The organism is Actinophytocola glycyrrhizae, assembly GCF_042653545.1.
Taxonomy (GTDB): Bacteria; Actinomycetota; Actinomycetes; order Mycobacteriales; family Pseudonocardiaceae; genus Actinophytocola; species Actinophytocola glycyrrhizae.
The window spans coordinates 453,674-682,338 of sequence record NZ_JBHSIS010000022.1 but is presented as its reverse complement, the minus strand read 5'-3'; the positions used below and the strand labels follow the sequence as shown (position 1 = coordinate 682,338).

General features: G+C 70.9%; 210 protein-coding genes, 1 tRNA gene and 1 pseudogene (2 of these 212 running past the window's edge). 92 read left to right on the top strand and 120 right to left on the bottom strand.

Features of this window, described 5'->3' with window-relative positions; translation table 11 throughout:
* Window positions 1-3,108, bottom strand: the 5' portion of a protein-coding gene (locus ACFPCV_RS34240; RefSeq protein WP_378061115.1) for a discoidin domain-containing protein. It extends 867 nt beyond the left edge of the window; the window shows 3,108 of its 3,975 coding nt (coding positions 1-3,108); its start codon is at window positions 3,106-3,108; the stop codon falls past the left edge of the window.
* A gap of 368 nt (window positions 3,109-3,476) precedes the next feature.
* Here ACFPCV_RS34240 and ACFPCV_RS34235 point away from each other — a divergent pair, with 368 nt between their 5' ends.
* Window positions 3,477-6,656 (top strand): S8 family serine peptidase, encoded by a 3,180-nt coding sequence (locus ACFPCV_RS34235; RefSeq protein WP_378061114.1) that lies wholly within the window; start codon window positions 3,477-3,479, stop codon window positions 6,654-6,656.
* On the opposite strand, the gene ACFPCV_RS34230 is transcribed toward ACFPCV_RS34235, so the two are convergent.
* Genes ACFPCV_RS34230 through hemE form a run of 5 tightly spaced genes read right to left on the bottom strand, consistent with a single transcriptional unit; the run spans window position 6,638 to window position 11,744 of the window.
* Window positions 6,638-7,378, bottom strand: coding sequence for a phosphodiesterase (locus tag ACFPCV_RS34230; protein ID WP_378061112.1), 741 nt, complete (start codon window positions 7,376-7,378; stop codon window positions 6,638-6,640). The genes ACFPCV_RS34235 and ACFPCV_RS34230 overlap by 19 nt on opposite strands.
* Window positions 7,379-7,427: 49 nt before the next feature.
* Window positions 7,428-8,582, bottom strand: a complete 1,155-nt coding sequence (locus ACFPCV_RS34225) for a CoA transferase (protein WP_378061111.1) — start codon at window positions 8,580-8,582, stop codon at window positions 7,428-7,430.
* Window positions 8,583-9,272, bottom strand: coding sequence for a hydrogen peroxide-dependent heme synthase (gene hemQ / locus ACFPCV_RS34220; protein ID WP_378061109.1), 690 nt, complete (start codon window positions 9,270-9,272; stop codon window positions 8,583-8,585).
* Between the two features lie 4 nt (window positions 9,273-9,276).
* Window positions 9,277-10,698, bottom strand: coding sequence for a protoporphyrinogen oxidase (gene hemG / locus ACFPCV_RS34215; RefSeq protein WP_378061108.1), 1,422 nt, complete (start codon window positions 10,696-10,698; stop codon window positions 9,277-9,279).
* Window positions 10,695-11,744 (bottom strand): uroporphyrinogen decarboxylase, encoded by a 1,050-nt coding sequence (gene hemE, locus ACFPCV_RS34210; RefSeq protein WP_378061107.1) that lies wholly within the window; start codon window positions 11,742-11,744, stop codon window positions 10,695-10,697. Before hemE ends, hemG begins: the two co-directional genes overlap by 4 nt.
* A 141-nt stretch (window positions 11,745-11,885) precedes the next feature.
* Between hemE and ACFPCV_RS34205 the strand changes: the two genes are divergently transcribed.
* The gene (locus ACFPCV_RS34205) at window positions 11,886-12,449 is read left to right on the top strand and encodes a DUF3000 domain-containing protein (RefSeq protein ID WP_378061106.1); all 564 of its coding nucleotides are present in this window, start codon (window positions 11,886-11,888) and stop codon (window positions 12,447-12,449) included.
* Here ACFPCV_RS34205 and ACFPCV_RS34200 read toward each other — a convergent pair.
* Complete coding sequence (locus tag ACFPCV_RS34200) at window positions 12,427-12,651, bottom strand: hypothetical protein (RefSeq protein WP_378061105.1); 225 nt, start codon at window positions 12,649-12,651, stop codon at window positions 12,427-12,429. The two genes, ACFPCV_RS34205 and ACFPCV_RS34200, sit on opposite strands and share 23 nt — an antisense overlap.
* A gap of 250 nt (window positions 12,652-12,901) precedes the next feature.
* On the opposite strand from ACFPCV_RS34200, the gene ACFPCV_RS34195 reads away from it, so the two are divergent.
* From ACFPCV_RS34195 to ACFPCV_RS34185, 3 genes are all read left to right on the top strand, one after another.
* A complete protein-coding gene (locus tag ACFPCV_RS34195; RefSeq protein WP_378061104.1) occupies window positions 12,902-13,822 on the top strand; it encodes a Scr1 family TA system antitoxin-like transcriptional regulator in 921 nt (306 codons plus the stop codon).
* Window positions 13,823-13,831: 9 nt separating this feature from the next.
* The gene (locus ACFPCV_RS34190) at window positions 13,832-14,032 is read left to right on the top strand and encodes a DUF397 domain-containing protein (protein ID WP_378061103.1); all 201 of its coding nucleotides are present in this window, start codon (window positions 13,832-13,834) and stop codon (window positions 14,030-14,032) included.
* 208 nt (window positions 14,033-14,240) lie between these two features.
* Window positions 14,241-15,104 carry a hypothetical protein gene (locus tag ACFPCV_RS34185; RefSeq protein ID WP_378061102.1) on the top strand — a complete coding sequence of 288 codons (864 nt, stop codon included), beginning with the start codon at window positions 14,241-14,243 and terminating at the stop codon, window positions 15,102-15,104.
* 68 nt (window positions 15,105-15,172) lie between these two features.
* On the opposite strand, the gene ACFPCV_RS34180 is transcribed toward ACFPCV_RS34185, so the two are convergent.
* Complete coding sequence (locus tag ACFPCV_RS34180; protein ID WP_378061101.1) at window positions 15,173-16,318, bottom strand: dipeptidase; 1,146 nt, start codon at window positions 16,316-16,318, stop codon at window positions 15,173-15,175.
* A 254-nt stretch (window positions 16,319-16,572) separates the two neighbouring features.
* Here ACFPCV_RS34180 and ACFPCV_RS34175 point away from each other — a divergent pair, with 254 nt between their 5' ends.
* The 3 genes from ACFPCV_RS34175 (at window position 16,573) to ACFPCV_RS34165 (ending at window position 19,504) form a co-directional block, all read left to right on the top strand.
* Entirely contained in the window at window positions 16,573-17,289 is a 717-nt protein-coding gene (locus ACFPCV_RS34175) for a response regulator (RefSeq protein WP_133902500.1), read from the top strand.
* A gap of 122 nt (window positions 17,290-17,411) precedes the next feature.
* Window positions 17,412-18,656, top strand: coding sequence for an HRDC domain-containing protein (locus ACFPCV_RS34170; protein WP_378061100.1), 1,245 nt, complete (start codon window positions 17,412-17,414; stop codon window positions 18,654-18,656).
* 26 nt (window positions 18,657-18,682) lie between these two features.
* Window positions 18,683-19,504: a DUF72 domain-containing protein gene (locus ACFPCV_RS34165; RefSeq protein WP_378061099.1), complete on the top strand. Its 822-nt coding sequence runs from the start codon at window positions 18,683-18,685 to the stop codon at window positions 19,502-19,504.
* A 4-nt stretch (window positions 19,505-19,508) separates the two neighbouring features.
* Here the strand turns inward: ACFPCV_RS34165 and ACFPCV_RS34160 are convergent, their stop codons facing one another.
* The 3 genes from ACFPCV_RS34160 to dxs all read right to left on the bottom strand — a co-directional run bounded on the left by ACFPCV_RS34160 (window position 19,509) and on the right by dxs (window position 23,421).
* Complete coding sequence (locus ACFPCV_RS34160; protein ID WP_378061097.1) at window positions 19,509-20,636, bottom strand: sensor histidine kinase; 1,128 nt, start codon at window positions 20,634-20,636, stop codon at window positions 19,509-19,511.
* Entirely contained in the window at window positions 20,633-21,307 is a 675-nt protein-coding gene (locus ACFPCV_RS34155; RefSeq protein WP_378061096.1) for a response regulator transcription factor, read from the bottom strand. Before ACFPCV_RS34155 ends, ACFPCV_RS34160 begins: the two co-directional genes overlap by 4 nt.
* 191 nt (window positions 21,308-21,498) lie before the next feature.
* Entirely contained in the window at window positions 21,499-23,421 is a 1,923-nt protein-coding gene (gene dxs, locus ACFPCV_RS34150; protein WP_378061094.1) for a 1-deoxy-D-xylulose-5-phosphate synthase, read from the bottom strand.
* Between the two features lie 97 nt (window positions 23,422-23,518).
* Between dxs and ACFPCV_RS34145 the strand changes: the two genes are divergently transcribed.
* Window positions 23,519-24,823, top strand: a complete 1,305-nt coding sequence (locus ACFPCV_RS34145) for a hypothetical protein (protein WP_378061093.1) — start codon at window positions 23,519-23,521, stop codon at window positions 24,821-24,823.
* A 50-nt stretch (window positions 24,824-24,873) separates the two neighbouring features.
* Window positions 24,874-26,211 (top strand): hypothetical protein, encoded by a 1,338-nt coding sequence (locus ACFPCV_RS34140; RefSeq protein WP_378061092.1) that lies wholly within the window; start codon window positions 24,874-24,876, stop codon window positions 26,209-26,211.
* Window positions 26,212-26,215: 4 nt separating this feature from the next.
* Here ACFPCV_RS34140 and ACFPCV_RS34135 read toward each other — a convergent pair whose 3' ends face one another.
* Together ACFPCV_RS34135 and ACFPCV_RS34130 are read right to left on the bottom strand one after the other, a co-directional pair.
* Window positions 26,216-27,373 (bottom strand): class I SAM-dependent RNA methyltransferase, encoded by a 1,158-nt coding sequence (locus ACFPCV_RS34135; RefSeq protein ID WP_378061090.1) that lies wholly within the window; start codon window positions 27,371-27,373, stop codon window positions 26,216-26,218.
* Window positions 27,370-29,391: an APC family permease gene (locus tag ACFPCV_RS34130; RefSeq protein WP_378061088.1), complete on the bottom strand. Its 2,022-nt coding sequence runs from the start codon at window positions 29,389-29,391 to the stop codon at window positions 27,370-27,372. Before ACFPCV_RS34130 ends, ACFPCV_RS34135 begins: the two co-directional genes overlap by 4 nt.
* A 96-nt stretch (window positions 29,392-29,487) precedes the next feature.
* Between ACFPCV_RS34130 and ACFPCV_RS34125 the strand changes: the two genes are divergently transcribed.
* Both ACFPCV_RS34125 and ACFPCV_RS34120 read left to right on the top strand, forming a co-directional pair.
* Window positions 29,488-30,153 (top strand): potassium channel family protein, encoded by a 666-nt coding sequence (locus ACFPCV_RS34125; RefSeq protein WP_378061086.1) that lies wholly within the window; start codon window positions 29,488-29,490, stop codon window positions 30,151-30,153.
* Window positions 30,154-30,810, top strand: a complete 657-nt coding sequence (locus ACFPCV_RS34120) for a potassium channel family protein (protein WP_378061085.1) — start codon at window positions 30,154-30,156, stop codon at window positions 30,808-30,810.
* Between the two features lie 636 nt (window positions 30,811-31,446).
* Here the strand turns inward: ACFPCV_RS34120 and ACFPCV_RS34115 are convergent.
* Complete coding sequence (locus ACFPCV_RS34115; protein ID WP_378061083.1) at window positions 31,447-32,358, bottom strand: SDR family NAD(P)-dependent oxidoreductase; 912 nt, start codon at window positions 32,356-32,358, stop codon at window positions 31,447-31,449.
* Window positions 32,359-32,429: 71 nt separating this feature from the next.
* Between ACFPCV_RS34115 and ACFPCV_RS34110 the strand changes: the two genes are divergently transcribed.
* Window positions 32,430-33,059: a MerR family transcriptional regulator gene (locus ACFPCV_RS34110; RefSeq protein ID WP_378061081.1), complete on the top strand. Its 630-nt coding sequence runs from the start codon at window positions 32,430-32,432 to the stop codon at window positions 33,057-33,059.
* A 7-nt stretch (window positions 33,060-33,066) separates the two neighbouring features.
* On the opposite strand, the gene ACFPCV_RS34105 is transcribed toward ACFPCV_RS34110, so the two are convergent.
* Entirely contained in the window at window positions 33,067-33,810 is a 744-nt protein-coding gene (locus tag ACFPCV_RS34105) for a DUF3159 domain-containing protein (protein ID WP_378061079.1), read from the bottom strand.
* On the bottom strand, window positions 33,807-34,181 hold the full coding sequence (locus ACFPCV_RS34100) for an OB-fold nucleic acid binding domain-containing protein (RefSeq protein WP_378061077.1): 375 nt from the start codon (window positions 34,179-34,181) through the stop codon (window positions 33,807-33,809). Before ACFPCV_RS34100 ends, ACFPCV_RS34105 begins: the two co-directional genes overlap by 4 nt.
* 95 nt (window positions 34,182-34,276) lie before the next feature.
* On the opposite strand from ACFPCV_RS34100, the gene ACFPCV_RS34095 reads away from it, so the two are divergent.
* Window positions 34,277-34,996 (top strand): alpha/beta fold hydrolase, encoded by a 720-nt coding sequence (locus ACFPCV_RS34095; RefSeq protein ID WP_378061076.1) that lies wholly within the window; start codon window positions 34,277-34,279, stop codon window positions 34,994-34,996.
* A gap of 115 nt (window positions 34,997-35,111) precedes the next feature.
* Here the strand turns inward: ACFPCV_RS34095 and ACFPCV_RS34090 are convergent, their stop codons facing one another.
* Window positions 35,112-35,774 carry a DUF3710 domain-containing protein gene (locus ACFPCV_RS34090; RefSeq protein ID WP_378061074.1) on the bottom strand — a complete coding sequence of 221 codons (663 nt, stop codon included), beginning with the start codon at window positions 35,772-35,774 and terminating at the stop codon, window positions 35,112-35,114.
* 5 nt (window positions 35,775-35,779) lie between these two features.
* A complete protein-coding gene (gene dut / locus ACFPCV_RS34085; RefSeq protein WP_378061072.1) occupies window positions 35,780-36,247 on the bottom strand; it encodes a dUTP diphosphatase in 468 nt (155 codons plus the stop codon).
* Window positions 36,248-36,271: 24 nt separating this feature from the next.
* On the opposite strand from dut, the gene ACFPCV_RS34080 reads away from it, so the two are divergent.
* Complete coding sequence (locus tag ACFPCV_RS34080; protein WP_378061070.1) at window positions 36,272-36,754, top strand: DUF3093 domain-containing protein; 483 nt, start codon at window positions 36,272-36,274, stop codon at window positions 36,752-36,754.
* Window positions 36,755-36,823: 69 nt separating this feature from the next.
* Here ACFPCV_RS34080 and ACFPCV_RS34075 read toward each other — a convergent pair whose 3' ends face one another.
* Window positions 36,824-37,132 (bottom strand): DUF4193 domain-containing protein, encoded by a 309-nt coding sequence (locus ACFPCV_RS34075; protein WP_378061069.1) that lies wholly within the window; start codon window positions 37,130-37,132, stop codon window positions 36,824-36,826.
* Window positions 37,133-37,596: 464 nt separating this feature from the next.
* Here ACFPCV_RS34075 and cei point away from each other — a divergent pair, with 464 nt between their 5' ends.
* Window positions 37,597-38,277, top strand: coding sequence for an envelope integrity protein Cei (gene cei / locus ACFPCV_RS34070; protein ID WP_378061068.1), 681 nt, complete (start codon window positions 37,597-37,599; stop codon window positions 38,275-38,277).
* Between the two features lie 168 nt (window positions 38,278-38,445).
* Here the strand turns inward: cei and ACFPCV_RS34065 are convergent, their stop codons facing one another.
* Entirely contained in the window at window positions 38,446-39,252 is an 807-nt protein-coding gene (locus tag ACFPCV_RS34065; protein WP_378061066.1) for an inositol monophosphatase family protein, read from the bottom strand.
* A gap of 74 nt (window positions 39,253-39,326) precedes the next feature.
* Here ACFPCV_RS34065 and ppgK point away from each other — a divergent pair, with 74 nt between their 5' ends.
* Both ppgK and ACFPCV_RS34055 read left to right on the top strand, forming a co-directional pair.
* Window positions 39,327-40,088, top strand: coding sequence for a polyphosphate--glucose phosphotransferase (gene ppgK, locus ACFPCV_RS34060; RefSeq protein WP_378061064.1), 762 nt, complete (start codon window positions 39,327-39,329; stop codon window positions 40,086-40,088).
* A 215-nt stretch (window positions 40,089-40,303) separates the two neighbouring features.
* A complete protein-coding gene (locus tag ACFPCV_RS34055) occupies window positions 40,304-41,674 on the top strand; it encodes an RNA polymerase sigma factor (RefSeq protein WP_378061062.1) in 1,371 nt (456 codons plus the stop codon).
* Window positions 41,675-41,859: 185 nt separating this feature from the next.
* On the opposite strand, the gene ACFPCV_RS34050 is transcribed toward ACFPCV_RS34055, so the two are convergent.
* Window positions 41,860-42,654 carry an EamA family transporter gene (locus ACFPCV_RS34050; protein ID WP_378061202.1) on the bottom strand — a complete coding sequence of 265 codons (795 nt, stop codon included), beginning with the start codon at window positions 42,652-42,654 and terminating at the stop codon, window positions 41,860-41,862.
* 270 nt (window positions 42,655-42,924) lie between these two features.
* On the opposite strand from ACFPCV_RS34050, the gene ACFPCV_RS34045 reads away from it, so the two are divergent.
* Window positions 42,925-43,116: a DUF7455 domain-containing protein gene (locus tag ACFPCV_RS34045; RefSeq protein WP_378061060.1), complete on the top strand. Its 192-nt coding sequence runs from the start codon at window positions 42,925-42,927 to the stop codon at window positions 43,114-43,116.
* Window positions 43,117-43,185: 69 nt separating this feature from the next.
* Here the strand turns inward: ACFPCV_RS34045 and ACFPCV_RS34040 are convergent, their stop codons facing one another.
* The 7 genes from ACFPCV_RS34040 to ACFPCV_RS34010 form a co-directional block, all read right to left on the bottom strand.
* A complete protein-coding gene (locus tag ACFPCV_RS34040; protein ID WP_378061059.1) occupies window positions 43,186-44,403 on the bottom strand; it encodes an MFS transporter in 1,218 nt (405 codons plus the stop codon).
* 23 nt (window positions 44,404-44,426) lie between these two features.
* Window positions 44,427-44,906, bottom strand: a complete 480-nt coding sequence (locus ACFPCV_RS34035; protein WP_378061057.1) for a MarR family winged helix-turn-helix transcriptional regulator — start codon at window positions 44,904-44,906, stop codon at window positions 44,427-44,429.
* Between the two features lie 33 nt (window positions 44,907-44,939).
* Window positions 44,940-46,076 (bottom strand): ROK family protein, encoded by a 1,137-nt coding sequence (locus tag ACFPCV_RS34030; RefSeq protein ID WP_378061200.1) that lies wholly within the window; start codon window positions 46,074-46,076, stop codon window positions 44,940-44,942.
* Between the two features lie 67 nt (window positions 46,077-46,143).
* On the bottom strand, window positions 46,144-47,577 hold the full coding sequence (locus ACFPCV_RS34025; protein ID WP_378061056.1) for a sugar ABC transporter permease: 1,434 nt from the start codon (window positions 47,575-47,577) through the stop codon (window positions 46,144-46,146).
* Window positions 47,578-47,603: 26 nt separating this feature from the next.
* Window positions 47,604-48,377, bottom strand: a complete 774-nt coding sequence (locus ACFPCV_RS34020) for an ATP-binding cassette domain-containing protein (protein ID WP_378061055.1) — start codon at window positions 48,375-48,377, stop codon at window positions 47,604-47,606.
* A 70-nt stretch (window positions 48,378-48,447) separates the two neighbouring features.
* Window positions 48,448-49,575: a sugar ABC transporter substrate-binding protein gene (locus ACFPCV_RS34015; RefSeq protein WP_378061054.1), complete on the bottom strand. Its 1,128-nt coding sequence runs from the start codon at window positions 49,573-49,575 to the stop codon at window positions 48,448-48,450.
* A 454-nt stretch (window positions 49,576-50,029) separates the two neighbouring features.
* Window positions 50,030-51,775 carry a DEAD/DEAH box helicase gene (locus ACFPCV_RS34010; protein WP_378061053.1) on the bottom strand — a complete coding sequence of 582 codons (1,746 nt, stop codon included), beginning with the start codon at window positions 51,773-51,775 and terminating at the stop codon, window positions 50,030-50,032.
* A 195-nt stretch (window positions 51,776-51,970) separates the two neighbouring features.
* Here ACFPCV_RS34010 and ACFPCV_RS34005 point away from each other — a divergent pair, with 195 nt between their 5' ends.
* Entirely contained in the window at window positions 51,971-53,017 is a 1,047-nt protein-coding gene (locus ACFPCV_RS34005; protein ID WP_378061051.1) for a YihY/virulence factor BrkB family protein, read from the top strand.
* A gap of 626 nt (window positions 53,018-53,643) precedes the next feature.
* Here ACFPCV_RS34005 and ACFPCV_RS34000 read toward each other — a convergent pair.
* On the bottom strand, window positions 53,644-53,880 hold the full coding sequence (locus ACFPCV_RS34000; RefSeq protein WP_378061049.1) for a DUF3039 domain-containing protein: 237 nt from the start codon (window positions 53,878-53,880) through the stop codon (window positions 53,644-53,646).
* Window positions 53,881-53,971: 91 nt separating this feature from the next.
* Here ACFPCV_RS34000 and ACFPCV_RS33995 point away from each other — a divergent pair, with 91 nt between their 5' ends.
* The 4 genes from ACFPCV_RS33995 to ACFPCV_RS33980 all read left to right on the top strand — a co-directional run bounded on the left by ACFPCV_RS33995 (window position 53,972) and on the right by ACFPCV_RS33980 (window position 58,253).
* A complete protein-coding gene (locus tag ACFPCV_RS33995; protein ID WP_378061048.1) occupies window positions 53,972-54,772 on the top strand; it encodes a sporulation protein in 801 nt (266 codons plus the stop codon).
* 69 nt (window positions 54,773-54,841) lie between these two features.
* Window positions 54,842-55,438 (top strand): LemA family protein, encoded by a 597-nt coding sequence (locus ACFPCV_RS33990; protein ID WP_378061046.1) that lies wholly within the window; start codon window positions 54,842-54,844, stop codon window positions 55,436-55,438.
* Entirely contained in the window at window positions 55,435-57,327 is a 1,893-nt protein-coding gene (locus tag ACFPCV_RS33985; protein WP_378061044.1) for a M48 family metallopeptidase, read from the top strand. Before ACFPCV_RS33990 ends, ACFPCV_RS33985 begins: the two co-directional genes overlap by 4 nt.
* Window positions 57,324-58,253, top strand: a complete 930-nt coding sequence (locus tag ACFPCV_RS33980) for a pseudouridine-5'-phosphate glycosidase (RefSeq protein ID WP_378061043.1) — start codon at window positions 57,324-57,326, stop codon at window positions 58,251-58,253. Before ACFPCV_RS33985 ends, ACFPCV_RS33980 begins: the two co-directional genes overlap by 4 nt.
* 82 nt (window positions 58,254-58,335) lie before the next feature.
* Here ACFPCV_RS33980 and ACFPCV_RS33975 read toward each other — a convergent pair whose 3' ends face one another.
* The 3 genes from ACFPCV_RS33975 to ACFPCV_RS33965 all read right to left on the bottom strand — a co-directional run bounded on the left by ACFPCV_RS33975 (window position 58,336) and on the right by ACFPCV_RS33965 (window position 61,073).
* Window positions 58,336-59,301, bottom strand: coding sequence for an ABC transporter ATP-binding protein (locus ACFPCV_RS33975; protein ID WP_378061041.1), 966 nt, complete (start codon window positions 59,299-59,301; stop codon window positions 58,336-58,338).
* A 22-nt stretch (window positions 59,302-59,323) separates the two neighbouring features.
* Entirely contained in the window at window positions 59,324-60,133 is an 810-nt protein-coding gene (locus ACFPCV_RS33970; protein ID WP_378061039.1) for an ABC transporter permease, read from the bottom strand.
* Window positions 60,134-60,260: 127 nt separating this feature from the next.
* A complete protein-coding gene (locus ACFPCV_RS33965; protein WP_378061037.1) occupies window positions 60,261-61,073 on the bottom strand; it encodes an ABC transporter permease in 813 nt (270 codons plus the stop codon).
* A gap of 51 nt (window positions 61,074-61,124) precedes the next feature.
* Here ACFPCV_RS33965 and ACFPCV_RS33960 point away from each other — a divergent pair, with 51 nt between their 5' ends.
* Window positions 61,125-62,009: a carbohydrate kinase family protein gene (locus ACFPCV_RS33960; protein ID WP_378061035.1), complete on the top strand. Its 885-nt coding sequence runs from the start codon at window positions 61,125-61,127 to the stop codon at window positions 62,007-62,009.
* Here the strand turns inward: ACFPCV_RS33960 and ACFPCV_RS33955 are convergent.
* Window positions 61,996-62,307: a DUF3099 domain-containing protein gene (locus ACFPCV_RS33955; RefSeq protein WP_378061033.1), complete on the bottom strand. Its 312-nt coding sequence runs from the start codon at window positions 62,305-62,307 to the stop codon at window positions 61,996-61,998. The two genes, ACFPCV_RS33960 and ACFPCV_RS33955, sit on opposite strands and share 14 nt — an antisense overlap.
* Before the next feature lie 101 nt (window positions 62,308-62,408).
* Here ACFPCV_RS33955 and ACFPCV_RS33950 point away from each other — a divergent pair, with 101 nt between their 5' ends.
* The 4 genes from ACFPCV_RS33950 (at window position 62,409) to ACFPCV_RS33935 (ending at window position 66,997) form a co-directional block, all read left to right on the top strand.
* On the top strand, window positions 62,409-63,170 hold the full coding sequence (locus ACFPCV_RS33950; protein WP_378061032.1) for a class I SAM-dependent methyltransferase: 762 nt from the start codon (window positions 62,409-62,411) through the stop codon (window positions 63,168-63,170).
* A gap of 24 nt (window positions 63,171-63,194) precedes the next feature.
* The gene (gene dtd, locus ACFPCV_RS33945) at window positions 63,195-63,620 is read left to right on the top strand and encodes a D-aminoacyl-tRNA deacylase (protein WP_378061030.1); all 426 of its coding nucleotides are present in this window, start codon (window positions 63,195-63,197) and stop codon (window positions 63,618-63,620) included.
* Between the two features lie 216 nt (window positions 63,621-63,836).
* Entirely contained in the window at window positions 63,837-64,805 is a 969-nt protein-coding gene (locus tag ACFPCV_RS33940; protein ID WP_378061028.1) for a sigma-70 family RNA polymerase sigma factor, read from the top strand.
* 536 nt (window positions 64,806-65,341) lie between these two features.
* Window positions 65,342-66,997: a fumarate hydratase gene (locus ACFPCV_RS33935; protein WP_378061026.1), complete on the top strand. Its 1,656-nt coding sequence runs from the start codon at window positions 65,342-65,344 to the stop codon at window positions 66,995-66,997.
* Between the two features lie 221 nt (window positions 66,998-67,218).
* Here the strand turns inward: ACFPCV_RS33935 and ACFPCV_RS33930 are convergent, their stop codons facing one another.
* The 5 genes from ACFPCV_RS33930 to ACFPCV_RS33910 all read right to left on the bottom strand — a co-directional run bounded on the left by ACFPCV_RS33930 (window position 67,219) and on the right by ACFPCV_RS33910 (window position 73,222).
* A complete protein-coding gene (locus ACFPCV_RS33930) occupies window positions 67,219-67,806 on the bottom strand; it encodes a hypothetical protein (protein ID WP_378061024.1) in 588 nt (195 codons plus the stop codon).
* Between the two features lie 103 nt (window positions 67,807-67,909).
* The gene (locus ACFPCV_RS33925; RefSeq protein WP_378061023.1) at window positions 67,910-68,341 is read right to left on the bottom strand and encodes a hypothetical protein; all 432 of its coding nucleotides are present in this window, start codon (window positions 68,339-68,341) and stop codon (window positions 67,910-67,912) included.
* Between the two features lie 94 nt (window positions 68,342-68,435).
* Window positions 68,436-71,126 carry a bifunctional acetate--CoA ligase family protein/GNAT family N-acetyltransferase gene (locus tag ACFPCV_RS33920; RefSeq protein WP_378061021.1) on the bottom strand — a complete coding sequence of 897 codons (2,691 nt, stop codon included), beginning with the start codon at window positions 71,124-71,126 and terminating at the stop codon, window positions 68,436-68,438.
* A 3-nt stretch (window positions 71,127-71,129) separates the two neighbouring features.
* Window positions 71,130-72,305, bottom strand: coding sequence for an acetoin utilization protein AcuC (locus ACFPCV_RS33915; RefSeq protein WP_378061020.1), 1,176 nt, complete (start codon window positions 72,303-72,305; stop codon window positions 71,130-71,132).
* Between the two features lie 71 nt (window positions 72,306-72,376).
* The gene (locus ACFPCV_RS33910) at window positions 72,377-73,222 is read right to left on the bottom strand and encodes a sulfurtransferase (protein WP_378061018.1); all 846 of its coding nucleotides are present in this window, start codon (window positions 73,220-73,222) and stop codon (window positions 72,377-72,379) included.
* Window positions 73,223-73,350: 128 nt separating this feature from the next.
* Here ACFPCV_RS33910 and ACFPCV_RS33905 point away from each other — a divergent pair, with 128 nt between their 5' ends.
* From ACFPCV_RS33905 to galE, 3 genes are all read left to right on the top strand, one after another.
* Entirely contained in the window at window positions 73,351-74,046 is a 696-nt protein-coding gene (locus tag ACFPCV_RS33905) for a metal-dependent transcriptional regulator (protein WP_378061017.1), read from the top strand.
* A gap of 156 nt (window positions 74,047-74,202) precedes the next feature.
* Complete coding sequence (gene galK, locus ACFPCV_RS33900) at window positions 74,203-75,372, top strand: galactokinase (RefSeq protein ID WP_378061198.1); 1,170 nt, start codon at window positions 74,203-74,205, stop codon at window positions 75,370-75,372.
* Between the two features lie 38 nt (window positions 75,373-75,410).
* Window positions 75,411-76,373, top strand: coding sequence for a UDP-glucose 4-epimerase GalE (galE, locus tag ACFPCV_RS33895; protein ID WP_378061016.1), 963 nt, complete (start codon window positions 75,411-75,413; stop codon window positions 76,371-76,373).
* On the opposite strand, the gene ACFPCV_RS33890 is transcribed toward galE, so the two are convergent.
* Window positions 76,348-78,057: a DUF4192 family protein gene (locus ACFPCV_RS33890; RefSeq protein WP_378061015.1), complete on the bottom strand. Its 1,710-nt coding sequence runs from the start codon at window positions 78,055-78,057 to the stop codon at window positions 76,348-76,350. The genes galE and ACFPCV_RS33890 overlap by 26 nt on opposite strands.
* 154 nt (window positions 78,058-78,211) lie before the next feature.
* On the opposite strand from ACFPCV_RS33890, the gene add reads away from it, so the two are divergent.
* Window positions 78,212-79,219 carry an adenosine deaminase gene (add, locus tag ACFPCV_RS33885; protein WP_378061013.1) on the top strand — a complete coding sequence of 336 codons (1,008 nt, stop codon included), beginning with the start codon at window positions 78,212-78,214 and terminating at the stop codon, window positions 79,217-79,219.
* Window positions 79,220-79,337: 118 nt separating this feature from the next.
* On the opposite strand, the gene ACFPCV_RS33880 is transcribed toward add, so the two are convergent.
* Entirely contained in the window at window positions 79,338-79,856 is a 519-nt protein-coding gene (locus ACFPCV_RS33880; protein ID WP_378061011.1) for a TrmH family RNA methyltransferase, read from the bottom strand.
* A gap of 146 nt (window positions 79,857-80,002) precedes the next feature.
* Here ACFPCV_RS33880 and ACFPCV_RS33875 point away from each other — a divergent pair, with 146 nt between their 5' ends.
* The gene (locus ACFPCV_RS33875; protein ID WP_378061009.1) at window positions 80,003-80,614 is read left to right on the top strand and encodes a gamma carbonic anhydrase family protein; all 612 of its coding nucleotides are present in this window, start codon (window positions 80,003-80,005) and stop codon (window positions 80,612-80,614) included.
* A gap of 54 nt (window positions 80,615-80,668) precedes the next feature.
* On the top strand, window positions 80,669-82,675 hold the full coding sequence (locus tag ACFPCV_RS33870; protein WP_378061007.1) for a prolyl oligopeptidase family serine peptidase: 2,007 nt from the start codon (window positions 80,669-80,671) through the stop codon (window positions 82,673-82,675).
* Window positions 82,676-83,443: 768 nt separating this feature from the next.
* Here ACFPCV_RS33870 and abc-f read toward each other — a convergent pair.
* Complete coding sequence (gene abc-f / locus ACFPCV_RS33865; protein WP_378061005.1) at window positions 83,444-85,042, bottom strand: ribosomal protection-like ABC-F family protein; 1,599 nt, start codon at window positions 85,040-85,042, stop codon at window positions 83,444-83,446.
* Window positions 85,043-85,140: 98 nt separating this feature from the next.
* On the opposite strand from abc-f, the gene ACFPCV_RS33860 reads away from it, so the two are divergent.
* Complete coding sequence (locus tag ACFPCV_RS33860) at window positions 85,141-85,737, top strand: TetR/AcrR family transcriptional regulator (protein WP_378061004.1); 597 nt, start codon at window positions 85,141-85,143, stop codon at window positions 85,735-85,737.
* On the opposite strand, the gene ACFPCV_RS33855 is transcribed toward ACFPCV_RS33860, so the two are convergent.
* Together ACFPCV_RS33855 and ACFPCV_RS33850 are read right to left on the bottom strand one after the other, a co-directional pair.
* Window positions 85,728-86,318: a TetR/AcrR family transcriptional regulator gene (locus tag ACFPCV_RS33855; protein WP_378061003.1), complete on the bottom strand. Its 591-nt coding sequence runs from the start codon at window positions 86,316-86,318 to the stop codon at window positions 85,728-85,730. The genes ACFPCV_RS33860 and ACFPCV_RS33855 overlap by 10 nt on opposite strands.
* A complete protein-coding gene (locus ACFPCV_RS33850; protein WP_378061001.1) occupies window positions 86,308-87,063 on the bottom strand; it encodes an SDR family NAD(P)-dependent oxidoreductase in 756 nt (251 codons plus the stop codon). Before ACFPCV_RS33850 ends, ACFPCV_RS33855 begins: the two co-directional genes overlap by 11 nt.
* Before the next feature lie 155 nt (window positions 87,064-87,218).
* On the opposite strand from ACFPCV_RS33850, the gene ACFPCV_RS33845 reads away from it, so the two are divergent.
* Window positions 87,219-87,647 (top strand): SRPBCC family protein, encoded by a 429-nt coding sequence (locus ACFPCV_RS33845; protein ID WP_378061000.1) that lies wholly within the window; start codon window positions 87,219-87,221, stop codon window positions 87,645-87,647.
* A 123-nt stretch (window positions 87,648-87,770) separates the two neighbouring features.
* Here ACFPCV_RS33845 and ACFPCV_RS33840 read toward each other — a convergent pair whose 3' ends face one another.
* The 3 genes from ACFPCV_RS33840 to ACFPCV_RS33830 all read right to left on the bottom strand — a co-directional run bounded on the left by ACFPCV_RS33840 (window position 87,771) and on the right by ACFPCV_RS33830 (window position 92,015).
* The gene (locus ACFPCV_RS33840) at window positions 87,771-90,581 is read right to left on the bottom strand and encodes a vitamin B12-dependent ribonucleotide reductase (RefSeq protein WP_378060999.1); all 2,811 of its coding nucleotides are present in this window, start codon (window positions 90,579-90,581) and stop codon (window positions 87,771-87,773) included.
* 112 nt (window positions 90,582-90,693) lie between these two features.
* The gene (gene nrdR, locus ACFPCV_RS33835; protein WP_378060998.1) at window positions 90,694-91,164 is read right to left on the bottom strand and encodes a transcriptional regulator NrdR; all 471 of its coding nucleotides are present in this window, start codon (window positions 91,162-91,164) and stop codon (window positions 90,694-90,696) included.
* A gap of 530 nt (window positions 91,165-91,694) precedes the next feature.
* Window positions 91,695-92,015: a LysM peptidoglycan-binding domain-containing protein gene (locus ACFPCV_RS33830; RefSeq protein WP_378060997.1), complete on the bottom strand. Its 321-nt coding sequence runs from the start codon at window positions 92,013-92,015 to the stop codon at window positions 91,695-91,697.
* A 399-nt stretch (window positions 92,016-92,414) separates the two neighbouring features.
* Between ACFPCV_RS33830 and lexA the strand changes: the two genes are divergently transcribed.
* Entirely contained in the window at window positions 92,415-93,116 is a 702-nt protein-coding gene (gene lexA, locus ACFPCV_RS33825; RefSeq protein WP_378061197.1) for a transcriptional repressor LexA, read from the top strand.
* 105 nt (window positions 93,117-93,221) lie between these two features.
* Here lexA and ACFPCV_RS33820 read toward each other — a convergent pair whose 3' ends face one another.
* From ACFPCV_RS33820 to ACFPCV_RS33800, 5 genes are all read right to left on the bottom strand, one after another.
* A complete protein-coding gene (locus tag ACFPCV_RS33820) occupies window positions 93,222-94,235 on the bottom strand; it encodes an SdiA-regulated/phytase-like domain-containing protein (RefSeq protein ID WP_378060996.1) in 1,014 nt (337 codons plus the stop codon).
* A gap of 71 nt (window positions 94,236-94,306) precedes the next feature.
* The gene (gene hflX, locus ACFPCV_RS33815) at window positions 94,307-95,761 is read right to left on the bottom strand and encodes a GTPase HflX (RefSeq protein ID WP_378060995.1); all 1,455 of its coding nucleotides are present in this window, start codon (window positions 95,759-95,761) and stop codon (window positions 94,307-94,309) included.
* Window positions 95,762-95,837: 76 nt separating this feature from the next.
* A complete protein-coding gene (gene dapF, locus ACFPCV_RS33810; RefSeq protein WP_378061195.1) occupies window positions 95,838-96,677 on the bottom strand; it encodes a diaminopimelate epimerase in 840 nt (279 codons plus the stop codon).
* A gap of 127 nt (window positions 96,678-96,804) precedes the next feature.
* The gene (gene miaA, locus ACFPCV_RS33805) at window positions 96,805-97,704 is read right to left on the bottom strand and encodes a tRNA (adenosine(37)-N6)-dimethylallyltransferase MiaA (RefSeq protein WP_378060994.1); all 900 of its coding nucleotides are present in this window, start codon (window positions 97,702-97,704) and stop codon (window positions 96,805-96,807) included.
* Entirely contained in the window at window positions 97,701-98,438 is a 738-nt protein-coding gene (locus tag ACFPCV_RS33800; RefSeq protein WP_378060993.1) for a class III extradiol ring-cleavage dioxygenase family protein, read from the bottom strand. The genes miaA and ACFPCV_RS33800 overlap by 4 nt, the downstream gene beginning before the upstream one ends.
* A 240-nt stretch (window positions 98,439-98,678) precedes the next feature.
* On the opposite strand from ACFPCV_RS33800, the gene ACFPCV_RS33795 reads away from it, so the two are divergent.
* Window positions 98,679-100,007, top strand: a complete 1,329-nt coding sequence (locus tag ACFPCV_RS33795) for a DUF349 domain-containing protein (RefSeq protein ID WP_378060991.1) — start codon at window positions 98,679-98,681, stop codon at window positions 100,005-100,007.
* Between the two features lie 128 nt (window positions 100,008-100,135).
* Entirely contained in the window at window positions 100,136-100,342 is a 207-nt protein-coding gene (locus tag ACFPCV_RS33790; RefSeq protein ID WP_378060990.1) for a DUF2510 domain-containing protein, read from the top strand.
* 442 nt (window positions 100,343-100,784) lie between these two features.
* Here the strand turns inward: ACFPCV_RS33790 and ACFPCV_RS33785 are convergent, their stop codons facing one another.
* Together ACFPCV_RS33785 and miaB are read right to left on the bottom strand one after the other, a co-directional pair.
* Window positions 100,785-101,237 (bottom strand): Rv2732c family membrane protein, encoded by a 453-nt coding sequence (locus ACFPCV_RS33785; RefSeq protein WP_378060989.1) that lies wholly within the window; start codon window positions 101,235-101,237, stop codon window positions 100,785-100,787.
* On the bottom strand, window positions 101,234-102,718 hold the full coding sequence (miaB, locus tag ACFPCV_RS33780; RefSeq protein WP_378060988.1) for a tRNA (N6-isopentenyl adenosine(37)-C2)-methylthiotransferase MiaB: 1,485 nt from the start codon (window positions 102,716-102,718) through the stop codon (window positions 101,234-101,236). The genes ACFPCV_RS33785 and miaB overlap by 4 nt, the downstream gene beginning before the upstream one ends.
* A 175-nt stretch (window positions 102,719-102,893) precedes the next feature.
* Between miaB and ACFPCV_RS33775 the strand changes: the two genes are divergently transcribed.
* From ACFPCV_RS33775 to ACFPCV_RS33760, 4 genes are all read left to right on the top strand, one after another.
* Entirely contained in the window at window positions 102,894-103,622 is a 729-nt protein-coding gene (locus ACFPCV_RS33775) for an amino acid ABC transporter ATP-binding protein (RefSeq protein WP_378061193.1), read from the top strand.
* A gap of 54 nt (window positions 103,623-103,676) precedes the next feature.
* A complete protein-coding gene (locus ACFPCV_RS33770; protein WP_378060987.1) occupies window positions 103,677-104,576 on the top strand; it encodes a glutamate ABC transporter substrate-binding protein in 900 nt (299 codons plus the stop codon).
* Between the two features lie 79 nt (window positions 104,577-104,655).
* Window positions 104,656-105,303 carry an amino acid ABC transporter permease gene (locus tag ACFPCV_RS33765; RefSeq protein WP_378060986.1) on the top strand — a complete coding sequence of 216 codons (648 nt, stop codon included), beginning with the start codon at window positions 104,656-104,658 and terminating at the stop codon, window positions 105,301-105,303.
* A 73-nt stretch (window positions 105,304-105,376) separates the two neighbouring features.
* Window positions 105,377-106,255 carry an amino acid ABC transporter permease gene (locus ACFPCV_RS33760; protein WP_378060985.1) on the top strand — a complete coding sequence of 293 codons (879 nt, stop codon included), beginning with the start codon at window positions 105,377-105,379 and terminating at the stop codon, window positions 106,253-106,255.
* Window positions 106,256-106,495: 240 nt separating this feature from the next.
* Here the strand turns inward: ACFPCV_RS33760 and ACFPCV_RS33755 are convergent, their stop codons facing one another.
* The 8 genes from ACFPCV_RS33755 to ACFPCV_RS33720 all read right to left on the bottom strand — a co-directional run bounded on the left by ACFPCV_RS33755 (window position 106,496) and on the right by ACFPCV_RS33720 (window position 117,192).
* Window positions 106,496-107,257, bottom strand: coding sequence for a succinate dehydrogenase/fumarate reductase iron-sulfur subunit (locus ACFPCV_RS33755; protein ID WP_378060984.1), 762 nt, complete (start codon window positions 107,255-107,257; stop codon window positions 106,496-106,498).
* A 52-nt stretch (window positions 107,258-107,309) separates the two neighbouring features.
* Window positions 107,310-109,217, bottom strand: coding sequence for a fumarate reductase/succinate dehydrogenase flavoprotein subunit (locus ACFPCV_RS33750; protein WP_378060983.1), 1,908 nt, complete (start codon window positions 109,215-109,217; stop codon window positions 107,310-107,312).
* A gap of 15 nt (window positions 109,218-109,232) precedes the next feature.
* Window positions 109,233-110,033, bottom strand: a complete 801-nt coding sequence (locus ACFPCV_RS33745; RefSeq protein WP_378060981.1) for a hypothetical protein — start codon at window positions 110,031-110,033, stop codon at window positions 109,233-109,235.
* 832 nt (window positions 110,034-110,865) lie between these two features.
* Complete coding sequence (gene recX, locus ACFPCV_RS33740; protein WP_378060979.1) at window positions 110,866-111,426, bottom strand: recombination regulator RecX; 561 nt, start codon at window positions 111,424-111,426, stop codon at window positions 110,866-110,868.
* A 3-nt stretch (window positions 111,427-111,429) separates the two neighbouring features.
* A complete protein-coding gene (recA, locus tag ACFPCV_RS33735) occupies window positions 111,430-112,479 on the bottom strand; it encodes a recombinase RecA (protein WP_378060978.1) in 1,050 nt (349 codons plus the stop codon).
* Window positions 112,480-112,650: 171 nt separating this feature from the next.
* Window positions 112,651-112,845, bottom strand: a complete 195-nt coding sequence (locus ACFPCV_RS33730) for a DUF3046 domain-containing protein (RefSeq protein ID WP_378060977.1) — start codon at window positions 112,843-112,845, stop codon at window positions 112,651-112,653.
* 392 nt (window positions 112,846-113,237) lie between these two features.
* A complete protein-coding gene (locus ACFPCV_RS33725) occupies window positions 113,238-115,088 on the bottom strand; it encodes an Hsp70 family protein (RefSeq protein WP_378060975.1) in 1,851 nt (616 codons plus the stop codon).
* Between the two features lie 118 nt (window positions 115,089-115,206).
* On the bottom strand, window positions 115,207-117,192 hold the full coding sequence (locus ACFPCV_RS33720; RefSeq protein ID WP_378060974.1) for an Hsp70 family protein: 1,986 nt from the start codon (window positions 117,190-117,192) through the stop codon (window positions 115,207-115,209).
* Window positions 117,193-117,311: 119 nt separating this feature from the next.
* Between ACFPCV_RS33720 and ACFPCV_RS33715 the strand changes: the two genes are divergently transcribed.
* Window positions 117,312-121,952: an ATP-dependent helicase gene (locus ACFPCV_RS33715; protein ID WP_465251581.1), complete on the top strand. Its 4,641-nt coding sequence runs from the start codon at window positions 117,312-117,314 to the stop codon at window positions 121,950-121,952.
* A 151-nt stretch (window positions 121,953-122,103) separates the two neighbouring features.
* Here the strand turns inward: ACFPCV_RS33715 and ACFPCV_RS33710 are convergent, their stop codons facing one another.
* Window positions 122,104-122,457, bottom strand: a complete 354-nt coding sequence (locus ACFPCV_RS33710) for an excisionase (RefSeq protein ID WP_378060973.1) — start codon at window positions 122,455-122,457, stop codon at window positions 122,104-122,106.
* 62 nt (window positions 122,458-122,519) lie between these two features.
* Here ACFPCV_RS33710 and ACFPCV_RS39030 point away from each other — a divergent pair, with 62 nt between their 5' ends.
* Window positions 122,520-123,500 (top strand): Clp protease N-terminal domain-containing protein, encoded by a 981-nt coding sequence (locus ACFPCV_RS39030; protein WP_465251580.1) that lies wholly within the window; start codon window positions 122,520-122,522, stop codon window positions 123,498-123,500.
* A gap of 104 nt (window positions 123,501-123,604) precedes the next feature.
* Here the strand turns inward: ACFPCV_RS39030 and ACFPCV_RS33695 are convergent, their stop codons facing one another.
* Genes ACFPCV_RS33695 through ACFPCV_RS33685 form a run of 3 tightly spaced genes read right to left on the bottom strand, consistent with a single transcriptional unit; the run spans window position 123,605 to window position 125,533 of the window.
* Complete coding sequence (locus ACFPCV_RS33695; protein ID WP_378060972.1) at window positions 123,605-124,333, bottom strand: VOC family protein; 729 nt, start codon at window positions 124,331-124,333, stop codon at window positions 123,605-123,607.
* 31 nt (window positions 124,334-124,364) lie between these two features.
* Window positions 124,365-125,126 (bottom strand): maleylpyruvate isomerase N-terminal domain-containing protein, encoded by a 762-nt coding sequence (locus ACFPCV_RS33690; protein ID WP_378060971.1) that lies wholly within the window; start codon window positions 125,124-125,126, stop codon window positions 124,365-124,367.
* Window positions 125,123-125,533, bottom strand: coding sequence for an SAV_6107 family HEPN domain-containing protein (locus ACFPCV_RS33685; RefSeq protein WP_378060969.1), 411 nt, complete (start codon window positions 125,531-125,533; stop codon window positions 125,123-125,125). Before ACFPCV_RS33685 ends, ACFPCV_RS33690 begins: the two co-directional genes overlap by 4 nt.
* A gap of 221 nt (window positions 125,534-125,754) precedes the next feature.
* Between ACFPCV_RS33685 and ACFPCV_RS33680 the strand changes: the two genes are divergently transcribed.
* Window positions 125,755-126,270, top strand: coding sequence for a YbaK/EbsC family protein (locus ACFPCV_RS33680; protein WP_378060967.1), 516 nt, complete (start codon window positions 125,755-125,757; stop codon window positions 126,268-126,270).
* A gap of 2 nt (window positions 126,271-126,272) precedes the next feature.
* The gene (locus tag ACFPCV_RS33675) at window positions 126,273-126,836 is read left to right on the top strand and encodes a GNAT family N-acetyltransferase (protein ID WP_378060965.1); all 564 of its coding nucleotides are present in this window, start codon (window positions 126,273-126,275) and stop codon (window positions 126,834-126,836) included.
* Window positions 126,837-126,887: 51 nt separating this feature from the next.
* Here ACFPCV_RS33675 and ACFPCV_RS33670 read toward each other — a convergent pair whose 3' ends face one another.
* The 3 genes from ACFPCV_RS33670 to ACFPCV_RS33660 all read right to left on the bottom strand — a co-directional run bounded on the left by ACFPCV_RS33670 (window position 126,888) and on the right by ACFPCV_RS33660 (window position 131,186).
* Complete coding sequence (locus tag ACFPCV_RS33670; RefSeq protein ID WP_378060964.1) at window positions 126,888-127,658, bottom strand: GTP cyclohydrolase II; 771 nt, start codon at window positions 127,656-127,658, stop codon at window positions 126,888-126,890.
* A gap of 5 nt (window positions 127,659-127,663) precedes the next feature.
* Window positions 127,664-129,127 (bottom strand): PfkB family carbohydrate kinase, encoded by a 1,464-nt coding sequence (locus ACFPCV_RS33665; protein WP_378060963.1) that lies wholly within the window; start codon window positions 129,125-129,127, stop codon window positions 127,664-127,666.
* Window positions 129,128-129,533: 406 nt separating this feature from the next.
* Window positions 129,534-131,186 carry a DUF885 domain-containing protein gene (locus ACFPCV_RS33660; RefSeq protein ID WP_378060962.1) on the bottom strand — a complete coding sequence of 551 codons (1,653 nt, stop codon included), beginning with the start codon at window positions 131,184-131,186 and terminating at the stop codon, window positions 129,534-129,536.
* A gap of 78 nt (window positions 131,187-131,264) precedes the next feature.
* Here ACFPCV_RS33660 and ACFPCV_RS33655 point away from each other — a divergent pair, with 78 nt between their 5' ends.
* Window positions 131,265-131,942 carry an LppM family (lipo)protein gene (locus tag ACFPCV_RS33655; RefSeq protein WP_378060961.1) on the top strand — a complete coding sequence of 226 codons (678 nt, stop codon included), beginning with the start codon at window positions 131,265-131,267 and terminating at the stop codon, window positions 131,940-131,942.
* Between the two features lie 143 nt (window positions 131,943-132,085).
* Here the strand turns inward: ACFPCV_RS33655 and ACFPCV_RS33650 are convergent, their stop codons facing one another.
* Complete coding sequence (locus tag ACFPCV_RS33650) at window positions 132,086-133,018, bottom strand: methylenetetrahydrofolate reductase (RefSeq protein WP_378060960.1); 933 nt, start codon at window positions 133,016-133,018, stop codon at window positions 132,086-132,088.
* Window positions 133,019-133,098: 80 nt separating this feature from the next.
* Between ACFPCV_RS33650 and ACFPCV_RS33645 the strand changes: the two genes are divergently transcribed.
* From ACFPCV_RS33645 to ACFPCV_RS33615, 7 genes are all read left to right on the top strand, one after another.
* Window positions 133,099-134,211, top strand: coding sequence for a polyprenyl synthetase family protein (locus ACFPCV_RS33645; RefSeq protein ID WP_378060959.1), 1,113 nt, complete (start codon window positions 133,099-133,101; stop codon window positions 134,209-134,211).
* Window positions 134,212-135,732, top strand: a complete 1,521-nt coding sequence (crtI, locus tag ACFPCV_RS33640; protein WP_378060958.1) for a phytoene desaturase family protein — start codon at window positions 134,212-134,214, stop codon at window positions 135,730-135,732.
* 68 nt (window positions 135,733-135,800) lie between these two features.
* Window positions 135,801-137,198 (top strand): hypothetical protein, encoded by a 1,398-nt coding sequence (locus ACFPCV_RS33635; RefSeq protein WP_378060957.1) that lies wholly within the window; start codon window positions 135,801-135,803, stop codon window positions 137,196-137,198.
* Window positions 137,195-138,088: a phytoene/squalene synthase family protein gene (locus ACFPCV_RS33630; protein WP_378060956.1), complete on the top strand. Its 894-nt coding sequence runs from the start codon at window positions 137,195-137,197 to the stop codon at window positions 138,086-138,088. The genes ACFPCV_RS33635 and ACFPCV_RS33630 overlap by 4 nt, the downstream gene beginning before the upstream one ends.
* 97 nt (window positions 138,089-138,185) lie before the next feature.
* Window positions 138,186-138,575, top strand: a complete 390-nt coding sequence (locus ACFPCV_RS33625) for a hypothetical protein (RefSeq protein WP_378060954.1) — start codon at window positions 138,186-138,188, stop codon at window positions 138,573-138,575.
* A gap of 18 nt (window positions 138,576-138,593) precedes the next feature.
* Complete coding sequence (locus tag ACFPCV_RS33620) at window positions 138,594-138,872, top strand: hypothetical protein (protein ID WP_378060953.1); 279 nt, start codon at window positions 138,594-138,596, stop codon at window positions 138,870-138,872.
* A complete protein-coding gene (locus ACFPCV_RS33615) occupies window positions 138,872-139,546 on the top strand; it encodes a MauE/DoxX family redox-associated membrane protein (RefSeq protein WP_378060952.1) in 675 nt (224 codons plus the stop codon). The genes ACFPCV_RS33620 and ACFPCV_RS33615 overlap by 1 nt, the downstream gene beginning before the upstream one ends.
* Here the strand turns inward: ACFPCV_RS33615 and ACFPCV_RS33610 are convergent.
* Window positions 139,528-139,899, bottom strand: a complete 372-nt coding sequence (locus ACFPCV_RS33610; RefSeq protein WP_378060950.1) for an Rv2175c family DNA-binding protein — start codon at window positions 139,897-139,899, stop codon at window positions 139,528-139,530. The genes ACFPCV_RS33615 and ACFPCV_RS33610 overlap by 19 nt on opposite strands.
* Before the next feature lie 125 nt (window positions 139,900-140,024).
* On the opposite strand from ACFPCV_RS33610, the gene ACFPCV_RS33605 reads away from it, so the two are divergent.
* Window positions 140,025-142,166, top strand: coding sequence for a Stk1 family PASTA domain-containing Ser/Thr kinase (locus tag ACFPCV_RS33605; protein ID WP_378060949.1), 2,142 nt, complete (start codon window positions 140,025-140,027; stop codon window positions 142,164-142,166).
* A gap of 106 nt (window positions 142,167-142,272) precedes the next feature.
* Here the strand turns inward: ACFPCV_RS33605 and ACFPCV_RS33600 are convergent, their stop codons facing one another.
* The 5 genes from ACFPCV_RS33600 to ACFPCV_RS33580 all read right to left on the bottom strand — a co-directional run bounded on the left by ACFPCV_RS33600 (window position 142,273) and on the right by ACFPCV_RS33580 (window position 147,770).
* Complete coding sequence (locus tag ACFPCV_RS33600) at window positions 142,273-143,661, bottom strand: class II 3-deoxy-7-phosphoheptulonate synthase (RefSeq protein WP_378060948.1); 1,389 nt, start codon at window positions 143,659-143,661, stop codon at window positions 142,273-142,275.
* A 159-nt stretch (window positions 143,662-143,820) separates the two neighbouring features.
* On the bottom strand, window positions 143,821-145,191 hold the full coding sequence (locus tag ACFPCV_RS33595) for an amidase family protein (RefSeq protein WP_378060946.1): 1,371 nt from the start codon (window positions 145,189-145,191) through the stop codon (window positions 143,821-143,823).
* A gap of 158 nt (window positions 145,192-145,349) precedes the next feature.
* Window positions 145,350-146,375, bottom strand: coding sequence for a 6-phosphofructokinase (locus ACFPCV_RS33590; RefSeq protein WP_378060944.1), 1,026 nt, complete (start codon window positions 146,373-146,375; stop codon window positions 145,350-145,352).
* A 100-nt stretch (window positions 146,376-146,475) separates the two neighbouring features.
* A complete protein-coding gene (locus tag ACFPCV_RS33585) occupies window positions 146,476-146,979 on the bottom strand; it encodes a polyadenylate-specific 3'-exoribonuclease AS (protein WP_378060942.1) in 504 nt (167 codons plus the stop codon).
* A 20-nt stretch (window positions 146,980-146,999) separates the two neighbouring features.
* On the bottom strand, window positions 147,000-147,770 hold the full coding sequence (locus ACFPCV_RS33580; RefSeq protein ID WP_378060941.1) for a lysophospholipid acyltransferase family protein: 771 nt from the start codon (window positions 147,768-147,770) through the stop codon (window positions 147,000-147,002).
* A gap of 240 nt (window positions 147,771-148,010) precedes the next feature.
* Here ACFPCV_RS33580 and ACFPCV_RS33575 point away from each other — a divergent pair, with 240 nt between their 5' ends.
* Window positions 148,011-148,472: a hypothetical protein gene (locus tag ACFPCV_RS33575; protein WP_378060940.1), complete on the top strand. Its 462-nt coding sequence runs from the start codon at window positions 148,011-148,013 to the stop codon at window positions 148,470-148,472.
* A 246-nt stretch (window positions 148,473-148,718) separates the two neighbouring features.
* On the opposite strand, the gene ACFPCV_RS33570 is transcribed toward ACFPCV_RS33575, so the two are convergent.
* Genes ACFPCV_RS33570 through ACFPCV_RS33545 form a run of 6 tightly spaced genes read right to left on the bottom strand, consistent with a single transcriptional unit; the run spans window position 148,719 to window position 152,791 of the window.
* A complete protein-coding gene (locus ACFPCV_RS33570; RefSeq protein WP_378061188.1) occupies window positions 148,719-149,645 on the bottom strand; it encodes an ROK family glucokinase in 927 nt (308 codons plus the stop codon).
* 20 nt (window positions 149,646-149,665) lie between these two features.
* Window positions 149,666-150,019: a hypothetical protein gene (locus ACFPCV_RS33565; protein WP_378060939.1), complete on the bottom strand. Its 354-nt coding sequence runs from the start codon at window positions 150,017-150,019 to the stop codon at window positions 149,666-149,668.
* Window positions 150,016-151,131, bottom strand: a complete 1,116-nt coding sequence (locus tag ACFPCV_RS33560; RefSeq protein ID WP_378061187.1) for an ArsA family ATPase — start codon at window positions 151,129-151,131, stop codon at window positions 150,016-150,018. The genes ACFPCV_RS33565 and ACFPCV_RS33560 overlap by 4 nt, the downstream gene beginning before the upstream one ends.
* Window positions 151,132-151,155: 24 nt before the next feature.
* Window positions 151,156-151,593: an SRPBCC family protein gene (locus tag ACFPCV_RS33555; RefSeq protein WP_378060938.1), complete on the bottom strand. Its 438-nt coding sequence runs from the start codon at window positions 151,591-151,593 to the stop codon at window positions 151,156-151,158.
* A gap of 27 nt (window positions 151,594-151,620) precedes the next feature.
* Window positions 151,621-152,406 (bottom strand): metallophosphoesterase family protein, encoded by a 786-nt coding sequence (locus tag ACFPCV_RS33550; protein WP_378060937.1) that lies wholly within the window; start codon window positions 152,404-152,406, stop codon window positions 151,621-151,623.
* Between the two features lie 10 nt (window positions 152,407-152,416).
* On the bottom strand, window positions 152,417-152,791 hold the full coding sequence (locus tag ACFPCV_RS33545; protein ID WP_378060936.1) for a polyketide cyclase / dehydrase and lipid transport: 375 nt from the start codon (window positions 152,789-152,791) through the stop codon (window positions 152,417-152,419).
* 61 nt (window positions 152,792-152,852) lie between these two features.
* On the opposite strand from ACFPCV_RS33545, the gene ACFPCV_RS33540 reads away from it, so the two are divergent.
* The 4 genes from ACFPCV_RS33540 to ACFPCV_RS33525 all read left to right on the top strand — a co-directional run bounded on the left by ACFPCV_RS33540 (window position 152,853) and on the right by ACFPCV_RS33525 (window position 155,723).
* Complete coding sequence (locus tag ACFPCV_RS33540) at window positions 152,853-153,971, top strand: AMP-binding protein (protein WP_378060935.1); 1,119 nt, start codon at window positions 152,853-152,855, stop codon at window positions 153,969-153,971.
* Window positions 153,972-154,033: 62 nt separating this feature from the next.
* A complete protein-coding gene (locus ACFPCV_RS33535) occupies window positions 154,034-155,053 on the top strand; it encodes a CHAP domain-containing protein (RefSeq protein ID WP_378060934.1) in 1,020 nt (339 codons plus the stop codon).
* On the top strand, window positions 155,050-155,346 hold the full coding sequence (locus ACFPCV_RS33530; protein ID WP_378060932.1) for a YbaB/EbfC family DNA-binding protein: 297 nt from the start codon (window positions 155,050-155,052) through the stop codon (window positions 155,344-155,346). Before ACFPCV_RS33535 ends, ACFPCV_RS33530 begins: the two co-directional genes overlap by 4 nt.
* Complete coding sequence (locus ACFPCV_RS33525) at window positions 155,343-155,723, top strand: hypothetical protein (protein ID WP_378060931.1); 381 nt, start codon at window positions 155,343-155,345, stop codon at window positions 155,721-155,723. Before ACFPCV_RS33530 ends, ACFPCV_RS33525 begins: the two co-directional genes overlap by 4 nt.
* Window positions 155,724-155,975: 252 nt before the next feature.
* Here ACFPCV_RS33525 and ACFPCV_RS33520 read toward each other — a convergent pair whose 3' ends face one another.
* The 6 genes from ACFPCV_RS33520 to ACFPCV_RS33495 all read right to left on the bottom strand — a co-directional run bounded on the left by ACFPCV_RS33520 (window position 155,976) and on the right by ACFPCV_RS33495 (window position 162,757).
* Complete coding sequence (locus ACFPCV_RS33520; RefSeq protein WP_378060930.1) at window positions 155,976-157,109, bottom strand: glycosyltransferase family 4 protein; 1,134 nt, start codon at window positions 157,107-157,109, stop codon at window positions 155,976-155,978.
* A gap of 9 nt (window positions 157,110-157,118) precedes the next feature.
* A complete protein-coding gene (locus tag ACFPCV_RS33515; RefSeq protein ID WP_417281560.1) occupies window positions 157,119-158,483 on the bottom strand; it encodes a hypothetical protein in 1,365 nt (454 codons plus the stop codon).
* Between the two features lie 69 nt (window positions 158,484-158,552).
* Entirely contained in the window at window positions 158,553-159,629 is a 1,077-nt protein-coding gene (locus tag ACFPCV_RS33510) for a C40 family peptidase (RefSeq protein ID WP_378060928.1), read from the bottom strand.
* A gap of 412 nt (window positions 159,630-160,041) precedes the next feature.
* Window positions 160,042-160,257 (bottom strand): hypothetical protein, encoded by a 216-nt coding sequence (locus ACFPCV_RS33505; protein WP_378060927.1) that lies wholly within the window; start codon window positions 160,255-160,257, stop codon window positions 160,042-160,044.
* Between the two features lie 558 nt (window positions 160,258-160,815).
* Window positions 160,816-161,367: a cysteine hydrolase family protein gene (locus tag ACFPCV_RS33500; protein ID WP_378060926.1), complete on the bottom strand. Its 552-nt coding sequence runs from the start codon at window positions 161,365-161,367 to the stop codon at window positions 160,816-160,818.
* 31 nt (window positions 161,368-161,398) lie between these two features.
* The gene (locus ACFPCV_RS33495) at window positions 161,399-162,757 is read right to left on the bottom strand and encodes an NYN domain-containing protein (RefSeq protein ID WP_378060925.1); all 1,359 of its coding nucleotides are present in this window, start codon (window positions 162,755-162,757) and stop codon (window positions 161,399-161,401) included.
* A gap of 72 nt (window positions 162,758-162,829) precedes the next feature.
* Here ACFPCV_RS33495 and ACFPCV_RS33490 point away from each other — a divergent pair, with 72 nt between their 5' ends.
* Genes ACFPCV_RS33490 through iolB form a run of 4 tightly spaced genes read left to right on the top strand, consistent with a single transcriptional unit; the run spans window position 162,830 to window position 167,150 of the window.
* Complete coding sequence (locus ACFPCV_RS33490) at window positions 162,830-164,542, top strand: DEDD exonuclease domain-containing protein (protein WP_378060924.1); 1,713 nt, start codon at window positions 162,830-162,832, stop codon at window positions 164,540-164,542.
* Window positions 164,535-165,479, top strand: a complete 945-nt coding sequence (gene iolC, locus ACFPCV_RS33485; protein WP_378060923.1) for a 5-dehydro-2-deoxygluconokinase — start codon at window positions 164,535-164,537, stop codon at window positions 165,477-165,479. Before ACFPCV_RS33490 ends, iolC begins: the two co-directional genes overlap by 8 nt.
* Complete coding sequence (locus tag ACFPCV_RS33480) at window positions 165,469-166,353, top strand: Cgl0159 family (beta/alpha)8-fold protein (RefSeq protein ID WP_378060922.1); 885 nt, start codon at window positions 165,469-165,471, stop codon at window positions 166,351-166,353. The genes iolC and ACFPCV_RS33480 overlap by 11 nt, the downstream gene beginning before the upstream one ends.
* Before the next feature lie 5 nt (window positions 166,354-166,358).
* Complete coding sequence (iolB, locus tag ACFPCV_RS33475; RefSeq protein ID WP_378060920.1) at window positions 166,359-167,150, top strand: 5-deoxy-glucuronate isomerase; 792 nt, start codon at window positions 166,359-166,361, stop codon at window positions 167,148-167,150.
* A gap of 305 nt (window positions 167,151-167,455) precedes the next feature.
* Here iolB and ACFPCV_RS33470 read toward each other — a convergent pair whose 3' ends face one another.
* From ACFPCV_RS33470 to ctaE, 5 genes are all read right to left on the bottom strand, one after another.
* Window positions 167,456-168,238: a serine hydrolase gene (locus ACFPCV_RS33470; RefSeq protein WP_378060919.1), complete on the bottom strand. Its 783-nt coding sequence runs from the start codon at window positions 168,236-168,238 to the stop codon at window positions 167,456-167,458.
* A gap of 95 nt (window positions 168,239-168,333) precedes the next feature.
* Window positions 168,334-170,019 carry a cytochrome bc1 complex cytochrome b subunit gene (qcrB, locus tag ACFPCV_RS33465; RefSeq protein ID WP_378060917.1) on the bottom strand — a complete coding sequence of 562 codons (1,686 nt, stop codon included), beginning with the start codon at window positions 170,017-170,019 and terminating at the stop codon, window positions 168,334-168,336.
* On the bottom strand, window positions 170,016-171,146 hold the full coding sequence (gene qcrA, locus ACFPCV_RS33460) for a cytochrome bc1 complex Rieske iron-sulfur subunit (RefSeq protein ID WP_378060916.1): 1,131 nt from the start codon (window positions 171,144-171,146) through the stop codon (window positions 170,016-170,018). Before qcrA ends, qcrB begins: the two co-directional genes overlap by 4 nt.
* Window positions 171,143-171,949 (bottom strand): cytochrome bc1 complex diheme cytochrome c subunit, encoded by an 807-nt coding sequence (gene qcrC, locus ACFPCV_RS33455; protein WP_378060914.1) that lies wholly within the window; start codon window positions 171,947-171,949, stop codon window positions 171,143-171,145. The genes qcrA and qcrC overlap by 4 nt, the downstream gene beginning before the upstream one ends.
* A gap of 55 nt (window positions 171,950-172,004) precedes the next feature.
* Window positions 172,005-172,607 carry an aa3-type cytochrome oxidase subunit III gene (gene ctaE / locus ACFPCV_RS33450; RefSeq protein ID WP_465251579.1) on the bottom strand — a complete coding sequence of 201 codons (603 nt, stop codon included), beginning with the start codon at window positions 172,605-172,607 and terminating at the stop codon, window positions 172,005-172,007.
* A 180-nt stretch (window positions 172,608-172,787) separates the two neighbouring features.
* On the opposite strand from ctaE, the gene ACFPCV_RS33445 reads away from it, so the two are divergent.
* Complete coding sequence (locus tag ACFPCV_RS33445) at window positions 172,788-173,195, top strand: hypothetical protein (protein WP_378060912.1); 408 nt, start codon at window positions 172,788-172,790, stop codon at window positions 173,193-173,195.
* 6 nt (window positions 173,196-173,201) lie between these two features.
* On the top strand, window positions 173,202-174,242 hold the full coding sequence (trpD, locus tag ACFPCV_RS33440; RefSeq protein ID WP_378060911.1) for an anthranilate phosphoribosyltransferase: 1,041 nt from the start codon (window positions 173,202-173,204) through the stop codon (window positions 174,240-174,242).
* 119 nt (window positions 174,243-174,361) lie between these two features.
* Here trpD and ACFPCV_RS33435 read toward each other — a convergent pair whose 3' ends face one another.
* Both ACFPCV_RS33435 and ctaC read right to left on the bottom strand, forming a co-directional pair.
* A complete protein-coding gene (locus ACFPCV_RS33435; RefSeq protein WP_378060910.1) occupies window positions 174,362-174,763 on the bottom strand; it encodes a cytochrome c oxidase subunit 4 in 402 nt (133 codons plus the stop codon).
* Between the two features lie 20 nt (window positions 174,764-174,783).
* Window positions 174,784-175,758, bottom strand: a complete 975-nt coding sequence (gene ctaC / locus ACFPCV_RS33430; RefSeq protein WP_378060909.1) for an aa3-type cytochrome oxidase subunit II — start codon at window positions 175,756-175,758, stop codon at window positions 174,784-174,786.
* Between the two features lie 144 nt (window positions 175,759-175,902).
* Between ctaC and asnB the strand changes: the two genes are divergently transcribed.
* On the top strand, window positions 175,903-177,822 hold the full coding sequence (gene asnB / locus ACFPCV_RS33425; protein ID WP_378060907.1) for an asparagine synthase (glutamine-hydrolyzing): 1,920 nt from the start codon (window positions 175,903-175,905) through the stop codon (window positions 177,820-177,822).
* Window positions 177,823-177,829: 7 nt separating this feature from the next.
* Here asnB and ACFPCV_RS33420 read toward each other — a convergent pair whose 3' ends face one another.
* Window positions 177,830-178,657 (bottom strand): hypothetical protein, encoded by an 828-nt coding sequence (locus ACFPCV_RS33420; protein ID WP_378060906.1) that lies wholly within the window; start codon window positions 178,655-178,657, stop codon window positions 177,830-177,832.
* Window positions 178,658-178,695: 38 nt separating this feature from the next.
* On the bottom strand, window positions 178,696-179,628 hold the full coding sequence (locus ACFPCV_RS33415) for a carbohydrate kinase family protein (RefSeq protein WP_378060904.1): 933 nt from the start codon (window positions 179,626-179,628) through the stop codon (window positions 178,696-178,698).
* A gap of 194 nt (window positions 179,629-179,822) precedes the next feature.
* Here ACFPCV_RS33415 and ACFPCV_RS33410 point away from each other — a divergent pair, with 194 nt between their 5' ends.
* The gene (locus ACFPCV_RS33410) at window positions 179,823-179,993 is read left to right on the top strand and encodes a hypothetical protein (RefSeq protein WP_378060903.1); all 171 of its coding nucleotides are present in this window, start codon (window positions 179,823-179,825) and stop codon (window positions 179,991-179,993) included.
* 57 nt (window positions 179,994-180,050) lie between these two features.
* Here the strand turns inward: ACFPCV_RS33410 and ACFPCV_RS33405 are convergent, their stop codons facing one another.
* Together ACFPCV_RS33405 and ACFPCV_RS33400 are read right to left on the bottom strand one after the other, a co-directional pair.
* Window positions 180,051-180,413, bottom strand: coding sequence for a HesB/IscA family protein (locus tag ACFPCV_RS33405; protein ID WP_378060901.1), 363 nt, complete (start codon window positions 180,411-180,413; stop codon window positions 180,051-180,053).
* A 111-nt stretch (window positions 180,414-180,524) separates the two neighbouring features.
* Window positions 180,525-181,634: a glycerate kinase family protein gene (locus tag ACFPCV_RS33400; RefSeq protein ID WP_378060900.1), complete on the bottom strand. Its 1,110-nt coding sequence runs from the start codon at window positions 181,632-181,634 to the stop codon at window positions 180,525-180,527.
* A gap of 38 nt (window positions 181,635-181,672) precedes the next feature.
* Here ACFPCV_RS33400 and ACFPCV_RS33395 point away from each other — a divergent pair, with 38 nt between their 5' ends.
* Window positions 181,673-182,335 (top strand): DUF3043 domain-containing protein, encoded by a 663-nt coding sequence (locus ACFPCV_RS33395; protein WP_378060899.1) that lies wholly within the window; start codon window positions 181,673-181,675, stop codon window positions 182,333-182,335.
* A gap of 349 nt (window positions 182,336-182,684) precedes the next feature.
* Window positions 182,685-183,671: an aldo/keto reductase family protein gene (locus ACFPCV_RS33390; protein ID WP_378060897.1), complete on the top strand. Its 987-nt coding sequence runs from the start codon at window positions 182,685-182,687 to the stop codon at window positions 183,669-183,671.
* 2 nt (window positions 183,672-183,673) lie between these two features.
* Here ACFPCV_RS33390 and ACFPCV_RS33385 read toward each other — a convergent pair whose 3' ends face one another.
* A complete protein-coding gene (locus ACFPCV_RS33385; protein ID WP_378060895.1) occupies window positions 183,674-183,847 on the bottom strand; it encodes a hypothetical protein in 174 nt (57 codons plus the stop codon).
* A 24-nt stretch (window positions 183,848-183,871) separates the two neighbouring features.
* On the opposite strand from ACFPCV_RS33385, the gene ACFPCV_RS33380 reads away from it, so the two are divergent.
* From ACFPCV_RS33380 to cobS, 3 genes and pseudogenes are all read left to right on the top strand, one after another.
* Entirely contained in the window at window positions 183,872-184,384 is a 513-nt protein-coding gene (locus ACFPCV_RS33380) for a bifunctional adenosylcobinamide kinase/adenosylcobinamide-phosphate guanylyltransferase (protein ID WP_378060893.1), read from the top strand.
* A 15-nt stretch (window positions 184,385-184,399) separates the two neighbouring features.
* Window positions 184,400-185,425, top strand: a pseudogene (gene cobT, locus ACFPCV_RS33375) (nicotinate-nucleotide--dimethylbenzimidazole phosphoribosyltransferase); the annotation flags it as partial.
* A gap of 263 nt (window positions 185,426-185,688) precedes the next feature.
* On the top strand, window positions 185,689-186,387 hold the full coding sequence (gene cobS, locus ACFPCV_RS33370; protein ID WP_378060892.1) for an adenosylcobinamide-GDP ribazoletransferase: 699 nt from the start codon (window positions 185,689-185,691) through the stop codon (window positions 186,385-186,387).
* Between the two features lie 9 nt (window positions 186,388-186,396).
* On the opposite strand, the gene ACFPCV_RS33365 is transcribed toward cobS, so the two are convergent.
* Both ACFPCV_RS33365 and ACFPCV_RS33360 read right to left on the bottom strand, forming a co-directional pair.
* Window positions 186,397-187,494: a branched-chain amino acid aminotransferase gene (locus ACFPCV_RS33365; RefSeq protein ID WP_378060890.1), complete on the bottom strand. Its 1,098-nt coding sequence runs from the start codon at window positions 187,492-187,494 to the stop codon at window positions 186,397-186,399.
* Window positions 187,495-187,558: 64 nt separating this feature from the next.
* Complete coding sequence (locus ACFPCV_RS33360; protein ID WP_378060889.1) at window positions 187,559-188,488, bottom strand: hypothetical protein; 930 nt, start codon at window positions 188,486-188,488, stop codon at window positions 187,559-187,561.
* A gap of 97 nt (window positions 188,489-188,585) precedes the next feature.
* On the opposite strand from ACFPCV_RS33360, the gene ACFPCV_RS33355 reads away from it, so the two are divergent.
* Window positions 188,586-190,091, top strand: a complete 1,506-nt coding sequence (locus ACFPCV_RS33355; protein WP_378060888.1) for a leucyl aminopeptidase — start codon at window positions 188,586-188,588, stop codon at window positions 190,089-190,091.
* Window positions 190,092-190,261: 170 nt separating this feature from the next.
* Here the strand turns inward: ACFPCV_RS33355 and ACFPCV_RS33350 are convergent, their stop codons facing one another.
* The 3 genes from ACFPCV_RS33350 to ACFPCV_RS33340 all read right to left on the bottom strand — a co-directional run bounded on the left by ACFPCV_RS33350 (window position 190,262) and on the right by ACFPCV_RS33340 (window position 194,769).
* Window positions 190,262-192,226, bottom strand: a complete 1,965-nt coding sequence (locus ACFPCV_RS33350) for an Hsp70 family protein (protein WP_378060887.1) — start codon at window positions 192,224-192,226, stop codon at window positions 190,262-190,264.
* 5 nt (window positions 192,227-192,231) lie between these two features.
* Window positions 192,232-194,370: an Hsp70 family protein gene (locus ACFPCV_RS33345; protein ID WP_378060886.1), complete on the bottom strand. Its 2,139-nt coding sequence runs from the start codon at window positions 194,368-194,370 to the stop codon at window positions 192,232-192,234.
* A gap of 84 nt (window positions 194,371-194,454) precedes the next feature.
* Window positions 194,455-194,769 carry an oxidoreductase gene (locus ACFPCV_RS33340; protein ID WP_378060885.1) on the bottom strand — a complete coding sequence of 105 codons (315 nt, stop codon included), beginning with the start codon at window positions 194,767-194,769 and terminating at the stop codon, window positions 194,455-194,457.
* Between the two features lie 134 nt (window positions 194,770-194,903).
* Here ACFPCV_RS33340 and lpdA point away from each other — a divergent pair, with 134 nt between their 5' ends.
* From lpdA to lipB, 4 genes are all read left to right on the top strand, one after another.
* Window positions 194,904-196,274: a dihydrolipoyl dehydrogenase gene (gene lpdA, locus ACFPCV_RS33335; protein WP_378060884.1), complete on the top strand. Its 1,371-nt coding sequence runs from the start codon at window positions 194,904-194,906 to the stop codon at window positions 196,272-196,274.
* Window positions 196,275-196,342: 68 nt separating this feature from the next.
* Window positions 196,343-198,103 (top strand): 2-oxoglutarate dehydrogenase, E2 component, dihydrolipoamide succinyltransferase, encoded by a 1,761-nt coding sequence (gene sucB / locus ACFPCV_RS33330; protein WP_378060883.1) that lies wholly within the window; start codon window positions 196,343-196,345, stop codon window positions 198,101-198,103.
* Between the two features lie 39 nt (window positions 198,104-198,142).
* Entirely contained in the window at window positions 198,143-199,027 is an 885-nt protein-coding gene (locus ACFPCV_RS33325) for a TIGR01777 family oxidoreductase (RefSeq protein ID WP_378060882.1), read from the top strand.
* Between the two features lie 2 nt (window positions 199,028-199,029).
* The gene (lipB, locus tag ACFPCV_RS33320; RefSeq protein WP_378061184.1) at window positions 199,030-199,797 is read left to right on the top strand and encodes a lipoyl(octanoyl) transferase LipB; all 768 of its coding nucleotides are present in this window, start codon (window positions 199,030-199,032) and stop codon (window positions 199,795-199,797) included.
* On the opposite strand, the gene ACFPCV_RS33315 is transcribed toward lipB, so the two are convergent.
* Together ACFPCV_RS33315 and ACFPCV_RS33310 are read right to left on the bottom strand one after the other, a co-directional pair.
* Window positions 199,772-200,374: a GNAT family N-acetyltransferase gene (locus ACFPCV_RS33315; protein ID WP_378060881.1), complete on the bottom strand. Its 603-nt coding sequence runs from the start codon at window positions 200,372-200,374 to the stop codon at window positions 199,772-199,774. The two genes, lipB and ACFPCV_RS33315, sit on opposite strands and share 26 nt — an antisense overlap.
* Complete coding sequence (locus ACFPCV_RS33310; RefSeq protein ID WP_378060880.1) at window positions 200,371-201,003, bottom strand: TetR/AcrR family transcriptional regulator; 633 nt, start codon at window positions 201,001-201,003, stop codon at window positions 200,371-200,373. Before ACFPCV_RS33310 ends, ACFPCV_RS33315 begins: the two co-directional genes overlap by 4 nt.
* A gap of 68 nt (window positions 201,004-201,071) precedes the next feature.
* Between ACFPCV_RS33310 and ACFPCV_RS33305 the strand changes: the two genes are divergently transcribed.
* Window positions 201,072-201,560, top strand: coding sequence for a hypothetical protein (locus ACFPCV_RS33305; RefSeq protein WP_378060879.1), 489 nt, complete (start codon window positions 201,072-201,074; stop codon window positions 201,558-201,560).
* Between the two features lie 213 nt (window positions 201,561-201,773).
* On the opposite strand, the gene ACFPCV_RS33300 is transcribed toward ACFPCV_RS33305, so the two are convergent.
* Window positions 201,774-204,305 carry a M14 family zinc carboxypeptidase gene (locus ACFPCV_RS33300; RefSeq protein ID WP_378060878.1) on the bottom strand — a complete coding sequence of 844 codons (2,532 nt, stop codon included), beginning with the start codon at window positions 204,303-204,305 and terminating at the stop codon, window positions 201,774-201,776.
* 80 nt (window positions 204,306-204,385) lie between these two features.
* Between ACFPCV_RS33300 and lipA the strand changes: the two genes are divergently transcribed.
* Both lipA and ACFPCV_RS33290 read left to right on the top strand, forming a co-directional pair.
* Window positions 204,386-205,393 (top strand): lipoyl synthase, encoded by a 1,008-nt coding sequence (gene lipA, locus ACFPCV_RS33295; protein ID WP_378060877.1) that lies wholly within the window; start codon window positions 204,386-204,388, stop codon window positions 205,391-205,393.
* Window positions 205,394-205,498: 105 nt separating this feature from the next.
* Window positions 205,499-206,170, top strand: a complete 672-nt coding sequence (locus ACFPCV_RS33290) for a DedA family protein (protein ID WP_378060875.1) — start codon at window positions 205,499-205,501, stop codon at window positions 206,168-206,170.
* An 18-nt stretch (window positions 206,171-206,188) separates the two neighbouring features.
* Here the strand turns inward: ACFPCV_RS33290 and ACFPCV_RS33285 are convergent, their stop codons facing one another.
* The 4 genes from ACFPCV_RS33285 to ACFPCV_RS33270 form a co-directional block, all read right to left on the bottom strand.
* A complete protein-coding gene (locus ACFPCV_RS33285) occupies window positions 206,189-206,398 on the bottom strand; it encodes a KTSC domain-containing protein (protein WP_378060874.1) in 210 nt (69 codons plus the stop codon).
* A gap of 284 nt (window positions 206,399-206,682) precedes the next feature.
* Window positions 206,683-206,754: transfer RNA gene (locus ACFPCV_RS33280), tRNA-Val, on the bottom strand.
* A gap of 33 nt (window positions 206,755-206,787) precedes the next feature.
* A complete protein-coding gene (locus ACFPCV_RS33275) occupies window positions 206,788-207,237 on the bottom strand; it encodes a peroxiredoxin (protein ID WP_378060873.1) in 450 nt (149 codons plus the stop codon).
* Window positions 207,238-207,286: 49 nt separating this feature from the next.
* On the bottom strand, window positions 207,287-207,718 hold the full coding sequence (locus ACFPCV_RS33270) for a DUF3052 domain-containing protein (protein WP_378060872.1): 432 nt from the start codon (window positions 207,716-207,718) through the stop codon (window positions 207,287-207,289).
* 204 nt (window positions 207,719-207,922) lie between these two features.
* On the opposite strand from ACFPCV_RS33270, the gene aceE reads away from it, so the two are divergent.
* The 7 genes from aceE to ACFPCV_RS33235 all read left to right on the top strand — a co-directional run bounded on the left by aceE (window position 207,923) and on the right by ACFPCV_RS33235 (window position 217,702).
* Window positions 207,923-210,721: a pyruvate dehydrogenase (acetyl-transferring), homodimeric type gene (gene aceE, locus ACFPCV_RS33265; RefSeq protein ID WP_378060870.1), complete on the top strand. Its 2,799-nt coding sequence runs from the start codon at window positions 207,923-207,925 to the stop codon at window positions 210,719-210,721.
* A 1,070-nt stretch (window positions 210,722-211,791) separates the two neighbouring features.
* Window positions 211,792-212,958, top strand: a complete 1,167-nt coding sequence (locus tag ACFPCV_RS33260) for a PucR family transcriptional regulator (RefSeq protein ID WP_378060869.1) — start codon at window positions 211,792-211,794, stop codon at window positions 212,956-212,958.
* Between the two features lie 132 nt (window positions 212,959-213,090).
* Window positions 213,091-214,020 (top strand): ACP S-malonyltransferase, encoded by a 930-nt coding sequence (locus ACFPCV_RS33255; RefSeq protein WP_378060867.1) that lies wholly within the window; start codon window positions 213,091-213,093, stop codon window positions 214,018-214,020.
* Window positions 214,021-214,028: 8 nt separating this feature from the next.
* Window positions 214,029-215,003, top strand: a complete 975-nt coding sequence (locus ACFPCV_RS33250) for a beta-ketoacyl-ACP synthase III (RefSeq protein WP_378060866.1) — start codon at window positions 214,029-214,031, stop codon at window positions 215,001-215,003.
* Between the two features lie 86 nt (window positions 215,004-215,089).
* Window positions 215,090-215,341, top strand: coding sequence for an acyl carrier protein (locus ACFPCV_RS33245; protein ID WP_378060865.1), 252 nt, complete (start codon window positions 215,090-215,092; stop codon window positions 215,339-215,341).
* A gap of 42 nt (window positions 215,342-215,383) precedes the next feature.
* Window positions 215,384-216,631: a beta-ketoacyl-[acyl-carrier-protein] synthase family protein gene (locus ACFPCV_RS33240; RefSeq protein ID WP_378060864.1), complete on the top strand. Its 1,248-nt coding sequence runs from the start codon at window positions 215,384-215,386 to the stop codon at window positions 216,629-216,631.
* Window positions 216,632-216,766: 135 nt separating this feature from the next.
* Complete coding sequence (locus ACFPCV_RS33235) at window positions 216,767-217,702, top strand: peptidoglycan-binding protein (protein WP_378060863.1); 936 nt, start codon at window positions 216,767-216,769, stop codon at window positions 217,700-217,702.
* A gap of 10 nt (window positions 217,703-217,712) precedes the next feature.
* On the opposite strand, the gene ACFPCV_RS33230 is transcribed toward ACFPCV_RS33235, so the two are convergent.
* Window positions 217,713-218,300, bottom strand: coding sequence for a hypothetical protein (locus tag ACFPCV_RS33230; protein WP_378060862.1), 588 nt, complete (start codon window positions 218,298-218,300; stop codon window positions 217,713-217,715).
* A gap of 19 nt (window positions 218,301-218,319) precedes the next feature.
* Entirely contained in the window at window positions 218,320-218,811 is a 492-nt protein-coding gene (locus ACFPCV_RS33225; protein ID WP_378060861.1) for a DUF3145 domain-containing protein, read from the bottom strand.
* Between the two features lie 185 nt (window positions 218,812-218,996).
* On the opposite strand from ACFPCV_RS33225, the gene ACFPCV_RS33220 reads away from it, so the two are divergent.
* A complete protein-coding gene (locus ACFPCV_RS33220; protein WP_378060859.1) occupies window positions 218,997-220,286 on the top strand; it encodes a hypothetical protein in 1,290 nt (429 codons plus the stop codon).
* Here the strand turns inward: ACFPCV_RS33220 and ACFPCV_RS33215 are convergent.
* Window positions 220,276-221,232, bottom strand: coding sequence for a pyridoxal-phosphate dependent enzyme (locus ACFPCV_RS33215; protein WP_378060858.1), 957 nt, complete (start codon window positions 221,230-221,232; stop codon window positions 220,276-220,278). The two genes, ACFPCV_RS33220 and ACFPCV_RS33215, sit on opposite strands and share 11 nt — an antisense overlap.
* An 86-nt stretch (window positions 221,233-221,318) precedes the next feature.
* On the opposite strand from ACFPCV_RS33215, the gene ACFPCV_RS33210 reads away from it, so the two are divergent.
* Window positions 221,319-221,681 carry a histone-like nucleoid-structuring protein Lsr2 gene (locus ACFPCV_RS33210; RefSeq protein WP_378060857.1) on the top strand — a complete coding sequence of 121 codons (363 nt, stop codon included), beginning with the start codon at window positions 221,319-221,321 and terminating at the stop codon, window positions 221,679-221,681.
* A gap of 335 nt (window positions 221,682-222,016) precedes the next feature.
* On the opposite strand, the gene ACFPCV_RS33205 is transcribed toward ACFPCV_RS33210, so the two are convergent.
* From ACFPCV_RS33205 to ACFPCV_RS33180, 6 genes are all read right to left on the bottom strand, one after another.
* Window positions 222,017-222,892: an oxygenase MpaB family protein gene (locus ACFPCV_RS33205; RefSeq protein WP_378060855.1), complete on the bottom strand. Its 876-nt coding sequence runs from the start codon at window positions 222,890-222,892 to the stop codon at window positions 222,017-222,019.
* A gap of 219 nt (window positions 222,893-223,111) precedes the next feature.
* On the bottom strand, window positions 223,112-224,497 hold the full coding sequence (locus ACFPCV_RS33200; protein WP_378060853.1) for an NAD(P)(+) transhydrogenase (Re/Si-specific) subunit beta: 1,386 nt from the start codon (window positions 224,495-224,497) through the stop codon (window positions 223,112-223,114).
* Window positions 224,494-224,796 carry an NAD(P) transhydrogenase subunit alpha part 2 gene (locus tag ACFPCV_RS33195; protein WP_378060851.1) on the bottom strand — a complete coding sequence of 101 codons (303 nt, stop codon included), beginning with the start codon at window positions 224,794-224,796 and terminating at the stop codon, window positions 224,494-224,496. Before ACFPCV_RS33195 ends, ACFPCV_RS33200 begins: the two co-directional genes overlap by 4 nt.
* Before the next feature lie 34 nt (window positions 224,797-224,830).
* A complete protein-coding gene (locus ACFPCV_RS33190; protein WP_378060849.1) occupies window positions 224,831-226,384 on the bottom strand; it encodes an acetolactate synthase large subunit in 1,554 nt (517 codons plus the stop codon).
* Window positions 226,385-226,393: 9 nt separating this feature from the next.
* On the bottom strand, window positions 226,394-227,767 hold the full coding sequence (locus ACFPCV_RS33185) for an FAD-binding oxidoreductase (RefSeq protein ID WP_378060847.1): 1,374 nt from the start codon (window positions 227,765-227,767) through the stop codon (window positions 226,394-226,396).
* Window positions 227,768-227,809: 42 nt separating this feature from the next.
* Window positions 227,810-228,665: the 3' portion of an NAD(P)/FAD-dependent oxidoreductase gene (locus ACFPCV_RS33180; RefSeq protein ID WP_378060845.1), read on the bottom strand. Its footprint extends 164 nt past the window's final position; only the last 856 of its 1,020 coding nucleotides appear in the window; its start codon lies beyond the right edge, outside the window — the gene reads right to left on this strand; its stop codon occupies window positions 227,810-227,812.

The window sequence follows — 228,665 nt, the reverse complement described above, 5'->3', positions numbered from 1 at the left end:
GATCCGCGACGTGTAGTTGCCGAAGTACGCGAACCCGGAGAACACCGAGCCGCTCGCCGACGACTCCGCGCGGAACCCGACATCCGTGTTCTCCTGGGTGGCCGGCGCGCGGAACCTCGTGTACCACGGGCCGGCGCCGATGACGCGGACCGGCTTCATGTACACCTGGAACTTCGACGACGTCTGGTAGTCGCCCGGCGGCAGGTACACCCCGACGAGGTCGCCTGTCGTGTCCATCCGCACCCTGTCCAGCGCGTTCTGCACGTCCTGGTGCCCGAACCCGGTCGGCACCACGTACTTCGCGGGGTCGGGGTTCGCGATCGGCGACACCTGCTCCAGGCTCACGAAGTCGACCGCGAACGTGCCGCTGTTCGCCGCGTCCTTCTGCAGCCGGATCCTGCTGCCCGCCGGGATCGACGAGTTCAGCATGACGTTGGCCTCGTCGTAGATGTGCCGGGGGCCACCGGCGCCTGGCGAGTTGCCGGGGGCGGCCTCGTTGCCGTACAGCCACGCGTACCTCGACGTCACGTCGATCGCCTTGTGGAACTGGCCGTTCACGTACACGTTCAGCGTCGAGTCCGTGCCGCCGCCACCCGCCGAGTCCGGAATGGACACCCGGGTCACGAGCGTGTTCGTCGGCGCGCGCGTGGTCCACTCGACGTAGGCGCCGTTGGCGTTCAACGTGACCGCGCGCCTGCCGGACGCCTCACCGGCGAGGTCGCCGATCGTCCTGTTCGGACCGACCACCGACGCGCCACCACCGGTGACACCGTCCTCGGCCTCGTACATGTCGTAGGGCATGTTCGCGCCACGGCCGACGAACAGGCTGTGCGTCGAGGTGTTGTTGCCGTGCTTGGCGGCCAGCTCGTTCGCGTCGTTCGCGAGCACCACGCGCACCGTGTACCTGCCGTTGGCCGCGGTCCACGTGCCGAGCCCGACCGGCGCCGTCACCGCACCGGCGGCGATCGTGCCGTTGGCGGCGCCGGTCAGCGTCCGGACCACCGCGCCGGTCGTGGCGTTGGTGACCGTCAGCGTGATGCCGTGCGCGCCGCTCGCCGACGCGATCGTGCCCTGGTTGCGGATCGCGACCGAGAAGTTCACGACCGACCCGTTCCGCGGCGTGGTCGGCGACCAGCCGACCGGCGACGCGACCAGGTCGGACGTCGGCACCGCCGTGACCACGAGCGGGGCGGCGCTCGTGAACGAGTTGTTCGTCTCGTTGGTCTCGATGACCGCGTCGGACTCGTCGACCTTCGCGGACGGCGAGTAGCTGCCCGCGTCCCGCGCGCCGATGTTCGCGTCGACCGTGGCCGAGGCCCCGGCGGCGAGCGCGCCGACCGACGCCGTGCCGACGGCGGTCGTACCGAGGTAGAAGTTCACCGACGTGGCGGTGGCCGGGCGGGTACCGGCGTTGCGGACGGTGGCCGACAACGTGACCGGGTTGCTTTCCGACGGCGCGGTCGGCGACCAGGTCAGCCCGCTGATCTGCAGGTCAGGGTTCGCGGCCGGCTCACCGATGACCTGCAGCTCGGCGACCTGACCGGCCGGCGCGCCGGTGTTGGCGGTGAACCGCAGCCGCAGGTCCGCGGCCGTCGCGCTCACCGGGATCGTGACCGTGTTCCCGGCCGCCGGGCCGAAGCCGTACTGCTGCGCCGCCACCACGGACGTGAACCCGGTGGCGCCCTGGTCCCGGCCAAGCACCTCGATCGTCTGCGTGCGCGGCCCCCACGACTGGTCCGGGTTGAGCTTCACCACGACCGAGGTGATCGCCGCGTTCGCGCCGAGGCTCACGGTCAGCGTGTTCGGGTAGGCCCCGCCGTTGCCCTCCCAGTACGTGCTCACCGAGTCGTCGTTGGCGTTGGCCGCGACGAACGTGTGCACGTGCCCGGACGCGGTGATCGGCTTGCCGACCGCCAGGTTCACCCCGGCGCTGGTGCCGGTGCGGGTGACCGTGTTGCTGTTCGGCGACTGGTTGCCCGCCGCGTCCCGCGCCCGCACGAAGTACGACACCGTCGCACTGGCGGGCTGGCCGTCGGTGAACACCCGGGTCGCGGAGTCCACAGAGGACCGGAGCGATCCGTTGGCGTAGATGTCGTACGCCGTCACGCCCACGTTGTCCGTGGCCGCGTTCCACGTCAGCCGGATCTGCCCGGTCGCGGGCTGCGTGAGCGCGAGCCCGGTCGGCGCGGTCGGCGCGGTCGTGTCGCCGCCCGATGGCCCGTACACCTCGAACTCCGAGAGCTGCCCGGCCGGCCAGCCGGTGTTGGCGGTGATGTGCAGGCGCAGGTACCTGGTGGTCACCGTGTCGAAGTCGATCGTCACGGTGTTGCCGGTCGCCGGGTCGAACTGGTGGCCCGCCGACGCGACGAGGTCGGAGAAGCCCTGCCCGTCGGCGCTGTGCCGCACGACCAGGGTCTGCGTGCGGGCCTCCCAGTTCGCGGGCAGCTTCAGCACGACCCGGTTCGCCGCGACCGACGCGCCGAGGTCGGCCTGGATCCACTGCGGGAACGCGTTGTTCTGGCTCTCCCAGTAGGTGGCCTGGTTCCCGTCGCCCGCGTTCGACGCGACGTACGGCGAGTTGCTGGTGCCCGAGGTGGCCGCCGTGACGAGGTTGGTCGTGGATGCCCGCGCCGCGTACACCTCCAGCGCGGCGAGTTGTCCGCGCTGCGGGAACCCGACCCGGACGTACCTGGCGTTCGTCTCGGCGAGCGGGACCGTGACGGTGTTGTCGCTCGCGGCGGAGAAGGACCTGGTGGTCGCGCCTGCCGCGGTGTCGAAGGTGGCGCCGTCGACGCTGGTCTGCACGGACAGCAACTGGGTGCGGGACGACCAGCTCGCGGGAAGTCCGAGGGTGACGTGGTCGAGGCGGGCGGGCTTGCCGAGGTCGACCTGGACCCACTGGTCGCCGGACTTGGTGCTCTCCCAGTAGGTGTCCTGGTCGCCGTCGGTGACGTCGGCGGCCGTGGCGGGGTTGGAGGAGGTGGTGACGGGCCTGCCGAGGGCGAGGTCCGTGGATTGTTCTGCGGTGGCGGCGGGCCCGGTCGCGGTGACCAGGCCGAAGACGAGTGCCGCGGCGGTCAGCCACGACAGGAGGGGCTTCGCTCTCATTGCGTCGCTCTCATCGTTGAGGGCCGAGGGGCAGGGGTTGATCGATATTTGCGTCGCTTTGCTCAGTTTTTGCATCGATCAAGTCATAGAGTTGCCCACGCGCTACCCGAAGTCAAGACTCGGACGCAACCCGTACGCGGCGTCCACGCCGCGCCTGCCCACGCGACCGGTTACGCAGAGGTAAGTGAATTGCCGACCGCGTACTTCATTCGGCCTATTGTCACTCGTTCGGGCGGCCGGATACGTTGCGAGGACGCACGAGCGCTGGGGGCACGGCGGCACAATCACATAGCTTTCGCACACGGTCAGGCGACTTCGCGTGACCGTTGGCCGGCACCCCCATGCGCGTAACCACGGAGGTGTCTTGGGTGCGAAGAATCGGAGTCGGTGCCATCGTCATGGGGCTGGTGTTCGCCACCGCCACCGCCCCCGCCGCGCGGGCGCAGCCACCGCGATCGGCCGGGCTGCCGGCCACCACGATCACCCTGGTCACCGGTGACCAGGTCGTTCTCCTTGGGGGAGAGCCGAAAGCGGTCCGTCCGGGACCCGGCCGCGACGGCATGCAGTTCTCGGTGCGCAAGACCGCGGACCACCAGTACGTCATCCCCGCCGACGCGATCAGCCCGGTGGCGCAGGGCCGCGTCGACCGGCGGTTGTTCGACATCACCACGCTCAAGGAGTTCGGCTACGACAACCGCGCCACCGTGCCGCTGATCGTCACCGGCCAGGGCGCGAACCGCGTCGCCACACAGGGTCGAGCGCTGCCGAGCATCGACGGCTACGCCTACGAGGCGGAGAAGGGCGCGGCGTGGCGCGACCTCACCAGTGCCCGCGGTGTCAGCAAGGTCTGGCTCGACGGCAAGCGGAAGGCCGTGCTGGACCACAGCGTCCCGCAGATCGGCGCGCCCGCCGCCTGGGACGCCGGCTACACCGGTGCGGGCACCAAGGTCGCGGTGATCGACACCGGCGTCGACCAGACGCACCCCGACCTCGCCGACCGGGAGATCGCCGAGGCGAACTTCTCCGAGGCACCCGACAACGTCGACCACTTCGGCCACGGCACGCACGTCGCGTCGATCGTGGCGGGCACCGGCGCGAAGTCCGGCGGCAAGTACCGTGGCGTCGCCTCCGGCGCGCAGATCCTCGACGCGAAGGTGCTCGACGACTTCGGCGGCGGCCTCGAGTCGTGGATCATCGCGGGCATGGAGTGGGCTGCCGAGCAGGGCGCCGACATCGCCAACATGTCGCTCGGCGGCGGTGACACACCCGGGATCGACCCGATGGAGGAAGCCGTCAACCGGCTCTCCGCCGAGTACGGCACGCTGTTCGTGATCGCGGCGGGCAACGCGGGCGGCGAGAGCACGGTCGGCACCCCCGGCAGCGCGGACGCCGCGCTCACCGTCGGCGCCGTGGACCGCGACGACAACCTGGCGAGCTTCTCCAGCCGCGGCCCCAGGGTCGGCGACGGCGCGATCAAACCCGACGTCACCGCGCCCGGCGTGGCGATCGTGGCGGCACTGCACTCCGACGGCACGATCGGCCCGGAGGTCGAACCCGGCTACACCGCACTGTCCGGCACGTCCATGGCCACCCCGCACGTCGCGGGGGCGGCCGCGCTCCTCGCGCAGCAACACCCGGACTACACCGGCGCGCAACTGAAGGCGGTCCTGTCGGCGTCGGCGAAGCCGCACCCGGACCTGACCGCGTTCGAACAGGGGTCCGGCCGGATCGACGTGGCCCGCGCGATCACCCAGTCGGTGGTGACCGAGCCGACGAACGTCAGCATCGGCACCGTCCAGTGGCCGCACGACGACGACGTGCCGGTCAGCAGGACGCTGACCTACCGCAATCTCGGTGACGCGGACGTGACGCTCGCGCTGTCGCTCGACACGGACGCGCCGGCGGGCATGTTCACGTTGAGCGCCGAGCAGGTCACCGTCCCGGCGGGCGGCACGGCCGAGGTCTCGGTCACCGGTGACGCCGGTGTCGGCGACGTCGACGGGTTCTTCTCCGGCGCGGTCGTGGCGACCGAGGGCGAGTCCGTGACCCGCACGCCGGTGGCGCTGGACCGCGAGGTCGAGAGCTACGACCTGACCGTCGACACGCTCGATTCCTCCGGCGCGCCGACCGGCGAGTACGGCCTGCTGCTGTACGGCATCGACAAGTACCGGTTCGCGACGCCGTACGACGAGGACGGCAGCGTCGAGGTCCGGCTGCCGAAGGGCACCTACCTGCTCGACGACACCGTGTTCGAGGGCACCGACGAGAACTCGCGCGCCAGCATCCTGGTCCAGCCGAAACTGGTGCTGGACAGGGACATGACGGTCACGGTCGACGCACGCGTGGCCGAACCGGTGAGCGTCACCCCGCCCGCGGCGGCCGACCTGATCCTCGGGGACCTCGGCTACTCGCTGACCACCGAAAGCGGTGGCCTCGGTTCCGCGTTCCTGACCGAGGACCTGAGCACGGTCTCGACGGCGCACCTCGGTGAGCCACAGCCCGCGTTCACCGCGAAGGTCAACACCCAGTGGACGGCCGACGACGGTTCGTTCTACGGTCTCGCCTGGTTCCCGCGGGCCGCCATGCCGACCGGGTTCACGAAGGCCGTGACCTCCAGGGACGTCGCGACCGTGCGTGCGTCGCACGGTTCCCCGACGCCCGACCGCACCGGCGGCAAGATCTCGTTCCCGTCCCCGGCCGAGGGCGGCGGGATGGTGTTCGGCATCGAGACCCCGGTGGACCTGCCGGGCGAGCGCAACGAGTACTACACGACCGGCGGCGTGCAGTGGCAGTCGATACTCCTGCAGCTCAACGGGGAGGACATCGAGGCGCAGTTCACCTCGCCGAACGACGAGTACCGGGCGGGCAAGAAGTACCGCACGTCGTTCAACCACGGCGTGTTCGGCCCGGCGTTCACCAACGACGGCTACCCCGGCGGCTGGATCTACCGGTACGCCAACGAGTTGTACATCCTGCCGCCGTTGTTCTCCGACAACGCGGGCAACGCGGGGTTCTCGATCGCCGAGTCGGAGTCGCTGCGGCTCTACCGCGACGGCGAGCTCGTCGGTGAGACCGACTCGGCGTCGGGCTTCTTCGAGGTGCCCGCGGAGGACGGCGAGTACCGCGTCGTCGTGACGGCGGACCGGCCGGCCGACGTGTTCGACGTGAGCACGACGGTCAGTGCCGAGTGGACGTTCCGGTCCGCGTTCGTCGACGAGGAGAACGTGCATCCGATCGAGGCGTCCGCGCTCCGGTTCACCCCGAAGCTGGCCGCCGACAACACGGCCAAGGCAGGCGTGCCGTTCCTGGTGCCGGTGTCGTTGCAGCACAACGGAACCGGTGCGGTCGACCGCGCACGCACACTCAAGGTCGAGGCCTCCTACGACGGTGGCAAGACCTGGCGGCGCGCGCACACGGTCCTCAACCTGGTCGCGGTGCTGTACCACCCGGCCGGCGCGGAGACGGTGTCGCTGCGGGCGACCGCCACCGACCGCAACGGCGGCACGGTGACCGAAACCCTGTTGAACGCCTACAAACTCCGGAAGTGAGTGACCAGCCCTCGGTCGCCGTCGAGCACGTGGAAGGCGACCGAGGGCGGTGGGCCGTAGCCGATCACGTCGCCGCCCTCGAACGGCAGCGTGACGGTCGAGACCACGCCGGGCGCCACCACCAGGGGGCGCCCGGCGAAGGTCGTCGTGGCCCCGGTGTGCGCGTGTCCACACAGGACCGCGACGACGTGGCCCGGCAGCACGTCCGCCAGCCGGTCCGCGTCCTGGAGCCGGATCCCGTCGACGAACGGAATGCCCAGCGGCACCGGCGGGTGGTGGAGGCAGACCAGCGCCGGTTCCCCGGTGTCGGCGAGCACCTTGCCGAGCCAGGCGAGCGTCTCGTCGTCGAGGTACCCCTCGTCGCGTCCCGGGATGCTGGAGTCGCACATCGCGATCGTGTACCCGCCGAGGTGGTGCACCCGGTTGACGGCACCGGTGTCCGCCTGCTCGCCGAGCAGCGTGCCGAGGTAGGCCGCCCGGTCGTCGTGGTTGCCAGGGCAGGTGAGGACCGGGAACCGCAGTGTGGCAAGGAGTTCCCGAACGGTCTCGTACTCCGCCGCCAGCCCGTGGTCGGCGAGGTCCCCGGTGACGAGCACACCGTCGAGATCGCCGCCGATCCCGTTGAGCCACTCGACGGTGTCCATCGCCCGCCGCAACGCGCGGGCACCCCCGTCTCCCCGGTCCTGCCCGATGTGCAGATCGCTGATGTGCGCGAGAATCACGAATCCCCCTGTACTTGTTCGGCTTCGTAGCGGGCTTGCCGCCCTGACGTCACCACCACGCGGCCGGGTCGCTGCCCGGGTGGCGCGGGCCCGCCGGTTCGACCGTCGCGCCGGGGACGCGGAGGTGGCGCAGGCGGCCGAAGTCGCTGTCGGTCTCCGTCAGCCACGGCGCCGGGTCCACTTCGGGCACCGGGTCGCCGTCGCCGAGGTCGTGGAGCCATTCCGCTGTTCTCGCAAGGGAAACGTGGACGTGCCACGAGCCGCCCCGGCTCAGGGCGGTCATGGCGCCGTACGCGGCGAGCCAGCCCGTGCCGTGGTCCAGTGCCTGCGCGGGCAGCGGTCGCGGCGGGTCACCGGCGGCGATGCCGGTCGACATCTGGACCAGGCTGTCGAAGCCGCGGCGGTCGCGCCACGGGCCGGTGTGGCCGTACGCGGACAGGCTGACCACCACGATTCCCGGCCGTCGCGCCGCCAGGTCGGCGGCGCGCAAGCCCAGCGCGCCCGGTCTGTACGACTGCACGAAGACGTCCGCCTCGGCCGCCAGCGCGCGTACGCCGTCGAGGTCGGTGACGCACTGGCGTTTGCCGAAGTCCGTGTCCCGCACCAGGTCCAGCAGCACCGGCCAGTCCGGCGGTGTCACGTGCAGGACGTCCGCGCCGTGTGCCGCCAGCACCCGGCCGCACACCGGCCCGGCGATGACGTGTGTCAGGTCCAGGACCCGCACGCCGGCCAGCGGGCTGTCCCCGGTGCGTGGCGACGCGGGTGCCGAACCGAGTTTTTCCAGTGCCACCAACGGTTCCTCGCGGACCGAGGCGCCCTGGGCGGCCAGCCAGTCCGAGCGGGTGCGCAGGGCGGCGGCCGCCCCACCCGCTGCCAGCACGGCGTCCTCGACGGCGATCGCGGGCAGCCGGGCGACCGCCGACGCCGGATCGGGACCCAGTGCGCGGTGGATCGCGGCGGCGTGGTGCGGGTAGTTGGCATGCAGCCGGACCCACCCGTCGACGGCGCGGTGGTCACCGGAGAGCGGGGCCCACAGCGGCCCGGTCGAAGCACCGAGCACCCGCGTGTGCCGTTCGCTGCGGAACGCCTCGAACGCGTGGCCGGGGTCGACCGGGCCCGGCGCCGGGCGGGCCCACAGGTCGTACGCCGCCCGCGTGGCCATGGTCACGCAGGTCGTCGCGAGTTCGGTGACCCGGTACGCCATCTACGGCAGGCTCGCCACCAGTTCCGCCGGGGCGACGCGCGTCCCGGTGTAGAACGGGATCTCCTCCCGCACGTGCCTGCGGGCCGTGCTGCCCCGCAGGTGCCGCATCAGGTCCACGATCCGGTGCAGTTCGTCGGCCTCGAAGGCGAGGATCCACTCGTAGTCGCCGAGCGCGAAGGACGCGACCGTGTTGGCCCGCACGTCGGGGTAGTCGCGGGCCATCTTGCCGTGCTCGGCGAGCATCCCGCGGCGCTCCTCGTCGGGCAGCAGGTACCACTCGTAGGACCGGACGAAGGGGTACACGCACACGAACTTCCTCGGCTCCTCACCCGCGAGGAACGCCGGGACGTGGCTCTTGTTGAACTCGGCGGGCCGGTGCAGCGCGACCTGGCTCCACACGGGCGCCGACGCGCGGCCGAGCGCGGTGCGGCGGAACCCGGCGTACGCGGTCTGCAGCTGCTCGATCTCCTCGGCGTGCCACCAGATCAGGTAGTCGGCGTCGGCACGCAGACCGGCCACGTCGTACACGCCGCGCACGACGACGCCCTTGTCCGCCAGGCCGTCGAGGTACTCGCTCGCCTCGGTGGCGGTGGGCTCACGGTCGTCCCCGAGCGGCGTCGACACACTGAACACCGACCACATCGTGTAGCGGATCGTGTCGTTCAGCTCGGTGTAGTTCAGGCGGGCCATGACCTCATACTGCCAGGTGCGCGGCCACCCGTTCCGCGGCGGCGGTGGCGGCGTCCACGCAGGCCGGGATGCCGACACCGCGGAACGAGGCGCCCGTCACAGCAAGGCCCGGCACGGCCTCGACGGCACGTTCGATTCCGGCGGTCAGGTCTGTGTGACCGACCCCGTACTGCGGCAGCCCCCCGCCCCACTTGGTGACCGTCCAGGCGTCCGGCCTGGCCTCGACACCGGCCAGCTCGGCCAGATCGGCGAGCACGTCGGCCAGCAGCGCGTCCTCGTCCCGGCGCAGCGTCAACTCCTCACCGACGCGCCCGACCGACGCCCGCAGCCGCACCCGCTCCCCGCCCCACTTGCGGGAGGTGAACGTGAACGCCTTGGCCGTGAACGGGGTGCCGTCGCGGTGACGCTCTCCCACGGCGAGCAGCACCCCGCTGGCTTCCGGCAGGGTCACGTCGGCGGGCAGGACCATGCTCACGACTGCCATGGACCCGACCTCGATCCGCCCGTAACCGGCCGACGCCGCCGGTGCCACGTCGGCGAGCAACTTCCGCGCGGCTGGCGGCGGCACGGCCACCACAACGGCGTCGGCGTCGATGAACTCGGGCCGCGGCACCGGCCCCACCTCGACCCGCCACCTGCCCTGAAAGACGCTTTCGGGACGTTGAGTGCCCTGAAAGCGTCTTTCAGGGCATTCCAGCCGCCGGACGGTCGTGCCGAGCCGGATCTCCGCCTTCGCGGCGTCCGCCAGCGCGCCGACCAGCTCACGCATCCCGCCCGGCAGCGTGCCGAACACCGGCTTGCGCGGCCCCGGCACGTCCGGCACCAGCGACGAGGCGGCACCCGTCAGCGAACCCGTCGAGTTCAGCGCCGTCACCAGCGCGGGCATGGTGGCCCGCAGGCCCAGCCGGTCGGCACGGCCCGCGTACACGCCACCCAGCAACGGCTCCACCAGGTGGTCCACCACCTCGCGCCCGAGCCGCTGCGACAGCAACGCGCCGACCGACGCGTCCTCACCGTCGGCCAGCGACACCGGCGGCAGCGACGACTCCGCCGCCACCCGCGCGACCCCGTCGGCCGACAGCACGTCCCGCACCGCGTCCGCACCGGCGGGCACGCCGAGGAACGTCCGCCTCGGCAGCCCGGCCGTCCTGCCACCGGCCCGGATCGTCGCGGTGGCACCGGTCGGGTGCACCACGGACAGCCCCAGTTCCTCGACCAGCCGCGACGCCGACGGGTTGCGCACCACGAACGCCTCCGCGCCGACGTCGGTCGGCACGCCGTCGAGGTCGACCGTCCGCAGCTTCCCACCGAGCTGGGCCGACTGCTCCAGCACCGTCAGCCGTGCCGAGGGCCCCAGCCGCTGCCGCAGCCGGTACGCCGTCACGAGCCCGGAAACGCCCCCACCGATGACAACGACGTGACTCATGGTTCGAGGCTGTGCACCAGCTCGACGACCCGCGTCAGCACGTCCGGATCGGTGTCCGGCAGCACCCCGTGCCCCAGGTTGAAGATGTGCCCCGCCGCGGCCCGGCCTTCCGCGTGGATGCGCCGCACCTCGCCCTCCACCACGGAGAAGTCCGCGAGCAGCAGCGCCGGGTCCAGGTTGCCCTGCAACACGGTGCCCGGCAGCCGCCGCGCCGCCTCGTCCAGCGGCAGCCGCCAGTCCACGCCGACGACCTCCGCGCCCGCCTCCCGCATCGCGGGCAGCAGCTCGGAGGTCCCGACCCCGAAGTGGATCCTCGGCACCCCGGCGTCGGCGAGCGCCCCGAGCACGGCGGTCGAGTGCGGCAGCACCAGCTCGCGGTAGTCCCGCTCCGACAGCGCACCGGCCCAGGAGTCGAACAGCTGCACCGCCTGCACCCCGGCCGCGACCTGCATGCGCAGGAACTCGCGGGTGATGCCCGCCAGCTTGTCCAGCAGCGCGTGCCACGTCTGCTTGTCCGAGTGCATGAGCGCCTTCGTGCGCTCGTGGTGGCGGCTCGGCCCGCCCTCGATCAGGTAGGACGCCAGCGTGAACGGCGCGCCGGCGAACCCGATCAGCGGTGTCGCGCCCAGCTCGTTGCGCAGCAGGCCGATCGCCCGCGCGACGGGCCGCAGCGCCTCCGCGGTCACATCCGGCAACGCGGCGACGTCGTCGGCGGTCCGCACGGGCGAGGCGACGACCGGGCCGGTGCCCGGCACGATGTCCACGTCGATCCCAGCCGCCACGAGCGGCACCACGATGTCGCTGAACAGGATCGCCGCGTCCACGTTGTGCCTGCGCACCGGCTGCAGTGTGATCTCGCAGACCATCTCGGGGTTGAAGCACGCCTCGAGCATCGGCACGCCCTCGCGCAGCTTCCGGTACTCCGGCAGCGACCGGCCCGCCTGCCGCATGAACCAGACCGGCGTGTGACTTGGCTTCTCACCTGCGGCTGCCACCAGCAGGGGCGCGGTCTGCACGCGCTCGGGCGCGGCGGGTTCCGGTGTCATGAAACCAGCGTGCCACGGGTCGGATGAACCATCCTGAGCGCCCCAAGATCAGAATCGCCCACTGTCGGTGTGCACAAGTAGGACCAGACTCCGGCGCGCCGTACCCACTCACTGACTCGGGTGGTCCTACAGTTACGAGTCGTGACCAGTACGTCGGGAGCACCCGAGCTGTTCACTCAGGCCGTCGCCGCGCTGAAGGCGCTGCGACCGCGGCCCGAGTTGCAGCTCGGTGTCGTTCGCGCTCCGCAACGCCTCGCGCCGTGGGCGTATGCGTTCACCGCGGAGGTCAACGGCCCCGAGGACGAACTGGCCACGGGCCGCCTGATCCTCCTGCACGACCCGGACGGCCAGGAGGCGTGGGACGGTGTCCTGCGCGTCGTGACCTACGTCCGCGCCGAGCTGGACGCCGAACTGGCCGCCGACCCGCTGCTGCCCACGGTGGGCTGGTCGTGGCTGACGGACGCGCTGGCCGCCACGGGTGCGGAGTACCGCGCGCTGGGCGGCACGGTGACCGACACGTCGTCGGCCCGCTTCGGTGACATCGCGGGCCCGGCCAGGACCGACGACCTGGAGCTGCGTGCCTCCTGGACCCCGGTGAACGCCAACCTCGGCCCGCACGGCGAGGCCTTCTTCGACCTCATGGCGAGCGTGGTCGGGCTGCCGCCCGTCGGCGTCACGATGTTCAGCCAGCGCAACGGCTCCTGACCCCGTCGATCTCCGCCAGGGCGTCGGTGCCCAGCTCCACGAGCGCACGCAGTGCCTCGCGCTGCAGCACGAACTCGAACGCGTCCACCCCGATCGTGCCGCACGTGACCTGCACCTGGTCGGTGTTGTCGATGCTCATCGCGACCGGGCAGCCCGCGCGGATCACCACGTACGAGCTGACGATCAGGTTGGCTCCCAGCATTGCGATCTCCTGTTCTCGGAAGGCGGACGACGGCACACGACGGAGGAAGAACGGGGAGACGCGTGCCGCCGCCCACCGGCGGGCCCGGCCAGAGGGTGGGAGGCAGCCGGGCGAGCTTGACCCGCGCCCCGCACGCAGAGCCCTGCGAGAGCGCGCACGGGACGGGGCTGTCAGCCGTATAATGTTCTGCAATCCGGACTGACGTTGGAAACTGTATCAATGGAAACTTTCCAGCGCACGGTCCATTCGGGTGATCAACTCAAAAGGCACAAATGTGCAATTTCCGTGTAGAGGAGCCAAAGTGGGCGACCGTCCAGGGCCGACACTGCGCCGCCGCAAGTTGGTCAAGGAGCTGATCGCGGCACGGCAGTCCGTGGGCATGAACGCCAGCCGGCTCGCGGCGGAGATCGACCTGAAGCCCAGCGCGGTCTCCAAGATCGAGAAGGGCACGCAGGGCCTGACCGTCCGCAACATCAAGGCCTACGCCCGGGTCACCGGCCTCTCGAAGACCAAGACGGACGAACTGCTCCTGCTGGCCGCCAACGACGACACCTACGACGACTGGCTCGTCGAGTTCCGCGCGGACATGCCCGACTGGTTCGCCCTCTACCCCGAACTGGAACAGGACGCCGTCCAGATCTGGACATACAGCTCCGAACTGGTCGAGGGCCTGTTCCAGACACCCGACTACGCCGAGGCGATCGTCCGGGCAGGTCTCCCTGACATCTCCAGCGAGGAACTCGAACGTTCCGTTCAACTCCGCACCCGCCGCCAGTTGCTACTCGGGAAGGCGCACCCACCAACGCTTCGACTCGTCCTGAACGAAGCAGTCGTCCGTCGGCAGGTCGGCGGCGAAGCCGTGATGGCCGAGCAGATTCGGCATCTCCTCGAACTCTCCGAACGCGAGCACATCTCGATCCAGGTCCTGCCGTTCAGCGCGGGAGCGCACCCCGGCATGAAGACCGGCTTCACACTCCTTCGCTTCCCCGAAGGCTTCGACGACATGGACTGCGTCTACCTCGAGAACAACAACGGCGGCGTCTGGCAGGAGGTCCTCGAACACGTCGCCGAGTACTCCGCGACCTTCGAGCGGCAACGCTCGATGGCGCTCTCGCCCCAGGAAACCAGTGCGCTGCTGGCTAGCCTGATCCAGAACCTGCGAGAGCGATAGGAGATCACCATGGAGTCTGACCTGGTGTTCCGGTGGCGCACGTCCAGCTTCAGCGGCCAGACCGGTCAATGCGTCGAGTTGGGTCTTGCCCCGGGCACGGCCAACGACGAAGGGGCGGTCCGCGACAGCAAGAACCCGACCGGACCGACGCTGCGCACCGCCCTCGCCCCACTGATCACCTTCGCGAAGTCAGGTCACCCAGCCCGCTGACCGGCCACGTCCAATGCCCTGAAAGGCGCGTTCAGGGCGCTGGGCGTCCTGAACGCGCCTTTCAGGGCAGGTTGTCCACAGGGTGGGGGTTGTTGTCCACAGGTTGGTGCGACGGGGTCAGGGGGCGTGTCGGGGCGGTCGATGGTGATGTATGCGAACTGGAGATTGGGCTCACCTGCAGAAGGCGAGCCGACACGGTGCCATCCGCGTGGCCACGCTCGCGGAACTCGGCGTGCCACCTCGAACGGCCTATCGCCGCTGCGTGGTCGGCGGCCCCTGGCAGCGACCTCTGCCCGGAATAGTCCTGCTGACGAACACGTCACCGACGAGGCGGCAACTCGTCGAGGCGGCTCTGTTGTACGGCGGTCAGGGCGCTCAGGTGACCGGCATCGAGGCGTGTCGTCGGCACGGTCTGACCAACCTGCCCGACCACGACGGCGTTCACCTGCTCGTCCCGGCGGACCGGCGGCTGCACAGCACCGACTACGTCACCGTCGAACGGACCACGCGGTTGCCGAAACCCGTCATCCGGGACGAGGTGCCGCTCGCACCGCTCGCCAGGTCGGTGCTCGACGCCGCACGGCGGATCAAGGACCACGATCCGGTCCGGGCACTGCTCACCGAAGCCGTCCAACGAGGTCGAGTGCAGCCGCGGTGGCTCCTGCACGAGCTGGAGAACGGCAGCAGCCGGGGCAGCGCGGTGCCCCGCGAGGTGCTCAAGGACGTGATGGCGGGCGCCCGGTCCGTGGCGGAGATCGACGCGATGCGCGTCTGGGAGCGATCCGGCCTGCCACAACCCGTGTGGAACGTCCCGCTGACCGACGCGAACGGCCACTTCATCGGCATGCCGGACGCGTGGTTCGCCGAGGTCGGCCTCGCATGGGAGATCGACTCGTACGAGTTCCACTTCCAGCGCGCGGACTACGCCAGGACGATCAACCGCAACGCCAGGTACGCCGCCGCGGGGATCGTCGTGCTGCAGACCCTCCCGACCCGGTTGCGCACCGAACCGGAGACCGTCGCGAGCGAACTGGCAGCCGCCTACAAAGCCGCGCAGGCCCGCGCGGCATAACCGGTGCCCTGAAAGGCGCGTTCAGGGCACCCAGCGCCCTGAACGCGCCTTTCAGGGCATTCGGCCGGTCACCTCGCCGCGTGGGTTTCTGCTTCCGTCATTGCTCGCAGTACGTTCTCGCCTGCCAGCTTGGCGCACTCCTCCTCGGTCCACCCTCGGTCCAGCAGTGCCGCGAACAGGACCGGGTACGTGCTCACGTCCTCCAGGCCCACCGGCAGCTCGGTGACCCCGTCGTAGTCGCCGCCGATGCCGATGTGGTCGATCCCGGCGACCTCCCTGGCGTGCTCGACGTGCGCGACCACGGCGTCCAGCCCGGCCTTCGGTGGTTTCGGCCCGTCCCACGTCTTCAGGAACTCCTGCCGTTCGTCCAGGTCCGCGTGCTTGGCCCCGGCCGCCGCCATCGCGGTCTGGAGGCCCCGGTCCCACTCGACCAGGTCCGGCGACACGAACGCGGGCACGAACGTCACCATGCAGACGCCGCCGTTGCCGGGCAGGCGCCTGAGCACGTCGTCCGGGACGTTACGCGGGTGGTCGGCCACGGCCCGGCAGGACGAGTGGCTGAAGATCACCGGTGCCTCGGCGACGTCGAGGGCGTCGCGCATGGTGGTCGCCGCGACGTGGGACAGGTCCACGAGCATGCCGATGCGGTTCATCTCGCGGACCACCTCGCGGCCGAAGTCGGACAGGCCGCCGACGACCGGCACGTCGGTCGCGGAGTCGGCCCACGAGGTGTTGTCGTTGTGGGTGAGCGTCATGTACCGGACGCCAAGGCGGTACAGCGCCCGCAGCACGCCGAGCGACTCGTTGATCGAATGGCCGCCCTCCGCGCCGAGGAACGAGGCGATGCGGCCGTCCGCGAACGCCGCGCGGGCCTCCGCCACCGTCCCCGCGATTCGCAGTTGCGACGGATATCGGGCCGCGAGGGTGTGCACCAGTTCGGCCTGTTGGACGACCGCCGTGACCGCGGCGTCACCGCTGAGCCGACACGGAACGTAAACACTCCAGAACTGGACGCCGACCCCGCCGGCCCGCAACCGAGGGAGGTCGGTGTGCAGTCGCGGCTGCGATTGCGCCAGATCCACCTCGGAAGCAGCCGATCGGGTCTCGTCAACCTCCGGAAGTAGCCGCAACGCCCAGGGGAGGTCGTTGTGTCCATCGACCAGCGGGGTGGTCCTGAGCAACTCCCGGGCCCGTTCGTAGGAAGCACCGTGCACTACCGCGACCTCGTTTCATCGAGTTGAGAGGGGTAGACGTTACGTCACCAACCAGAAGTCACCCGATCGTGTTACATCGCCCCGCCCGAGTGATGTCTCGATTGGATAGATAACGAATTGATCATCCCGCTAACCCGCTTGGGGGGCTAGGCTGCCGATGTCGACACCACTTTCGGTCCAACGGCGGCGCGGCTGTTTGGCCGAAGGTCCCGGTGTAGGTCGGGGGGCACGACCGACTCCAGGGAGGTAGTGACGTGGCTGCCGTCGGCTTAGGTCAGGCCGCTCGAACCACGCCAGCCGGTGTTCTGCCGGCGAACATGGTCCCGCATCCGCGGGAGGAGCTGTTCTCAGTACTGGTGGTCGATGACCATCCGTTACTAAGGGAGGCGATAGCTGCCCGGTTGACCCAGATGGGTGCCGGCACCGTCCACGAAGCCGCCACGGTGGCTGAGGCGAGGGCGCGAGCATTGGCCACTGGCCCGTGCGATCTCGCGATCCTCGATCTCGGGCTGCCTGACGGTTCTGGGATTGAGCTTGTCACCGAGCTGCGTGGCCATGGCTGGCCCCGCATCGTGGTGCTGGCTTCGTCCGACGACCCGTACGCCGTGCGTTCGGCCTTCCAGGCAGGGGCTCAGGCCTACCTGCTGAAGTCGGCCTCGCCGGTGGTCGTGACCGACGGGGTTCGTCGTGTGCTCGAAGGCGGCGTCTACGCCGACCCGAGCGTCGCGCCGATCCTCGCGACGGGCACGCGGGTCCCCGGCACCGACAACACACCGCGTGAGCTTTCCGCTCGCGAGGTGGAGGTGCTGCAGCTCGTCGCGGACGGGCAGTCCAACAAGGAGATCGGCGAGGGACTCAACCTGTCAGCTCTGACGGTCAAGTCCCATCTTTCGCGGATCGGCAGGAAGTTGGGCACCGGCGACCGGGCACAAATGGTCGCTCTGGCCATGCGTGCAGGCGTGATTCGATAGTGCAGATCCGTTCCGGCCGGGCTTGCGAGGGCATTCGCGAGCCCGGCCGAAACGGCCACTGAACGTCACCAACAGGTCGCTGCCTGCCGAAGTCCCACCGTCGTCCCGTATGGTCATCGGCCGTGGAGGACACGGGGACGGGAACAGCTGAGGAGGCACGGCCTGATCCGGTACTGCTGAAACAACCAGCAGAGGGCACGCCGGAGGTCGTGGAGACGCCCCGCGCGTTGCGGGACGCGTCGGATGCCCTGGCCGCGGGCCACGGGCCGATCGCGGTGGACACCGAGCGAGCATCCGGTTACCGGTACTCCCAGCGTGCCTACCTGGTGCAGGTGCGCAGACATGGCGCGGGCACCTTCCTACTCGATCCGGTCGCGGTCGACGACCGCATCGACCCGTTCATCGAGGCGCTGTCGGACACCGAGTGGGTGCTGCACGCGGCCTCCCAGGACCTTCCCTGCCTCGCCGAGCTGGGGCTGCGACCCGCCAAGCTGTTCGACACCGAGCTGGCCGGGCGGCTCGCCGGCTACGAGCGGGTCGCGCTGGGCACCCTCGTCGAGCTGCTGCTCGGCTACCGCCTCGAGAAGGGCCACGGCGCCGCCGACTGGTCCCGCCGCCCGCTGCCGCAGGACTGGCTCGACTACGCCGCACTGGACGTCGAGCTGCTGATCCAGTTGCGTGACGTCCTCGAAGAGGAACTCCGGTCGCAGGGCAAGCTCGAATGGGCGCTCGAGGAGTTCGAGGCGCTGCGGACCGCCCCGCCCCCGCCGCCGCGTGCGGAACCGTGGCGGCGGACGTCGGGCATCCACCGCGTCCGGTCGGCACGCAACCTCGCCGCCGTCCGCGCGTTGTGGGAGGCCAGGGACACCATCGCGAGGCAGCGCGACATCGCGCCGGGCCGGGTGCTGCCGGACTCGTCGATCGTGCAGGCCGCGACCGTCATGCCCGCCGACGAGCAGGCGCTGCTGGAGTTGCCCGTGTTCAAGGGCCGGGCGCAGCGGCGGATCGTGGACGTGTGGGCACGCGCACTGCGGACCGCCGCCACGCTGCCCAAGTCGGAGCTGCCCGACCCGTCGCCGCAGCACGAGGGCCCACCGCCGGCGAACCGGTGGAACGACCGCGACCCGGCGGCCGCGGCACGGCTGGCGGCCGTGCGTGCCCAGCTCACCGCGATCGCCGAGGACAACCGGCTGCCCGCGGAGAACCTGCTGCAGCCCGACCTGGTGCGGCGCACGTGCTGGCGCCCGCCTGAGGACCTGTCGCCGGGTTCGGTGGCGGACACGCTGCGGGCCGGTGGCGCGCGGGAGTGGCAGATCGGGCTGACCGCGGACGCGTTGTCGCAGGCACTGAAGGACGCCGAGCAGTGAGCGGGCCGCGCTGCCAGCATTGAGGTGTGCGCGGCAAGGTGTGGATCGGGACGTCGGGGTGGCGGTACCCGCCCTGGCGGGGCGTGTTCTACCCCGAAGGGCTGCCGCAGCGCCGTGAGCTGGAGTACCTGTCACGGCGGCTCGGGTCGGCCGAGATCAACGGGTCGTTCTACTCGCTGCAGAAACCGGAGTACTACCGGCGCTGGCACGACGAGACGCCCGACGACTTCGTGTTCGCGGTCAAGGGCGGCCGGTTCATCACCCACATGAAACGGCTGCGGGACGTCGCGACCCCGCTCGCCAACTTCTTCGCGAGCGGCCTCCTGGCGCTGGGCGGCAAGCTGGGGCCGGTGCTGTGGCAGCTGCCGCCGAGCCTCCCGTACGACCAGGACCTGCTGGCCGACTTCTTCGAACTGCTGCCCCGCGACACCGCCGCGGCGGCGGTGCTGGCAGGCAAGCACGACGAGCGGCTGGCGGGCCGCGCGCTGACCGAGGCCCCGGTCGACCGGCCGCTGCGGCACGCGCTGGAGGTGCGGCACCCGAGCTTCGTCGACCCGACGCTGGCGGACTTCCTGCGTGCGCACGGCGTCGGTCTGGTGACCGCGTCCGCCGCCGCGGACTGGCCGTACCTGGAGGACGTGACGGCCGACTTCGCCTACGTGCGGCTGCACGGCGAGACGGAGCTGTACGCCAGCGGGTACGGCGACGAGGAGCTGGACCGGTGGGCGGCGCGCATACACGGGTGGTCGCGCGCCGGGTTCGACGTCTACGCGTACTTCGACAACGACATGAAGGTCAGGGCACCGGTGGACGCCATCGGCCTGCAGGAGCGCGTCGGCACGGGATGACGCTTCAGTGGGCCGCGGGCAGGTGCACGGTCACCGTCAGCCCGCCGCCCGCCACGGCCTCCGCGGACACCGTGCCGTGGTGCGCCTTCACGACCGCGCGGACGATCGCCAGGCCCAGCCCGGTGCCGGAGTGCGCGGTCCGGTCCACGCCGCCCCGGCGGAACGACTCGAACAGCTCCTCCACCCGGTCCGGGTCGACCGCCATGCCCGACGACGCCACCCGCAGCGTCACCCAGCCGGGGCCCGCGACCGTGCCGACGTCGAGCCAGCCGCCGTCCACGTTGTGCCGCACGGCGTTCTCCAGCAGGTTGCCCGCGACGCGTTCCAGCAGCGCGGGGTCACCCGCCGACACGGCAGGCGTGCAGGCGAACGACGTCCGCAGGTGCCGCCGGTCCGCCTCGGTCCGCACCGCCTGCCACGCGGTGGCGACCACGGCCGCGAGGTCGACGCGTTCGAACGCCCCGAGCCCCATGCCGTCGGTGCGGGCGAGCAGCAGCAGCGCGTCGACGAGCTGACCGGCGCGCAGGGTCGCGTCGCGGACCACGCCGGCCATGCGGCGCAGCTCGTCGGCGTCCGCGTCCGGATCGGACAGGGTCACGTCCAGCTCGGTGCGGATCACCGACAGCGGGGTGCGCAGCTCGTGGGAGGCGTTGGCGACGAACTGGCGCTGCGCGGAGAACGTGGCCTGCAGCCGGTCGAGCATGGCGTCGAACGTGTCGGCCAGCTCGGCGACCTCGTCCCGCGGGCCGCGCAGCGCGATCCGCTCCCCCAGCGACTCGGCGGACAGGCGGCGGGCGGTGCCGGTGACGTCGCGCAACGGTTTGAGGACGCGGCCGGTGAACGTCCACGCGAGCAGCGCGGTCGCGGCGACCACGCACACGAACGCGATCGACCCCGCCACCAGGATCTGGGTGCGGGCGGTGTCGCGGAGCACCTCGGCGAGCTGCTCGGCCTTCACCCGGGTGCCGCCGACGACGACCGTCGTGCCCGCGGGCAGCGACGGCGCGTTGACGGACTCACCGGCGAGGATCCAGGCGAGCCACAGGAGCAGCGCGGCCACGGCCGTGACCAGGCCGGTGGCGAGAAGCGTGATCCTGGCGCGCAGGCCAGGACCCCGCCGGGGCTCGGTCACTCCACCCTGGTCGCCGCCGGCACCCGGTAGCCGGAGCCGACCACCGTGTCGATGATGCCTGGCTCGCCGAGCTTCTTGCGCAGCGTCATGACGGTCACGCGGACGGTCGTGGTGAACGGGTCGGCGTGCTCGTCCCAGACCCGTTCGAGCAGCTCCTCGCTCGACACGACCGAGCCGCTCGCCGCGAGCAGCACCTCGAGGACGCCGAACTCCTTGCGGGTCAGCTCGACCTGCGTGCCAGCGCGGGTCACGGTCCGGCGGGCCGGGTCCAGCTCGACGTCGCCCGCTCGCAGCACCGGCGGAGTGACCGGGGTGGAACGCCGGGCCAGCGCCCGCACGCGGGCGACCAGCTCGTCGAACGCGAACGGCTTGGCCAGGTAGTCGTCGGCGCCGAGCGAGAGCCCTTCGACCCGGTCGGCGACCGACCCGCTCGCGGTCAGCATGATCACCCTGGTCAGCGCGCCGGACGCGACGATCTCCCGGCACAGCTCGTCCCCGGACATGCCGGGCAGGTCCCGGTCGAGCACCACCACGTCGTACCGGGTGACGCTGGCCTTCTCGTGGCCCTCGTCACCATCGAGGGCGACGTCCACTGCCATGCCTTCACGACGAAGCCCCCTGGCGATCGCGTCGGCCAGGGGCTCTTCGTCCTCGACGATCAGAATCCGCACCCCACAAAGGTGCCACAGCTCGGTGTGGCCGTGTCGCGAGGCCTCACTCCGTGACGCCGGGGTCGCCAAGCGCGACCGCTCGCGTGGTGGGCCACAGCCAGTCCGAGCCGCCGCTGCTGGCGATCACGGTCCCCTCGTCGGTGAGCGAGGCGGCACCGATCTCGTCCGTGCCGCGCGGGGCGCGTGCGGGCTCAGGGCAGCTGCGCAGGGGCGGGGGCGTCGGTGCGGGTCGCGATCCACTCGGTGACCCGGCGGGCCACCCGCTGCGCGGACATGCCGAGCTGCACGAGCACCTCGTTCCGCGTGCCCTGCGGGTGGAACTCCTGCGGCAGGCCGATGTCCCGCAGCGGCACGTCGACGTCCGCGTCGCGCATGGCCGCCGCCAGTGCCCAGCCGAAACCGCCGTGGCGGCCGCTGTCCTCGACCGTGACGACCAGGCGGTGCTCCTGTGCGAGCGACACCAGGTCCGCCGGGACCGGGGCCACCCACCTCGGGTCGACGACCGTCACGCCGATGCCCTGGTCGGACAGCCGGTCCGCGGCCGCCATGCCAAGCTCGGCCAGCGCGCCGACCGTCACCAGCAGCACGTCGGCCGTCTCGTGCGGGGCGGGCCTGCGCAGCACGTCGACGACGCCGCGCCGCTCCAGTGCCGCGACCTCGCCGCCGACGGACGCCTTCGGGAAGCGCAGCGCGGTCGGGCCGTCCTTCACGGCGACCGCCTCGTTCAGCTCCTCGCGCAACGTCACCGCGTCCCGCGGCGCGGCGACCCGGATGCCCGGCACCACACCGAGGATCGACAGGTCCCACATGCCGTGGTGGCTGGAGCCGTCCGGGCCGGTGATGCCCGCGCGGTCGAGGATCAGCGTGACCGGCAGCCGGTGCAGCGCCACGTCCATCAGCAGCTGGTCGAACGCACGGTTCAGGAACGTCGAGTAGATCGCGACGACCGGGTGCAGCCCGGCCATCGCCATGCCCGCCGCGGACGTGACCGCGTGCTGCTCGGCGATGCCGACGTCGAACCAGCGGTCCGGGTACGCCTCGGCGAACTTCGCGAGGCCCGTCGACCGCAGCATCGCCGCCGTGATCGCCACGACGTCGGGCCGCGACTCCCCGATGCGGGCCAGCTCGTCGGCGAACACCGACGTCCAGGAGGCGGCGCCCTTGGCGGTGGTCAGCTTGCCGGTCACCGGGTCGATCGGGTCGGTCTGGTGCATCTGGTCCACCTCGTCGTTCTCGGCGAGGGGGTAGCCGCGGCCCTTGCAGGTCGCGACGTGGACGATCACCGGGCCGCCGAACTCCTTGGCGCGGCGCAGGGCGGCGTCGAGCGCGGCGAAGTCGTGCCCGTCGACCGGGCCGAAGTACTTCAGGCCGAGGTCCTCGAACATCACCTGGGGGCTGATCGCGTCCTTGATGCCGCGCTTGGCCGCGTGCAGCGCCGCGTACAGCGGCTTGCCGACGACCGGGGTGCCCTGCAGCATCCGCTTGCCGGCCTCCAGGGACCGCTCGTAGCCCGGCGACAGGCGCAGCGACGCGAGGTGGTCGGCCAGACCGCCGATGGTCGGCGAGTAGGAGCGGCCGTTGTCGTTGACCACGATCACCACCGGCCGGTTCTCACCGGCCGCGATGTTGTTGAGCGCCTCCCAGCACATGCCGCCGGTGAGCGCGCCGTCGCCGACGACCGCGACCACGCAGCGCTTCTCGCCACGCAGCTCGAACGCCTTGGCCAGCCCGTCGGCGTAGGACAGGGCGGCGGAGGCGTGGCTGCTCTCCACGAAGTCGTGCTCGCTCTCGGCACGGCTCGGGTAGCCGGACATGCCCTCGTTCATCCGCAGCCGGTCGAAGCCGTCCTGGCGGCCGGTGAGGATCTTGTGCACGTACGCCTGGTGGCCGACGTCCCAGATCACCGGGTCGTCCGGCGAGTCGAACACGCGGTGGAGCGCCATGGTCAGCTCCACCACACCCAGGTTCGGCCCGAGATGACCGCCAGTGGTCGTCACCTTGTCGACGAGGAACTCGCGGATCTCCGCCGCGAGCCTCGGCAACTGCTCCCCTGGCAACCTTTTCAGGTCCGCCGGGCCGTGCACCGTGCCGAGCAGGGACTCCTCGTCGGTCACCGCTGGTCACCTCGGTTTCTCATCGCGGGACGTCGCGCAGGTCCCCGCCAGTCTACGAGCGCACGCGCGGATGGCGCCCGGCCCTACACTCGGCCAGGTGCCAGTCGCATTCGACACCGCCGGCATGGAGCGACACGACGAGCGGACCTGGTTCGATCCACGAACCGGTGACCAAGTCAGTCTCACCTACATCGGCATGGTGCCCGACATCCCCGCGCCTTTCGACGACCTCCCCCTGTTGCGCAGAAAGCTGGCCGAGGAGACCGCGGAGAGCGGCGCCATCATCGAGGCGCACGTGGTGCGGCTCGGCGGGGTGCCCGCGCTGTTCCAGCTGATCAAGCTGCCGATCCCCGAGCAGGACACCGGGCTGGCGTTCATCGCCGCGTTCACCGTGCCCCGCGCGGGCTGCAGCGCCGTGCTGCGCATCCAGTGCGCGGAGGGTCAGACGACCGGCGTCCGCGAGTCGACGGTCGCCGCGCAGGTCGGGTTCGAGAACTGCTTCCCGCCGCACCCGTACGCCCCGGACGTCGTAGGGCAACTGCCCTACAACGTGGCCGACGAGGCGAACTGGGACCAGCAGTTCCCCGACCACCCGCTGACCAGGGCACGCGCGTGGGCACACCACACGCTCGCGACCGCGCGGGTGGACCCGCAGTTCGCGGCGCTGCCCCCGTTCGAGCCCGCCGTGCCCGCCCCGGCCGCGGAGCCGGAACCGGAGCCGCCGGTCGAGGAGGGTGACGTTCTCCACACCGTGCTCGTCGGCCTCCCCCTGGCGGGTTACCTGCCGCTCTGGCAGGAGGACGGTGTCACGTACTGGCGCATGAGCGACCCGGCGACCGTCCGCGCCCGGCTCGGCGCGGGGGTGGAGTCCCGGTCGGAGATCGACTCGCGGCGGTTCCGCGAGGCGGCGATGTTCAGCCCGGCCCGCGGCACCCTGTTCCTGATGGACCGCTACCGCGACGAGAGCGGGCACCTCGGCGGCGCCAGCACACAGCTCACCCCCGCGACGGAGGAGGAGGCGTACGCGGCGGTCGACGACAAGGCGCTGTCCGAGCTGTACACGTGGCTGGGCGAGGTGGTACTGGCAGCGGTCCGGCGCGGCGAGTTCGTCGCGGTCGAGACCGGTGGCTGGCAGATTCCGATGACCCCGGTCATCCTGACCATGCTCCGCACCGTCGACGGCACGGAGTGGCACTCGGTCGTGGAGGCGTCCCCGGTGCCCGAGGGCGCCCCGGTGTGGCGGGACCAGCAGCCGGTCGATGGCGACACCCAGGTACTGGCGAGCCCGGCGACGGACCAGACCGTCCGGGCGTCCGGCCTGCTGACGAGGTTCGCCGTGTCGACCTGGGGAGTCCACCCGTTCCAGTTGGGACTGTCGTTCGGTCCGAACCCGACATTGTGATTCGGTAGGGTCAGAGCTCACGTTCGGCACAAGAGGGTGGGGATCGAGCAGTGACCGAGCCGCAGCCAGTGATGGCGCAGGCCGAGCAGGACCAGCTGACCAGACAGGTGGGGCGGTCGTTGCTGACCGTCGCGGGGGAGGGCTGGCAGCGCGTCCGGGCCGAGTACCGGTCGGCGGGCCGGCACATCGAGGTGGACGTCTCCGTGACGGGCCCGGACGGTGTCGAGCACCCGGTCCGCCCGCCACAGGAGGTGGTCGAGGGTCTCGGCCGCCTCCGCCAGGGCATGTACCGCCCCGGGCGCGGCACCTGGCTGTCCGGCCTCTACCTGCTGGAGCCCCCGAGCTCGTTCAGCGCCGAGTTCGAACCGGACATCGAACCGAGGTGGCGGCGGGTGCCGCCCCCGATCGGTTTCGCCGACGAGCTGAAGTTCTTCCCGCGCGCGGACGAGCACATCCCGGACTGGCTGCGCCAGCGCGCGGGTCTCCCACCGCTGCCGACCGCCGAGGACCAGCCACCCGCGGGTGGGCCTTCAGGCTCGCAGGGGGCGCCGCAGCAGTCCGGCGAACCGACACCGCCACGGGGCAACCCGGCCACGGACGCGGCACCCCAGCAAGGCAGCCACCACAGCGGCCAACCCGGCTTCCCCGCGGCGACACCACAGTTCGGCGGCCAGCCCGGCAACCCCCGCCACGCCGAACCCACCCCACCGGGACAGTTCGCCAACCACGGCGGCGAGCGCACCCCGCCCCCTGGGTTCCCCGCGGCGACACCGCAACCCGGCGCCCACGGCGAACCGGCCCCGCCGCCGGGCAACCCCGCCAGCGGCGCGGCAGCGACCCAACCCGGCAGCCACCGCGGCGGCCAGCCCGGCTTCTCCCCGGCGACACCGCGGTTCGACGGCCGACCGGGCAACGAAGTGCCCGCACCCCAGCACGGCGACCACCACGGCGGCCACCCCGGCTTCCCGGCCTCGGCACCCCAGTTCGGCGGCCAGCCCGCCAGCCCACCCGGTTTCCCCGCGGCACCGCCACCGTTTCGCACCCACGGCGACCCGACCCCGCCCCGCGGCAACCCGGCCGACGAAGCCGCCGCGCCCCAGCCAGGCAACCTCCGCGCGGGCGAACCCACCCCGCCGCCGGGCGTCAACCCCGGGCCCACCCCGCCGCCCGGCTTCCCAGCGCCGTTCGGCGCGCACGCCGGGCCGGGAATCCCCTCAGCACCCCAACCGGGCGGGCAGCAGCCCGCCCAGGAACCGGACCAGCCCGGTGGGCAGTTCGTGTCGGGGAGCGAGTCCTGGTTCGGGGGTCAGGTCGCCGAAGCGGAGAGCAGGCCGCGTGGTTTCGGGGTTCCGGCCACCCCGTTCCCGCCGGACGAGCCGCACCGCTGACGCCTCACCGCTCCAGCAGCGCCACGCACTCCACGTGATGGGTCATCGGGAAGGCGTCGAAGGCCCGTAGCCGCGTCAGCGAGTACCCGTGCCCGTGGAAGGTGGCCACGTCCCGCGCGAGCGCTGCCGGGTCGCACGCCACGTACACGACCCTGGCCGCGCCGCGCGCCGCGATGGCGTCCACGACCTGCCGCCCGGCCCCCTTGCGGGGCGGGTCGAGCACGACCACCGACGGGTCAGGGCCCTCGCCCGCCCGCAGCACGGCCTCGACCCGGCCCGCGAGCACCCGCACCTGCGGCAGGTCCGACAGGTTCCCGGCGGCCTCGACGGCGGCGGGCCGGTGCGACTCCACCGCCATCACCGACCCCGACGGGCCGACCCGGGTCGCGAGCACCGCCGCGAACAGGCCGACGCCCGCGTACAGGTCCCACGCCGACTCGCCTTCGGACAGCCCGGCCCACTCCCCGACCAGCTCGGCGTAGAGGTCCGCGGCGTCCGGGTGGGCCTGCCAGAAACCCGACACCCGCCACTCGCGCCGCACCGCCCGTTCCACCGCGACCTCGTCCGGCGCGTCGCCGACCGCGACATGGGTCCTGGCTGTGGCGTCGACCGCGATCGTCAGCGACGAGTCCGGTGGCCACGGGCGGGACACGACCTCGTCGACCGTGCCGGGGGCGGCGATCGGGCAGTCGTCCACCGGCACCACGCGGTGGCTGCGGTGTGCGAAGAAACCGGGGCGGCCCTCGCCGTCGACGGTCATCCGCACCCGGGTGCGCCAGTTCAGCGGGCCGCCCGGCAGCGCCTCGACCTCCACCGGCATCGTGACGCCCGCCAGGCGGGACAGCTGTTCGGCCACCACCGCCGCCTTCAGCGCACGCTGGGCGTCCCACGTCGCGTGCTGCCAGTCGCAGCCGCCGCAGCCGCCGGGGACCGCGACCGGGCACGCCGGTACCACCCGGTCGGGGGACGCCGACAGCACCGAGACGGCGTCCGCGCGGCAGAACGAGCCGCCGCGGTCCTCCGTGACCGCCGCGACCACGCGTTCGCCGGGCAGGGCGTGGCGGACGAACACGACCCGGCCCTCGTGCCGGGCAACGCAGTGGCCGCCGTGGGCGACCGGGCCGACCGTGACCTCGAACCTGCGGCCCTTCCAGGAGGTCATGAGCGGTCCTTCTTCTTCTCGGAGATCCCTCGCCGCACGGCGCCGGGCGGCAGCTCCTGCCGGTTACGCAGCCGCTGCTTGCGCCGCTCGGACGACGCGAGCTGCCACGGCACACTCGTCACCATCACGCCCGGCTGGAACAGGAGCCTGCCCTTGAGCCGCAGCGCGCTCTGGTTGTGCAGGAACTGCTCCCACCAGCGGCCGACCACGTACTCGGGGATGTAGACGGTGACCACGTCGCGGGGGTTGGCGGTGCGGACCCGCTTCACATACTCCAGGACCGGTTTCGTGATCTCGCGGTAGGGCGACTCGACCACCTTCAGCGGTACGGAGAAATCCTCCTCCCCCCACTGCGCCACCAGCGCGCGGGTGTCGGCGTCGTCCACGTTCACCGTCACCGCCTCCAGCACGTCCGGGCGCGTCGCCCTCGCGTACGCGAGGGCCCTGCGGGTCGGCAGGTGCAGCTTCGACACCAGCACGATCGCGTGGTTGCGGGACGGCAGGGTCATCATGTCCCTGGTCAGCTCGGCCTCGCGCAGCTCGGCCGCGACCCGGTCGTAGTGGCGGCGGATGGCCGTCATCACCAGGAAGATCGCGGCCATCGCGGCGATCGCGATCCACGCGCCGAGCAGGAACTTCGTGATCAGCACGATCACCAGCACGGCCGCGGTCATGAAGAGACCGAACCCGTTGATGGCCTGCCTCTTCCGCATGCGCTTGCGCTCGGCCTCGTCCGCCTCGGTGCGCAGCAGCCGGTTCCAGTGCCGGATCATGCCGCTCTGGCTCAGCACGAACGAAACGAACACACCAACGATGTAGAGCTGGATCAGCCTCGTCACCTCGGCGTCGAACGCCACGACCAGCACGATCGCGAACGCGGCGAGGCCGACGATGCCGTTGGAGAACGCCAGCCGGTCGCCTCGGGTGTGCAGCTGGCGGGGCAGGTAGCGGTCCTGCGCGAGGATGGAGCCGAGCACCGGGAAGCCGTTGAACGCGGTGTTCGCGGCCAGCACCAGGATGAGCCCGGTGAAGAAGACGACGTACCAGATGGCCGGGTCGAAGCCGCCGAACACGGCGTTCGCGAGCTGTGCGACCAGCGTCTTCTGCTCGTAGTCCGCCGGCGCGTTCACCAGCTGGTGCGCGGGGTCCTCGGCGATCTTCACCCTGGTCACCGCGGCCAGCATGATGAGGCCGAGGAACATGGTGACCGCGAGGACACCCATCATGAGCAGCGTGGTCGCCGCGTTCTTCGACTTGGGCTTGCGGAACGCGGGCACGCCGTTGCTGATGGCCTCGACCCCGGTCAGCGCCGCGCTGCCGGAGGAGAACGCTCTGAGCACCAGGAACACGAACGCGAGGCCGGTGAGGTGGTCGCCCTCCTCGATCAGCCCGAAGTTGGCGCTCTCGGCCGGTATCTCGTCGCCGAGCACGAACGCCCTGGTCACACCCCAGATCACCATCGCCAGGATGCCGAAGACGAACGCGTAGGTCGGGAACGCGAACACCGAGCCCGACTCGCGGATGCCACGCAGGTTGACCGCGGTCAGGATCACGATCGCGCCGACCGCGAACGCGACCTTGTGCGTGGCGACGAACGGCACCACCGAGCCGATGTTCGCCGCCGCCGACGAGATCGACACCGACACCGTCAGCACGTAGTCGACGAGCAGCGCGCTCGCGACGACCAGCCCCCACCTCGGCCCGTGGTTGACGGTCGCGACCTCGTAGTCGCCGCCGCCGGACGGGTAGGCGTGCACGTTCTGCCGGTAGGACGCCACGACCGCGAGCATCACCACCATGACGACGAGCGCGATCCACGGGCTGAACGCGTAGGCGGACACGCCGGCCACCGACAGCGTCAGCAGGATCTCCTCTGGCGCGTACGCGACGCTGGACATGGGGTCCGACGCGAACACCGGCAACGCGATGCGTTTCGGCAGGAGGGTGTGTGCGAGCCGGTCGGTGCGGAACGGGCGTCCGACCACCAACCTCTTCAGCACAGACACGAGCTTGGGCACGGGTCGACAGCGTAAGCGGTCCCGTCACCAGGAGCGCGGAGCCACCGGTAGGTTCTTGCTGACACACCCGAGGAGCTCACCCGAGGAGGCCGGCTCGTGCACGTGGTGATCATGGGCTGCGGGCGCGTCGGCTCGTCGCTCGCCGCCGCGGTGGAGCGGCTCGGCCACACGGTCGCCGTGGTCGACAAGGACGAGCACGCGTTCCGCAGGCTCGGCATCGACTTCCACGGCAGGCAGATCGTCGGCGGCGGCTTCGACCGGCGGGTGCTGATCGAGGCGGGCATCGAGCGAGCGGGCGCGTTCGCCGCGGTGTCCAGTGGCGACAACTCGAACATCATCTCCGCGCGGGTCGCGCGGGAGACGTTCGGCGTCGAGCACGTCGTCGCCCGCATCTACGACGCGAAGCGCGCCGAGGTGTACGAGCGGCTGGGCATCCCGACCGTCGCGACGGTGCCCTGGACGACCGACCGGCTGATGCGGACGCTGTTGCCGGACGGCGTCGCGTCGGCGTGGCGCGACCCGACCGGCAAGGTCGCGATCGTGCAGCTGCCGTTCGACGAGGGCTGGGTCGGCCACACGGTCGCCGAGCTGGAGGCGGCCACCGGCGCGCGGGTGTCGTTCGTCATGCGGTTCGGCACCGGGGTGCTGCCCACCCCGAAAACCGTCGTGCAGCACGACGACCAGGTCTACGTCGCGGCACTGTCCGGCACGGTCAGCGACGTCACGAGCGCCGCGGCGCAGCCGCCTGAGGAGGCCAGCTAGATGAGGGTCGCGATCGCGGGGGCGGGGGCGGTGGGCCGCTCCATCGCCGCGGAACTGCTGGCCGCCACGCACCAGGTGATGCTCATCGAGCGGCTGGAGAGCCAGTACGAGCCACACACCGTCGAGCAGGCCGAGTGGGTGCTCGCCGACGCGTGCGAGCTGTCGTCCCTCGAGGACGCCGGCCTGCAGCTGTGCGACGTGGTCATCGCCGCGACCGGCGACGACAAGGTCAACCTGGTGGTGTCGCTGCTCGCGAAGACGGTGTTCGCGGTGCGGCGCGTCGTCGCGCGGGTGAACGACCCGACCAACGAGTGGCTGTTCACCGAGGCGTGGGGCGTGGACGTCGCGGTGTCGACGCCGCGCATGCTGGCCGCGATGGTCGAGGAGGCCGTTTCCGTGGGCGACCTCGTGCAGCTGCTGACGCTCCGGCAGGGCCAGGCCAACCTGGTCGAGCTGACCCTGCCGGAGGACACCCCGCTCGCCGGGCGTCCCGTACGCGACATCAAGCTGCCCCGCGACGCGGCGCTGGTGGTCGTCCTGCGTGGCGGCCGCGTGATCGTCCCGCAGCCGGACGACCCGCTGGAGCCCGGCGACGAGCTGCTGTTCGTGGCGTCGGCGAACGTGGAGGACGAAATCCGCCGCGCCCTGGGCTACTAGATGATTGGTTCCGTGAAGTCGGTGTGAGTGGGCGGTCGGTCGTCGTGTGCTGGTCGCGTCGTTTCGGCCCGGGTGTGCTGGCTGCGGTTGGTGTTGTGGGTTGTCCTCGCCGGACGGGCAGGTCTCCGGGGTGGCGGAGGGGCTGTTCGGCGGCGGTTGGGTTCGGGTCTGCCTGCCATCCCGTCGACCTCCCAGGGGCTATCACACCGCGCCAAGGGGGGCCTTTCCGCGTGTTGTGATTCGGGTGTTTGGCCCCCCTTGACACGGTGTGATCAGGCTTCGCCAGGTCGACGTGATGGCAGGGAGCCCCTTTCGGGGTGGGCTTACGCCACCGTCAGGGTTGCGCAGGCAGAGGCCCCGCTTCGCGGGCCCGGGGCGCGCAGCGCCCGGGCTGGTGCCGTGTAAGGCGCGTGGACGGCGCGAAAATGCCCTGAAAGGCGCGTTCAGGGCGCTGGGCGCCCTGAACGGCCCATTGACGGCACTCGTTGTGCTGTGAGCACGCCTTTCACGGCATCGGCCCAGATGACGCGGTGGTTGGTGGCTCAATGCCGTCACGTTCCCCTGAGGCAACCGCTGGTCAGGCCAAGACCTTGCGCGAAGATCCACAACACGCCCCTGGACCGGGTTGGGGCCGGATCAGGCTGGTGGTTCGAAGCCTGGCGGGAAGACCATCGGGCGGCCCGCGCTCATGCCGCCGTCCACCAGGATCTCCGTGCCCGTCAGGTAGCTGAACTCCGGCGTCGACAGCGACACCACGGTCGACGCGATCTCCTTCGCCTCCGCCATCCTCGGCAGCCCGTACACGTTCAGCGGGCCCCACGCCTCCTTGAACCGCGCCCACACGTCGTCGGGGATGCCGTCCGGGCGGACCAGGCGCGTGTCGGTGGTGCCCGGGTCGACGGCGAGCACCCGGATGCCCTTCGCGCCGTAGTCCAGCGCGGCGGTCCGCACGATGCCGTGCACGGCCCGCTTGCTCGCCGAGTACGCCGCGTGGCCGGGTCGGGTGTGGCCCGCCTGCGACGACGCGGTGCACACGATCACGCCGCCCGCCCGCAGGTGCGGCACCTCGTACTTGATCGAGAGGAACACGCCGCGCGCGTTGGTGAGGTGGACGTCGTCCCACTCCTCGACCGTGGTGTCGTGCAGCGGCTTGCCCAGGTGGATGCCCGCGTTGTTGAACGCGACGTCCAGCCCGCCGTACCTGCCCGCCACCCCGTCCACGAACGACTTGACCTGTGCGGGCACCCGCACGTCGGCGGGCACGTAGGTCGCCTCGCCGCCCGCGCGGCGGATCTCGCGCTCGACCTGCCTGCCCAACTCCGCGCGGCGTCCGCAGAACCCGACCTTCGCCCCCTCGGCCGCGAACGCCAGTGCCGCCTCCCTGCCGATGCCCGAGGTGGCGCCGGTGATCACCACGACCTTGCCAGCGAACCGGCCCCTCCCCCGGCCGGCGGTGGCCGCGCCCGCGACGCCCGGCGCGGCCACCGCGGCGAGTCCCGCGGCCGCCACGCCGCCGAGAACCGCGCGCCTGCTGGGTCCTTCACTCATAATCACTCCCAGATTGGATAGTGCCGGTTGCTGCTTTTGGATACTTGCACTATCCAACTGAGAGGAGTCTCATGCGGATCGGCGAACTGAGCAGGCGCACCGGTGTCCCGGTGCCGACGATCAAGTACTACCTGCGCGAGGGCCTCGTCCCGCACGGGATGCGGACCAGCCCGAACCAGGCCAGGTACGACGAGTCCCACGTGCACCGGGTCCGGCTGGTCCGCGCGCTGACCGAGGTCGGCGGCCTGTCGATCGCCGAGGTGCGCGACGTGCTGACGCTGATGCACGAGCCGGGCCGCGGCCCGCTGGAGTCCATCGGCAAGGTCCATTTCGCCCTGCAGGCGACCAGGCAGCCGCACACCGGCGAACCGAGCGAGGCGTCGGTCGCACGCACTGACGAGCTGATCGAGCGGCGTGGCTGGCACGCACGGCCGACGAACCCGGCACGGGCCGCGGTCGCGGGCGTGCTCGACTACTTCACCCGGCTCGGCAGGCCGGACGTACTCGGCCTGCTCGACACCTACGCGGACGCCGCGGAACGGCTGGCCGACGCCGAACTGGCCACGTTCACCGGCCAGGACGTCGACCGCATGGCCGAGTACGTGGTCATGGTGACGGTGCTCGGCAGCGCACTGCTCAACGGGCTGCGCGGCCTGGCACAGGAGTCGTCGGCCACCACGAGGATGGCGCCGCCGGAGTGACCGGGCCTCAGGCGCCTTCCGGCTTCTGCCCGCCGGAGTACTTGGCGCGCAGCCGTTCCTCGATCTCGCGTTCCTCGGCCGCCACGTCCGCCTCGATCTTCTTCACGCGGTGCCCGGCGCGCGTCACCGCCCACACGGTCACCACAAGCGCCACCGCGGTGAGCGGGTAGCCCATCGCGAGGCGGGCGAACGCCAGCCAGCCGGTCTGGTCCTCGTCGTACAGCCAGCGCTGCACGATGAACCGGGCGGAGAACACCAGCACCCACGTCAGCGTCGCCACGTTGTAGGCGAGCATCGCCTTGCGGTCCGACCGCCACGCCATGCCGTGCCCGTTCAGGAACGACCAGATCACGCCGACGAGCGGGTACCGAACGAGGATGGAGACGAGGAAGACGCTGCCGTACACGAGGCTCGCCCAGATGCCGAACAGGAAGAAGCCCTTGGCCGAGCCGGTGCGGTAGGCGATGAACGCGGCGATGCCGACGCCGAAGAAACCGGAGATCGCGGGCTGCAGCGGCTCCTTGCGCACGACGCGGAGCACGGTGATGGCGGCGGCGGCGCCGAGGGCGCCCCAGATCGCCACCGTCAACCCGAACAGCGAGTTGAGCAGCACGAAGACGAGGACGGGGACCGACGAGTAGATCAGGCCGCTGATCCCGCCCATCTGCTCGAGGAGCGTCTGCTCTTTCTCCTTCTCCTCGGCGGCGTCGGGGGTGGTGTCGGGGGCGCTGGTCTTGCCGGGTTCTGTCATGTAGCCGTCTGCAACTCGTAGTAGGGGTTGTAGAGCACCTTGTGGCCGTCCCGCATGGCGATGCGGCCCTGTGCCTTGATCGTCCGGCCCGGCTCGATGCCCGGGATCCGGCGGCGACCGAGCCAGACTAGTGTCACGCCCTCGGTTCCGTCGAACAGCTCCGCCTCTAGTGTCGCCACCGCGTCCTTCGGGCTCAGCTCCACGCTGCGGACCCGGCCGCAGACCGTGACCTGCTCACCGGACCGGCAGTCGGCGGCCCTGCGGGCCCCGGCCGCCTCGGCGTTCTCCGAGAGGTCGTCGGCGTCGAGCTCCTCGACGTCGCTCGTCAGCCGTTTGACCAAGCGGCGAAAGGGGCCCTTTTCGGTGCCCATGTGACGCTCCAGTGTTCGCAGGGGCCGGCCCCGACTCCGGCCCGGTCGAAACCAGCGTAACCACCCGATGCGGGCACTGGTGCAGGATCTGGCCCGTGAATGTTGCGGAACCGGGATCTGCCGATGTCGCCGTGCTCCTGCCGGGAACCGGGTCGGACGACACCTTCGTCCGGTCCGTGTTCGAGGCGCCGTTCGCCGCGGTGTGCGTCCGCGCGGTCACTCCGGCGCCCGTGCCAGGGCCTTTGCTGGCGGAGGCGTCTTTCGCGGCCCTCGACGAGGCCGCCGAACGACACCCCGTCATCGCGGGCGGGGTGTCGTTCGGCGCCCACCTGGCGGCGGAGTGGGCACTGGCGAACCCGGACCGGTGTGCGGGGCTTGTGCTCGCCCTGCCCGGCTGGCACGGCGACCCCGGCGACGCCCCGGGCGCGGTGTCGGCCCGGGTGTCGGCGGACCTGGTGCGGTCACGTGGCGTCGAGGGCGCGCTCGCCGTTGCCACCGACGGCGTGCCGAGGTGGCTGGCGGACGAGCTGACCCGGTCATGGCGCGGCCACGGCGACGGCCTGGCCGGCTCGCTGTCCGCCGCGGCCGACCGGCAGGCACCGACCCTGGCCGCCCTGTCCCGGCTGGACGTGCCGACGGGCATCGCGACGTGCACCGACGACCCCGTCCACCCCACGACGGTCGCGGAGGAGTGGCTGAAGGCACTGCCGAGGGCGACCATGTGCACGACCCGGCTCGACATCGTGGGCACCGACCCGGAGGCGCTGGGACGCGCGGCCGTCCTCGCCTGGCTACGCGCGGGCGGCCTGACCTAGTGCCCCGCGCCGTGAAGGCGCGTCGGCCCGGCATGGCCGGTGCCGGGAAGGGCCATCCAGGGCGTCGCGGATGCCGTCCCGCGCCGACGGGGACCCATGCGGTAGGAGGGGTGGACTAACCCTGCTGGGCTTCGATGTGCTGCGCGATCGACGGCGGCAGCTCGATCGGCAGCGGCGTGCGCACCGGCATCGGCTGTATGCCGCGCACCACGACCGTGCCGCGCACCAGGTCGTGCAGCGCGTGCGTGCTCTGGTCCGCCAGGTCCGGCGGGCCCGCGACCACACCGCGCAGCATCCACCTCGGCCCGTCGACGCCGACGAACCGCAGCGACACCTCACCGAGCGCGGCGACCAGCTCCTGGCCCCACTCCCCGGCCACGCTGCGGACCTTCGCGCCGTCGGTGCGCAGCTGCTCGGCCAGCTCCCCGCACACCTCGCGCCACAGGCCACCCGACTTGGGCGCCGCGTAGGCGTTCACGGTCAGCTGCCCGACCGGTGTGACCACGTGCACCGCACGCACCGCCCGGTTCTGGTCCATCTCGACCTGCAGCTGCGCGCCGTCGGGCACCGGAAGGCGGACAGAGCCGAGGTCGAGGCGGTTCAGGCCGTCGTCCGGCGCTTCGCTCTCGTCGTGGGGTCCCGCGTACTCGAACAGGTCGCCCTCGAACTCGGGCGCGAGGTCGTCACCCTCGTCCTGCTCGTCGTGCTCGTCGTACCCGTCCTCGTAGTCGGCCTCGACGGCTTCCTCGCGACGCCGACGTCGTCCGAACAGTCCCACCGCTTTCAGCCCTCCACCGGGGTCAGCACCGCATGTCCGCCGGTCGAACCGTAGCCGCCGGCACCGCGCTCGGAGTCACCGACATCGGCCACCTCACGGAACACCGCGTGCTCGACGCGCTGCACCACCAGCTGGGCGATCCGGTCCCCCCTGCTCAGCTCGACCGGCTCCCGCAGGTCGTGGTTGATCAGGCAGATCCTGATCTCGCCTCGGTAGCCCGAGTCGATCGTGCCCGGCGTGTTCACCACGCTCAGCCCGACCCGGGCGGCGAGCCCGGAACGCGGGTGGACGAACGCGGCGTAACCCGTCGGCAGCGCGATCGCGACACCGGTGCCGACGGTCACGCGCTCACCGGGCTCGATCACCACGTCTTCCGTGGTGACCAGGTCCGCGCCCGCGTCGCCCGGCTTCGCGTACGACGGCACGGGAACACCGGGATCGAGACGGGTGAGCAGGACCTCCACGCTGGGCACGAGCGGCGAGACTACCCTGGTCTCGTGACCGACTCACCACGCGGTGCGGCCGAGAAAGCCCCGACCACCACACCGCTGCACGCCGAGCGGCTCCACGTCACCTGGTACTCGTGGCTGCTGCCGATGGCGGCCGCCGGCCTGATGGCGGCGACCGTGCACCTCGGCTACCCGGGCCTGCGCTCGTGGCTGCCGTACGTGCTGCTGCTGCCGCTCACCGCGGTGCTGATCTGGCGTGCGGGCCGGGCACCGGTCCGCGTACAGGACGGTGAGCTCTTCGTCGGCGACGCCCACCTGCCGCTCGAGTTCGTCGGCGAGGTCGAGACGTTCGGGGCGAACGAGAAGCGCAAGGTGCTCGGCCCTCACCTGGACCCGCGCGCGTTCGTGCTGCACCGCGGGTGGGTGCGGCCGGTGGTCCGGGTACAGGTCACCGACCCGGCGGACCCGACGCCCTACTGGGTGTTCTCGACCCGCCACCCGGAGAAGGTCGCTTCTTTGTTGCGCGGATAGGAGCCCGCCACCGCCGCCGGTGACAGGCCCTTCCGTTGTTCGGTTTTCCCCCGCCGTACCTACCGCCGCTCAGGCGCAGTCGCGACAGATCGGCTGACCGTTCATCTCCTCGGCCAGCCTGCTGCGGTGATGCACCAGGAAGCACTTGGAGCAGGTGAACTCGTCGGCCTGCTTCGGCACGACTCGTACGGTCAGGTCTTCGCCGGACAGGCCGGACAGGTCCGCACCGGGCAGCTCGAAGCTCTCCGCGGTTTCCGACTCGTCCACATCGACGACGCCGGACTGGTTCTCGTTTCGACGTGCCTTGAGCTCCTCGAGCGAGTCCTCCGCGAGATCGTCGGCCTCGTTGCGGCGTGGCGCATCGTAATCGGTGGCCATCTTCGTGCACCCCCACTTCAGGATGTGTTCGCGCGCTGGTCAACGTTCAGGCGCCCCAGTTTGTGCCCGCCAGTTGAAGTGACGGAGGTCTCGCACGTCGCGCCGTGTTCAGGGTCCACCCACGGGACCTGTCGGAATCGATTCGCATTTCATGGTCGACGACTGAGGCGGGCAGAGGGTAGCCCATACCCAGGGACCTATCCAGCAGGTCACCCGTTCGGGTGTGTCTTGCATGTCTGCTGAAGTCCCGGGCAACCTTTCGTCACGGTATGCGTCTGTGTGAACGCGACGTGCGGTCGCGCACCCCGAAGGGCTCGATCCAGACACGATACGTCGGCAAGGGGGGCCCTCAAGCCGCCGAACGGAGCTGAAACGCCTAGGCTGATCAGCAGCGAACAACGGGGTGGGGACCTACGAAGTTCGGCTAACCGAGGAGGGCGGGGACAGTGGCGGCGGGGAACGTCATGCGAGCACCGGGCCAGCGTTATCGGAAGCGCCGGCCGTTGCCCGCCTTCTTGCTGATCCTGGTACTCGGGGTCGCGGCGACAGTCGTGTGGCTCAAGGTCATGAACGAGGACAACGAGGTCACCGGTGCCCAGCACTGCCCGCCGCCGCCACCGGCCAAGGCGGCCGCGTCGGGCGCCAAGCCCGCGCCGACGCTCGGCAAACCGCTGGAGCCCGAGGCGCTGGACCGCACCGAGCCCGCCGCGCCGTCGTCTGCCCTGGTGCGGGTCGTGAACGCGAGCGGGCAGCGCGGCCAGGCCCGCCTGGTGACCGAGACGCTGCGCGGCCTCGGCTTCACCCAGGTCGCCGAGCCGGCCAACGACGTCCTGTACGGCGAGAAGATGCCCTGCCGCGCCCAGATCCGCTTCGGCGCGCAGGGCACGGCGGCGGCACGCACGCTCAGCCTGGTCGAACCGTGCGCGGAACTGATCCGCGACGAACGCCAGGACGCGACCGTGGACGTGGCGCTCGGCGAGAACTTCGACGACCTGGAGCCGAACCGCCCGGCCCGCACCCTGCTGGAGCAGCTGAACGACTTCGCGAAGCAGAACCCGCCGACGCAGGGCGGCCTGCAGGCCGACGCACCACAGCCGAAACTGGACGCGACGTTCCTGGCAGCAGCCCGCAACGTGAAGTGCTAGCTGCCCGATCCCGTGAAGATCATGTGAAGTGAGCCCGGCGGGCACCGACCTCCGCAGGGCGGCCCGGCGCCCTGAAAGGCGCGTTCAGGGCGCGTAGCGCCGCGAAAGGCGCGTTCAGGGCAGTGAGTTGTGTCGTGTGCAGCGGCGGGGAGGCTGACCTGCGGCCGGTCAGGGCAGCCGTTCGGTCAGGCCCACGTCCGCGAGCGCGTCCCGTAGCTCCGCCGCGATGCCGGGGGTCACGCAGAACGTCATGTCCGGGCCCACCGCGTCCGCCGCGTCCGGCAGGCGGACCACCGCGCCCGCCTCCTCGGCGACCAGCGCGCCGCCGGCCCAGTCCCAGCGGGACAGGCCGTGCTCGAAGTAGCCGTCCACCCATCCGGCGGCGACGGCGCACAGGTCCAGTGACGCCGCGCCACCGCGCCGGATGTCGCGGACCTTCGGCAGCAGCCGCGCCACCCCGGCCGCCTGCCGCTCGCGGCGCTCCACGCGGTACGCGAAACCGGTCGCCACCAGCGACAGGTCGAGCTTCGTCGCGTCCGACACGCGCAGCGCCTCGCCGTCGCACCACGAGCCGCCACCGCGCACGGCCGTCCACTCACGGCCCGACACCGGTTCCACCACCGCGGCGACGACCGACACCCCGTCGACCTGCGCGGCCAGCGACACCGCGTACCAGGGGTGGCCGTACAGGTAGTTGACCGTGCCGTCGATCGGGTCGACCACCCAGCACACCTGGCCGGGCGTCGCGTCCGCCCCGCCGGTCTCCTCGCCGAACACCGGCTCACCCGGCCGCAGCTGCGACAGCCGCGTTCTGACCAGCTCTTCCACGGCAAGGTCCGCCGCGGTCACGACGTCGGTCTTCGACGACTTCGTGCCCACGTCGGTGATGGCGGAGGGACGGGACCGCCGCGCCAGTTCCGCGGCCTCCCGAGCTACCGATACGGCAACGGCGAGCAGTTCATCCGAGGCACCCACGAGACCTATCGGACCACATCCGGCTAACCTCCGGGGAAAGCGGTACTGAATCGAGTACGAAGGGACCCGCGGGGATGGCTGCAACCCTCGGCTTCGGCGTGGACATCGGCGGTTCGGGCATCAAGGGAGGCGTGGTCGATCTCGACGCTGGCAAGCTCGTCGGGGAGCGGCTGCGGATCCCCACCCCGGACCCGTCCAAGCCGGACGCCGTCGCCGATGTCGTCAAGCACATCGTCGACGAGTTCGCCTGGACCGGCCCGGTCGGCGTGACCCTCCCCGCGGTGATCAAGGACGGTGTCGCGCAGACCGCCGCGAACATCGACAAGTCCTGGCTCGGCACCGACGCGCAGAGCCTGTTCGCCGAGCGGCTGGGACGCGAGCACGACGACGTCGTGGTGCTGAACGACGCGGACGCGGCCGGCGTCGCCGAGATCTCCTACGGCTGGCCGGACGACCAGAAGGGCGTCGTGGTGCTGCTGACCTTCGGCACCGGCATCGGCAGCGCGCTGTTCCGCGACGGCAGGCTCGTCCCCAACACCGAGTTCGGCCACCTCGAGGTCGACGGCCACGACGCGGAGACCCGCGCGGCCGCGTCGGTGAAGGAGGAGAACGACCTGTCGTGGGCCGAGTGGGCCCCCCGGGTCGCGCGGTACATCCGCAGCCTCGAGAACCTCATCTGGCCGGACCTGATCATCGCGGGTGGCGGCGTCAGCAAGAAGGCCGACAAGTGGCTGCCGCTGCTCGACGTGCGGACCAAGGTCGTCGCCGCCGAACTGCGCAACGACGCGGGCATCGTGGGCGCCGCGCGGGCGGTCATGGTCGGCGACCACGGCTAGCCGATCCAGGGCTGGATCCACGGACGAACGACCCGCTCCACCAGGACGGGGCACCGGAACGAACACCGCGTCGCGGGTGCGCACCCGCGACGCGGTGTTCGTCGTTACAATGGAACAGTGCCCGTGGCCGAGGCCCCCGGGCTTTCCCCGAACTCCGGCAGGTCAGGCATCCCAGATGTCTGGCGTTGCCCGTGATGAGCAGCGAAAGGGCGTACGTGGCAGCCGCACGAACCGCAACCCGACGCTCCACCGCTTCGGCGGGCGCGGCCAAGTCGGCCAACGCCCAGCCGGACAACGACGAGTCGACCGAGAAGCCGAGCTTGAAGACCGCGACCAAGAAGACGGCGGGCGCCGCCAAGCCGCGCGCCCCCCGCAAGACGGCGACCAAGTCCGCCGGCCCCAAGAAGACCAAGGCCGACGCGACCAAGAAGGGCGCCTCCCCCGCTGACGGCGAGCCCGGTGACGGCGAGGAGCCCGACCTCGACTCCCCCGACCTGGAGGACCTCGAGGACGTCGAGATCGAGACCGACGTGGTGGACGCGGCGGTCGCGGACGACGTCGAGGAGAAGGAACCGGCCAAGGACACCAAGGACGGCGACTTCGTCTGGGACGAGGAGGAGTCGGAGGCGCTGCGGCAGGCCCGCAAGGACGCCGAGCTCACCGCGTCCGCGGACTCCGTCCGTGCCTACCTGAAGCAGATCGGCAAGGTGGCGCTGCTCAACGCCGAGGAGGAGGTCGAGCTCGCCAAGCGGATCGAGGCCGGCCTCTACGCGGCGGAGCGGGTGCGCAAGGCCGAGGAGGAGTCCTCGGAGAAGCTCGCCCCGCAGATGCGCCGCGACCTGCGCTGGATCGTCCGCGACGGTGAGCGCGCCAAGAACCACCTGCTTGAGGCGAACCTCCGCCTCGTGGTGTCGCTGGCCAAGCGCTACACCGGTCGCGGCATGGCGTTCCTGGACTTGATCCAGGAGGGCAACCTGGGCCTGATCCGTGCGGTCGAGAAGTTCGACTACACGAAGGGCTACAAGTTCTCCACCTACGCCACGTGGTGGATCCGGCAGGCGATCACCCGCGCCATGGCCGACCAGGCGCGCACCATCCGCATCCCGGTGCACATGGTCGAGGTGATCAACAAGCTCGGTCGTATACAGCGTGAGCTCCTCCAGGATCTGGGTCGAGAGCCAACGCCAGAAGAGCTTGCCAAGGAAATGGACATCACCCCGGAGAAGGTGCTGGAGATCCAGCAGTACGCCCGGGAGCCCATTTCGCTGGACCAGACCATCGGTGACGAGGGCGACAGCCAGCTCGGTGACTTCATCGAGGACTCCGAGGCGGTCGTCGCGGTCGACGCGGTGTCGTTCACGCTCCTGCAGGACCAGCTGCAGTCGGTGCTGGCGACGCTGTCCGAGCGGGAGGCGGGTGTGGTGCGGCTGCGCTTCGGCCTCACCGACGGCCAGCCCCGCACGCTCGACGAGATCGGCCAGGTCTACGGCGTGACGCGGGAACGCATCCGCCAGATCGAGTCGAAGACCATGTCGAAGCTGCGCCACCCGTCGCGTTCGCAGGTGCTGCGCGACTACCTCGAGTGAGATAGACCCTTGGGAACATCCCCGCCGCCCGGCTCCGGGCGGCGGGGATTTCTGTGTGCGGGTGAGGCCCCCGCTTGGCTTGCTGTGCGGGCCCGGCTGCCCCGGGCCGGGCCGCACCCCGCCCGGCTTTGGTGCCGCGAAGGGTGCGCCGACTCGCAGATGGCTCGCACTGGGGTTGAGCGGCGCTAGAGCGGTTCTGCTCTCGGCGCACGGTCCCGGGTCCGCATCGTGAGACCCAGAACCACCGCGAGGATCCCCAGAGCCTCCGGGAGGGTCGGCACCTGCCGGAGCACGAGTAACCCGATTGCCGTCGCGGTCACCGGGAGTAGCGCCAGGAGTAGTGCGAACGAGGTATGCCCCATGCGCCGCAGCACGACCTGGTCGAGCACGTACGGGACCACTGTGGACAGCACGCCGACGCCGATGCCGAGCACCAGCAGACGTGGTGAGTTCCACACCGGACCGGTGCCGATGGCCAAAGGGGACAAAAGCACCGTCGCGACCGCAAAACCGACAGCGAGACCGTCCACGCCGAGCCCGAGAGACGCGACACGCTTGCCGAGAACGATGTATCCGGCCCAGAGCACCGCTGCGCTGAGAGCGAACACGACACCGAGCGTGCTGTCTGCCCACCGGACGTCCGCGATCAGCACCACGCCGGACACCACCAGCGACAACGCGCCGAAGTCGCGCACGGAGCGTGACCCGACCACGGCGACGAGAACCGGCCCGACGAACTCAAGAGCGACCGCCGTGCCGAGCGGCAACCGGTGGAGCGCCTCGTAGAAAGCGACGTTCATGACGGCGGTGACCACCCCGAACAACGCCGCGAGCCAGAAGGCTTTCCCACGCCAGACGGCACGTCCCGGCCGTAGCCACGCCAGGAGGACAACCGCTGCGCCGAGTTGTCGCAGCCACGCGACACTCGCCGGATCGACCACGTCGAACAGCCAGACGGCAACCGCCGCGCCGAAGTACATCGACACGCCGCCGATCACGAAGAGTAACGACGCTGGGATGCGGTCAGCGCCTAGCACACGGCCGGCCGACCTCACCAGAGATTCCTGCGATGCGGGAGGCCGGATACGACAACCGGGTTAAATCGTGTGTCGAGTGATCTCTCATTCGATGCGGGAACACTGACGGGGAGGAAAACGTCTGGAAGAGTAGAGGCAGCGACACCGCGCCAGCAGTGGTCGCAGCCGAACACGGCACCGGAACTCCGGTGCCGGGACGGAGGGAGATTAGCCATGAACACGACGCTCACCCGCCCCGATCTGACAGCTGCTGACCGCTGCGACCGCTGCGGAGCCGCGGCACAGGTACGGGCCATCCTTCCCTCCGGCGGCGAGCTCCTCTTCTGCGGCCACCACGCGCGCAAGCACCAGGAGCGCCTGAAGGAGCTGGAAGCCGACCTGCAGCAGGGGCAGCAGCCCACCTGATCGACGGCACCACCCACAACCGAACAGCGACTTGGCCGAGGCGGGATCCGAACACGGGTCCCGCCTCGGCTATACGCGGAAGCGGCGCAAGCCCGGCGTGACCGCGCCGATCAGCATGACGAGCGCCACACAGGCCAGCCCGCCGCTGACGAGCGCGACAGTTCCGGTGGTCGCAGCGGCCACCAGCCCGCCACGCAGGTTGCCGACCTGGGGCCCGCCCTGACCGACGATCTGCTCCGCCGCGCTCACCCGCCCCAGCATCGCGTTCGGTGTGCTGAGCTGGATGATCGTGCTCCGCGCGACGACCGACATCGTGTCGGCGGCGCCCGCGACCACGAGACACGCCAGCCCGAGCCACGGGTCCGGCGCGAGCGCGAACGCGGTCAGCGCCGCACCCCACGCGGTCGCGCCGACCAGCATCACCACGCCCTGCCGGGCCCGCCGGGTGAACACGCCCGACAGCACCGACGCGACCACCCCGCCGACGGCCATCGCGGACAGGAACAGCCCGAGCGTGCGCGGGTCGTTGCCGAACCGCTCCGCGTTGATCAGCGGGAACAGGCTGATCGGCATGGACAGCACGGTCGCGGCCAGATCGGTCAGCAGCGCGGCACGCACCATCGGCGCGCGGACCAGGAACGCGAGCCCGTCCAGCACGCCACGCACCCCCGGCCTGCCACCCGACGAGGTCGTCGCGGGCAGCCCGACCGCGCCCCACAGGGCGACGCAGAAGGTCACCGCGTCCACGGCGTAGCACGCGCCGACACCCCACGCGCCCAGGATCAGCCCGCCGACCGCGGGCCCGGTCAGCATCGCGCCCTGGAACCCGATGCGGGTCAGCGCGAGGCCCGCGGCCAGCTGCTCCGGTGCGAGCAGAAGCGGAAGGAACGTCCGCGCCGCGGGTGCCCCGGTCGCGCTGAAGCAACCCTGGAGCGCCACGATCCCGAGCAGCCAGAGCACCGGCAGGTCGAGGAAGAACGCCTGCACGGCGAGGAGGACGGCACAGAACGCCTGCCCGCTCATGGCGATCAGGTACAGCCGCCGCCGGTCGTGCCGGTCCACGAGCGAGCCGGCGAACAGGCCGAACACCATCAGCGGCAGCGCCTGCGCCATGCCGACCGCGCCGGTCCAGACCGCGCTGCCGGTGGCTTCCCACACCTGGAACAGCACCGCGATGAGCGTCATCTGGCTGCCGAACCCGGACGCCGTCTGCCCGAACCACAGCCGCCGGTAGACCGGGACCGTGCGCAGGGGGCCGAGGTCGACGAACGCGTGCCTCAGAGCCATGTCAAGGCCCCGTCACCGCCACGTCACCGCTGCCACGCCGGATCCTGTGCGAGCCGCGCCGCGATCCGGTCGTGGAAACTCCTGCGGGCCAGCGCCGCCTCCATGTCGCGGACGACCTGGCTGAGCGGGTAGGGCAGCTCCGCCTCCAGCTCGGCGGACGCCGCCTCCGTCGCCCGCCACTCCGCGGCCAGCTCGTCCACCATCGCGCTCGCGGCCGGGGTCAGGGACACCCGCTTGCTCCGCGCGTCCGGCCCGCGGGTGACCTCGACCAGACCGGCCGCCTTCATGGCCGCCACCTTCTGGCTGAGCGCGGAATGGGTCCGTTCCACGGACTCGGCCAGCTCCCGGATGGTCATGGGGCCGCGGAAGTGCAGCCGCAGCAGCTCCATGACATAGGTCGGCTTGATGTCGGTTCCGGCGTACAGGCGGGCGATGTCGTCGTCCATGCGTGCGAGCAGCAGCCGCAGGGGGTGCCAGAGGCCCTGCTCGGTGGGATCCGTCACCCACCGAATGTAACAGCACTTATATAAGTACTGTCATACCGCGTCGAGCACCGGTTCGAAGGCCAGCTCCGCCGCGCCGAGCAACGTCGAGTCGGCCCCCAGGATCGACACCTCGATCCGCGTGCCGCCCACCGCCCTGCTCACGAGGCTGCGGCGCCGGACCTCCTGTGCCACATCGGAGATCAGTGTCCCGGGCAATGCCGTGAACAGGTCGCCCAGCACCACGAGCTCCGGGCCGAGCACGTTCACCACGTTGACCAGCCCGACGGTCAGCCACTCGGTGAACTCCGCCAGCCGCTCCCTGACCTGCGTCGGCGAGGTGGCCAGCGACCGCAGCTCGGCCACGACCGCCCCGCGCGGCGCGCCCTCGCGCAGCCCCAGCGCCCGGCACAGCGCGGGCTCGCCGACCTCGGTCTCCCAGCAACCCTTGCTGCCGCAGTAACACGGCCGCCCCGCCGGGTTGACCATCATGTGGCCGAGCTCGCCGACGTACCCCGCGGTGCCGCGCAGCGCCGACCCGTCGGAGATCACGCCACCGCCGACCCCGACGTCCGCCGACACGTACACCGCGTCCGACGATCCCCGTGCCGCGCCACGCAGGTGCTCGGCCAGCGCGCCGAGCTCCGCGTCGTTGCCGACCACGACCGGCATGTCGAACACCGAGGCCAGCCGCTCACCGAGCGGCACGTCGGTCCAGTGCAGGTTCGGCGCCTCGTGGACCAGTCCGTCGGACCGGCGGACCACGCCGGGCACCGACACCCCGCCCGCCACCATCGTCACGCCGATGTCCGCGGCGAGCACGACGGCCGAGTCGACCACGTGCGTGACCACTTCCTCCGGCTCACGGGTCCGCACCCGCAGGTTCCAGCTGTTGCGGCCGAGGATCTCGCCACCGAGCCCGACCAGCGCGATCGCCACCTGGTCGACCCGCACGTCCACCGCGAGCACCACGGCGGCGTGCGGCTGCGGGAGCACGAGGAGCGACGGGCGCCCCGCGCCACTGCGCTGGCGGGGCACCCGTTCCTCGACGACACCGGACTCGGCGAGCCCGTCCACGAGCGCCTTGATCGTGCTGCGGTTGAGCCCGAGCTCGGCCGCGAGCGACGCCCTCGTGCACGGGCCGCCGACGTGGAGCCTTCTCAACAGGACAGTGCGGTTGTGCCTGCGCACCTCGTCGGGCCGGGCGCCAAGGGGCGTGCCCGTTGGTGTGCTGGTCAAACCCCTCGCTCCTGTCCAGTCACCGTGATGCTACGGCAGCCCTCCGGCGGGACAGCGCGTCGACCGAGGCCGCCAGCAGCAGCACCAGTCCGGTGATGATGTTGACCACCGCGGCGGGCTGGGCGAGCAGCCCGAGGCCGTTGTTCACGGTCGCGAGCACCAGACCACCGATCACGGCGTGGGCCACCTTGCCCCGGCCACCGAACAGCGAGGTGCCACCGATGACCGCGGCGCCGACCGCGAACAGCAGCGTGTTCAGGCCACCGGCCTGTGGGTCGACCGAGCCCGCCTTGGACGAGTACACGATCGCACCGATCGCCGCCGCGGCGGAGGAAACCACGAAGACGCTGGCACGGATCTTGCTCACGTTGATACCGGCGCGCCGCGCGGCCTCCGCGTTTCCGCCGACGGCGTAGATGTGCCTGCCGTAGCGGGTGCGGTTCAGCACATAGGTCCCGATGACCAGCAGCGCGAGGATGATCGGCACCACGTACGGGACACCCTGGATGGTCACCAGGTCCGGGTTGGGCGAACGGTTCAGCGTGAACAGGAACGTCACGATGACCGCGATGCCGCCGACGACCGCGACCCGGCCCACCATGATCGGCGTCGGCTTGGTCACCAGTCCCCTGCGCAGCCGGGTGAAGTGCTCGCCGAGCACCACGACGGCGTAGCCGCCGCCCGCGATCAGGCACAGCAGCCAGCTGCCCAGCACCGACAGGTTGCCGTTGGCCACGTTGAACAGCACCTGCGAGGTGCGGATGCCGAACACGCCACCCTGGCCGATGAACTGCAGGATCACGCCCTGCCAGGTGATGAACAGTGCCAGCGTCACCACGAACGACGGCATGCCGATCTTGGAGACCATGAAGCCGGTGATACAGCCGATCGCCGCGCCAACGCAGACCGCCAGCAGCATCTCGAGCCACGCGTTCGGCGGGACACCCAGCAGCGCCATGGTGAACGCCACGAGGCTGAACACCGCGCCTGCCCAGATCCGCATGAGGATCGCGAGCAGGGCGGCCGCCACCATGCCGAGTTCGAACACCCAGAACACGGTCGTGCCCATGCCGCCGAGCAGGTTGCCTGCCTCGACGTAGTGCATGGCCATCACCGAGGCGCACACCCCGGACGCGGTGCCCGCTGACAGGTCGATCTCGCCGAGCAGCAGGACGAAGACCAGGCCCATGGCGATGATGATCTGACCGCCACCCTGCGCGATCAGGTTCGCCATGTTGTTCAGCGTCATGAAGTTCTCGGACAGGGCCCAGAAGATGATCACCAGGGTGGCGAGGCCGAGGAGCGCGGGCATCGAACCCAGCTCGCCGCCGCGCAGCCTGGCGAAGTAGTCCCTGATCGCCTCGCCGGTGGACTGTGAGGTGGTGTCGATGCCGAAGTCGGAGATCGCGTTGCCGGAGGGCGGCGTCTCCGCCTTGGCGGGGGATTCGGTCATGAGAGAGGGTCCTCGGGTGAGAAGCGCTACAGGGTGAGTTGCTCTGGGCGGGCGAGGCCGAGATCGCCGGAGCGGCCCGCGGTGATCAGCTCGACCACCTGGCTGTGCGTGGTCTCCTTGACCGGCAGGTCGGCGACGAGGCGGCCGAGGTAGAGCGTCGAGATCCGGTCGGCGACCTCGAAGACGTCGGCCATGTTGTGGCTGATCAGCACGACCCCGAGCCCCTGCTCCGCGAGTCGGCGGACCAGGTCGAGGACCTGGCGGGTCTGCGCGACACCCAGCGCGGCGGTCGGCTCGTCGAGCAGCACGACCTTCGAGTCCCACAGCACCGCCTTGGCGATGGCGACGGTCTGCCGCTGCCCACCGGAGAGCGCCGCGACGGGGGTGCGAACCGACTTCACCGTGCGCACGGACAGCGAGGCGAGCGTCTCGCGCGCGGCCTTCTCCATGCTCGACTCGTCCATCAGCCACTGGGAGCCGCGCTCCCTGCCGAGGAACATGTTCTGCACGACGTCGAGGTTGTCGGCGAGTGCGAGGTCCTGGTAGACGACCTCGATGCCGAGGTCGGCGGCTTCCTTCGGGCTGTGGATCGTGACCGGCTTGCCGCGGAAGCGGACCTCGCCGGAGTCGAACGGGTGGATGCCGGCCACGCACTTGATCAGCGTGGACTTGCCGGCGCCGTTGTCGCCGACCAGCGCGGTGACCTCGCCGGCCCGCACCGTGAAGTCGACGTCGTGCAGGACGTGCACGGGGCCGAAGCTCTTGTTGAGCCCGATCAGCTCGAGAAGGGGTTCACTCATTGGGTTCCTCCTGCTCGGGCCGGCCGCACCCCAGTGGCGGGGTACGGCCGGCCCGGGCTGAACTCTGGGATCAGGAGATTCCGACCTCGGCACAGACGGCCTGCAGGTCGCCGGTGCACACCTCTTCGGCCGTGACGTAGCCCTCGTCGATGACGCGCTTGACCTCGGCCTTGGTGATCATGAACGGCTCGAGCAGGACGGACTTGACCTTGCGCTTGCCGGTCGGGTCGTCGCTCTCGTCGGTCGCGATCTCGTCCGCGGCGGCCTTGTCGCCCTTGGCGAGCGCGGCGGCCAGCTTGGCGGTGGCCTCCGCCTCTTCCTTGATCGGCTTGAAGACGGTCATGTACTGGTCACCGGCGAGGATGGCCTTGAGGCCGTCCGCGGTGGCGTCCTGGCCGGTCACGGGGACCTTGCCGTTCAGCTTGTACTTCTTCAGCACGGTGATCACCGCGCCGGCGAGGCCGTCGTTCGCGGCGACCACGCCGTCGACCTTGCTGCCGTTGGCGGTGAAGATCTGCTCGAAGGTCGTGCCGCCCTTCTGGTTGTCCCAGTTGTCGATCGGCTGGGACTGGACCAGGTCGAACTTGCCCGAGTCGTACAGCGGCTTGAGCACGTTCTGCTGGCCGTTGTAGAACAGCGTCGCGTTGTTGTCCGTCGGCGCGCCCTCGATCTCGATGATCTTGGCGCCGTCCGGGGCGTCCTTGAGCGCGTCGGCCATGCCCTGGCCCTGCAGCTCGCCGACCTTCACGTTGTCGAACGACACGTAGTAGTCGGAGCTGCCGCCGAGGTTCAGGCGGTCGTAGTCGATGGTGGGGATGCCCTGGGCGTTGGCCTTCTGCGCGACCGTGCCGCCGAGCTCGCTGTTGATCGACGCGATGATCAGGACCTTCACGCCGTCGTTGATCATGCCGTCCGCCAGCGTGCTGAACTTCTGCACGTCGCCCTGGGCGTTCTCGATGTGGGGGTCGAGCCCTTCTGCCCGCAGCGCCGCCTCGAGCATGGGCTTGTCGAAGCCCTCCCAACGCGCGGAGGACGCGGTCTCGGGCAGGATGACGCCGACCGGGACACCTTCGCCCGTCGACGGGCTGCCGGAATCCTGGTCGTCGCTCTGCGGTGACTCCTGGTTGGCACCACACGCCGACACGGCAAGGGTCAGACCCAGCCCCGCGGCGAGGAGAGCAAGCCTTTTACTGCGCATTCAACGGTCCCTTCACGGTCGGTCTGGTGGCGTCACGCCAACCCCAGCCGAAATGTTGCGGTGCACAACATATGCCTGCGAGGCTTTGTGAGGGAAGCCACGAACGGCCCTCACAAGACACAGTTTGGCAACGAACCGGCAATCCAGCGGTCATCGACCCGGAGATCGGCGCAGGCATGCGCACCGGGCACGAAGCGTAGCCGCGCGTGCCCGCGTGCGCGAGAGGACCGTGCCTCCACGAAAGCGATTCACCGGATCGTGGCAGGTACCGGGAAGCCGGTAACCAGCAGGGATGTGCCGCGGCGCCAGCCGACCCGGGCGGCGGGGCACCGATGACACCATCGGGAACACGATTACCGAAAGTTGCGAAACTCCCCACGGGCTTGCCTGCCCTGAACGACGCTTTCGGGACGTCGAGCGTCCCCGAAGCGTCGTTCAGGGCAGTGGCGCGGGGCTACCAGGAGCGCAGGGTTGCGATCCGCTCCTCGAGCTGCTCCACGGTCGCCATCGCCGTCGGCGGGCCGGCACACACGCGGCGCAGCTCGCTGTGGATCATGCCGTGGGGCTTGCCGGTGCGGTGGTGGTACATCGCGACGAGCGTGTTCAACTCCTTGCGCAACCCGGTCAGCCGCTCGGCCACCGACTGTGACCGCGCCTGCGGCGCCGCGGCAGGCGCGGCGTCCGCCGCCTGCCTCGACCGGTCCTCCACCTGCTTGGCCTGGCGCTGCCGCAGCAGCGCCCGCACCTGCTCCGGCTCCAGCAACCCCGGCAGGCCCAGGTACTCCTGCTCCTCGTCCGACCCCGCGAACGCGGCGGTGCCGAACGAGCTGCCGTCGTAGATCACCTGGTCCAGCTCGGCGGACGCCGACAACGAGGTGAACGCCTTCTCCTCCTCGCCGGGCTCGTCCTTCTGCCGGTTGGCGTCCGCGAGCAGCTCGTCGTCCCAGCCGTCCTTCTCCCGGTGCGGCTTGCCGAGGATGTGGTCGCGCTGCGCCTCGAGCTGGCTCGCCAGCTCCAGCAGCACCGGCACGCTCGGCAGGAACACGCTCGCGGTCTCCCCCGGCCGCCGCGCACGCACGAACCGGCCGACGGCCTGCGCGAAGAACAGCGGGGTGGACGCGCTCGTCGCGTACACACCGACCGCCAGCCTCGGCACGTCGACGCCTTCGGAGACCATCCGCACCGCGACCAGCCAGCGGTCGTCGGACTCGGAGAACTCGGCGATCCTGCTGGACGCCTTCGGGTCGTCGGAGAGCACCACGACCGGCTCCCTGCCGGTCAGGTTGGTGATGATCTTCGCGTACGCCTTCGCCGAGATGTGGTCCGAGGCGATCACCAGACCGCCTGCGTCCGGCACGCTCTGCCGCAGCTGCGCGAGCCGCAGGTCGGCGGCCTGCAGCACGGCGGGGATCCACTCGCCCTCCGGGTCGAGCGCGGTCCGCCACGCCCGCGCGGTCTGCTCGCCCGTCATCGGCTCGCCGAGCCGCGCGGTGAACTCCTCGCCCGCGCTGGTCCGCCAGCTCGCCTCACCCGAGTACGCCAGGAAGATCACCGGCCGGACCACGCCGTCGGCCAGCGCGTCGGCGTACCCGTAGGTGTGGTCCGCCTTGCTGCGCATGAACCCGCCCGCGTCCGGTTCGTAGGTCACGAACGGGATCGGCGAGTCGTCACTGCGGAACGGGGTACCGGTCAACGCCACCCTGCGCACCGCGGGCGTGAACGCCTCCCGGATGCCGTCACCCCACGACTTGGCGTCGCCGCCGTGGTGGATCTCGTCGAGGATGACCAGTGTCTTGCGCTGCTCGGTGCGCACCCTGTGCAGCATCGGGTGCGCCGCGACCTGCGCGTACGTGACCGCGACCCCCTGGTAGTCGCTCGCGGTGGCACCCGCCGAGTTCCGGAAGTTCGGGTCGATCGAGATACCGGCGGCCGCCGCCGCGGCGGCCCACTGGTACTTGAGGTGCTCGGTCGGCGTCACGATCGTGATCCGCTCGACCACCCGGTCCGCGAGCAGCTCGGCCGCCAGGCGCAGCCCGAACACCGTCTTGCCCGCACCCGGCGTCGCCACCGCCAGGAAGTCCTGCGGCTTCGTCGTGAGGTACCTGGTGATCGCCCGCCGCTGCCACGCGCGCAGCGGTCGGGAGCCCCCCGCCCGGACCGCCTGCTCCGCCGCCTCTTCTGTCCCCTGCACCGATGTCATTCGTCCGGCAGCTCCTCCCCTGGACGCACTCCTGGCACAACGAAGCCCTCAGCGGGCGACGTTGAGGGCCCGTTGACTCTACCTCCGGCCCGTCGGCGCGTCGCGGCGCGACTCGGTGTCCGACGCGACACGCAGGTCACGATCTCGGGGAGTGTCGCGCCAACCGACAGACGATGGACCATGCTTGACCCTGAGATGAGTCCCCAGCCACAGCACCCAGCGCACGACGCGACGCAGGAGACCGACGTCCTGCCACGTCGCGGACCGCTGCGGCTGCTGAAGCGGACATGGGCCAAGGCCTGGGGTGGCAACCTGTTCTCCGAGGCGGCCGAGGCCGCGTTCTGGCAGGTGCTTTCGCTGCCGCCACTGCTGCTCGGGTTGCTCGGCAGCCTCGGTTACGTCGCGCAGTGGTTCGGCCAGGACGTGATCGACTCGGTCCAGGACTCGATCATCAAGTGGTCCCACACCGCGTTCAGCGACAACGTCGTCGACGACATCATCCAGCCGACGGTCGACGACATACTGCGCCACGGGCGCGGCGAGATCCTCACCTTCGGTTTCCTGCTGTCGCTGTGGGCGGGCTCGTCGGCCATGTCGTCGTTCGTCGACGCGATCACCGTCGCCCACGACCAGTACGGCGTGCGCAACGAGGTGTGGCAGCGGATCTTCGCGCTGCTGCTGTACCTGGCCGCGCTCGTGCTGCTGGTGATCGGGCTGCCGATCCTCGCGCTCGGGCCCGACCTGCTGCCGAAGCTCTTCCCGGTCGCGTGGCGGGGCGAGATCTCGTTCTGGGTCGACACGTTCTACTACCCCGCCCTGGGCATCATGCTCGTACTGGCACTCGCGACGCTCTACAAGCTCGCGTTGCCCAGGAAGCTGCCGTGGCACCGCGGGCTGCCCGGCGCGATGCTCGCGATGGTCGTGTTCCTGCTGTCCAGCATCGGGTTGCGGCTCTACATCTCGTGGATCACCACCACCGGCTACACGTACGGGGCCCTGGCGACGCCGATCGCGTTCCTGTTGTTCGCGTTCTTCATCGGGCTCGCCATCGTCATCGGGGCCTACTTCAACGCGGCCATCCAGGAGATGTGGCCCGCCAGGATGACCCGGCGCCAGCGACGACGGTGGCGCCGCCTGGAGATGACCAGGGTGGCGGCCGCCGAGCCCACGAGTGAGCCCGCGAGTGAGCCCAAGCGTCCGAACGGGCAGGTGGAGGCGCACGAGCCTGCTCGGGAGGGGTGACTCTCGGGGCTGTTGTGCCGCTGGGTCTGCTTGCTCTGGGCGCGCGTTCCATGCCCGGGGTACTTGCTGCTGTGCTCGTTGTCCCACTTGGGTCTTTGGGTGTTTCTCGAGTGTTGGTGTTCGGTGGTGGCGGCGGATTGTACGGGCGGGGCCCGCTGCGCGGGGCTTTGCCCGCTACGCGGGCTTTCGCCCCTGCGGGCGCTGCGCGTTCGCGCGCAGCGCGGCCCGCGTAGCGGGGCCGGTCCTTGATCAACGGAACATTTGGGACATCGGCGGTGCCGTGAATGGGCCATTCAGGGCGCTGGGCGCCGTGAATGTGCCATTGAGGGCATGTCGTGTGCCGTGCACGCGCCTTTCGCGGCGTGCCCGCTTCGCGGGCAGTGAGCTGCGGGCCGAGGGGTGATCAACGGCGCGATCGGAACACCGGCCATGCCCTGAGAGCGCCTTTCGGGACACGCCGCGGGCCTGAACACGGCGCTCGGCACCCCTCAGGAGGGACTCGCGACGAGGGCAAGGCCACTCGGCAGGTGGGTGGCCGCGACTTGTCCACAGGCCGTCGTGCTCGGGGCCTGGACTGTCGGTGCGCTCTGGGAGAATGGTTACCGGGGGCCGGAGGCCACCCCACCTCAGTCGTCGCCGCCTGAGGGGAGGTTGTTGAAGATCTTCTGGCATTCCGGGCAGACCGGGGAACCCGGCTTGGGTGAGCGGGTCACGGGGAAGACCTCGCCGCACAGGGCCACCACCATGGAGCCGGTCACCGCGCTCTCGGCGATCTTGTCCTTGCGGACGTAGTGGAACATCTTCGGCGTGTCGTCACCCGTCGTGTCCTGGGTGTCGACTTCTGGCAACGTCTGCGTACTCACGATGCAATGATGCCCGACCGCCCCCGTGACTCGCTCCGCAAGCTCCGTGAAATGGCGCCGCGCCCGCTCACCTGCTGGCAGGATGCGGCGCATGTTCCAGAAGGTGATGGCCAGCTTCGGCCAGGGCGGCGCGACGGTCGACGCCCGCATCCTCGACCCGCACGTGCGGCCCGGTGGCACGTTGCACGGCGAGGTCATCCTCGTCGGCGGGCAGATCGACCAGGAGGTCGACTCACTGGCGGTGACCCTCCTGGCCAGGGTCGAGCAGGGCGCGGAAGGCGAGACCGCCGACCTGCCCTTCCAGAACGTGCAGCTCGCGGGCCGGGAGCTGGTGCGGGCGGGCACGCAGATCAAGGTGCCGTTCGAGATGCAGATGCCGTGGGAGACTCCGGTCACCACGGTGTTCGGCAAGTACCTCACCGGGATGGCGGTCGGGCTGCAGACGAACCTGAACCTGGCCCGCACCGTGGTCGACCCGCAGGACGTCGACGCGATCCCGATCGAGCCGCTGCCCGCGCAGCACCGGATCCTCGACGCGATGACGCGGATCGGGTTCACGTTCCGGGACGCGAACCTCGTGAAGAACCGGGTCGACGGGGTGGACCAGCAGCTGCCGTTCTTCCAGGAGATCAACTTCGCGCCGTCGCCCGCGTTCGCGAACGTGTTCGACGCACTCGCCATCTCCTTCCTGGCCCGGCCGAGGGACGTGCAGGTGGTGCTGGACGTGCGGAAGCGGGTCCGTGTCCTCAAGGGCGGCGGGCTCGGTGGGCGGGCACAGTCGCGGCTCGGGTCGTTCGTCGTCGAGTACGCGGCGATGGGGCGCACCAACTGGGAACAGCAGATCGAGGGCTGGCTGCGTGAGGTGGCCAAGCCCAGGGCGATCTTCGACTGACCTGCTGGCGGCCACGCCACGGCCGCTCACCTGCGTATCCTGGGCGGACCGCAGTGGAAGGAGCCAACCGTGGTGTGGCTGCTGGTGGCCGTGGTCGCCGTCGTCGTGCTGGTCGTCGTGGCGATCGTGGTGATGTACAACGCGCTGGTCCGGGCCAGGCACAACTACCAGAACGCCTACGCGCAGATCGACGTGCAGCTCACCCGGCGCCACGACCTGATCCCCAACCTCGTCGAGGTCGCCAAGGCCTACATGCGCCACGAGCAGAACACGCTGACCGCCGTGGTCGACGCCCGCGCCGCCGCGGTCCAGGCCCAACAGCGGGCCGCGCCAGCCGACCCTCGGGCGATGGCCGCGCTGGCAGGCGCCGAGAACGCGCTGACCGGCAGCATCGGCCGGTTCTTCCTCGTCAGCGAGAACTACCCCGAGCTCAAGGCGAGCGACAACATGCGCCAGCTCGCCGAGGAGCTCACCTCCGCCGAGAACCGGGTCGCGTTCGCGCGGCAGGCCTACAACGACGCGGTCATGGTGTACCGCAACAAGCAGGACACGTTCCCGTCGAACCTGATCTCGAACATGTTCTCCTTCGGCCCGGCCGCCTACCTGGAACTGGACGACCCGGTGAAGCGCGCGGCCCCGCAGATCTCGTTCGGTCGCGACGAATGAACTTCTTCCAACGGCAGCAGGACGTCCGCAAGTCGTCGCGCCGGCTGGTCGTGCTGTTCGTGGTCGCCGTGCTCACGTTGGTCGTGGTCGTCGACCTGATCGCGTTCTTCCTGCTCGGGCTGTCCGAGCAGCCGACGACGGCGATCCTCGACATCATGATCGGGCTCAGCCTGTTCCTGATCGTCGCGATCGGGCTGACGTCGCTCTTCCGCATGCTGGCGCTCAAGCGCGGCGGCGGTGGCAAGGTCGCGCAGTCGCTCGGCGGCCTGTTCGTGCCTGCGGACACCGCCGACCCACGGCTTCGCAGGCTGCGCAACGTCGTCGAGGAGATGGCGATCGCCTCCGGCACCCCCGTGCCGGAGGTGTACGTGCTGCCGCACGAACCGGGCATCAACGCGTTCGCCGCCGGGTTCACCCCCGCCGACGCCGCGGTCGCGGTCACGCACGGCGCGCTGGAGCGGCTCAACCGCGACGAGTTGCAGGGCGTCATCGCGCACGAGTTCAGCCACGTCGTGAACGGCGACATGCGGCTCAACATCCGGCTGATGGGTGTGCTGTTCGGCATCCTCGGGCTCGCCGTGATCGGCCGGATCCTGATGTCGATCCGCGGTGAGCGCAACCCGCTGCCGCTGATCGGGCTCGTGCTGCTGGTCGTCGGCTACATCGGCGTGTTCTTCGGCAGGCTGATCAAGGCGGCCGTCTCGCGGCAGCGGGAGTACCTCGCCGACGCGTCCGCCGTGCAGTACACCCGCCAGACCGAGGGGCTCGTCGGCGCGCTGAAGAAGATCGGCGGCCTCCCCGAGGGCGCCAAGCTGCGTGACAAGCGGTCCGAGGACGTCAGCCACATGCTGTTCGGCGAGGGCTTCGCGAACTGGTTCGCCACGCACCCGCCCATCGAGCAGCGGATCCGCACCCTCGACCCGGCGTTCGACCCGGCACAGTTCGCGCAGCTCACCTCGGCCTGGCAGGCGCGGCCACCGGACGGCATGCGGGAGGACGAGGCGCTGGGGCTCGCGCCGCCCGGTGAAGGGCCACTGCCGCCGCCGAACGCGGCCATGCCGGTCCAGGCCGCCCACGTCGTCGCGTCGATCGGGACGGTGTCCCAGCAGGCCGCGCACCAGCGGGCAGGCTCCATCATCGCCGCCATCCCGGCGCCGCTGCTGGACCGCGCCCGCCACCCCGACACCGTGTTGCCGCTGGTCCTCGGCCTGCTGATGGCCCAGGACCCCCACGCCCGGGCGACACAGCAGGCGATCGTCGCGAGCCGGTTCGGGCCGTCGGTCGCCGACGCGGCGACGCAGGACGCGCAGACGCTGGCGTCGCTGCACCCGGTGCTGCGGCTGCCGATCGCCGAGCTGGCGTTCCCCGTGCTGCGCAGGCGGCCGCGCCCGCAGCAGGACGCCGTCCTCGCGTGCATCCACGCGCTCGCGCAGGCGGACGGGGTGCTGACCCTGCGCGAGTACTGCCTGTCACGGCTGCTGCACCGCGAGCTGTACGAGTCGGTGCACCACACCTCGCCGTGGGCCGGGCGGCGCGCCCCGCGGCAGGCGGTCGACCAGGCCGTCGCGACGCTGCTCGCGGTGCTCGCGGCGGCGGGTGGCCCCGGCGAGCCGGAGGACGCGTACCGTGCCGGGCTGGCGCAGGTCGTGCCGGGGCAGCCGCTGCCGTTCACGCCGGTGCCGCCGGTCATGCTGGAGAACGTGTGGCCGGTGCTCGACGGGCTCGGCGGGCCGGAGAAGGAGCACCTGGTGACCGGGATGGTGACGGTGATCGGGCACGACGACGTTGCGACCGTGTCGGAGATCGAGCTGCTCCGCACCGTGTGTGCGCTCATCCACTGCCCGCTCCCGCCGCTCGCCGACGCGCGACCGGAGCAGGTCACGCCATGACCGGAAAGGACCACATGCGAGTCACCGAGGAAGTGTCGGCGGCGCGGGCCGACGGCCGTGCGGTGGTGGCACTGGAAAGCACGATCCTGGCGCACGGCCTGCCCCCGGGCCGCAACCGCAAGGTGGCGACCGCGATCGAGGACGCCGTCCGCGCCGCCGGTGCCGTGCCCGCGACGATCGCGGTGCTGGACGGGCAGATCCGCGTCGGCCTCACCGCCGCCGAGCTGGACCGGGTGTGCGCACCGGACGCGGAGCTCGCGAAGCTGTCGGCCCGCGACCTCGGCCCCGCGGTGGCGCTCAACCGCGACGGCGCGACCACGATCGCGAGCACGTCGGTGATCGCGTACGCGGCGGGCATCCCCGTGTTCGGCACCGGTGGTCTCGGCGGTGTGCACCTGCCCCCGCCCGGCGAGATGAAGTCGTGGGACGTGTCTGCCGACCTGGAGGTGCTGGCGACCACCCCGGTCACCGTCGTCTGCTCCGGGGTGAAGTCGGTGCTGGACATCGGCGCCACGATCGAGGTGCTGGAGACCCGGTCCGTGCCGGTGCTCGGCTACCGGACGAACTCTTTCCCCGCGTTCTACCGCCGCGAGTCCCGGTTCCCGGTGCCGTGGCGGGTCGACACCCCGAAGGAGGCCGCGGCCGTGGTCGCGGCGCACCACGCACAGGGCCCCGGTTCCGGTGTGCTGCTGACCAACCCGATCCCCGAGGCCAGCGAGATGGACCGCGGACTGCACGACCGCCTGCTGGCGGAAGGCATGGCGAAGGTCGCGACGGGCGACGTCCGGGGCGGCGACGTCACCCCGGTCCTGCTGGAACACTTCCACACGGCGAGCGGCGGGGTGAGCCTCGACGCGAACGAGGCACTGGTGCTGTCGAACGTCGCCCTGGCCGCGGCGGTCGCGGTCGCCCTCACCCGGCTCTGAACCGCGTTCTGTTCGTTTCGCCGGGGCCCTGCCCGGAAGCCGTGCCCACCCGCCAGACCCACTTCACGTGATCTACACGGAGTCAACCGTCCAGGGCGTGTCCCGAGTACAGTCTCGCGACGACGTCCTCGATCTCCGGCTCCTGCACCGACAGGTCCCGCAACGGCACCGCCCGCGCCAGCCGCGCGACGACCTCGCCCGCGGTCGCGCCCTCCAGCGTCAACGTCACCCGTGTACCCGCCACGCTCTCCACCGCTGCGCCCGGCAGCATCAGCCCCTCCGGCCACGGCGCGTCCAGGTCCGCGACCACCCGCCGCTTCGACCGGTACGTCGCGTGCAGCTGCTCCACCGTCCCGTCGTGCACGACCCGGCCGTGGTCGATCACGACGAGGCGCCTGCACAGCTTCTCGATGTCGGCGAGGTCGTGGGTGGTCAGCACGACCGTCGTGTCGCCGCGTTCGCCGAGCTCGGTGAGGAAACCACGCACGGCCTGCTTGCTCAGCACGTCCAGCCCGATCGTCGGCTCGTCGAGGAACAGCACCTTCGGGCCGTGCAGCAGGGCGGCGGTCAGCTCGCCGCGCATCCGCTGTCCCAGCGAGAGCTGCCGCACCGGGGTGTCCAGAAAGGAGTCCAGGTCGAGCAGCGAGCGGCAGTAGGTCAGCCGCGCCGCGTGGTCGGCGGCCGGGACGCGATAGATGTGACGCAGCAACGTGAACGACTCCGCGAGCGGCAGGTCCCACCACAGCTGCGACCGCTGCCCGAACACCACCCCGATCCGCCGCGCGAGCTGGATGCGCTGCGGCACCGGCGAAAGCCCGCACACCGAAACGCTGCCACCGGACGGCGTGAGCACCCCGGTCATCATCTTCAGCGTGGTCGACTTGCCCGCGCCGTTCGGTCCGATGTAGCCGAGCATCTCGCCCTCGGCGACCGAGAGCGTCACACCGTCCACAGCGGACACCGTGCTCCGCGTTCGACGGAACCGGCCGACCTTCTTGCGTACGGTGAAATCCTTGCGCAGCAACAATGTCTTGATGATGTCACTCACTCCGCAAGCTCCGTTCGGTGAATCATGATCCGGTGCTCCGGTAGTGGCGGACACCCGTGCGCCAGAACAACGCGGCGAGCACGGCGACGGACAAGGCGGTCAGCGGCGAGCACCAGCGCAACCAGTCCGGCACGCCCAGCGGATCCGAGCGGCCGAGCATCGCGAGCGCCGGGAGGTAGGAGACGAACGCGAACCCCAGTCCGTAGGCGAAGAACCGGCGAAACCAGCCGCCGAACACGGTCATCGGGTACGCCGAGACATCCTTGCCGCCGTAGGTGAAGGCGTTCGCGATCTCACCGGTGTCGATCCACCAGAAAGCGACGGTGGCGAAGAAGACGAACACCGCGCCGAAGAACAGCGCCCCCGCGAGCGGCGCCAGCACCACGATCACCCACACCGCGGGCGACCACTCGACGGGCGCGGTCAGCAACGCGACCACGTAGATCGCCGTGCCCTGCACGACCCGGCCCACCCGGCGCGGCGCGAAGTCCATCGCGACCAGCTGCAACAGCGGCGACAGCGGCCGCAGCAGTACCGCGTCGAACAGCCCGGACCGCACGAAGACCCGCAGCCGCTCGACGTTGCCGACCACGAGGTCCGCCACCGGGAACGCGAGCGCCGCGATCCCCACCATCAGCAGCACGTCCCGCCCACCGAACCCGCCGAGACTGTCGTTGACCGAGAACAGCACCCACACGGTGACGAGATCCAGCGACGTGAGCACCGTCGAGAAGAACAGGTCGATCGCGAACGAGAACCGGTACTGCGTCTGACTGCGTATCTGCGCGACCAGCAGCCTGGAGTACGGACTGCCGCGACGCTCGCCTTGCAAGCTCCGCTCACCACGATGTTCGCTCCGCAAGCTCCGCTCACCACGATGTTCGCTCCGCAAGCTCCGCTCACCACGATGTTCGCTCCGCAAGCTCCGCTCACCACGATGTTCGCTCCGCAAGCTCCGCTCAGCCACCCTGCACCACCAACCGCCGCACCGCCCGCCGCTGCACGACCCGGCCCAGCGCGACCAGCGCAAGCACCCACGCGGCCTGTCCCGCCACCAGCAGCAGCCCGTGCCCGGCACCGCCGCGCTCGACCAGCACGTCCAGCGGCGCTTGCAGCAGCGACGGGAACGGGGTGCCCACCCACAGCGCCACCACCAGCCAGTCCGGCAGCACGGTCACCGGGAAGTACAGCCCGCTGCCCGCGCCGGACGCGACCACCCACACCATCTGCGCACCACGCACGTCCAGCAGCCAGAACGCGCTCAGCGCCACCAGGTACCGGCACGCGGAACACACCAGCACCGCCAGCAGCACCGACACCGCGAACAGCGGGTAGGTCCACGCGTGCGCGGGCAGGTAGAAGTCGAACGCCAGCAGGCCGACCACCACCGGCACCACGAACCGGGTCAGCATCGCGTGCCCGGCCCGGCCCACGTCGGCGGCGACGAACGCGGCCATCAGGTCCACCGGCCGCAGCAGGTCGGCGACCACCTGCCCGGTCCGCACCCGCTCCGGCAGCTCCTGCTGCCCCCAGTAGTTGACGACCGCCAGCAGCCCCTGCCCCACCCACACGAACGTGACCAGCCGGGCCGGGTCGTAGCCCGCCATCGTCCCGGTCACGGCCGCCACGGACAGCAACGTGTAGCAGCGGACGAAACCGAAGACGGTGTTGGTGAACGCGCCCGCGAACGTCGCCTGGCGGTAGGTGGCGTACCGCCGGAACTCCGCCCCCGCGAGCGCGGCGAGCACCCGGACGCCACTGGTCGAGGCCACGCGGGCTAGCCTCCGATCCTGTTCGTCCTGGGACGTGGTGATGGGAGCGGCGTGGGCATCGTGGTCGTTGGCGACGTCGCGTTGGACGTGGTCGCCACTCATGCCGGATCGATCGTGCACGGCGGCGACGCCAGGGCGAGGATCGCGCTCACGACCGGCGGAGCGGGCGCGAACACCGCCGCGTGGCTCGCGTACAGCGACGTCGAGGCGGTCCTGGTGGCTCGGGTGGGCGACGACGTGGCTGGGCGGCGCGCATCCGAGGAGCTAACCACCACCGGGGTGCGGTGCGCATTCACAATTGACCCCGGCGCCGCGACCTGCACCGTCGTGGTCCTGGTCGACGGCGACGGGCAGCGCAGCATGCTGCCCGACCGCGGCGCAGGCAAGCACCTCGCCGCCACCGACCTCGACCCCGCGCTGCTGCGCGACGCGGAACACCTGCACCTGTCCGGCTACGTGCTGCTCGACGAGGAGACCCGCGAAGCCGGCCTCGCGATGCTGGCCGCCGCACACGACGCGGGCCTGACCACGTCCGTCGACCCGCAGGCGGCGGCACTGATCACCGACCCTGCGCGGTTCCTCGACGAACTGCGGGACGTGGACGTGCTGCTGCCGAACCTGGACGAGCTGGCCGCCCTGACCGGCTCCCGCGACCCGGCGAGCGCGGCGACGCTGCTCGGCACGGTCGGCACGGTCGCCGTCACCACGGGCCCCGCAGGCGCGAGCTGGGTCGACAAGGACGGCATCGTGTCCGTGCCCGCGGCACCGGGCGACTGCGTGGACTCCACCGGCGCGGGCGACGCGTTCGACGCCGGGCTGCTGTCCGCGCTGCTCGACGGCAAGCCCCCGCGGGAGTGTCTGCTGGCAGGCGTCCACCTCGGTGCCATGGCGGTGAGCAGGGTGGGCGCGCAGCCCGGCCCCCTCAGCCCTCGATGATCGGGTGGTCCCGCTTCTCCAGCGCCATCGGCGTCGGCTCGTAGCGGTTGACCTGCTCGGACCTGCGCGGTGGCCGGTCGTTCGCGATCAGCACGGCGATCCACGGCAGCGGGATCGACAGCAGCACGAACCCCAGCGCGAGCCACCACGTCTCGTAGAAGATGCCTGCCAGCACCAGGCATGGCATGCGCAGCAGCATCATGATCAGGTACTTGCGTTTGCGCGCGGCGTACTCATCCTCGTACGACGGCGCGGCCTCGGTGATGAGAACCGGGGTGTCGTCCCGCTCGGACTTCACGACACCACCTCCAGACACCCATCGTCCCACCTTCCGGCCCCGATTGCGCCATCCGGGTAGAAGTGCGTTGTGCGCAGGGCGAAAGCCGGTATGAAGGTCTCATGACCTTGAGCGGGTTCGAGACCCCACTGGATCATCTCCAGCAGTGGCGCGAGAGCCCGCTGGAGCGGTTGCGGCACACGGTCACCGAGGCCAACCTCGCACGGCACCTCGGCCCGGAACCGGCCAGGGTGCTGGACGTGGCGGGCGGCAACGGCATGGCGGCGGTCCGGCTCGCGGCGGCCGGCCACGAGGTGACGGTGCTCGACCCGGCCGGCGCCATGCTGCGGGCCGCGATCCACGCCGCGGAGGCACACGAGGTGGCCGACCGGCTGCACGTGGTCCAGGCCGCGGCCCACGACGCGCCAGAGGTGTTCACCGACCACGACTTCGACCTCGTGCTGTGCCACAACCTGTTGCACTACGCCGAGTCACCGGACGAGCGCATGGCGGTGCTGAGGGCGATCACGGCCCCGCTGCGGCCCGACGGGCTGCTGTCGGTGGTCGGGCCCAACGAGGACTTCGGCCCGGCACAGGTGGTCGTGCGCGACCGCGCACCGGCGCTCGCGCTGCGCGACCTCGACGGCGGCGCCGACGAGTGGTCCACCCCCGGCACCGTCGGCGAGGTCGTGGCGACCCTCGCCGAACTGGGCATGGCGGAGATCGTCCGCTACGGCGTGCGGTGCGTGAGCGACCTCGTCACCGAGGAGGACGCGGCCGACCCGGCGTTCATGGCGGACCTGGAGCGGCTGGAGCTGGCGCTGTCCGACCGCATGCCGCACCTGCTGACCGCGCGGTACTACCACCTGATCGCCCGGCGCTGACGATGCTTTGACACCATCACCGCCGTGCGCGCGGTGGTGGCGAGGGTGTTGTCGGCGAGTGTGACCGTCGACGGGTCCGTGGTCGGCGAGATCAAGGAACCGGGCCTGCTGGTCCTGCTCGGCGTCGCCGACGGGGACACGACCGCCCAAGCCGACACGATGGCCCGCAAACTGCACGAACTGCGCGTTCTGCGTGACGAACAGTCGTGCGCGACGACGGGCGCCCCCCTGCTCGTCGTGAGCCAGTTCACATTGTACGGCGACACCCGCAAGGGCCGCCGTCCGTCGTGGACACACGCCGCCCGACCGGAGGTCGCCGAGCCGCTCGTCGACGCCGTCGTCGCCGGGTTGCGCGCCAGGGGCGCACATGTGGAGACCGGCCGGTTTCGCGCGGCCATGACCGTCGCCTCGGAGAACGACGGGCCATTCACCGTCATCGTCGAGATCTGAGCCCTCTCCGCCTCTCAGGAAAACCTCAGCATTGGTAGAGCAACCAGTGTGGCGGGGCTGACGTCATCCAGTTGGGATCTCGGGAACGAATCGAGACCCAACGGCGTTTTCCAGAGTGTCCAGCCACCGAACGCGAACCACCGCCAGGCGGCTCACCGGACACATGGCCGGTGTGTGACACAGGACACACCAGCCCGCGAAAGGGGGAGGGAGAGCATGACGGTCCCACAGCAACGCGAGCCGGAGCCCAGCGAGATCGACCTCGATGCCCAGGGTCCCGCGGCCGACCTGGTCCGCGTGTACCTCAACGGCATCGGCCGGACCGCACTGTTGACCGCGGCTCAGGAGGTCGAGCTCGCCAAGCGCATCGAAGCGGGTGTGTTCGCGCAACACATGCTCGATACCGCCGACAAGCTCGACAGTACGCGCCGAGCCGAGCTGCGTCAGCTCGTCAGCGACGGCCACGTGGCGAAGAACCACCTGCTGGAGGCCAACCTCCGGCTCGTCGTGTCACTCGCCAAGCGGTACACCGGCCGCGGCATGCCGCTGCTGGACCTGATCCAGGAAGGCAACCTGGGCCTGATCCGCGCCGTCGAGAAGTTCGACTACACCAAGGGCTTCAAGTTCTCCACGTACGCCACGTGGTGGATCCGGCAGGCCATCACCCGCGGCATGGCGGACCAGAGCAGGACCATCCGCCTCCCCGTCCACCTGGTCGAGCAGGTCAACAAGCTGGCCCGCATCAAGCGCGACCTGCACCAGCAACTCGGCCGCGAAGCCACCCACGACGAGCTGGCGAAGGAAGTGGGCCTCACCCCCGAGAAGGTGGCGGACCTCCTCGACCACGCCCGCGACCCGGTGAGCCTCGACATGCCCGTCGGCTCCGAGGAAGACGCACCACTCGGCGACTTCATCGAAGACGGCGAAGCCACCGACGCCGAAAGCGCCGTCATCTCCGGCCTGCTCCACGACGACCTGCGCAGGGTCCTGGCCACCCTCGACGAACGCGAACAGTCGGTCATCCGTCTCCGCTACGGCCTCGACGACGGACAACCCCACACCCTCGACCAGATCGGCAAGCGCTTCGGCCTCTCCCGCGAACGCGTCCGCCAGATCGAACGAGAGGTCATGTCCAAGCTCCGCCAAGGCGAACGAGCCGAGAAGTTGCGCGCCTACGCGAGCTGAGCAACCAATTCCGCATCGAGTCCGTCCAGGATGCAGGAACCCATTGACACGTGACGCACACCACGGCACGGTCTAGGGACCGGACTACGCGATGCGGATGGCCAATCACCATTCGTAGTCGCCATCCAACGGGAGGTCGGGACGGCCGGGGGCCGCCCCGGCCTCTCGGCTTCGGCCCGCCTGTTCGCGGAGAGCGCTCACCGGGGCGCCTTCGACGACGACGCTGGGGGGCCGAGCCCCCCAAACCCCCCACGGTGCGGTCTGTGCCTGACCCAGCGTGGCTATCTTTCGCGCTTCGGCGCTTCGCGCCTTGCGGTGCCCCGCGCTTCGCCTCCTTGCTTCGCGCCACGGCGCTTTGCGCTTCGGCGCCTTCGCGCTTTCGCGCCTTGCGGTGCCCCGCGCCTTGCGCTTCGCGCCGTCCGGCGAGCACCCAGCCCTGTCAGAACGGTCTGGGCAGCGAGCAACACCACAGTCCAGGGCCTGTCCGGGGCGCGGTAACGTCAGGGGATCCCGCCACCGACACAGGAGTCCCCAAGGTGACCGCGACCTTCGAGTACACCGAAGCCCTTCCGCTCGGCCCCGACAACACCACCGAATACCGGCTGGTCACCGCCGACGGGGTGCGGCTGATCGAGGCCGCGGGCCGGAAGTTCCTCGAAGTGTCGCCCAGCGCGCTCACCGCGCTCGCCAAGGAAGCCATCCGGGACATCCAGCACCTCCTGCGGCCGGGCCACCTCTCGCAGCTACGGGCGATCGTCGACGACCCGGAGGCCAGCGGGAACGACCGCTTCGTCGCCATGGACCTCCTGCGCAACGCCTGCATCTCCGCGGGCGGCGTGCTCCCCATGTGCCAGGACACCGGCACCGCGATCGTCATCGGCAAACGCACCGAGACGGTGCTCACCGGCGGCACCGACGAGGCCGCGCTCGCCAGGGGCGTCTTCGAGGCCTACCAGGAGCTGAACCTGCGCTACTCACAGTTGGCGCCACTGAGCTTCTGGGACGAACGCAACACCGGCACCAACCTGCCCGCCCAGCTGGAGCTGTACCACAAGGACGGCGACAAGCCCGAGTACGAGTTCCTCTTCATGGCCAAGGGTGGCGGCAGCGCCAACAAGACCTTCCTGTACCAGGAAACCAAGGCCCTCCTGAACCCCACGCGCCTCGCGAAGTTCCTCGACGAGAAGCTCCGCGGCCTCGGCACCGCCGCGTGCCCGCCCTACCACCTCGCGATCGTCGTCGGCGGCACCTCCGCCGAGAACACCCTCAAGGTCGCCAAGCTCGCCTCCGCCCGCTACCTCGACAACCTCCCCGGCGAAGGCTCCTCCGGCGGCCACGCCTTCCGGGACACCGACCTCGAGCAGCAGGTGCTCGAGATGACCCGCCAGTTCGGCATCGGCGCACAGTTCGGCGGCAAGTACTTCTGCCACGACGTGCGCGTCATCCGGCTCCCCCGCCACGGCGCGTCCTGCCCCGTCGGCATCGCCGTGTCCTGCTCAGCCGACCGGCAGGCCAAAGCCAGGATCACCGCGGACGGTGTGTTCATCGAGCAGCTCGAACGCGACCCCGCGCGGTTCCTGCCCGACACCACCGACGACGAGCTGACCGACGAGGTCGTGCGGATCGACCTCACCCGGCCCATGGACGAGATCCGCGCGACCCTCTCGGCGCTGCCCGTCAAGACACGCCTGTCGCTCACCGGGCCGCTGGTCGTGGCCAGGGACATCGCGCACGCCAAGATCAAGGAACGCCTCGACGCCGGCGAGCCCATGCCCGGCTACCTGCGCCACCACCCCGTCTACTACGCGGGCCCGGCCAAGACGCCAGAGGGCTACGCGTCCGGCTCGTTCGGGCCCACCACGGCCGGGCGCATGGACTCCTACGTCGAACAGTTCCAGGCCGCGGGCGGCTCACTCGTCATGCTCGCCAAGGGGAACCGGTCCCGCCAGGTGACCGAAGCCTGCCAGTCACACGGCGGGTTCTACCTCGGCTCGATCGGCGGGCCCGCCGCCCGGCTCGCGCAGGACTGCATCAAGAAGGTCGACGTCCTCGAATACCCCGAACTCGGCATGGAAGCCGTGTGGAAGATCGAGGTCGAGGACTTCCCCGCGTTCATCGTGGTCGACGACAAGGGCAACGACTTCTTCGCGGGCACCTCGCAGCCCACCCTGCAGATCGCGTTCCGCCGCTAGACGACTGATTCCATGAAGATCATGTGAAGTGGCTCGGGCGTACGAACCGTCATCGGCACGACCCCCATACCCCTGCGGGCGCCCGACGGGGCTGGGCCGATGCCGTGAAGGCGCACGGCACAACCAGTGCCGTCAATGGGCCATTCAGGACGCCCAGCGCCCTGAACGCGCCTTTCAGGGCATTACCCGCGCCGTCAACTTTCACAAGGGCGTGTCACTGGTCAGCGGCCGGTCGACAGCAGGACCTTCCGGTCCCGCAACGGCTGGTCGAGCGTGACCGCCACCGGCTTCGGCGTCATCACCGACGTGCAGATGCTGTCGTCGGGACGGCCGCCCGGCGTCTGGTCCAGCGGTCGCAGCATGATCTTCACCGCGTCGGCGGACTGGTCGATCAGCACGGCCTCCGCGCCGCTGCAGCCGCTGCTCGCGAACGCGATCACTTCCAGGGTGAAGCCGTCCTCGTGCACCCATGCCTTGTCGCCGTACTCCCGGTAGTACTCCGGCAGGGCCGACGCGTCGACCTGCGACACCGGCACCTCGGTCAGCCCGGGCGGCGCCACCGGACCGTCCGGCCCGATGGTCACCTTCGGCTCGCCATCCGAGGGGTCCTGGGGCTTGCCGGACGACGGTGGCCGCGGGGTGGCGACGTCCGACGGCGTCGGTGGCTCGGGCGGCGTCTTCGACGGGCGCTCCTCGGACGTCGTGGTCGTCGTGGTCTGGTCGGCCGCGGCGGGACTGGACGCGTCCCCGCACCCGGCCAGCAGGCCCAGCGCGAGTGCCGCGGTCACGGTGGTCAGCAATGCCCTCATGGGGAAAGGACGGTAACCGCCGGTTCCCAGGTTGCACGAGACGGTGCCCGGTCGCGCGGGGGCATCGCGCGACCGGGCACCAGGGAGGAAGGCCGGCTGTCCCTCATGCCTTGCGCTGCTCGGTCCTCAGCACCACCGTGCGGTCATCCAGCGGCGCGTCCAGCTCCGTGGTGATCTTCGGGTAACGCAGGTCCATCGTGCAGGACTTCGGCTCCGCCGGCTGCGTCTCCACCATCAGCACCACGACCCGAGCCTCGGTCTGCTCCGGTATCTCGACACTCGCCCGGCCGCAGCCGCCCTCCTGGGCGACCACGCCGAGGGACATCCCGTCGTCCTCGGTCCACACCATCTGTGGGTAGCTCTCCGGCAACTGGGAGTCGTCGATCTGCGATTTCGCGACCGCATCGCCACCGGCGGGGGGTGTCCGCGCCGGCTGGCGGTCAGGTGTGGTGGATTCCGACGTCGCCGTGGTCTCGGTCGTGCCGGTACGCGGCTCCTGGCTCTCTTGCGTGGTGGCGCAAGCGCTCGCGAGCAAGAGCAGAACACCTGCGCCAACAACGGTTCCTAGGCGTTTCATGTGCAGAGGACGGGACCGCGGGCGACAGCGGTTGCACACCGTCGGGCAAAACCTACTTTCGTAGGAAGGTCGCCGACCGGAGCCTGCGTGGCCCGCTGTCCAGCCGCGATGGCGGCGGCCCGACCCGCACCCGTGCGCCGACCGCCTGCGCGCCCGCCGGCGCGGCCAGGATCGGCTCCAGCGCCAGCCACCGCACCTGCGGCACGTCCTCGGCGAGTGCCGCCACCCGCAGCACCAGGTCGGCCAGCGCGTCCAGGTCGGCGGGTTCGCCGCCCCGGTAGCCGGTGAGCAGCGGCGCCGCCTTCGGTGCGCGGACCAGCGCGGCGGCGTCGACGTCGGTCAGCGGCACCGCGCGGTAGGCACGGTCGCCGAGCAGGTCGGAAACCACGCCGGACAGTCCGAACGAGACGATCGTGCCGAACGACGGGTCGTCGCGCAGACCGATCGCACAGCCGATCCCCCTGCGCGCCATGCGTTGCACGTACACGTCGGCGACCTCGGCCAGCTCGGCGAGGTCGGCGAACGCGGCACGCACGGCCTCCGCCGTCGCCAGGTCGAGCCGCACCCCCTCCAGGTCGGGACGCCGCCACCACCGCTCACCGGTGGCCTTCACCGCCACGGGATAACCCAGCTCCTCCGCGGCGGCGACCGCCTCGTCGGCCGACGTGACCGCCCGGTGCTCGGCGATCTCGATGCCATAGCAGGACAGCAGGCGCACGGACTCGGCGTCGGTCAGCTCGACGAGCCCCTCGTCCGCACCGGACAGCCGGGACAGCACCAGTTCCCGCGCGCCGTCGACGTCCATGTTCTCCGGCCGCACCAGCTCACCCTGCGGCCTGGACCGCCACGCCGCGTACCTGGTCGCGCGGGCCAGCGCGAGCACCGCACGTTCCGGGCTCGGGTAGGACGGGATCGAGCCGCGGGCTGGTGAACCGTCGCCGCCCCGCACCGCCAGCTCGGCCGGGATGCCTTCCGTGGCGAGGAACGTGGACACGATCGGCTTGCTGCCGCCCTCCTCGGCCGCAGCGTCCCGCAGCGCCCGCGCGTACTCCGCGCCAGGGATCGACAGCGGCGGCACGAACACCACGACGAGCGCGTCCACCTCGTCACTGCGCAGGCGCTCGCGGACCGCGTCGGCGAGCACGTCCGGGCCGGCGGACGCGCCCACGTCCACCGGCCCGGCCGCCAGCTCCAGGCCCTGCCCCAGTGCCGCGTCGGCGGCGAGCACCCCGATCGCGGACGAGTTGCCGACCACCGCGACCCGGCCACCGCGCGGCAGCGGCTGGTGCGCGAGCAGGATGGCGGTGTCGAAGAGCTGCGCGATCGACTCGACCCGGATCACACCGGCCTGCTCGAACAGTGCCTGCACGCTGGCGTCGTCGACCGCGACCGACGTCGCGGCCAGCGCGGGCACCACCGCGTTGCGGCCCGACTTCACCGCCACGATCGGCTTGACCCGGCCGAGCCTGCGGGCGAGCCGGGCGAACTTGCGCGGGTTGCCGAACGACTCCAGGTACAGCAGCACCACGTCGGTCGCCGGGTCGGTCTCCCAGTACTGCAGCAGGTCGTTGCCGGAGACGTCGGCGCGGTTGCCCGCCGACACGAACGTCGAAAGGCCAAGCCCGCGGGCCGCCGCGTCGGCGAGGATCGCGGTGCCGAGCGCGCCGGACTGGCTGAAGAACCCGCTGCGGCCGCGGCCGGGCAGCTTCGGCGCGAGCGTCGCGTTGAGGCGCACCGCGGGGTCGGTGTTGACCACGCCGAGCGCGTTGGGCCCGACGACCCGCATGCCGTGCGCCCTGGCCTCGGTGACCATCCTGCGCTCGGCGCCCTCGCCGTCCGGGCCTGCGTCGCTGAAGCCCGACGAGATCACCACGAGCGCCTTGACCCCCTTGGCCAGGCAGGCGTCCATCACCTCGTCCATGTGCTCGGCGGGCACCGCCACCACCGCGAGGTCGACGGGGTCGGGGATGTCGAGCACGCTCGCGTAGGCGCGCACACCGCGCACCGACCGGTGCTCGGCGTTCACCGGGAAGACGGGCCCGGCGAAGTCGGCGCGCAGCAGGTTCCCGAGCACCGCGTAGCCGATCTTGTCCGGGTCGGTGGAGGCGCCGATCAACGCGACCGACCTCGGGTGCAGCAGGTTGTGCACGCTGCGTGCCTCCGCCGCCTGCTCCCTGGACCTGGCGACGGCGACGGACTCCTCGGTCGGGTCGATGGCGAACTCCAGGTGGAAGACGCCCTCCTCCATCTCGCGGGTGACCTGGTAGCCCGCGGCGCGGAACACGCGCAGCATGGCCGAGTTCTCGGCGAGCACCTCGGCGACGAACCGCTCGATGCCGCTCTCCCGCGCCGCGGCGGCGAGGTGCTCCAGCAGGATCGGCCCGAGACCGCGGCTCTGGTGCCGGTCCTCGACGACGAACGCGACCTCGGCGGAGGGCCCGTGGTCGATGCGCTCGTAGCGGGCTACCGCGACGATGTCGTCGCCGAGCAGCGCGACGAACGCGACCCGGTCGTGGTGGTCGACGGTGGTGAACCGGGTCAGGTCGCGCGGCGGGATCTGCGGGTAGGCGCCGAAGTACCGCAGGTAGCGGGTGCGCACGGACATGCGGCCGTGGAAGGCGAGCAGCGCGTCGGCGTCGCTCGGCACGATCGGCCGCAGGTGCACGGTGCCGCCGTCGGCGAGCACCACGTCGGCCTCCCAGGCCCTGGGATAGTCGAACGGGTCCTGCTGGTCGGCGGCCATGGCTCAGTCTCTCGGATCGTCGGGGTCGAGGCCGTGCAGCGGGAACACCGCGCGCCGGACCTCCTTGATGACGCTGTCGACCCGCTCGCCGTCCTCGCCGTCCCACGGCTCGAAGTCCACGCTCCTGCCGTCGCTCATGGTGAGCGGCAGTTCGGCGGTCGGCGCGATCTTGTCGACGAAGCGGGTCCACTCGCTGGGCAGGGTGGTGCCCGCGGCGACGTCCCGGTCGAGCACGGTCGCGATCAGGTGGGTCCACGACCTCGGCACCACCCGCAGGAGCGCGTAGCCGCCCCCGCCCGCGGCGAGCCAGTTGCCGCCCGCGTACTGCTCCGCGAGTGTGCGCACGGTCCGGTAGATCGCGCGGTGCCCGTCGACGGACAGCGACAGCGAGGCGAGCGGGTCCTCGTGGTGGGTGTCCACACCGCACTGGCTGACCAGCAGCTGCGGCCGGAACTCCGCCAGCAGCGACGGGACGACCGCGTGGAAGGCCCGCAGCCAGGCGCCGTCGCCGGTGTTGGGCGGCAGGGGCACGTTCACCGCGCTGCCCGGCGCGTTCGGCCCACCGGTCTCGTCGGCGAACCCGGTGCCGGGGAAGAGCGTCAGCGGGTTCTGGTGCAGGGAGATCGTGAGCACGCGGGGGTCGTCGTAGAAGGCGGCCTGCACCCCGTCGCCGTGGTGGACGTCGGTGTCGAGGTACGCGATGCGCTCGTACCCGTTGTCCAGCAACCACGAGATGGCGACGGCGAGGTCGTTGTAGACGCAGAAGCCGTGGGCGTGGTCACGCATCGCGTGGTGCAGCCCGCCCGCGATGCCGACCGCCCGCTTGGTTGCCCCGCTCGCGATCTGCCGCGCCGCGAGCAGCGAGGAGCCGACCACGCGGGCCGATGCCTCGTGCATGTTGTCGAACACGGGGTTGTCCGAGGTGCCCAGACCGTGCCCGACGTCCCAGCCGGCCATCGGCGCCTCCCGCACGGCGGCGAGGTAGCCGGCGTCGTGGATCCGCTCGATCTCGGCGTCGGTGGCCTCCTGCGGGACGAGCAGCTCGACCCCGTCGAGCACCCCGAGCGTGGCGGCGAGCCGCATGGTCAGATCGAGCCTGATCGGATGCAGCGGATGCTCACCGCCGAGGTCGTAACCGAGCAAGGCGGAGTCCCACACGACCGAACCAGGCAAGCCCATGCCACAACCCTATCGAGACGAGGTGGCCCCAGCCCGTCGCCGGAGCGCACTGTATTCTGTATACAGGCTTGTCAGCCCGGTGCGTCACCCGTGTCCACGGGCCGGTCCGGGTCCCCGCTCCATTCGGACCACGACCCGGCGTACAGCGCGGCGTCGTCCCCCAGCCCGGCCACTTCGAGTGCGAGCAGCACCGACGTGGCGGTCACGCCGGACCCGCAGTAGGCGCCGACGGGCCGGTCACCGCGAACACCGAGTTCGGCGAAGCGGGCGGCCAGCTCCCCTGGCGTGCGCCAGCGGCCGTCCTCCCCCGTGTGGGCCGCGAACGGCGCGTTCACCGCACCCGGCACGTGCCCGGCCTTCCGGTCGACCGGCTCCACGTCGCCCCGGTACCGCTCCGGCGCGCGAGCGTCCAGCAGCAGACCGGTGCGCGCCAGCTCGGCCGCACCGTCGGCGTCGAGGACCGGCAGCTGTCCGGGCCGGACGGTGACATCGCCCTCGGGGTGCACCGGCACGTCGGTGGTGACCGGACGGCCCTCCGCCTGCCATGCGGCGAACCCGCCGTCGAGCACGCGGACCCGGTCGTGGCCCGCCCAGCGCAGCAGCCACCACAGGCGGGCGGCGATCGAGCCGTTGTCCGCGTCGTAGCCGACGACCGGGTGGCCGTCCCGCACCCCGGCCGTCCGCAGCGCCCGCTGCAGTTCCGCCCGCGACGGCAGCGGGTGCCTGCCGCCGGGCCCCGGCGGTGCCGCGAGCTCGGTGTCCAGGTCGAGGAACACGGCACCGGGCAGGTGCCCCCTGTCGTAGTCCTCGCGGCCGGGTGGGCCGCCGAGCCGCCAGCGCACGTCCAGGAGCGTCGGCGGCGCGGCCGCCGACAGCGACGCGGCGAGGTCGGTGCACGACACCAGTGGAGAAGTCACCCGGCTATTCTCCACACACCCGACCTGCCATGCCGTGTCCCGCAGCGGGCAACTGCTCACTGCCCGTGACCGCCAGACTGCTCCACCCGGACGAGCGACTAGCATGGTTTACGACGAAGGGGAACGGCGTGAACGAGCTCATCGACACCACCGAGATGTACCTCAAGACGATCTACGAGCTCGAGGAGGAGGGCGTCGTCCCGCTGCGCGCCAGGCTCGCCGAGCGCCTCGGCCAGAGCGGTCCGACCGTGAGTCAGACCGTCGGCCGGATGGAACGGGACGGCCTGGTCGTCGTCGCGGGCGACCGGCACCTCGAACTCACCGATCACGGCCGCGCGCTGGCCGTCACGGTGATGCGCAAGCACCGGCTCGCCGAACGTCTCCTCGTCGACGTCATCGGCCTGGAGTGGGAGCACGTCCACAGTGAGGCGTGCCGCTGGGAGCACGTGATGAGCGAGGCGGTCGAGCGCAAGCTGGTGAAGCTGCTCGGCCACCCGACCACCTCGCCGTACGGCAACCCGATCCCGGGCCTGGACAAGCTGGGCGAGGGCGAGCCGGCCCCGCCGGTCGAGGCCGGTCTGGTCCGCATGGACGACGTCGCCCGCCGCGGTGGCGGCAAGGTCGAGGTCCGCCGCATCGCCGAGCACGTGCAGCTCGACCCCGACCTCATGGCCGAGCTCAAGCAGGTCGGCGTCATCCCCGGTCAGACCGTGCAGGTCGGTCCGTCCAAAGGCGACGGTCACACGATCGAGGTCAGCGGCGAACACAGCTCGGCGCTGGTCGCCCCGACCGTGCTGCACGCCGTGCTCGCCCGCGCGAAGTAGGCGGCCCCGGCCACCGTGACCACCACCAACGAGCGTGGCGCCGCCGACGCGCGCAGCAACACGCCCCCCGACAGTGTCCCCACCAACAGCGCACACACCGACGGTGAGCCCGCGGTGGGCGGCGGCACGTCCGTGCTCGGCACGGCCACGCACAACGTGCCTGCCCGCGCGGCCGCCGAGTTCGAACGCCTCCACGGCCGCCCGCCCGCCGGGGTGTGGTCGGCACCGGGCCGCGTCAACCTGATCGGCGAGCACACCGACTACAACGACGGCTTCGTGCTGCCGTTCGCGTTGCCCTACCGCATCGCGGTGGCCGCGGCGCCCCGCGCCGACGGCACGCTGGCCGTCACCACCGTCGGCGACGACGGCAGGCCCCAGCAGGCCGGGCCCGTGACCATCGCCGACCTGGCGCCAGGGTCGGTCGAGGGCTGGGCCGCGTACCCGTCCGGTGTCACGTGGGTGCTGCGCGACGAGGGCTTCGGCGGCGGTGCCGACCTCGTCATCGCGGGCGACGTGCCCGCGGGTGCCGGTCTGTCCTCCTCTCATGCCTTGCAGTGCGCGACGGCGCTGGCGTTGCTCGGGCTGGCCGGGGTGGAACTGGACGAGCCGGACGCGCCGAGCCGCGCGACGGTCGCGAGGTGGGTGCAGCGGTCGGAGAACGACTACGTCGGCGTCCCGACCGGCCTGCTCGACCAGACCGCGTCACTCTCGTGCGTTGCCGACCACGTGCTTTTCCTCGATGTGCGCTCCGGTGAGATGGAGCAGGTTCCGTTCGACGCCTCCTCTGCTGGTCTTGCCGTGCTCGTCATCGACACGAAGGCGAAGCACTCGCACAGCGACTCCGGTTACCGCGAGCGCCGCGCGGGCTGCGAACGCGCCGCGGCGCTGCTCGGGCTGCGCGCCCTGCGGGACGTCACCGAGTCCGGGCTCGACGACGCACTCGCCCGGCTGCCGGAGGAGCTTCGCCCGCTGGTTCGCCACGTGGTCACCGAGAACGCCCGCGTGGAGCGCACGGTCGAGCACCTGCGCGCGGGCCGGATCGCCGACATCGGCGACCTGCTGACCGCGTCCCACGCCAGCATGCGCGACGACTACCGCATCTCGTGCCCGGAACTGGACGTCGCGGTGGACACGGCACTCGCCGCGGGCGCGCTGGGTGCCAGGATGACCGGCGGCGGCTTCGGCGGGTCCGCGATCGCACTGGTCGCCGCCGCCGAGGTCGAAGCGGTCGGCAGGAAGGTGCTGGCGGCGTTCGCCGAGCGCGGCCTGACCGCGCCGGGCCTGTTCACGGCGGCGCCCTCCCCCGGCGCGGGCCGGGACAACTGAGCTTTCTCGGATTTCTCGCAGACGAAACGGAGACTGTGGTGAAGCTGCTCGTGACGGGCGGGGCGGGATATGTCGGCAGTGTGTGCGCCGCCCGGTTGCTGAAGGCGGGCCACGAGGTCGTCGTGCTGGACGACCTGTCGACCGGCCACGCCGACGCGGTGCCCGACGGCTGCCGGTTCGTCAGGGCGGACCTGGCCGAAGCCGCGGGCGACCTGCTTGCCGAGGGTTTCGACGGCGTGCTCCACTTCGCGGCCAAGTCACTGGTCGCCGAGTCCATGCAGGACCCCAGGAAGTACTGGGACGGCAATGTGCTCACCTCTCTTCGTCTGCTCGAGGCCGTGCGCGTCTCGGGGACGCCCCGGCTGGTGTTCTCGTCCACGGCCGCCGTGTACGGGCAGGCCGAGGTGGTCCCGATCGTCGAGACCGCACCGACGCGGCCGACCAACACCTACGGCGCCACCAAGCTCGCCATCGACCACGCCATCACCTCCTACGCGCAGGCGCACGGGCTCGGTGCCGTGAGCCTGCGGTACTTCAACGTGGCGGGCGCGTGGGGCGGCTACGGCGAGCGCCACACCACCGAAACCCATCTCATCCCGCTCGTGCTGCAGGTGGCTCTCGGCCAACGCGCGGCGATCCACGTGTACGGCGAGGACTACCCCACCGCCGACGGCACCTGTGTTCGCGACTACATCCACGTCGCCGACCTCGCCGAAGCACACCTGCTCGCCCTCGAACACGCCAAGCCGGGCAGTCACGACATCTACAACCTGGGCAGCGGCACCGGTTTCTCCGTCCGCGAGGTCATCGAGACCTGCCGCGAGGTCACCGGCCACCCGATCCCCGCCGAGATCAAGGACCGCAGGCCCGGCGACCCGCCCACCCTGATCGCGTCGAGCGACCGCGCCCGCGACGAACTCGGCTGGAAGCCCGAACACGTGGCCATGGACGCCATCGTCGGCGACGCGTGGGAGTTCACCCGGGCACGTTCAGCTCGCTGATCCGGCTCGGCCGCGGCGGCAGGAACGCTGTCAGCGGTTGAGCGTCGCGGACGTTGCCGGGGTGAGCAGTCCCGGCGCTGCCCGCGTCGCGTTCGTCGAACGCGGCACGTGCCGGTGTCGGTGTCGAGCCGGGTGGCGCTGGCGCCGGGGCGTGCCCGGACACGGTTCGGCGGCGTGGCTCGGCTTCCCTGCCTTCACCGGACCGCTCGGTTTCGTGAAGTGAGTCGGCTCGCTCTACTGGCTCGGAGTCCTCCGGACCTCCGGTTTTCCCCGGCGACTCGACTCGTCCTGCCGACTCGGCTTGCGCGAACCGCTCGGCGTGAACCGGATGCTCAGCTCGGTCGGGACGCTCGGCTCGGTCCCGTGGTTCGGCCTCGCTGGGTGGCTTCGTTCGTTCGGGTGGCTTGGGCGGTGCGGTGGGCCTGGTTTCCTCGCGTTGCTCGTGGGCGGTGGGGTGCTCCAGTGCGTCGGCCTGAGCCGGGGGCGCCGCTCGTCCGAAGTGGTCGTGTCGTTCGCGGTGCTCGCCTCGTTGCCATCGTTCCGGTTGGGTGAGCCACTCGGCTCGGGTCGGTGGTTCGGGTGGCCCGGACGGTGGTTCGGGTCGCTGGGGCGGGGCTGCTTGATCGGGAATGGGTGCGGTTGTCTCCCATCCTGGGTCGTCCGTGGCGTCGGGTATGCCTTCGTTTCTCAGGATGCTCTCGACCAGCAGGCTTCGCAGGTGGTGTGGGGGGAGGCCGCGGGTCAGGGCCATGTGCAGCAGTACCGCCAGCGCCTGGCCCGGGTTGGCGTCCAAGGCCGTTCGTACCGCCAGGGCCGCCAGTACGCCCGCGCCTCGCAGGTATGCCGACAGGGCCAGCAGCACCGCCGGTTCCGCTCGTTCCGGGGCCGGCAGTGCCCGGACCAGGACGGTCCACAGGCGTTCCGCGGAGTGCGGGGTTTCCGTCAGTGCGGCTGCCATGCACTCGTCCTTCACCTCCGGGTGGGACAGTGCGCGGGCCAGGCGCACCACCTGGCGGTCGGTCAAGGTCGGGAGTTCCGGGGTCCTCTCCGCGTCGGTCAGCATGTTCGTCACCAGCGTGACGTCTGCTTCCAGGTCGGCTCCCGTGTACGGGGTGCTCGGGTTTCTCAGGTGTGCGTCCAGCAGTTCCTCCCTTCTCGCAAGGGTTTCCGGTGGGTCCGGCGCGAGTTGTGCCGCCATGTCCTCGCGGTTGCGGTATGTCACGTCGCCCGCGATCGCCGTCGCTGTCGCCCACGTCGACGCCTGTGGGTCCGGGATGGTGTCCGTGCACTGTGGATCCAGGTAGCACTGCCAGCGTTCGCCATGGCTGAGCGTGCGTACCCAGCTGGCGTGGATCAGCTGGATGTCGTTGTCCGCGTAGGCCTTTCGCAGTGCGTCCACCAGTGGGCGGTGTTCGTCGGCCGTGCCGCCGGTCACCACGGCCAGTGCCGCCACCGCCTCGTTCAGCCTGGTCGCCGCCACGAGCTGCGCGGTGACCGCCTCGACGTGTTCCGGTGCGGGCAGGTCCACTCGCATCGTCGTGCCGACGGTCGGTGCCAGACCGGGTCGGAACGTGAACAGCACCAGCGAGTCCGTCGGCGGGAACCCGATCATGGCCGGGATGCCGGCGGTCATGGCCGACAGGTCGTGGCGTGCGATGTGGGTGTGTGAGGGCGAAGTCGTCATGCGTCCACTGTGCGTGCGGGGACGACGGGGCGGGGTGAGTGGCGGCGGGATTGTGGACAAGTGGGTGGGCTGTGGACAGGTGGTCCGGAAACGGGGGTCGGGGGAAAGGAAATGTCGGTGGTCGGTGGTATGGCGCGGCGGGCACCATGTCGGTGTGCGTGACTTCATCCAACGCCTCCCCAAGGCGGAACTGCACGTCCACCTGGTCGGTTCCGCGTCGCTGGACACCGTCCTCGAACTGGCTCGCCGCCACCCAGCCAAGGCGGTGCCCACCGAACTGGAGCAGCTGCGCGCCTTCTACGAGTTCACCGACTTCGCGCACTTCATCGACGTGTACGTGAAGGTCAACCAGCTGGTGGTCACCGGCACCGACGTCACAGCGCTCGTGGTCGGGCTCGCGCGTGACCTCGCGGCCAACCAGGTGCGCTACGCCGAGGTCACGGTCACGCCGGTGCCGCACCTCGTGACGGGCATCGAGCCGGACGAGCTGGCCGAGGCGCTCACGAAGGGCCGCAGACGCGCGCTGCGGCAGCACGGCGTGGCGTTGGCCTGGGTCTTCGACATCGCGGGCTCGCTCGGCTTCGACGCCGGTGTCGCGACCGCCGAGTGGGCGCTGCGGTTCCGCCCGGAAGGCACGATCGGGTTCGGGCTCGGCGGCAGGGAGGCCGGTGTGCCCCGTGAGCTGTACCGCGTGCCGTTCGACATGGCACGCGAGGGCGGACTGCACCTGGTGCCGCACGCCGGGGAGACGACCGGGCCCGAGACGATCTGGTCCGCGCTCAAGCACCTGCGCGCGGAACGCATCGGGCACGGCACCAGCGCGGTCCGCGACCCCGGCCTGCTGGCACACCTGGCCGGCGAGGGCATCCCCGTCGAGGTCTGCCCCACCTCCAACCTCCGCACCCGCGCCGTCGCGGCCATCGCCGAGCACCCGTTCCCCCGGCTGCTCGACGCCGGTGTGCCGGTCACGCTGGCCACCGACGACCCCGGCATGTTCCACACCGACCTCAACCGCGAGTACCTGCTCGTGCACGAGCACTTCGGGTTGAGCCGGGGCGACCTGGCCGACCTGGCCAGGGCCGGTGTCCGGGCCGCGTTCTGCGGTGAGGACCGCAAGGCCACGCTGCTGGCCGAGATCGACGCCACCGAACGCGGCCAGTGATCGATACCGTGAAGATGCGCGTGTGGGTCTGGCGCCCGGCGAGGACCACCCACCACAACATCGGACCAGACGTGATCAGCGCACGACCCACCCACCAACACGTCACGGAATCGATCGTCTAGATGAGCCCGGCGAGCCGGTAGGCGACCAGCGAACCCGCCACCGCCACGTTGAGCGACAGCCCCGTGCCGAGCATGGGGATCTCGACGGCGGTGTCCAGCAACGCGGTCGCGTCGGGCGGGATGCCGTCGGACTCGTGGCCGAGCACCACGACGGTGCGGCGGCGCGCGGGACGCAGTTCCACGAGGCGGATCGACTCGTCGGTCAGCTCCACGCCGACGACGTCGCTGTCCTTGCGTTGCGTGGTGAGCCAGGTCAGCGGGTCGTTCACCCAGTGGATGCACGACGGTGTTCGCAGGGTGTTGCCCTTGGCGAGTGCCTCGCGGATCCACGGGCGGTGCGGCACGGCGAGACAGGCACCGACCGCGTCGCAGGTGCGCAGGAGGGTGCCGAGGTTGACGCCGTACTTGGGCCAGAGCGGCGCGACGATCAGGTGGTCCCAGCAGGAGTGGGCGCGCCGGTGCCGCTTGCCGCGCAGTTCCGCCCTGGTGCTCACCCACATCGGACGGGCGCTCATCGGGCGCCGGGGAAGGTCCTTTCGGCCATGGGAGCGACGTTTCGCGGCACGCCGGAGCCATCGAAGGAGAGACGAGGTACCCCGAGTGTAGCGCCAGGTCCGATAGTCGCCAGCGGTCTCGCGGCTTTCGGACGACCATGGCAGGCATGCGGATCCGACATCGGGGCATGGAGCCGAGGGTCGATCCGTCGGCGTACGTGGCGCCGAACGCGACGCTCGTCGGCGACGTCCGGGTGGGCCCGCACGCACGCGTCATGTACGGCGCGGTCCTGGACGCCGAGGCGTCACGGGTGGCGGTCGGCGCGCACACCATCGTGTCCGAGCACGCCGTGCTCCGGGCGACCGGGGTGACCGACGCGCCCGTCGTGCTGGCCGACCACGTGTTCGTCGGTCCACACGCGACGGTGCTCGGCGCGCGGGTGGCCGCGGCCGCGTACCTGGCCGCGCAGGCGACGGTCCTGCAGGCGGCGAGCATCGGCACCGGGGCGTGTGTCGCGGTCGGGGCGCTCGTGCACGCGCGGACGGTACTGCCGGACGAGTTCTTCCTGCCCCCGCACACCACCGCGGTCGGCGACCCGGCCGAGGTGTTCGGGCCGGACCGGGCGCAGGAACTGGCCGAGGCCATCGCGGGCGTCGGGTTCGCCGACGCCGCGTTCGGCGTGCGCACCGCGTGGACCGACCGGGTCACCCGCTACCGGGAGGTGGCGCAGGTCCGGTCGGCCGAGTACGCCGCGCACGCCGACGACGTGGTCCTGTGAAAGACGTGGGGAGGCCGTGCGCACGATCGGCGGGTTGACGGGCAGACTCGTGTCATGACAGACGACCCGTACCTCTGGCTGGAAGAGGTCACCGGCGAGACCGCCCTGGACTGGGTGCGGGAACGCAACGCCGAGACCATCACGGAACTGACCGGGACCGAGCGGTTCACCGGGCTGCGGGACGGGATCCGCGAGGTCCTCGACGCCGACGACCGGATCCCGTACGTGCGCAGACGCGGCGACCACCTCTACAACTTCTGGCAGGACGCGGCCAACCCGCGCGGCCTGTGGCGGCGCACCACGCTCGAGAGCTACCGGAGCGCCGACCCCGAGTGGGAGCTGGTGCTCGACGTCGACGCGCTCGCGAAGGCCGAGGACGAGAGCTGGGTGTGGCAGGGCGCTGCCGTGCTGCGGCCCAGCTACCGGCGCGCGCTGGTCGAGCTGTCCCGAGGCGGCGCCGACGCGACCGTCGTGCGGGAGTTCGACCTGGAGACGAAGGCGTTCGTGACCGACGGGTTCACGCTGCCGGAGGCGAAGAGCAGCGTCGGGTGGATCGACGAGGACCGGATCTACGTCGGCACCGACTTCGGCGAGGGGTCACTGACCGCGTCCGGCTACCCCAGGATCGCGAAGGAGTGGCGGCGCGGCACGCCGCTGTCCGAGGCGGTCACCGTGTACGAGGGCAAGCCGGACGACGTGTCGGCGGGCGCGTTCCACGACCCGACCGAGGGCTTCGAACGCGACTTCGTCTACCGCAGCCCGGACTTCTACCGCACCGAGAAGCACCTGCGGCTGGCCGACGGTGAGCTGGTGAAGGTCGACGTGCCCCTCGACGCGGACACCTCGGCGCACCGCGAATGGCTGCTGATCAACACGCGGACCCCGTGGACCGTCGCCGGCACGACCCACCCGGCAGGCGCCCTGCTGGTCGCGCGGTTCGACGACTACCTCGCGGGCGGCCGGGACCTGACCGTCCTGTTCGAGCCGGACGAGCACACCTCCCTGCAGTACTGGATGTGGACCCGCAACCACCTGATCGTGGCGTCACTGCAGGACGTGAAGAGCCGTTTCGACGTGCTCACCCCGGCCGAGAACTGGGCGCGGGCACCGCTCGCGGGCGCACCGGAGGCCGGGGCCGCCGACATCCTCGACACCAGCGACGACCGCGACGACGAGTACTTCCTCAACACGAGCGGCTACACGCAGCCATCCACGCTCTACCGCGGCGAGGTCGGCGCCGAGGCCGAGGTGCTCAAGCAGGCACCCGCCTTCTTCGACGCCGACGGCCTGTCGACGCGGCAGTACTTCGCGACCTCCGACGACGGCACCCGCATCCCGTACTTCGTGGTGGGGCAGGAGAACGACGGGCCGACGCTGATGACCGGCTACGGCGGGTTCGAGGTGCCGCTCACCCCGGGGTACAGCGGCATGCTCGGCCGCGGCTGGCTCGCGCGCGGCGGCATCTACGTCGTCGCGAACATCCGCGGCGGCGGCGAGTACGGCCCGGACTGGCACCAGTCGGTGGTCAAGGAGAACCGGATGCGGGTGTACGAGGACTTCGCGGCGGTCGCGAAGGACCTGGTCACACGCGGGATCACCACGCCGGAACGGCTCGGCATCCAGGGCGGCTCCAATGGCGGGCTGCTGATGGGCGTCATGCTGACCCGCTACCCGGAGTTGTTCGGCGCGATCGTGTGCCAGGTGCCGCTGCTGGACATGCGGCGCTACCACAAGCTGCTCGCTGGCGCGTCCTGGGTGGCCGAGTACGGCGACCCCGACGATCCCGGGGAATGGGCCTACCTCAAGGAGTACTCGCCGTACCAGAACATCGCGCCCGGCCGCCCGTACCCGCCGACGATCATCCTCACGTCGACCCGGGACGACCGGGTGCACCCGGGTCACGCACGCAAGACGATGGCGCGGTTGACGGAGCTGGGTTACGACGTGCGGTACTACGAGAACATCGAGGGCGGGCACGGCGCGGCCGCGGACAACGAGCAACTGGCCTTCAAGTGGAGCCTGGTGTACGAGTTCCTGTGGCGGCAGCTGATGCCCTCCTAGACGATTGATTCCGTAAAGATCATGTGGAGTGGTTTGGCGTACGGACCCGTCATCAGGGCCGATTCACGGCGCTGAGCCTGGATCCACCGGTGATCCGCCGGGTGTTGTGGTCGCGCGGTGGTGCGACCCTGGTCAGACCCGCTTCGCGAGCTGCGGGCGCGGTGCGCCGGGTCGCACCCGCAGGGCACGCATGATCAACGGCGCGATAAAGGCACCAGCCGATGCCCCGAAAGGCGCTTTCGGGGCGTTGAGCGTCCCGAAAGCGCCTTTCGAGACATGAGCGATGTCCCATACGCGCCGTTGATCACCCACCCGCCACCTTCCGGGGCGCCGCTCTGGGCGCGCCGCGCCCGCGGTGCCGTGAAAAAGGCGCGTTGAGCGCATCCGCACTGCTGTGAAAGGCGCTTTCACAGCACCCAACGACCTGAACACTCACCCTGCGGACGCCCGCCCGGCGTCGCGCGCCGACGCCCACGAAACAAGGCATGGCCAGACCCGACGCGACCCACTTACAAGGCGGACCAGGAGAAGGCCGGTGGATCCCGGCTGAGCGCTGTGAAAGGCGCTTCAACCCGACGCAACCCTGACGGTGGCGCAAGCCCACCCCAAAGGGGCTCCCTGCCATCCCCGAGACCTGTCCGTCCGGCGAGGACAACCCACAACCCGAACCGGAACCAGGCAACACCCCGACCGAAACCGGGCCGATCCGACGCGACCAGCACACGACAACCGGCCGCCCACTCACACCGACTTCACGGAATCAATCATCTAGGCGACGAGAAGCCCGTCGGCCAGTGCCACCTGGTCGCCGGTGAACCGGCGGCGCAGCGCCCGGTCGTGGGACACCACGACCAGGGCGCCCGCGAACGCTGACATGGCCTCCTCCAGCTCCTCCACCAGGGTGAGCGACAGGTGGTTGGACGGTTCGTCGACCAGCAGCAGGTCGAGCTCGCCGGTGAGCAGCCTGGCGAGCGCGAGCCTGCGGCGCTGCCCCGCGGACAGCGCGCCGACCGGCACGCGCAGGTCGGCCGGGTGGAACAGGCCGAGCGACAGCAGTTGCCGGGCGTGTTCCTCCGGCAGGCCCGGCCTGCCGTTGGCGTACGCCGCGAGCAGGCCGCGGCGTGGGTGGTCGGCCGGGATCTCCTGTGCCAGGTAGCCGACGCGGCCGTTGCGGGTGACGCTGCCCTCGTCCGGGTCGACGGCGCCGGCAAGAACGCGCAACAGCGTGGTCTTGCCGGCCCCGTTGGGGCCGTGGACCAGGAGCCGCTGCCCGCCCGTGATCGTCAGGTCCGGCACGCGGAGCCGGTCCGCGACCCGGACGTCCCGCAGCGTGGCGACCGTTTCCGGCTGGTCGCCCGCGGTGAGGCGGCCGGTGAACCGCAACGGGTCCGGCGGACGTGGCACCGGGTGGTCGCGCAGGCGGCGGAGCCGTTCGCGTGCGTTGCGCACGCGGCTGGACTCCGACGCCTGCACCCGGCCGCCGTGCCGGTCGTAGCTCATCTTGTTGTTGTCCCTCATCACCCGGCCGGGTGCGACCTGGTGCGCGGTGGTGGCCGCGAACTCGGTCAGGTCCGCGACCTCCGTGGTCCACCGCTCGTACGCCAGCTCCCACCTGCGGCGCGCGTTCTGCTTGGCCGCGAGGTAACCGGCGTAGCCGTCGCCGTAGCGGGCCACGGCACGGCGGTCGCCGTCGACCTCCACGATCGCCGTCACGACCCGTTCGAGGAACACCCGGTCGTGCGACACGGCGACGACGGTGCCTCGGTGTGTGCGCAGGTGGTCCTCGAGCCACGTGAGCGCGGCGGCGTCGAGGTGGTTGGTGGGCTCGTCGAGGAGCATCACCTCGGGTGCCGCGGCGACGAGACAGGCGAGGCCGAGCCGGGCCTGTTCTCCGCCGGACAGGGTGCCGAGACGGCGGTCCCTGTCGATGTCCGCGAGGCCGAGCGCGTGCCGGGCCTTGTCGACGCGGGCGTCGGCCTGGTAGCCGTCCCGCAGCTCGTACCTGGTCAGCAGGTCGCCGTACTCGCGCATCGTGGACTCGTCCAGCCCGGACTCCAGCGCACGGAGACGACGTTCCATGTCGCGCAGGTCGGCCAGCGCGGCGTCGATGACGTCACCGACCGTGTGGTCCGGCGGCAGCTCGGGGGTCTGGCCGACGTACCCGACGCTGTCGGCGGTGACGATCACCTCGCCGTCGTCGGCGGGTTCCCGCCCGGCGAGCACGCGCAGCAGCGTGGACTTGCCCGCACCGTTCTCGCCGACGATGCCGACGCGTTCGCCCGGCCGGATCGTGAGGCTGACGGAGTCGAGGAGAAGGCGCTCGCCGAAGGACTTCCGGACGTCGCGCAGGGTCAGCTGAGTAGACATACAGGTCTCCTGAGGTTGGGTGCCGGGTGAGGACAGAACCTCAGAAGTCCATGACAACCGCTCCCTTAATGCGACTTCAGTTGCATTAGCATGCTGCCATGGACGCGACAGCAGTGCAACCGACTTCCCGGCCGGGTGGCCGGACCGCGCGAAACCGCGTCGCGGTCCGGGACGCGACCCTCGCCGAACTCGCCGCTCACGGCTACGCCGGACTGACCGTCGAAGCGGTGGCGACGCGGTCGGGAGTGCACAAGACGACCGTGTACCGGCGGTGGGGCGGCGTCGACGGGCTGGTCGTCGACGCGCTGGCACTCGCGGACGAGGACGAATGGGCGCCGCCGGACACCGGATCGTTCGCGGCCGACCTGCGAGCGCTGGCGCGGGAGGTGATGACCACCTTCGCCGACTCGCCCGCGTCGGCGGCGTTCGTCGCGGCGGCGTTCCAGTCGGCGCGGGCGGCGGCCGCGTTGCACGGCTTCTACGCGCAGCGGCACCGGCGGGCCGAGGTCGTGGTGACGCGTGCGGTGACGCGGGGCGAAGTCCCGGCCGGGACGGACGCGGGCGCGGTCGTGAAGGCCGCCGTCGCACCGTTCTACTACCGGGTGCTGATCGCGGGCGAGACACCGTCGGAGGAGGTGGCCGACCAGTCGGCCGCCGCGGTGGCACACGCGGCACAGGCCGGGCTCTACGCCTGAAGGGCGGCCCAGATCCGGTCCGGGAGCAGCTTCGCCGCGCGGGACAGGTCGACGTCGGCGCCGTTCAGCCACCGGCGGGACAGTTCCGCGACGGGGCCGATGAGCAGCATCTCCGTCAGCGGGTCCGGCAGGTCCACCACGGCGCCCGCGGCGATGTGCGGGGCCAGCCACGCCGCCATGCGTGCCATCCTCGGCTCCTTCATCGCGGCGATCGCCGCCGCGTGCGCCGGGAGGTAGGCCGCGTACGCCGACGCGTGGATGAACCGGGCGCTCGCCGACCGCTCGGCCACGTAGCCAAGGTAGGCCCTCACGACCGCACGGACACCCGATCGCGGTGTCCTCGCCCGGTCGAGCGCGGCGACGATCTCGTCGAGCAACTGCGCCATGCAGCGGGTGTAGAGCGCGGCCGCGAGTCCGTCGAAGCTGCCGAAGTGGTGGTACAGGCTGCCAAGGCTCACCCCGCTCTCGGCGACGACCGCGTGGACGGTGAACCCCTCGGCGCCGCCCGCCGCGTGCACGGCCAGCGCGGCGTCCAGCAGCCGCCGCCGGGTTTCCTCGCCGCGCCGCTGCTTAACCGGCACCGGTCAGTTCCCGTGCCTGGTCCCACAACACCTGCGCGGGCCCGTCCGGCAGCGCTCCCTCTTCATCGATGTCGAAGTAGCGGCCGGTGCCCGTGTCGTCGGCCAGGCGCACGACCGGAGCGGCACCGTCGACGGGAGCCGCCCAGCGGCGTTTCACCAGGCGCAGCACACCACCCAGCACCCCACCCGGGTCGCCGAGGTCGGTGCGGATCACGCCCGGGTGCACCGCGTCGATGGTCACGCCCGCATCCTGCCACCGCCGCGCGAACAGGGGCACGAGCAGCAGGTTCGCGCGTTTCGTGTCGCAGTAGGTGCGCATGCGGTGGAAGTCCCTGCCGTACGGGGTGCGGTCGAGGTCGACGCGGCCCTTCACGTACAGGCCCGCGCTGACCTGCACCACTCGGCGCAGCCGGTCCTCGAGTGCCAGGTTCAGCTGGAACGGCGCGAGGTGGTTGACGGCGAACGACTCCTCGATGCCGTCCTCGTTGTGGCGCAGGCGCGTCGGCCAGACACCGGCGTTGTGGACGAGGACGTCGATCGTCTCGCAGGTGTCGCGCAACGCGGTCGCGAGCGCGGCGACGGTGCGCTTGTCCGCCAGGTCACCGGGTACGACCTCGACGCCCGGGGGCACGGTCGCCGCCGGGTTCCTGACCACCGCAACCGTCCGGAAACCGTTGCCCGCCAACGACTCGCACACCGCGTAGCCGATCCCCCGGTTGCCGCCCGTCACCACCGCAGTTCGCATGACCACGCAGCCTAACCAGAACATTGTTCTAGAACAAGGTTCTGATCACTAGTGGCGAGGTGACGCGGCTGCCCTTGATGCCGGTGGCGAGCACGCCGCGCTCGACGACCGGTGCGCGTCAGCGGCGGGCCGTGCGGTGCGGTTAGGTTGGCGGCATGCGCGTGATCCGCACGGAGACCGAGATCGAGACGTCGCCTGCCGCGGTGTGGGCGGTGCTGACCGACTTCGCCGCGTACCCGGAGTGGAACCCGTTCATCACGGAGGCGTCGGGCACGCTCGCCGTCGGCGAGACCCTCACGCTGCACATGGTGCCCGGCGAGGGGAAGGCACAGACCTTCACGCCGGAGGTGCGTGCGGTGCGGGAGAACACGGAACTGGTGTGGCTCGGCGCGCTGCGGTGGTCGTGGCTGTTCAGCGCGGAGCACCGGTTCACGCTGTCCGAAGTGGGCGGTGGGACCCGGCTGGTCCACAGCGAGGTGTTCCGCGGCGCCCTGGTGCCGTTGCTGCGCGCGATGATCGACCAGAAGGAACGGGACTTCCGGACGATGAACGCGGCGCTCAAGGACCGGGTTGAGCCGGGGTGAGCAGCAGCACCGGCACCCACGGGAACGTGGCGCGCAGGTGCCCGAGTACGGCACAGGCCGGGAGCCGACTCCTGTCGACTCCCGGCCTGACCAGGTAGTTCCCGCCCAGCGAGCAACCGGCGATCAGCTGCAGCCGGAGGTCGAGCCGCAGCCTTCGCAGACGTAGCACGAGCCCGCGGGGCGCATCTTCGTGCCGCACGTCATGCAGAGCGGGGCGTCGGCGGCCTTGCCGAGGTGCAGTTCCAGCAGTTCGGTGGAGCTGTGGGCTTCATGGACGTCCGGCTTGCCGGACGCTTCCACCTGCTTCGGGGCGGCCGGGGTGGCGTCGACCGAGGTGGCCAGGCCTTCCAGGTCCACGTCACCTGAGGGACCGTAGTCGTTGTTCAGCTGGGCCGAGCGCTCGTCCGCGGTGAAGATGCCCAGCTGGACACGCTTCTCGTACGGCAGGTAGTCCAGCGCGAGCCTGCGGAACAGGTAGTCCAGCACGCTCGTGGCGATCCGCACGTCCGGGTCGTCGGTCATGCCGGCGGGCTCGAAGCGGAGGTTCTGGAACTTCGAGACGTAGAACTCCAGCGGGATGCCGTACTGGAGGCCGACGGAGATCGACATGCTGAAGGCGTCCATCACGCCCGCCAGCGTCGAACCCTGCTTGCCCAGCTTGACGAAGATCTCGCCGAGCCCGTCGTCGGGGTACGAGCCCGCGTGCAGGTAGCCCTCGGCGCCGCCGACCGTGAAGGACACCGTCTGGGACGGGCGCTTCTTCGGGAGGCGCTTGCGGACCGGGCGGTACTCGATGACCTTCTCCGGCTCGTCCTTGCCGTCGTTCTTGCCCTTGCCCGCGGACAGCGGCTGGCCGACCTTGCAGTTGTCGCGGTAGATCGCGAGTGCCTTGAGACCCAGCTTCCAGCCCTGGAAATAGATCTCCTCGACGTCGGAGACGGTGGCCGCCTCCGGCATGTTCACCGTCTTCGAGATGGCGCCCGAGATGAACGGCTGGACCGCGGCCATCATCCGCACGTGACCCATCGGCGCGATGGACCGCTCGCCCATGGCGCAGTCGAACACCTCGTAGTGCTCGCGGCGCAGGCCCGGCGCGTCGATGACGTGACCGTGCTCGGCGATGTACTCGACGATCGCCTCGACCTGCTCGTCCTGGTAGCCCAGTGCCTTCAGCGCACGCGGCACGGTCTGGTTGACGATCTGCATTGAGCCGCCGCCGACCAGCTTCTTGAACTTGACCAGCGCCAGGTCCGGCTCGATGCCGGTGGTGTCGCAGTCCATCATCAGGCCGATCGTGCCCGTGGGCGCCAGCACCGACGCCTGCGCGTTGCGCCACCCGTTGGCCGCGCCGACCATCAGGCCGCGCTGCCACTCCTGCGTCGCGAGCCGCTGCACGGTCGCGTCGTTGTGGTGGTAGGTGCGGATCAGGTCGTTCGCGGCGGCGTGCTTGCGCATGACCTTCTGGTGCGCATCGGCGTTGCGGGCGTAGCCCTCGTACGCGCCGACGACCCCGGCCAGCTCGGCCGAGCGGCGGTAGGCGGTGCCGGTCATCAGCGAGGTGATGGCGGCGGCGAGCGCACGGCCGCCGTCCGAGTCGTACGCGTGCCCGGTTGCCATCAGCAGCGCGCCCAGGTTGGCGTAGCCGATGCCCAGCTGGCGGTACTTGCGCGTCGTGTCGGCGATCGGCTCGGTCGGGAAGTCCGCGAAGCAGATCGAGATGTCCATCGCGGTGATGATCAGCTCGACGGACCGCGCGAACAGCTCCGCGTCGAACGTGCTGTCCTCGCGCAGGAACTTCATCAGGTTCAGCGACGCGAGGTTGCAGCTGGAGTTGTCCAGGTGCATGTACTCGCTGCACGGGTTGGATGCGGTGATGCGGCCCGACTCGGGGCAGGTGTGCCAGTCGTTGATGGTGCTGTCGTACTGGATGCCGGGGTCGGCGCACTCCCACGCGGCCTGCGCCAGCTTGCGGAACAGCTTCTTGCCGTCGACCTCCTCGATGACCTCGCCGGTGGTGCGGGACCGCAGGCCGAACGGGCCGTCCTGCTCGACGGCGTGCATGAACTCGTCGGACACGCGGATCGAGTTGTTGGCGTTCTGGTACTGCACCGAGGTGATGTCGGAGCCGCCGAGGTCCATGTCGAAGCCGGCGTCGCGCAGGACGCGGATCTTCGCCTCTTCCTTGGCCTTGGTCTCGATGAACTCCCCGACGTCCGGGTGGTCGACGTCGAGCACGACCATCTTCGCGGCGCGGCGGGTGGCGCCACCGGACTTGATGGTGCCCGCGGACGCGTCGGCGCCCCGCATGAACGAGACCGGGCCGGAGGCGGTGCCGCCGGAGGACAGCAGCTCCTTGGACGAGCGGATGCGCGAGAGGTTCAGGCCCGCGCCGGAGCCGCCCTTGAAGATCAGGCCCTCCTCGCGGTACCAGTTCAGGATCGAGTCCATGGTGTCGTCGACCGCGAGGATGAAGCAGGCGGACACCTGTTGCGGCGACGACGTGCCCACGTTGAACCACACCGGCGAGTTGAAGCTGAACACCTGGTGCAGCAGCATCCAGATCAGCTCGTGCTCGAAGACCGTGGCGTCGTCCTGGGTGGCGAAGTAGCCGTGCTGGATGCCGGCGTCCACATAGGTCCTGACGACGCGGTCGATGAGCTGCCGGAGGGAGTGCTCACGCACCGGGGTGCCGACAGCACCGCGGAAGTACTTGCTGGTCACGATGTTCGTGGCGTTGACGGACCAGAACTCGGGGAACTCGACGCCACGCTGCTCGAAGTTCACCGTGCCGTCGCGCCAGTTGGTCATCACCACGTCGCGGTGTTCCCAGGTGACCTCGTCGTACGGGTGCACTCCCTCGGTCGTGTGCACGCGCCGCACGGTCAGCCGCTGCGATGTCGCGGCCTCCTTGTCGGTCCCCACCGTCTCCGTCATGACCTCTCCCTCGTTACTCGCACGTTTCGGTGCGGGCACGTTCGCTCCCGTGTACGGACCCACCGTCCGACGTGACCTCTTGCCTATCCCGTAACGCCGTCGTGTACGGCTTCTACTCATTCGCTTCTTCGCCCGGCTCGACCACCCGTCGCAGGCCGGCGATCTCCTTCTCGAAGTCCTCAATGGACGAAAAGCTGCGGTAGACGCTGGCGAAGCGCAGGTAGGCGACCTCGTCGAGCTCCCGGAGCGGGCCGAGGATCGCCAGGCCCACCTCGTGGCTTGGCACCTCGGCGGCACCGGTCGAGCGGATCGTCTCCTCGACCTTCTGCGCCAGCTGCTGCAGGGCGTCCTCGTCGACGGGGCGGCCCTGGCAGGCACGCCGCACCCCGGTGACCACCTTCTCGCGGCTGAACGGCTCGGTCACTCCCGAGCGCTTCACCACGGCAAGGACGGCCTCTTCGACGGTGGTGAACCGCCGGCTGCACTTGGCGCAGGACCGCCTGCGCCGGATGACCTGCCCGTCGTCCACCTCACGCGAGTCGACGACCCGGGAGTCCGAGTGCCGACAGAACGGACAACGCATGGGTCACCCCCAACTGGTGATCGACATGTGGAAAACCTGTGGGTAAGTCCACCCCAACCTGTGGACTAACTACAGGTGTGTAACTACTAGATGTTGGGGTCGACGGTATGCCTAGACGCCACATGATGCAAGTCGACACGAAGCGACACGCGGACGAGGACGAGGCGTGACGAGCGCCACCACTGGTGGCGGCACAGCTCGGAAGAGCCACCTGGACGGTGACGCTACGAGGAGTCTCGGACGGGACGATGCGTGTCGACAGGCACGTGGCCAGGGAGATTGCCACAGGGGCCGGTCCGGGAGTGCGAGGGGTGGCGGCACGGGGGTGGTGGCGCGTGCGCTAGTAGCCGAGGCGGGGTGGGTCAGCAGGTGCGCACGGCAGGAGAAGCGGGCACCAGCGGGAGCCGAGCCGGCCTGGAGCGAGCTCGGGGAAAGGGGCGGAACGCAAGGCAGCAAAGGAAATCAGTTCGTCGGCGCGCGGCGTGGCGCGGATATCGGGAAGGCGCTGGGATCGACGACAAGCGACCAGACTAGGGCTCGAACGGCACGGTCAGTGGCTGCCCGGGCCGCACCAGCCCCTCCACCCCGTTCAACTCGCGGATCCGCTCGACGACCACCGACGCGTCCGACGCGGGAGCGACCCGCCCCGCCAACTCCCACAGGCTCTCCCCCGGCTTGACCCGGACGACCGTGGTCTCGGAAGGCACCGACGGCGCCACGGCACCCGCCAGCGCACCGAGGCCGAGCACCGCGGCACACGCGGCGGACGCCACCACCAGTACCCACACGACCTGCAGCCGGGGCCGTCTCGGCGCGCACGAGGCGACCACTCGCGGTGCGCCGAGGCGCACGGCCCGATGCCGGGTCGGAGGGCGATGCGCCGGTGCGCGACGGACCACCCGTGCGGGCGTGCGCGGGGCCGGGACCTGCGTTTTGTCATCCGACCTGTGCGTCGTCACGCTCATCATGGCCTCCTGACCGCTCTCGAACACGTGCTCGAAGCTCGAACAGCAGTTCGATCGAACCTTCGTGCGATTTTCTACCACGGGGCACCGACAAAAAACGAGACCCGCGCGGCGTGTCGTCGAACAGGTGTTTGATCTCCAGGTGGCCTACGGATAACGTCGAACACGCACACGAACATTCCGGGCGCCACGTGGGCGCACCGGCGCGCAGGGAGGCATGCAGTGCCACGCAAACCAGGAGGAATACCGAAGGGCGTCCCGAAGAGGAAGCCGTTGCGGGGCAACCTGCGCAGTTTCCCCGGCATCGCGCAGGCGGACGCGGAAGAGCTGCCCATCCGGCAGCGTGAGGTCCTCGACGTCATCCGCACGTGGGTCGAGCGGTTCGGGTACCCGCCCAGTGTCCGCGAGATCGGCGAGGCGGTTGGTCTGACCTCGACCTCCTCGGTCGCCTACCAGCTGCGGGCGCTTGAGCAGAAGGGCTACCTGCGGCGCGACCCGAACCGGCCGCGGGCGATCGGGGTGCTGCCACCGGACGTGGACCCGGCCACCGTGCCGGCCCCGGCCGCGGCCACCGAGGACGACGCGCCCGCCGAGGTCGCGGTCGCCACGCCCGCCGCCGCGTACGTGCCCGTGCTGGGGCGCATCGCCGCTGGTGGGCCGATCCTCGCGGAGGAGGCCGTCGAGGACGTGTTCCCGCTGCCCAAGGAGATCGTGGGCGAGGGGTCGCTGTTCCTGCTCCGGGTCGCGGGTGACTCGATGGTCGACGCGGCGATCACCGACGGGGACTGGGTGGTGGTGCGCCAGCAGCCCACCGCCGACAACGGGGAGATCGTCGCCGCGATGATCGAGGGCGAGGCGACGGTCAAGACGTTCAAGCGCAAGGACGACCACGTCTGGCTGATGCCGCACAACGAGGCCTACGAACCGATCCCCGGTGACGAGGCCACCATTCTCGGCAAGGTCGTCGCCGTGTTGCGCAGGCTCTAGGAACAACGGAGTCGTCGGCGCGCCGCACGCCGACGAACGAAGAAGGCACAACCCGCGGCGATCGTGGCAGCAGCAGCCTCCCCCACGATCGCCGCGGGTTTTTCGTCAATACGACTTACGCCCCCGCAGCAAGCGGAACAGCAAATAAACGACGACGATCACGCCTATCGTCACAGCGGCGGCGGGTATTACCGGCAGCCCTTCCTCGTCCGGTGGCGATTCCGAGATGTTCGCGGCACCCTCCGGTTTCGCCGTTTCCGGCGGCGGTTTCGGCGCCACCAGCCGCGCCGCCCCCGCGACCACCGTGACCGGCTGGCCGACGCCCTCCGACGCCGACACCAGCGAACCGTCCGGCTGGAACGCGATCGCCTCGCCCTGCACCTCGTTCGGCAGCGGCACCCGCACCGGCTCCGAGGAGAACGCGCCGACCACGTCGCCGTCCTTCATCGGGAACAGGTACGCGTCGGTGTAGGTCCGCAGCGCGATGGCCGTGCCGTCCCGGCTGGCCGCGGCGCCGGTCACCGTGACCGAGCCGACGACGCCGGGCACCGGGCCGCCAGGGGTGTCCGTGCTGGACAGCCGCACCGTCATGACGTGCTGGAGCGGTGTCGGCCCCGGCGAGGTGAGCGGTGCGGCCGGACGGTAGACCGCCGCGGTGCCCAGCGGGCTCTTCGTGATGATGTACGGGGTCCCCGCCGGGTCGAGCAGCAGCGCTTCCGCGTCGTGCCTGCCGTCGGGGTAGGTGAGCCGGTACAGCGTCGTCTCGCCCGCCGGGGTCAGCGCGATCAGCGCGACCGTGTCGCGGTCGCCGTCGTTGTCGCCGGTGTCGGACAGCCAGAACGTGCCGTCCTGGCCAAGGGCCAGGTCCTCGACGTCGTAGGGGTCGAGCGGCGCGGTGAGCACGTCCTGGACCTGGCAGTCCCTGTCCAGCACGTACACGGTCGCGGCGGTGCCGCCGTCGTTGACCGCGTACCAGTGCTCGTCGTCGGCGACCAGGCCGGACAGCTCACCCAGCTCGGGATCGGTGACCGTGCACGCCGGGACGGGCGCCGGCACCTGTGCGTGGGCCGCTGGGGTCGCCAGAAGCAACCCCAGCGGCACCAAGAACGCAAGCGTCACCGACCGCACTGGCAAACCTCCCCGAAGCCCGTGGCCCGAAACCCACGGTAGCGGCCCCGGGGGGCCACCTGTCAGGCAGAGGTGCCGTTGACGATGAAGCTCTCCAGCACACCCGCGAGGTCCGGCTTGACCTTGGCGGACAGCTCGGTGCCCTGCTCGGTGTGGCGCTCGGAGAGCACCTCGCCATCGCGGTGCACGCGGGCCACGAGCTCGCCCCGCGTGTACGGCACGAGCACCTCGATCTCGACCTCCGGGCGCGGCAGCAGCTCGGCCAGCCGCTCCCGCAGCTCGGGGATCCCGACACCCGAGTGCGCGGACACGAAGACCGCACCCGGCAGCAGGTGCCGCAGCCGGGTGAGCGACAGCTCGTCCATCGCGTCGGTCTTGTTGACAACGACCAGCTCGGTCGGCAGAGCCGCTTCCCGCTGGTCCGCGATCTCGCCGAGCACCTCGCGCACGGCCTCGACCTGCCACTCCGGGTTCGGATCGGAGCCGTCCACCACGTGCAGGATGAGGTCGGCGTCGGCGACCTCGTCCAGCGTGGAGCGGAACGCCTCGACCAGCTGGTGCGGCAGGTGCCGCACGAACCCGACGGTGTCGGTCAGCGTGTAGACGTTCCCCTCCGGCGTGGTGGTCCGGCGCGTCGTGGCGTCCAGGGTGGCGAACAGCGCGTCCTCCACCAGCACGCCCGCGCCGGTCAGCGCGTTGAGCAGGCTCGACTTGCCCGCGTTGGTGTAGCCGGCGATCGCGACGCTCGGCACGAGGTTGGCCCTGCGCTGGCTCCGCATGGTGTTCCGCACGGTGCCCATCGCGGCGATCTCCTTGCGCAGCTTGGAGATCTTGTGCCGGATGCGGCGCCGGTCGGTCTCGAGCTTGGTCTCACCAGGGCCACGCAGACCCACACCGCCGTTGCCGCCACCCGCACGGCCACCGGCCTGCCGGGACAGCGCCTCACCCCAGCCACGCAGGCGCGGCAGGAAGTACTGCAGCTGCGCCAGCTCGACCTGGGCCTTGCCCGGCCGGGACCGCGCGTGCTGCGCGAAGATGTCCAGGATCAGCGCGGTGCGGTCGATGACCTTGACCTTGAGCTTCGCCTCCAGCTGACGCAGCTGGGACGGCGAGAGCTCACCGTCGCAGATCACCGTGTCGGCGCCGGTCGCGGCGACCACCCCGGACAGCTCGGTGACCTTGCCCGAGCCGATGTAGGTGGCCGGGTCCGGCCGGTCGCGCCGCTGCACGAGACCTTCGAGGACCTCGGAACCGGCGGTCTCCGCGAGCCGGGCGAGCTCCGCGAGCGACGCCTCGGACGCGGCGGCACTGCCCTCGGTCCAGACGCCGACGAGGATGACCCGTTCCAGCCGCAGCTGCCGGTACTCGACCTCGGTGATGTCCGAGAGTTCGGTCGACAGTCCGGCGACCCGCCGCAGCGCGGCGCGGTCGGAGAGCTCGAGTTCACCCGCAGAGAGCTCAGCCAGGTCAGTCAACCCGTCGTCGTCGGCTTGCTGATGATTGAGATTCTCTGTCACGTGGTGAAACCCTCCGTCTTTCCGGTTTTCGCTGTCCCATGAATAGTCCCACGTTTCAGCGCCCGAATCGACCGGGTTATTCCCCGATGCCCTCCCACCAGGCCTGATCCAGCTCGCCGCGCGCCACGAAAACCGCGGGCCCGGACAGGGTCGACGCCTCGGGTTCGACGGTCACCCGCACCTGCCCGCCCGGAATATCGACGGTGGCCGCGCCGCTGTGCTCACCACGTCCGTAAAGCACGCCGGTGACCGCGGCGACCGTGCCGGTGCCACACGACCGGGTCTCGCCGACCCCACGTTCGTGGACTCGCATGCGGAGCCGGTCCGGGGCCTCGACCACCACGAACTCGACGTTCACCCCGTCCGGGAACACGTCCGGGTCGTAGGCGGGCGGCGTGGTCAGGTCGAGCGACGCGAGCTTGTCCGCGTCCTCCAGCACGCACACGAGGTGCGGGTTGCCCACGTGCACCGCGACCCCCGCGACCGACGCACCACCCACCGTGGCCAGCGACGACCCGGTCACCCGGGCCCGGCCCATGCCGACGGTGACCTGGTCGCCGACCGTGACCGTGCGGACACCGGCGCGGGTGCCGATGGCGAACTCGCGCTCCCCGACCAGGCCGGCGTCGACGAGGTAGCGGGCGAACACGCGCACACCGTTGCCGCACATCTCGGCGATCGAGCCGTCGCCGTTGCGGTAGTCCATGAACCACTGGTCTTCCGGCACGTCGGAGGGCCGGTCTTCGACCGCCTTGGCGGGCACCACCCGCAGCACGCCGTCGGCGCCGAGGCCCGCGCGGCGGTCGCAGAGCACGCGGACCCGCGCCGCGGTCAGGTCGAGCGTGGCGCCGGGGTCCGGGAGCAGCACGAAGTCGTTCTCGGTGCCATGGCCCTTCAGGAACTGGATACGCACCAGTCCGCCTCCCCGCGATCTCGAAGTGCTGGTTGCGTCCCAGCGAACCATACGGTGAGCAAGGTGGTTGGTGGCTGAGTGCCGTCACGTTCCCCCGCGGTTCGGTTGATCAGCGGCACACCGCGTTTCGTCAGGCCAGACATCGGGCGAGTGCCGTGCCCACGAGGTTCTCCTTGGTCGCGTCCAGCCACTCGATGCGCTGGTCGCGGCGGAACCACGAGCGCTGGCGGCGGACGAACCTGCGCGTGGACAACGCGGTCGCCGCGGCGGCCGCGAGCATGTCGTGGTCGGCATCGAACTGGTCGAGCACCTGCTGGTAGCCAAGGGCCCTGGACGCGGTACGGCCGACCCGCAAACCCTGTCTCTCCAGCTCGCGGACCTCCTCGACCAGCCCGTTCTCGAACATGGCGATGACCCGCTGGTCGACGCGGCGGTCCAGTTCCTCGCTGTCGAGGTCAAGACCGAGCTGCACGGTGCCGTAGCGGGCGGGGCCGGGGCGCGGCATGGTCGCGGAGAACGGGCGGCCGGTCAGCTCGATGACCTCCAGCGCGCGGACCACGCGGCGGCCGTTGCTCGGCAGAATCGCGGTCGCGGCGACCGGGTCGAGCTTCGCCAGCCGGTCGTGGAGCCGCTGCGGGCCGAGGTCGGCCAGCTCCTGTTCGAGGCGGGCGCGGATGTCCGGGTCCGTGCCGGGGAAGTCCAGCTCGTCGAGGACCGCGCGCACGTACAGGCCGGAGCCGCCGGTGATGATCGGGACGCGGTTCTCGTCGAGGAGCCGTTCGACCACCGCGCGGGCGTCGCGCTGGTAGGCCGCGACGGACGCGGTCTCGGTGACGTCGAGGACGTCCAGCAGGTGGTGCGGGACGCCCTTGCGCTCCTCCTCGGTGACCTTCGCGGTGCCGATGTCCATGCCCCGGTAGAGCTGCATGGCGTCGGCGTTGACCACCTCGCCGCCCAGCTCCCGCGCCAGCGCGATGGCGAGCGCGGACTTGCCGGTGGCCGTCGGGCCGACGATCGCGACGGGCCTCACGACCGCGCCTCGCGGGCTCGGTCCGGCCGCCCCGTGTGGACCGGGTCCAGGACCGCGAGGTGGTAGGCCACCCCGAACGGGACCATCAGCCGCGCGTCGGCGGTCCACTCGCCCTGTCCGAGGACACCGGCGAGAACCTGCCACGGGGCGCGGCCTGCCGCGCCGAGCTCGGCTGCGAGTGCGGGGTCGAGTGCCATCAGTGCCTTCGGGTCGGCGCTCGCGAGCGCGTAGTGGACGGAGTCGTCGAACGGGCCCGCGCGGTCGTCGGGCCTGCCGGGTGCGCGGTCGCCGTGGCGGTGGGAGCCGTCGGCGGCGACCAGCAGACCGACGGGTTCCGGGATGCCCGCGAGCCGTTCGCCCAGCGCGAAGCACTCGTCGGGGGACAGGTCCCCGGGCACCAGGTGCACGGTGACCGCCGCCGCGGCCACCTGCGCCCGCAACCAGGCCGTGACCAGCGCGGACAGTGGCATCGCCGGATCGGGTGCACTCGTCGCGGCGTCGCTCATGCGCACCACGACGTCGACGCCGAAGCCGGCGAACGTGCCTGCCGCGTCCGGGCCGAGGACCCCGGCGGGACCGGCGCCGACCGCGATCCAGTGCGGTGCCGCGCTGGTCAGCCGGGTCGTGACGGCCAGGCAGGCGGCCCGCACGGCGGTCACGTCGGCATCGGTCCCCGCGACCAGCTCCGGCACGAGGAGTGGCGGGGTCGGCACGACGGCGGCGCGGACGATCACGAGATCCGAGGCTACCCATGGGCCACCGAACGTGAACTCTCCGGGCTCATGACGTCACCCTGTGCTGTTCGTGGCCGCCCGTCTCGGCCGTGGAGTACCGAGGCGGGGCGTGACCTGTTTGAATGCGCGCGGGTGCTGTGCGATTCGACGCGTCGGCACCGAACACTGCCAGGCCCCGCGAGAGTGGGGCGTCCGCGGCGGGACGAACGCCAGCGGGCACGCGAGCGGGAGGAACGGGCCATGACGGAGAAGGACACGAGCGTCACCACGAGCACCGAGGAGCCGGCCGCGGCGCCCGCCGCACCAGCGCCCGCCGCACCCGCTCTCTCGGCGCCGCTGGTCGCCTCGGCGTCGGCACACCCGGAGAAGTGGGGCCGGGTCGACGCCGACGGCACGGTCTACGTGAAGACCGAGGACGGGGAACGCGCGATCGGGTCGTGGCAGGCGGGTGAGCCCGCGGAGGGGCTCGCGCACTACGCGCGCCGGTTCGACGATGTGCGCACCGAGGTGGAGCTGCTCGAGGCGCGGCTGAAGGCGGGTTCCGGCGACCCGAAGCACAGCCTGACCAGCGCCAAGCACATCAAGGACAGCCTGAAGGACGCGGCGCTCGTCGGTGACCTGACCGCGCTGAACGCGCGGGTCGACCACGTGCTCGCCCGCGCGCAGGAGGCCGTCGAGTCGGTGAAGCACGCGCGCGACGAGGCCAGGCAGGCCGCGGTAGCCCGCAAGCAGGCACTGGTCGAGGAGGTCGAGACGATCGCCGAGGCGTCCACGCAGTGGAAGGTGGCGGGCGACCGGCTGCGCGCGATCCTCGACGAGTGGAAGACGATCAAGGGCGTCGACCGCAAGACCGACGACGCGCTGTGGAAGCGGTTCTCGAAGGCCCGCGACACGTTCAACCGCAGGCGCGGGTCGCACTTCGCCGAGCTGGACCGGCAGCGCGCGACGGCGAAGGAACGCAAGCAGGAGCTGGTCAAGCAGGCCGAGGAGCTGTCCGAGTCCGACGACTGGGCCGGCACCGCGGCGGCCTACCGCGAGCTGATGACCGAGTGGAAGGCCGCAGGCCGCGCGCCCAAGGAGGCCGACGACACGCTGTGGCAGCAGTTCCGCGCGGCGCAGGACAAGTTCTTCAGCCGCCGGTCCGCGGTGTTCGACGAGCGTGACGCCGAGCTGGTGGAGAACGGCAAGCTCAAGGAGGCGTTGCTGGCCGAGGCGGAGAAGATCAACCCGGCCGCCGACCTCGACGCCGCACGCACGCAGCTGCACCGGATCCAGGAGCGGTGGGAGCAGATCGGCAAGGTTCCCCGCGACCGGATCCGGGAGCTGGAGGGCAAGCTGCGGTCGGTCGAGGAGCGGGTCCGGCAGGCCGCGGACGCCCAGTGGCGGCGGACCGACCCGGAGGCCGAGGCCCGCGCCGCGCAGTTCCGTGAGCGCGTCGAGCAGTTCGAGGCCCAGGCCGCCAAGGCCCGCGCGGCAGGCGACAAGCGTCGCGCGGAGCAGGCCGAGGCACAGGCCGCGCAGTGGCGCGAATGGCTGGCCGCGGCGGAGAACGCGGTGGCCTCTCGCTAGCGTTTCCTGTGGACGGGGCCGGACTCGCGGGTCCGGCCCCGTCCCACGTTCGGGTGACAAGATGAAACGGGCCAGCCTTCTGTCGCGATTGGACAGACAACAGGTCGGTGTTCTGGCAGGGAGCGCGAGTGGGACTCCGGTGGCGCAGGAAGCGGGTCGACGAACTCGCCGCGCAGCACGAGAAGATGGTGGCGCACCAGCGTGAGGTGCTCGAACGGCACGCGGGTGCGCGGCAGGTGGTGCGCTCGCCGGGGTGGTACCCGGACGAGGAGCAGCCCGGGCAGGTCCGGTGGTGGAACGGCACCAAGTGGACGGACAACGTCCGCCCGAACTAGCTGATCGATTCCGTGAGTCGGTCGTCGTGTGCTGGTCGGATCGGTCCGGTTCGGGTCGGGTGAGTTGGCTGCGGTTGCGTTGTGGGTTGTCCTCGCCGGACGGGCAGGTCTCGCGGGTGGCGGAGGGGTTGTTCGGCGGCGGTTGGGTTCGGGTCTGCCTGCCATCCCGTCGGCGTGGGCTGGAGCCCGCTTCGCGGGCCCGGAACGCGTAGCACCCGGTTTGGTGCCGTGAAAGGCGCGTTGACGGCGTGGCAATGCCCTGAAAGGCGCGTTCAGGGCGCTGGGCGCCCTGAACGGCCCATTCACGGCACTCGTTGTGCCGTGAACGCGCCGTCGGGCGCCCGAACGGCGCTAAAGCCCGGGCGCTACGCGCCCGCCCCGCGAAGCGGGGCCTTGTCCGCGCAACCCCGGCGGTGGCGCAAGCCCACCCCAACGGGCCAGTCTAGCTGCGGGATGCCGCCGTGCGGAACCACTGGAACGCGAGCACGACCATCGCCGCCACGGCGATGACCATGCCGATGCCCAGGTCGGAGCCGGAGGACTGGCGGGACCAGATCGCCAGCACGCCGTCGACGGAGGCGAACCAGCCGCCTGCCGCGCCGACCCACGCGAAGAACCAGCGGCGAGTGATCAGCGTCAGAGCCGAGGCGAGCACGCCGAACAGCACGGCCGTGGCCGCGAACAGGCGCGGCACCATCACCGCCTTGCCGGTCTCCTGGCCGATCAGCACCTCGAGGCCGGTCGCGCCGTTCATCCACGGCAGGACCAGGCCCACCAGCAACACGAACACGGCCACCGCGATCACGACCGCGCGGCCGCCGAGTTCGACTGTCCGTGACGCGCGGCGACCGACCTCGTCGATCTCCTCGCGCAGATGGTCCTCGGAGTCGGTCATCGGACTGCGCATCCACCCACCGGTTCGTTCGTCGGCTGACTCGTTGCCGCGGGCGGGCCGAAGGACGGCAGTCCCAGCCCGACCCCGGACGTGCGGGGCCGCACGCCCTCCTCGTGGTTGTCGCCTGCCCGCGTGCGCCGGTGCGACACCAGCCCGCCGTCGGCCACCAGGTGGTGCGGCGCGCCGTAGGTGATCACGGTCTCGACCACGTCGCCCGGCCGGATCGCCGCGGTGCCCGGCGCGAAGTGCACGAGGCGGCCGTCGCGCGCCCGGCCGGACATGCGCAGGGTGTCGGCGTCCTTGCGGCCCTCGCCCGTCGACACCAGCACCTCGACCTGCTTGCCGACCAGCGCCTTGTTCGCGGCCCAGGACACCTCCTCCTGCACGGCGATCAGCCGTTCGAAGCGTTCCTGGACCACCGCCTTGGGCAGCTGGTCCGGCAGCGTCGCGGCCGGCGTGCCGGGGCGCTTCGAGTACTGGAACGTGAAAGCCGACGAGAACCGCGCCGCGCGCACCACGTTCAGCGTCTCCTCGAAGTCCTCCTCGGTCTCGCCGGGGAAGCCGACGATGATGTCGGTGGTGATGGCGGCGTCGGGCATCGCGGCACGCACGTCGTCGATGATCGACAGGTACCTCGCCTGCCGGTAGGAGCGGCGCATCGCCTTCAGCACCCGGTCCGAGCCGGACTGCAGCGGCATGTGGAGCTGGTGGCACACGTTCGGCGTCTCGGCCATCGCGGCGATGACGTCCTCGGTGAAGTCCTTGGGGTGCGGCGAGGTGAACCGCACGCGCTCGAGGCCGTCGATCCCACCGCACGCGCGCAGCAGCTTGCCGAACGCGAACCGGTCGCCGAACTCGACACCGTAGGAGTTCACGTTCTGTCCGAGCAGGGTGACTTCGAGTACGCCCTCGGCGACCAGTGCCTCCACCTCGGCCAGCACGTCACCGGGGCGGCGGTCCTTCTCCTTGCCGCGCAGCGACGGAACGATGCAGAACGTGCACGTGTTGTTACAGCCGACCGACACCGACACCCACCCGGAGTGCGCGGAGTCGCGGCGTGCGGGCAGCGTCGAAGGGAACGTCTCGAGCGACTCCAGGATCTCCACCTGGGCCTCGGAGTTGTGCCTGGCCCGCTCCAGCAGCACCGGCAGCGCGCCGATGTTGTGGGTGCCGAACACGACGTCCACCCACGGCGCCTTCCTGACGATCTCGCCGCGGTCCTTCTGCGCGAGGCAGCCGCCGACGGCGATCTGCATGCCGGGGTTGGCGATCTTGGTCGGCCGCAGATGGCCAAGGTTTCCGTACAGTTTGTTGTCGGCGTTCTCCCGGACCGCGCACGTGTTCAGCACGACGATGTCGGGCACGCCGCCGTCCGCGGCCGGCGCGTAACCAGCGTCTTCGAGCAGGCCGGCCAGCCGCTCGGAGTCATGCACGTTCATCTGGCAACCGAACGTGCGTACCTGGTAGGTGCGAGTGCTCATCTCAGCTACCGAGGGTACGCGTGACCGCATTGAGACCTTGTGCGTGGTCCAACTGTATGAACTTCTATATGCAGTAGGGGTAGGTTTTCGCGCATTACCGGGCCGCTACCCTCAGCTTGCCCTGGTGTACGCACGTTGGAGGAGATTGATGACCGAAGCCGCTTCCGACACCCCCATGATCCGCATGGTGGAGGTGGACAAGTACTTCGGGCAGCTCCACGTGCTCAAGAACATCAACATCGAGGTGCCGCGCGGACAGGTCGTGGTGGTGCTGGGGCCGTCCGGTTCCGGCAAGTCGACACTGTGCCGTGCGATCAACCGCCTCGAACCGATCAACTCCGGGCTCATCGAGATCGACGGGAAGCCGCTTCCGGCGGAGGGCAAGGAGCTCGCGACACTGCGGGCCGACGTCGGGATGGTCTTCCAGTCGTTCAACCTCTTCGCCCACAAGACCATCCTCGACAACGTGATGCTGGCGCCCGTCAAGGTGCGCAAGCTCGCGCAGCCGGAGGCGAAGCGGACCGCGATGGAGCTGCTGGAACGCGTCGGCATCGCCAACCAGGCCCAGAAGTACCCCGCTCAGCTCTCCGGTGGCCAGCAACAGCGCGCCGCCATCGCCCGGGCGCTCGCGATGAAGCCCAAGGTCATGCTCTTCGACGAGCCGACCTCGGCGCTGGACCCCGAGATGATCAACGAGGTCCTCGACGTCATGACCACCCTCGCCGAGGAGGGCATGACGATGCTGGTCGTCACCCACGAGATGGGTTTCGCGCGCAACGCCGCGCACCGGGTGGTCTTCATGGCCGATGGTGAGATCGTCGAGGACTCGACGCCGAAGGAGTTCTTCTCGGCGCCGAAGTCGAACAGGGCGAAGGATTTCCTCGGAAAGATCCTCACACACTGAGGACCCTCCAGCGGCGTGCTCGCCGCATGACCGACAAGAGCAGGAGAAGTGGCAATGAGGGTTCGTACCCTTGCAATCGGGTTGCTGGTCGGCGGCCTTTCGCTCACCGCGTGCGGTAAGGAAGGCGCGCCGACAGACGACGTGACCGGTGGCGGCCCGTCGACGACGGCGGAGGTCGCCACCGACGTCAACATCGAAGGCTCCCCCACGTTCGACCGGATGACCCAGAACGGCAAGGTCGTCATCGGTGTCAAGGAGGACCAGCCTGGTCTGGGTTACAAGGACCCGACCACCGGCGAGTACTCCGGCTTCGACATCGAGATCGCCCGCCTGGTCGCCGCCAAGCTCGGCTTCGGCGAGGACAAGATCGAGTACAAGACCGTGCAGTCCGCCGGTCGTGAGGCCGCCGTCACCAACGGCACCGTCGACTACTACGTCGGCACCTACACGATCAACGACAAGCGCAAGCAGCAGATCTCCTTCGCGGGCCCGTACTTCGTGGCCGGCCAGGACCTGCTGGTGCGCAAGGACGACGACTCGATCACCGGCAAGGACACCCTGAAGGGCAAGAAGGTCTGCTCGGTGACCGGCTCCACGCCGATCCAGAAGATCCGCGACGAGGGCCTGACCGAGCCCGGCAACATCGTCGAGTTCCAGGGCTACTCGCAGTGCGTCGACAAGCTGCTCACCAAGGAGGTCGACGCGGTCACGACCGACGACGCCATCCTGAAGGGCTTCGCCGCGCAGGACCCCGACAACCTGAAGGTCATCGGTGAGACGTTCTCCGAGGAGCCCTACGGCATCGGCCTGCCCCGGGACGACAAGGCGCTGCGCGACGCGGTGAACGACATCCTGGAGACCGCCCTCGAGGACGGCACCTGGCAGGAGATCTACGACAGCACGCTCGGCAAGTCGGGTTCGACGGCCGAGAAGCCGACCATCGAGCGCTACTGATCCAACCCTGATCGTGGGTGGTCACCGGCAAGGTGACCACCCACCGTCATAACCACACTTCATCAGCGGGGAAGGCCCGATGAACATACTGATCGACTATTGGCCGTTGTTCCGGGACGGCTTCCTCACCACGATCGAGTTGTTCCTGTTCGCCGGTGTCGCGTCGTTGGTCTTCGGCGTGTTCCTGGCAATGCTGCGGGTCAGCCCCGTGCCGGTGTTCCGGGCGGCCGGCACGCTCTACGTGACCGTCGTGCGGAACACCCCGCTGACGCTGGTGTTCCTGTTCTTCGTCTTCGCCTACCCGTACCTCGACATCATCGAGATGTCCTTCTTCACCGCCGCGGTGGTCGCGCTGTCGTTCTACACCTCGGCGTTCATCTGCGAGGTCGTGCGGTCCGGCATCAACACGGTGCCGCTCGGCCAGGCGGAAGCCGCCCGAGCGCTCGGCCTGACGTTCGGTCAGTCGCTCGCCGAGATCATCCTTCCGCAGGCGATGCGGTCGGTGGTGCCGCCGATGGTGAGCACGCTGATCGCCCTGCTGAAGAACACCACCATCGCCGCCGGGTTCTCCGTCGCGGAGGCGGGCCGGATCCGGTCCGTGCTCTCCGACGACGGCGAGAACCAGCTGCTCGGCCTGCTGTGGGTGTCGCTGGGCTTCGTCATCCTGGTCATGGTGCTGACGCTGGTGCAGCGGAGCCTCGAGAAGCGTTGGAGCGTGGCCCGGTGAACGGAGCCTGCGGAGTGGACCAACGAAGCTGGGCGACCCGCGAGCGGACGCTCGGAGCCTGCGAGGAGCGGTCATGAGCAACATCCTGTTCGACGCGCCGGGCCCCCGTGCACGCTTCCGGCACCGCATCCTGGCGGTGCTCGGCGGTATCGCGCTTGCCGGGATCATCGTCTACATCGGCTGGCGCTTCTACGACAGTGGCCAGTTCACCGCCCGCAAGTGGGAGTGGATCCAGTACACGCAGATCCAGGAGGATCTGATCGAGGCGGTCCTGGCGACACTGCAGGCGTTCGCCCTTGGCGCCTTGCTGGCGCTCGTGTTCGGTGCGATCTTCGCCGCGGGCAGGCTGTCGGAACACAAGCCGGTGCGGATGGTGTCCGGCTTCGTCGTGGAGCTGTTCCGGGCCATCCCGCTGCTGATCCTGATGTTCCTGTTCTACTACGGCCTGCCGACGGTCGGCGTCAGCATGTCGCCGTACATGGCCGTGGTGCTGGGTCTCATGCTCTACAACGGCTCGGTGCTCGCGGAGGTGTTCCGCGCGGGCATCCAGGCGCTGCCGCGCGGGCAGGCCGAGGCCGCGTACGCGCTGGGCATGCGCAAGACCCAGGTCATGGTCCTGATCCTGCTGCCGCAGGCGCTGCGGTCGATGATGCCGACGATCATCAGCCAGCTGGTCGTGCTGCTCAAGGACACCGCGCTCGGCTTCCTCATCACCTACGAGGAGCTGCTGCGGTTCGCGCAGCGCATCGGCGGCGACGGCCTGTTCAGCAGGCCGTTCGTGCCGACGGCGATGGTCGTGGCCGCGATCTACATCGGCCTCTGCCTGCTGCTGACCTGGTTCGCCAACTACCTGCAGAAGCGGGAGCGGCGCAGCAAGAAGCACATCGACCTGGAGGACGGCCGGGTCAGGGACCTCGAGGCGACCCTGGCCGGTCAGACGGGCGGGAAGTGACTTCCTGACGGGCACCCGGTCCTCCTACGACCGAGGGTGGCGTGGCAATGCCCTGAAAGGCGCGTTCAGGGCGCTGAGCGCCCTGAACGGCCCATTCACGGCACTCGTTGTGCTGTGAACCGCGCCTTTCACGGCGTCGGGCGACCGCGTGAGCTGGCGGGCAAGCCCGTGGAACGGGTGCCCCAGTGAGAACACAGGAGGAGCCGCACCCGTGGGTGCGGCTCCTCCTGTGAACTGTCCTCAGTGGCGGCTGCCGCTGCGGCGGAACAGCTTGTTGCCCAGCCACACCACCGGGTCGTACTTGCGGTCGACCACGCGCTCCTTCATCGGGATCAGCGCGTTGTCGGTGATCTTGATGTGCTCGGGGCACACCTCGGTGCAGCACTTGGTGATGTTGCAGAACCCGAGACCGTGCTCCTCCTGCGCGGCGCGCTCGCGGTCGGCCTCGTCGAGGGGGTGCATCTCGAGCTCAGCGATCCGCATGAGGTAGCGCGGACCGGCGAAGTGCTCCTTGTTCTCCTCGTGGTCACGGATGACGTGGCAGGTGTTCTGGCACAGGAAGCACTCGATGCACTTGCGGAACTCCTGCGAGCGCTCGACGTCCTGCTGCTTCATCCGGTACTCGCCGAGACCGAGGTGCTTCGGCGGCGCGAAGGCCGGGATCTCCCGCGCCTTCTGGTAGTTGTACGACACGTCGGTGACCAGGTCGCGGATCACCGGGAACGTGCGCAGCGGCGTGACGGTGATCGTCTCCGACTCGGTGAACACCGACATGCGCGTCATGCACAGCAGGCGCGGCATGCCGTTGATCTCCGCGGAGCACGAGCCGCACTTGCCCGCCTTGCAGTTCCAGCGCACCGCGAGGTCCGGTGCCTGCGTGGCCTGCAGGCGATGGATGATGTCGAGTACGACCTCACCCTCGTTGACCTCGACGGTGTAGTCCTGGAGGTCGCCGCCGTCGGCGTCGCCGCGCCAGACCTTGAAGTTGGCCTTGTAACTCATGACGCCCCCTCGCGGTCGCCCTGTGTTTGACTGTTCGCTACGCAAGCTCCGCTCACGAGGCGCTCCTCTGCGGGTGGGCGGCCAGTTCCTCGTCCGTGAAGTACTTCTCCAGCTCGGACAGCTCGAACAGCTCGAACAGGTCATCGCGCATCGGCACCTGCTCCTTCGGCGTGACCCGCGCACCGTCGTCGTAGGCTTCGCACACCAGCAAGGTGTTGCGCCACTTGGCGTCCATGCCGGGGAAGTCGTCGCGGGTGTGCCCGCCACGGCTCTCCGTGCGCAGGAGAGCGGCCTTCGCGACGCACTCGCTGACGAGCAGCATGTTGCGCAGGTCCAGCGCGAGGTGCCAGCCGGGGTTGAACTCGCGGCGGCCCTCGACGGCGACGAGCTTCGCCCGCTCCTTCAGCTCAGCGAGCTTGTCCAGCGCCTGCTGGACCTCGTCTTCCTTGCGGATGATGCCGACCAGTTCGTTCATCGACTGCTGGAGTTCGGCGTGGATCGTGTACGGGTTCTCCGCCTGCCCCGAGCTGGGGTAGTCGAACGGGCTCGTCGCCCACACGGCGGCGCTGTCCACATCGGACTCGGAGATCTTCGGGCGCTGATCGAGCGAGTCGACGTACTCGGCGGCCCCGAGCCCGGCACGGCGGCCGAACACGATCAGGTCGGACAGCGAGTTGCCGCCGAGGCGGTTGGAGCCGTGCATGCCGCCCGCGACCTCACCGGCCGCGAACAGGCCGGGCACGATCGACGACGCGGTGTCGGGGTCGACCTCGATGCCACCCATGACGTAGTGACAGGTCGGCCCGACCTCCATGGGCTGCGCGGTGATGTCGACGTCGGCCAGTTCCTTGAACTGGTGGTACATCGACGGCAGCCGGCGGCGGATCTCCTCGGCGGGCAGACGGCTCGCGATGTCCAGGAACACGCCGCCGTGCGGTGAGCCGCGGCCGGCCTTGACCTCGGAGTTGATCGCGCGCGCGACCTCGTCGCGGGGCAGCAGGTCCGGGGTGCGCCGGTTGTTGTCCTGGTCGGCGTACCAGCCGTCGGCCTCCTGCTCGGTCTCCGCGTACTGGCCCTTGAACACGTCCGGGATGTACTCGAACATGAAGCGCTTGCCGTCGGAGTTCTTCAGCACACCGCCGTCACCGCGCACGCCCTCGGTGACCAGGATGCCCTTCACCGACGGCGGCCAGACCATGCCGGTCGGGTGGAACTGCACGAACTCCATGTTGATCAGCGAGGCGCCCGCGCGCATCGCCAGCGCGTGCCCGTCGCCGGTGTACTCCCAGGAGTTCGAGGTGACCTTGAACGACTTGCCGATGCCGCCGGTCGCCAGCACGATGGCGGGCGCGGAGAACAGCACGAACTTGCCGGAGTCGCGCCAGTAGGCGAACGCGCCGGCGATCCGGTCGCCGTCCTTGATCAGCTCGGTGACGGTGCACTCGGAGAAGACCTTGAGCTTGGCCTCGTAGTCGCCGAACTCCGCGTGGTCCTCCTGCTGCAGCGAGACGATCTTCTGCTGCATGGTGCGGATCATCTCGAGGCCGGTGCGGTCACCGACGTGCGCGAGCCGCGGATAGGTGTGGCCACCGAAGTTCCGCTGGCTGATCTTGCCGTCCTTGGTGCGGTCGAACAGCGCACCGTAGGTCTCCAGCTCCCAGACCCGCTCGGGGGCCTCCTTGGCGTGGAGCTCGGCCATCCGCCAGTTGTTGAGGAACTTGCCGCCACGCATGGTGTCGCGGAAGTGGACCTGCCAGTTGTCCTTCTCGTTGACGTTGCCCATCGAGGCGGCACAGCCACCCTCGGCCATGACCGTGTGGGCCTTGCCGAACAGCGACTTCGAGATGATCGCGGTCTTCTTGCCCTGCTGGCGCGCCTCGATGGCAGCGCGGAGACCGGCGCCACCGGCACCGATGACGATGACGTCGTAGTCGAATCGCTCGACCTGAACCTGAACCATGGTTCCTTCTCAGTCTCAGTTGAAGATCCGCAGGTCGGTGATCCAGTCCGCGGACACCGCCATGATGTACGCGTCCGTGATGATCACCGTGAAGAGCGAGATCATGGCGAACTGGCCGTGCCGGGGGTTGAGCTTGGACACGAACTGCCAGTAGCGGTACCGGAGTGGGTGCTTGGAGAAGCTCTTCAGCTTGCCGCCGATGATGTGCCTGCACGCGTGACACGACAGCGTGTAGGCGACGAGCGCCACGACGTTGATCAGGATGATGATCGTGCCGAGCCCCATGCCGATGCCGCCGTTCTTGCCGTGGAAGGCAAGCACCGCGTCGTAGATGTTGATGCAGGCGAAGATCAGCGCCGCGTAGAAGAAGTACCGGTGCCCGTTGGTCAGGACGTACGGGAACTTGCGCTCGCCGGAGTACTTCTTGGCCGGCTCGGGCACCGCGCACGCGGCGGGGGAGAACATCAGCGACCGGTAGGCGGCCTTGCGGTAGTAGTAGCAGGTCGCGCGGAAGCCGAGCAGCACCAGGAACGTGATGATCCCGATGGGGATCCACGAGGCGTAGGTCGGGATGAACTCACCGAAGTGGCTGGAGCCCGGCACACACGCCGCGTTGACGCACGGCGAGTACATGGGCGTGAGATAGTGCTCCTCGGCCGCCCAGTAGTGGTCGTTCATGAAGTAGCGGACCAGCGCATAAGCGGTGAAGAACAGCAGGATCCCGCCAGTGCTCAGCGGGTAGGCCCACCAACGGTCGGTCCGATACGTGCGCTCGGTTATTTGCGCCCGGTCGGGGGCACCGACGCCAGCCTTCATTGTTTGTCCTCGACTTCGGAACGATTTGTTTGTCAGAGACTAACCGCGATCTGTGCCAGTGACGGCGTTCCGCGTGTCACACCCCGGTGCGCGATGGGTCGGCATCGTCGGCACCTTCCTGCGGTCTGCTCACCTCCGACGGGCCGCCGCGGAAGACGACCGCCGAGCCGCCAACTGTGCCGTCGGTGGCAAGAGGAGAAGTACCACACGCTGGGAAAGCGCCGGTTGGCGGCCTGTGCACAAGGTGTCCTGGGGCACGCGGGAAGCGGATACGTGACCAGGACACGCAGAGACCGTACTCCGCCCGGCCGACCGCCGGGGACCGCCCGCCCCGAAACAGGGAATTCGGCTTCACCACACCGAATTCGCCAGCCAGGCCGCATTAGGAGAACGCGTTGTATACAGAATGCAACGCAAAGTTAGGTAGTCCTAATGACATGGCCCAAATCACGCGATCGATCAAGAAGACCGGACGAGAACCCAGGAACGAAGCGGAAGTGGGCCCCGATCCCAAGGTTGCGATTCGGTGAACCTTCCACAGAGGAACCCGGACCGTCCCAGCAGGACAGCGTGGGCAGCGCCCCCATCAGGCAAAACGTCCGCCGGGGCCAGCACGGCGAAAGCAAAGCCCGACTGGCGAGTAACAAAAGCGGAAGACAAGCATCCGAACACGAATCCAAGTCCCGCGAAGGCACAAGCCACACACCGAGCAGGACCACAACCCAGCCCCAGCCAAGGAAGCGGCTTCCCCGAAGATCGACGTGGCTCAACCACCGTCAACGGTCAACCGGACGAGCCCCTGCTGCCAACCGCTCCCCGACCCCGCAACCGCTCACAAAGCGTCATCAAGCAACGAGGTACGCAACTCGTCCTTCACCACCCGGTACGCGAGCCCCTCCCCGTACCCCTTGCGAGCCAGCATCCCCACCAGCTTGCGGACCTTCGTCGGCTCGTCGGCGGTGGACAGCGCGCGCATGCGCTTGCGGACGAGCTGCCGGGCCCGTTCCTCCTCGGCGTCCTGGTCGACCGTCGCCAGTGCTTCCTCGGCGGACTCGTCCGCGACGCCCTTCTTGCGCAGCTCCATGGCCAGCGCGCGGCGGCTCAGGCCCTGGAAGTTGTGCCGGGAGCGGACCCACACCTCGGCGAACGCGGCGTCGTCGATCAGTCCGACCTCGTCCAGCCGGTCGAGCACCTTCGACGCCACGTCCTCCTCGACGCCCTTGCGGGCGAGCGCCTGCGCCAGCTCCACCCGCGTCCGGGGACGCGCGGTCAGCAGGCGCAGGCAGATGTCCTTCGCCTGCTGTACCGGGTCTTCCGGCGGCTTGGGGGTGCGCTGGTCCGCGCCGGAGGACGAGTCGTCGTTCGGCCTCCGGCTTCCTCGACGGCCAGCCACCGGCTAGAAGTCCACCGGGGCGGGCGCGGGCTCGGTGACGTCGGCGTCGAGCTTGGCGCCGACGCCGAGCTTGTCCTTGATCCGCTTCTCGATCTCGTTGGCGATGTCCGGGTTCTCGAGCAGGAACTTCCGCGCGTTCTCCTTGCCCTGGCCCAGCTGGTCGCCCTCGTACGTGTACCAGGCGCCGGACTTGCGCACGATGCCGTGCTCGACGCCCATGTCGATGAGCGAGCCCTCGCGGGAGACGCCCTTGCCGTACAGGATGTCGAACTCGGCCTGCTTGAACGGCGGCGCGACCTTGTTCTTCACGACCTTGACGCGGGTCCGGTTGCCGACCGCCTCGCCGCCGTCCTTCAGCGTCTCGATGCGGCGGACGTCCAGGCGCACCGACGCGTAGAACTTCAGCGCCTTGCCACCCGTCGTGGTCTCCGGCGAGCCGAACATGACGCCGATCTTCTCGCGCAGCTGGTTGATGAAGATCGCGGTCGTGCCGGAGTTGCTGAGCGCACCGGCGATCTTGCGGAGCGCCTGGCTCATGAGGCGCGCCTGCAGACCGACGTGGTTGTCACCCATCTCGCCCTCGATCTCGGCGCGCGGCACGAGCGCGGCCACCGAGTCGATGACCAGGATGTCGAGCGCGCCGGAGCGGATCAACATGTCCGCGATCTCCAGCGCCTGCTCACCGGTGTCGGGCTGCGACACCAGCAGCGCGTCGGTGTCGACGCCCAGGTTCTTCGCGTACTCGGGGTCCAGCGCGTGCTCCGCGTCGATGAACGCCGCGATGCCGCCGGTCTTCTGCGCGTTGGCGACCGCGTGCAGCGCCAGCGACGTCTTACCGGACGACTCAGGGCCGTAGATCTCCACGACCCGGCCGCGGGGCAGGCCGCCGATGCCAAGCGCGACGTCCAGAGCAATGGATCCGGTCGGGATGACCTCGATCGGCGCACGGGTCTCGTCGCCGAGACGCATGACCGACCCCTTGCCGAAGTTCTTGTCGATCTGGGCGAGGGCCAGGTCCAACGCCTTCGCGCGATCGGGGGCTGCTGCTGCCATCTGAGATCCACCTTGGTTGTTTTTAGACCGCTTTGCACTCACGCCGGCGACGCTAACGGCAAGCACCGACAATTTCGGGCTGAGGGGGCCGACCTGTGGACAACTCACCCGGTTGTGGACAACAGGCTAGCCGAACGCCTGTTCGAGCCGGCAGCGACACGCCGCTCGTGGTCACCGCCGCTCGGACGGCACCTCGAACGCCTCGCACACGGCGCGCCAGATCTGTTTCGGCTCCAGCCCGGCGTCGAGGGCCTGGTCCACCGTGCGCCCGCCGAGCGAGCTGAACACGTGGTCGCGGGCGAGCATGTCGGCCCGCACCTCGCCGAATTCCTGGGCCATGAGCTTGCGGAACACCGTGATACGCATCGGTGGCAGCCTACGACCCGCCGGGATCTGGGAGAATCCGGTCATGGTGGACCTGGAACCGACCGGCCTCGAGTCGATACTGATCGACGTCGCCGTCATCGGCGCACTGGTGGCGGCGATCGTGGTGGGCGTGATGGCGCTGCGGAACCGGCGGCGCTAGCCACGCCCTACAGGACATGACCCACACCCACGCAGCGGGCACCGAACGCGCAACGCCCGGCGGCCCCCCGCGGGGCGAGCCGGGTGCCCTGAAAGGCGCGTTCAGGGCGCTGAGCGCCCTGAACGGCCCATTCACGGCACTCGTTGTGCCGTCGACGCGCCATTCACGGCTCTGGAGGGCCTGTGGGTGTGCGCCCAGAGTCACTTCACATGATCTTCACGGGATCGATCGTCTAAGTTCCTGGCTGGACGTGCTCGGTGAAGTAGTCGCCGAGCGTGTCGGGCGTGAAGTCGTCCGACGCGCGCAGTTCGGTCCTGGACAGCCAGCCGACGAGCGGGCGGTCCTTGACGGTGAACACGAGCACGCCGGTGCCGCCGGTCACGCCGGCCCGCCAGCGCCCGTCCAGGCCGTTGCCCTTCCACTGCGCCTCGACGTGGTCGCCGTCGGTCATGTCGCCGAGCTCGGTGTTGGCGATCTTCTGCGCGTCCGGCTCCGACGCGACGTGGGCGTAGCTGACCTGGTAGCCGTCGGACAGCGAGCACATGACGTCCGCGTTGGTGTCCCGCTCGGCCGGTTCGCAGTCGCCGCTGTCGGCCACCCCGCCCGCGAGCTGCCGCAGGCAGTCCGTGAAGCCGTCGCCGTCCGGCTCGCCCTTCTGACCGCAGCTCTCCGCGGTCGGCAGGTCACTGCTCGGCTGCAGGACGAACACGGCGCCGACGGCGGCGATCGCGAGCACCACGACCGCGGCCACCCCGAGCACGAGCTTGCGCTTGCCGGTTCCCGCCGAGGGCACCGGGTTCTGCGCAGGGAACGCCGTGCTCGGCGGCCCCAGCACGGGGTTGCCGTGCGCGGGTGACATGGGCGTGGCGACCGGCGTCGGCACGCTGGGCGGGCCCGCGATCGGTGCCGGGGCGTGCGGTGCCTGCTGCGGCATCGGCGGCGGCATGACCGGCTGGCGGAAACCACCGGTCGGCGGTGTCTGCGGACCGATGGTGCCGGTCCTGAGGCTGACGCCCTCCGGCGTGATGTGGTGCGCGCCGAGCGCGACGGCCGTCTCGGGCTGGTCGAGGCTGGACGGGACCACGCGCAGCTGCTCGGCGATCAGCGTCGCGACCAGCGGGATCCGGCTGGAGCCACCGACCAGGTAGATGCCGACGAGCCGGTCCGGGGTGAGGCCGGTCGAGCGGATGGTCGAGGCGAGCAGCTCGACGCTGCGCAGCAGGCTGGGCCGGATCAGCGCCTCCAGCTCGACCCGCGTGACCAGCACGTCCTCGAACGGCTCCGGCAGCGGCACCTCCGTCTGCGGGTGGCGGGACAGGGCCTCCTTGGCGGCCTTCACGTCCTCGCGGAGCGCACGCTGCGCGCGCCGGTCACCGGTGGACTCCGGGCGCAGGATGCTCTGCCAGCGCCGTGGGTCGCGGGTCGACACCTGGCGGCCGACGTGTTCCAGCAGCGCCTGGTCCACGTCCAGGCCACCGAGGTCGGGCAGCCCCGCCTCGGCGAGGACCGCGTAGCCGGTCTGCGTCGCCGCGACGATCGCGACGTCGAACGTGCCAGCACCGAGGTCGTACACGGCGAGCGCGTGCCCCGGCGCCAGCTGCTGGCCGGGGAACGACGCGAAGTGCGCGGCCGCGGCGACCGGCTCCGGCACGAGGACGAGGTTGGTGCCCATCCCGGCGAGCCGGGCGGCGGCGAGCAGGACGTTGCGGCGCACCGGCCCCCACTGCGCGGGGTGCGTGAGGCGGACCTCGTCGGGCTTCGCACCGCCGAGCTGCCGGGCGGTCTCGTCCGCGACGCGGCGCAGCACGGCCCCGAGGGCCTCGGTGACCGGCACGACCACGTCGCCGAGCAGCAGCGTGCCCTCGTCGACCCTGCGCTTCGGGTTCGGCTCGAACCGGGCCGGGTCCAGCCGGGCACGACGCTCGGCGTCCCGCCCGACGACGAGGTGCCCGTCGTCGTCGGCGAAGAGCGCCGACGGCATCGTGGCGGACCCGTCCACCTCGATCACCCTCGGCGGCCTGCCGTGCGCGGACAGCACGGCAACCGTGTTCGACGTACCGAGGTCAACCGACAGGACGGCCACGACTCTCCCCTCGCGCTGGCTGGTCAGCAGAATGCTGCCATGCCCGCCCGTCCGATGTGGCCGGACCCGCGATACTCACGCGCCGGCCGGGTTGTCCGGCACGATCGCCGGCCGGTGGCTACGAGCCACCCCCGTCGCCGCCCGGCTTGACGTGCTGGTCGAAGTAGTCGAGCAGGTCGCTGATGTCGCCGTCGCCACCGATGTCGATGTTCATGAGCGCACCGGCGACCGGGGAGTCGTGTACCGCGAACAGGATCATGCCGCTGCCGCCGCCGATGTCGATGGCCGCGTAGGTGCCGGAGAGGTCGCCGCCCTCCCAGTCGCCCTGCTCCGATTCGCCGCCCGCGCCGTAGCTGTCGAGCTGTTCGACCACGGTGTCGATGTACTGCTTCGCGGACTCCACACCGGACTGCTGGCTGCCGTCGGCCTTGTCGCTCGCGCCGAAGTGCATGTACATGACGGTGTGCGTGTCGTCGAGGACGCAGGTGGCCGCGGTCGCGCCCGGGGTCTCGATCGGTGCGGCACCCCCCGCGGCCGCGCCTTCGTTGCACTCGTTGTTCTCCACGACCGCGCCCGCGACCTTGCGCATGCACTCGGACATGCCCTCGCCGTCGGCCTGGCGGTTCGAGCAGTCGGCGCCCGCGACGGTGCCCTCGCCGGAGTCACCGGACGTGGCGATGATGATGCTGACCACCGCGATCACCACGACCGCGACCACGGCCGTCGCGATGTACCACGGCTTGTTCGACGAACCGCTGCCCGGCCGGTGCTGCTGCGGCTGCTGCACCGGGTACTGCGCGGGCCCCACCGACATCGCGGGCACCGGCGTCGGCGTGCTCGGCGGGCCCTGCACGCGCTGCGGACCGCTGTTGGGGAACGGGTTCTGCGCGGGCGTGGACTGGGTCGGCGGCGGCGGCGGTGGCGGCGGCTTCCGCGGGCCGGGGTTGAACCCGCCGGTGCGCGGCGCCACGACCTGTCTCGTGCGCTGGACGTCCTCGATCGTGCTGCTGATGTCGCCGGTCCGCAGCGTGATGCCCTCGTGCGGCACGTGGTGCGCACCGAGGGCGACGGCCGTCTCCGGCTGGTCGAGGCTCGTCGGCACGACCCGCAGCTGCTCGGCGATCAGCGTCGCGATCAGCGGGATGCGGCTGGAGCCACCGACGAGGTAGATGCCGACGAGCCGCTCCGGCGTCATGCCGGTGGACCGGATGGTGCCCGCCAGCAGCTCGACGCTGCGCAGCAGGCCCGGGCGGATCAGCGCCTCCAGCTCGACCCGCGTGACCAGCACGTCCTCGAACGGCTCCGGCAGCGGCACCTCCGTCTGCGGGTGCCGGGACAGCGACTCCTTGCCCGCCTTCACGTCCTCGCGGAGCGCGCGCTGCGCGCGCCGGTCGGCGGTGGACGTCGGGCGCAGCAGGCTCTGCCAGCGGCCGGGGTCGCGCACGGAGACCTGTCGGCCGACGTGTTCGAGCAGTGCCTGGTCCACGTCCAGGCCGCCGAGGTCGGGCAGGCCGGCCTCGGCGAGCACCACGAAACCGTTCTGGGTGGCGCCGACGATGGCCACGTCGAACGTGCCGGCACCGAGGTCGTACACGGCCAGTGCCTGCCCTGGCACGAGCGTCTGGCCGGGGAAGGACGCGAAGTGGGCCGCCGCGGCGACCGGTTCCGGCACCAGGACGAGGTTCGAACCCATGCCTGCCTGGCGGGCGGCCGACAGCAGCACGTTGCGCCGCACCGGCCCCCACTGCGCGGGGTGGGTGAGCCGGACCTCGTCGGGCTTCTTGCCGCCGAGCTGGCGGGAGGTCTCGTCGATCACGCGGCGCAGCACCCCGGCGAGCGCGTCGGTCACCGGCACGACCTGGTCCCCGAGCAGCAGTGTGCCCTCGTCGACCCGGCGCTTCGGGTTCGGCTCGAACCGGGCGGGGTCTAGCCGGGCACGCCGCTCGGCGTCGCGGCCGACCACGAGGTTGCCGTCCTCGGCCGCGAACACCGCGGAGGGCATCATGGACGACCCGTCCACGTCGACGACCCGCGGCGGCCTGCCGTGTGCGGACAGCACGGCAACCGTGTTCGATGTGCCGAGATCCACAGACAGGACGTTCACGACTCTCCCCTCGTCGCCTTGCGCAGGACAGATGCTGCCAGAACGGTCCGGCACGGTGGGACAGGTCCCACATATCCATCGCTGACCTGGGCTTGGAGAAAATGTCGGTGGTCGGGTTCATGATGGTTGTCGTGAGTTCCGACGTGCTCGACGTGTTCTCGCCGGCGACCAGGCAGTGGTTCACCGGCGCGTTCGCCATGCCGACCGAAGCCCAGACGGGCGCGTGGCGTGCCGCGGCGAACGGCGAGCACGCGCTGGTGGTGGCGCCGACCGGGTCCGGCAAGACCCTCGCGGCGTTCCTGTGGGCACTGGACCGGCTGGCGACGCGGCCGAAACCGGCGGAACGCACAGCACGCTGCCGGGTGCTCTACGTGTCGCCGCTCAAGGCGCTGGCCGTCGACGTGCAGCGCAACCTGCGCGCGCCGCTGGCGGGCATCAGCCAGGCCGCGCGCAGGCTGGGCGAGGAGGACCCCGGCATCACGGTCGGTATGCGCACCGGCGACACCCCGGCCGACGAGCGCAGGTCGTTCCAGCGCACCCCGCCCGACATCCTGGTCACCACGCCGGAGTCGCTGTTCCTGCTCCTGACCTCCGCCGCCCGCGAGTCGCTGCGCGGGGTGGAGACGGTGATCGTGGACGAGGTGCACGCGGTGACCGGCACCAAGCGCGGCGCGCACCTCGCCGTGTCGCTCGAACGGCTCGACGCGCTGCTGCCCCGGCCCGCGCAGCGGATCGGGCTGTCGGCCACGGTCCGGCCGATCGACGAGGTCGGCTCGTTCCTCGCGGGCGGGCGGCCGGTCACGGTGGTGGCGCCCAAGATCGGCAAGACCATCGAGATGACGCTGGTCGTGCCGGTGGAGGACATGACGGAGCTGGCCGGGCCGCCGCCGGTTTCCGGCCCGGTCACCCCGGATCCGGACCTCGACCTGCCGGGTGGCATCGGCACGCTGACGGAGCCGGCCGACGGCCCCAGGAGACCGTCGATCTGGCCCGCGGTCGAGGAACGGGTGCTCGAGCTGGTCCGGCGGCACCGCTCCACGATCGTGTTCACCAACTCGCGGCGGCTGGCCGAGCGGCTGACCTCGCGGCTCAACGAACTGGCGGCGGAACGGCCCGTCTACCCGGCCGACGTCGGCCGGTTCCCCGCGGAAGCCATCGCCGAGTCCGGCTGGGCGGCCGGGGTCGAGACGCCGACCGTGGCCCGCGCGCACCACGGGTCGATGTCGCGCGAGCAGCGGAGCTCGGTGGAGGAGGCGCTGAAGTCGGGGCAGCTGCCGTGCGTGGTGGCGACCTCGTCGCTGGAGCTGGGCATCGACATGGGCGCGGTGGACCTCGTCATCCAGATCGAGGCGCCGCCCTCGGTCGCGTCCGGCATGCAGCGCATCGGCCGCGCCGGTCACCAGGTCGGCGCGGTGTCGCGCGGGGTGATGTTCCCCAAGTTCCGCGGCGACCTGGTGGCGTGCGCGGTGGTGGCGGAGCGGATGGCAGAGGGCGCGATCGAGTCCATGCGCTACCCGCGCAACCCGCTCGACGTGCTGGCGCAGCACATCGTGGCGATGGTGTCGCTCGAACCGTGGACCGTGGCCGACCTCGCGGCGCTGGTGCGGCGGGCGGCGCCGTTCGCCGCGCTGCCGGAGTCGGCACTGCACTCGGTGCTGGACATGCTGGCGGGCCGCTACCCGTCGGAGGAGTTCGGCGAGCTGCGGCCGAGGGTGACGTGGGACCGGGTGAACGGCGAGCTGCGCGGGCGTCCCGGTGCGCAGCGGCTCGCGGTGACCTCCGGCGGCACGATCCCCGACCGCGGCCAGTTCACCGTCATGACACCGGCGGCCGAGGGCGGGTCCGGGTCCCGCGTCGGGGAGCTGGACGAGGAGATGGTGTACGAGTCGCGGGTGGGCGACACGTTCCTGCTCGGCACCTCGTCGTGGCGGATCGCGGACATCACGGCCGACCGCGTGATCGCGGTGCCCGCACCCGGCGAACCGGCCAGGATGCCGTTCTGGAAGGGCGACGCCCCCGGCAGACCACTCGAGCTCGGCCGCGCGCTGGGGAAGTTCCTGCGCGAGATGTCGGGCCTGCCGGAGTCCCAGGCGCGGGAACGGGCCAGGGGCGCCGGGCTCGACGAGTTCGCGGCGGGCAACCTCATCGCGTACCTCACCGAGCAGAAGGAGGCCACGCGGCACGTCCCGGACGACCGCACGATGCTCATCGAGCGGTACCGCGACGAGCTGGGCGACTGGCGGGTGGTGCTGCACTCACCGTTCGGCGCGCAGGTCAACGCGCCGTGGGCGCTCGCGATCGGGGCGCTGCTGCGGGAGCGGCGCGGCCTCGATGCCAGGGTGGCGCACTCCGACGACGGCATCGTGATCCAGCTGCCGGACACCGTCGACGCCGAGGGCAAGGACGTGCTCGCGGGCGCGGAGGACGTGCTGCTCGACCCGGACGAGGTCGAGCAGGTGGTGGTGGCCGAGGTCGGCGGGTCGTCGATGTTCGCGTCCCGGTTCCGGGAGTGCGCGGCCCGGTCGCTGCTGCTGCCACGCCGCGACCCGCGCAAGCGGACCCCCCTGTGGCGGCAGCGGCAACGGGCGTCGCAACTGCTGTCGGTGGCGGCGAAGTACGAACAGTTCCCGGTGGTGCTCGAAGCCATGCGGGAGTGCCTGCAGGACGTGTACGACCTCGCGGGGCTGCGGTCGCTGATGGCGGAGGTGCGGTCGCGGAAGGTGCGGGTCGTCGAGGTGGAGACGCGGTCGCCGTCACCGTTCGCGCGCAGCCTGCTGTTCGGGTACGCGGGCCTGTTCCTCTACGACGCCGACACACCGCTGGCGGAGCGGCAGGCGGCGGCGCTGTCGCTGGACTCGTCGCTGCTGGCGGAGCTGCTGGGATCGGAGGCGATCCGGGAGCTGCTCGACCCCGGGGTGCTGGCCGAGGTTGAGCAGTCGCTGCAGCGGCTGGACCCGTCGCGGCACGCCCGGCACGAGGAGGACGCCGCCGACCTGTTGCGGTTCCTCGGTGACCTCTCGCCGGCCGAGGCGGCGCTGCGCGGGGTGGAGCCTGGCTGGCTCGACGAGCTGGAGCGGCAGCGGCGGGTCATCCGGGTGCGGATCGCCGGCGACGAACGGTTCGTGATCATCGAGGACGCGGGCCGGATGCGGGACGCGCTGGGGGTCGCACTGCCCGTCGGTGTGCCGGAGGCGTTCACCGAACCGGTCGACGACCCGCTCGGCGACCTGCTGTCCCGGTACGCGCGGACCCATGGCCCGTTCAGTGCCGAGGAGGTGGCGACCCGTTTCGGGTTGGGCGTCGCGGTGGTGACCGGGGTGCTGGACCGCATGGTCGGCACGGGCAGGCTCGTGCGCGGGGAGCTGCGGCCCGGTGGCACCCACGTGGAGTACTGCGACGCCGACGTCATGCGGCGGGTGCGGCGGGCGTCGCTCGCGAAGCTGCGGGCCGAGGTGGAACCGGTCGAACCGGCGGCGCTCGGCCGGTTCCTCCCGGTGTGGCACGGGGTCGGCAAACGTTTGCGGTCGGCGCCGACCGCGGACGACGTGCTGTCGGTGGTGGAGCAGTTGGCCGGTGCGCCGCTGCCCGCGAGCGGGTTCGAGTCGCTGATCCTGCCATCGCGGTTGCCCGGGTACACCCCGGCGCTGCTGGACGAGCTGACCACGGCCGGTGAGGTGACGTGGTGCGGCACCGGCGCGCTGGCGGGCGGGGACGGCTGGATCGCCGTCGCACCGGCGGATGTGGCGGACCTGCTGCTGCCGGACGTGGAGGAGACGGTCCCGGACACGCCGCTGCACGGCGCGGTCCTGTCCGCCATGGACGGTGGCGCGCTGTTCTTCCGGCAGCTGGCCGACCGGACCGCCGCGATGCTCGTCGACGGTGGCGCCGAGGTGCCCTCGGACGCGGACGTCGTCGCCGCGGTGTGGGACCTGGTGTGGGCCGGGCTCGTCACCAACGACACGATCGCGCCGCTGCGTGCGGTGGTGTCGGGTCGCGGCGCGACCTACAAGCCGAAGCGCACGCCGCCGCGTGGCCGGTACGCGCGGATGCGTGCCGCCAGACCGGTGATGCCGAGCAGGTCTGGCCCGCCGACGGCCGGCGGCCGCTGGTCGCTGGTCGTGCCACGGGAGCAGGACCCGACACGGAGGGCGCATGCCCGCGCGGAGGCTTTCCTGGAACGGCACGGTGTGCTGACGCGCGGCGCGCTCGACACCGAACGCGTGACCGGCGGCTTTTCCGGTGTGTACAAGGTGTTGCGCGCGATGGAGGAGTCGGGCCAGATCGTGCGCGGCTACGTCGTGGAGGGGCTCGGCGCGTCCCAGTTCGCGGCCCGTGGCGCGGTGGACCGATTGCGCGCACTGTCCAAACCGGACCCCGTCGCCTCCTCGGACGCTGCGGCGACGGTGCTGGCGGCGACGGACCCGGCGCAGCCGTACGGGGCCGCCCTGCCGTGGCCGGACCTGGTGGGCACCGGAAAGCACCGGCCAGGGCGGAAAGCAGGCGCTCTCGCGGTGCTGGTCGACGGCGTGCCCGCGCTGTACGTCGAACGCGGCGGCCGTTCGCTGCTGTCGTTCACCGAGGACGACACGGCGTTGCGGGCCGCGGCGGAAGCCCTGTCCCGCGCGGTGCGCGAAGGCTGGCTCGGCCAGCTGGCGGTGCAGCGCGCGGACGGCGAGGTGGCACTGACCTCGAACCTGGCCGACGTCCTGCGGGACGCGGGTTTCCGTGCCACACCGAAGGGTTTGCGCCTGCGCGCGTGACGGCACCGCAGGGGGCCCGCGGCTTGCGGCAGGTGAGGTCGCGTGGGCGAAAGTGCGTGCGGGACTTCGTGTTCACCGGTGATCGTGCTCGTTACGCTCGCCACACGCGTTGGGGAGGTGGTGGACGGCGGAGACCTGGGGGCTCCGCCGCCTACCTGTCCTTCTCCAGCGCGGCCAGCCGCAGCTCCAGCTGGTCCACGCGGTGGCGGAGCAACGTCACCTGCGCTTCGAGGCTCACCTCACGCTCGGCCCGCCGCTGGATCCGCGGCGACTGCGCCGCCCTGGCGACGACCGCGTCGAGCGGCACCAGCCGCTGCGGTCCGTTGGGCCCGTCGACGAGCCGTGACTCGATCTCGCCGTTGCGGTACCAGGCCCGCAGCGCGGAGCGGGACACCCCCGTGTCCTGTTCCGCCTGGGCCAGCGTGACCCACGGCGTGTTCTCGAGCTGCGCGAACAGGTCCAGCTCATCCCGCCAGCGAGACAGCCGCTCATCCCAGTCGGTCATAGGGAGAGCCTATCAATAACACCGTATTGACAGGGTCAGAAGCAGGGTCGACCATCATGTGCATGTTCGAGCGTTTTACCGCGGAAGCCCGCTCTGTCGTGGTCCGCGCACAGGAAGAGGCCCGCGAGCTGCGGCACAACCACATCGGCACCGAGCACATCCTGCTCGGCCTGTTCGCCATGCCGACGAGCGTCGCGGCGACAGCGCTGCGCAACCTGGGCGTCACGGCGGCGACGGTCCGCATCGGGATCGAGGAGATCGTCGGCAAGGGCGAGAAGGAAGCGCCACCGGGGCACATCCCGTTCACCAAACGCGCGAAGAAGGTGCTGGAACTGTCGCTGCGGGAGGCGTTGCAGCTCAAGCACAACTACATCGGCACGGAACACATCCTGCTGGCACTGCAACGCGAGGGCGACGGCCTGGCGGCACAGATCCTGGCGAGCCAGGTCCACGAGATGGGCACCATCCGCACCACGGTCGCCAATCTGCTTCACGAGGGCGCGGGCGACCACCCCGGCAGTGAGCCTGCCCCGCGCACCAACGCGGCGGAGGAGGTCGTCAGCGCGGCACACGCCCTGGCAGGCGACGCCCCCATGGGCAGCCACCACCTGCTGGAGGCCCTGATCCGCGCGGAGGGCAGCATGGCCGCGAAGGTGCTGGCGGACCTGGGCATCGACCCGGCCACGATCGCGTCGAAGGTCGACGAGTTCGACGCGGAGGACACCACGGACGCGACCCCGGAAGAACTGGCCGCGAGAAAGATGGAGCTACGCGTCGAGGACGACGAGGTACACCTGATCTTCCGCGACGCGGGAACCCTCGACCTCGCGAAGGCCGTCACCACCCTGGTGGCGGGCCCACTGACCGCGACCGGCCCGGTGACGGGAAAGTTCGTTCCCCTGTGGACCAAGACGAACCAGCTACTGCTCTCCCTTCTGCAGACGCTGCGCGACGACCCACCCCCGGACACCACACCGCGCGACAAGGCGGCGCTACTGGTCCGCCGAGTCCTGCACGACCGCCTCCGCCGCCGCGAGCGCTGACCCACCACGAGACGACAGGAAGCCGGACCGGGGTACGAACCTGCCGGACCACTCGCCGGCCTCATGCGGCGGTGACCGACCCGGTCCGCGCGCGGCCAGCGGTATCACCGAGGCGTCAACACACAGAACTCGTTCCCCTCCACATCAGCCAGCACCTGCCACGGCACCCTCCCCTGCCCGACGTCGACCTTCCGCGCCCCGAGCTCCACCAGACGGGTCACCTCGGCCCACTGGTCCTCCCCCGCGGGCGGCGCCACATCCAGGTGCACACGGTTCTTCACCCGATGCGGCTCACCGGTCCGGACGAACTCCAGCCACGGACCACGCCCACCCGGTGACCGCAACGACGCGCTGCAGGGCGTGGTCGCCACCACCGGCCAGCCGGTTGCCGCGGACCAGAACCCGGCCAGGGGCAAGGGTTCCACCGCGTCCACCACCATCGCGGCCACGGCGCCCGTCGCCGCGTACTCCGGGCGTTGTTCCAGTACGCAGAACTCGTTGCCCTCCGGGTCGGCCAGCACGATCCACGGGACGTTGCGCTGGCCGACGTCGGCGCGGACCGCCCCCAGTGACTCCGCGTGAGCGACGATGGCAGCCTGGTGGTCCGGGGAGGCGCTCGCCAGGTCCAGGTGGACGCGGTTCTTGCCCGTCTTGGGCCCGGACACCGGGACGAAGACCAGGGTGAACTCCCAGCCGTCGTCGGGCGGCGCCACCACGTCCACCTCGTCGTCGTCCGCGTCGGACACCCGCCAGCCCAGCAGGTCCACCCAGAACTCCGCCAGGGCCGAGGGGTCGGCCGCGTCTACCACCACGTTGCACAGTCGCGTGGACATGCGCAGGAAACTAGCGGACGGCACCGACAGTTCAGCGGGTCGCGACCCCGAGCAGGGATCTCAGCTGCGCGACCAGGGCCGGGTCACCCGACTCCTGCACGTACGCGCCGGGGCGCCTGCCCCACAACCACAGGTACATTCCCGTCGCGTCGCTGGAGACCGTGGCGTCCGCCTGCTCGTCCTCGTCGGTGCGCCACGCCGAGGTGCCGGTGGTGGAGACCCTCGCGATCCAGCGCCTGCCACCGGCGCTGACCGCGACGCGGCCGGGAACCACGTCGGAGACGCCCAGCACGCCGAGACGGTGGGTGAACCACAGCGACATGAGCTCGTCGATGCCGTCCAGTGCCACCTCCGGCGCGATGTTGCCGACGATGAACCGGGCACCGGTCAACTGGACGTCGACGCGGTGAACGGTCGTCTCGTGCGCCAGCCTGCGGCACCAGAACCCGAAGTTCTGGTGCTCGGACCACCACGTCGGGGCACCGTCGAGCGGGTCGTGCCGGTCCAGTTCGTCGACTACCTCCAGCAGGCCTGCCCGCAGGTAGTCCACGACGCCCTGGCCGTGCGCGGGCTCGCGCTGCCAGCGGGTGGGCCGCTCGCCGTCGCGCAGCCATGACACCACCATCCGGTAGACGGACCCGACGTGCCGCACCACCTCGCCGAGCCGCATGCCAGGCAGGTGCGCCACCTCCAGGTCCGGGTCAGTTCCCGTCGCCGACGTGGCCAGCCGCTCCCCCTCGGTGTCCAGCACGTCGAGCAGACGGGCGTAGTCGACCAGTGGTGTGACGGTCACCGGTCCGCGCCGCGGATCGACCGCGACACCAGCTCGAGGAACTGCCCGGCCTGGCGGACGAGGTCGTCCGCGGACCGGGTGCCGACCGCACGCGTGATGCCTGCCTGCACGGAGGCGCGGGTCGCCGAGCAGGACGCGAAGAACGCCGCCCACTCCCGCAGCTCCGGCGCCACCGACGACAGCAGCGTCCACACGCTCATCGGGCGCGACCGGGCGCGGTGGGGCCGCCCGCGCATGGCGAGCAGCGCGGCCGCGCCCCGCAACGCCGCGAGGTAGGCGTCCGCGAACCGCCGCGCCGCGTCCTCCTCCAGTTCCGCGGCGGCGAGCCCGGCCTCGGCGTGGGCGAGCAGGCCGTGCGCCGACTCCGGCGCCGAATGGTGGTTGGGAAAGTCGAGAGTCGCGGTCACCGGATCTCCTCGCGGATCGGAAAATCATCACTGGCTGTGACGATGTGCCGTGGGGAAGCCGGCGGGGCTCGGTGGCAAGGCGCTTCCCCCGCCCTGCCACCGAGCCAATTGTTCGAACGCGTGTTCGAACAGTTCGAGCTTAACTCCGGCTGCCGGGAGACTCAACCTCGACCTGGGAATTTCAGCGGCGAGACAGGCCACACCCGTGGTCAGATAGGGCCATGACCTCTCTCGACCACCCTTCGATCAGCAAGCTGGCCGCCGCACTGCGGGAGGCCGGGATGGCCGCCGCCGCGGACGGCATCCGCATCCTCGACGACGAGGTGCGCACCGCGGCGGCGGCCGCGCAGGCCCTCGGCGTCGAGGTCGGGGCGATCGCCAACAGCCTCGTCTTCCGAGCTACGTACGGTGACGAGGTGCGGCCGCTGCTGGCGCTGACCTCCGGCGCCCACCGCGCGGACACCGCGACGCTCGCGGCGCTGGCGGGCGCGGACAAGGTGGGCAGGGCCGATCCGGCGTTCGTGCGGGAACACACCGGTCAGGCGATCGGCGGGGTCGCGCCAGTGGGACACCCGCACCGGGTTCACACGATCGTTGACGAAGACCTGGCACGCTATGCGGTGGTGTGGGCGGCCGCAGGCCACCCGAAGTCGGTGTTCCCGACGACCTACGCGGATCTGCTCACCCTCACGGGGGGCACGGCTGCGGCCGTCGCGGACGGGGAGGAGAATCGGTAGTCGTGACCGCGGTCCCGCCACGTGTAGAACGGTTCGTCGACCTCTCCGCCGACGAGCTGCGCACGCGCCTGCCAGAAGCGTTGTCGCTGTACGTCACCGCGATGCGTTACCCCGCGGGCACCGCCGAGCAGCGCGCGCCCATGTGGCTCGCGCACATGCTCCGCGCGGAGTGGCGTTGCGTCGGCGCCTTCGACCCCGACGACCGCATGGTGGGTGTCGCGTACGGCTACCGGGGTGCTGCGGGCCAGTGGTGGCACGAGCAGGTGCGCCGCGGCATCATCGAGCAGTCCGGCACCGAGCCCGCCGACCGCTGGCTGAACGACTACTTCGAGCTGACCGAGGTGCACGTCGCGCCCGCGAGCCAGGGCCGGGGCATCGGCGAGGAGCTGCTGCGCGGGCTGCTGGCCGGAGTGCGCGCGTCGCGGGTGCTCCTGTCGACCCCGGAAGGCCCGACACGCGCGTGGCGGCTGTACTACCGGCTCGGTTTCACCGACGTGCTGCGCCACTACCGGTTCACGGGTGACCCGAGGCCCTTCGGCGTGCTGGGTCGCGTTCTGCCGCTCTGATCCTGGGTGGCGGACTTGCGGGCCGGGATGGCGTTCCACCCCGGCCACGGCTCAGCTGACGAGATCGGTCGGTCGGTCCTGTTGCTCCACCGGGTTCACCGTCGGCACCGGCAGCTCGACGACCGTCGCGGTCGCCCGCTCGGGTGCCGAGGGCGCCGGTCGCCGCCACGTCCGCCGCAGCAGCCGGTGCAGCCACCGCCAGCGGTCGCGCGCGGCGTCGGCCTCCAGCTCGGCGAGCGAGATGGTGTGGCCGAACCGGGCCTTGGCCGCCAGGTACCGGCGGGCCTCGACGCTCTGCCCGCGGACCAGGAACGGCTGCTGTTCGACCTGGACGTCCGCCGTGGACAGTGCCGCGACCTTCGCCGGGTTGTTGGTGAGCAGCCGGACCCTGCGCAGCTTCAGGCTGCGGAGGATCGCCACCGCGTCCCCATAGGACCGCGAGTCCTCCGGCAACCCGAGCACCCGGTAGCTGGAAAACGTGTCCAGGCCCTCACGCTGGGTCAACTGGTACCCGAGAGCCTTCGCGAGCAGCCCGGCGCCTCTGCCCTCCTGATCGAGGTAGATGAGCACACCGGAGCCCGCCTTGCGCATCATGGCCATCGACTGTCGCAACTGGTCTCGGCAGTCGCAGTCGACGGACTCGAAGATCTCGCCGTACACACATCGCGAGTGGATCCGAACGAGACACCCGTCCTCGGGCTCGCCGAACACCGCGGCGCACGGCTGGTTGCCGTGTATGTCGGAACCCCCGCTGAGCACGACGACGCGGAAGTCCCCGTCAGCGTGCCTCAGCTCGTGTTCCGTCAGGTTTACATCGCCCACGCGGGCTACCCCACACTCTGGTCCGACTCCATGATCCGTCCGACGTCGCCGGGCTTGGGCATGGCGTCTGTGATGATGTCTATGGAAAGGTTCGTGGCCATCGCCGCGCTCGCCCACTGGAGCGTCTCGCGGGTGAGGCCTCGGCGCCCGATCCTGAGCAAATGATGTACCAGGGCGGCTGAGAAGGCTTCTCTAGCCCCCGGGGAATCGGTGAGCGGTACCGACGGTGCGTCGATGTCCGCTTCCAACTCACGAGACCTGATCCGGCAGCGAAAATTCTCCACGACACAGACTGTCGCCACGCCCATGGTGCGCAGCTGACGCGCGATCTCGTCAATGCTCTTGTCGTCGCTGAAGGGGGGCAGCAGCTTGCTCAGTGCCCATTCGGAACCCACGACGTAGTCCACCCCGGTCAGCTGCCGGTAGATCTGCTGTGGACGGTCCAGTGGTGGCGACGCCTGCAGCAGTACCAGCGGCTTCCTCGGCAGATTCCGTGCGGTGTCCAATGTCCACTTCACGACATCGACCGGCGCTTCCAGGGTCACGAGCACGGCGTCGGCCTCGGCCAGCGCACGGCTCATCGCCTGGCTTCGCATGTCTCTTGTGGAGAGTGCGACCCGGAGCTCGTTCTTCCAGCCGATCGTGGCGGCGTCTCCGTTGGGCAGCACAATAACCTGTGCCACGGGGGTCGCTTCGCCCGGTGCTTCAACGATCAAGTCGGTGGCCAGGCCCTGCTCACGCATGTACTCGAGGAGGCTGGCCGCGGCCGCGTCGTCGCCGACCGCGGCGGCGAAACGGACGTCGAACCCCATCCGCCTGCCCGCCACGGCGAGGTTGAGGCCCTTGCCGCCGGGGTTCATGTGGAACGAGGTCGCCTGCACCGACGTGCCCGCCACGGGCAGCGTCTCGACGACCGTGATGTGGTCCATCACCGCGCCGCCCACCACCACGACCCCGTTGCCCGGCTCCTCGGTCGTCTCGCGGCGGACCAGGCCCGCGGCACGCACGCAGCGCTCCGCCAGGACGCCGAGCGTCCTCTCCTCCACCGAGCCACGCAGGCTGCGCACGGTCGGCGCCTGCGGTGGGTGCTCGACACCCATCAGCTCGTGCAGCGTCGCCCAGCCCTCCGACAGCGCGATCCGCCGCACGCCGAGGTCCGCGCGGTAGAGGCGGTTGGCGAGCGCCGGCTGGTCCGTCAGCTCGTCCGCGAGCATGCCGAGCGCGAGCACCACGTCGGCGATGAGCCGGTCGGTGGGGTCGAGCTCGGCGACCATCGCGGCCACCGCGTCGACGATCGCCTGCTCGACAGGCGCGCCGGACTCACGGATGGCGCGCTGCACCGCGGGCAGATCCGCGAGGACACGCGTGTCCACCTCGGTGTCGCGCAGACGTCTGGCGGTCAGACCGGCATGGGTCCTCAGCTTGAGGAAGACGCCGCGGACACCGATGACTTCCGCGTCGGTTGCCATGGCCGACCTCCACTGGGGTGTCACTTGCCTCCACTATCTCGTGTCGCGCAAGCACCGGGCACGCGGTTTCCCACGTTCTATGGTGACCGGTCTATTGAATTAGGTAGACCGGTCACCATATTCTGTCGCCGTGCCCGCAAACTGACGACGTTGCTTCCTCCGAACGGGGGTCAGCGGCTGCGACGGCAGGGCTAGCACACGACCGGATTGCCCCAATCGGTGGACAAGCAGAGTGATTTTCGCTGTTTCCACATTTCTTGCAGCAAAGACCAACCGAACGGCCGAACTTGGAGCACACGGATGAACGTCACCCATCACCGCTGACGGGAAGGAACCCGCGCGGGTCGTGTGCCACTGTCTGGTCGTCGAGGCATCCCGCTTCACCTCTGTCGTGCAGGGCCGGGCTTCAGATCCTTGCCAGGCACTCGCGCATGGTGTCCATGCCCATCTGGCCCAGGTAGAGGGCTTCCATGTGGAAGTGCTTCAGGTCGAAGTCCTTGCCCGCGCGTGCCCGCGCGTCGTCGCGGGCCGACAGCCACAGGCGTTCGCCCAGCTTGTAGGCCGGGGCCTGACCCGCCCAGCCCAGGTAGCGGTCCACCTCGTCCACGACCAGCTCGCGTTCGGTGATGGTGCGGGTCAGCATGAACTCCAGGCCCAGGTCCGGGGTCCAGGTCTCGCCCTCGTGGAAGCCGGTGCCGGACGGGATCCTCAGCTCCAGGTGCATGCCGATGTCGATGATCACCCTGGCGGCGCGGAAGATGTTCTCGTTGAGCATCCCGAACAGGTAGCCGTCGTCGGACAGGTAGCCGAACTCGCGCATCAGGCGTTCGGCGTAGAGCGCCCAGCCCTCCGAGTACGCGGGCACCCACGACAGCATCCGCTGGAACTTGTTCAGGCGGTCCGCGTGGTACATCGCGGTCGCGATCTGCATGTGGTGGCCGGGCACGCCCTCGTGGTAGACGATGCTGGCCTCGCGCCACGTGGTGAACGACTCCTTGTCCGGCGGCAGGGCCCACCACATCGCGCCCGGACGGCCGAAGTCGTCGGTGGGGTTGGTGTAGTACGCGCCCGCGCTGCCGCCCGGCGGGGCGATCCTGCAGTCCAGCCGCATGATCTCGTCCGGGATGTCGAAGTGCACCCCGCGCAGGTCGGACAGGGCCTGGTCGGACAGCTTCTGCATCCACTCGCGGAAGGCCTCGACGCCCTCGACCCGGTAGCGCGGGTCGTTGTCGAGTGTGTCGGCTGCCTCGGCCAGGCCCGCGCCGGGCCTGATGCGGTGCGCCACCTCCTTCATCTCCGCCTCGAGGCGCAGGAACTCCGTCCAGCCCCACTCGTAGGCCTCGCGCAGGTCAAGGGCGGCGCCCAGGTAGCGGCGGGACAGCAGCTCGTAGGCGTCCTCGCCGACCGCGTCCTTCTCGGGTGCCTTCGGCAGCAGGTCGGCGCGGAGGAACTCCGCCAGCTCGCCGTACGCCCTCGACGCGGCCGCGGCACCCGCGTCCAGGTCGGCGCGGACGCTGTCCGGGACGACCTTCGCGCCGGCCACGAAGTCGGTGAAGAAACCGCCGCTCCACTTCTGGCACTGGTCGGCGACCTTGGTGACCTGGCGGACGGCGGACACGTGCCCGTTGGCGGCCGCGTGCAGCAGGGACGTGCGGTACCCGGCGAGCGCCGCAGGCAGGCGGGACAGGCGGGTCGCGATCGTGGCCCAGTCGTCGGCGGTGTCCGCGGGCATCAGGTCGAACGTGGACCGCAGGTTCTGCGCCGGGCTCGCGAGCACGTTGAGGTCCGAGTCGACCAGACCGGCGTCGTACAGCTCGACCTCGACACCGAGCCGCTCGGTGAACACGGCCTTGGCGACGCGTTCCGCGTCGTCGGCCGGTTCGACCTCGGCCACGTCGGCGAGTGCGCGCCTGGCCAGGTCGACGACCGCCGCGTTGCCCTCCGGTGACAGGTCCGGCCACTTGTCGTCGAACCCGGGGATGCCCAGCTCGGTCGCCATGGTGGGCGCGAGGCGGACATAGGAGTCCACGTAGTCGTCGCTGATGCGGTGCACGGTCATGGCGGGCACGCTACCCATTCCGGCCTGTCACGCACACGGGGTTTCGCGCCGGTGGACGGCTACTGGCAGGATGGCCCGGTGCGCAGGGTTTCCAGGGTCACAGGGCTTCTCGCGCTGTTCGGCATGCTGATGCTCTCGCTGACCGGCTGCCTGCGCGTCCACGCCGCGCTGGCCGTGTCGCCGGACGACTTGTTGTCGGGTGAGCTGATCGTCGCCTCGCTGCCGGTGAGCGAGCAGGACAACGGGCCGCCGCTCACGATCCCGCCCGAGCTGAACGACCGCGTGCGGGCGGAGAAGTACACACAGGACGGCTACGTGGGCCAGAAGGTGACCTTCTCCGAGCTGCGGTTCACCGACGTGGCGACGCTCGTGGAGTCGATCTCCGAGGTCAACAAGTACCGGCTGTCGTTCCGCAGGGCAGGTGGACTGGTCACGCTCGCCGGGTCGGTCGACCTGACGCAGGTGCCGAAGGACCGCGCCGACATCCAGATCAAGATCGCCTTCCCCGGCACGGTCACCAGGACCGACGGCGACGAGGACGACGGCACGGTCAGCTGGTCCCCGAAGCCGGGCTCGGTCACCGAGTTCAACGCGATCGCGCGGTACTCCGACGAGGGCGGCGAGTCGCTGACGAAGTGGGTGATGATCGTCGGCGGCGGTGCGCTGCTGGCGGCGGTGATCGCCGCGTTGCTCGCGCTGATCGCGCACCGGCGCAGCGTGAACGCGGACCGCGCGCAGGCAGCGGCCGGCAGCTAGACGATTGATTCCGTGAAGATCATGTGAAGTGGCTTGGCGTACGGACCCGTCATCAGGGCCGATGCCGTGAAAGGCGTGTGTTCACAGCACAACGAGTGCCCTCAATGGGCCATTCAGGGCGCCCAGCGCCCTGAACGCGCCTTTCAGGGCATTGCCACGGCGGGGAGGTCGCCGCCCGCCGGGCGCAGCTGGGACCGGCCCGGTGCCAGGCCGAGGCGGTCGACCACGATCTCCTTCGTCGCCTTGGACCGGTTGAACGTGTAGAAGTGCAGGCTCGGCACGCCTTCGGCCAGCAGCCGCTCGCACAGCTCGGTCGTGACGTTCATGCCCTCCTCGCGGAAGGCCTTCGCGTCCCCGGCCAGCGGGTCGAGGCGGGCCGCCACGGACGCGGGCACGTCGGCGCCGGACAGCTCGACCGTCTTGCTCAGGATCTTCGGCGTGGTCAGCGGCATCACGCCGGGCAGGAGCAGCGTCTCGCAGCCGGCGGCGGCGACCCGGTCCCGCATGCGCAGGAAGTCGTCGGCCTCGAAGAACAGCTGCGCGATGGCGAAGTCGGCGCCCGCCCGGAGCTTGCGGACCAGGTAGCGGGTGTCCTCGTCGAGGTCGGCTGAGCGGGGGTGGCCGTACGGGAACGCCGACACCCCGACGCAGAAGTCACCGAGCGAACGGACGAGGCGCACCAGTTCCTCGGCGTAGGAGAGCCCGTCGGGGTGCCTGACCCACTCGCCGTTGGGGTCGCCGGGCGGGTCGCCGCGCAGCGCCAGCACGTTGCGGATGCCGAGTGAGGCGTACCAGCCGATGACGTTGCGCAGCTCGGCCACCGAGTGGTCCACCGCGGTCAGGTGCGCCATCGACACCAGCGTGGTCTCCGTCACCACGCGACCCGTGGTCCTGATGGTGCGGTCGCGGCTGGAGCCGCCCGCGCCGTAGGTCACCGACACGAACGCCGGGTCAAGGCCTTCGAGCGAACGGATCGCGTTCCACAGGCGGAGCTCGTCCGCGTCGTCGCGCGGCGGCATGAACTCGACGGAGAACACCGGCCGGTCACCGGGAATGCGGGCCATCACCGAAGTCATGCACTCAGGGTAGTGACTCTGCCTACAGATACCCTCGACACCCACCCCCGCCGGTGCGTTCCGCGGCCAGAACACGCACCATGGTCAGCGTGACCCCCGAGCGCCTGGAAGAGGACATCGACAGCGCCGTGCACCTGCACGTCGAGACGATCCTCCGCGCCTACCTCGCCGAGCGCCGCGCCGATCTGCCGGAGCAGGCGCAGACGTTCGCGACCGCCGTCGACACCCTCTCCGACTTCGCGCTGCGCGGCGGCAAGCGGATCCGGCCGACGTTCGCGTGGTGGGGCTGGCGCGCCGCCGGCGGTGCGGGCACCGGGCGACGCGCGGACGCCGTGCTCACCGCGGTCAGCGCGCTGGAGCTGATCCAGACGTGCGCGCTGGTCCACGACGACCTCATGGACGCCTCCGAGCTGCGCAGGGGCCGCCCGACCGTGCACGTCCGGTTCACCGACGCGCACCGCGCGGGTGGCTGGCTGGGCGAACCGGAACGGTTCGGCATGGCCGCCGCGATCCTGCTCGGCGACCTGGCGCTCGCGTGGGCCGACGACATGTTCACCGGCGCGCCGCTGTCCGACGGGATGCGCGGTGCCGCCCGGGAGCCGTGGCTCGCGATGCGGGCGGAGATGTTCGCGGGCCAGTACCTGGACGTGCTGGCGCAGGCCGAGGGCGACGAGTCCGAGGAGCGCGCGCTTGGCGTCGCCCGGCTGAAGACCGCCGCGTACACCGTGGAGCGGCCGCTGCACCTCGGGGTGGCGCTCGCGGGCGCCGACGCGGACACGACCGCGGCGGTCCGCTCGTTCGGCACCGACATCGGGGTCGCGTTCCAGCTGCGGGACGACCTGCTCGGCGTGTACGGCGACACCGAGGTGACCGGCAAGCCGGCCGGCGACGACCTGCGTGAGGGCAAGCGGACGCTGCTCGTCTCGCTGGGGCTCGGCTACGCCGACCAGGCGGGCAGGCACGCCGACGCGGACCTGCTGCGCCGCGCGCTCGGCGACCAGGACCTCACGCAGGAGACCATCGAGCGGGTGCGTGACCTGCTGGTCGAGGTCGGCGCGGTCGACGAGCTGGAGCGGCGGATCGAGAAGCTCACGGTGTCGGCGATGGCCGCGCTCGACACGTCCGGTCTCGCCGAGCCGGGCCGCACCCGGCTCGCGGACCTCGCGGTCGCCGCCACCCGGCGGGACCGCTGAATGCGCTCGCTCCCCGGGCGCACCGACCGGGTGGTCGTGGTCGGCGCCGGTCTCGCCGGGCTGTCGGCGGCGCTGCACCTGATCGGCGCGGGCCGTGAGGTGACCGTGCTGGAGTCGGCGCCGCACGTCGGCGGCCGCGCGGGCGCCGACCGGCTCGGTGACTACCGCATCGACACCGGCGCGTCCGTGCTCACCATGCCGGACCTGATCGACGAGGCGTTCGCCGCGGTCGGCTCGTCGCTGGCGGAGCGGGTCGGGCTGACCCGGCTCGATCCGGCGTACCTCGCCCACTTCGCCGACGGTTCCACGATCGCCGTGCACACCGACGGCGACGCGATGGCCGAGGAGATCCGCCGGGTGGCCGGCCCCCGGGAGGCGGCCGGGTACCTGCGGCTGCGCCGGTGGCTGACGCGCCTGTACCGGGTGCAGCGCGACACGTTCATCGGCGCCAACTTCGACACCCCGCTCGACCTGCTCGGCCCCAGGCTCGCGCACCTGACCGCGATGGGCGGGTTCGGCAGGCTGGGCCCCCGGATCGGCCGGTTCCTCTCCGACGAGCGGCTGCGGCGGCTGTTCTCGTTCCAGTCGCTGTACGCGGGCCTCGCGCCCGCCGAGGCGCTCGCCGCGTACGCCGTGATCGCCTACATGGACACGGTGGCCGGCGTGTGGTTCCCGCGCGGCGGGGTCGGTGCGGTGGCCGAGGCCATGGCCGCCGCGGCCACCGACGCGGGCGGGTCCGTGCGGACCGGGACCGGGGCGGCGTGGCTGGAACGCACCGGCGACCGGGTCACGGCCGTGCGCACCACGCACGGCGAGCGGATCCCGTGCGACGCGGTGGTGCTCACCCCCGACCTGCCGGTCAGCTACCGGCTGCTGGGCGTGACGCCATGCAGGCCGCTGCGGCCGCGCTGGTCGCCGTCCGCCGTGGTGCTGCACGCCGGCGTGACCCGCACGTGGCCCGCGCTCGCGCACCACACGGTGTTCTTCGGCGCGCACTGGGACCGCACGTTCGACGAGATCCTGCGCGCGGGCACGCTCATGAGCGACCCGTCGCTGCTGGTCACCCGCCCGACCGCGACCGAGACGACCCTCGCGCCCGCGGGCCGCGAGGTGCTGTCGGTGCTCGCGCCGTGCCCGAACCTGGCGACCGGCAGCATCGACTGGGCCCGGGTCGGGCCCGCCTACCGGGCGGAGCTGGGCCAGGTGCTGGCAGCGCGCGGCCTGACCGGATTCGACGACGCGGTCGAGGTGGAGCGGCTGGTCACGCCCGCCGACTGGGCCGGAGCCGGGCTCGCCGCCGGCACCCCGTTCTCACTGGCGCACACCTTCGGCCAGACCGGCCCGTTCCGGCCGCGCAACCTGGTCCGCGGCGTCGCGAACGCGGTTCTCGCGGGCTGCGGCACCACCCCCGGCGTCGGCGTCCCGCCGGTCGTCATCTCCGGCAGGCTGGCCGCGCAGCGGGTAACGGGCGCACAACGTCATCGATCCGTCAGGTCATCCTCCCGCGTCGCCGCGCGATGACTTGCGATACTCCTCCCGGGACCGCGCCGAACAGACCACAGCGTGCGCCCGGGATGGGGATGGAAACGATGACTCGGAAGCCGCGCCGCCTGGTGCCCATGCTCGTGGCGGCCGCGCTCGCGCTGACCGCCTGCACGAACGCGGTCAGCGGCGCGCCGTCCGGGGTCGAGATCGGCCCGCTCACCACGGCCGAGGCGACCGCGGCCGCGCTGACGAGCTTCGCCGAGTCCGCCGCGACCCGCTACCAGGGCACGCTGACGGCATCCGACGGCTCCGACTTCACCGTCGACGTGACCGCGACCAGCACCAGCGAGGTGTTCGGCACCATCACCGTCGACGGGCTCGGCGCGACGATCGTGGTGCTCGACAAGACCCTGTACCTCAAGGGCGCGCCCGAGTTCTGGGCCGCGATGGCCGCCCGGTTCGGCGTCAGCTCCGGTGACGGCACCGCGCTCGGCAACCGCTGGGTGAAGCTGCCGACCGTGCTGCTCGGCATCGAGTTCGCCGACATCTTCACCCCGGACCTGGTCGGCCAGACCGCGGGCAGGGCGGGCAAGGGCGCCGACGGCGGGCTGCCGGCCGAGACCACCTCGGCCGCCACCGTCGAGGGCATCGAGATCCCCGTCGACGGCGGCAAGGTCTACCTCGCGAAGGACGCGCCGCACGGGGTGGTCGCACTCGCGCTCGACGAGATCGGCAGCGCCGAGAACACCAAGGCACGCGACCTCACGGTCGCCGTCACCGACGTGTCCGCGAACATCAACAAGATCTACACCGACCTCGCGAACAAGGCGAAGACCGAGCTCGGCACCGCGGTCGACGCGCTCACCACCATCACCCAGGGCGGCAACCGGTTCGACGCGTGCGGCGCACCGAGCTGCACGCTGATCGTCGACATCACCAACCCGTCCAAGAAGGCCGTGAAGGTCCACCTGAAGGCCGACTGGACCGGCGACAACGCGCCGCTCGGCAGCTGCGAGCAGACCGTCGGCCCCGTCCAGCCCGGCGCGGCGGCCACCATGAGCTGCGCGATCAAAAGCCCCGAATGGGTGAGCTTCTACCAGCGCGCCAACTCGGTGCCCGGCAGCCACCCGTACGGCGCGGTGTGGACCGCGCTCGCGCTCGCCGACCCGCCGGACGCCAAGCCGCTGGCGGAACGCGGCGCGGCCAAACCCGCCGAGGCCACGAACGGTGAGGAGGGCGAGAGCGGGCACGCGGTCTACGAGATCAGCTACGCCGACGGGGTGTGGAAGTACGGCGTGGTGTCCGCCCGCTACTGGCGCGACCAGGCGAAGGAACAACTGCGCGGCTGCCTCGGCACCACCAAGTCGGTGTGCACGTACTCGCTCGTCACCACCGCGGAGAACCCGGTGTCGGCGTACGCGCTCGCGACGCAGCTGGTGACCAAGTACAAGCAGGAGAAGGGCGCCTGCCCGGCAGGCCAGTGGGTGAGCTGCACGAAGTGACGCTCGAGGAGGCCTACCGGGTCTGCCGCCGGATCAACGCGCACTACGGGCGCACGTACTTCCTCGCCACCCGGTTCCTGCCCGCCGCGAGCAGGCCGTCGGTGCACGCCCTGTACGGGTTCGCGCGGCTCGCGGACGAGATCGTCGACAGCGCGGTCGCCCCGGTCGACCCGGCGCAGGCGCTGACCACGCTCGAGAAGGCACTCGCGGAGGCGTTCACGGGCGCGCCGCCCGCACACCCGGTGCTGCTGGCGCTCACCGACACCGTGCGGCGCCACGACATCGACGAGGCACTGTTCGCCGAGTTCCTCGCGTCCATGCGGATGGACCTCACGATCACCGGCTACGCCACCTTCGCCGACCTCGCCGAGTACACGCACGGCTCGGCCGGGGTGATCGGCCTTCAGCTGCTGCCGGTGCTCGGCACCGAGGGCCCCAGGGAGGAGGCGGCGCCGTACGCGGCCGCACTCGGTGAGGCGTTCCAGCTGACCAACTTCCTGCGTGACGTCGGCGAGGACCTCGACCGCGGCCGCCTGTACCTGCCCGCCGACGAGCTGGCGGCGTTCGGCGTCGACCGCGCCATGCTGGAACACGCGCACCGCACGGGCCGCACCGGACGACCGATCCGGCGCGCGCTCGCCCACCTCGTGTCCCACACCCACGCCGTCTACCGGCGCGCCGAGCCGGGCATCGCGCTGCTGGCACCACGGTCGCGGCCCTGCATCGCCGCGGCGAGCGCCATGTACCGGCACATCCTCGACGAGATCGCCGACGCCGACTACGACGTGCTGGGCAGGCGGGTCGTGGTGCCGACACACCGGCGCCTGCGGATCGCCGCGACCGCACTGACCCGTGCGCTGCCCTTTCGGGTGGCACGCGGTTCCCGGTGAGCCGGTCGCGCAGTACTGCCCGGCCAGGCCCGTGACGAGTCATCCTCCCTGCACAACGGCCACGAACGTCGTGGCCGGCCGCCGTGGGAGGAACTTCATGACGGTGCCAGAGGGAGCCCAGCTCTCCGATGACGGCAACTACTGGTGGGACGGCAGCGATTGGCAGCCGACCGGGAACGCGGAAGGTGGTGCCGGGCTCGTCGACGCGCTCACACAGCAGGGCATCGCCATCGCGCCGGAAGCCGCGGACGCCACCTACATCCAGCAGATCGCGATGCACGTGAACAGCTGGTACGAGGGCCTCGACGAGAACAGCAGGGCGATCGTGGACGCCCTGTCCAAGCTGGGCGGCGACGCGCTGCTCGGCGACCCGGAGGTCGGCGTGGTGACCGAGGGCGACCCGCTGATCAGCGCGTTCTCGGCGAACAGCATGACCCTGCAGGAGTCGCTGCAGGCGACCAACCAGGCACTCGAACAGACCGCGTGACGGAGAGGTTGCGAACCAATGTCGTGGGATGACTTCACCGCGTGCGCGGGCCGGGACGGCGAGATCCTCGCCCAGATCGGCGAGGACGGCGTCAAGGAGATCGCCGGCCTGTGGAAGATGTTGCCGCCGGACGTCAAGGCGATGCTGGTCGCGGCCGCCCGCTGGGGCGGCGTGTACCTGGAGGCGGCGCTGGCCGCGGTCGGCATCGCGGCCGCCGAGGCCATCGCGGCGGTGGCCGCGGGCGCCGGGCTCGGCGTGATCATGGCCGTGATCATGGACTGCTACGACCACCTGTGATGAGCGCCGTGACGCAGGGGGTCGCGCTCGCGCTGGCCGGTCTGCTGGTCAGCGCCGGCGCACCCAAACTGTGGCGCCCCGGTCATGTCGCCGGGGCGCTGCGGCGCGTCTTCGGGCCGCGCGGGAGCACGCACGCGCTGCTGCGCTACGGGCGGCTGCTCGGCGCGTGGGAGCTGCTGCTCGCGGCGGCTGTCGTGTTCGTCGGCGGCCCGGTCACCGGGGTGGCGCTGGCGGTCACGTTCGCCGGGTTCCTCGGTTTCGTGGCCGCTGCCGTGCGGCGCGGTTCGTCGTGCGGCTGCTGGGCGTCACTGACCGAGGGGCCCGCCGGTGGCGCCGAGCTGGCACGCACCGGCGTGCTGGCGGCCGCCGCGGTGTCCGTGGCCGTGGCGGGCTGGCCGCGTGGCCTCAGCGTGGCCGCGCTGGGCTGGGCGGCCGTGCTGCTCGTCGCGATGGCGCTGGCCGCGGCGGCGGGCGGCAGGGTGGCGCCCGTGCGGCCGGCGGGCGTCGCGCGCAGGCTCGCGCGGCGTGCCGCACCGACCCGCCGTGGCCGGGTGCTCGCGCGGGTGGTGTTCCTGGCCGGGTTCGTCCACGTGGGCACGGACGCCGAGCAGGCTCGGCTGCACCGCGCGCTCGACGCGGCGCGGCACGGGGTGGCTCAGAAGGCCAGCGCCTGAGCCCGGCGCTTCACCTCGCGGCCACCCGTCGCGCGCAGCGCGGCGATCGGGGTGCCCCCCGGCAACGTGTCGTCCGGCTCGAAGAGCCAGCGCAGCATGTCGTCCGGGGTGAAACCGGCGTCGGCGAGCACGGTGATCGTGCCAGGCAGGCCCTTGACGATCTGGCCGTCGGTGGTGAGGAACGGTGTCGGCACGCTCAGCACCCCGGCCCTGCGGACCGCGAGCAGCTGACCGTCCCGCAGCGCCTGCCGCACCTTGGTCACAGGTAGGCCCAGCCGGTCTGCCACGTCCGGCAGCGGCAGCACCTCGATCTCGGGGCCCAGCACGTCGTTGGCGGAGGGGATCGCACTCACACCGCAAACGATGCCACAGGTGCCGCCTTCCCGCGCAGACTGTTTTCCACTCGTGTGATCCGCTCGTGACCCACAAATCGACCGCTTCGCCCCGCCGTCACGCCGGGCTCCGTACCATCACGGTCGTGGACGAAAGGGGAGTCGGCTTGATCGGGGCGCTGCTGGAGCAGCGGTACCGGGTCGACGCGCTGCTCGCCCGCGGTGGCATGTCCTCGGTGTACCGCGGGCTGGACACGCGTCTCGACCGTCGCGTGGCGATCAAGGTGATGGACGCGCGGTTCGCGGACGACCGCGCCTTCGTCGACCGCTTCGAGCGGGAGGCGCGGTCGGCGGCCAAGATTCATCACCCGAACGTGGTCGCGGTACACGACCAGGGCGTTGACACGTCACCGAACGGTGACCTCGTCTACCTGGTGATGGAACTCGTCGACGGCGGCACGCTGCGCGACCTGATCAACGAGCGGGGCGCGCTCGACGTGCCGACCGCACTCGCGATCATGGAGCCGGTGCTCTCCGCGCTGGCCGCCGCGCACCGCGCCGGTCTCGTGCACCGGGACGTCAAGCCGGAGAACGTGCTCATCGGGCACGGCGGCGAGGGCGGCAGCACGGTCAAGGTCGCCGACTTCGGCCTGGTCAGAGCCATCCACAGCGCGGGGACCACCAGTGCGAGCGTCATCCTCGGCACGGTGGCCTACCTGTCCCCCGAGCAGGTCACGACCGGCAACGCGACCTCGACCGGCGACGTGTACTCGGCGGGCATCGTCCTGTTCGAGGCGCTGACCGGCACCGCGCCGTACACCGGCGACAACGCCATCTCCGTCGCCTACCGCCACGTGAACGACGACGTGCCCGCCCCGTCGACGCTGGCCAAGGGCATCCCGCCCGAGCTGGACGACCTGGTCGTGCGCGCCACCCGGCGCGACGCCGCGCTGCGGCCGGTGGACGGTGCCGCGTTCCTCGCCGAGATCGAGAAGCTGCGCGTGCTGACCGGCGCGCCCCGCGTCGTGGTGCCGGTGCCCGCGCCGACGATCGCGGACCGCACGATGCCGGTGTCCCCGGCCATGATCGGCAACAGCTCCGGGGTGCTGGACATCGGCGAGGCCGAACAGACCGTCCGCAACGCCCCGGTCGTGTCGCCCGCCATGTCCCAGGCGGCCCCGTCGGGAGCCACGATCGTGCGGCAGGCGCCGCCCGGCGGGTTCCGGCCGGTCGGCCCGCAGGGCACGCGGGCGATGCTGCGCACCGACCTGGACCGCGCGAGCGCCGCCGCGACCGAGTACGTGCCGCCCGCCTCCGGCCGCTTCCCGGCACAGCAGCCGCAGGTGGCCCCGCCACCACCCCCGCCACGCAACCGCCCGCCGCGGCGGGCACCCGAGCCCACGGGCCGCGGCGGGATGATCGCGCTGTGGAGCGTCGTCGGGGTGCTGGTGCTCGCGCTGGTGGGCACGTCGACCTGGTGGTTCACCTCCGGCCGGTACCGCGCGGTGCCGGACGTGGCCGGCATGGCACGCGACGACGCCGAGCGGACCCTGCTGGCGAACGACCTGGACCCGCAGGTGCAGACCGAACGGCACGACGACGTGCAGGCGGGCACGGTGATCAGGACCGACCCCGCCGACGGCACGGAGATCCTGCGCGGCGACGCGGTCACCATGTACGTCTCGCTCGGCAAGCCGAAGGTGCCGGAGGTGCGCGCGGGCGCCGACCCGGAGGACGTCGCCGACCTGATCCGCGCACAGGGCCTGCGCCCGGACCGCGACGACGGGCAGAACCGGTACGACGAAGCGGTCGAGAAGGGCAAGGTCGTCTCGGTCACGCCACAGCCGGGCACCGAGCTCGAGCTCGGTGCGCGCGTGGTCATCGTGCTCAGCAAGGGTCCGGAGCCCAAGCCGATCCCCGACGTGCGCAACAAGACGAAGGACGAGGCGTTCCAGGAGCTGACCGCCCTGGGCTACAGCCCGGTCGAGGGCCCGCCGGAGTTCTCCCCGGACGTCGAGGGCGGCCGCGTCGTCCGCACCGACCCGGAGATCGGCTCGAAGCTCGAGGGCGACGACAAGACCGTCACCGTTTACGTGTCCACCGCGGTCACCGTGCCCGACGTCGGCGGCCGCTCCGCCGACGAGGCCACGGCGATGCTGGCGCAACTCGAGCTGCAGGCGGAGATCCATGCCTTCAGCGGCGGGAACGGCCGGGTCATCGGCCAGCGCCCGGCCCCCGGCAGCAAGGTCGAGCCGAACTCGAAGGTCACCATCTGGGCGATCCCCTGACCTGCGCGGAAAGGGGACACCAGCCACGTCCCGAAAGCGTCGTTCACCCTGAAGCGCGTCTTCGGGACGGTCTCCCGTCCCGAAGACGCGCTTCAGGGGCACGGGGTCAGCTGCGGAGCATCTCCGCGACCAGGAACGCCAGCTCCAGCGACTGCTGGGTGTTCAGGCGCGGGTCGCACGCGGTCTCGTAGCGGCCCGCCAGGTCGGCGTCGGAGATGTCCTGCGCGCCGCCGAGGCACTCGGTGACGTCCTCGCCGGTCAGCTCGACGTGGATGCCGCCGGGGTGGGTGCCGAGTCGGCGGTGCACCTCGAAGAAGCCCTGGACCTCGTCGACGATCCGGTCGAAGTGGCGGGTCTTGTAGCCGGTGGACGACTCGTGGGTGTTGCCGTGCATCGGGTCGCACTGCCAGATCACCTGGTGCCCGGACGCCTGCACCTTCTCGATGATCGGCGGCAGCGCGTCGCGCACCTTGCCGTTGCCCATGCGGGAGATCAGCGTGAGGCGGCCGGGTGTGTTGTGCGGGTCGAGGCGCTCGACGTACTCGACCGCCAGCTCCGGTGTGGTGGTCGGGCCGATCTTGAGACCGATCGGGTTGGACAGCAGCTCCGCGAACGCGATGTGCGCGCCGTCGAGCTGGCGGGTCCGGTCGCCGATCCACAGGAAGTGCGCCGACAGGTTGTACAGCTTGGGGTCGGGGCCCCTGGTGTCCATGCGCAGCAGCGCGCGCTCGTAGTCGAGCAGCAGCGCCTCGTGGCTCGCGAAGATCTCCGTGCTGTGCAGCGAGGAGTCCTCGACCCCGCACGCCTGCATGAACCGCAGGCCGCGGTCGATCTCGGTGGCCAGCGCCTCGTACCGCTCACCGGCGGCCGAGTTGCTGACGAAGTCCTTGTTCCACTCGTGGACCTTCGACAGGTCCGCCATGCCCGCCGCGGTGAGGGCGCGCACGAGGTTCATGGCCGCACCCGCGTTGGCGTACGCGCGGATCATGCGGCCCGGGTCGGGCACACGGGCCTCTGGCTTGGGCACGAGCGAGTTGATGATGTCGCCGCGGTAGACCGGGAGGCCGAGCGCGTCGGTGGTGTTGGAGCGCGGCTTGGCGTACTGCCCCGCGATCCGGCCGACCTTCACGACCGGCATGCTCGCGCCGTAGGTGAGGACGACGGCCATCTGCAGCAGGGTGCGGATGTTGCCGCGGATGTGCGGCTCGGTGTTGTCGACGAACGTCTCGGCGCAGTCGCCGCCCTGCAGCAGGAACGCCTCACCGCGGGCGACCTCGGCGAGCCGGTCGCGGAGGCGGTCGATCTCGTTGGGGACGGTGATGGGCGGCACGCTCTCCAGCAGCGTGCGCACCTGGTGCACCTGCTCGCGGTCCGGCCATTCGGGTTGCTGCGCGGCAGGCCGGGACAGCGCGTCGTCGAGACGGGCACGCAGTGCCGGCGGCAGCGGCGGGAGCTCGGGAAGCGTGTCCACCGGCACGTCAACGGTCCAGTTCACCACTCCAGCGTAGCCGGGCCGGTCAGCCCGGTTCACGCCGACAGCGGCCACCCCCCGATCGTGCGCCGGATTCCCACGATCCGGGAGAACATCCGCTTGCCGCAGCTTCCCGTGCGGTGCTGGCCACGATGGCGACCAGTATCTGGGACGAGCCCGTCGCTACAGCTCCGGTCGGCGCCCCGTCCACGAGTGGGCCCGCTCGTACTGGCCGGACAGCGACAACAGCGTCGCCTCCGCGCCGGCGGGACCGATCAGCTGCACCCCGATCGGCAGCCCGATCTCGTCGAAGCCGACCGGCAGCGCCGCCACGGGGTAGCCGAGCACGTTCCACGTCGGGAAGAACGCGATGCCCTGCGACACCGCGGCGAGCGTGTGCGATGCGCCGCTGCCGTGGAACCGGCCGACCCTCGGCTGCCGCCCCGTCCACCCCGGCTGCAGGATCACGTCGTGGTCGCCGAAGAACCCGGCCATCAGCTGGTGGAGCCCGGCCTCGGCGGCGCGGGCGCGTGCCAGCACCGAGTCCGGCACCCGGCGGCCCGCCGCGGCGATGCGGCGCGTGCGCGGCTCCAGCCACTCCGGGTGCGGCAGCAGCGCGACGTCGTCGGCCACCCCGCGCAGGTAGCGCACGAGGAACTGCGGGGTCGGCCGGGCACCGAGCGGCGGCTCCGCCACCGTGACGGTGTGGCCGAGCGCGCGCAGCCGGTCCGCGGTGTCGAGCACGGCCTGTTTCCGCTGCCGCTCGATGATCGTCGGACCAAGCGGGGTGCGCCACGACAGCGCGATCCGCAGCGGCCCCGGGTCGACGTCGACGGCCTCGCGGTAGCCGCCCGGCTCGTCGGCGAGCACGTCCAGCATCGCGGCCGCGTCGGCGACCCGGCGGCCGAGCGGGCCGACACCGGCGAGGCCGTGCCAGTGCTCCTCTTCGCCCATGTCGATCAGGTCGCGGGTGGTCTTGAGCCCGAACAGGCCGCAGAAGTTCGCGGGGACGCGGACCGAGCCGCCGCCGTCCGAGCCGGTCGCGGCGCCGACGACACCGGCCGCCACCGCCGCCGCCGAGCCGCCGGACGAGCCGCCCGGCGTGTGGTCGAGGTGCCACGGGTTGCGGGTGGCGCCGTTCGTGAGCGTCTCGGTGAACGGCCACAGACACCGGTCCGGCGTGTTCGTGTGCCCCACCAGCACCGCGCCGGCCGCGCGCAGCCGCGCCACCGATGGCGCGTCCGCCGCCGCGGGCGGGAACTGCGGGCGTCCGCCCATGGCGGTCACGTCCCCGGCGACGTCCAGGTCGTCCTTCACAGCGACCGGGACGCCGAGCAGCGGCGTGCGCTCCCCGGCGTCGAGCCGCCGCTGTGCGTCGGCGGCCTGCTCCCGCGCCTGTTCGGTGTAGACCACGCGAAACGCGTTCAGCGCCGGGTTGACCTGTTCGAGGCGGGCGAGCACCGCCTCGAGCAGGTCGGGCGCGGACACCGTGCCGTCGCGCAGTGCGGCGGCCTGCGCGTCCGCGCCCGACCAGAGCAGCTCGTCAAGGTCCATGTGGAAAGACTAGGACCTGTCCCGTGAATACTTGCGCTGAGACTCGCGTCTGGTCAGCAGCTACCTCAGGGGAACGTGACGGCACCCAGCCACCAACCGCCTGCGGTCCGCAGGTGTCGCTGGGTCGGGACCCACGCTTTTGAACGCGGGGAGGCGGACTAGCCGAAGAAGACTTCCGCCTCCTTGTACCGCTCCAGCGGCACCGTCTTCAGCTCCGCGGTCGCCTCCGACAGCTTCACGCGCACGATGTCGGTGCCGCGCAGCGCGACCATCACACCGAAGTCGGCGTCCTGCACCGCGTCGACGGCGTGCAGGCCGAACCGGGTGGCGAGCACGCGGTCGTACGCGGTCGGGGTGCCGCCGCGCTGCGTGTGGCCCAGCACGACCGCACGCGACTCCTTGCCGGTCCGCTCCGCGATCTCCTCCGCGAGCCAGGTGCCGATGCCACCGAGCCGGACGTGGCCGAACGCGTCCTTCTCCCCGGTCAGCAGCTTCTCCTGGCCGCCCTCGGGCAGCGCGCCCTCGGCCACGACGATGATCGGCGCGAACTCGCGCTCGAACCGGCGCTCGACCCAGGCGACGACCTGGTCGACCGAGAACTGGCGCTCGGGCACCAGGATGACGTTCGCACCGCCCGCGAGACCGGAGTGCAGCGCGATCCAGCCGGCGTGGCGGCCCATGACCTCGACGACCAGCGCACGGTGGTGCGACTCGGCGGTCGTGCGCAGCCGGTCGATGGCCTCGGTCGCGATGTGCACCGCGGTGTCGAAGCCGAACGTGTAGTCGGTGGCGCCGAGGTCGTTGTCGATGGTCTTCGGCACGCCGACCACGCCGATGCCGTCGTCGGTCAGGCGCTTCGCGACACCGAGGGTGTCCTCGCCGCCGATCGCGACCAGCGCGTCGACGCCGTGCTCGGCGAGGGTCGCCCTGATCCGCTCGACGCCGCCGTCGACCTTGTACGGGTTGGTCCGCGACGAACCGAGGATCGTGCCACCCCTGGTCAGGATGTCCTCGACGTCGTCGAGCCCGATCGGCCTGACCAGGCCCTCGATCGGCCCCTGCCAGCCGTTGCGGAACCCGACCGTCTCCCAACCGTGGGCCTCGATGCCCTTGCGGACCACGGCGCGGATGACCGCGTTGAGTCCTGGGCAGTCACCGCCACCTGTGAGCAAACCGACGCGCATGTGCTCGATCCTCCATCCGGCCCTTGGAGCACGGGTCCTGTACGGGTCTTGTCAGCCCGTAGCGTGCCATCCTCTGTATCGGTGCAGCAAGGAGGGCGGGCTAACTGGCCGGGAACCCTCGCCTGAGGCGTTCCGCTTCGATCACCCGCCAGCGCGCGAGGTTGTGGCGGGCGTCGGCGAGCGCGTCGTGCGCGTCGGTCGGCGGTGGCGGCAGCGACGGTTTGCCCACGTCCTCCCACCGCTGGCGCAGTTCGCGGGTGAAGCGCGGCAGTTCCCTCGGCAACGCGGGCATGTCACCCCACAGCTGCGCGAGCGCGACGTGGTCGTACGCGGCGAACCACGCCCACAGCTCGACCCGTTCCCGGTCCTGGCTCAGGAACTTCAGCAGGCGGTCGCGGATCGTGGCACGGTCGCACCAGGCCTGGTCGGCGGGCGAGGGCAACTTGTCGAGCACGTTGTCCCGCACCCACTGCCCCGCCTTGTCCGGGTTGAACTCCGTCGAGACAGCGTAGAACTCCCGCCCCCGCTCGTCCACGACACCGATCGACACCAGGTCGATGGTCGTTCCGTCCTCGATGAATTCCGTGTCGTAGAAGAACCGCACCCGGCGAGGTTAGTGGTGGGTCAGCCGGCCTCGGTCTCGGGGATCCGGTCGGCGTCACGGCCGGCGGTGCGGCGCTCCTGCGTCGGCAGCGTCGCCGGCCTGCCGTTCTGCTCCTCGGCCATCAGTTCCTTGGCCTTCGCCGCGTAGATGTCCACGTACTCCTGGCCGGACAGCTCCATCAGCGCGTACATGATCTCGTCGGTGATGGAGCGCTCGACGAACCGGTCGCCCGCCAGGCCCTCGTACCGGGAGAAGTCCAGCGGCTTGCCGATCTTGATGCGGATCTTGTGCGGGCGCCACATCTTCGAGCCGATGGGGTTGGCCTTGTCGGTGCCGAACATCGCGACCGGGACGACCGGGACGCGGGACTCCAGCACCATGCGGGCGAGGCCGGTCTTGCCCTTGTAGAGGCGGCCGTCCGGGGAACGGGTGCCCTCCGGGTAGATGCCGAGCAGGTGGCCCTCACGCAGCAGCCGGATGCCGGTGTCCAGCGCGGCCTGTGCGGCGGCGCCGCCGGACCGGTCGATCGGGATCTGGCCCATGCCGGTGAAGAACCACTTCTTGAGCTTGCCCTTCACGCCGGGCTGGGTGAAGTACTCGAGCTTGGCGGGGAACGTGACGCGGCGGGAGAGCATCAGCGGGAGGAAGAACGAGTCCGCGACGGCGAGGTGGTTGCTGGCCAGCAGCGCGCCGCCATCGGCCGGGATGTTCTCGCCACCCTCGACCTCGGGGCGGAAGAAGAGTCTGAGCACGGGCCCCAGGAACACCCACTTCATCCAGAAGTACAGCACCGGTCCCGTGCCTCCCTTTCGCCGCGGCTCCCGCCGTTTGTCGAGCGTACGAAGGGTGGCGGACGCGCACAATGCTTCGCCACCCGAATGTCGGAACATGTAACAGGACTAACTCACCCGGACGCCCACGGTACCCAACGAGTAAACATGGACGAGAGATCCGGCCATGGTCGGCCGAGTTCGTGCGACCATGGCCTGTAAGCACCTCTGCTCGCCTGCACGCCCACCGAGGAGGCCTGGGTGTCCGACCGGCCTGACGACGTAGACGCCGCGTTCGCGGAGATCGTGGCGGACCTGGAACGCGAAGGCGTCGGCCAGGCGATACCGGACCTGGACGAGCCCTCGGACGAGCCGGACACCCCGACGGCGCCGACCCCGGCGGTGACCCATCCGGTGGAGCCCGCGCAGGCGTGGCGCGGCCACGAAGCCGACTGGGACTGGTCGTGGGGTACCGACGAGGAGCACTACGTCCCGCCCGAGCCCCCGCCCCTGCCGAAGCTGCGCCCGCTGACGATCGTGGCGCTGGTGCTGATCCTGATCGGGGTGGTCCTGCTGATCATCCCGACCCTGATCGGCCTGAACGCCCAGGTCGCCACCCCGATCGCCCTGCTGTCGATCACGGGCGGCGGCCTCATGCTCCTGATGCGAGCCCGCCGAACCCCGAAAAACCCCGGCCCCCACGACAACGGCGCCCAAATCTGACCACCCAACACACACCCCCCACCAAACCCCGCGAGTCCCCGTTTCAGAACCCGCGAGTCCCCGTTCCGGGACCCGCGAGTCCCCGGTTCGGAACCGGTGAGTTGCCGGTTCGGGACCTGGGACTGCCACCGCCAACCGTCGGCTCGGCGGTCCTGAACGGGGAACTCGCAAGTCCTGAACGGGGGACTCGCGGGTCCCGGAACGGGGACTCGCGGGTTTTGAAACGGGGACTCGCGGGGTTGGGGGTTAGCAGGTGTCGGCTGCCAGGGTTGCTGCGCCTACCAGGGCCGCGTCGTCGCCCAGTTGGGCGGTGCGGATGCGGGCCAGTGGGCGGTAGCCCGCGCCGGTGATCATCTTCTTGTAGTGGTCGCGGGCGTCGTCAAGGAACAGCGGGGCCGACTCGGAGACGCCGCCCCCGATCACGACGACCTCCGGGTCGTAGATGTCGGCGGCCATCGCCAGGCCCTCGCCGAGCCACCTGGCCAGCTCGGACATCGCGTGCTGCGCGAGCGGATCACCTTCACGCGCCGCAGCCGCGACCTTCCTGCCCGTGATCGCCCGCGCGTCCGCCGAGTCCCGCAGCAGCACGGTCGACCGGCCGCGGTGCCGGGCCAGCAGCTCGATCGCCGTCGTCGACAGCGCGGTGCCGCTGCAGTAGCGCTCCCAGCACCCCTGCTTGCCGCACGGGCACGCGCGCCCGCCCGGCACGAGCCGCAGGTGACCCAGCTCCGGCGCGACGCCGTGCGCGCCGCGGAACAGCTCACCGTTCAACAGCAGCCCACCGCCGATGCCGGTGCCGATCGCGACCAGCAGCACCACACCGGCACCGCGGGCGGCGCCGAACCGGTGTTCGCCGAACAGGGCCGCGTTCGCGTCGTGCTCCAGCACCACCGGCAGCCCGAGGCGCTTCGAGATGCGGTCGCCGACCGGCGCGTCGCGCCACGCCAGGTGCGGCGCGAACAGCACCGACCTGCGGTCCGTGGTCACGAACCCGGCCACGGCCAGACCGACGCCGGTCACCCGGTGCCTGCCGCCGAGCAGCCCGGACACCGCCGACACGATCGAGTCCTCCAGCGCGGCCTCACCGGCGGGTGTCGGCGCACGCGCGGTGTCGAGGACGTTGCCGTGCCGGTCCACCACCCCGGCCCGCACGCTCGTCCCCCCGATGTCCACCCCGATGGTCGTCCTGGCCTTCAACGAGGCTCCCGCCGGACCGGGATGTGCTGCACCTTCGCCGAACCAGGGTCCGGGGCCGACCCGGACGACGGCGTGAACCCCGGCATGTGCGACACCCCCGGCTCCCACCGGTCCGCGAGCACCGCGCGCAGCAGCGCCACGAGGTCGGCCGCCGCGTCGAGGCCGCGGACGGCGAGTTCGTTCGGATCTCCCCGCACCACCGCGACCGCCGCGCACAGCGGACACCACGCGCACGTGGCCTCGTCCCCGTCGGCCGCGACCCGGTCCAGCCACGGTCCCGCCCGGTCGGCGACCGCGTCGGCGAGGAGCCGCAGCTCCTCGACCAGCCGACTTCCCGGATCAGCACTCACGCGGGCCCTCCTGCCTCGAAACGCAGCACCAGCCCGGTCGGCCCGGTCGCCGCGTCGGTCACGGTGTGCCTGCGCAGCAGCACCGGCAGCGCGACCAGCCGCCGCACCCCGTCGACGGTGATCGCCAGGTCGTCCCCCACCCGCGCGAGGTCCACAGCGGAGCCGTCCGTGAGCGGCAGCGCGACGGTCAGCTCGTAGCCGCCGTCGACGGTCGCGATCGACAGCAGCGGAGCGGTGTACGGGCCGCTGGTCGCAAGCGGGTCCCCGGCGCCGTACAGGTCCTCCGCGAGCGCCGACAACGCGGCCACCCCAACGGGTTCCGTCGCGCGGTGCACCACCCGTCGCACCGGCAGCGTTGTCGACGCGTCCAGTTCGGACAGCACGGCGTCCTGTTCGGCCCTGCGGGTGCGCAGCCAGCTCGCGGCCGGGCCCTGCCACCGTTTCGCCTGCGGCACGACCCGGTTCGCGATCAGCGCGTCGACCCGGATTCCGCGCAGTGCCAACGCGACGAGCGTCCTGCGGGTCTCGGCGACGACCAGCCGCTCCGGGGTCAGCACCAGCCGCACGGACGTCCGCGCCGGGTCGACAAGCAGGTCCCGCAGGCGGTCCAGGTGCGTGGCGAGGTGCGCGATGTGGCTGCCGAGCGACAGCCGCTCCAGGTAGCCGCCGACCGCCTCCGGCAGCGCGAGCAGCCGCAGCGTCTCCGCGGTCGGCCCGCAGTCCACGACCACGACCTCCCACGGCCCCTCCGACGCGCGCCGCGCGACCTCGGTCAGGGCGAGGAGTTCGTCGACGCCGGGCACCACGGTCAGCTCGGCGGCGTCCAGGTCGGACAGTCCGAGACCGGACAGTGCGCCGCGCAGCTGCGTGCGGATCGACTGCCACGACCGGTCGACGAGCCCACGCGCGTCGACGTGCGCCGCGTACAGGCAGGTGTCCACTTCGGATGGTTCGGGGCCGACCGGGACGCCGAACACGTCACCGAGCGAGTGCGCGGGGTCCGACGAGGCGACCAGCACCTTGTGGCCGCCGACCGCGAGACGGGCGGCCGTCGCCGCGGCAAGGGTGGTCTTCCCGACGCCTCCCTTGCCGGTGAACAGGATGAGCCGCACCGGTCGCTCGTCCATCGCGTCCGGCTATGCGCCCTCTACCCGGCGCTTGAGCTCCTTCAGCGCGATGTCCATGATCATCTTCTCGGCCTTGCGCCGGAAGAGGCCGATCATCGGCACGGCCAGCTGCACCGACAGCGTGTAGGTGACCTTCGTCTTGTCGCCTTCCGGCGTGAGCAGGTACCGGCCCTTCTGCGCCTTCTGCATCTGGCCCTTCACCAGGTCCCATTCGACGCTCAGGCCGTCGGCCGCCCACTCGTAGGCGAGGGTGTACACGTCCTTGAACGGTCCCGCGTCGAGCGTGAAGCGCACCTCACGTGCCCTCCCGTCCGGGAACTCGTCGAGGACCTCGGTCTTCTTCATGGCGTTGGCCCATTCCGGGTACGCCGGGAAGTCGGCGATCACCGCCATGATGTCCTGCGGTGGTGCGTCGACCACGATGGACTGGGTGGACTCGTCGGCCATGCCGGGGAGGCTACCCGAGCGTAGGTCTCACCAGCGCAGCACGTAGGGCCGCTCGGTGCGCTGGAAGTGCCCGACGTTCGCGCACTCCGTGTACGCGACGCGCATGCGGGGCGCGAGCGGCTGGTGCACGTGGCCGAACACGGCCCACCTCGGCTGTTGCTTCACGATCAGGTCCAGCAGCGACGGCGAGCCGAACTCGAACCGGCGCGCGACCACGTCGTAGGTGAGTTCCGGCACGTCCGGCGGGATGTGCGTGCACACCACGTCGACGTCCGACAGCCGCGCGATCCCGTCCGCGAAGTCCGCCTCGGTGCGCAGGTACGGCCGGAACACCCCTGGCCTGCGCGCGGTCACACCCGGCGGGAGCAGCGCGCCGCCGACGAACCCGAACCGCAGCCCGCCGAGCTCGGCGACCTCGCCGTCGAGGACGTGCACGTGCTCACCGGCGAACTCGGGCCACAGGCCGGGCACGTCGACGTTGCCCGGCGTGGCGTAGGTCGGCGCGGTCATCGCGGCGAACAGCCGGGCGTACTGGCCGCGCACCGCGTCGGCCACGACCTCCTGCGGGTCGCCGAGGCCCGCCCACAGCGCACGGGAGTACGCGGGCAGCTCGGCGGGGCGCTCCCGCCGCAGCCGCGCGAACTCGGCGACCTTCTCCGCGCCGAACACGGTGCCGAGGATGCCGCTCCCGTGGTCGTGGTAGTCGACGAAGTCGATCAGGTCGCCGAGCACGATGAGCGCGTCCGCGCCGTCGCCAGCACGCGCGAGCGCCTCGGCGTTGCCGTGCACGTCCGAAACCACGTGAACCCGCATGACGACGAGACTATGCAGTCGGCGGCACTCCGGGGGGCCTGCCGTCCTCGAGTACGAACTTGAGGTCCAGCGCGACCGCCTTGGCTGCGCGCTGGCGACGGGCGACCTCCCTGAGCGGGTGCCCCTGGGTGTGCTCGGGGAAGTCGGCGCGCAGGAAGTAGTGCAGGACCGTGCCGTCCAGCACGGGCTCCAGCCACACCTCCATCGTGCCGACCAGCGCACCGCGCACCGTCCACCGCAGTCCCTGCGCACCGCGGTCGGCGTACACCTCGAGGTCGAGGTCGGGCCAGAACCGGCGCCAGGCACGCGGATCGGCGAACGCGGCCGCCACGGTGTCCGGTGGCACGGCGAGGAAGGTCTCGTCGATCACGTCAACAGCGGGCACGTGTGCAGCATGTCACGGCCTGCGGGCGCACTTGTCGACCCGGCACGCTAGTTTGCCTGGTGTGACCGAGACCGAGAGCCTGACCGACATGGTCTGGGCCAACGCGGAGCGGTTCGGCGCCACCATCGGGTTCCGCCGCCGCGCCGCGGGCTCGTGGGCGGACGTGACCACCCGCGAGTTCGCCACGCAGGTGCTGGAGCTGGCGAAGGGCCTGATCGCCGTCGGACTGCGGCAGGGCGACCGGGTCGCGCTCCTGTCCGCGACCCGGTACGAGTGGACGCTGTTCGACTTCGCGTGCTGGTCGGTCGGCTGCCAGACCGTGCCGGTCGAGCCGACGGCGACGGCGGCCGAGGTCGAGTGGATCCTGTCCGACTCCGGCGCGTGCGCGGTGGTCGTGGAGACCGCGGAGCACCGCGAGACGGTCAGGAAGGTCGTGGACCGGCTGCCCGAGGTCGTGTGGGTGTGGCAGCTCGACGGCGGCGTGCTGGACGGTGACGAGGAGGTGCCCGCCGCGCTCGGCGAACTGACCGCGCTCGGCACGCAGATCTTCGACGACCGCGCCCACGAGCGCAGGCTGGCCGTGCGTGCCGACGACATCGCGACCCTCGTGTACCCCGCCGGCGACCACCCGAAGCGGATCGAGCTGACCCACGGCGAACTGCTGGCGGAGGTGCGCGCGACCATCGCGACCCACCCGGCGCTGCTGCGGTCGGGAAACTCGCTGCTGGTGCTGCCGCAGCTCGCGGACCTGCCGACCAGGCTGATCACGCTGGCCTGCGTGTACACGCGCACCACGCTCGGTCACGCCCACGACTCCGACGACCTGTTCACCGACCTCGGCGTGTTCCGTCCCCGGGTGATCGTCGCCGACGCGGAGCTGCTCGGCCGCTTCCACGACGCGGCCCGCGCGAAGGCGTACGCGGAGGGCAACATGTTCGTGTTCGACACGGCCGAGTCGGTCGCCATCTCCTACGGTGCGCACGGCGGCCCGGTCTCGCTCGCGCTGCGGCTCAAGCACGCGGTGGCGGGCAAGGTCGTGTACCCGAAGCTACGTGCCGCGTTCGGTGGCCGCTGCGTCGCGGCGCTCACCTCCGGCGAACCGCTCGACCGGCAGCGGGTCGACTTCTACCGCGGCATCGGCATGGACGTCCGCGAGCTGGGAACAGCACTGGCCGTGTAGTGCGTGTGCCTGTCCGTGCACCGGCGCTTCCGCCCGTGCGCGGGCCGCCCGATCGTGGGCGCATGGACTCGCACGTGATCGCGCGCAAGGTGGCCGGGCAGCTCGTCGCGCACCGCGACAAGCTGGCGGGCAAGGCCGCGGACGCGCACCGGGCACAGGCAGCGCTCGAGGCGACCGCGCGTGCGGTCGAGCGCCACCACGCCGACCACCGGTCGACAGCGGCGACCGCCACCAGCCACTGGGAGGGCAAGGCCGCGGCGGGGTTCGACCGCAGGGCCCGCACGATGGGCAAGGCGCTCGACGTGACCGCGGCCGCCGCCGCGAAGGGCGCGTCGATCGTCGCGGCAACGGCGGCCTCGCTCGCCACCAACCACCGCGCGGTCGCACACCTCGTCGACGAGTACACGGCGAAGGCCACCGCGATCCTCGACGGCGCGCGTGCCGTTCAGGGCGCGGGCCAGCGGGCGGCGCTGCTGCGTGCGGTCGGGCAGGTCGTCGACCTGGTGCGGACGTACACGAACGAGTCGGTCAGGCACCTGCGTGCGGTGCGGCGCGAGATGAAGGACGCGGCGGAGGACCTGCGCGGGCTGGAACGCCGCGTCGAGCACGACGGGTTCGCCGACCCCGGGGAACGGAAGAAGAAACACCCCGTGGCCCGGGGCGGTGCGCTCGGGAAGAAGGTCATCGACCGCGCCCGCGGCCAGCTCGGCTACCGCGAGGGGCCCGGCAACACGAACAAGTACGGCCCGACGGGTCCCTGGTGCGCCAACTTCGCGACGTGGACCTGGCAGAAATCCGGGGTCGACATCGGGATCCTTCCGTTCACCGGCGACGTCTACGAGTGGGGCCGGGAACGTGGCCTCGCATACGGCAAGAACAACCTCGACCAGGCGCGGCCGGGTGACGTGCTGCTGTTCGGCACCGGGCCGCGGAGCCCGCGGACGAGCACGCACATCGGGATCGTGGAGCGCGTGCACGGCAACCAGGTCACCCTGATCGAGGGCAACTCAGCTGACCAGGTGCGGCGCGTGACGCACACCCTGTCCAGCTCGACCTTCTACGGAGGGGTGCACCCCAGGTGAGTGAGATCAAGGGCGCGGCGACGCTGCGCGGTGTGACGGCAGAGGTCTGCCCAGGCGGGGCGCTGGCGGGCCTCACGCTGTCGCAACAGGCCGTGGACCAGGGGGCCGCGGTGCTGGCGAGCACGGTCGTGGAGGCGATCGCGCTGGCGACCGCACAGGCGAACCAGCGCGCCAGGCACGTGCTGCGCGCGGCGCTGGCGGGCGTGGACGTGTCCGCGCTGGGGCTGACCCAGTCGGCGTCGCTCACCGAGCAGGCCGAATCGACGGTCCCGGACACCTGGCGGGTGCGGTGAACCACCTCTCCGTCGACGAGCTGGTCGAAATGGGCACCCGGTCCGCACCGGAGGTCTTCGCGACCCTGAGTGCGATCACGGCGACCGCGACCGACGAGGGCATCGCCGCGACCGTGAACCTGGAGGGCCGCCTGGTCGCGCTGACGCTGGCACCGCACGCACTGGCGGCGGGCCCCGGCCCGCTGGCGGCGACGATCTACCGCCTCGTGCAGGAGGCGTCCGCGGCGGCGCTGAACACGGGCATCGAGGTACTGGCTCCGGTCGCGGGCGAGGAACTGGCGGCGGAGCTGCGTGCGCTGACGCTGCCCGAACCCACGAAAGCGAGACCGGCGGCGGACGACTTCTCGACAGTCGAAAGCTGGACGGTCCCGCACTGACGGCGGCCTCCGGCCCCCTCGAACCACGCTACCAGCCGTCACCGACAGAAACGTTGCCGGACAAGGAGTTGTCCACAACGGACACAGCTGTCCACAGGCGAGCGGCGAAGCACGCTTCCGTGTCGGTGCCCACCGGTAGGCCGGAAACCGGGGGCCGGAGGCCAAGCCGACCAGCTGTCCACAGGCGACCGCGCAGAGCAGTTTCTGTCGGTGCCCGCCCGTAGACTGGGAACCGGGGCCGGAGGCCGCCCCTCAGAACGCCGAGCCGTCGAGCAGGCGGGTCAGCCTGCGGGCGATGTCCTCCCAGCGCCAGTGCCGGGACACCCACCTGCGGCCGGCCTCGCCCATCTCCGCCGCCCACGTCGGGTCGGCCAGCAGGTCGCCGACCCTCGTCGCGATCGTCGCCAGGTCGCGGCCGTCGACCACGTTGCCGGTCACGCCGTCCAGCACGGTCTCCGGCGCGCCGCCCGAGTTGCCCGCCACCACCGGCAGACCGGACGCGGACGCCTCCAGGTACACGATCCCGAGACCCTCGACGTCCAGCCCGCGCCCGTGCGTGCGGCACGGCATCGCGAACACGTCACCGGCCACGTAGTGCGCGGGCAGCTCCTCCGACGGCACCCGGCCGGTGAAGATCACGTGCTCCGCCACGTCCAGCTGGGTGGCGAGTACGCGCAGCCGGTCCTCGTACGGGCCGCCGCCGACCAGCATCAGCGCCGCCTCCGGCACCCGGTGCCGGATCGCGGGCAGCGCGCGGATCAGCATGTCCTGCCCCTTGCGCGGCCACAGCCGCGACACGCACACCGCCGTCGGCCGGTCACCGAGGCCGTAGCGGGTGCGGATCTCCTTGCGGGCCGCGAAGTCCGGCCGGAACTGCTCGGTGTCCACACCGGAGGGCAGGTGCTCGAGCGCCGCCAGCCGCCCGAACGCCGCCGCGAACCGGGACCGCGTGTACTTGCTGACGTAGGTCACGACGTCGGTGGCCGTCCCGATGCGGCGCAGCGCCTGCCGCGCGCCCGGCAGCATCGACCAGCCCACCTCGTGCCCGTGTGTGCTCGCGATGACCCGCTCGGCGCCCGCCTTCCGCATCGTCGGCGCGAGCAGCGCCAGCGGGGCGGCCGCGCCGAACCACACGGTGTCGCAGCCCTCGGCCAGCAGGATCTCCTTCGCGCGCCGCGCCACGTCCGGCACCGGCAGCATGAGGCTCGACGGGTGCCGCACGACCGGGAACGGCTGCGCCGCGTCGAACTCGACCGCACCCTCCCACGCGGGCGCGTAGACCACGAGGTCGTCCTCCGCCAGCCGCGTCGCGAGCGCGTGCAGATAGGACTGGATCCCGCCGTTGCGCGGCGGGAAGTCGTTGGTCACCACCAGGGTCCGAGGCACCTGAGAACCCTACTTGAGCGCCTCACGAAGATATGACTGCCAGCCCCGCACGAGCGCGGCGCGGTCCACCCCGAGCACGTCACGCAGCATCCGGTCGGTCTCGGTGGCCGACACCGCACCCGCGGCCGCGAGCTCCCGGTACACGGCGATCAGCGCCTTCTCGCCGTGGGTGTCGGCGACGTAGCGGGCGATCGACCAGCTCTGCTGGTAGGCGAGGTCGAGGTCGGAGTCACGCGAACGGAACGCCCTGTCCTCGGGCAGCGCGGCGGGCGGGCCGTCCTCCCGCACCTGTTTCGCCAGGTCAGGAGCGCCTTCGGCGAGGGTGACGCCGCTGTCGCGGTAGCCGACGTAGTCCGCGAAGCCCTCCAGCAGCCAGGTCGGCGAACCGTCGACGGTGTCCGCCCGCGCCGCGAGGTGGGTGATCTCGTGGCGCAGCACGACCCGCAGCGACGCGATCGACAGGCCGCGCACCCCGTCCGGGCTCAGCACCACCCGCTGCCCCGCGACCGCGCGGGTCCTGTTGTTCACCCGGTCGGCGACCGCGACCGCGACCACCGACTCGACCGGGAAGTCCGGCCCGACCAGCGCGCGCATCTCCCCCGACGTGTCCGGCAGCATCACCGTGACCCGCTGCGACCACCGCGTCGGCCACAGCTCGCTGACCGCCCGCACCGACGGGTCCAGCTCGCGGACCAGGCGATCGACCATCGGCTGGCTGCCCGGGTGGCTCAGCACGATGCCGTGCTCGGTGGTGGTGACCACGCACGGCGCGAAGTCCCACGGGCCGCGCCACGTGCGCCTGCCGAGGCTGTCGAGCGCGGTGTCGGACCGCAGGTACCACTCGTCGGCGTGCCGGGCGAACAGGTAGCCCATCGGCCGCTCGGTCGGGACCACGTCGCCGCCACGCAGCGCGTACCGCAGGTCGACGGCGGGTGCCCACAGCTCGTCCGACGCCGAGGACGTGAACCGGTCCGGCACCTTGGAGACGTCGAGCGCGTCGTCCGCGCGCAGCCGGTAGCTCCACTCGTCGAACGGCACGCCGGCGAGGTTGGTGAACAGCCTGCGCTGCGTGCTGAGGAACGCCTCGTCCGCGCGCGGGTCGAGCGTGGCGAGGAACGCCTGCTCGTCGTGGTCGAGGAGAGCCTTCGCGCGGCGGTTCAGCAGGTCGGTGACGGCGTCGGCGCGGGTGTCGTCGGCCTGGTCCGGCGGCGGCGCCGGGCTGACCGCGCCCATCGGCCTGCCGGGACCGCCGGAGGGCGCCGTCCCCTGTTCGACGGCGGGGAACGACAGGAGCGCGAGGCCCGCGAGCACGGCGGCGGCCACCGCCGCACCGAGCCAGGTCCGCACTGTCGCCGTCCGCCGCACAGGAAGCATTTTAGGTGCGGACACGCCTCGGGACCGACGCGAACGCGCCGGTCCCGAGATGTTCGATCGTGATGGCGGTCAGCCCGCGATCCGCTTGGCGCCCAGGTAGTCCTTACCACCGCCGTAGGGAGCCTCGGCGGTCTGCACCGGTGTGCCGGACTGCGAGGCGTGCACCAGCATGCCGTCGCCGATGTACATCGCGACGTGGTGGATCGAACCCGCGCTGCTGCCGTAGAACAGCAGGTCACCCGGCTGCCACTGGCCCTGGGCAACGGACTTGCCGTAGCCGTACTGCGCGCGGCTGGAGTGCGGGAGCGTGATGCCGACCTGCCGGTAGGCCCACAGGGTCAGACCCGAGCAGTCGTAGCGGTCCGGGCCCTCCGCGGCCCACAGGTACATCTTCCCGCGCTGGGTCATGGCATGGCGCGCGGCCTCGCCGCCGACACCGGGTCCGCCCAGGTAGATGCTGTTGTCGGTCTCGCCCATCAGGGCGTCCTGGTCGGCGCCCGACAGCTCTTCGTACGCGTCCTCGACCTGCTCGATCTGCGCGTTCAGATCGTCGCGGGCCTTGGCGACCTTGTCCGTCAGCGCCTGCGCCGCCGCGGTGGCGTCGGTCGCGCGCTTCTGGGCGTCGGCGGCCTTCTTCTTCGCGTCCTCGGCCAGGTTCACCGCGGAGGTGAGCTTGGCGAGCGCCTCCTCGTTGTCGGCGGCGAGCACACCGAGCGCGGACGCGCGCTCGAGGAAGTCCTCCGCCGAGGAGCCGGTGAGCAGTGCCGACAGCTTGTTGAACCGCGCGCCCTGGAAGGACGCGTTGGTCAGGTTGTCGACCTGGCCGCGGAAGGCCTCCTCGTCGGCAGCCGCCTGGCCCTGCGCGGCCTTGGCCGCCGCGAGGTCCTGGTTGGCCTTCGCCAACGCGGCCTTCTTCTTGTCGAGGTCGGTCTTCGCGGCCAGCAGGTCCTCGTTCACCTGCTCGGCCTGGGACGTCAGCTTCTCGTACTGGGCGAGTGCTTCCGACGCGGTCTCGGGGGGCGGCGGCTGCTGATAGGTCAGGGGAAGCGCAAGGGCTGGTCCCGGAACTGAGGTGAACAGCGCCGCAGTGGCGGCGGTGACACTCAACCCGGCACGAATTGCGCGCTTGGTTCTTTGCGACGCCACGTCGCGCGTGTCTCCCTTACATCCAAAACCGCCGACCGGGTGGCGCTCGTGACAAGGAACCACCGCAACAGCGACGGTCCATCGTCGGTGCCCCACCCACCGTGGGGGGATCCGGTCCGGCCTCTCGACAAGGCCGATTTCGGCGGCGATCCCGCGTAGCGGCCCCGGGGTGTGCCGCTGTCGGCCGCGAGATCTCGGACAGGTTACGAAACGTGAGTCGTTGCGTCTACCTGGCCCGCCGGAAAAAGCGGTTCGGAGCGCCCCGAACACCAATGGAGCAGTCCTAACTCCATCGTGTGACGGCGGCAACACCACTGTTCACCGGCTTGTGGTAACCCGGTCATGCCGTTCGGCGACGTGCTCCGACCGCTCGTCGACCGACCCGATCGGCCCCACGTGCCGGGCGAATCGGTCAGGCCGAGCGGTCGACCGGCGCCAGCCGCAGCCTCGGCACGATGCCCGCGCGGCCGAGAGTGTCTATCGCACGTTGCTCGAGCGCGTCGATCTCCACGTTCGGCGGCACACCGAGGAGCACGCTGACGACACAGTCGCCGCAGGCCAGGCCGCGTACGACGCAACTGTCGCAGTCGATGACCATTACCCGCTCCGATCCCTTGTCGTTCCTCATGCCGGCGACGTTATGCGACACCACCGACAATTTCGGGATCTGCCCAGCTCAGCGCCACCTTTCGTAGCTCGGCGACGGCCGGATACCGTCCGCGGCACACCCGAGGAAACGGTGAACCGGAAACACCGCATCCCCGTCTACCGAAGGCGCGTTGTACGCGGTGAGAACACCGTCGAACGGGAGGTACCGCGTGCGCGTGGCATCAGGACTGGCGCTGGCCCTAGCGGGCGCCCGACGGGGCGGGCCGATGCCGTGAAGGCGCGTTCACGGCACAACGAGTGCCGTGAATGGGCCGTTCAGGGCACCCAGCGCCCTGAACGCGCCTTTCAGGGCATCGCTACGCCGTCCACGCGCCTTTCACAGCACGAATCGGCCCCCTTGGCGCGGTGTGATAGCCCGTGGGGAGGTCGACGGGATGGCAGGCAGACCCGCCCAAACCGCAACCAACCCACCCCTCCGCCACCCCCGAGACCTGCCCGTCCGGCGAGGACAAACCCACCACGCCAATCCGACCAGCACACGACGACCGACTCACATCAACTTCACGGAATCGATCATCTAGGCGAAGTTGACCTCCTCCGTCGTGACTGTCCCGGCCTCGCGGCCCGGCGCCGTCTGGAAGTTCCAGTACAGGTTCGTGTGCGAGATGACCTGCGCGGGCGGCGGCGCGCCCCACTCGGTCAGGTCCTCGGTGGTGTGCGCGTCGGCGACCAGGATCGCGTCGTAACCCCTGGTGAACGCGCCGTGTAACGTCGCGCGGACGCATCCGTCGGTCTGCGCGCCCGCGACGACCAGCCGCCCCACCTTCAGGTCTGCGAGCACGGACTCGAGGTTCGTGTCCTCGAACGAGTCGCCGTACTCCTTCTCCACCAGCGGCTCCCCGGCACCGCGCGGCAGTTCCGGCACGTACCGCCAGTTGTCGCTCCCCTTCGGCAGCTCCGCACCGGAGTGCTGCACCCAGACGACGGGCACCTTCTCCTGTCTCGCCCTGCCGACCAGGACCGCGATGTTCGCGACCACCGCGTCGCGCTGGTGCGCGCCGGCGACCACGCCGTTCTGCACGTCGATGACGAGCAACGCCGTGCCAGGCCGGTTCTCCAGTGTTGTCATGCGGCGACCGTAACCCCGGCCACCGACAGGTTCAGCTCCGGCCGAGACGGGCCAGCAGCACCGCGGACGGCACGGGGTGCGCGCCGCGGCGGCGCACCGAGTCGGCGACCGCCCGGTCGGAGGTCACCACGACCACCGGACGCCCCTCGGGTTCTGCGGTGACCAGCGCGCGGATCACGTCGTCGGCGAGCACACCGGGGTCGGAGAACAGGACCCGCACCCCCCTCGGCGCGGTCGTCGGCACCGCGACCACCCCGGCGCCGTCGAACACGAGCGTCACCTCGGCCGACGTGCGGGCCGCGAGCGCCGCGAGCTGGCGGGTCAGGCGTTCCCGCTGGTCGGAGAGCGACAGCTCGGGGTAGCCGGTCTTGGTGACGTTGTACCCGTCCACGACCAGGTGCACGGACGGCAACGCGAGCAACCGTTCCAGCGCGGCCGGGTCCTCGACGCGGCCGACCGAGCCGTGCGCCTCCGTCGCGCCCCGCACGAGGTCGGCGGGCCGCGGCCCGGAACCACCGAGGGCGAGTTCCCTGCGCAGGCCCGTGACCGCGCCGTCGAGCGTGTCGACGAGCAACGCGAGCCGGACCTCGTCGGCCTGCCTCGCCTCCCGCGCGGACTGCCTGGCCATCTCGGCGTCCGCCACCGCCCGGTCCGCACGGGCCCGCTCGGTCTCGGCCCGCTCCCGTTCGCGGTCCCGCTGCTCGGTGAGCGCCGCGACCTGGTCCCGCGCCTCGGCACGGATCCGCTCGATCTCGCCCGCCGCGTTCTCGGCCTCGTCCTTGGCGTTGCGCACCCGCACGCCCTGTTCGCGCAGGCGTTTGCGGAGCCGTTCCAGCTCGGCCTCGCCCTCGGCGCGGACCCGGTCCACCGCGCCCTGCACGTCCGCCAGCTCGGCACGCACCTTCGCGAGCTCGGTCTCCGCCTTCTCCGCGCGGACCAGCGCGGCGTCGCGCTGCGCCCGCAGCCCGGCGTCGGACGCGCGGCGCGACACCAGTTCCAGGTAGTGGGGTGCGTTGTCGGCCCCGAGGAGGACCGCTGCTGCGGCGACGGCGGCCGGGTCGTCACCCGCCATGTCCAGCACCGCGGGCCGGTGCTCGCGGCACCATTCGACCACCGCGGTGCGGAACGCGACCGAGTCCCGCAGGCTCGCGAGGATGGCACCGGCACCCAGCCTGGCCCGCTTGGCCGGCGTGAACCTGGCGACCGCGCGCAGCTGCTGCGGCACGTCCACCTTGGGCAGCGCGCCGAGCGCGTCGGCGCCCATCTCGGCGATCCTGGTGCGCACGGCGTCCGGCAGCACCGTCCAGTCCACAGTGGACTCACCGTCCTCCGCGCCGGACGGCTCGTCCCCCGGGTCGACTGGTTCGACCGGCTGGATCGACGGCACCATCTCTACAGGTTAGTCCCCAGGTCGGGCGCGCACCGACCGGCTTTGTCGGTGGTCGGGTCTAACTTGCCGGGCATGACGAAACCGGGTGCGGGCGGCCAGCTCGCGTTCGACGAGCTGGGCACGCCGCTGCGGGCAACCACCTTCGTCGTGTTCGACCTCGAGACCACCGGGGTCAGCGACGAGGACACCATCACCGAGTTCGGTGCGGTGAAGGTCCGCGGCGGCGAGGTGCTCGGCGAGTTCGCCACGCTCGTGGACCCCGGTCGCGGCATTCCCCCCGAGGTGGTCGCGCTGACCGGGATCACCGACACGATGGTGTACGCCGCACCCCGGCTGGACGCGGTGTTACCGGCGTTCCTGGAGTTCATCAACGGCGCGGTGCTGGTGGCGCACAACGCCGGGTTCGATACCAACTTCGTCCGCAAGGCGTGCCAGCGGCACGGCTACCGCTGGCCGAAACCGGCAGTCCTGTGCACCGTCCAGCTCGCCAGGAGGGTCCTGACCAGGGAGGAGGCCCCGAGCTGCCGGCTGTCCGCCCTGGCAGCGCTCTTCCGCTCCTCGACCACACCCAACCACCGCGCGCTCTCGGACGCCCGCGCCACCGTCGACGTCTTCCACTCCTTGCTGGAGCGGGTCGGGTCGGTCGGCGTGCAGACCCTGGAGGAGCTGCGCGACTACCTTCCGGACGTCACGCCGGAGCAGCGGCGCAAGCGGACCATGGCGGCGCACCTGCCGTCGACACCGGGCGTCTACCTGTTCCGGGGGCCGGGCGAGGAGGTGCTGTACGTCGGCACGGCGAGTGACCTGCGCAGGCGGGTGCGGCAGTACTTCACCGCGAGCGAGACCCGCCGCAGGCTGCGGGAGATGGTGGCGCTCGCGGTGCGGGTGGACCACGTCGAGTGCGCACACGCGCTGGAGGCGCAGGTTCGGGAGCTGCGGCTGCTGTCGGCGCACAAGCCCGCGTACAACCGGCGGTCGAAGAACCCGAAGCAGGCGTGGTGGCTGACACTCACCGACGAGCCGTTCCCCCGGCTGTCGCTGGTGCGGACACCGCGGGCAGGCGCGCTCGGCCCGTTCCGGTCGCGGGGGCTGGCCGAGGACGCGATGGTGGCGCTGCAGGACGCGACCGGCATCCGGCCGTGCACGGTGCGGATCCCGGCACAGCGGCCCGGCGGCACGCCCTGTGCGCTGGCGGACCTGCACCGCTGCCAGGCGCCCTGCGCAGGCAGGCAGACCACCGACGAGTACGCCCCGTCGGTGTCGTCATTCGTGTCGTTGGTGGCGGGCAGGCTGCAGGACCCGCTGCACATGCTGGAACGCCGGCTGCGCGCGCACTCGGCGTCCGAACGGTTCGAGCAGGCAGGTGTCGACCGGGACCGGCTGAGCGTGCTGGTCCGCGCGCTGGACCGGGGGCAGCGGCTGGCGGCGCTCGCCGAGGTGCCGGAGCTGATCGCGGCCAGACCGGACGGCAACCACGGCTGGGAGTTCGCGGTCGTGCGCCACGGCAGGCTCGCTTCGGCCGGTGTGGCGCGGCGCGGTGTGCCGCCGATGCCGGTGGTGGACATGCTCGCCGCGGCCGCGGAAACCGTGCTGCCAGGAGGGGGTCCGTTGTACGGCGCGCCGGCGGAGGAGGTGGCGCTCGTGCTGCGCTGGCTGGATCGGCCGGGCACCCGGATGGTTCGATGCTCACAGCCCTGGACCGAGCCCGCCATGTCAGCCGCCAGCTGGCGCGGGTGGCTGACCAGGGCGGACGCGGCACGCAGCATGGAGGTGGCGAGTGGGTGAGCCCTTCGACGTGATCGCCATGGGCAGGCTCGGGGTGGACATCTACCCGCAGCAGACCGGGGTCGGCCTCGCGGACGTCGAGACGTTCGCGAAGTACCTCGGCGGCACCGCGGCCAACGTGACGGTCGCCGTCGCGCGGTACGGGCACCGGGTCGCGCTGGTGAGCAGGACGGGCGCGGACCCGTTCGGCGGGTACCTGCACCGCGCGCTGCGGGACTTCGGCGTCGACGACCGGTACGTCACCGACGTGCCGGAGCTGCCGACGCCGGTCACGTTCTGCGAGATCTTCCCGCCCGACGACTTCCCCATCTACTTCTACCGCCTGCCCAAGGCCCCCGACCTGGTGATCCACGAGCACGAACTGGACACCGACGCGATCCGCGCGGCGCGGATCCTGTGGGTGACCGTGACGGGTCTGTGCGAGGAGCCGAGCCGCTCGGCGACGCTGGCCGCGCTGCGTGCCCGCGACCCCGGGGCGCTCACGGTGCTGGACCTGGACTACCGCCCGGCGTTCTGGCGGTCCCGCGAGTCGGCCCGCCGCTGGGTGCAGGAGGCGCTGGAGCACGTGACGGTGACGGTCGGCAACCTCGACGAGTGCGAAACTGCGGTGGCCACCCGCGACCCGGCGACTGCGGCGTCGGCATTGCGCGACAAGGGGGTCCGGCTCGCGGTGGTCAAGCAGGGTCCGAAGGGTGTGCTCGCGGTGGACGACACGGGCGCGGTCGAGGTGCCACCACACCCGGTCGAGGTGGTGAACGGCCTCGGTGCCGGCGACGCGTTCGGCGGCGCGGTGTGCCACGGCCTGCTGTCCGGCTGGGACACCGAACACACGATGCGGTTCGCGAACGCGGCGGGCGCCATCGTGGCGTCCCGCCTGTCCTGTTCGTCGGCGATGCCCACGATCGACGAGGTGGAGGCGATCCTGGATGCGGGATGACCTGCGGGAGATCACGCGGATCCGCGCCCGCCACCCGGAGCGGATCGCGGAACTGGCCCAGACCCGCACCCGCCGCGAGTCCGTGCTGGGCGACAAGGGAAAAGCGCTGGTCATCGCCGCGGACCACCCGGCCCGCGGCTCGCTGCGGGCAGGCACCGACCCGATGGCGATGGCCGACAGGGCAGACCTGCTGACCCGCCTGTGCGTGGCACTGGCCCGCCCCGGCGTGACCGGAGTGCTGGGCACCGCGGACATCCTGGAAGACCTGCTGTTGCTGGGCGCACTGCACGACCGCAGTGTGTTCGGGTCGATGAACAGGGGCGGCCTGGCAGGCGCGACGTTCGAGATCGACGACCGCTTCACGGGCTACGACGCCCGTGCGATAGCCCGCGCCGGGTTCGACGGCGGCAAGATGCTGCTGCGCGTCGACTACACCGACGACCGCACGGCCCCGACACTGGCAGCGTGCGCGAACGCGGTGGGCACACTGGCGGACGAACGCCTGATCGCCATGGTGGAACCGTTCATCTCGGGCAGGCACGACGGCCGGGTGAGCAACGATCTGTCGGTGGAGGCGGCGACAACGGCGGTGACGGTGGCCTCTGGCCTGGGCACGACGTCCGCGTACACGTGGTTGAAGGTCCCGGTGATCGGCGACGGGGGTGACGAGATGGCACAGGTACTGGCGGCGACGACAATGCCCACCCTGCTCCTGGGCGGCGAGGTGTCGGCGAACCAGGACAAGACCTACGAACGGTGGTCACGAGCGCTGAGACTGCCCACGATGCACGGCCTGGTGGTGGGCAGGTCCCTGCTGTACCCACCGGACGGCGACGTGGCACGAGCAGTGGACACCGCGGCGGGCCTGCTGTGACCACTGTGGAGATCACCCCGAGTTCGGCGGGCTGGACCTACAGCGGCCTGACGGTGACGACGGTCGACGGTCCCGTGGACCTGACGACGGGCGAGTCGGAAACACTGGTACTCCCCCTGTCGGGCGGTTGCACGGTAACCGTCGCGGACGAACAGTACGAACTGACCGGCCGCGAATCGGTCTTCGCAGGAAAGACCGACTTCGTCTACCTACCACGCGACTGCGAAGCGACGATAACAACCAGAACCCCGGCAAAGATCGCCTTCCCCTCGGCGGTCTGCGAAAACGCACTACCGGTGCGGTACGTACCGGCGGAGAACACCCCGGTGGAACTGCGCGGCGCAGGCAACTGCAGCAGGCAGGTCAACAACTTCTGCACCCCGGAAGCCTTCGAGGCGGACAAACTGATCGCGTGCGAAGTCCTGACCCCAGGTGGCAACTGGTCGTCCTACCCCCCGCACAAACACGACGAATCACATCCAGGCGAATGCGAACTGGAGGAGATCTACTACTTCGAGGTGGCCAACGGCGGCATGGCCTACCAACGCGTGTACGGCACCCCCGACCGCCCGATGGACATTCTGGAAGAGGTCCGCACGGACGACGTCGTACTGATCCCCCACGGCTGGCACGGCCCGTCAATGGCCACCCCGGGCTATGACCTCTACTACCTGAACGTCATGGCAGGCCCCGGCCTCACCCGAAAGTGGCTGATCACCGACGACCCGGCACACGGCTGGATCCGCGAAACATGGCAACAGCAGGAACTGGACCCCCGCCTGCCCTTCTACGACTAGCCCCAAGACTGCCTGTGCGTAGGCGCGGCAATGCCCTGAAAGGCGCGTTCAGGGCGCTCAGCGCCCTGAACGGCCCATTCACGGCACTCGTCCTGCGTGAATGGGGCCTTTCGCAGCACCAGTCCGCCCTAAAGGGGGTTTCGGGGCAGTCGACGTCCTGAAAGCGTCTTTCGGGACATCAGCGGACGGGCAGCGGCGCCGACCGCCGCGGGGGCCAGCCTCCGGCCCCCGGAATCCAGCCTAGCCGCGGGCACCGACGAAACCGGCGCGCCGATCAGTGCGAACGGACCACTCGTCCGAACACGTCAGAACCGGCCGGCGAACAGCAGTTCCGCCACGTGTGTGACGGTCTCCCGGCCGACGTCGTAGCCGCCCTCACCGCCAAGGTTGTTCATCTCCGCCAGTGTGTAGCGCTCCCCCGGCCCCACGAAGCCGACCGAGTTCATCACCCAGCCGCCATCCTCCTCCGACCAGCCGTTCTTGTTGCCCGGCGCGGCGTCCGCCCCGGCGCCCCACACACCCCACTGCTGGTTGGGCGCCACCGAGCGCATCTCCCCGAGGATGTACGAACGGTCCGGCTCTGGAAGGTCCGTCAGCACGTGGTGGATCAACCGGTCCAGGTCCTCCGGCGTGCATTTCTGGAAGCCCCAGTACGGGTAGAACTCCGTGTACCCCTTCTGCGGCACCAGCGACGTCATCCCGTACGCGGGAAAGTTCTCGTTGAACGACATGTGGTCCGCGCCCGCGTAGCGGTACCAGAGAGCGTCCGCCGCGTCGTTGTCCGACGAGTTCAGCATCGCCTCGATCAGAGCGCGGTCGTCGGCGGTGAGGGTGATCTCGCCCGCGCGGTCGCGGGTGAACAGGTCGACCACCATCGCCAGCTTGATCGTGGAGGCGGTCCACGTCGGGTCGGTCGCGTGGTCGTTGTGCCACACGGCGCCGGTCTGCTGGTCGTGGAGCACGACGCCGGTCGTGCCGGGGCGGTCCGCCAGGTACTCCTGGACCGCCACTATCCGGCGCTGGAAGTCGCAGTCGAAACCAGCGTCCGGTAACGGGCACTCCGCGCTTCCCGGGGTGTGGCCGGACATGTGGGCCACAGCCGTCGGAGTGGCGCCACACCCGGCAACGGTGACGGCGGCCGCCGCGAGGAGTGCGGCGACCGCCATCGACCGTGTGACCAGCCTCAAATCTTCTTGGAGGGGTCGTTCTGCGTCTTCGCCACCTCGGTGCCCGTCTCCGTCTCGCCGGAGCCGGACTCCAGTTCTGCGCCGTGGCCGTGCTGGGCCGCACGGGCCTTGGCGAGCGCCGCGGTCTCCTCCGGCGGGTCCGGCCGCAGCAGCGAACCGGCGACCGGCTCACCGGCGGAACCGAGCTTGTTCATCTTCTTCGGCACCGGCGCGCCCTGGTACTCGAACGCGATCGGGTGGCCGTGCTCGTCCACCGGGCCGAGCGGCTGGTGGACCTCGATGAACTCGCCGTGCGGCAGGCGCTTGATGATGCCGGTCTCGACACCGTGCTCCAGCACCATCCGGTCGGACCGCTGCAGGCCCAGGCACAGGCGGTACGTGATCGCGTACGCCAGTGGCGGCAGCACCAGCAACCCGATCCGGCCCATCCACGTCGTCGCGTTCAGCGAGATGTCGAACTTCTCGGCGAGCACGTCGTTCGCGGCCGACAGCAGCGACACCATGAAGAACGTGATCGCCATGACGCCGAGGCTGGTCCGCACCGGCACGTCACGGGGCCGCTGCAGCAGGTTGTGGTGCGCGTAGTCCTTGGTGAACTTCTTCTCGATCCATGGATAGACCATCGCCACGCCACCCAGTAGTGGCAGACCCATCATGAACGGGAAGAACGGCGCCGGGATCGTGTAGTTCCCGAGGTAGACCTCCCACGCCGGCCACAGCCGGACCAGGCCGTCCGTCCAGCCCATGTACCAGTCGGGCACGGTGCCCGCGGACACCTGGGCGGCGGAGAACGGTCCGAAGTTCCACACCGGGTTGATCTGGAACAGGCCACCCAGCAGCGCGGTCACACCGATGACGACGGCGGTGAAGCCACCGGCCTTCAGCGCGAACGTCGGCATGATGCGGACGCCGACGACGTTGGTCTCCTTGCGCCGCACACCGGGGAACTGCGTGTGCTTCTGATACCAGACCAGACCGACGTGCACACCGATCAGCGCGAGCAGGATGCCCGGGATCAGCACGATGTGCAGCCCGTACAGCCTGGGGATGATCTCCGTGCCGGGGAACTCGCTGCCGAACAGCAGCCAGTTCGCCCACGTGCCGATCACCGGGATCGACATGGTCAGACCCGAGGTGATGCGCAGGCCCGCGCCGGAGAGCAGGTCGTCCGGCAGGGAGTAGCCCGCAAGGCCCTCGAAGCAGCCGAGCAGGAAGATCAGGACACCGATGACCCAGTTGACCTCACGCGGGCGACGGAACGCGCCGGTGAAGAACGTGCGGAACATGTGGATCGTCAGCGACAGCATGAACAGCAGCGCCGACCAGTGGTGCACCTGACGCACGAACAGGCCGCCACGCACGTCGAACGAGATGTAGAGCGTCGACTCGTACGCGCGGGACATCGCGAGGCCGCGCAGGTTGTCGAACGAGCCGTTGTAGGTGACCTCGGCCATCGACGGGTCGAAGAACAGCGACAGGTAGACGCCGGACAGCAGCAACACGATGAAGCTGTACAGCGCGATCTCGCCGAGCAGGAACGACCAGTGCGTTGGGAAGACCTTGTTCAGCTGCCTGCGCATGCCGCCGGACAGGTGGTACCGGTCGTCGGCCCACTTGGCCGCGCCGCCCGCAGCCCGCATGACCGGGTTGTCGGGCTTCGTCGGGGTGGTGATTCCGCTCATGACTTCCGCTCCCAGTATGCGGGCCCGATCGGCTCGATGAAGTCACCGGTCGAGATGAAGTAGCCGGTCTCCTCGTCCACCGTGATGGGCAGCTGCGCCAGCTTCCTGGTGGCCGGGCCGAACACCGGCTTGGCGTACTGCAGCGCATCGAACTGGGACTGGTGGCACGGGCACAGGATCCGGTTGGTGCGCGACTCGTACAGGGAGGTCGGGCACCCGACGTGGCTGCAGATCTTCGTGTACGCGTAGTAGTCGCCGTAGTTGAAGTCCTCCTGGCCCTCGTGCTCGATCACCTGGGCCGCGTCGGCCGGCCGCAGGCGGATCAGCATCACGGGGCTGTCGCCACGCTTGAGCATCTTGATCCAGTCCTCGTGGGTGTCGCCCTCGCGGTACGGGAACACCGTCTCCATGGAACCGGCGTCCATGTCCTCCGGGCGCACCAGGGACACCTCGTGGTTGTCACCGGTGGCGCGGCGCAGGAAGACCTTCTCGCCCTCCTCGGTGTGCTGCCACGGCGTGTGCAGCAGGCCGTCCTTGTTCTCGGACTGGGCGTGCGGGTTGCGCAGGAGGCCGCCCAGCGGCAGAACCGTGAGCGCGAGACCCAGCACACCGCCACCGAACGCCAGCGACCGCTTGATCATCGAGCGGCGGGCGATGGTACTGCGGTTGCCCGCGTCGGCCAGGCCGGCGAGGATCGTGGCCTTGTCCAGTTCGTTTGACCCGCCGTCGTGCCGCTGCTGGACCGCGACCTCGTGCGGGACGAACTTCCGCGTGTAGTTCAGCACGCCGACGCCGAGGGCCAGGATCGCGACGCCCAGGGTGATCCCGATGGCCGGCGTGTACAGCGAGTACATCAGGTGCCCGTCCTCACTGGGCGCCACGTACTTGGCGGGCCACCAGATGAACGCGGCGACGAACGCGAGACCGGCGAGGCCCGACAGCGCGAACCAGAACGCGACCTGGCGCTCGGCCCGCTTCTCCGCGCGGGTGCCCTTGACCGGCCACGGGTCCGGGTACTCCACCAGCTCGACGCCGTCGAGCTTGCTTCCGAGCTTGACCAGCTCGTCCCGGGACATCTGCGCGAGCTCCTCCTCGCTCGGCAGCTCCTCAGGCTTGTCCGTGCTCATGCTTTAGCCCCGATCCACAACGTGATGCCAAGCAGGGCGACGATCCCCACCACGAACGCGATGAACCCTTCCGACTGCGGGCCGAGGCCGCCGATCGGGTTACCACCGGGGTTGTTGTTGCCGTCGGTCACCGACTTGACGTAAGCGATGATGTCCTTCTTCTCCTCCGGCGACAGCTGCCGCTCGGAGAAACGAGGCATGTTCTGCGGGCCGGACAGCATGGCCGCGTAGATCTGCTCCTCGGAGACGCCGTCCAGGGCGGGTGCTTCCTTACCGGAGGACAGCGCGCCGCCGCGGCCGGTGAAGTTGTGGCAGGACGCGCAGTTGAACCGGAACAGCTCGCCACCGCGAGCCGGGTCCTCGCCGCGCAGCGCCGCGCCCTTCTCCTCCGGCATCTCGACGCCGCCACCGTTGGCCTGGATGTAGGCCGAGATCGCGTCGATCTCCTGCGGCGACAGCACCGGCGGCTTCTCCGGGATCTGCGCGCTCTGGCCGGCCGCGGGCATCCGGCCCGTCGAGGTCTGGAAGTACACGCTGGCCTCGCCGACGCCGATGAGGCTCGGGCCGCGGTCCTGCACACCCTCGAGGTTGGCGCCGTGGCAGCTGATGCACGTGTTGCTGTAGATCTTCTCGCCCTCGCGCACCATGACCGGGTCCTGCTGGGCCTGCGCGGTCTGCGGCTCCGGCACCAGCACGCTGTACAACGCGCCGACGCCCATCAGCGCGATGCCCAGCGCCAGCACACCGGCGATGCGACGCCGTAGCTTGGTGCGTGCCCTGAGTTTCCTGGGCTGTGTCGTCATTGTGCGGCAACCTCTGATGTCAGTTCGGACCTGGCGAGTCGGCGGCTCGGGCGCATCACGGAATGAAGTAGATGACGGTGAACAGGCCGATCCAGACGATGTCCACGAAGTGCCAGTAGTACGACACGACGATGGCCGACGTGGCCTGTGCCGGCGTGAACTTGCTCATCTTGGTACGCATGAGCAGGTACACGAACGCGATGAGACCGCCGGCCACGTGCAGGCCGTGGAACCCGGTGGTCAGGTAGAAGACCGTGCCGTAGGCCGAGGACGGGATGGTGAGCCCCTCCTGGATCAGCACGCGGTACTCGTTCGCCTGGCCGAGCACGAAGATGATGCCCATGACCAGCGTGATCGTGTACCAACGCCGCAACCCGAACACGTCGCCCCGCTCCGCCGCGAACACACCCATCTGACAGGTGAGGGACGAGGCGACCAGCACGATCGTGACAACGAGCGCGTAGGGCACGTCGAGGTGGTACGGCGGCGGAGGCCAGTGGCCGGTGTCGTTCTGCGCCTTGACCGTGAAGAACATGGCGAAAAGGCCGGCGAAGAACATCAGCTCGCTGGCCAGCCACACGATGGTGCCGACGCTGACCATGTTCGGCCGGTTCAGCGAGTGCACACGCTGGCTGATTGAGGGCGCTGCTGTCGTCACGCGGGCATTATTGCCTGTCCATGCCCCGGTCAGCTGATCGGGGTTGCGGCGAGTCGGGGGTTCGGGAGATCGTCACGGCCCGGGTCGGGCACCTGCGGGCCGGGACGGCGTGCCGGATAACATCTGGGTGGCCGGACCTGCCCGTTTCTTGTCCAACACCGTGATGCCGGAGGCACCGCCATGAGCTCCCCGCTGAAGATCCTCGTGTTCAGCCACCGGCCCGAGGTCCGGGAGAGGATTCTCACAGCCGTCGGGCGCCGTCCCGCCGCCGACCTGGGCCGGGTGACCTACCACGAGTCCGCGACCATCTCCGACGTGCTGATGGAGATGGACGCCGGCAACGTCGACCTGGCCATCCTCGACGGCGAGGCGCAGCCGACCGGCGGCATCGGGCTGTGCAGGCAGCTCAAGAACGAGATCGACGACTGTCCCCCGATCGTGATCGCGATCCGCCGCAGGGACGACCGGTGGCTGGCCACCTGGTCGCAGGCCGACGCGGTGCTGGTGCACCCGCTCGACCCGCTGGCCGCCGCGGAGACGGTCGCCGAGGTGCTGCGCAACAAGCAGCTTCCCGTCGTACAGGGGTGAGCCCGGATGACACAGAACTGGCCCGGCCTGCTGGGCCGGCTGGTCGCGCGTGCGGACCTGACCGCCGACGACACGTCGTGGGCGATGGAGGAGATCATGACCGGCCGGGCGACCGGCGGCCAGATCGGCGCGTTCGCCGCGGCACTGCGATCGAAGGGCGAGACGCCTGAGGAAGTCGACGGCCTGGCGACGGTGATGCTGTCCCACGCCCGCCGGGTGCCGCTGGACGTGGCCGCCGCCGACGTCGTCGGCACCGGGGGTGACCAGTCCGGCAGCGTGAACATCTCCACGATGAGCGCACTGGTGACGGCGGCGGCGGGCGTGCCGGTCGTGAAGCACGGGAACCGGGCACAGTCGTCCCGCTGCGGAGCGGCCGACGTGCTCGAGTCGCTCGGGGTGGTGATCGAACTCTCGCCGGAGGCGGTCGCCACCTGTGTCCGTGAGCTGGGCATCGGCTTCTGCTACGCCCCCGCGTTCCATCCGGCACTGCGCCACGCGGGCCCGACCCGCAAGGAGCTCGGTATCCCGACGGTCTTCAACATCCTGGGCCCGCTGACGAACCCGGCGCAGCCGACGTCGGCACTGGTCGGCTGCGCACACGAACGACTGGCCCCGGTCGTGGCCGAGGTACTGGCGTCCCGCGGCTACTCCGTGCTGGTGGTCCGCGGCGACGACGGCCTCGACGAGATCACCACCACGACCACGACCAGGGCGTGGGTGGCGACGGGTGGCACGGTCCGCGAGGACACGATCGACCCGGCGGACCTCGGCGTGACCCCGGCCGCCCCGGACGCACTGGCAGGCGGCGACGCGGCGGACAACGCGAAGGTCCTGCGCGCTCTGGTGGCCGGCGACGCGGGCGCGGTCCGCGACACGGTCCTGGTCAACGCGGCCGGCACGATCGCGGCGTTCAGGGGCCTCACGACGGACCTGACGGCCGACCTGCGGGCGGGCCTGGAAACCGCCGCGGACGCCATCGACTCGGGCAGGGCCGCGAAGCTACTGGACCGCTGGATCACCCGCAGCCGGGAACTGGCCACCTCCTGAGGCCGTGAAAGGCGCGTTCAGGGCGTTGAGCGCCCTGAACGGCCCTTTCAGGGCATGATCGATCTCGGAAACACGACTGGCGCGTCCCGGGAACCCGGAACGCGCCAGTCGAAGCGAACTCAGTCGGTGGCGTCAGGCCGCGTGTGGTACTCGAACACGAGCCCGCCAACGGACGCCAGCACCAGCACCAGCCCGATCACCAGCAACCAGATCTGCCAGAACGCGAGCGAAACGGCCGCGACACCGCCGGAAGCGGCGATCGCCACCGGCCAGTAGCTGCCCGCGGAGAAGAAGCCCACCTCGCCGGCGCCGTCACTGATCTCGGCGTCCGGGTTGTCCTCCGGTCGCCGCTCGACCCGGCGGGCGACGAAGTGGAAGTACGACCCGATGATCAGCGAGAGCCCACCGGTCAGGATGAGGGCGACGATCCCCACCGGCTCCTTCGCCCAGAAGCCGTACACGATGGCGGCGAGGAAGAAGAACGCCGTCGTCACGTCGAAGAGCCTGGCTTCGACCTTCATGAGTCAGTCCTCCTGGCCGGTCAGTTCGACGAGGTCCGCGCGGTGCGGTCGGGGTTGAACGGGGAGGTGGTCACCGCGGTCGGGCTGCACAGCTCACCGCACGACGGGTCTTCCTCACCCATGCGGGCCAGGGCCTCGGCCGCTGTGTACGGCCGGCCGGTCACCTCGTTGCTGGTGACCCGTAGCTCCATGTAGTCGTCGAACCGTTCCGGGCTCAGTGCGCGGACCTCGAAGTTCATACCCGAGTGGTAGGTGCCGCACAGTTCGGCGCACCGCCCGACGAACGAGCCTTCGCGGTCGATCGAGTTCTGGAACGTGTTGTCCTGGTTGTTCTTCTCCGGGTACGGGAAGACGTCCCGCTTGAAGTGGAACTCCGGCACGAAGAACGAGTGGATGACGTCACCGGGGCGGGAGCGCAGCTCGTAGTGGACGGTCGTCTGCGCGGGGAGCACCAGCAGCGCGATCTCGGTGGTGCTGCCGGTGGTGGACACCAGCTCACCGTCCGAGGTCCTCGGCACCATCGTGCGGCCGTCGGCGGTGACGTACTCGTTGTACGTGAACTGCCAGTTCCACTGGAAGGCCAGCACGTCGACGTTCACGCCGACGTTGTCCTCCGGTTCCTCGGCGAGCACGAAGTTCTGCGTGGTCACCGTGAAGTAGAACAGCACCACCACGATGATCGACGGGATGCCCGTGTAGATGAACTCGAGGAAGTGGTTGTACTGGAACTGCTTGGGGAGCTGGTCGCCCTTCTTGCGGTGCGCGATGACCGGCCACAGGATCAGCGCCCACACGATGACGCCGACGACCAGGGACACGACGACCGTCCAGGTCCAGAATTCCACCATGCGCTCGGACTGCGGGGTGACCCCCTCGGGCCAGCCGAACCGCAGTACCTCGCCGCCGGAGCAGCCGGTCACGGTGAACGCTACCAGCCCGACGAGTCCACCGATGGTGGTCAGTCGCGATGTCCGCGAACGCCCCGTTCCGCTCACTGCGCGATCCCTCCTAGGAAGACCGGTGATCACAGCGTTGGAGCGTAGCCCAGAGGCGCAGGCCACACCGCTTAGGGGCTGCCGTGGCCGAAGCGGCCATACTTGCCCCTTACAAGCACTCGACAGGGAAGGTTGTGCCGAACCGTGTGCGGTCTGCTTGGTGTGGTGTGCCCGACGGAACAGGATGCCGCTGCCGCCAGGGACGCGGTGGCCTCGGCCATGCGGTGCCAGCGCCACCGCGGCCCGGACGAGACCGGCACCTGGACCGGCGACGAGGTCGTCTTCGGGTTCAACCGGCTGTCCATCATCGACGTCGACCACTCCCACCAGCCGCTGCACTGGAGCCCGGAAGGCGTCCAGGAGCGCTACACGCTGCTGTTCAACGGTGAGATCTACAACTACGTCGAGCTGCGGCAGGAGCTGATCGAGAAGCACGGCGCGACCATGCGCACGCACGGTGACAGCGAGGTCATCGTCGCCCTCTACCACTACCTGGGTCCCGCCGCGGTCCAGAAGCTGCGCGGCATGTTCGCGTTCGTCATCTGGGACTGGCGCCGCCGCGAGGTGTTCGGCGCCCGGGACCCGTTCGGCATCAAGCCGCTGTTCTACGCGACGGGCCCCGGCGGGGTGGCGTTCTCCAGCGAGAAGAAGGCCCTGCTCGAACTGGCCCCGCGCCTGAACGTGAAACCCACGCTGGACCGCACCGCGCTGCAGCACTACCTGACGCTGCAGTACGTCCCGGAGCCGGAGACGCTGCACACCGAGGTCAGGCGGATCGAGTCGGGTCACTCGTTCACCGTGGCGCCCGGCGGCGAGCTGCGGACCGACCGGTACTTCTTCCACACGTTCCGCCCGACCCCGGTCAAGGACTCCGAGCAGCTGTACGACGAGATCGCCGAGGTCATGCGCGACTCGGTGGCCAAGCACATGCGTGCCGACGTCACCGTCGGGTCGTTCCTGTCGGGTGGCATCGACTCGACGGCCATCGCGGCGCTGGCCCGTGAGCACAACCCGAACCTCATCACCTTCACGACGGGTTTCGAGCGGGAGGGCTACTCGGAGGTCGACGTGGCGGCCGAGTCCGCGGCGGCGATCGGCGTGAAACACGTGGTCAGAACGGTCGGCGCCGAGGAGATGATGGAGGCGCTGCCGCTGATCGTCTGGTACCTGGACGACCCGGTGGCGGACCCGGCGCTGGTGCCGCTGTGGTTCATCGCGCGGGAGGCCCGCCGTCATGTGAAGGTGGTCCTGTCCGGTGAGGGCGCGGACGAGCTGTTCGGCGGCTACACCATCTACCGGGAACCGATCTCGCTCGCCGCGTTCGAGAAGGTGCCCGGCGCGCTCCGCAAGGCCATGGGCAACCTGTCGACGAAGATCCCGGACGGCACGCGCGGCAAGGACCTGCTGCGCAGGGGTGCCCTGTCCCTGGAGGACCGCTACTACGGCAACGCCCGCATCTTCCGCGACGACCAGCTGCGGGCGGTGCTGAAGACGTTCGACCCGTCGATCGGCCACCGGGACATCACGGCCGGCCCGTACGGCGAGTCGCAGGCGTGGGACCCGGTGACCCGCATGCAGCACGTGGACCTGTTCACGTGGCTGCGCGGCGACATCCTGGTGAAGGCCGACAAGGTCACCATGGCCAACTCGCTCGAACTGCGGGTCCCGTTCCTGGACGCGGAGGTGTTCAAGGTGGCGGCGAAGATCCCGCCGGAGGAGAAGATCACCAGGGAGACCACGAAGTACGCGCTGCGGCAGGCGCTGCGGCGGATCGTGCCCGAGCACGTGCTGAACCGCCGCAAGCTGGGTTTCCCGGTCCCGATCCGGCTGTGGCTCAAGGACGAGATGTACGACTGGGCACGCCAGATCATCCTCAAGTCGCAGACGGAGGAGGAGATCGACAAGAACGCGGTGCTGAAGCTGCTGGAGGAGCACCGTGCGGGCACCCTCGACCACAGCAGGCGGATCTGGGCACTGCTGGTGTACATGCTGTGGCACGGGATCTTCGTCGAGCAGAACATCCGCCCGCGCATCCCGGAGCCGCACTACCCGGTCAAGCTGTAGCGGCCGCCTAGCGCCGGAAGCGCCAGGTCTTGCTGTCGAACACGACGCAGATGCCCGGTGACAGGACCACGACCCGCAGCGTCCCGTCGCGTTCGTCGTAGTCGATGCCCTCGGCCTCGAACTCGCCGGAGCAGCCGCTTTCCAGCGGCAGCTGCCCCAGCAGCGTCACGGTGCCCGCGACGTCCGACGAGCCGACCTGGCCTGCCAGGTCGACCTGCAGCAGTGGCTTGGTGACCCCGAACAGCGACCCCGCCGGGTCGTCGGACGAGCACAGCAACCGGGTGGCCGACACGAAGTCGCACCCCTGGATGTCACGCACCGGCCGGTCGAGCCGGACGGCCGACGAGTACGGCAGGTTCGCGGCGGGGTCGGTGTGCGCGATCCCCGGCATCGGGTGCACCAGGAGCCGGTCCATGGTGCCCCACTCGCCCGCCACCAGCCACCGGCCGTCGGGCGACACGGCGGCGAACGAGTTGTTGCTGGCCTCCCAGGGCTCCAGGGCGTGCTGGTACTCCGCCCACGTCCCGTCCGGGGCCTGGACGCGGAACAGCTTCGCCCCCCGGTCGTCCCGCTGGTAGGGCTCGACGTAGTAGCCGTGCCCGGCGCCGGGGTCGCCGACGTGGTTCCACCCGCGCGTCGCCAGCGACGGCGGGATGGTGCCGATGCCGGTGTACTTCACGACGGTGCCGGACGGGCGTTCGACGACGGCCAGCCCCTGGCTCTCGTCCAGGGGCCGTGCCACGTCCCAACCCACGGTCCGCCACGGCCCCACGTCGGCCGACGCGAATCCGGCGAACAACAACAGACACGCCGCGGTGACCGCGAGAACACGCATGGTAGTCAGATTTACCAGGCGCGCGGCAAAAGCGGTACCTACGGGAGGATGGCGCCGATCTGCTCAGCCGCTACCGGGCCGTACGCGGACCCGATCCGCGACACCGCGACCGCCTTGTCCAGCGTCCACTCCTGCGGGCCGACGGTCTCGAGCACCAGCACCGCGATGTAGGACCCCAGCTGGGCGGCGCGCTCCAGCTCGAGGCCCTTCTCCAGGCCCGCGAGCAGCCCGGCACGGAACGCGTCGCCGACGCCGGTCGGGTCGGCCTTGACGGTCTCGGGCACCGCGCTGACGTGGATCGACGTGCCGGACGAGTCGACCATCTCGACGCCCTTCTCGCCAAGCGTCGTGATCCGCATGCCGACCCGCGACATGACGTCCTGCTCCGACCAGCCGGTCTTCTGGCGCAGGAGCTCCCACTCGTAGTCGTTGGAGAACAGGTACTTCGCGCCGGTCACGAACGCGCGGATCTGGTCGCCGGACATGCGGGCGAGCTGCTGTGACGGGTCGGCGGCGAACGAGTAGCCGCGCTGACGGCACTCCTCGGCGTGCCGCAGCATCGCGTCCGGGTCGTCCGGGCTGATCAGCACCAGGTCAAGGCCACCGACGCGCTCCGCGACCGGCAGCAGCTCGATCAGACGGGCCTCGGCCATCGCGCCGGCGTAGAACGACGCGATCTGGCACATGTCGTCGTCGGTGGTGCAGACGAACCGCGCGGTGTGGGCGGTCTCGGACACCCGCACGCCGGAGCAGTCGACGCCGTGCCGCTCGAGCCAGGACCGGTAGTCACCGAAGTCCTCGCCGACGGAACCGACCAGGACGGGCGAGCTGCCGAGCACGGCCATGCCGAACGCGATGTTCGCGCCGATCCCGCCGCGCCGGACGACCAGGTCGTCGACGAGGAAGCTCAGGGAGATCCGGTGCAGCTGCTCCGCGACGAGCTGCTCGGCAAACCTCCCCGGGAAGTGCATGAGGTGGTCGGTCGCAATGCTTCCGGAGACGGCTACGGGCACGAGGGCTTCCCCTGTCTGGTGGTCGTCAGGTGGAGTGAACGGAAGTCACCAACGATAGTGGGCCATCACGCTGGAAACCCACTAGGGACTCCGCTGGACACTACCGGTTGGTAAGGGTCGTGGACCGGGGTCCTTGGGCCTAGGTTCGAGCCGTGACCACAACCGAAGCAGAGTCGTTCGCCGAGCTCATCGCGGACTGCGCCGACATCCCGCGGCCGCTCCGGGACGGCGGGCCTGTCCTCCCCGGCCAGCGGGAACCCGCGCCGTGGGAAGTGAACGAGACGACCTTCGCCCAGGTCAACGGGCTGGAAGAATACGTGTGAACGACGAACGGGCCGCGACGTGTCACGTCGCGGCCCGTTGTCGTCGAACTCAGCGGCTCAGTGGAACGAGTCGCCGCAGGCGCAGGAACCACCGGCGTTGGGGTTGTCGATGGTGAAGCCCTGCTTCTCGATGGTGTCGACGAAGTCGATCGTCGCGCCCTGGACGTACGGGGCGCTCATCCGGTCCACGGCCACCTTCAGGCCGTTGAAGTCCCGGAACAGGTCCCCGTCGAGCGTGCGCTCGTCGAAGAAGAGCTGGTAGCGCAGGCCGGCGCAGCCACCAGGCTGGACGGCGATACGCAGGTGCATGTCGTCACGACCCTCCTGGTCCAGCAGGGCCTTGGCCTTGCTGGCGGCCGCGTCCGACAGGAGCACGCCGTGCGTCTCCGTCTCGGTGGTGTTCTCCTGGGCGGTCGTCATGGTTCTCCCTCGACCTGTGGACTCCTTCTACCCGGGGTCAATCGCGGCGCAACCGTGGTTTATTCCCCGTCCTCTTCCTCCATGGTGACACATGTCGGTCGCGGCCCGCTGTTACAACCGCCACTGCCCGGACACGTGCTTCGCCAGCTGCGTGAGTGTGCCTGCCGGGTCGGCGAGCGACGCCTCGGCCGAGCCGACGTGCTCCGCGACCGAGTAGGCCTGCTCCACCCCGGCGGACGCGGCCCGGCGGCGCCCGACGCTGACCTGCCCGGCGAGCACCACGCACGGCACGCCGCGCTCGGCCGCCGCGCCGGAGACCCTCGTCACCAGTTTGCCGCGCAGCGACTGGAAGTCGAAGCTGCCCTCGCCGGTGACCACGAGCTGTGCCTGGTCGAGTGCCGCGTCGAGGCCCGTGAGCCGCCGGACCACCCCGGCGCCGGACTCGACGGTGGCGCCCAGTGCGATGAGCGCGGCGCCGAGTCCACCAGCGGCGCCCGCACCGGGGACGTCGCGGACGTCGCGGCCCGCGACCTCGGCGAGCAGGTCCGCCCACCGGGTCAGCGACCGCTCCAACCTGCGCACGGCCAGGTCGTCGGCGCCTTTCTGCGGACCGAACACCCGTGCGGCGCCGTCCTTGCCGAGCAGCGGGTTCTCCACGTCGGAGGCGGCGACGAGCCGCACGCCGCCCAGGTCGACCGCGCCGACGAGGCGGGCGGCGTCGATCAGCGGGCCACCGCCGGGGGGCAGCGGCTCGCCGTCCTCGCCGACCGCGATCGCGCCGAGCTCGCGGAACATGCCCGCGCCGCCGTCGGTGCTGCCGGACCCGCCGAGCCCGACGACGATCGTGTGCACACCGGAGTCGAGCGCGTGCCGGATCAGCTCGCCGACACCGACCGTGTTCGCGGCGAGCGCGTCCCGCTCCTCCCTGGGGACCAGCGTCAGGCCGCAGGCCTGCGCGCACTCGATGTAGGCGGTGCCGTCGTGCTCGAGCCAGACGGCGTCGGTGGAGGACCCGAGCGGACCGGCCACCGAGTGGTGCCGGAGGTGGCCGCCGAGCGCGGCGTGCAGCACGTCGACGAAGCCGGGGCCGCCGTCGGCCAGTGGACAGAGAGTGAGCTCGTCGTCCGGCGCACCACCGCGCCACCCGGCGGCGATGGCCTCGGCGGCCTCCGGCGCGGTCAACGTCCCACCGAAGCAGTCAGGAGCGATCAGGACCCGCATGGTCAAAGAGTAGTTGCACCTCCTTTACCCTTTGGCGTGTGAGGTTCCTTCGCCGCAAAGATGCAGACATCACCGACGCCGACAACGGCGGCGGTGACATCGTCGAGACAGCGGAGGAGGAGGCCGCCAGGAACAAGGCCCACACGCCGGGGAAGGGCCGTCCCACCCCGAAGCGCCGCGAGGCCGAGCAGCGCAGGCGCGGCCCGGTCGCCCCACCGCCGCGCACGACCCGCGAGGCGATGAAGCGGGCGCGCGGCAACAAGGAGGAGCGCAAGGAGCTCGCGGCCAAGCGCCGGGAGATCCGCGCCAACCAGCGCGAACGCATGATGGCAGGCGACGAGAAGTACCTGATGCCGCGCGACCGCGGGCCGGTCAAGGCGTTCCTGCGGGACGCGGTCGACTCGCGCCGCAACCTGCTCGGCATGTTCATGCCGCTCGCGATCCTGATCTTCATCGCGCTGCTGGTGCCGGATCCGCGCGTGCAGAGCTTCACGACGCTGCTGTGCCTGCTGATGCTGGTCGCGATGATCATCGAGGGCGTCCTGATGGGCAGCCGCCTCACCAAGCAGGTCCGGCAGAAGTTCCCGAAGGAGACGACGCGCGGGCTGTCGATCGGCTGGTACGCGTTCATCCGCGCCTCCCAGATCCGCAAACTACGGGTCCCGAAGCCACGAGTACGCCCCGGCGAAAAAATCACCTGACCCACCCCAAACCCACCACCCCGCAAGTCCCCCACCCAAACCCGCAAGTCCCCCACCCAAACCCGCGAGTCCCCCGTCCAGAACCCGCGAGTCCCCCGTTCCGGACTCGCGAGTCCCCCGTTCAGGACCGCTGAGTTTGCCGTTCGGAACCAGCGGTGTCGGACGCGAAGCGTGGACTCGCCGGTCGCGAACGGGGAACTCGCGGGTCCCGAACCGGGGACTCGCGGGTCCCGAACCGGGGACTCGCGGGTCCCGAACCGGGGACTCGCGGGTTCTGAACCGGGGACTCGCGGGGGTTGGTGGGGTTTGGGGGCGGGGGCTGGAGTTGGTTCAGCGATAGGTTGGGGGTATGGAGTTTCGTCGTCTTGGCCGTAGTGGCCTCAGTGTCAGTGAGATCTCGTACGGGAACTGGATCACGCACGGGTCCCAGGTCGAGGAGGAGCAGGCGCTCGCCTGTGTGAAGGCCGCGCTCGACGCGGGGATCACCACCTTCGACACCGCTGACGTGTACGCCAACACGCGTGCCGAGTCCGTGCTCGGGCGGGCGCTGGCCGGGCAGCGGCGGGAGAGCCTGGAGATCTTCACGAAGGTCTACTGGCCGACCGGGCCGGGCGGTCCCAACGACAAGGGACTCGGCCGCAAGCACATCCTCGAGTCCGCGGACGCGTCGCTCAAGCGCCTCCAGACCGCCTACGTCGACCTCTACCAGGCCCACCGGTTCGACAAAACCGTCCCGCTGGAGGAGACGATGCTCGCGTTCGCCGACCTCGTGCGGGCGGGCAAGGTGCTCTACGTCGGGGTGTCCGAGTGGAACGCCGAGCAGATCGCGGCCGGCGCGGAGCTGGCGCGTGAACTGAAGGTGCCGTTCATCTCCAACCAGCCGCAGTACTCGATGCTGTGGCGGGTCATCGAGGCCGAGGTCGTCCCGGCGAGTGAGAAGGCCGGGCTGAGCCAGATCGTCTGGTCGCCGATCGCGCAGGGCGTGCTCACCGGCAAGTACCAGCCGGGTCAGCCACCACCGGCCGGCTCGCGCGCGACCGACGAGAAGAGCGGCGCGAACTTCATCTCCCGGTTCCTGCAGAACGACGAGCTGCTGGCGAAGGTCCAGGACCTCAAACCGATCGCCGACGAGGTCGGCCTGTCGATGGCGCAGCTCGCGATCGCGTGGGTGCTGCAGAACCAGAACGTCGCCTCGGCGATCATCGGCGCCACCCGGCCCGAGCAGGTGCGGGAGAACGTCAAGGCGGCCGGGGTGAAGCTCGACGCCGACGTGCTGAAGAAGATCGACGAGGTGCTCGACGGCGTCGTCGAGCGGGACCCCTCGCGGACCGGCTGACCTCAGTCCGCCGGGTGCAGGCTCATCGGCCCGTACACGACCTCGTCGCCGTCCAGGAGGGTCACCTGGTCGACGCCGGCGTCGACCAGGTCCTGCCAGTTCGCCGACAGCCACTCCTCGGCGGCGGTCCGGTCGTCGAAGGTCGGTGAGCCCTCATGGCTCCAGCGGTGGGTCACGGCCGCACAAGATAGCGTGCGGCCGTGACCACCCTGGTGCTCGGCGGCGCCCGGTCCGGCAAGTCCGCGCACGCCGAGGGACTCCTGCCCGCCGACGAGGCAACCTACGTGGCCACGGCCCGCGTCGACCCTGCCGACGCCGAGTGGCAGGCCCGCATCGCCGCACACGTCGCCCGCCGCCCGCCCGGCTGGCGCACCGTCGAGCCACCGGACCTGCCGGCCTTCCTCACCACCGCACGCGGCCCGGTGCTGGTCGACGACGTCGCGACGTGGCTGACCGGTGTGATGGACGACCACGACGCGTGGGACGGCGACCTCGACCAGGTGCGCCACGAGTGCGGCAGGCTAGTCGCGGCGGTCGCGCAGTGCCCGGCGGAGCTGGTGCTGGTGTCGGCGGAGGTCGGCCTCGGCGTGGTGCCCGGGACGCGTTCTGGCAGGCTCTTCCGCGACCAGCTCGGCACGCTGAACGCGAGCCTTGCTGAGGTGTGCGCATCGGTACTGCTGCTCGTGGCGGGTCTCCCGCTGCGCCTGCGCTGACTGGAGGAATGCTCGATGGAGTTCGACGTCGTCAGCCCACCCGACGAGTCCGTGCGGCAGGCGGCGCAGGAGCGGCACTCCCAGCTCACGAAGCCGCTCGGCGCACTGGGGCGGCTGGAGGAGCTGGGCACGTGGCTCGCGGCGTGCCAGGGCCAGTGCCCGCCGCGACCGCTGCGGCGACCCAGGGTGGTGGTGTTCGCCGGTGACCACGGCGTGGCCGCCAAGGGCGTGTCCGCCTACCCGAGCGAGGTCACCGCGCAGATGGTGGCGAACTTCCAGGCGGGCGGCGCCGCGATCAACGTGCTGGCCGGGGTCGCGGGCGCGACCGTGCGGGTGGTGGACATGTCGGTCGCGGTCGACACGACGGCCGGGGACCGCAAGGTGCGCCGCTCCTCCGGCGCCATCGACACCGAGGACGCGCTGACGCAGGACGAGGTCGAGGCCGCGCTGGCGGCGGGCAGGTCGATCGCCGACGAGGAGGTCGACTCGGGCGCGGACCTGCTGGTCGCGGGCGACATGGGCATCGGGAACACCACCCCGGCCGCGGTGCTGGTGGCGGCGCTGACGGGGACGGAGCCGGTCGCGGTGGTCGGCAGGGGCACCGGCATCGACGACAACACGTGGATGCGCAAGACCGCCGCGATCCGCGACGCCCTGCGCCGCGCGAAGCCGGTCACCGCCGACCCAGTGGCGTTGCTGCGCACGGTCGCGGGCGCGGACATCACCGCGATGGCCGCGTTCCTGGCACAGGCCGCGGTGCGGCGGACCCCGGTCGTGCTGGACGGGATCGTGGCGGGGGCGGCCGCGTTGCTGGCGGAGGAGCTGGCGCCGGGTGCGCGTGCGTGGTGGGTGGCCGGGCACCGGTCGACGGAGCCCGCGCACACGCTGGTACTGGAGCAGCTGGACATGACGCCGCTGCTGGAGATGGAGATGCGCCTCGGTGAGGGCTCCGGCGCCACGGCCGCGATCCCGCTGCTCACGATGGCCGTCCAGGTGCTGACGGACATGGCGACGTTCGCGGACGCGGGTGTGAGCGGCCCAGGCACCGGAGACGCGGAGCCCGGGGCACCGCGAGACGCCGAGAGCGGAGCGGAGGCCGCCGAACGCAGGGCGGAGGAGGCCGAGCGCAGGGCGGAGGCCGCGGAACGCAGGGCACGGGAAGCCGAGCGCAGGGCGGAGGCCGCCGAGGGCAGCGCACCCGCCGACGACCCGACCGGCTCCAGGGCCGGAGCCGCCGGCAGCGACGGACTGCCCACCGAACCCGGGGGCGCGGAGCCCGGAGCCACTCCGCCGCCCGGTAGCTGATGCTCGGCGGGCTTGCGCTGGCGTTCTCCTGGTTGACGGTGCTGCCGGTGCACGTCCGGCACGTCGACCGGGAGGTGGCTCGCCGGGCCATCACCTGCGCGCCGGTCGTCGGGCTCGTGGTCGGTGGTGTGGCGGCCGGGTTGCTCGTGCTGCTCGACAGGGGGCTGCTCGGCGGCGTGCTCGTGGTCGCCTTCCTCGCGCTCGCCACCCGGGGCATGCACCTCGACGGGCTCGCCGACACCGCTGACGGGCTCGGCTCCTACCAGGGCCCCGAGAAGGCGCTCGCCATCATGCGGGACGGGCCGGTCGGGCCGTTCGGGGTCGTCGCCATCGTGCTCGTGCTCGGGGCACAGGCCGCCGCGATCCGCGACTGGGAAGCACTCGTGCTCGCGGTCGTCACCGGGCGGGTGGCGTTCACGATCTGCTGCCACCGGGCCGTGCCCTCGGCCAGGCCAGAAGGGCTGGGGGCGCTCGTCGCGGGGACACAGCCCACCGTCGTGCCCGTCGCGTGGGTCGTCGCCCTCGCCGCGGTCGCGCTGGTCCAGGGATGGCGCGGCCCGGTGGCGATCGTCGTCGCCACCGGGCTCGTCGTGCTGCTCGTCCACCACGCCGGGAAGCGGTTCGGCGGCGTCACCGGGGACGTGCTCGGTGCCGCCTGCGAACTCGCCACGACCGTCGTGCTGGTCGTCCTGCGCTGACCTGGTCGCTCAGGAGAGCCTGGTCATCCAGCCGTGCGTGTCCGGCGCGGTGCCGCGCTGGATCGCGGTCAGCGCGTCACGCATGCGCATGGAGACCGTGCCCGGGTTGCCGCCGTTGATGGTGAAGGACCCCTCGGCGTGCTTCACCGAGCCGACCGGTGTGATCACCGCGGCCGTGCCGCACGCGAAGACCTCGGACAGCTCGCCGGACTCGACCTTCTTCTCCCACTCCTCGGTGGAGACGCGCCGCTCCTCGACCTGGTAGCCCAGCTCGGCGGCCAGGGTCAGCAGCGAGTCGCGGGTGATACCCGCCAGCAGCGAGCCGGACAGCTCCGGCGTGACCACGCGGGCGTCCGCCCCGGAGCCGAGGACGAAGAACAGGTTCATCCCGCCCATCTCCTCGACCCACCGGCGTTCGACCGCGTCCAGCCACACCACCTGGTCACAGCCCTGCTCGGCGGCCTGCGCCTGCGCGACCAGCGACGCGGCGTAGTTGCCTGCGAACTTGGCGGCGCCCGTGCCACCCGGCGCGGCACGCACGTACTCGGTCGAGAGCCAGACGCTCACCGGCCTGACCCCGCTCGCGAAGTACGAGCCGGCAGGCGACGCGATGAGCACGTACAGGTACTCGGCAGCTGGCCGCACGCCAAGCCCCACCTCGGTGGAGATCATGAACGGCCGCAGGTAGAGGGACTCCTCGTCCTGCTCCGGCACCCAGTGCCCGTCGACCGCGACCAGCTCGCGCAGCGAGCCGAGGAACAACTCGTCGGGCAGCTCGGGCATGGCGAGGCGGCGGGAGGAGCGGCGGAACCGGTCCGCGTTGGCCTCCGGGCGGAACGACTGGATGGACCCGTCGGCGTGCCGGTACGCCTTGAGGCCCTCGAAGATCGCCTGGCCGTAGTGCAGCACCATGGCCGCCGGGTCCAGTTCGATCGGGCGGTACGGTTCGACCGTCGCCCCGTGCCAGCCCTCGGTGCGGTTCCAGCGCGCGGTCACCATGTGGTCGGTGAAGTACGCCCCGAAACCCGGGTTGGCCAATACCTCCGCGATCCGCTCCGGGGTCGCCGGCGCCGGATGGGGAGTCCTGGTGAATGACTGCTGTGCCATGGAAAGCACCGTAACTCTCGACGGGCCGCTCAGAGAATCGGCGGACGGACTATTTGACGTCCTACTATGCCCGACGCCGCCGCCCCGCCAGTACGCGGATCACAGCTTCACCCAGTAGCAGTACAGCCGCCCCGACCAGGGCATGTCTGGGGTGCAGCACCATCGCGCCGAGGGCGGCGACCGCCGCCGCGAGACCCGCCGCGACCACCGGTGACCGGCTGCCGGGCACGAGGTCACGGAGGTCGGTCAGGCACCCGCGGAGCGCGAACACGCACGCGACGGTGACGCCGACGGCGAGCAGCCCGTCGATGGACGTGGCGTCCGCGGCCGTGAGCACGTCCCGCAGCGGCGCGGGTGACAGCGCGAGCCGCTCCCCGCCGAGCTGGCGCAGCGCCCCGATCGCGACCGCGACGCTCACCAGGAGCACGACCCCGATCACGGCGGGTCGCGCCCGCCGGTCGGCCCGCCCGCCGACGAAGCACAGGAAGAGCAGCACAGCCGAGGGCAGCAGGCCGAGCGGCTCGTCGGTGCCCGCGATGTCCGGGACCGGGGGGACCGGGGGTGTGACGGGCGTGATCGTGAAGCAGGCCACGGCCACGACGAGCAGCACGCCGACCACGACAACAGCGGCGATCCGGTCGACCACGGGCGGTAGCGGGGGCGCGAGCAGGACGACCGCGGTCACCGCGACCAGCAGTACGACCGCGCCGACCTCGGGTTGCTCTGGCACCACGTACACGCCGAACGTGGCCGCGACCGCCGCGGCGGCGGCAATCCTTCCCAGTATTCCCAGTGAAAGCGCAGCCCGGCCGGGCGTTCGGTCCGATGTGGACAGTACGAAGAGGACCGCGAGGGCCGCGGCAAGCACCAGCCCGGCCACCAGCCACCACCCGGCGAACGCGGAAGCCGGTGCCAGGCCTAGGAAAAGCCCGGCACCGAACGCGGGCGCCACCCCGCGCGCGAGCCCGTCCACCGTGAGTACCCGATCGGTCACCTGCCCACCGTGTCAGACCCCCTGCCACCACCTGACGGTGGGCAGGTGTGAAACAAGTCGTTAGCATGCGTCAGCACCCGACCGACAGGAGCCTTCGTTGACCGCGCCCAAGCTGTCGCTGACCACCACCACGGCAGACGAGGCCACCGCAGACGCGGTGGTCATCGGCACCGTGCAGGACGACAGCACCAATGGAACGGGCGTCGCCCTGGCGCCGGGGAGCGAGCGGGTCGACTCCGCGTTCGGCGGCACCCTCGCCGAGATCCTGCGCACCGTCGGCGCCACCGGCGGGCAGGACGAGGTCGTGAAGATCCCGAGCATGGGCAAGATCCCGGCCGGGCTCGTGGTCGCCGTCGGACTCGGCAAGTCCACTGCCGACGGACCGAGCGCGGAGCAGGTGCGCCGCGCGTCCGGTGCCGCCGCCCGCGCGCTCGCCGGCACCAGGCGCGTGGTCACCACCCTGTCCAGTGTGGACCTGCACGCGGCGGTCGAGGGCACCGTGCTCGGCGCCTACCGGTTCACCGAGTACCGCTCGGAGAAGGGCGACGCGCCCGTGGAGCGGGTGGACGTCGTGCCGCCCGCCGAGGGCACCGCGAAGGACCACCGCGCCACGCTCAAGGCCGCGACCGCGATCGGTGAGGCCGTGTGCACTGCCCGCGACTTCGTGAACACCCCGCCCAACGACCTGTTCCCCGCGTCGTTCGCCGACCGGGCCGCCGCGCTCGCGAAGGCGGCCGGGGTGGATGTCGAGATCCTCGACGAGAAGGCGCTGCGCAAGGGCGGTTTCGGCGGCGTGCTCGGCGTCGGCATGGGTTCCACGCGCCCGCCGCGCGTGGTGCGGCTGTCCTACAAGGGCCCGAAGGCACGCAAGAAGGTGGCGCTGGTCGGCAAGGGCATCACGTTCGACACCGGCGGCATCTCGATCAAGCCTGCCTCGAACATGGAGGAGATGACCTCCGACATGTCGGGCGCGGCCGCGGTCGTCGCGACCGTGCTGCTCGCCGCCAGGCTCAAGTACCCGCTCGAGGTCGTCGCGACCGTGCCGATGGCGGAGAACATGCCCTCGGGTGCCGCGTACCGGCCGGGTGACGTGCTCACGATGTACGGCGGCAAGACCGTCGAGGTGCTCAACACCGACGCCGAGGGCAGGCTGATCCTCGCCGACGCGATCGTGCGGGCGTGCGAGGACGGCCCGGACTACCTGGTGGAGGCGGCCACGCTGACCGGCGCGCAGATCGTCTCGCTCGGCCGCCGCACCCCCGGCATCATGGGCTCGGACGAGTTCCGGGACCGGGTGGCCGCCATCGCGCGGGCCACCGGTGAGGGCGGCTGGGCGATGCCGCTGCCCGAGGAGCTGCGCGGCGACCTGGACTCCCGGCTCGCCGACATCGCGAACGTCACCGGGCACCGGTGGGGCGGCATGCTCGCCGCGGGCCTGTTCCTGCGCGAGTTCATCGCCGAGAACGTGCCGTGGGTGCACATCGACGTGGCGGGCCCGGCCTACAACGTCGGCGGCCCGTGGGGCTACACGGCCAAGGGCGGCACAGGTGTGCCGGTGCGCACGCTGGCCGCCGTACTGGCGGACATCGCCGAGAACGGCTAGAGATCGGGCGTGTCCCGCGGCTCGTTGCGGAAGACGGCACAACCAGTGCCCTGAAAGGCGCGTTTGGGGCGCTGAGCGCCCTAAACGCGCCTTTCAGGGCATTGCTGCGCCGTCAGCGCGCGTTGACGGCACCGAAGCCAGGGGCGGGGCCACACTTCACGGAATCACATCTAGGGGCGCCAGGTCGGCCAGCGGGTCAGGTCGGGCCCGCGGCCGCGGAACGTGACCGCGGTGACCGGCGTGTCCGCGGCCACCTCGAACAGGTGGCAGCCGTAGGCCGGGATCTCCGGCACCAGCGTGCCCGGCAGCGGCGGGCAGTCCCGCAGTACGTCGACCCGGCCGGAGAGGAACGCGCCGCGGTCGTCGCGCAGCAGGACGGTGACGGTGCGCTGCCCGGTCGCGGTGATCGCCGTGCGGACGACCACGAACCGGTGCCCCGGCGCGGGGACCTGCCCGGTGAGGTAGCCGGACGGGGCGAGGACGAGGTCGACCCGCGCCAGCAGCCCGTCGACGGACACGGGTGGTCCGCCGAGCTCACCGACGACGCGGGTCCGTGCGGCCCGGTCCCTCGTGGCCGGCACGTCCACCGGGAAGCGGAGCGGCGCCTGGGCCTCCGGTGACCGCGCCCCGAACACCACCGCGGCGACCGGCGTGGCCGCGGGCACGGACACGACACCGCAGATGTCGGCGTCGGCGCCGGCCGGGATCCGGGTCGCGGGCGGGACGCCGTCGACGCACGCGACCTGGCCGTACCCGTAGGGCTGCCGCAGCCACTGCCCCCGGTCGTCGACGACCGCGACGTCCTCCATGGGGTCGCGGGGGTAGTCGGGACCGGCGGTGTTCGCCACGTGGAGGCGCAGTACCAGCCAGCGGAAGCCGTCCGGGGCCGCGAGGTAGGGCTGCGGCGCGGCCAGGGTGGACTCGACCCCGGTGACCGTGACCGCGAACGTGTTGCCCGACGGGTGGCGGTACTCGACGGTCTCGCCGAGCGCACCCGGGGTGAACGGCGCGACCTCCGCGTTGACCACCTCGTCCCCGCTGACGGCCGACGGCATGGCCGCCTCGGGCAGCGGTGGCGGCACGGCGGCGGCGACCGGGTTGCCATCGACCGGGCGTGCACCGCCGAACACGACGGCGACGCCCGCGACGAGCAGCAGCAGGACCACGAGCGCGAGTGGTCCCCGGCGGGAGCGCACGGTCTGCTCCACCACCGCGGCGGGAGCGGGTTCCGGTTCCGGCGTGAGCGCGGCGGGTGGGGCCAGCGGGTCCTCGATCGGCACCGGCCGGGTCAGCAGCCGCGCGCCCCGGACCACGGCCGTCTCCGGTTCCGGGTCCGTGGTCACCGGCAGCCCGGTCACCTGGCCGACGCGGCCGGCGAGCAGCGGCATCCGGCTCGACCCGCCGACCAGCAGCACCCGCCCGGCCGCGACCGGCCCGCCGACCTCGGCGGCCAGCGCCGCCAGCCGGTCCACGGCCGCCGACACCAGCCGCTCGAACTCCGCCCGGTCCAGCCGCACGGCCCGGTGGTCCGGCAGGACGATCTCCGTCGAGTCGTGCCGGGACAGCTGTTCCTTGCCCGCCTTCGCCGACTCCAGCAGCGCGCCGTGCTCGACGACCGACCGCAGCGAGGGCCGCACCCGCTCGACGACCAGCCGGTCGACGTCGTTGCCGCCGAAGGGCAGCGCCGCGCAGGCCAGCACCTCCTGCCCGCGCACGGCCGCGACGTCCCAGGTGCCGCCGCCCGCGTCCACGACGAGGACGGTCTCCCCCTCGGCGATCCCGTACCCGGCGGCGACCGCGACCGGCTCCGGCATCGCCCGCGCCATCGGGCCTGCCGCCGACATGAGCACGGCCACCCGCTCCGGCGGCCACCCGGCGGGGTGGGTCACCACCACGTCGCCGACCACGCCGCCCTGGTCCCGCGCCGCCGACAGCACCCGCGCGAACACCGCCCGCACCTGCGCCGGGTCGAGGCGTTCCTTGAGGTCCCGCGCGGCCTGTCCACGGGCCAGCGCCGCCGCGTCCGCGCCGACGACGCCCTCGTGCACCACAGACGGCAGCCACGGCACGCCGTCCACCGTCACGAGCCGCCCGTCGAGCATGGCCACCGTGTTGACGGCCCCGAAGTCGATCACGAGTGTCATCGCAGCCGCCAGACGAACGAACGCGCGTCATCACCCGACCAGGTCACGGAACCGAGCGGCATGCGGGCGGGCACCACGAACACCGCGCACACGGTGACCCGCCCCTTCGCCGTCCCCGCCGCGCAGCCCTCCCCCGGCGACACGAACCGCACCGGCACCGGCTGCGACCGGTCGTCCCGCAGCACGAGCCGTGCCGCGAGGGCCATCACGGGCACCGCCCGTGGCGCGTCGGCCACCGCGCGCACCACCACGGCCCGCGACCCCGGCCGGTCCACGATCCCGGGCCCGGCGTAGGCGCCCGGCGACGTCACGACGTCGATGACCGCCGCGCGCACCGGCACCCCGCCGACCAGCAGCGGACGCACCACACCGGGCGGCAGCGGCCGCGCCTGCGTGCTCCCCGCGGCGGGTTCCGCGCCGCGCACCGGCACGACCACGCCCACCTGTGCGCCATCGGACACCTTGCTGATCACCACCGCGCGCACGGGGGTCCGCGCCGAGACCGAGAACGCGAGGCACTGCCGCGCGTCCTGGCCCTCGGCCAGCGCCCTCGGCGTCTCGGTGGGGCACGACGAGGGCATCGGCACACCACGCTCCGGCCGGATCAGCAGGCCACGGTCGTCGAGGAGGTAGGTGTCGCCGAGGTAGTAGGGCGCGGACACGGCGGCCCGCGCGCGGATCGACGCGTCGACGATCACCCACCGCACGCCGGAGGGCGTCAGAGCCACCAGTTCGTCGGCGGCCGGGTCGCGGAAGCCGCGCACGGTCCAGTCCACGTCGGTGACCCCGTCGAACATCCGCACCGGCACCCCGACCCGGCCGGTGACCAGGCCGTCGGTGGCCGTGCCGACCCTGACGAGCGGCGCCCCCGCCGCGGGTGCGGGCAGCGTGAACCGCTCGTTCGTCGCGAGCCCGCCGCCCGCCACCGCATCGGCGGGACGCAGCAGCGAGTACCCGATCGCGGCGACCGCCAGCAGGACCACGAGCACGAGGCCGACCAGCCTCGACGACCGGGGCGCGACCGGCGCGGATGCCGACGCGACGGCCGGTGGCGCGCTGTGCGACACGGCGACCGCGCACGCACCCAGTGCCACCACCGACTCCGGCTGGTCGTCCAGCCGCACCGGCGCCGGCACGACCTCCGCCAGCAGCCGCCGCAGCAGCGGGATCCTGGTCGACCCGCCCGCCAGCTGCAGCGCGGTCAGCTCGTGCGCCTCGACACCGGCACGCAGGATCGCCAGCAGCGTGAACGCCGTGATGCGGTCGAGGTCGCGGTGCAGCACGCGGTCGAGGTCGGCTCTGGTCAGCACCGCAGGGGGCAGCCCGCCGGGCAGCCGCGGCTCGACGCGGTCGTGCCGGGACAGCAACTCCTTGGCACGCCGCACCTCCCGGCGGAACGCCACCGCCTCCCGCAGCCGCACGAGGTCGGACTCCGGCGGGTCCGCGAGCCGCTCCGCGAGGCCCGGCACGGTCGCGCGCAGGTGGTCGGCGAGCCGCTGGTCGAGGTCGTCGCCGCCGAGGTCGGGGATGGACGCGTGGCCGACCACGACGATCCCGGTCCGCTCGCGGCGCACCACGGCCACGTCGACGGTCCCGCCGCCGACGTCCAGCACGCCGAGCACGGCACCGAGCGGCAGCCGGTCGGCGCCGTCGACGCCGACCTCGCCACGCGTCGCGAACCACACCCCGGCTCCGACGGGTTCGGCGATCGTGCTGACGCCCGCCGCCAACCCGGTCGCGGCGGTGAGCAGCCCGCCGAGCCGTTCCGCGCTCCAGTCGGCGGGGTGGGTGAGCACGAGGTGGTCCACCGGCGCGCCCGCGACCGCGGCCGCCGCGCGCACGGCCTTCGCCAGCACGGCCCGCACCATCGTCGCGACCGGCACCACCGTGTCGCCGAGAAGGATCTCGCGTTCCGCGAGCCGCGCCTTCGGCCTGCTCGCCAGCCGCGACGGGTCCGCGACCCCCATCCGCAGCGCGTCCGCACCGACGACGAGCGCGTCGTCACGGCTCAGGAACACCGCCGAGGACAGCCACGGCTCACCGTCCACGGAGACCACGCGGGGCGCGGAGCCCGGCACGTGCACCACGGTGACTGTGTGCGAACTGCCGAAGTCGACAACAGCAGTGACGCTCACGCGGGGACCTCACCAACACTGACGGGAACTGCGCGTCAGCCTGTCAGAAGTCCCCGTTCTTGGGGAGCCCGCAAAAGGAGGCGGTCAGCCGTTGCGGCGCTTCTGGCGCTCCTGGTACTCCCGCATCCGCTTCGGGTAGCCGACTCGCTCCACCTCGTACAGCGGCATCGACCGCTTGCGCGCGAACTCGCGTGCGGCGTCGAAGTCGGCGATCCTGCGCCGGGTCCACTCACCGTCGTGCGCGATGAGCAACACAGTGGTTTCGGTCACATGGGTACGGGGTTCCACGTACGCCTCGACACCTGTTCGCGACGACGCCCACTCGTCCAGGTGCGAGGTGTCCGCCTTACTGGCACTCCGAACCTGCCCAGCACTCTTCTTCCGGCGGAACAACCCCACGACGGCTACCTCCGTTACGAGAACTTCGTCCCCTTCATTGTGCCTGTCCGGCCACCTCGCAAGCCTGCCGCACCTAGTGACAAGATGATGTGTGGTTGCCCAGAAGGCTGACCTGCGCACCCCGAGGAGAACCCGTGACTGATACTTCCGCTGACCTCGTGATCCTGGGTGGCGGGTCGGGCGGCTATGCCTGTGCGTTCCGCGCGGCGGAACTGGGCATGTCCGTGATCCTGGTCGAGAAGGACAAGCTGGGCGGCACGTGCCTGCACCGGGGCTGCATCCCCACCAAGGCGCTGCTGCACGCCGCCGAGGTCGCGGACCTCGCGCGCGAAGGCGACCAGTTCGGGGTGAAGTCCTCGCTGGAGGGCATCGACATCGCGGGCGTCAACTCCTACAAGGACGGGATCGTCAACGGCCTGTACAAGGGCCTGCAGGGTCTCGCCAAGGCGAACAAGGTCCGGATCGTCGAGGGCTCCGGCACCTTCGTCGCGCCGAACGCGGTCGACGTCGACGGGCAGCGCCACACCGCCACCAACGTCGTGCTGGCCACCGGGTCGTACGCGAAGACGCTCCCCGGGCTGGAGATCGGCGGCCGGATCCTCACCAGCGACCAGGCGCTGAACCTGGACTACGTGCCCCGTAGCGTGGTCGTGCTCGGCGGCGGCGTGATCGGCGTCGAGTTCGCGAGCGTGTGGGCGTCCTTCGGCGCGGACGTGACGATCGTGGAGGCGCTGCCCCGGCTCGTGCCGCTCGAGGACGAGTGGGCGTCCAAGCAACTGGAACGGGCGTTCCGCAAGCGCGGCATCAAGTACAAGACGGGTGTGAAGTTCACCGGTGCGGAGCAGACGGACACCACCGTGACCGTGTCGCTCGAGTCCGGCGAGACCATCGACGCGGAGACGCTGCTGGTCGCCGTCGGCCGCGGCCCCAACAGCGCGGGCCACGGGTACGAGGAGGCGGGCGTGACGATGGAGCGCGGCTTCGTCATCACGAACGACCGCCTGCGCACCAACCTCGACAACGTCTACGCCGTCGGCGACCTGGTGCCGGGCCTGCAGCTCGCGCACCGCGGCTTCGCGCACGGCATCTTCGTGGCCGAGGAGATCGCGGGCCTCGCCCCGCGGCCCGTCGACGAGGCAGGCATCCCGAGGGTCACCTACTGCAAGCCCGAGGTCGCCTCCGTCGGCCTGACCGAGGCGCAGGCCAAGGAGAAGTTCGGCGGTGCGCAGACCTACACCTACGCGCTGAGCGGCAACGGCAAGTCCCAGATCCTGAAGACCGCCGGTGGCGTCAAGCTCGTGAAGGCACCCGACGGTCCGGTGGTCGGCATCACGATGGTCGGCGAGCGGGTCGGCGAGCTGGTCGGCGAGGCACAGTTGATCTACAACTGGGAGGCGTACCCCGAGGACGTCGCACCGCTCATCCACGCCCACCCCACCCAGACCGAGGCACTCGGCGAGGCGTTCCTCGCCCTGGCAGGCAAGCCACTGCACGTGCACTCCTGAGCGGAGCTCGCGGAGCGATCAGCAATTCAGGGCCAGCACATCTTCACGTTCAAGGAGTCAGCGAAACCATGGCGTTCTCCGTCCAGATGCCGGCGCTCGGCGAGAGTGTCACCGAGGGCACTGTCACCCGGTGGCTCAAGCAGGTGGGCGACACCGTAGCGGTCGACGAGCCGTTGCTCGAGGTGTCCACCGACAAGGTCGACACCGAGATCCCGTCCCCCGCGGCCGGTGTGCTGCAGAAGATCGTCGCCGACGAGGACGAGACCGTCGAGGTCGGCGCCGAACTGGCGGTCATCGGTGACTCGGCAGAGGACTCGGGGGACTCCGGCGACTCGGCCGCCGCTGCCGCCGAACCCGAACCCGAGCCGGAGCCGGAGCAGCAGGAGGAGGCGCCCGCGCAGGCGGAGGAGCCCGAGCAGCCCGCGCCGTCCGGGGACGAGGGCGGGTCCGCCGACGGCACGCCGGTGACCATGCCCGCGCTCGGTGAGAGCGTCACCGAGGGCACCGTCACCCGCTGGCTCAAGCAGGTGGGTGACACGGTCGAGGTCGACGAGCCACTGCTGGAGGTGTCCACCGACAAGGTCGACACCGAGATCCCGTCGCCGGTGGCGGGTACCGTGCTGGAGATCACCGCGGCCGAGGACGAGACCGTCGAGGTCGGCGGCCAGCTCGCGGTCGTGGGGTCCGGCAGCGCGGCGGCCAAGCAGGAGGCGCCCAAGGCGGAAGCCAAGCCGAAGCCCGAGCCGGAAGCCAAGCCCGAGCCGAAGCCCGAGCCGAAGGCGGAGGCTCCCAAGCCTGAGCCGAAGCCGGAGCCCAAGGCAGCGCCGAAGCCCGAGCCGAAGCCCGAGCCGAAGGCGGAGGCCCCCAAGCCCGCGCAGACCCAGTCCACCAACGGTGCCCGGGGTGACGGCCCGTACGTCACGCCGCTGGTGCGCAAGCTCGCCGCCGAGCACGACGTCGACCTGTCCTCGGTCAAGGGCAGCGGCGTCGGCGGCCGCATCCGCAAGCAGGACGTGCTGGCCGCGGCCGAGGCCGCGAAGAAGCCGGCACCCGCGCAGGCACCGGCCGCGGCCAAGTCCGCCCCGGCGCCCGCGGCGTCGGCGGACCTGCGTGGCAAGACCGAGAAGATGAGCCGCCTTCGCCAGACGGTGTCGCGGCGCATGGTCGAGTCGCTGCAGACCGCCGCGCAGCTGACCCAGGTGGTCGAAGTCGACGTGACCAAGATCGCCAAGCTGCGGTCGCGGGCCAAGACGGCGTTCGAGCAGCGCGAGGGCGTGAAGCTCACGTTCCTGCCGTTCTTCGCGAAGGCCACCGTCGAGGCGCTCAAGCAGCACCCGAAGCTGAACGCGTCGATCAACGAAGAGGCCAAGGAGGTGACCTACCACGGCGCCGAGCACCTCGGCATCGCGGTGGACACCGAGCGCGGTCTGCTCACCCCGGCCATCCACAACGCGGGTGACCTCTCCGTCGCCGGTCTCGCACACAAGATCGCCGACCTCGCCGAACGCACCAGGGCGAACAAGGTCACGCCGGACGAGCTGTTCGGCGCCACGTTCAACCTGACCAACCTCGGCAGCCAGGGCGCGCTGTGGGACACGCCGATCATCCAGCTGCCGCAGGTCGCGATCCTGGGGGTCGGCCTGGTCGTGAAGCGGCCGGTCGTGGTCACCGACGAGGACGGCAACGACACCATCTCGATCCGCTCGATGATCTACCTCGCGCTGACCTACGACCACCGCCTGGTGGACGGCGCCGACGCGGGCCGGTTCCTGTCGACCATCAAGAACCGCCTGCAGGAAGGCAACTTCGAGGGCGAACTCGGCCTGTGAGCCGAGCTTGCTGAGCGAACCGATGAAGCTGGGAGACCCGTGAGAGTCGTCGTCGCCGGTGCGTCCGGCCTGATCGGGTCCGCGCTCGTGAGCGAGCTGCGTTCGGCTGGCCACGACGTGCTCCGGCTCGTCCGGCGCACCGTGCGCGGCGCAGACGAACGCTCGTGGGACCCGCCCGCTGGGCGCATCGACGACGACGCGCTGGCCGGCGCCGGTGCCGTGGTGAACCTGTGCGGTGCGCCCATCGCGGGCGGCCGGTGGAGCCACGCGCGCAGGCAGCTGCTGGTCAACAGCAGGGTCGAGCCGACCGAGGTGCTGGCCGCGGCCGTCGCGGAGCGGGGCGTCCCGCTGCTGGTGAACGCGTCCGCGGCCGGCTACTACGGCGACAAGGGCGACCGGGTCGTCGAGGAGTCCGCGCCACGCGGCACCGGGTTCCTCGCCGACCTGTGCTGGCGGTGGGAGGCCGCGACCGAACGCGCGGCCGACGCCGGTGCCCGCGTGGTGCGGCTGCGGACCGGGCACGTGCTCGCCAGGCGCGGCGGGCTCGCCGGCATGCTCAAGCCGCTGTTCAAGCTCGCGCTCGGCGGCAGGCTGGGCAACGGCCGCCAGTTCATGCCGTGGATCCACGTCGCGGACCAGACCGCGGCGATCCGGCACCTCGTCGAGCACGACACCGTCGCCGGCGCGGTGAACGTGTGCTCCCCCAACCCGGTCACCAACGCCGAGTTCACCGCCGCGTTCGGCCGTGCGGTGGGGCGGCCTGCGCCGTGGTTCGTGCCGGCACCCGCGATCCGGCTCGCGCTGGGCGACTCCGACGGCGAGATCCTGTACAGCCAGCGGATGGTGCCTGCCGCGCTGGCCGACGACGGCTTCACCCACCGCCACGTCGACCTCGAAGAAACGCTGAAAGACCTGCTCCAGTAGTCCTGTGGGCTGTCGCGAGTGGACGGCGTAGGGTCGGATCTGTGACTTCCTGTCGCGCGTCTGGCGCTCCCGTGGACATCCGTGAGCTCGGCACGATCGACTACCTCGAGGCGTGGCAGCTCCAACGCGAGGTGGCCACGGCCCGTGCCGACGAGACCGGCCCCGACACGCTGCTGCTGCTGGAGCACCCGTCGGTGTACACGGCGGGCAAGCGCACCGAGCCGGACGAGCGCCCGGACGACGGCACCCCGGTCGTCGACGTCGACCGGGGCGGCAAGATCACCTGGCACGGCCCCGGGCAGCTCGTCGGCTACCCGATCGTGAAGCTGTCCGACCCGGTGGACGTCGTGCAGTACGTGCGCCGTGTCGAGCAGGCGCTGATCGCCGTGTGCGACGAGTTCGGCGTGCACACCGGCCGCGTCGAGGGCCGGAGCGGCGTGTGGCTGCCGGGCAGCGACACCCAGCGGGAACGCAAGATCGCCGCGATCGGCATCCGCGTGCAGCGCGGGGTGACCATGCACGGCTTCGAGATCAACTGCGACGCGGACCTGTCCGCGTTCGACCGCATCGTCCCGTGCGGCATCCGCGACGCCGGGGTGACGTCCCTGTCTGCGGAGCTTGGCCGCACGGTCACCGTCGACGAGGTGGCGCCGCTCGCGCAGAAGTACGTGCTGGCGGCACTGGAGGGCGCGCTCCCGATCGAGGACCGCTGGCTGCCGAGGTGGACCCCGAGCAGCCCCGGCGTCAGCTTCGAGCTGGCCCAGCGCTAGCGCGCCGCGGCGTCGATCCTGGTCCGCCTGGTTCGGCGCCGCGCAGCCGCACGCCCGGTGGGTGGCCGAGCGGCAGCATCATCTTCACGTCGTCGAAGCGGTCGGCGCCGACCACGATCCGGTTCGGCAGCCTGCCCCACTCGCGAAACCCCAGCTCCTCGTACAGCTGGATGGTGCCGTGGTTGTTGCCGCGAACGCCGAGGGTCAGCAGCTCCAGCCCGGCGCGGCGGGCGTGGTCGACGAGCGCGGACACCACCCGCCTGCCCAGTCCTAGCCCACGCGCGGCCGGGTGTGCCATGACCTTGGCGACCTCCGCGGACGTGCGGAACACCGGCGGCCGCTCCCGCCGCCACGTGCCCATGGCCTGAACGGTCCCGTCGACCGTGGCGAGCACGAGCGCGCCGTCGCCACGCCGGACGTCGGCCAGCACGTCGGCGAGCCACGCGTCGGTCTGCGCGCGGGTGGGCGGTTCGACGTAGCCGACCGCGCCGCCGTCGGCGACCACGTCGCGCAGTACGCGGTGCACGGCGGCGCGCAGGTCCTCCGGTGCGCCCGCGGGCCAGTGGAGCTCGATCACGAAGGCAGTGTGGCCCGCCGCATGCCTGCCATCACGGCGGTGATGGTCTTCGTCACGTCGGAGGCCGCCTTCTTCGGGTCGGGCGCGCTCGCGATGGTCTCCGCGCCCGCCGACAACGCGCCGAACAGGATGCGGGCGGTCACCTCGACCGGCAGCTGCTCGATCTCACCCGAGGCGATCAGCGACTCGACGGTGGCGCGCACCAGCCCGTAGCTGAAATGCTCCTCGGCCTCGCGCCAGCGCTCCCAGCCCATGACCACGGGTGCCTCGTGGATGACGATCCGCTGGTAGGCGGGTTCCAGGCAGACCCCGACGTAGGCGTGGATGCCCGCCATGGCGCGGTCCCACGCCGACCCGTCGCCGTCGACCACGTTCGCGAGCTTGGCGATGGCTTTGGTCTCCACCTGGTCGAAGGCCGCCTCGAACAGGGCCTGCTTGCCGCTGAAGTGGTGGTAGAGGGCGCCCTTGGTGACACGTGCGCTCTTGACGATCGCGTCGAGCGAGGTGGCCGCGTAACCGCGCTTCGTGAACAGGTGAAGCGCCGAGTCGACCAGCGCCTGCCTGGTGGACTCGGTGTAGTCGACGCGCCTGGACCGCGTTGTCACCACGCTCACAACCGTACGACACATAAGGGCCACATACCGGTGGTACGTTGATGTTGTTCGACCATACCGGCGGTATGTCGTAAACCGACGGTATGACCACGATCACGCAGGGGGCCACCATGGGCTGGCAGGATTTCTACGCCCGCAGAGACGCGCTGAACGCCGCCGTCGAGCAGGGGGAACTGCGCCGGAGCGCCGTCTTCGGTGACGAGCGCGAGCTGCTGCTGGCGCTCCAGTACCGCTGGACCCAGCGGCTCACGGCCCGGCTTGAACTGGCAGAGCTCTCCGACGGCGACCCGGTGGACGCGGTCGGCGCGGCGTGGCGCCGCACAGCGGAGGACAACCCGAACCTCCGCGCGCTGCTGGACGCCCACGCAGACGACGAGGCACTGCGCCCGCTCATCGAAGCGGAGCACCGCACCCTGGCCCGCGCCGCGGGCCTGGCAGAAGCAGGCGACTCCCCGGCAGAGGAGACGTCCATCGGCGCCGCCTTCGTGGCACTACAACGCTCCACCCCCACCAGTACCCCCCGCCGCAACCCAGTGGAACGCCTACTCCGCCGCCTGGCCCCCTCAGCCTGACCCGCGAGTCCCCCGTTCACGACCCGCGAGTCCCCCGTTCAGAACCCGCGAGTCCCCCGTTCACGACCCGCGAGTCCCCGGTTCGTGCTCGCGAGTTGGCGGTTCGTGCCTGGGTCCACGTTGTGCACGAACCGCCAACTCACCGGTTCTGAACCGGGGACTCGCGAGTTCTGAACGGGGGACTCGCGGGGTCTGAACGGGGGACTCGCGGGGTTAGCGGGTGGTGGTCCAGTAGATGGCTGTTGCTACCTGGGCGAACATGCCCTTCGGGTGGGCGCGGAACATTGGTTCGGTGCCGAACATCAGTACTCGCGCGCCCCTTGCCTCGCCGGACACCACTGCCGGTTGACCACCGGCCTGTGTCGGGCCGCCCGAGCCGTTCTCGTTCGGCAGCCAGTGGCCCGCGACCACCGGGTTGCCCGGCGCGTACCGCTGCTCGACCCGCACCCCGGCGCCGAGCCCGGTGAACCACTGCGGCGAGTACACGAACGACTGCGGCATCGCCCCGGTCAGCACCGAAGCGCCGGACGAGTCGACGTCCACGATCCCGTTCGCGTCCCCGCGCCCCGGCACCGCCGTCACCGGAAGCAGCCCGGCGTCGGCGTTGAACCGCGAACCGGTCACACCGCGCGTCACCACGCCGCCACGTGCGAACAAGGCGTCCACCTGCGCCTTCGCAGTCGGCACGAGCTGGTCGTAGCGCAGCCCGGAGGACACCACGAGCACGTCGGCGGCCGAAAGGTCGTACCCCGCGTTGAGCGTCGCCGTCGACACCGGCCGCACGTCGAAGCCCATCTCCCGCAGGGAGAACAGCTCGTCGGACGCCACCGCCGCCGCGACCGTCACACGCCGCAGCACACTCCCTTCCGCCCCTGGGGGCGCGGTCCCGAACCGCACGCCGTACCGGTCGGCGACCGCACGCGCCTGCGCGCGTGCCGCCCCAGGCACGACGACCGTCCCGTCGGCCAGCCGCCGCAGCTCGATGCCGCGGCCGAGCAGGTCGTTCACCGCGCTCGCGTCCTTGCCGTCGAGCAGGCGCAGCGCGAGGTCCCGGCCCGGCGCGGCGGCCACGCCACCGGTCGGCGACGCGGCCACCACGTCCCGCGACGGCACCCGCACGTGCCCGTGCCGCACGATGTCCACCGAGGCGCCCCACAGCAGGCGGTGGCTCCAGCCCGCGATGTCGTACATTCGCGGGGCGTCCGCTGACAGGTCCTTGCCCGCCTCCGGCATGGCGTTGGCCAGCGCCCGCTTCGGCTGGTGCATGTCGACGAGGTACGACCCGGCCGGGTACGCCCGCCCGCCGAGCGAGAACGGGCGCGTGGCCTGCCGCACCCGCACGTCGTGCGCGACGAGCTGGTCGACCAGCCGGGCGGCGGCCGTCGCCGAACGCTGTGTGGCGCCCGCCGGGATCACGTACGCGCGGGGGAACTCGGTGGTGAACCGGTCCTCTGGCCCGAAACCGGGCACGAACCCGTCCGGCAGGTACCGCTGCGCCTCCCCTGCCGCACCGCGCCGGAAGATCTCGATCTGGTTGTCGACCAGCTCGTCACGGTGCCGCGACAGGTACGACAGCGTGGTCCGCATGGTCGCCTCGGCCACGTCGGTGTTGATCGCCGACCGCCGCCGCAGCTCCTCGACCGGCAGCTGGTCGTAGGCGGCGTTGTTGACCCGCAGCGGGATCTCGACGGTGTAGGACACGGCGCCGTGGTACATCGCGTACTGCGCGGTGAAGATCGGTGGCCAGCCGTCCCACTCGCCGGGCGGCAGGTCGCGGAAGGGCACCACGACCTCCTGCGCCTCGGGGTGGCCGAGCGCCTGGACGGCCTTCTCCATCGCGAGGCCGTTCGCGTAGCCGTGCTCGATGTAGAGGTCGAAGTCGTAGTTCTGCCCGTGCGGCGGGCCGGTCGGCTCGATCAGCGTGCCGCCGACGTACCCGTGCTCGTCCAGCGTGATCACCGGCTGCGTGTCGATGATCATGTCCCGCATGGCGCGGTTCTCCGCCTGCGTGTTGGTCACGAAGTCGCGGTTCATGTCGAACCCGCTCGCGTTCGCGCGGGTGCCCGCCACCCGGCCGTCGGGGTTCGCGGTGACGTTGAAGTACACCCGGCTGGTGGTGAGCAGCCGCCTCGCAGCCGGGTCGTTCGTGGTCGCCAGGTACTCGATCTGGCGCAGCGCGGCGTCGGTGCCCTCCCACTCGTTGCCGTGGATGTTGTTGTTGATCCACACCGGCGCCTTGTAGCCGCGGTCGAGCCCCTTGTCGCGGGCGGCGCGACGGGGGTCGTCCTCGATCAGCGCGCGCCAGGCGTCCTGCCTGCGGGTCTCGTGGGCCGTCTCCGGCGCGGTGAGCGTGACCAGGTACAGGTCGCGGCCGAGCCCGGACTCGCCGACGACCTCGACGGAGACCCGGTCGCTGCGGGCCTGCAACGCGTTCAGCCTCGGCGCGATCGCGTGGTAGGGCGTGAGACCCAGCTTGATCGACTTGTCGGTGGCGTCCTCCGGGTGGACCCGCAGCCGCGTCTTGCGCGGGTAGCCCTGCCGGATGCCCGCCGTGTTCACACCTGCCGGACCGGCGCGTCGGGTGGCCACGGTGTCGGTCGCGGCCACCTCGTTGCGCTCGGAGCCGTTGCCGAAGTCCCGTTCCCCGGTCGCCGCCGGGTCCGCGACCGCAGGGGCCGCCGTGAGCGATGTCACTGCCAGCGCCGCCGTGGTCAGCGCGAGGAGAAATCTTCGTTTGACATGCACGGACTGCCTCCAGGAGTAGCAGGGTCGGCCGTGTCTAACGGCCACGGTCGAAGCCAGTCAAGGGGCGTAACCTGAACGGCGTGACGATCGCCCCCGAAGGTCGGAAACTGCTGCGTCTCGAGGTCCGCAACAGCCAGACACCGATCGAGAAGAAGCCGTCGTGGATCAAGACGCGCGCCAAGATGGGCCCCGAGTACACCGAGCTCAAGGGCCTGGTGCGGCGTGAGGGCCTGCACACGGTGTGCGAGGAGGCCGGTTGTCCCAACATCTACGAGTGCTGGGAGGACCGCGAGGCCACGTTCCTCATCGGGGGCGAGCAGTGCACGAGGCGGTGCGACTTCTGCCAGATCGACACCGGCCGCCCCGCGGAGCTGGACCGCACCGAGCCGCGCAAGGTCGCCGAGTCGGTCCAGGCGATGGGCCTGCGGTACGCGACGGTCACCGGCGTGGCCCGCGACGACCTGGCCGACGGCGGCGCGTGGCTGTACGCGGAGACCGTCCGGCAGATCCACGCACTCAACCCCGGCACCGGCGTCGAACTGCTGATCCCCGACTTCAACGCGGACGCCGACCAGTTGGCCGAGGTGTTCGGGGCGCGCCCCGAGGTGCTCGCGCACAACCTGGAGACGGTGCCGAGGATCTTCAAGCGGATCCGCCCCGCGTTCCGGTACGACCGGTCGCTGCGGGTCATCACCGAGGCACGCGAGGTCGGCCTGGTCACCAAGTCGAACCTGATCCTTGGCATGGGCGAGACGCCGGACGAGGTCACCTCGGCACTGCGGGACCTGCACGACGCGGGCTGCGACATCATCACGATCACCCAGTACCTGCGCCCGTCGCTGCGCCACCACCCGGTCGACCGGTGGGTCAAGCCCGAGGAGTTCCTCGAGCACAAGGAGGCGGCCGAGGCGATCGGCTTCGCCGGTGTGATGGCCGGACCGCTGGTCCGCTCGTCCTACCGCGCGGGCCGCCTGTACGCGCAGGCCATCGCCCACCGCGGCGACGAGGTGCCGGAAGCGCTGCGCCACCTCTCGGAGGCCGGCCCGGCTTCGCAGGAGATCACGTCGGTCCTGAGCAGGCAGGCGTAGTCGGCTCCTGGGCTGATGTCAGGGGGAACCCGGATGTGTTTTCCTCGGTCCTAGTGCCAGACTTGGCGCGCCGCCGGGGGTTGAAGCATCTGAGGGGAGCGGACCGTGGCTTTGGTGACCGATGTCCTGGAGTGGTTGCAGGCGTTGCCGCAGCCGGCGCTGGTGGGGGCGACCGGGGCACTGGTCTTCGCGGAGTGCACGATCGGCCTCGGTTTCATCGCGCCGGGCGAGGGTGGCCTGCTGATCGCGGCCACCACGGTCGACTCGGTGTCCCGGTTCCTCGTGCTGTGGATGGTGGTGACGGTCGCGGCCGGTATCGGTGACTCGATCGGTTATGCCATCGGCCGCCGTTTCGGCCCCGCGCTGCGGGAGACGAAGCTGGTCCAGAAGTACGGCGCGGATGGCTGGGACAAGGCGACGGACATCCTGCGGCGCAGGGGTGCGTGGGCGGTGTTCTTCGCCAGGTTCCTGCCGGTGGTCCGCACACTGACCCCGGCGGCGGCTGGCACGTCCGGGTTGCCGTACCGCAAGTTCCTGCCCGCCGTCGTCGCGGGCGCGATCTGCTGGTCGGCCCTGCACATCGCGATCGGTGCGGCGCTCGGCGAGGCCGCGAAGCGGATCGAGGGCATCCTCAGCACCGGCGGCATGGTCATCGTGGGCGTCCTGGCGGTCGCCCTCGCCGTGACGGTCATGGTCCGCAAGCGCCGCAAGAAGGCCCGCCCCGAGGTGACGGTCACGAAGGGCGACGCTGACCCGGAGCTGGAACCGGCGAACTGAGCGCGAGTTCGTCTTCGGTCAGACCTTGAGGAACTCGTAGTTGACCTTGATCTGCTGGTTGTAGTACCGGCCGACGCTGTCGGCGCTCACGAGCGCGAAATACTCCCTCGGCGGCACGTCGAGGTACTGGTACACCGCACCGCCATCGACCTCCACTTCGAGCATGCGCCGCTTCTTGTCGTAACCGACAGAGACCACAGCGGACGACTCCACCGGCTGGCGGTACATGCCACCAAGCTACCTCCTCACCCTCACGGGTGATAAGCCGAGACAGCCGTAACACACCGTCACAACGAGCCGATCTCCACCACGAAGGGGCAACAGCGGACCCGCGGCTCTCGGGCATCGTGGATCCCTACACATCCCGCACAGACCGTGCCCAGTAACGGTCAGGATCCAGTTCGACGCCGCGGCCGCCTCCTTTCCGCAGCCTCCACATGCCATTGCCGAGTTCGTGGGATCGCACTTCGGCAACACCGTGGGAGGCCGAGCAGGGTCGGCCACAGGTCGGGTGGGCGCAGTAGGGATCGAACCTACGACCGCTCGGGTGTAAACCGAGTGCTCTTCCGCTGAGCTATACGCCCCTGCGTGGCCGGGTCGGCGCCCGGCCACGGTGGTCACAGACTCGTGACCGCCTTCTTCCACGCTTGCTGGTCCCGCGCCTCGCCGGGCTGGTTGACCTCGGCGAACCGGACGACGCCGTCCTTGTCGATGAGGAACGTGCCCCGGTTCGCCATGCCCGCCTTCTCGTTGAAGACGCCGTACTGCTGCGCGACGGCTCCGTGCGGCCAGAAGTCGGACAGCAGCGGGAACTGGTAGCCCTCCTGTTCGGCCCACACCTTCAGGCTGAACGGCGTGTCGACGGACACACCGAGCACCTCGACGCCCTCGAACGACGCGAAGTCGTCGCGCAGCTGGCACAGCTCTCCGGTGCAGATGCCGCTGAACGCGAACGGGTAGAAGACCAGCAGCACCGGCTTCTGCCCGACGTACGACGACAGCGACACGTCCTGCTTGTTGTAGTCCTTGAGCGTGAACTCCGGCGCCTTGGAACCGACGTCGACCACCGAGCTGCCTCCTCCGATACGTGAGTGCCGCAGGACAGCGTAACGAAGCTCAGCGTTTGGTCTTCGCCGACTTGGGTGACACGAGTCTGGTCGCCGACCAGTCGCTGCCGACGCTGACGCTGGACGTCTGCGCCAGTCCCGCCGTCGGCACCGCCTCGGCGATCTCGCTCGGCTCGACGTGCCCGTCCCGACCGGTTTTGGGGGTGAGGACCCAGATCACACCGTTGTCGGCGAGGGGACCCATGGCGTCCATGAGTGCGTCCACGAGGTCACCGTCGTCCTCCCGCCACCACAGCAGCACGACGTCCACGACCTCATCGGCATCCTCGTCCACCAGATCGCTACCGATCTGTTCCTCGACGGCGGCGCGGACGCCGTCGTCGACGTCCTCGTCCCAGCCGAGTTCCTGGACGACCATGCCCGGCTCGATCCCGAGCCTCTCGGCGACACCGGCCTTGCCGGCGTCTCCCGCGGCGACCACGGCTTCTCACTCCTCCTCGAACGCCACCGCGGCGATCTTGCGACCTACCGCGAATTGGTATTGGGACAGCGAACACTGACCTTGCCATACAGCGCAACCACCCACGCCGGGTTTGCCCTGGACGGACCATCCCGAAACGGGCCCCTACTCGCCGGTAAGGATGACCTGAGCGGCCGATGGGACGACGATGGCAGAGTTAGCACCATGAGCGCAGGCACTGGAGACCCCTTGGCTACGCAGAGCAGCGAAAACAGCAGGAAACAACCCGAGCGGGTCCGGGTCATCCGCGACGGCCTCGCGGCACACCTCCCGGACATCGATCCGGACGAGACCGCCGAGTGGCTCGAGTCGTTCGACGCGATGTTGTCGTCGGGTGGCCAGCAGCGTGCGCGCTACCTGATGTTGCGGCTGCTCGAGCGTGCCCGCGAGAGCCGGGTCGGCGTACCGTCGCTGACCAGCACCGACTACGTGAACTCGATCCCCACCGACAAGGAACCGTGGTTCCCCGGTGACGAGGAGACAGAACGCCGTTACCGTGCGTGGATCCGCTGGAACGCGGCGATGACCGTGCACCGTGCGCAGCGGCCCGGTGTCGGCGTCGGCGGCCACATCTCGACCTACGCGTCGTCCGCGACGCTCTACGAGGTCGGCTTCAACTGGTTCTTCCGCGGCAAGGACCACCCCGGTGGCGGTGACCAGGTCTTCTTCCAGGGCCACGCGTCGCCCGGCATGTACGCGCGCGCCTTCCTCGAGGGCCGCCTGTCCGCCGACCAGCTCGACGGCTTCCGGCAGGAGTACTCGCACGGCGGCCCCGGCGCGGGCCTGCCGTCCTACCCCCACCCCCGGCTGATGCCGGACTTCTGGGAGTACCCGACCGTGTCGATGGGCCTCGGCCCGATGAACGCGATCTACCAGGCGCGGTTCAACCGCTACCTGACCGCGCGCGGCATCAAGGACACCTCCGACCAGCACGTGTGGGCTTTCCTCGGCGACGGCGAGATGGACGAGCCGGAGTCCCGCGGCCTCGTGCACGTCGCGGCGAACGAGGGCCTCGACAACCTCACGTTCGTCATCAACTGCAACCTGCAGCGCCTCGACGGCCCGGTCCGCGGCAACGGCAAGATCATCCAGGAGCTGGAGTCGTTCTTCCGCGGCGCGGGCTGGAACGTCATCAAGGTCATCTGGGGCCGCGAGTGGGACTCGCTGCTGCACGCGGACCGTGACGGCGCCCTCATCAACCTGATGAACACCACCCCGGATGGTGACTACCAGACGTACAAGGCCAACGACGGCGCGTTCGTGCGCGAGCACTTCTTCGGGCGGGACCCCCGCACCAAGGAGCTCGTCACGCCGATGAGCGACCAGGAGATCTGGAACCTCAAGCGCGGCGGCCACGACTACCGCAAGGTCTACGCGGCCTACCAGGCGGCCACCGAGCACCACGGCCAGCCGACGGTCATCCTCGCCAAGACGATCAAGGGCTACGGCCTCGGGTCACACTTCGCCGGGCGCAACGCCACGCACCAGATGAAGAAGATGACCCTGGACGACCTGAAGCAGTTCCGGGACTCCATCCACATCCCGATCTCCGACGAGGCGCTGGAGAAGGACCCGTACCTGCCGCCGTACTACCACCCCGGCCCGGACGCGCCGGAGATCCAGTACCTGCTGGAGCGGCGCCGCCAGCTCGGCGGGTTCGTGCCAGAGCGCCGCAAGAAGGCCAAGACGCTGGTGCTGCCCGGCGACAAGGTCTACGACGTGGTCCGCAGGGGGTCGGGCAAGCAGGAGGTCGCCACCACGATGGCGTTCGTCCGGCTGGTCCGCGACCTCGCGAAGGACTCCGAGATCGGGCACCGCATCGTGCCGATCATCCCGGACGAGGCACGCACGTTCGGCATGGACTCGATGTTCCCGACGCAGAAGATCTACAACCCCCAGGGACAGCTGTACACGTCCGTGGACGCCTCGCTCATGCTCTCCTACAAGGAGAGCGAGCAGGGCCAGATCCTGCACGAGGGCATCAACGAGGCCGGGTCGACCGCGTCGTTCACCGCGGCTGGCACGTCCTACGCCACGCACGGCGAACCGATGATCCCGATCTACATCTTCTACTCGATGTTCGGCTTCCAGCGCACCGGCGACGGCCTGTGGGCGGCCGCGGACCAGATGGCACGCGGCTTCGTGCTCGGCGCCACCGCGGGCCGCACCACGCTCACCGGCGAGGGCCTGCAGCACGCCGACGGCCACTCGCTGCTGCTGGCCGCGACGAACCCGGCCGTCGTCGCGTACGACGCGGCGTGGTCCTTCGAGCTGGCGCACATCGTCAAGGACGGCCTGCGCCGGATGTACGGCGACCAGGCGGAGGACGTCTACTACTACCTCACCGTCTACAACGAGCCGTACGTCCAGGCGCCGGAGCCAGACGATCTCGACGTCGAGGGCCTGCTGCGCGGCCTGTACCGGTACAAGAAGGCCGAGGAGGGCGACGGCCCGAAGGCCAACATCCTCGTGTCGGGCGTCGCCATGCCGTGGGCACTGGCCGCACAGCAAAAACTCGACGAGGAATGGGGCGTCTACGCCGACGTGTGGTCCGCGACGTCCTGGGCGGAACTGCGCCGCGACGCCGTCGAGATCGACCGGCACAACTTCCTGCACCCGGAGGCCGAGCCACGCAAGCCGTACGTGACCTCCGTGCTGGAAGACGCGGACGGCCCGGTGGTGGCGGTGTCCGACTGGATGCGTGCCGTGCCCGACCTCATCCGGCCGTGGGTCCCCAGCGAGATGCTGACCCTCGGCACCGACGGGTTCGGCTTCTCCGACACCAGGCCGGCGGCCCGCCGCCACTTCCTGGTCGACACCGAGTCCATCGTCGTCGGCGTGCTCGCGGCGCTGGCCAAGGCGGGTGAGATCGACCAGAACAAGGTCGTGGAGGCAGCACGGCGCTACCGGATCGACGACATCACAGCCGCGGGACCGCAGACATCCGACCCAGGTGTCGCCTGACTATCGGTCACCCCCTGACCTGCGGTGATGAATCATTCGCACGATCGGGGGACAGCGGTGGCGCCCACTCCCCGGACCCTCCATAGTGGAGTTACCGGTGGGGACCGGGGAGAGGCCCCGCCCGGCGAAGCCGGGCGGGGCTGTTCGGTGTCTTTGGCCACCTTCCCTGTGGCTTCGCCTCAGTGCCCGCCGGGGGGCCGAGCCCCCCCGCACCCCCCACGGTGCGGTTCGTTGCCGACCCAGCCTGGTTGCCTTTGGCGGACCCGCCCGCCCGCCGCAGGCTCCCCCATGTTCCGCGCCGTCCTGCGCCGCGCATGCCCCAAAGGCGCGTCCACGGCAGGATCCGATGTCCCGAACGGCGCTTTCGGACATGACCGATGTCGTGAGAGTGCGAATAGGGACGCCCCGTGTCCCTATTCGCACTCTCACGACATCGCCACCGTCCCCTGCGTCTTCAGGGCGTGGCGCCGCACGCCCACGCAGCGAGGGCTAACTCACCACTGCGGAAGTCGGGCGCCCAGCGCCGGACGGGCCCCACAGGGTGAGCCGACGCCGTGAACGGCCCATTCACGGCTTAACGAGTGCCGTCAATGCGCCTTTCACGGCACTGCCAACGCCGTCAACGCGCCTTTCACAGCACCAAGCCGGGCGCTACGCGCCCGGCCCCCGCGAAGCGGGGCCCTTGCCCGCGAAGCGGGCCCGCAACCCCAAGCAATCCCAACGGTGGCGCAAGCCCACCCCAAAGGGGCTCCCTGCCATCCCGTCGACCTGGCGAAGCCCGATCACACCGCGTCAAGGGGGCACCCCAAGCCCGACCCAGCACCAAGCAAAACCGCCCCCTTGACGCGGTGTGATAGCCCCTGGGAGGTCGACGGGATGGCAGGCAGACCCGAACCCAACCGCCGCCAACATACCCCTCCGCCACCCCCGAGACCTGCCCGTCCGGCGAGGACAAACCCACCAACCGAAGACCCGTCCGGCGAGGACAACCCATCGGACAGGCAAGCCGAACAGCAGACCCAGCCGCAAGAGCCGAAAGCTGACGCGACAAGGATCGCTAGGCTCTTGCCATGGTGAAGGTGTCGCAGGAGACGCTTGCGGCGCTTGATCGTGCTTCCGGGAAGCTGGCCTCCGCCGCGCTCGCCTCCATGGACCTGCAGTTCGCCTGGTTCGGACGGATGCCCGCCGACCAGCGGGCGTCCGTGCAGCTCATCGCGCAGACCGGGGCTGCCGGGTTCGTTGCCTACCTTCGTGACCAGGGCGAAGCCATCCGGCTCACCACCGACGCGTTCCGGCAGGCTCCCCGGGACCTCTCGCGGTGGATCTCGCTCCGGCAGACCGTCGAGCTGGTCCGGGTCGCCGTGCACGTGATCGAACAGGAGATCCCCGATCTCGCCGCCGACGTGGCCGAGCGGCAGGTGCTCACCGAAGCCGTGCTGCGGTACGGGCGTGAGGTGGCCTTCACCTCCGCCATGTCCTACGCCTCCGCCGCGGAGACCCGGGGAGCCTGGGACGCCAGGCTCGAAGCCTCCGTCGTCGACGCCATCGTGCGGGGGGACGCCGAGGAGTCCCTGCTCTCCCGGGCCGCGGCGCTCGGGTGGGACCTCGACGAGCCCGCGACCGTCCTGGTCGGCAACTCGCCGTCCGACGACCCGCCCACCGTCCTGTACGAGGTGCGCAGCCGGGCCGCGCGGGCCAACCGGCCGGTTCTGCTCGGGGTGCAGGGGTCCCGGCTCATCGTGGTCCTCGCCGGGGACACCGACGAACCCCGGGTGCTGGAGAAGATGACGACCGCCTTCGGAGACGGACCCGTCGTCGCGGGGCCGACCGTGGGGAACATCGCCGACGCGCACCGGTCCTCCGTCGAGGCGCTTTCCGGGTTGCGTGCCGTGGTCGCGTGGCCGACGGCACCTCGGCCCGTCCGGTCCATGGACCTGCTGCCCGAACGGGCGCTCGCCGGGGACCCGGACGCCGAGTGGCAGCTGATCGACCAGATCGCCCGGCCGCTGGAGGTGGCGGGCGGGGCCCTGCTCGAGACCGTCGAGACCTACCTGGAGGTCGGCGGGGTCCTCGAATCCTGTGCCAGGTTGCTGTTCGTCCACCCGAACACGGTCCGGTACCGGCTGCGGAAGGCGACCGAAATCACCGGACACAACGCGAACCTGCCACGGGACGCGCTCGTGCTTCGCATCGCACTTGCCGTCGGAAGATTGTCCCGGTCTCGCGGCCTGTGGTAGTGACCTACTACGCAGAACCCGCTTTACCGTTCATCCGGGAGTAACTTTTGTAGGGTTCCTACAACGCGGCTGCCTCGACTTGGTCAGTGTCGACATGCCCTCCTGCCACGTTCAGCGTGTTCCCTTGAGTATGTGCTCGCGATACTCGCCCCCGGTCAGGGGTCCCAGTCACCCGGCATGCTTTCTCCCTGGCTCGAGGTGGACGGCACCCGTGAGCGGCTCACCGCGTGGTCCGAGCTCGCCGAACTGGACCTCGTCGAGCTCGGCACCGTCGCGGACGCCGACGCCATCAAGGACACGGCCGTCACGCAGCCGCTGGTCGTGGCCGCGTCACTGCTCGCGTTCGAGGTGCTCGGCAACCGGCTCACACTGCCCGACGACGTGGTGGTCGCCGGGCACTCCGTCGGTGAGCTGGCCGCCGCGGCCGTGGCCGGGGTCCTGACCCCGGACGACGCCGTCGCGCTCGCCGCGGTGCGCGGGCGGGAGATGGCCGCCGCGTGTGACTTCGCGCCGACCGGGATGGCGGCGGTCATGGGCGGGGAGCCCGACGACGTCGTCGCCTGGCTGGCCGGGCACGACCTCACCGCGGCCAACATGAACGGGGCCGGGCAGATCGTCGCGGCCGGGCCCGTCGAGGGGATCGACGCGATCGCCGCCGAGAAGCCCGACTTCGTCCGGAAGGTCATCAAGCTCAAGGTGGCAGGCGCCTTCCACACCGGCTACATGGCGCCCGCGCAGCAAGCGCTCCTGGCCATGGCCAAGACCGTGACGGTCAGCGACCCGTCGCGCACGCTGCTGTCCAACGCCGACGGCGCACGCGTCACCCACGGCGCCGACGTGCTCGAACGGCTCGTGAACCAGGTCACGCTTCCGGTCCGATGGGACCTCTGTATGGCCACCATGAAGGAGCTGGGTGTGCACGCCACCGCCGAGCTGCCACCCGCCGGGGCGCTGACCGGGCTCGCCAGGCGCGAGCTCGCCGGTACCACCACCGCCGCGCTCAAGACCCCGGACGACCTGGCGAAGGTGGCCGCCGCCATCACCACCGCCGACGAGGAGTGACCTCCACCATGACCGCACTGCGGATCGCCACCGGCGTCCCCGGTACCCGCATCCTCGGCCTCGGCAGCGCCCAGCCGGAGAACGTCGTCACCAACGACGACCTGTCGAAGATCATGGACACCGACGACGGCTGGATCCGTGAGCGCGTCGGCATCACCGAGCGGCGCTTCGGCGGGGAGAAGGACACCGTCGTCAGCATGGCCGTCGAGGCAGGCGCCAAGGCCATCGCCGGTGCCGGGCTCTCACCGTCCGACATCGACACGGTGATCGTCGCGAACTGCACGGCCACCGCACCGATCCCCAACGCCGCGGCGCAGGTCGCCGACCTCATCGGCGTCAAGGCGGCAGGCGGGTTCGACCTCAACGCCGCGTGCGCGGGCTTCTGCTACGCCCTCGGTATCGGCTCCGACCTGGTCCGTTCCGGTTCGTCGAAGCGGACGCTGGTGATCGGCTCGGAGAAGCTGACCGACGTGGTCGACCCGGTCGACCGGTCCACCGCGATCATCTTCGCCGACGGCGCGGGCGCCGCCGTGATCGGTCCCGCCGACGAGCCGGGCATCGGCCCGGTGGCCTGGGGCACCGCGGGCGACCTCGTCGAGATGATCGGCATGACCGAGCGGCAGTTCATCTACCAGGAGGGCCAGGCGGTGTTCCGCTGGGCCACCACGAAGATCGCGCCGATCGCGATGCGGGCGCTGGAGCTGGCCGGGCTGAAGCCATCGGACGTGGACGTGCTGATCCCCCACCAGGCCAACCTGCGGATCGTCGAGGCGATCGCGAAGAAGCTGCGGAAGGAGGGCGCGCGGGAGGACATGGTCGTCGCCGACGACATCGTGACCTCCGGCAACACCTCCTCGGCCTCCATCCCGATGGCGATGGACCACATGCGGGCCGCAGGCCGGATCAACTCCGGTGACGTGGCGCTGCTCATCGGGTTCGGCGCGGGCCTGTCCTACGCGGGCCAGGTCGTCGTCTGCCCGTGACCACCGCGCTTCGGGGAAGCGACGCGACCCGAACGGGCACACACTTCCGGGCCGACCGGTCCGGGTCAACAAAGGAGAGAAGAAGCATGGCAGAGAAGCCCACCGACGAGGAGATCCTGGCCGGCCTCGCCGAGATCGTCGAAGAGGTCGCCGGCGTGGAGGCCGACGAGGTCACCGCCGAGAAGTCCTTCGTGGACGACCTGGACATCGACTCGCTGTCGATGGTGGAGATCGCCGTGCAGGCCGAGGACCGGTTCGAGGTCAAGATCCCGGACGCGGAGCTCGCGAACCTGAAGACCGTCGGCGACGCGGTGGCGTACGTCTCGAAGAACGCCTGACGGTTCCACCGAGCACACCCTGACAAGGATCACGGAGACGCCATGAGCACGGTCGAAGTCGTCGTCACCGGCATCGGAGCGACCACTCCGCTCGGCGGTGACGTCGCGTCCACTTGGGACGGGCTGATCGCCGGCCGCAACGGAATCAGGACCAACGACACCGAGTGGGCGGAGAAGTACGACCTGCCGTCCCGGCTCATGGCCCCCCTGGCCGTCGAGCCGTCCGAGGTCCTGCCAAGGGTGCAACTGCGCAGGATGGACCGCTGCGAGCAGATCGCGGTGATCGCGGCCAGGCAGGCGTGGGCCGACGCGGGCTACGACCTGCCCTCCGACGAGCACGAGCCGGTCGACCCCGACCGGCTCGGGGTCGCGATCGGCACGGGCATCGGCGGTCCGGTCACGCTGCTCGACCAGGACGACCTGCTCGAACAGCACGGCCTGCGCAAGGTGTCACCGCTGACCGTGCCGATGCTCATGCCCAACGGCCCGGCGGCACTGGTCAGCATCGAGTTGCGGGCACGGGCCGGGGTGCACTCCCCGGCGTCGGCCTGCGCCTCCGGTGCCGAGGGCCTTGCCCAGGCGTACCAGATGATCCAGACAGGTCGCGCGGACGTGGTGGTCGCGGGCGGCGCGGAGGCGTGCATCCACCCGATCACGGTGGCCGGCTTCGCGCAGTCCCGCACCCTCTCGCTGCGCAACGACGAGCCGGAGCGCGCGTCCCGTCCGTTCGATGTCGACCGCGACGGCTTCATCCTCGGTGAGGGCGCCGGGGTGCTGGTGCTGGAGTCGGCCGAGCACGCCAGGGCCCGGGGCGCGCGGGTGTACGGCAAGCTCGCGGGCACCGGCATCACGTCCGACGCCTACCACATCACGGGTAACCACCCGGAGGGCATCGGCCAGATCAACGCGATGACGCAGGCGATCCGGCAGGCGGGCCTCACGCCGGCCGACATCGGCCACGTCAACGCCCACGCCACGTCGACGGTCGTCGGCGACATCGGCGAGGCGGTCGCGATCAGGAAGGCAGTCGGCGACCACGCGGTGCTCACGGCCCCGAAGAGCTCGTTCGGCCACCTGGTCGGCGGCGCGGGCGCGGTCGAGAGCATCGTGACCCTGCTGTCGATCTACCACGGGATCATCCCGGCCACCAGGAACCTGGAGAACCAGGACCCGAAGGTCGAGCTGGACGTGGTCGCGGGCGAGGCCCGCAAACTGGAACTGACCGCCGCGATGAACGACTCGTTCGGCTTCGGCGGCCACAACGTGGCACTGGTCTTCACGGCCGCCTGACACGTGCTCCGAAGGGGCCCTTCCGGACGGTCCGCGTCCGGAAGGGCCCCTTTGTGACATTCCTGCCTTTGCCGGTACGCCCGCGGCCGACGACTGGTTAGTGTTTTCCGACCGTTCGTCCCTGCTCGAAAGGCCATGCCGATGCGGGTGTCCCGGTTCCTGACGATGCTGGTGGCCGTGCTGGCCACGACGCTCCTGCTCGCCCCGCAGGCGAGCGCCCTGCCCGCCTGGCCAACTGTGGGGCAGGGCGACGGCGGTCCGAACGTGACGACCGTGCAGTACCTGCTCCGCCACCACGGCCACGGCATCGCGGCGGACGGCGCGTTCGGGCCGGCCACCAAGGCCGCGGTGGTGTCGTTCCAGAGCGCACACGACCTCACCGCGGACGGCTCGGTCGGCCCGCGGACCTGGCCGAAGCTGGTCGTCCAGGTCCGCCAGGGCAGCTCGGGTGATGCGGTGCGCGCGGCGCAGACCCAGCTCAACCGGTACGGCGCCGGTCTCGCCGTCGACGGGCAGTTCGGTTCGGCCACCGACCGCGCGGTGCGGTCCTTCCAGGGCTCGCACGGGCTCGCGGTGGACGGCGTGGTCGGCGCGCGGACCTGGCAGACACTGACCGGCGGGGGCGGCGGCACCCCCGGCGGCCACGCGCTGCCACTGGACCGGTCGGCGGCCGGGCGCTCGGACTACGCGGGCCCGCACTGGAACAGCACCCCCGCGGTCGACCTGATGGTGTCCTACGTGCCCGCCTACGCGATCATGCCCGCCGTCGCCGACCACTACCAGAGCACGTCCTGCGGGACCGGCCTGCGCCTGCTGCGGCCGGACGGCTCCCGGATCGTCTACTGCCACCTCTCGGCCCGTTCGGTGGCCGACGGCGCGTCGGTGAGCGCGGGCACCAGGGTCGCCACGACCGGGAACACCGGCAACTCCGGCGCACCACACCTGCACATCGAGATCCGGACCTCGGACGGCGTCGCCCGGTGCCCGCAGCCGCTCCTGCTGGCGATCTACGACGGGACGACGCCGCCGAGCCTGCCGAGCCTGCCGACGACGGGCTGCACCTCCGCGTAGCCGCGGGCGCTCACCCGCACGCCTCGTGCTGGGGGGTGGCGGCGGACGGCCCTGCCGCGAGCTTCCACTCCCCGTCCTCGACGGCGAACGCCCACACGACGTTCCAGTGGATGCACGGCCGGGGCAGCTCCCGCGGCGCGTCCTCTTCGTCCTGCGTGCTCGTGAACGTCAGCAGCACCCGCGCGGCCCCGTCGCCCCGGGCCTCGATCCGGTGCATCACGATGCTGCCGTCCGTGGTGCTCCGGTACTCGTCGAGCCACTTCTGCTCCGGCTGGTTGGCCTGCCGCTCGCCGGTCACCACCGACGCCCACTGCGCGTAGTCCTTGGCGTTGACCGCGTCGAAGTACGTCTGGAGCAGCCGCTGCAGCTGCCCGTACAGGGGGTGTGCCACCGCGTCGGCGGTCCCCTTCACCGTCGGCGGACCCGGCTGTTCCTCCTGCGGGCCAGGGGCCGGCTCGGTCGCCACGACGGTCGGGGGTGGCGCGGCGGGCGGCTCCTTGTAGAGGTCACGTGCGAGCAGACCGCCGATGGCGGTCGCGATCACCGTGATCAGCAGCACCGGCAGCAACCACAGCTGCCGAGGGGACCCCGTGGACACGACGGCAAGACTGCCAGGTTCACCCGACCCGGTGCAGCCAGGTCACCGGCGCGCCGTCACCCGCCCGCCGGAACGGCTCCAGCGCGGCGTCCCACGACGCGCCGAGCAGTTCGTCGACGCGGTGGGCGAACGCCTCACCCGCACGGGCGGTGCCCGCGATGGCGCGCAACTGGTCCTCGCCGACGACGATGTCGCCGTTGGCGCTGGTGCGGGCGCGCCACAGACCGAGGGTGGGGGCGAAACAGAAGCGTTCACCGTCGACGCCGGGACTCGGCTCCTCGGTGACCTCGAAGCGCAGCATGGGCCAGGCCTTGAGGGCGGCGACGAGTTTCGCGCCCGTGCCGGGGTCGCCGGTCCACCCGCACTCAGCGCGCAGCTGGCCGGCTGCCTCGGGCTGCGCGGTCCACTGGAGGTTCGCGCGCACACCAAGGGTGCCCGAAATAGCCCACTCGACGTGCGGACATACCGCAGACGGCGACGAGTGGACGTACACAACGCCACGAGTGCTCACTGCTGACCTCCGCTGCTCGACGAGGATTCGTCTTCCCCTACGTCCTCGTGACAGCTCGACCTTCAATGACACACGCTGGTCCATTGTGCCCTGACCACGGGCAGTTACGCCACACTATCGGGCCTTGGCTACCGTTGTGCGGTCGGGCCGGTCGGTTCGCAATGCGTTCTGTCAGGGGGTGCGCGATGCGGGTGGTGCGGATCGGGGACGAGACGTCGACCGTCGGTGCCGACGTGCGCGCGGCACTCACGTCCTGGGGCCGGGGTGAGTCGGTCGTCGGCGGCGTCGCCCTGGTCGGGCTGCGGCCGAAGGACAGCGACCGGGTGATCGACGCGGTCGTGGTGCTGCCGCGTGGCGTGCTGGTCGTCGTGGGTGTCGACCTGCCGGACCCGGCCGTGCGGCTCGACGCACCGCTGTCCGGGCAGTGGAAGACCGACGGCTGGCCACTCACCAGGCCGGACGGCGCGGTGAACCCGGCAGCCGAGGCGGTGGCCGTGGTCGGCGTCGTCAGCCGCGTCCTGGAGGCGGCCAGGACCGAACCGTTGCCGGTCGGCACGGTCGTCGCGGTCGGGCCGTACGTGTCGCAGGTCCACCAGCCGACCTCCGACCTGCTGCGCGGCGTGCGGATCCTGCACCCCGAGCCGAAGACCCTGCTGAACGCGGCCCGCGAACTCGCGGTCCACCAGCGCCCGTGCACGGTCGCGCAGGCCCGCGCGATCATCGCGGCCCTCGCGCCGGACCTGCCGGAGGTCGACCTGGCCGGCGAGGGGTTCGCCGGTGCCGCGACCCCGGAACTCGGCGCCGCCAGCACCACTCTGATCCCCCGCGCGCAGCTCGCGCAGCAGCAGCACCCGGCGGGCGAGCCACGGCAGAAGGCGAAGCAGAAACCGCTCCGCTGGCTGCCTGCAGGGGCCGCGGTACTGGTGGCGTTGCTGCTGCTCACGGGCATCGTGTACGCGGTCGCGTCGTCCGGGTCGGCGGACGAGTCGGGGCGCGGCACCACGTCGACGCGCACCGCGACGAACGGGGTGACCGTCGACGGCCGCACGTTCGAGCCGAAGGGCACGATCACCGACACCGACTGCGCGGCGCACGCGTACGGCGACGTGCAGGTGTGGCTGGAACGCAACCGCTGCTCGGAGCTGGTGCGGGCCCGCTACGAGTCCACGTCGGACGGCAAGCGGGCCGCGGTGCTCGTGTCCGTGCTGCGGTTCCCGCAGACCGTGCTGGCCGGTGAGCTGAACGCGGTCGCCGACAAGCCGGGCAGCGGCGCGATCGCCGACGCGTCGACCGAGGGCGAGCCGTGGCCGGGCAAGGCGAAACCGTTCTTCGAGTCGGCGGCGTTCGCCAGCGGCCGGGAGGGCAACAGCCTCAAGCTCGTGCAGGCCGTGTGGATCGGCGAGCCGTCCACAACGGACGACGAGGACCTGACCAGGATCGCCACCAGCGCACTGGAGATCCAGGTCAACGCCTAGCGCTGGCTTCCGCGACCAGCTCAGGCGCGTACCCGTACAGGCCGGGTGCGCCGCCGGTGTGCACGAAAACGACCGTCTCACCCGGACGGACGCCGGCGACCAGCGCGGCGGCCGCCTTCCCGGTGTACACCGGGTCGAGCACGATGCCCTCGGTGCGGGCGAACAGCCGCAGCGCGGCCCACACCTCGTCGGTCGGCACGCCGTAGCCATCGCCGAGCGCGCTGTCGTCCGCGGTCACGTGGTCCAGCTTCGCCCGCTTCTCCCCGAGCACGTCGGTGGCGAGGCCCGCGACCTGCTCGACCACCGCCATCGCCGCGTCCGCCTTCCGCGACACGGTGACCCCGGTGATCGGTGTGCCGCCGCCGAGCGCGAGGCCCGCGACGGTGCCGCCGCTGCCAAGCGCGCAGACGATCCGGTCGGCCCGCCGGTCCCCCAATTGCTCGGCCAGCTCGGCCGCGGCGGCCACGTAACCCAGCACGCCAAGGCCGCTGGACCCGCCGACGGGCAGCGTCACGGTCCGGTCGTCGGCCAGCGCCGCCGCGACCTGTGCCGCCTCCTCGTCGGTGTCGCACATGTGCACGGTCGCGCCGAACAGCTCGTCGAGCGCGACGTTGCCGGACCGGTCGTAGGCGAACCCGGAGCGCGGCACGGAACGGGTCAGCACCAGTTCGCACCGCAGCCCGAGGCGTGCGCACGCGGCCGCGGTGAGCCTGCCGTGGTTGGTCTGCACACCGCCGAAGGTGACGATCTTCTCCGCACCGTCTGCGAGCGCGGCGGCCAGCGTGAACTCCAGCTTCCGCAGCTTGTTGCCACCGAGCCCGACGCCGCCGACGTCGTCCCGTTTCACCAGCACGGTCGCGCCGAGCTCCGCGCTCAGGCGGGGACAGGGGTCGAGCGGAGTCGGCCAGGAACCGAGGGGGACGCGGGGAAACCTCGACAGATCCACGCGACGAGTCTGCCGCCGCGCGGGTCGCGCCGCCACATCGCGCTAAGCTTCTAGGTGTTCGATTCAGAACCGACTCGGAGGACCCTGTGGCGCAGCGAACGATTCTCGAACTGGTCGACGACCTTGACGGTGGGAAGGCCGACGAGACCGTGACCTTCGCGCTCGACGGGGTCGAGTTCGAGATCGACCTGTCCGCCGACCACGCAGCAGCGCTGCGGAACACGCTCGCGGAGTTCGTCGGCCACGCCCGCCGCATCGGCGGCCGCAAGCAGCGGAGCGCGGGCGCACCGAAGACCAACGGCAACAGCAACAGCAATGGCAACGGCAACGGCAAGCCGGACACGCAGGCCGTGCGCGAGTGGGCCCGCAGCCAGGGCGAGCAGGTGGCCGAACGCGGCCGCGTACCCCAGGCCCTGGTGATCCGCTTCCAGGAAGCCCACCAGAACTAGACGATTGATTCGTGAAGATCATGTGAAGTGACTTGGCGTACGGACCCGTCATCAGGGCCGATGCCGTGAAGGGCGTGTTCACAGCAACGAGTGCCGTCAATGGGCCATTCAGGGCGCCCAGCGCCCTGAACGCGCCTTTCAGGGCATTTCCGCGCCGTCAACGCGCCTTTCACAGCACCAATCGCAGCCAGCACACCCGACCGAAACCGACCCGACCAGCACACGACGACCGACCGCCCACTCACACCGACTTCACGGAACCAAACATCTAGGGCGTCCCGGGGCGGGAGCCGTCGATGGTCTGCGGCTGAACGTCGTCGTTGACCAGGTCACCATCAGGCAGCAGCGGGCAGTTTTCGTGCCGATGGGAAGGCCCAGTCGCCGAGGCGGCGGGCGGCCAGTACCGGATGTGGCACCAGTGGGCCGAGCCGTGGTTCGCGCACCACGGTCCGCACGGTTTTCTGCAACGCGCGCAACGTCTCGGACAGCGTCCTCATCATCGCCGTGCTGATCGTGTGCGGGTAGGCGCGGCGGCCGTACACGGTCACCGCCCAGCCCGGCAGCAGTGAGTACGCCAGGTGCCCGACCAGCGTCTCGTAGGCCGGCAGGCCGAGCGCGAGCCTGCCGCCGACCGGCGGGCGGTGCAGGAAGTCGTAGATCGCGTCCGTGTCGTCGGTGCGGCGCAGCACCGGTCGCATGGCCCGCAGGTAGTCACGCATCGCGGCCACCGAGCCGGGCACCTCGCCGGGGTCGAGCCCGACCAGTGCGGCCGACCGGCGTTGTTCGTCGAGGTAACGGTCGGCGTGTGCGGCGGTGAGCGGGAACCCGGCGCGGCGCACGACCGTCAGGAACGACGACACCTCCGCGCAGTGCACCCACAGCAGCAGCTCCGGCTCGTCGATCCGGAACGTGCGGCCATCGTGGGTGCCGCGCAGCGACCGGTGCACCGCACGCACCTTGGCCGCCTGCCGCTCGACCTCGTCCCGAGGGCAGTAGGTGGTGGCGCCGACGAAGTTGGCGGTGCGCACGAGCCGCCCGAGGGGGTCGCCTCGGAAGTCGGAGTTCTGCACGATGCCTGCGACCGCGCGGGGGTGCAGTGCCTGCAGGTAGAGGCTGCGGATCCCGGCGAGCCACATCGCGGGTTCCGCGTGCAGTTGCCAGCTCACCGAGTCCGGGCCGAACAGGCCGGCGTCGTCAGGCTGCGCGGACATGAGCCCATTGAACCTCGATCCGCGCCGGTCGAGTACGTCTTCCCGAAGCTGGGTGCGGTCGTCACGACCGACGAACTGCTCGCCCGGCTACCCACCGGCTAGTCAAGCAGGGCTCCGGTACGGCCCTGAAAGGCGCGTTCAGGGCGCTGGGCGCCCTGAACGGCCCATTCACGGCACCGGTCCGCCGTACTTCACATGATCTTCACGGAACCAAATCAGCTAGAGCGCCTTCAGCTCCTCGGTGATGTCGGTGACCGACGACTTCGCGTCGCCGAACAGCATCGCGGTTCTCCGGTCGTAGTACAGGGCGTTGTCGATGCCCGCGAAGCCGGGGCTCATCGACCGCTTCAGCACGATCACCGACTTGCTCTCGTCGACGTTGAGGATCGGCATGCCGTGGATCGGGGACGACGGGTCGGTGCGCGCGGCCGGGTTGGTCACGTCGTTGGCGCCGATCACGAGCGTCACGTCGGTGCGTTCGAACTCGCCGTTGATCTGGTCCATCTCGCGGAGCCGGTCGTAGGGCACGTCCGCCTCGGCGAGCAGCACGTTCATGTGCCCCGGCATGCGGCCCGCGACCGGGTGGATCGCGTAGTACACGGCCACGCCCTTGTCCTCCAGCGTGCCGGCGAGCTGCCGCACCGCGTGCTGTGCCTGTGCGACCGCGAGCCCGTACCCCGGCACGACGATCACCTGGCGGGCGAACGCGAGCTGGATCGCCGCGTCCGCCGCCGATGTCTGCCGCACGGAACGGTCGCCGTCGCCCGCCGCCGCCACCGCGGTGCCGCCGCCGAACCCGCCGGCCACGATCGCCGGGATGGACCGGTTCATCGCCTTCGCCATGAGGTTGGTGAGGATCGAGCCGGACGCGCCGACGATCATGCCCGCGACGATCAGTGCCGTGTTGTCCAGCGCGAGGCCCATGGCGGCCGCGGAAAGTCCCGTGGCCGCGTTCAGCAGTGAGATCACCACCGGCATGTCCGCACCGCCGATCGGCAGCACCACCAGCAGACCGAGCACGGACGAGAAGACCAGCAGGCCGCCCATCAGCCACTCGGTCGTGCCGCCGACCACGACGGCCACCGCGCACCCGACGGACAGCAGCAGCACCAGCAGGTTCAGCGGCTGCTGCAGCCGTCCGACCGACACCGGCCTGCCCGGCAGGATCTCCTGCAGCTTCCCGAACGCCACGTTCGAACCCCAGAACGACGCCGACCCGACGATCGCCGCGAACAGCGACGCCACCGTGACGTACGCGGCCTCGTGCGCGAACCCGCCGCTGCTGCGGAACTCCACCCACGCGATCAACGCGATCGCGCCGCCGCCGACACCGTTGAACAGGGCCACCATCTGCGGCATCGCGGTCATCTTCACCCGCCGCGCGGCGGGCACGCCGATCACGGCGCCGATCGCGACGCCGAGCAGGATCAGCCACCAGTTGCCCAGCCCGGGGGTCAGCAGCGTCGCCACGACCGCGACGACCATGCCCGCCGCGGCGATCTTGTTGCCGCGCACCGCGGTCCTCGGCCCGGTGAGGCCCATGAGCCCGTAGATGAACAACGCGAACGCGACGATGTAGAGGCTCTGGATGACCGTCTCGTTCATTTCCGCGCCCGGTCCGTGTCCGTGTTCCTGCCCTTGAACATGCCGAGCATGCGGTCGGTGACGAGGAAACCGCCCACCACGTTGATGGTGCCGAACGCGATCGCCACCACCAGCAGGATCTTGTTCAGCACCCCCTCGGCACCGAGGCCCAGCACGATGAAACCGCCGAGCACGACGATGCCGTGGATCGCGTTCGTGCCGGACATCAGCGGTGTGTGCAACGTGTTCGGCACCTTGGAGATCACCGCGAAGCCGACGAACCCCGCCAGCACCAGGATCGCCAGGTTCTGCACCAGCATTGGCCCACCCCTTTGTAGGACACCGGTTTCACCCTCAGAGCAGCGGCGGCACCATCGCCTCGATCAGGTGCGGGCCCGGCTCGGCGAGGGCCTTCGCGAACTGGTCGGCCAGCTCCTCGGCCGTGGTGGCCCTGGTCGCGGGCACGCCCATGCCGTTCGACATGGACACGAAGTCGAGATCCGGGCCGGACAGGTCCAGCAGCTGCTGTGCCTTCGGGCCCGCCGCCTCCGCGCCGACGCGGGACAGCTCCATCCGCAGGATCGCGTACGCGTGGTTGTTCAGCAGGACCGTGGTCACGTCGAGACCCTCGCGGGCCATCGTCCACAGCGCCGACGCCGTGTACATGGCGCTGCCGTCGGCCTGCAGGCACACGACCGGCCGGTCCGGCGCGGCGACCGCGGCGCCCACCGCGACCGGGAGCCCCTGCCCGATCGCGCCGCCGGTCAGCGTCAGCACGTCGTGGCGGGGCGCGCCCACCGTGGTCATGGGGATCATCAGCCCGGACGTGTTGGCCTCGTCGGACACGATCGCGCCCTCCGGCAGCAGCGCGCCGATCACCTCGGTCCAGTTCTGCGGCGTCAGCGCACCCGATGGCAGGCCCGGCCGGGACGCCTCCTGCAGCACCGGCCGCGCGTCGCCCGCGACCAGGTCGGCCAGGTTCTCCAGCGCACCGGTGCCGTCCTCGCCGAGCACCGACAGCACGTGCACCTGGCACCCGTCGGGCACCAGCTCGGAGGCCTTGCCGGGGTAGGCGAAGAACGAGACCGGCGACTTCGCGCCGACCAGCACCAGGTGCTTGGCGTCCGACAGCTGCCACTGCACCTGCTCGGCCAGGTAGCCGAGCCGCTCGATGGCGGGCAGCCCCGCGCCACGCTCGATGCGGGCCGGGAACGTCTCGGCGAACAGCTTCACACCGGTCGCGGCCGCGATCCGGCTCGCGGCGACGAGGCCCTGCTCGCGGGTGGTGCCGTGGCCGAGCAGCAGCACGACCGGCTCCCCCGACCGCACGATCTTCGCGATCTCCGCGACCCGGCCGTCCTCCACCGGCTGCGCGGCGACCGGCTCCACCTGCTCACCGACCACGCCGCCGTCGGCCCACGACACGTCCGCGGGCAGCACCAGGTTCGCGAGCTGTCCCGGCGGCTGCATGGCGGCGGCGATCGCGGCGGCCGCGTCCGCCCCGACCTCCGCGCTCGCCTTCGAGGTGCGGGACCAGCCGTGCAGCCAGCCGGTCAGCGCGTCGATGTCCGACTCCAGCGGCGCGTCGAATCCCTTGTGGTAGCGGGCGTGGTCGCCGATGACGTTGACGACCGGGGTGTGGGCGCGGCGCGCGTTGTGCAGGTTCGCGAGGCCGTTCGCCATGCCGGGGCCCAGGTGCAGCAGCGTCGCGGCAGGCCGGTCGGCCATCCGGCCGTACCCGTCGGCGGCGCCGGTCACCGTGCCCTCGAACAACGACAGCACCGCCCGCATCTCCGGCACGTCGTCGAGCGCGGCGACGAAATGCATCTCGGAGGTGCCGGGGTTCGCGAAGCAGACGTCGACGCCGCCGTCGACGAGGGACCGCAGGAGCGCCTGGGCGCCGTTCATTCGTATCTCCTAGTCGAAGAGGACACCGGGGTTCAGGATGCCCCGAGGATCGAAAGCCTGCTTGATCCGCTTCATCAACTCGATCTTGGCGGGGTCCTCGAGCTCGAGGAAGTGCCGCTTCTTCTCCCTGCCGATGCCGTGCTCACCCGAGATCGCGCCGCCGAGCCCCATACCGGCCGCGAACAGCTCGTGCAGCACCCGGTGCCGGACCTCGGCGTCCTTCTGGAACACCGCGAGGTGCACGTTGCCGTCACCGGCGTGCCCGCAGCCGACCACCAGCGTCTGGTTGCCCTGCGCGATCTCCATGACCTTCGCGAAGAAGTCCGGCAGCGCGGCACGCGGCAGCACGGTGTCGATGATGTCGTCGGCGCCCGCGCCCTTGGCGGTGAAGAACGCCTTCTCGCGGGCCTCGACGAGCTTGCGGGCGGCGCCGCCCGGCAGCGAGTACACGTCGAGCGCGCCCAGCCCGGACAGCAGCGTGCCGACCGCCTCGACGTCCTCCTCCAGGCGCTGTGCGGAGTTGTTCTCCAGCATCACCACCAGGTAGGCCTGCGACTTCTCCTTGATCTCCTCGGGGATGCCGAGCTGCAGGTCGGCGGTGTAGGTGATGGCGCCCATGGTCAGCGCGTCGATGTACTCGAGGATCAGCGCACCGATGCCGGACCCGACGACGTTCGGCACCGCGGTCGCGACCGACGCGAGGTCGGGGAACGGCGCGAGGATCGTGGCCTGCTCGGTCATCCTGGGCTGCAGCTTCAGCGTGGCCTCGGTGACCAGCGCGAGCGTGCCCTCGGAACCGACGATCAGCTGGGTGAGGTCGTAGCCGGTGGACGCCTTCACGTACTTGCCGCCGGTGCGGATGGTCTCGCCGGTCGGCAGCACCGCCTGCAGGCCGAGCACGTGGTGGCGGGTGACGCCGTACTTGACCGCGCGCATGCCGCCCGCGTTGGTGGACACGTTGCCGCCCAGGCTCGCCGACAGCTCGCCCGGGTACACCGGGTAGACCATGCCGGCCTCGGCGGTCGCGGCCTCCAGCTCGGTCAGCGTCACCCCCGGCTGCACCACCGCGACGTGGTTGACCGTGTCGATCTCGAGGATCCTGTTCATCCGCTCGAACGACACGAGCAGACCGTCCTCGCGCGGGACCGCGCCGCCGGACAGGCCGCTGCCGCTGCCGCGGGCGGTGACCGGGACACCGGTCTCGGCCGCGAGCGTGAGGATCGCGGCCACCTCCTCGGCGTTGCCGGGCCGCACGACGTGCGCCGGCCTGGTCGCCGTCGCGGTCAGCGTCTCGTCGTGCGCGTAGTCGTCGCCGATCGCGTCGCCGGTGAGTACGTGCGCGGGCCCGACGATCTCCTCGAGCCGTGCCGCAAGGTCCGCCATTGGACTCCTCCTGCCTTGGTGAGGGCAACACTAGTTCTCTTGTCACCTCGGCGACATGATCGCGGAGGGTGGGGTGCGCCCGAGCACGATGTCGGCACCCGTACGGGCGAGCGCGGGTGCCATCTGAATGCCGTAACCACCCTGCCCGGCGAAGAACACGAACCCGGGGTGGTCCGGCCAGGCGCCGACGACCGGCTCGCGGTCGGCGACGAACGAACGCAGCCCGGCCCACGCGGTGCGCACGGTCCGCAGGCGAAGCGTGGTGGCGGCGTTGACCCGTTCGAGTGCCAGCGCGACGTCGACGTCCTCCGGCTTGGCGTCGCAGGGTTCGCTTGGGGTCTCGTCGGCGGGTGAGACCAGCAGGCCGCCGCTTTCCTGGCGGAAGTAGAAGCTGCCCGCGGCGTCGGCGACCGCGGGCCACGCCGGGTCGGCCTCGGCCGGCACGAACGCGATCGTGCGCCGCATGGGCACCAGCCCGATCGGCGGCACCCCGGCCATGGCGGCGACCCGGTCGGCCCACGCGCCGGCCGCGTCGACCACGACGTCGGCCTTCAGGTCGCCCGCGACCCAGCCGCTGCCGTCGCGGCGCAGTCCGGTGACCGGGCTGGCGGTGCGGATCTGGCCGCCGCGTTCCCGCAGGACGCGGACGTACCTGGCGTGGAGCGCCATCACGTCGATGGCCTGCGCGGTGCGGTCGACGGCCGCGGCGAGCGGTGGGCGCAGGACACGGCACAGTTCGACGGCCTGTTGCGCGGTGACCGGTTCGGCTCCCCCGTCGTCGCTGATCTCCTTGAGGTGGTCGACACCGTCGTCGTCGACCGCGATCCACAGCGCCGGGTGCGGGGTGAGGATGCCGTCGCCGAAGAGGTGTTCGCTCGCCGCGGTGAACTCGCGGACG

Excerpts from the sequence above, each read along its gene's own strand:
- ACFPCV_RS34020 (WP_378061055.1), bottom strand. The coding sequence starts at position 48,377 with ATGAGTGAACCCCTTCTCGAGCTGATCGGGCTCAACAAGAGCTTCGGC.
- ACFPCV_RS33695 (WP_378060972.1), bottom strand. The coding sequence starts at position 124,333 with ATGTCCACGCGACTGTGCAACGTGGTGGTAGACGCGGCCGACCCCTCG.
- hemE (WP_378061107.1), bottom strand. The coding sequence starts at position 11,744 with ATGACACCGGAACCCGCCGCGCCCGAGCGCGTGCAGACCGCGCCCCTG.
- ACFPCV_RS33500 (WP_378060926.1), bottom strand. The coding sequence starts at position 161,367 with ATGACAACACTGGAGAACCGGCCTGGCACGGCGTTGCTCGTCATCGAC.
- ACFPCV_RS33615 (WP_378060952.1), top strand. The coding sequence starts at position 138,872 with ATGAGCGCCGTGACGCAGGGGGTCGCGCTCGCGCTGGCCGGTCTGCTG.
- ACFPCV_RS33840 (WP_378060999.1), bottom strand. The coding sequence starts at position 90,581 with ATGACGGAGACGGTGGGGACCGACAAGGAGGCCGCGACATCGCAGCGG.
- ACFPCV_RS33260 (WP_378060869.1), top strand. The coding sequence starts at position 211,792 with ATGGTGAAGGTGTCGCAGGAGACGCTTGCGGCGCTTGATCGTGCTTCC.
- ACFPCV_RS33860 (WP_378061004.1), top strand. The coding sequence starts at position 85,141 with ATGGACGCGACAGCAGTGCAACCGACTTCCCGGCCGGGTGGCCGGACC.
- qcrA (WP_378060916.1), bottom strand. The coding sequence starts at position 171,146 with ATGAGCACGGACAAGCCTGAGGAGCTGCCGAGCGAGGAGGAGCTCGCG.
- ACFPCV_RS33770 (WP_378060987.1), top strand. The coding sequence starts at position 103,677 with ATGAGGGTTCGTACCCTTGCAATCGGGTTGCTGGTCGGCGGCCTTTCG.
- ACFPCV_RS33490 (WP_378060924.1), top strand. The coding sequence starts at position 162,830 with ATGACGAAACCGGGTGCGGGCGGCCAGCTCGCGTTCGACGAGCTGGGC.
- ACFPCV_RS33635 (WP_378060957.1), top strand. The coding sequence starts at position 135,801 with ATGACTCGGAAGCCGCGCCGCCTGGTGCCCATGCTCGTGGCGGCCGCG.
- ACFPCV_RS34025 (WP_378061056.1), bottom strand. The coding sequence starts at position 47,577 with ATGACCGAATCCCCCGCCAAGGCGGAGACGCCGCCCTCCGGCAACGCG.
- ACFPCV_RS33590 (WP_378060944.1), bottom strand. The coding sequence starts at position 146,375 with ATGCGCGTCGGTTTGCTCACAGGTGGCGGTGACTGCCCAGGACTCAAC.
- nrdR (WP_378060998.1), bottom strand. The coding sequence starts at position 91,164 with ATGCGTTGTCCGTTCTGTCGGCACTCGGACTCCCGGGTCGTCGACTCG.
- cei (WP_378061068.1), top strand. The coding sequence starts at position 37,597 with ATGCGAGCACCGGGCCAGCGTTATCGGAAGCGCCGGCCGTTGCCCGCC.
- ACFPCV_RS33680 (WP_378060967.1), top strand. The coding sequence starts at position 125,755 with ATGACCTCTCTCGACCACCCTTCGATCAGCAAGCTGGCCGCCGCACTG.
- ACFPCV_RS33365 (WP_378060890.1), bottom strand. The coding sequence starts at position 187,494 with ATGGCACAGCAGTCATTCACCAGGACTCCCCATCCGGCGCCGGCGACC.
- ACFPCV_RS33920 (WP_378061021.1), bottom strand. The coding sequence starts at position 71,126 with ATGGCCGCCGACCAGCAGGACCCGTTCGACTATCCCAGGGCCTGGGAG.
- ACFPCV_RS34135 (WP_378061090.1), bottom strand. The coding sequence starts at position 27,373 with ATGACCTCCTGGAAGGGCCGCAGGTTCGAGGTCACGGTCGGCCCGGTC.
- ACFPCV_RS34120 (WP_378061085.1), top strand. The coding sequence starts at position 30,154 with ATGAGGGTCGCGATCGCGGGGGCGGGGGCGGTGGGCCGCTCCATCGCC.
- ACFPCV_RS33760 (WP_378060985.1), top strand. The coding sequence starts at position 105,377 with ATGAGCAACATCCTGTTCGACGCGCCGGGCCCCCGTGCACGCTTCCGG.
- ACFPCV_RS33880 (WP_378061011.1), bottom strand. The coding sequence starts at position 79,856 with ATGAGCGCCCGTCCGATGTGGGTGAGCACCAGGGCGGAACTGCGCGGC.
- ACFPCV_RS33940 (WP_378061028.1), top strand. The coding sequence starts at position 63,837 with ATGACGGTCCCACAGCAACGCGAGCCGGAGCCCAGCGAGATCGACCTC.
- ACFPCV_RS34050 (WP_378061202.1), bottom strand. The coding sequence starts at position 42,654 with ATGTACTTCGGCGCGGCGGTTGCCGTCTGGCTGTTCGACGTGGTCGAT.
- ACFPCV_RS33400 (WP_378060900.1), bottom strand. The coding sequence starts at position 181,634 with ATGCGGGTCCTGATCGCTCCTGACTGCTTCGGTGGGACGTTGACCGCG.
- ACFPCV_RS33220 (WP_378060859.1), top strand. The coding sequence starts at position 218,997 with ATGCGGGTGGTGCGGATCGGGGACGAGACGTCGACCGTCGGTGCCGAC.
- ACFPCV_RS33550 (WP_378060937.1), bottom strand. The coding sequence starts at position 152,406 with ATGCGGGTTCACGTGGTTTCGGACGTGCACGGCAACGCCGAGGCGCTC.
- ACFPCV_RS33195 (WP_378060851.1), bottom strand. The coding sequence starts at position 224,796 with ATGCTGGTGCAGAACCTGGCGATCCTGGTGCTGGCGGGGTTCGTCGGC.
- ACFPCV_RS33950 (WP_378061032.1), top strand. The coding sequence starts at position 62,409 with ATGACCTTGAGCGGGTTCGAGACCCCACTGGATCATCTCCAGCAGTGG.
- ACFPCV_RS34015 (WP_378061054.1), bottom strand. The coding sequence starts at position 49,575 with ATGCGCAGTAAAAGGCTTGCTCTCCTCGCCGCGGGGCTGGGTCTGACC.
- ACFPCV_RS33405 (WP_378060901.1), bottom strand. The coding sequence starts at position 180,413 with ATGACGACCGCCCAGGAGAACACCACCGAGACGGAGACGCACGGCGTG.
- ACFPCV_RS33930 (WP_378061024.1), bottom strand. The coding sequence starts at position 67,806 with ATGAGGGCATTGCTGACCACCGTGACCGCGGCACTCGCGCTGGGCCTG.
- ACFPCV_RS33995 (WP_378061048.1), top strand. The coding sequence starts at position 53,972 with ATGTTCCAGAAGGTGATGGCCAGCTTCGGCCAGGGCGGCGCGACGGTC.
- ACFPCV_RS33765 (WP_378060986.1), top strand. The coding sequence starts at position 104,656 with ATGAACATACTGATCGACTATTGGCCGTTGTTCCGGGACGGCTTCCTC.
- ACFPCV_RS33785 (WP_378060989.1), bottom strand. The coding sequence starts at position 101,237 with ATGACCGACTCCGAGGACCATCTGCGCGAGGAGATCGACGAGGTCGGT.
- ACFPCV_RS33420 (WP_378060906.1), bottom strand. The coding sequence starts at position 178,657 with ATGCGTGTTCTCGCGGTCACCGCGGCGTGTCTGTTGTTGTTCGCCGGA.
- ACFPCV_RS33745 (WP_378060981.1), bottom strand. The coding sequence starts at position 110,033 with ATGAAGGCTGGCGTCGGTGCCCCCGACCGGGCGCAAATAACCGAGCGC.
- ACFPCV_RS33445 (WP_378060912.1), top strand. The coding sequence starts at position 172,788 with ATGAGCTCCCCGCTGAAGATCCTCGTGTTCAGCCACCGGCCCGAGGTC.
- qcrB (WP_378060917.1), bottom strand. The coding sequence starts at position 170,019 with ATGAGCGGAATCACCACCCCGACGAAGCCCGACAACCCGGTCATGCGG.
- sucB (WP_378060883.1), top strand. The coding sequence starts at position 196,343 with ATGGCGTTCTCCGTCCAGATGCCGGCGCTCGGCGAGAGTGTCACCGAG.
- ACFPCV_RS33620 (WP_378060953.1), top strand. The coding sequence starts at position 138,594 with ATGTCGTGGGATGACTTCACCGCGTGCGCGGGCCGGGACGGCGAGATC.
- abc-f (WP_378061005.1), bottom strand. The coding sequence starts at position 85,042 with ATGTCTACTCAGCTGACCCTGCGCGACGTCCGGAAGTCCTTCGGCGAG.
- ACFPCV_RS33870 (WP_378061007.1), top strand. The coding sequence starts at position 80,669 with ATGACAGACGACCCGTACCTCTGGCTGGAAGAGGTCACCGGCGAGACC.
- ACFPCV_RS33310 (WP_378060880.1), bottom strand. The coding sequence starts at position 201,003 with ATGTGTCGTACGGTTGTGAGCGTGGTGACAACGCGGTCCAGGCGCGTC.
- ACFPCV_RS33625 (WP_378060954.1), top strand. The coding sequence starts at position 138,186 with ATGACGGTGCCAGAGGGAGCCCAGCTCTCCGATGACGGCAACTACTGG.
- ACFPCV_RS34100 (WP_378061077.1), bottom strand. The coding sequence starts at position 34,181 with ATGGGCACCGAAAAGGGCCCCTTTCGCCGCTTGGTCAAACGGCTGACG.
- ACFPCV_RS34005 (WP_378061051.1), top strand. The coding sequence starts at position 51,971 with ATGAGTCCCCAGCCACAGCACCCAGCGCACGACGCGACGCAGGAGACC.
- ACFPCV_RS33875 (WP_378061009.1), top strand. The coding sequence starts at position 80,003 with ATGCGGATCCGACATCGGGGCATGGAGCCGAGGGTCGATCCGTCGGCG.
- ACFPCV_RS33660 (WP_378060962.1), bottom strand. The coding sequence starts at position 131,186 with ATGACCGTGCACCGCATCAGCGACGACTACGTGGACTCCTATGTCCGC.
- ACFPCV_RS34045 (WP_378061060.1), top strand. The coding sequence starts at position 42,925 with ATGAACACGACGCTCACCCGCCCCGATCTGACAGCTGCTGACCGCTGC.
- ACFPCV_RS33200 (WP_378060853.1), bottom strand. The coding sequence starts at position 224,497 with ATGAACGAGACGGTCATCCAGAGCCTCTACATCGTCGCGTTCGCGTTG.
- ACFPCV_RS34105 (WP_378061079.1), bottom strand. The coding sequence starts at position 33,810 with ATGACAGAACCCGGCAAGACCAGCGCCCCCGACACCACCCCCGACGCC.
- ACFPCV_RS33750 (WP_378060983.1), bottom strand. The coding sequence starts at position 109,217 with ATGGTTCAGGTTCAGGTCGAGCGATTCGACTACGACGTCATCGTCATC.
- ACFPCV_RS33240 (WP_378060864.1), top strand. The coding sequence starts at position 215,384 with ATGAGCACGGTCGAAGTCGTCGTCACCGGCATCGGAGCGACCACTCCG.
- ACFPCV_RS39030 (WP_465251580.1), top strand. The coding sequence starts at position 122,520 with ATGTTCGAGCGTTTTACCGCGGAAGCCCGCTCTGTCGTGGTCCGCGCA.
- ppgK (WP_378061064.1), top strand. The coding sequence starts at position 39,327 with ATGGCTGCAACCCTCGGCTTCGGCGTGGACATCGGCGGTTCGGGCATC.
- ACFPCV_RS33505 (WP_378060927.1), bottom strand. The coding sequence starts at position 160,257 with ATGAGGAACGACAAGGGATCGGAGCGGGTAATGGTCATCGACTGCGAC.
- ACFPCV_RS33480 (WP_378060922.1), top strand. The coding sequence starts at position 165,469 with ATGCGGGATGACCTGCGGGAGATCACGCGGATCCGCGCCCGCCACCCG.
- aceE (WP_378060870.1), top strand. The coding sequence starts at position 207,923 with ATGAGCGCAGGCACTGGAGACCCCTTGGCTACGCAGAGCAGCGAAAAC.
- crtI (WP_378060958.1), top strand. The coding sequence starts at position 134,212 with ATGCGCTCGCTCCCCGGGCGCACCGACCGGGTGGTCGTGGTCGGCGCC.
- ACFPCV_RS33980 (WP_378061043.1), top strand. The coding sequence starts at position 57,324 with ATGACCGGAAAGGACCACATGCGAGTCACCGAGGAAGTGTCGGCGGCG.
- ACFPCV_RS34115 (WP_378061083.1), bottom strand. The coding sequence starts at position 32,358 with ATGAGTGAAGGACCCAGCAGGCGCGCGGTTCTCGGCGGCGTGGCGGCC.
- qcrC (WP_378060914.1), bottom strand. The coding sequence starts at position 171,949 with ATGACGACACAGCCCAGGAAACTCAGGGCACGCACCAAGCTACGGCGT.
- ACFPCV_RS33305 (WP_378060879.1), top strand. The coding sequence starts at position 201,072 with ATGACCACGATCACGCAGGGGGCCACCATGGGCTGGCAGGATTTCTAC.
- ACFPCV_RS33245 (WP_378060865.1), top strand. The coding sequence starts at position 215,090 with ATGGCAGAGAAGCCCACCGACGAGGAGATCCTGGCCGGCCTCGCCGAG.
- ACFPCV_RS33715 (WP_465251581.1), top strand. The coding sequence starts at position 117,312 with ATGATGGTTGTCGTGAGTTCCGACGTGCTCGACGTGTTCTCGCCGGCG.
- ACFPCV_RS33645 (WP_378060959.1), top strand. The coding sequence starts at position 133,099 with ATGGTCAGCGTGACCCCCGAGCGCCTGGAAGAGGACATCGACAGCGCC.
- ACFPCV_RS33470 (WP_378060919.1), bottom strand. The coding sequence starts at position 168,238 with ATGTCCGGCCACACCCCGGGAAGCGCGGAGTGCCCGTTACCGGACGCT.
- ACFPCV_RS34075 (WP_378061069.1), bottom strand. The coding sequence starts at position 37,132 with ATGGCCACCGATTACGATGCGCCACGCCGCAACGAGGCCGACGATCTC.
- recA (WP_378060978.1), bottom strand. The coding sequence starts at position 112,479 with ATGGCAGCAGCAGCCCCCGATCGCGCGAAGGCGTTGGACCTGGCCCTC.
- ACFPCV_RS33555 (WP_378060938.1), bottom strand. The coding sequence starts at position 151,593 with ATGGCCGACGAGTCCACCCAGTCCATCGTGGTCGACGCACCACCGCAG.
- ACFPCV_RS33775 (WP_378061193.1), top strand. The coding sequence starts at position 102,894 with ATGATCCGCATGGTGGAGGTGGACAAGTACTTCGGGCAGCTCCACGTG.
- ACFPCV_RS33495 (WP_378060925.1), bottom strand. The coding sequence starts at position 162,757 with ATGGTGCCGTCGATCCAGCCGGTCGAACCAGTCGACCCGGGGGACGAG.
- ACFPCV_RS33415 (WP_378060904.1), bottom strand. The coding sequence starts at position 179,628 with ATGCACTTCCCGGGGAGGTTTGCCGAGCAGCTCGTCGCGGAGCAGCTG.
- ACFPCV_RS33730 (WP_378060977.1), bottom strand. The coding sequence starts at position 112,845 with ATGCGTATCACGGTGTTCCGCAAGCTCATGGCCCAGGAATTCGGCGAG.
- hemQ (WP_378061109.1), bottom strand. The coding sequence starts at position 9,272 with ATGGCCCGCCTGAACTACACCGAGCTGAACGACACGATCCGCTACACG.
- ACFPCV_RS33665 (WP_378060963.1), bottom strand. The coding sequence starts at position 129,127 with ATGGCAACCGACGCGGAAGTCATCGGTGTCCGCGGCGTCTTCCTCAAG.
- cobS (WP_378060892.1), top strand. The coding sequence starts at position 185,689 with ATGCTCGGCGGGCTTGCGCTGGCGTTCTCCTGGTTGACGGTGCTGCCG.
- ACFPCV_RS33650 (WP_378060960.1), bottom strand. The coding sequence starts at position 133,018 with ATGACTTCGGTGATGGCCCGCATTCCCGGTGACCGGCCGGTGTTCTCC.
- miaB (WP_378060988.1), bottom strand. The coding sequence starts at position 102,718 with ATGAGCACTCGCACCTACCAGGTACGCACGTTCGGTTGCCAGATGAAC.
- ACFPCV_RS34190 (WP_378061103.1), top strand. The coding sequence starts at position 13,832 with ATGGAGTCTGACCTGGTGTTCCGGTGGCGCACGTCCAGCTTCAGCGGC.
- ACFPCV_RS33845 (WP_378061000.1), top strand. The coding sequence starts at position 87,219 with ATGCGCGTGATCCGCACGGAGACCGAGATCGAGACGTCGCCTGCCGCG.
- ACFPCV_RS33190 (WP_378060849.1), bottom strand. The coding sequence starts at position 226,384 with ATGAACGGCGCCCAGGCGCTCCTGCGGTCCCTCGTCGACGGCGGCGTC.
- ACFPCV_RS34010 (WP_378061053.1), bottom strand. The coding sequence starts at position 51,775 with ATGACATCGGTGCAGGGGACAGAAGAGGCGGCGGAGCAGGCGGTCCGG.
- ACFPCV_RS33850 (WP_378061001.1), bottom strand. The coding sequence starts at position 87,063 with ATGCGAACTGCGGTGGTGACGGGCGGCAACCGGGGGATCGGCTACGCG.
- ACFPCV_RS33285 (WP_378060874.1), bottom strand. The coding sequence starts at position 206,398 with ATGTACCGCCAGCCGGTGGAGTCGTCCGCTGTGGTCTCTGTCGGTTAC.
- ACFPCV_RS34110 (WP_378061081.1), top strand. The coding sequence starts at position 32,430 with ATGCGGATCGGCGAACTGAGCAGGCGCACCGGTGTCCCGGTGCCGACG.
- ACFPCV_RS33710 (WP_378060973.1), bottom strand. The coding sequence starts at position 122,457 with ATGACCGACTGGGATGAGCGGCTGTCTCGCTGGCGGGATGAGCTGGAC.
- ACFPCV_RS34040 (WP_378061059.1), bottom strand. The coding sequence starts at position 44,403 with ATGGCTCTGAGGCACGCGTTCGTCGACCTCGGCCCCCTGCGCACGGTC.
- ACFPCV_RS34200 (WP_378061105.1), bottom strand. The coding sequence starts at position 12,651 with ATGCTGGGAGCCAACCTGATCGTCAGCTCGTACGTGGTGATCCGCGCG.
- ACFPCV_RS33985 (WP_378061044.1), top strand. The coding sequence starts at position 55,435 with ATGAACTTCTTCCAACGGCAGCAGGACGTCCGCAAGTCGTCGCGCCGG.
- ACFPCV_RS34225 (WP_378061111.1), bottom strand. The coding sequence starts at position 8,582 with ATGGCGTACCGGGTCACCGAACTCGCGACGACCTGCGTGACCATGGCC.
- ACFPCV_RS33535 (WP_378060934.1), top strand. The coding sequence starts at position 154,034 with ATGGACTCGCACGTGATCGCGCGCAAGGTGGCCGGGCAGCTCGTCGCG.
- ACFPCV_RS33185 (WP_378060847.1), bottom strand. The coding sequence starts at position 227,767 with ATGGCGGACCTTGCGGCACGGCTCGAGGAGATCGTCGGGCCCGCGCAC.
- ACFPCV_RS33205 (WP_378060855.1), bottom strand. The coding sequence starts at position 222,892 with ATGTCCGCGCAGCCTGACGACGCCGGCCTGTTCGGCCCGGACTCGGTG.
- ACFPCV_RS33515 (WP_417281560.1), bottom strand. The coding sequence starts at position 158,483 with ATGCTTCCTGTGCGGCGGACGGCGACAGTGCGGACCTGGCTCGGTGCG.
- ACFPCV_RS33890 (WP_378061015.1), bottom strand. The coding sequence starts at position 78,057 with ATGACGACTTCGCCCTCACACACCCACATCGCACGCCACGACCTGTCG.
- ACFPCV_RS33250 (WP_378060866.1), top strand. The coding sequence starts at position 214,029 with ATGACCGCACTGCGGATCGCCACCGGCGTCCCCGGTACCCGCATCCTC.
- trpD (WP_378060911.1), top strand. The coding sequence starts at position 173,202 with ATGACACAGAACTGGCCCGGCCTGCTGGGCCGGCTGGTCGCGCGTGCG.
- ACFPCV_RS33755 (WP_378060984.1), bottom strand. The coding sequence starts at position 107,257 with ATGAGTTACAAGGCCAACTTCAAGGTCTGGCGCGGCGACGCCGACGGC.
- ACFPCV_RS33235 (WP_378060863.1), top strand. The coding sequence starts at position 216,767 with ATGCCGATGCGGGTGTCCCGGTTCCTGACGATGCTGGTGGCCGTGCTG.
- ACFPCV_RS33390 (WP_378060897.1), top strand. The coding sequence starts at position 182,685 with ATGGAGTTTCGTCGTCTTGGCCGTAGTGGCCTCAGTGTCAGTGAGATC.
- ACFPCV_RS33435 (WP_378060910.1), bottom strand. The coding sequence starts at position 174,763 with ATGAAGGTCGAAGCCAGGCTCTTCGACGTGACGACGGCGTTCTTCTTC.
- ACFPCV_RS33595 (WP_378060946.1), bottom strand. The coding sequence starts at position 145,191 with ATGGACCTTGACGAGCTGCTCTGGTCGGGCGCGGACGCGCAGGCCGCC.
- ACFPCV_RS33915 (WP_378061020.1), bottom strand. The coding sequence starts at position 72,305 with ATGGGCTTGCCTGGTTCGGTCGTGTGGGACTCCGCCTTGCTCGGTTAC.
- ACFPCV_RS33795 (WP_378060991.1), top strand. The coding sequence starts at position 98,679 with ATGACGGAGAAGGACACGAGCGTCACCACGAGCACCGAGGAGCCGGCC.
- hemG (WP_378061108.1), bottom strand. The coding sequence starts at position 10,698 with ATGAGTCACGTCGTTGTCATCGGTGGGGGCGTTTCCGGGCTCGTGACG.